This is a genomic window from Mesobacterium pallidum (assembly GCF_019966535.1).
Classification (GTDB): domain Bacteria; phylum Pseudomonadota; class Alphaproteobacteria; order Rhodobacterales; family Rhodobacteraceae; genus Mesobacterium; species Mesobacterium pallidum.
Genome location: NZ_JAIMID010000007.1, coordinates 1 through 226,575, shown reverse-complemented (window position 1 = coordinate 226,575; position 226,575 = coordinate 1). Strand labels below are relative to the sequence as shown.

The following is a 226,575-nucleotide window of genomic DNA, read 5'->3' as shown; positions in this document are numbered from 1 at the left end:
GCGCATTGTACTTGAGGAACGGCGCGAGCAGCACCGCCGCGTCCATCCTCTGCCCATGCCGGCCGCCCGCCATGCGTACCACCAGCCCGCCGCCCGAGCTGTGCCCGACGAAGACCACGTCGCGGTCCCCGGCGTCCGACACCAGCGCGGCAAGGTCATCCTCGAGCTGGCCGATGTAGTCGACGTCTCCGCGCCGTTCGGGGCCGGGCCCGTGGCCGCGCAGGGTCGGCACGCGCACCTCTGCCGCGTCGGCCAGCCGTGCCGCGAGGCCATCGAACTGTGTGCCGTCCCAGCCCGAGCCATGGACCAGCACCAGGATCGGCTTGTCGGCCCCGCGCCCCGCCACGGTCAGCGGCATGGGCGGGGTGCCGTAGGTGGTCCGCTCCAGCCCTTCGGCAGATCCTTGAACGCGGTTCAGCAGGCGGTCGAAGGCGAGACCGTCCTGGCTTTCGGGCAGCGGGCCGGGGCGCTGCGAGGCGATGAGCCCCAGGGCCACCGCGAAGGTCACCCCCAGAGAAATCAGAACGAAAATGCCGACTTGCGCGGAAAAGCTCATGCCGTCTGCCTGGCCCCTTCGCGCACCAGTTTCCAGTTGATCGCGTCCAGCAGCGCCTCGAAGGAGGCATCCACGATGTTCGGGCTGACGCCCACGGTCGCCCAGCGACGGCCCGAGCTGTCCTGGCTGTCGATGATGACCCGCGTGACCGCCTCGGTCCCGCCCTGGGTGATGCGCACCTTGAAGTCGACCAGCTGGATGTCGTCGATGATCGCCTGGTAGGGCCCGAGGTCCTTGGCCAGCGCCTTCGACAGCGCATTGACCGGGCCGCGATCCTCGCCCGCGCCGTCATGGCTTTCCGACACCGACAGGAAGCGTTCGGAGCCGATGTTCACGACCACCACGGCCTCGGAGACCGTCACCCGCTGCCCCAGCGCGTTCTGGCGCCGCTCGACCGTGACGCGGTAGCGTTCGACGTCGAAGAAGGGCACGAATGAACCGAGTTCACGCCGCGCCAGCAGCTCGAAACTGGCCTGGGCGGTGTCATAGGAATAGCCCTCGCTCTCGCGCTGCTTGACCACGTCGAGGATGCGGCCGAGCGCCGGATCGCCCGGTTCGACCGACAGGCCCGCGTCGGCCAGACGGCGGCGCAGGTTGGACTGGCCGGCCTGGTTCGACATGGGGATCACGCGGCGGTTGCCGACCAGCCCCGGGTCGATGTGTTCGTAGGTCGTCGGGTCCTTGAGGATCGCGCTGGCGTGCAGCCCCGCCTTGTGGGCAAAGGCCGAACTGCCCACGTAGGGCGCCTGCCGCATCGGCACCCGGTTCAGGATGTCGTCAAGGCGGCGGCTGACCTGGGTCAGGTCCGACAGCGAGTCTTCGGTGATGCCGGTCTCGAACTGGCTGCGGTAGGGTTCTTTCAGCACCAGCGTCGGGATCAGCGTGGTGAGGTTCGCGTTGCCGCAGCGCTCGCCCAGCCCGTTCAGCGTGCCCTGGATCTGCCGCGCGCCCGCCTCCACGGCGGCAAGGCTGCCGGCCACCGCGTTCTCGGTGTCGTTATGGGTGTGGATGCCGAGGTGGTCGCCGGGGATGCCGGCGGCGATCACGTCGCGGGTGATCGTCGCGATCTCGGTCGGCAGGGTGCCGCCGTTGGTGTCGCAGAGCACGATCCAGCGGGCGCCGGCGTCATAGGCCGCGCGGATGCACTCCAGCGCGTAATCACGGTTGGCTTTCCAGCCGTCAAAGAAGTGTTCGGCGTCGAAGAGCGGCTCGCGCCCCTGCGCGGCCATGTACTCGACCGAGCGGCGGATGTTCTCGACATTCTCGTCCAACGTGATGCCAAGCGCGGTGGTGACGTGGAAGTCATGGGTCTTGCCGACAAGGCAGACGGCCGGGGTCTCGGCGTTCATGACCGCCGCCAGCACGTCGTCATTCTCGGCCGAGCGGCCGGCGCGCTTGGTCATGCCGAAGGCGGTGAAGGTCGCGCGCGTCTTGGGTTTCAGCTCGAAGAACTCGCTGTCGGTGGGGTTGGCGCCGGGCCACCCGCCCTCGACGTAATCGACGCCGAGCTCGTCGAGCATTTCCGCGATCTGGACCTTTTCGGGGGTCGAAAATTGCACGCCCTGGGTCTGTTGCCCGTCGCGCAGCGTGGTGTCGTAGATGTAGAGGCGGTCCTTGGTCATCTGTGACATTCCATGTTCGATTGAGCCGAGGGTCGATTACAAGGCGCGAAGGGCAGTCCCCGGCCGCGGGTGGGGGTGAAGCCCCCGCCCGGGGGGGCGGCCGGGGGCTGCCCGGCCTTCAGCCGGGCGGGACAATCACACGAGGTCACGCCGAGCCCTCCAGCTTGCTGGAATCAAAGTCGTCGCCCGGCGTCACTTCTACACCTGTCTTGGACATGCGCACTTGAACGCCGGCCTGGCCCAGAAAGTGTTTGATTGCGTCTACCTCACTGAAATCCTTAGATTCCATCGCATTCCAGCGCACTTCGACCAATCGACGCGCCAAAGCGCTCAGCTTATCAACGATCTCAGGAGACATCGTTCCTGTCCAGGAAACATGTGAAAAACCGTAGTCGGTTTGTTCCTCGAGTTTTCCCTCGTGCCACCAATCAGACGAAGGAGTGAACCCAAGAAAGTCCAACGCCCACTTCAGTTCGCAGGCCTGACCGTGATGCGCGAAATGGATCATCTTCTGTAGGACGTTCGGCAGATTCAGGTCATTCGACAAGTCAGGCACGATTGTCATTGCGCCCTTGGAGTCTGGCTCCACTCCATCGGTCAACCGGAACCATTCTTTCAGCGTTTGGGTGGCTTGCGCCGCCTTCTCCGCCGTCCAATCCATCGGCTTGCGGTAATGCGTCGAGAGAAACACATACCGGATCACTTCGCCCGGCACGCCAGGCGCGCCGTCGTGGCCCTCCAACAGATCCCGGACCGTAAAAAAGTTGCCCAACGACTTGGACATCTTCTTCCCCTCGACCTGCAGCATCTCGTTGTGCATCCAGACCTTGGCGAAGCCGCCCTCGGGATGCGCGCAGCAGCTTTGCGCGATCTCGTTCTCGTGGTGCGGGAACATCAGGTCGTTGCCGCCGCCATGGATGTCGAAGCTTTCGCCCAGCAGCTCGTAGGCCATGGCCGAGCATTCGATGTGCCAGCCTGGACGCCCCCGGCCCCAGGGCGAATCCCAGCCCGGCAGGTCATCCGAAGACGGCTTCCACAGCACGAAATCCATCGGGTTCTTCTTGTAGGGCGCGACCTCGACCCGGGCGCCTGCGATCATGTCATCCACAGACCGGCCCGACAGCGCGCCATATCGCGCATAGCTTTCGACCGCGAAGAGCACGTGGCCATCCGCCTCGTAGGCATGCCCCAGATGGATCAGCCCCTCGATCATCCGCACCATCTGCGGGATATAGGCCGTCGCGCGCGGCATTACGGTGGGCTCCAACGCCCCCAGCGCGCCCATGTCGTCCAGGTACCATTGCGTCGTCTCGGCGGTAATCTCGGCAATCGTCCGCCCGCTCTCGGCCGCCCGCGCGTTGATCTTGTCGTCCACGTCGGTGAAGTTGCGCACGTAGGTCACGTGATCCGCCCCGTAGACATGGCGCAGCAGCCGGTAGAGCACGTCAAAGACCAGAACGGGCCGCGCATTGCCGATATGGGCGCGGTCATAGACCGTGGGGCCGCAGACATACATGCGCACGTTCTCGGGGTCGATGGGGGTAAAGACCTCCTTCCGGCGGGTCTTCGTGTTGTGCAGCCTGATCTCGACCATGAGCCCTTCCTTCGCGCGCAAATCCCTTGCGGCGGGCTGTGGCTCACTCATGTTGGAAAGTAAAGAGGACCGGCCCGCCAGATGGCCGGTGCTACCCGACCTATTTCGTCGGGAGGACCCGACGTAGTCAGCAGGTAATGCAGCAGATGATGATGCCGAAACGTTCCATGAGCGGTGGAATATCACTCCGCCCCGGCCGCGTCCAGCATGTCGTTCAGCTTGCCTACGGTGGCGAGGTTGCGGGCGGTCAGCGGCGCGCCGGCGAGCTTTTCGAACCGCTCGGCCAGTTTCGACCGACCGAAGCCACCGGGACAATGCAGCCAGGCGACTCGGCCCTGCTGGGCAAAGCCGTCGCCAGGCGCCTTCCACTTGTCGAAAAGGTCCATGTCCGGCGCCGCATCGGCGAACAGGAACGCCGCGTGGACGTGCCGATCGTCGGCCGGCGCAAAAGGGCAATCGTCCCGCGCCGCCCGCATCTCGGCAGCCTCCAGCACCAGCACGGGGACATCGAACCCGAAGCGGTGGGCAATCGCCACCTCGAGCGCTTCGGCCAGCCCGTCGCCATCGGCCTCGAACACCAGGTTGCCCGATGCGATGTAACTTTGCACGTTGCGCCAGCCGAGATTGACCGCCGCCTCTTTCAGCGCGGCCATGGGGATTTTTTTGGCACCGCCCACATTGATGCCCCTCAAGAGCGCGACACGGCGCATGCGGCTTGCCTCCTCCGACCGGTTCGTCCCAAGGTGGCCATATGACCCGCGCCATCGTCAACCGCATATGCGCCCGCCTGCCGGGGGCCGAGGTCAGCGACCCCTGGGGCGATGGCCACGATGCCTGGAAGGTGGGCGGCAAGATGTTCGCCTGCGTGGGGTCAAAGGACCTTGGCGTCAGCGTCAAGACGCCGGACATCGAAACGGCCGAGATGCTGATCGAGGCCGGGGTCGCTGTAAAGGCGCCGTATTTCCACCGCTCCTGGGTACTGATCCCCTGGGAGCTGGCCGATAAAGACGGGCTGCGCCACAGGCTCGAGCTCTCGTACGACACGATCCGGGGCGGATTGACCAGAAAGGCGCAGGCCGCGCTGCCGCCACGCGCGTCCTGACCGGGCGCCCGATCCCCCCACGGACCCAACAAAGGATGCTTCATGCAACTGTCGCAACGTATCACCGGTATCAACGAGGGCGCATCCGACGGCTGGGGGCTGTTCTACATGGCCCGCGAGATGGTCGCGGCGGGCAAGCCGGTGGTCGAACTGACGATCGGCGAACATGACATCGGCACCGCGCCCGAGGTGATCCGCGCCATGAGCGCGGCGGCGCACGAAGGACAGACCGGCTATGCCACCGTCGCCGGCGAAGTGGACCTGCGCGCCGCCATCGCCGACCGGGTGCAGGCGCGCACCGGCGTGCCGACGGGGCCCGAGAACGTCGTTGTGACACCGGGCGGCCAGGGCGCGCTGTTCTCCGCCATCACCGCCGTCGCGGACCCGGGCGACGATGTGCTGATGGTCGAGCCGCATTACACCACTTATCCCGGGTCGATCCGCGCCACGGCCGCGCGGCCCCGCGCGGTGCGCGCCCGGGCCGAGGATGCCTTTCAGCCGCGGGCCGAGGACCTGGCCGCAGCCGCCCCCGGCGCCCGGGCGCTGCTGGTCAACTCGCCCAACAACCCCACCGGCGCGGTCTATTCGCGCGAGACAGTCGAGGGAATCGCGCAGGTCTGCCGCGACCATGACCTCTGGCTGATCTCGGACGAGGTCTACGACACGCAGATCTGGGCCGGGCAGCATCTCAGCCCCCGCGCCCTGCCGGGCATGGCCGAACGCACGCTGGTCGTGGGGTCGATGTCGAAGAGCCACGCCATGACCGGATCGCGCGTCGGCTGGGTGATCGGGCCGGAGGAGGCCGTCGCGGCCCTCGCCGACCTGTCGGTGCCCATGACCTACGGAATCCCGGCCTATATCCAGGAGGCGGCGCTGTTCGCCCTGGACCAGGGCGAACCCTTCGAGGACGAGGTCGCCGCCCCCTTCCTGCGCCGCCGCGAGACGGCGGTCGCGTTGCTGGCCCAGCAGTCGGCCGTGCGCGCCCTGCCGCCCGACGGGGCCATGTACATCATGCTCGACGTGCGCCAGACTGGCGTCAGCGGCGAAGTCTTCGCCGAACGGTTGCTCAGGGAGGAGTTGATCGCCGTGATGCCAGGATCGAGTTTCGGGCCCGCCGCGACGGACCATATCCGCGTCGCCATGACCGTGGCCGACGATGTCTTTGCCGAATCCTTCGGCCGGATGCTGCGCTTTGCCGCGCGGCTCAAACGCGAAGCCGCATGACCTTCCGCGCCCTGCACCGCCCCGGTGCGCCCTTCATCCTGGCCAACGCCTGGGACGTGGGATCGGCCCGGATGCTCGCCGCGCTGGGGGCCGAGGCGCTGGCGACCTCCTCCGCCGCCCATGCCTTCACCCTCGGGCGGCCCGATGGCGGCGGGGTGACCCGCGACGAGGCGTTGGCCCATGCGCAGGACCTCGTGGCCGCGACGCCCCTGCCCGTCCAGGGCGATTTCGAGAACGGATTCGGCGAGGCGCCCGAGACCTGCGCCGAGACCGTGAGCCTCTCGGCCGAGATCGGCCTTGCCGGTATCTGCATCGAGGACACGGCGCTGCCGGGACACTCGGCCTACGATTTCGACCTGTCGGTCGAGCGTATCCGCGCTTCCTCGGCCGCTGCCCGCGCATTGCCCGGCGATTTCGTGCTTTGCGCCCGGGCCGATGGTGCGCTGATGGGCGGCTACGATGCCGAAGAGGCGCTGCGGCGTCTCGCGGCCTTCGCCGAGGCCGGGGCCGACGTGCTTTACGCGCCGATGCCCGGCGATGTCGAGGTGATGCGCCGCATCTGCGCCCTGCCGAAACCGGTGAACGTGCTGGCCATCGGCGTCTACAAGCGCATGAATTTGGCGGACCTGAGCGCGCTTGGCGCGGCCCGCGTGTCGCTGGGCTCGCAGTTGGCGCGGGTGACGCACCAGGCGATCCTCGACGCCGCCCGGCCGCTGCTGGAGCTTGGCGATTTCTCGGGCTTCGACCGGGCCGCCCCGGGGGCCGAGATCGACGCGCTGCTGCGGCGCGGCGCGCGATGACGCCGGTCTCCTCGATCCCCAACCTCGGGCCGAAATCCGAGGCGGGGTTCGCCCGCGCCGGCATGCACAGCGCCGAGGATGTCCGTGCCCTGGGCGCCGATGCCGCCTATGCCAAGCTGCTGGCCGCCGGCACGCGGCCGCATTTCATCGGCTATTATGCGCTGGTGCTCGGGCTGCAGGGCCGCCCCTGGACCGACGCCACGGTCGAGGAGAAGGCCGCGCTGCGCCTGCGGTTCGATGCCCTGAAATCCGGCGCCGCGCCCGACAGGCCCACGGGGATCGAGAAGTTTCTCGACGAGATCGGCGTGCGACCGGCAGGCTGACATTCCTTCGAGTTTAACGCGAAGAAGCGGCCACAAGTACTTGCATCAAAAAGGATTAATACTTGTGAATTAATCTTCATTGCCGGGCCGTGAACTCCAGGCCGAGCCACGAAAAAGGCCGCGCCCCGAAATGCGCGGCCCTGTCTCTGCCCGAAGGCGGCGGCGCTTAGCCGACCAGCTCGAGGCCCGAGAAGAAGTAAGCGATCTCGACGGCAGCCGTTTCCGGCGCGTCCGAGCCGTGGACCGAGTTCTCGCCGACCGATTCCGCGAACTCGGCGCGGATGGTGCCGGCAGCGGCGTCGGCCGGGTTGGTGGCGCCCATCACTTCGCGGTTCTTGGAAATGGCGTTCTCGCCTTCCAGGACCTGCACGACGACCGGGGCCGAGGCCATGAATTCGCAGAGCTCACCGTAGAAGGGACGCTCCTTGTGGACTTCGTAGAACTTGCCGGCCTGGTCCATGGTCAGCTGGATCCGCTTCTGCGCGATGATGCGCAGGCCGGCCTCTTCGAACTTGGCGTTGATCTTGCCGGTCAGGTTGCGGCGGGTGGCGTCGGGCTTGATGATGGACAGCGTGCGTTCGGTAGCCATTGGGGCGTCTCCTACTGAAAATGTCGGGAGGGACCGCGTACCGCGGCCCCGATCGAGGCGCCGGTTAGCACGCGCCGCGGCGTTTGGAAAGCCCCGGAGCGTGCCGGCCGATCGGCCTTGAAACCTGTCACTCTTCGGTTTCAATCGGCTTGAAGGTCGCCTCGATATAGGCCGGGTAGGCCCATTCGTCCTTTTCGATCGCCATGCCGGCGGTCACCGCGCCAAGGATCAGCCCCACCGGCGAGGCGCCGGCCACCACGACCCCGTCAAGCGTCGGCGCCGCGACCACGCGGTCGGTCTGATCGCTGTACTGGCAGGTCACCACGGCCTGCGACGGCCGCCCGGCGACGCGCGGCAGGCGCATTTGCACCGGCGTCGTGATCTTGGCCGTGAACTCGCCCGAGTCGATCGTGCAGGGCACCCCCGACAGTTCTTTGCGAGTATCCGCCTCGACGACAAAGCTGCGCAGAACAGTATCCGACAGGCCGGTGACACGTTCTGGCGCCAGTGCGGGCTTGCGCGTCACGTCCACGACGGGCTGGGTGATCTGGGCCATTTCGCAGCCCGCAAGAACAGGGCCGGCCAAGGCCAGCGTCGAAAATTTGTAAACCATTGGAATTGTTCCCCTTTTAAATCGCGACGTGTGTGGCATGCCGGGCGGACGGGGTCAACATGCGCTCTGGCGTGTCGCCGAACCCTCTGGTACTGCGGCGCCATGCTGCGGATCGACGACATCTCTTATTCCATCGAGGGCCGCCCTTTGTTCGAGGGCGCCAGTGCAACCATTCCCACGGGCCACAAGGTCGGGCTCGTGGGTCGCAACGGCGCGGGCAAGACCACGCTGTTCAAGCTGATCCGGGGCGAGCTGCACCTGGACGGCGGCAAGATCGAACTGCCCAGCCGCGCCCGCGTGGGCGGCGTCGCGCAAGAGGTGCCGTCGTCCGATGTCTCGCTGCTGGACACCGTGCTGGCCGCCGACACCGAGCGGGCCGCGCTGCTGGCCGAGGCCGAGACCGCCACCGATGCCACCCGCATCGCCGATATCCAGACGCGGCTGGCCGATATCGACGCCTGGTCGGCCGAGGGGCGTGCGAGCTCGATCCTCAAGGGCCTCGGCTTTGACGAGGGGCAGCAGCATGAACCCTGTTCAGCGTTTTCCGGCGGCTGGCGGATGCGCGTGGCGCTGGCCGGTGTGCTCTTTGCCCAGCCCGACCTGCTGCTGCTGGACGAGCCGACCAACTACCTCGACCTCGAAGGCGCGCTGTGGCTGGAAAGCTATCTCGCGCGTTACCCGCATACGGTCATCATCATCAGCCACGACCGCGGCCTTCTGAACCGCGCCGTCGGCAGCATCCTGCATCTCGACGACCGCAAGCTGACCTTCTACCAGGGCCCCTACGACCAGTTCGCCCGCCAACGGGCCGAGCGCGCCGCGCAGCTGGTCGCGGCCGCCCGCAAGCAGGCCGAGCGGACGGCGCATCTGCAAAGTTTCGTCGACCGCTTCCGCGCCAAAGCCTCCAAGGCCAAGCAGGCCCAGTCGCGCCTCAAGATGATCGAAAAGATGCAGCCCATCGCCACCCCCGAACAGGTGGCCCGCCGCGTCTTTACCTTCCCCGAGCCCGAAGAGCTGTCGCCCCCGATCATCCGGGTCGAGGGCGGTGTGGTCGGCTACGACGGCCGCGCGGTGCTGCAAAAGCTCGATCTGCGGATCGACCAGGACGACCGCATCGCGCTCTTGGGCCGCAACGGCCAGGGCAAGTCGACCCTCGCCAAGCTGCTCAGCGACCGGCTGACGCTGATGGAGGGGCGGATCCACCGCTCGACCAAGCTGCGGATCGGCTTCTTCGCCCAGCACCAGGTGGACGAGCTGCACATCGACGAGACGCCCCTGCAGCACCTGCAACGCGAACGCCCCGACACGCCGCCCGCCAAGCTGCGCGCGCGGCTTGCCGGGTTCGGGTTGATGGCCGAGCAGGTCGAGACCGCCGTCGGGCGCCTCTCGGGCGGGCAGAAGGCGCGGCTCTCACTGCTGCTGGCGACGCTGGACGCGCCGCACCTCTTGATCCTCGACGAGCCGACCAACCACCTCGACATCGAAAGCCGCGAGGCGCTGGTCGAGGCGCTGACCGCCTATTCCGGCGCGGTGATCCTGGTCAGCCACGACATGCACCTGCTGGGGCTGGTGGCCGACCGGCTGTGGCTGGTGTCGAACGGCGGCGTCACGCCCTATGACGACGATCTCGACGCTTATCGCAAGATGCTGCTCTCGGCGGAAAAACCGTCCAGGCAGGCTGACAAGCCGGCTCCGCCCAAGCGCGCCAGACCCTCGCGCGAGGCGGTCCTGGCCCTGCGCCAGGACGTGCGCAAATGCGAGGAACGCGTCGGCAAGCTGAACGAGATGCGCGACAAGCTGGCCTCCAAGCTGGCCGATCCGGGCCTTTACGAGGACGACAAGGTCGGCGAGCTTGAGGTCTGGAACCGCAAGTACGCCGAAGTGATGGAGGCGCTGGACCGCGCCGAGGCACTCTGGATGGCCGCGCTGGAAAAACTGGAAACGGCCGAAGCCTGAGCCGGAACCTCTCGGAGGGCCCCGCGATCGTCCCGGACCCGGGGCGGCGCAGTCACCGTGGCCCACGGCGACAGCGATCAGATCGGGCGTCGGCCGCGCGCTCTGCTCTCTGCGCCACGGCCGGCGCAGCCCGCGTGTCCCTCTGCCAAAAACCTCCAAGTACCTGCCGGCACGCCTTGGCCCCGCGAGTCGGCCGCGGGTCAAGGATGGCCCGCCTGCGGGCCACCGCTTCGCGGCGCGAGGCGTCCTTGCGGCGCGAGCGACTCGCCCCACGATCAATGAGGCGTGTTCAGGGGCACAGCTGCCCGTGAACCGCTTCTCGGCACATGCGCCACACCTCGCCGTCAGGCGCGGCACCAGATGAGAGGCTCCCCGGACCATCAACTGCCAACAATCAAGGCCAGACAACGCGGGAGATACCCGGCGCCTATCACGCGCATTTCCAACCGCGCGTTGCCCAAGCCTCCCATCACTCTCACCGGCTCCCAGGCCTTCCAGGGCGGGGGCGCGGGGGGCGCAGCCCCCCGCCCGGGTCGGATCGCAACGCGATCCGAAACCAGACCCTTGCACACACCGCCCCGCTCATCCGGGCGGCGGCGCAGCCGCCGCCCGCCGGTCGGATCGCGCAGCGATCCGAAACACCCGGCGGACGCCCCATCCGCCCTTGCCTCTTGCCGCCGACCCGGTCACTTTCACCACCGATGACACTCGATTTCTACATCACCGCCTTCGTGACGCTCTTCGTCGTGATCGACCCGATCGGCCTGACGCCGCTTTTCGTCGCGCTGACCCAGGGCGCCAGCCACGCGCATCGTCGCGCCGTGGCCCTGCGCGCCTGTGCCATCTCGCTCGCGGTGCTCGCCGCCTTCGCGCTTTTCGGAGAGGCCCTTCTCGGCTTTGTCGGCATCTCGATGTCCGCCTTCCGCATCGCCGGCGGCATCCTGCTGTTCCTCACCGCGCTCGACATGCTGTTCGAACGGCGCCAGCAGCGGCGCGAGGACCAGGCGAGTGACGAGGGCGCCCATCCCGATCCGTCGGTCTTTCCCATCGCCATACCGCTGATCGCCGGGCCGGGCGCCATCGCCTCGGTCATCCTGCTGGCCGGGCAGAACCCCGGCCTCGTCGGCCTTGCCGCGACCCTGGGCGTGGCGGCGACGGTGATCGGCGTCGCGCTGGCGCTGTTCCTCGCTTCGGGCCTCCTGGAACGCGCACTTGGCGCGACCGGCATCAACGTGGTGACGCGCCTGCTGGGCATGCTTCTGGCCGCGCTCTCGGTACAGTTCGTTCTCGAGGGTCTTCGCAATTTCGGCATCGCCTCGTGACATGCGGGGTCCCGCGCCCCATATGACCGGGTGAGAGCACGGGGGAATTCGACATGTCGTCCATGGACATGGGCCAACTGACCTACCTTCTGATCCTGGGCGCGGCGCTGGTGGGCTGGCTCCTGCTGCAGGGCCGCTCGCGGATCGGGCGGATGCTGCAACAGGCCGCCGCCTGGGGGCTGATCTTCGTCGGGGTCGTCGCGGCCATCGGCATGTGGGAGGACATTCGCACCACCGTGCAGCCGCAGGCCGCCTCGTCGGTCGTGACCGGCGACAGTATCGAGGTGCCGCGCGGCTATGACGGGCACTACCACCTGACGCTCGACGTGAACGGCGTGCCGATCCCCTTCATGGTGGATACCGGCGCCTCGACCGTGGTGCTGACCCAGGCCGATGCCGCCCGGGTCGGGCTGCACCCCGAGGACCTGAACTTCTACGACCGCGCCAACACCGCCAACGGCCAGATCGCCACCGCGCCGGTGCGGCTCGACAGCATCGGCCCGTTCGGCGACCGGAATTTCCGCGCCTGGGTCAACGGCGGCGAGATGCAGACCTCGCTCCTGGGCATGTCCTACCTGCAGCGGTTCTCCGAGGTGCGGATCGCCGAGGGCAAGATGGTCCTCGTACGCTAGCGCCTGGTGCGGGCGGAGGAGTGAGGGGCCAGCCCCCTCGCGCCAAAGGCGCGGCAACTGACATGCCTCCCCGGAGTTTGGGGCACAATGAAGAGCGGATCGGGGCGCCCCTGCTTTCATTATTCCACAAATACTCTCGCCGAAGGCCTTCGCGCGCTGGCGCGAACCGAGGGGCGATGCCCCTCGCACCGAAGGCGCAGCACGCAAGAGCGGGGGGCGCTGCCCCTCGCGCCGAAGGCGCGGCACGCAAGAGCGGGGGCGTTGCCCCTCGCGCCGAAGGCGCGGCACCCAAGAGCGGGGGCGTTGCCCCTCGCGCCGAAGGCGCGGCACCCATTGGTCGAGGGGCGATGCACCCCGCGCGCCCCGGGATATTTCGGGCAAGATTACGGGGCGCAGCGCGATCAGCGCTCGGCTTTCAATTCCCAGCGGCCCGAGTCCTCGGACCAGTATTGCGCCGAGCAGCCGGCATCGACGTAGGATTTCCATTGGCCGCGCGCATGCTGCACGGCGCGGTCGTCGGTGCCGTCGAAGAGGATGCAGCCCCGTTCCAGCGGGGTCAGCTCGTCCGGTGCGATCTCGGCGCCGTGGATCGCCATGATGCAGGTCGGCGCATTGGCGGCCGGTTCTCCGGCGGTCAGCAGAACCGGTTGCATCCGGTCATGCGGCCCACCGGCGCGGCCATGGGGGAGGAAGTCGTCCTCCGGGCCGCGCCAGAGCGCCGCGTCGAGGCGGTCCATTGCGCCGGCGTCGCGGCCCCGGATCTCGACCCGCCAGCCGCGCTGCAGGGACAGGCCCAGCAGTTTCGGCAGGGTCTGCTCCAGCGGGCCGCGCGTCAGGTGGTAGAAATAGACCGCCCCCATGGCGCGCTCAGCCCTCGTAACCGTCCGCGATCAGCCGGTTCAGCGCCAGCACGCCCCAGCCCGAGGCCCCTTTGGGCGCGAAGGTCGCGGCGCCCGAATGGGTCGCGACCCCGGCGATGTCGAGGTGCATCCAGGGCACGTCGTCCTTGACGAAGCGCTTCAGGAACTGCGCCGCGGTGATGGACCCCGCCGCCCGGCCGCCAACGTTCTTCATGTCGGCTTTCGGCGACTTGATCAGGTCGTCATAGGCCTGGCCCATGGGCAGGCGCCAGACGCCCTCGCCCTCGGTGGCGGCGGCCTTTTCAAAGCTCTTCCACAGCTCGTCCGAATTGGAAAACGCACCCGCATGGTCATGCCCCAGCGCGATGATCATGGCACCCGTGAGGGTGGCGAGGTTGATCATGCCCACCGGCTGGAACGTCTCCTGCGCATACCAAAGCACGTCGGCCAGCACGAGCCGCCCCTCGGCGTCGGTGTTGATGACCTCGATCGTGTCGCCCTTCATCGACTTGACGATGTCGCCCGGGCGGGTGGCATTGCCCGAGGGCATGTTCTCGACCAGCCCGACCAAGCCCACGACATTGGCCTTGGCCTTGCGCAGCGCCAGCGCGCGCATGACGCCGGCCACGACGCCCGCGCCGCCCATGTCCATGGTCATGTCTTCCATGCCGGCGGCCGGCTTCAGCGAGATGCCGCCGGTGTCGAAGACGACGCCCTTGCCGACCAGCGCAAAGGGGGCCGCGTCCTTCTCGCCGCCATTCCATTCCATGATCGCCAGCTTGGAGGGGCTCTCGGACCCCTGCCCGACGCAAAGCAGCGAGCCCATGCCGAGCTTTTCCATGTCGGCCTCTTCCAGCACCGTGACCTTGAGGCCGAGGCTCTCCATGTCCTTGATCCGCTGGGCGAATTCGGTGGTGGTCAGCACGTTGGCGGGCTCGTTCACCAGGTCGCGGGTAAAGAAGACACCGTCGACCAGCGCCGAAAGCGGCGCATAGTCCGCCGTCATGTCCTCGGGCTTGCCGGTCATCACCGTCACGCCGCCGACCTCGGGCGCCTCCTCGGGCGCCGATTTGCGCGCGTCGAAGTCGTAGCCGCGCAGGGCGATGCCAAAGGCGATCTCGGCCGCGTGGCGCGCAGGCCCCGCCAGCACCAGCAGCGGCCCCTTGCCCCGCAGCTTGCCCAGGTTCGCCCCGGCCTTGCGCGCGTCTTCGATGGTCGAGCGGCGGTTGAGCCGGACCACATCCACCGCCTCGGCCGCCATGCCGGTGGGCCAGGCAAGCGAGATCACCTCGCCCTGCTTCATCTTGGCGGCCTTGTCCGAGGCGGCAAACCGCGCCAGCGCCCCACGCATCACCCGGTTCACGCGGCTCGCCTCGCGCCCCAGTGCGCAATCCTCGCCCAGAAAGACCGCCACGCGGCCGCTGGTGTCGGCGATGGCCTCGAGATCGACGTCGACGAAGGTGATGTCTGCGGGGGTGGTCATGCGGAATGCTCCTTGGGCTGGGCCGTTCGGGGCGAAAGTAGCGCCCGGGCGGGCGGAAGGCCAGAGGCGCGGCGCAAGGCGTCACAGTCCCCGCAAGCGACGCCGTCCGGGCACGCAGTGCCCGTCGGATAAGCGGCTATTTCTTGCCCACGCCCTGCGGATAGGTGATCGCGTCCATGTCGACGATCTCGGTGGGCAGCCCGTCGTGGCGGTGGATGCGCTTGCGTTGACGGGTGTATTCGCCAACGTCATGCGGCAGGCGCTGGCCGATCACGAGGCAGCGCAGCACCTCGCTGCCGGTGTTCTTCATGGAATGCGGCAGGCCCCGCTTGCGGTATCCGATGAAATCGCCGGGGCCGACCTCGTGCGGATCCTCGCCGATCCAGACCGTGGCGGAGCCGGACAGGATATAGACGCATTCGTCCTCGTGGTAATGCACGTGGTGTTCGGTCGACTCGTCCCCGGGCTGCACTTCGATCAGATGCACGCCCAGACCCGTCAGGCCAGTGAGGTCCCCAAGCGATTTGTTCAGCCGCTTGCCCGCCGGGTTCAGGAAATGCGTCTTGGCCAGCCCCTCCATCCGGTCGATCTCGGCTGCGGTGACGATGTAGGGCGTGTCGGTCATGGGGGTCTCCTGCGTTGGCCCTGGCAGGCTATTCCCCGCCCACGGGGCGCGCAATCGCGGTTTTCCATGGCGATTTAATCCGATATGGTCCGCGCCAATGTAAGACACAAGATATGGGCCGGGGGGCACGTGGCGAGATTCGACAGATACCTGCTGTCGCAGCTTTTGGTGCTGTTCGGGTTCTTCGCGCTCGTGCTGATCTCTGTCTACTGGGTCAACCGGGCGGTCGTGCTGTTCGACCAGTTGATCGCCGACGGCCATTCGGCCCGCGTCTTTCTCGAGTTCTCGGCCCTGTCGCTGCCGCCGGTGATCGCGCAGGTGCTGCCGATGTCGGCCTTTGCCGGGGCGGTCTACGTGACCAACCGGCTGAGCGCGGACAGCGAGTTGACGGTCATGCAGGCCACCGGCTTCAGCCCCTGGCGGCTGGCGCGGCCCGTCCTCTACTACGGGCTGATCGTGGCTCTGATGATGACGCTGCTCACGCATCTGCTGGTGCCCGCCAGCGTCAAGCAGCTGCGCGAGCGCGAGGTCGAGATCTCGGCCTCCGTCTCGGCCCGCCTCTTGCGCGAGGGCACGTTCCTGCACCCGGCCAGCGGTGTGACACTGTTCATCCGCGCCATCACGCCCGAGGGCGAGTTGCAGGACATCTACCTCGCCGACCGCCGCAACCCCGACCGCCCCGTCACCTACACGGCCGAGCGTGCCTACCTCGTGCGCGAGGACGGCGCGACGCAGATGGTCATGGTCAACGGCCAGGCACAGAGGCTCGACCGCGACCGGCAAAGCTTGTCGCTGACCGAGTTCGCGGATTACTCGCAGGATATCTCGACCCTGATCGAGGTCGGCCGCACCCTGCGCCCGCGCCTCAGCTTCTTGCCCACCTTCGCGCTGCTGGCCGACCCCGAGGGGATGGCCGAGATCGCCCGGTCCACCCCTGCCAAGGTGCTCGAGGAAGCGCATCAGCGCTTTGCACAGCCGCTGCTGTGCCTCTGCGCGGCGCTGATTGGTTTTGCAGCCTTGCAGACCGGGGGCTTTTCGCGCTTTGGCCTGGCGCGGCAGATCGTCTTTGCGATCCTGCTGCTGGTCTTCATCAAGATGGTCGAAAGTGCGGTCACCGGCCCGGTGCGCGACAACGCGGCGCTTTGGCCGCTGGTCTACACGCCCGTGGTCGCCGGGTTGCTGATCGCCTGGGTGCTGCTCTGGCGCGCCGCACGGCCACGGCGCCTGCGCCCGCAGGGGGCGCCCGCATGATCCTGCACTATTACTACGCCCGGCGGTTCCTGTTCTTCTTCCTCACCGTCGCGGGCGTGCTCACCGGCTTCCAGGTGCTCATCGACCTGGTCGAGCAGATCCGCCGCCACGGCCCCGAGGTGAGTTTCGGCGAAAAGCTGCAGCTGACCCTGCTGAACGCGCCGGACGGGATCTACCAGATCCTGCCCTTGATCATGATCCTGGCCTCCATCGCGCTCTTCGTTTCGCTGTCGCGCTCGTCCGAGCTGGTGGTGACCCGCGCCGCCGGCCGCCCCGCGCTGGCCGCGCTGATGGCGCCGGTCGCCGTGGCCGCGCTGATCGGCGTGCAGGCCGTGGCCATGGGCAACCCGATCGTGGCCGCGACCTCCAAGCGCTACCAGGACCTGAACGAGCTCTACCGCTCCGGCGCCAGCTCGGTCGTGTCGGTGGGGCGCGACGGGCTCTGGCTGCGCCAGGGCGACGCCACCGGCCAGACGGTGATCCGCGCCTCGGGGGCCAATTCGGACGCCACGACGCTCTACGACGTGACCTTCGTCACCTACGAGACCGGACGCGGCCCCGTGCGCCGGATCGAAGCGGCCGAGGCGAGCCTGACCCAGGGCGCCTGGACCCTGACGAGTGCCCGCGCCTGGGCGCTGCAATCGGGCCGCTCGCCCGACGAGACGGCCGAGGATTTCGCCACGATCGACCTGCCCTCGACCCTCACGCAGGAGGGCATCCGCGACAGTTTCGGCAAGCCCTCCTTCATCCCGGTCTGGGACCTGCCCGCCTTTGTCACCCAGATGGAGGAGGCCGGCTTTTCCGCCCGCCGCTATGCCGTCTGGTTCCAGATCGAACTGGCCCGGCCGCTGTTCCTGGTGGCCATGGTGATGATCGGCGCGGCCTTCACCATGGGCCATTCGCGCTTTGGCCGCACCGGGCTGATGGTGCTGCTGGCGGTGATGCTGGGCTTTGGCCTGTATTACGTGCGCAACTTCGCGCAGATCCTGGGCGAGAACGGGCAGCTTGACGCCCGCTTCGCCGCCTGGGCGCCGGCGGTCGCGTCGATCCTGCTGGCGCTTGGCCTGATCCTGCACAAGGAGGACGGCTGATGCGGTGGCTTCTCGCGCTGATCCTGTCGCTCACGGCCTTCGCCGCCACGGCGCAGGACGGCCCCGCCCTGCTGGTCGCCGACGTGGTGCGCACCGATGGCGACGTTCTTGTCGCCGAGGGCAATGTGCAGGCGCTTTACGACGGGGCCACGCTGACCGCCACGCGCATCACCTATGACGCCGCGACCGAGGTGCTGACCATCGAGGGGCCGCTGCGGCTCGAGGACGGTGGCAACGTGATCCTGCTGGCGGACAGCGCCGAGCTGGACCGCGATTTCCGCAATGGCCTCCTGCGGTCGGCCCGGATGGTGCTGGACGAACAACTCCAGCTGGCGGCCGTGCGCGCCGACCGGGTGAACGGGCGCTACACGCAGCTGACGCGGGCGGCGGTCACCTCGTGCCAGGTCTGCGGGCCGAACGACGTGCCGCTCTGGCAGATCCGCGCGCGCCGGGTGATCCACGACCAGGCCGAGCGGCAGATCTACATCGACCAGGCGGTGCTGGAACTGGGCGGCGTGCCGGTCTTCTACCTGCCCCGCCTGCGCCTGCCCGATCCGACGCTCGAACGCGCGCAGGGCTTCCTGGTGCCCGAGCTGACGTCGTCGTCGCAGCTGGGGCTGGGGCTGAAGCTGCCCTATTTCATCCCCATCGGCGACCACCAGGACGTGACGCTGATCCCGCATGTGTCGCGCGCCACGCGGACGCTGGGGTTCCGCTATCGCCGCGCCTTTGCCCGGGGCGGGCTCGAGGTGAACGGCGCAGTCAGCCAGGACGACCTCGGGGACGACGCGCTGCGCGGTTACCTCTTTGCCGATGCCGAGTTGGGGCTGGGCCGTGACTGGCAGCTTGAATTCCATGCCGAGATGGTGACCGACGACAGCTACCTGTCGGACTACGACGTCTCCTCGACCGACCGGCTGGAAAGCCGGCTGGTGCTCAGCCGCACCCGGCGCCTGTCCTATACCGAGGCCGCGCTTTACCATTTCGAGTCGCTGCGCGATGGCGAGACCAACGCGACCCAGCCGACCATCGCCGGGGACCTGGTCTACGAGACGCGCCACCACCCCGCGCGCCTGGGCGGAGAGCTGCGGCTGGGCCTCGAGACCCACAGCCACTATCGCTATTCCGACAGCCCGGTGGACGGGCCCGACGACGACCTGATCCCAGACGGCCGCGACGTGGCGCGCACCACGGTGCAGGCCGACTGGCGGCGGCGCTGGACGCTGGGGCCGGGCCTGCGGCTGGGCGCGCAGACCGGGATCGCGGTGGATGCCTTCACCATCCGGCAGGACGCCGCGGCCGAGGGGCGCACGCTGCACGTCACCCCCATGGCCGCGCTCGAGCTGCGCTACCCGCTGGTGCGCACGGGGGCCAGCGGCGCGCGCCACCTGCTCGAGCCGATGGCGCAGCTGGCCTTTGTCGGCGGCAGTCGTGGCGACCAGCCCAACGATGAAAGCACCCGGGTCGAGTTCGACCAGGGCAATCTGCTGGCGTTGTCGCGCTTTCCCGCGCCCGACCGGCGCGAGCACGGGCTGATGGGCGCGGTGGGGCTGCGCTGGACACGCCACGCCCCCGGCGGCTGGAGCGCGGGCTTGACCTTTGGCCAGGTCTTCCGGTCCGAGGCGGACGCGGCGTTTTCCCGCAGCTCTGGGCTGGGCGAGACCAGCTCGGACCTCCTGGTGGCCGGGCAGCTCAAGCTGCAGAACGGGCTGTCGCTGACCGGGCGCGGGCTGATGGCGCTGGACAGCGGTGTCACCAAGGCCGAGGCACGGGCCGCCTGGTCGGGCAAGAAGATCGACCTCGCGGCCGCGTTCCTGCTGCTCAAGACCGACCTCGACGAGGACCGCCCGAGGCGCGTGTCGGAATGGAGTTTCGACACCGGCTACCGCTTTGCCCCCAGCTGGACCGCGACGGCCCAGGCCCGCTACGACCTCGCCACCGACCGGCTGGCGCGCGCGGGCGTGGGGCTGGAATACAGCAACGAATGCATCGCGGTCGATTTCTCGGCACGGCGGAAATACGCCCGCACCGGCAGCGACGAGACCGACACGACCTACGGGCTGACCGTCGCGCTCAAGGGCTTTTCGACCGGCGGCTCGGCCTCGGACGTGCGGCGGGTGTGCCGATGAGCCGACAGATTTTTCTGACGAAAAATCTGCGGTGGCCTCCCGCGACATTCGGGCGACAGGCCGCCCAGGATCCTTCGTCAGAAGGATCTTGGGCCCCGGGCCACGGCGCGCTCTGGACCCGGGCCGATGCGCCTTGTAAACCTGCCCCAGAGCAGTCGGGCCGCCCCGTGCCCGAAAGACACCGAAGGGAGCCCCCCATGCGCAAGCTTTGTCTCTTGATCGCGGCCGCCATGCTGGCCTGCGTCCAGGCCGCCACGGCGCAGGGGCTGTTCGGCCCGGTTGTCACCGTCAACGGCCGCGCCGTCACCGGCTACGAGCTCGAACAGCGCGCCCGCTTCCTGCAACTGCTGAACGCCCCCGGCAACCCAAAGGAGCTGGCCCGCACCCAGCTGATCGAGGACCGTCTCAAGATGGACGAGGCCGCCCGCGTCGGGCTCGTCGTCTCGGAAGAGGAGATCACCGAGGGCATGGCCGAATTCGCGGGCCGCGCCAATCTCGAAACCGCCGATTTCATCCGCGCCCTGTCGCAGGGCGGCGTGGACGAAGAGACCTTCCGCGACTTCATCACCTCGGGCGTGGCCTGGCGCGTGCTGGTGCGCGAACGGTTCCGTGGCCAGGCCGAGATCTCGGACAGCGAGGTCGACCGCGCCGTCTCGGGCGCCTCGGGCGGCTCGAACGTCCGCGTGCTGCTGTCGGAAATCATCATGCCCGCCCCGCCGCCGCAGGCCCAGGCGGTCATGGCGCGCGCCCAGACCATCGCACAGACCCGCTCGACCGCCGAGTTCTCGGCCTATGCGCGGCAATACTCCGCCACCGCCAGCCGCGGCGCCGGCGGCCAGTTGCCCTGGCAGAACCTCACCGACCTGCCGCCGCAGCTGCGCCCGCTGATCGTCGGCCTTGCCCCGGGCGAAGTCACCGACCCGCTGCCGATCCCCAATGCCGTCGCCCTGTTCCAGCTGCGCGCGATCGAGGAAACCGCCTATTCTGCGCCCGACTATGCCGCCATCGAATACGCCGCCCTGCTGCTGCCCGGCGGGCGCAGCGATGCGACCCTGGCCGAGGCGCGGCGCATCGCCGACAGCGTCGACCGCTGCGATGACCTTTACGGCATCAACAAGGGCCGGCCCGATGAGCTCTTGATCCGCGAAAGCAAGGACCCGGCCGAGGTGCCGCAGGACATCGCCACGCAGATCTCGTCGCTCGACGCGGGCGAGGTGTCCTACGGGCTCACCCGGCCGACCTCTGCCGGCGACGCGTTGGTACTGGTCATGCTCTGCGGCCGCACCCCGGCCATCGCCGAGGATGCCGACCGCGACCAGATCGCGCTTGGCCTGCGCAACCAGCGCCTTGCCGCGCTGGCCGATGGCTACCTGGCCAACCTCCGGGCCCGCGCCCGGATCATCGAGAAATGACCGACCCCGCCCCGGCGCCCCTGCTGCTGACCTGTGGCGAACCGGCCGGGATCGGACCGGAGTTGGCCGAGAAGGCATGGGACGCGCTGGGGGCCGCCCTGCCCTTTGCCCTGCTGGGCGATCCGCGCCACCTGCCCGGCCGCGTGCCGCATGCGGTGATTGCGCATCCGTCTGAGGCGGCTGAGGTCGCCCCCCGCGCCCTGCCCGTCCTCGCCCACGAATTTGCCGGCGATGCCCAGCCCGGCCGCCCCGATCCGGCAAATGCGCAGGGTGTGATCGACGTGATCGCCCGCGCCGTTGATCTTGTGCAAAGCGGCGCGGCCGGCGGCATCTGCACCCTGCCGATCCACAAGCAGGCGCTGCAGGACGGTGCCGGCTTTGCCTACCCGGGCCATACCGAATACCTCGCGGCTCTGGCGGGCGGGGTGGAGGTCGTGATGATGCTCGCCTCGGACCAGCTGAGGGTGGTGCCGGCGACGATCCACATCGCGCTGAGCGAGGTGCCCGCGCGGCTGACGCCCGAGCTGCTGGAAAGCGTGATCCGCGTGACCCATGCCGGGCTGATCCGCGATTTCGGGATTTCAGACCCCCGCCTTGCCGTCGCCGGGCTGAACCCCCACGCGGGCGAAGGCGGCAAGATGGGCATGGAAGAGATCACGCGGATCGCCCCGCTGCTGGACCGGCTGCGCGGCGAAGGGCTGCGCCTCGCCGGGCCGCTCTCGGCCGACACGATGTTCCACGCCGCCGCCCGCGCCCGCTATGACGCGGCGATTGCCATGTACCACGACCAGGCGCTGATCCCGATCAAGACGCTGGATTTCGACCGCGGGGTGAACGTGACGCTGGGGCTGCCCTTCGTGCGCACCTCGCCCGATCATGGCACGGCCTTCGACATCGCCGGGCGCGGCGAGGCGAATGTCTCGTCCACGCTGGAGGCGTTGAAGATGGCTGGGCGGATGGTGCGCGCCCGGGCGGGCGTTGGCGCGAACTGAGAATACGGGACCGGGGGCCAGCCCCCGGACCCCCGAGGTATTTTGGAAACAATGAAGGGCTGGGGGCGGCGCGCCGCACTGAGGTCCGTGGACTGGGTAAAATGGCGCAGATAGACGGGTTGCCGCCGCTTCGCGAGGTGATCGCGCAGCATGAGCTTAGCGCCAAGAAGGCGCTGGGGCAGAACTTTCTGTTGGATTTGAACCTGACCGCGCGGATCGCGCGGGTGGCGGGGGATCTGTCCGGGTCGGACGTGCTCGAGATCGGGCCGGGGCCCGGGGGGCTGACGCGCGGGCTGCTGGCCGAGGGCGCGCGCAAGGTGCTGGCGATCGAGAAGGATTCGCGCTGCCTGCCCGCCCTGGCCGAGATCGCGGCGGCCTATCCCGGGCGGCTCGAGGTGATCGAGGGGGACGCGCTGAAGGTCGATCCGCTGGCGCACCTGACCCCGCCGATCCGGGTGGCGGCCAACCTGCCCTACAACGTGGGCACCGAGCTTTTGGTGCGCTGGCTGACGCCGGACGCGTGGCCGCCGTACTGGCAAAGCCTCACGCTGATGTTCCAGCGCGAGGTGGCCGAGAGGATCGTGGCGACGCCGGGGTCCAAGGCTTACGGGCGGCTCGCCCTGCTGGCGCAATGGCGCTGCGAGGCGCGGATCGCGCTGAGCCTGCCGCCCGAGGCCTTCAGCCCGCCGCCCAAGGTGTCCTCGGCCGTGGTGCACCTGACCGCCCTGCCCGCGCCCCGGTTCGAGGCCGATCCCAAGGTGCTGGAGCGGGTCGTGGCCGCCGCCTTCAACCAGCGGCGCAAGATGCTGCGCGCCGCGCTCAAGGGCGTGGCGCCCGATATCGAGGACCGCCTGCGGGCCGCCGGCATCCAGCCCACCGAGCGGGCCGAACAGGTATCGCTCGAGGCGTTCTGCGCCCTGGCGCGCGAGGTGGCCAAGGGCTGAACCCGTGCGGCCCCTGCGCGCTCCGGTCGCCGCCGACCTGGCCTCTGCCTGATCCGCCAACGACAAAGGGCCCCGACTGGGGGCCCTTTTTCTTTGCCAGAACGGCTTTGATCACTCAGCCGCTTCGGGGGCGTCGCCACTGCTTGCGGGGGCCGCGGCCTCTTCGGTCTTGGGCGCGGCTTTCTTGCGGGGCGTCGTGCGGCGGGCGCGCGGCTTCTTGGCCGGCGGCTCTTCGGAGACGAAGACCGGCTCGTCCTCGCGCGCCTTGGCCTCGGCCTTGTTCTCGGGCGTTTCGACCAGGCCGCTGTCGTCCGAGCTGTCCGAGGCGCCAAGATCCAGCACGTCGGGCTGGTCCTGCGCGGCAGGATCGTTGACCTGCTCGTCGTCGCGCGACTTGTCCTGCCGGCCGCGGCTGCGCTGGGGCTGACCGCCTTCGGGCTGGGACGCGTTGTCCTGCCGGTCGTTGCGGTCCGACCGATCGCGGTCGCGTTCGGCCTGGCGCTCGCGGTTCTGCCGCTCCTGCTCTTCGCGCTTGGCGTCGATCTCGCGCTGCGCCTCGCTCAGCAGCCGCAGGTAATGTTCCGCGTGCTGCTGGAAGTTCTCGGTCGCGACACGGTCATTGGCCAGCTGCGCGTCGCGCGCCAGCTGGTTGTACTTGTCTATGATCTGCTGCGGCGTGCCGCGCACCTTGCCTTCGGGCCCCGAGCTGTCGAACACCCGGTTGATGACATTTGCGCCCGTTGATTGGCGATTGCGGTTCGATTTCGACCGCGAACGTGATTTCGAGGATCTCATGCGTTCAGCTATCCAGCCTTGACTGTCCGTTTGGACCCGAGTTGCGCGTTGAGCGCCATCGCCTGTTTCGGATCCCGATATTTGTGGCTTGGCGTCGAACGGGACCGCCCAAAGGCATCCACCGTATCGACAGGTTTCAGAAAACACGTCACGGGCTTCATTACAAGCGGATTGTGCGCATTTTCCCGGAACCGATGCGGATTTTAACGGTTTTCCGCCGATAAGCCCCGGTTGTCCACAGGGTCAGAGCGGCGCGCGGCCGCAAACCACCCGATCATGGCCCGAAAGGTCGGGCAGGATCACCACCCGGCCCAGCCGCGCCCGGTGGAACATGGCCGCGACGGCATCGCCCTGGGTCGCCCCGATCTCGACCACCAGCCGGCCGCCGGGGACCAGGTGGCGCGGCGCCTCGGCCAGGATCGTGCGATAGGCGGAAAGGCCATCGCCCTCGTCCGTGAGGGCAAGGCGCGGTTCGTGGTCGCGCACCTCGGGGGCGAGGCCCGGCATCTCGCCAAGGGCGATATAGGGCGGGTTCGCCACGATCAGGTCGAATTGACCCGAGACCTGCGCGAACCAGTCCGATTGCCGGAAATCCACCCGCGCCTGCACGCCGTTGCGGATCGCGTTGGCGGATGCCACCAGCAGAGCGTCGCCCGACAGGTCGATGCCGATGCCGCGCGCGGCGGGCTCCTCGGCCAGCAAGGTCACGAGGATGCAGCCCGAGCCGGTGCCCAGGTCCAGCACCTGCTCGAAGGGTTCAGCCAGGGCGCATTCGATCAGCAGCTCGGTTTCGGGGCGCGGGTCCAGCACCTGTTCGTTCACCAGGAACTTGCGCCCGTAGAACTCGCGCTCTCCGACCAGTTGCGACACGGGCGTGCGGGCGGCCCGGGCCGCCACCAGCCGTTCGAAATTGCCCACCACGTCCTCGGTCAGCTCGTCGGGGGCGATGAGCGCGACGCGGCTGGCCTCGATCCGGGCGGCATGGGCCAGCAGCCGGCGCGCATCGCGCGCGGCTTCGGTCACGCCGGCGGCGCGCAGCCGCGCGATCGCCTGTTGCAGCGCCTGAGCTGCGGTCATGTCCCCATCTCCGCCATCAACGCCGCCTGTGCATCCGCGGTCAGCGCGTCGATCACCTCGTCCAGGTCTCCCTGCATGACCTGATCGAGTTTATAAATCGTCAATCCGATGCGGTGATCGGTCAGGCGGCCCTGGGGAAAGTTGTACGTCCGGATGCGTTCGCTGCGATCGCCGGACCCGACCTGCCCCTTGCGCGCGGCAGAGCGTTCGTCGTGGGCCTTCTGCCGCTCGGCATCATAAAGCCGCGCGCGCAGCACCTGCATGGCGATCTCGCGGTTGCGGTGCTGGGATTTCTCGGAGCTTGTCACCACGATTCCGCTGGGCAGGTGGGTGATCCGCACGGCCGAGTCGGTCGTGTTCACGTGCTGCCCGCCCGCGCCCGAGCTGCGCATCGTGTCGATCCGCAGGTCGTTCGGGTCGATCTGGATGTCGACCTCCTGCGCCTCGGGCAGCACGGCGACCGTGGCGGCCGAGGTATGGATGCGCCCGCCCGATTCCGTTTCGGGCACGCGCTGGACGCGGTGCACGCCGGATTCGTACTTGAGCCGTGCAAAGACGTTTTCGCCGGTCACATGGGCCACGACTTCCTTGATGCCGCCCAGCTCGGTCTGGCTTTCCTCGACGATCTCGAATTTCCAGCCGCGCGCCTCGCAATAGCGCTGGTACATGCGCAGAAGATCGCCCGCAAAGAGCGCCGCCTCCTCCCCGCCCGTCCCCGGCCGGATCTCGATCATCGCCGGGCGCACATCCGCCGCGTCCTTGGGCAACAGCGCGATCTGCAACGCCTTTTCCATCCCCGGCAGGCGCGCCTTGAGGCTGGGCAGCTCTTCCTCGGCCAGCGCCTTCATCTCGGGGTCCGAGAGCATCTCCTGCGCTTCGGCCATGTCCGACAGCAATTGCCGATAGGCGGCAATCTGGTCCACCACCGGCTTCAGCCCGGCATATTCCCGCGCAAGCTCGGCGATCTCGCCGGCGCCCGAGACGTCATTCATCTTCGCTTCCAGGTACTGGAAACGGTCCACGATCCGGTCAAGTTTCTCTTCGGGCACCATCCGGGCTGTGTCCCCGATCCGCGCTCACCCGTCAAGATGCCGCGATCCGGCCGCAAAAGCCGTTTGAGACACCGCGCCCTTTTTGCTAGGACAAACGCCAACCGCCGGGCAAAGGCGCAGAACGGAGACGACCATGGCCCTGATCTTCCGCTGGCTCGTGCGGCTGGTCTCGCTTGCGCTGGTGCTGGTCGTCCTGGGGGTCGCGACGGTCTATTACCTCGCCTCGCGCTCGCTGCCCGACTACAACCGGACGGTCGCGCTGCCGGGCCTTGGCGCCGAGGTCGAGATCGTCCGCGACAATGCCAACGTGCCGCATATTTTCGGGCAAAGCGACGCAGACGTGTTCTTTGGCCTCGGCTATGCCCATGCGACGGACCGGCTGTGGCAGATGATCGTGCTGCGGCGCACGGTGCAGGGGCGCCTGTCCGAGGTCTTCGGCACCCGGACGGTCGAGACGGACAAGCTGCTGCGGCGGCTCGATCTTTACGGCCATGCGCAGCGGTCGGTTTCGGCCCAGTCGCCCGAGGCGATGGCGGCGCTGACCGCCTATGCGCGCGGCATCAACGCGCGGATCGCCGAGATCAACCGCGACAGCCTGGGCCGCGGCGCGCCGGAGCTGTTCCTCTTCAACCAGCCGATGGCGCCCTGGCAGCCGGCGGATTCGCTGGCCATCATCAAGCTGATGGCGCTGCAGATGGCCGGCCATGTCGACCAGGAGGTTCTGCGCGCGCGCCTGTCGCTGCTCTTGCCCGACGACGCCCGGCTGCGCGACATCCTGCCCGAGTCGCCCGGCCCCGGTGTCGCCGCCCTGCCCGAATACGCCGAACTGGTGCCGGGCGAGATGCAGCATCGCCTCGCCAGCCTGCCCCGCGGCCATCGCGGGGCGCTTGACCCGGTGCCGGGGCCCGGCATGCAGGGCGCCTCGAACGCCTGGGCCGCGGCCCCGGCCCGCTCGGCCGCCGGCGGCACGCTCTTGGCCAATGACCCTCACTTGGGCTTTTCGGCCCCGTCGATCTGGTACCTCGCCCGGATCGAACTGCAGGGCGGCGGCGTGATCGGCGGCACCATCCCGGGCCTGCCGGTGATCCTGACCGGCCGGTCCGAGCGGCTGGGCTGGGGCCTCACCTCGGCCTATCTCGACGACCAGGACGTGTTCATCGAAGAGGTGAACCCCGAAAACCCCGAAGAATACCGCACGCCCACAGGCTGGAAGCGCTTCACCACCCGCCGCTCGATCATCGAGATCCGCGAAAGTGCGCCCATTACCGTCACCCTGCGCTGGACCGACAATGGCCCGGTGCTGCCCGGCACCGAATGGCGGCTGGGCGAGATCACGCCGCGCGGCCACGTCGCGGCGCTGGGGTGGACGGCGCTGGTGGATGGCGATGCGTCCTACACGGCCGCGTTCAACCTGATGCAGGCCAGCAGCATCGACGGCGCGCTGAACGCCGGGGCCGATTTCGTGGCGCCCGCGATGAACCTGACCGTGGCGGACGAGACGCGCATCGCGCTCAAGACCATCGGGCGGATGCCGCGCCGGGCGGATGGCAAGCAGGGGCTGGGCCGCGTGCCGTCGCTGGGTGCCAATGCCGCCAACCGCTGGGACGGGGCGTTCCCCTATTCCGCCAACCCCGAGTTCATCGAGCCGCTGGGCGGCATCGTCGGCAATACCAACAACAAGGTGGTCGACCGCCCCTACCCGCTGCACCTGTCCTTCCACTGGGGCGACACCCAGCGGGTGCGGCGCTGGCAGCGGCTGATGCAGTCGCGGCAGGTGCATACGCGGAATTCCTTCATCGAAACGCAGCTGGACACGGTCAGTTTCGCCGCCCGGTCGCTGCTGCCGCTGGTGGGCGCCGACCTGTGGTTCACCGGCGAGGCCGCGCCCGACGGCACCCCCGCCCGCCGCCGGCAGGAGGCGCTGGCGCTGCTGGCCGACTGGAACGGCGAGATGAACGAGCACATGCCCGAGCCGCTGATCTACGCCGCCTGGATGCGCGCCCTGCAAGAGCGGCTGATCCGCGACGAGATCGGCCCGCTGGCGGACGAGTTCACCCATGTCGAGCCGCTCTTCATCGAGCGGGTCTACCGCGACGTAGAGGGCGCGGCGGTCTGGTGCGACGTGATCCAGTCGGCACCGGTCGAGACCTGCACCGACATCGCGCGGCTCGCGCTGGACGATGCGCTGGTCTGGATCGACGAGACCTATGGCACCCGGCTGGATTCGTTGCGCTGGGGCGATGCGCACCAGGCGACCCATGACCACCCGGTTCTGGGCAAGGTGCCGCTGCTGCGGTACTTCGTGAACATCCGGCAAAGCACCTCGGGCGGCGATTTCACACTGCTGCGCGGGGTCAGTCGCGGCGAGGGGCCGAACCCGTTCGAGAACGTGCATGGCGCGGGCTATCGCGGGGTCTACGACTTCGCCGACCCGGATTCGTCGGTCTTCGTCATCTCGACCGGGCAGTCGGGGCATTTCCTGTCGCGCCATTACGACAATCTCGGGCAGCTGTGGCGGCGCGGGGAATACGTGCCGATGTCGCTCGACCCGGACCTCGCGCGCGCCGGGGCCGTGGGCGAGATGTGGCTGGTGCCGGAGTAGGCCGGGCGATGGTGGGGTGGAACCCCACCCGACGGTGGACGCTCCGCCGGCGGGGCAATGGTGGGGTGGAACCCCACCCTACGGAGAGATGACAGCCGCCGGGCAGCGGTGGGGTGAAACCCCACCCTACGCAGGGGTGGCAACGGCCGGGTCAAGGTGTGGCGAAACCCCACCTTATCGCTGAGCTGCGCACGTATGTGAAGGATGGAGTTTCACCGCACCATCCCTGCCCTCGCAACGCGCGGCAGTCGGTGTAGGGTGGGGTTTCACCCCACCTCCCCCTCACAGCTCCCGGTAGCGCTGCTCCTGCTTGGCGGTCCAGCGCACGGTCAGATCGAACCCCCGCTCCTCCTGCACCTCGTGTTCGACGATCCCCTGGGCGTGCAGCCAGGCGCGTTTGCGCCCGTCCGAGAACGGCAGGTGCAGCGTGGCGTGGTGCCGCTCGCCCTCCAGCGCATAGGCGATCATGTCCAAGAGCCGCTCCATCCCGGCGCCGGTGATGGCGCTGACGGTGACGGTATCGTCGGTCCGCTCGGCCTGGGTGTGCAGCGCCTCGGCGCGGTCGCCCGGCAGGCGGTCGGTCTTGTTCCAGACCTCGATCAGCGGCACGTCGTTACCGAAGCCGAGCCCGGTCAGGATCTCGCGCACATCGGCCGCCTGCTCCTCGGTCTCGGCATGGGAGATGTCGCGCACATGCAGAACCAGATCGGCCGCCAGCACCTCTTCGAGCGTGGCGCGGAAGGCGGCGACCAGCTCGGTCGGCAGGTCCGAAATGAAACCCACGGTGTCGGAAAGGATCACGTCCAGCCCGTTGCCCAGCCGCACCCCGCGCATGGTCGGATCGAGCGTGGCGAAAAGCATGTCCTTGACCAGCACCTCGGCGCCCGTGAGCCGGTTGAAGAGGGTCGACTTGCCCGCGTTGGTATAGCCCACCAACGCGACGATAGGGAACGGCACCTTGGCGCGGGCGGTGCGGTGCAGCTCGCGCGTCTTGACCACCTTGTCGAGTTGGCGCCGCAGCCGCACGAGCTGTTCGTCGATGGCGCGGCGGTCGGCCTCGATCTGCGTCTCGCCGGGGCCGCCCACGAAGCCAAGCCCGCCGCGCTGTCGCTCGAGGTGGGTCCAGGCCCGCACCAGCCGCGTGCGCTGGTAGGCCAGCGCCGCCATCTCGACCTGCAACACGCCCTCGCGCGTCGCCGCGCGGTCGCTGAAGATCTCGAGAATCAGCCCCGTCCGGTCAAGGATCTTGACCCCCCAGGTCTTTTCCAGGTTGCGCTGCTGCACCGGGCTCACCGGGCCGTCGATCAGCACCAGTTCCACCTCGGCGGCCTTCATGCGCGCCTTCAGCTCCTCGACCTTGCCCGACCCGAACAGCGTCGCGGGCTCGGCCCGGCGCACCGGCACGATCTCGGACCCCGCGACCTCGAGATTCGGCAGCGCGGCGGCCAGGGCCACCGCCTCTTCCAGCGCGGGGCCGGCGCTGCGGCGATCCTGGTCGGATTTCATCTCGGGGTGCAGCACCCAGGCGATGGTGATATGGGTCTCGATGTTTTCCATTCGGTTCCTGCAAGGACGGGCCCCGCCCGGCGGGCGGCCCAGCCTAGATAGGCGCTTGGCCCGGCCAAATCAAATGCCGCCACGCGAAACGGGGCGCCTTGGCCAGGCACCCCTTCGGTCACGTCGCGATGGGCGTTGGCTTATTCGCCTTCGCCGCCGCCGTCGTAAAGGTTTATCGGCTGCGAGGGCATGATCGTCGACACGGCGTGCTTGTAGACCAGCTGGCTTTGGCCATCCCGGCGCAGCAGCACGCAGAAGTTGTCGAACCAGGTGATGACCCCCTGCAGCTTGACGCCGTTCACAAGGAACATCGTCACCGGAACCTTGGTTTTGCGAACGTGGTTCAGGAATGCGTCCTGGAGGTTTTGCCGGTCGGAAGCCATGTCGTCTCACTTGCTTTTGTTCTTGCCGAGGCCCGTTCGGACCCCTCCCTCGTTGACCCGAGTATGTCGGTAGACAGAACGACTTACCAGCCCAAAAATCCGCCAGCGCACTGCTGTGGCGCATGCGTGACGCCTGCGTCAACTGCGCCAGATATCGGTGGTGAACAGCGCGATGATGGCAAGGGTTTCCAGCCGCCCGATCACCATGGCCGCGCAGAGCACCAGCTTCACCTCGGGGCCGAACGCGGCCAGGTCGATCGGATCGAAAGGCGCGACCGCGATCAGCGGTCCGGTGGTCGACAGCGTGGCGATGGCAAGCGTGAAGGCATGTTCGAAGGTGACACCCAGGAAGGACAGCACCAGCGACACCAGCGTCAGCGACAGCGCGAAGAGCATGAAGAAGACCCAGGCGATGAAGGCGCCCTGCCGGCGCAGCCGCCGCGACGCCTCGGAGGCGCGCCCGACCGAGGAGGGGTGGATCAGCCGCTCGATCTCGCGCTTGCCGTTGAGGTAAAGCGCATAGACCCGCAGCAGTTTCACGCCGCCCGCCGTGGTCGCCACCCCGCCGCCCATCAGCGACAGGCCCAGCAGGATCAGTCCGGGCGTGCCGAGGCCCGACCAGCTTTGCGCCTCGGTCCATTCGACGCTGACAAAGCCGGTGGTCGACAGGAAGGACAGGACGGTAAAGACCGACCCCCAAAGCGCGCGCAGCCCGGCCAGCAGGTTCTCTTCCTCTCCCACGTCGATGGCGGCGATCCAGTGGCGCAGGAACAGCAGCAGCGGGACGCCGATGACAAAGACCATGCCCATGCGGAATTCCGGATCGTTCAGCATGCCCGTGCGCGCGGTCGTCATCGTGTCCGAGGTGAAGGTCAGCCGCGACAGGGCGAAGAACATGAAGCAGAACATCACCGCCTCGCCCGCGATCCCCGAATTGCTGCCCGCCATGCCCCCGACCGGCGAGATGCCGGACGTGGCCATGACCGACATGGCATGGCTCAGCGCGACATGGCTTTCCTCGCCCAGGATCAGCAGGCAGACCCACATGACGACCGTCAGCCCGGCATAGATCGGCGCGAGATGCATCGAGGTGCGCGCCAGCCGCCGCGCCACCGGGTCGCGCCGCTTGCGGTTTTCCAGCGCGGTGCGGATCGCGCCCTGCCCCGGTTCGTTGCTGGCCGTCACCTCGAAACCGCCGAGGTTCAGCGGCGCCAGGATCGCGGCGGCGGCGATCCACATGAGCAGACCGCCCATCCAGCCGACCTGCGCGCGCCACAGGTGCAGCACGGGCGACATCCGGCTCGGATCGTCGAACAGCGGCATGCCGGTGGTGGTGAAGGCGCTGACCATCTCGACATAGGCATTCAGGAACGTGGTATTGCGCAGCGCGTCGTGGAATGGCACCGCCATCATCAGCGGCAGGATCGTAAAGGCCGAAAGCAGCGCCAGCAGCTGCCGCAGCCCGCTTTCGCGGTTCACCGGGATGCCGCGCGCCAGCGCCACCAGCCCGACCAGGATCAACCCCAGCGTGCCCGCGTAGAAGAAACTGCGCGCCTCGGCATGGGTTTCCCGCACCAGCGCATGGATCGCCGGGATATACATCGACAACGCCGTGATCCCGGTCAGGATGAGGAACAGCGGCAGCCTGAGAAGACGCTCGACCATCGTCAGAAAAAGTCGATGGAGACCTGGAGCAGCCGCTCGACTTCGGGCACGTCCTTGGTCATGGCGAACAGCGCGACCACGTCGCCCTCGTCGATGCGCAGCGTGCCGGTGGGCTTCTTGACCACGCCATCCTTCATCACGCCGCCGACCAGCACACCCTCGGGGAAGTCGATGTCGCGCACCTGCCGCCCGGCCATGGGCGAGGTCGACAGCACCTCGGCCTCGATCATCTCGGCCTCGGCATCGCCGATGGAATAGACGCCGCGCACCCGGCCGTGGCGGATGTGGCGCAGGATGGAACTCACGGTGGTGGCGCGCGGGTTGATATGGGCGTCGATGCCGAGCGGCCCCATCAACGCCAGCAGCGACGGGTCGTTGATGAGCGCAATCGCCATCGGACAGCCTTCGGCCTTGGCGCGCACGGCGCTCAGCATGTTGGTCTTGTCGTCGTCGGTCAGGCAAAGCACGGCATCGGCCCGCTCGATCCCCGCCTCGTTCAGCAGCGCGGCATCCAGCCCGTCGCCGTTCAGCACGATGGTCTTTTCCAGCGCATCGGCGGCGCGTTCAGCCGCCTTGCGGTCCAGTTCGATCACCTTGGCGCGGACCCGGCGGTCCAGCCGCTCGAGCTCTTGCGCCACGGCAAGGCCGACGTTGCCACCGCCGACGATCACCACCCGTTCCGTCCGCTTCTTCGACTTGCCGAAGATGTCGAGCGTGCGGTCCACGTCCTCGTGATGCACGAAGCAATAGCAATCGTCGCCGGCGAATAGCTGGTCGCCGGGTTCGGGCGCGAACAGCCGCCCGTCGCGGCGCACGCCGACGACGATGGACCGCAGCGTCGAAAACAGGTCGGTCAGCTGCCGCAGCGGCGTGTTCAGCACCGGGCAATGGTCGTCCAGCCGCAGCCCCATCAGCTGCGCCTTGCCGTCCAGGAACATCTCGGTGTCGAAGGCCTGCGGCGACATCAGCCGCCCCAGCGCAGCCTGGGCGACCTCGCGCTCGGGGCTGATCACCACGTCGATCGGCATGTGATCGCGGCGGTAGAGGTCGGAATAGATCGCCTCGAGATAGGACCGCGAGCGCAGGCGCGCGACCTTGCGCGGGATGGCAAAGACCGAATGGGCCACCTGGCAGGTGACCATGTTCACCTCGTCCGAATGGGTGGCGGCGATGATCATGTCGGCATCGCGCGCGCCGGCGCGCTGCAGAACGTCCGGGTAGCTCGCGAACCCCGCGATCCCCTGCACGTCAAGCGTGTCGGTCGCCCGGCGCACCAGGTCGGGGTTGTTGTCCACGACCGTCACGTCGTTGCGTTCGCCCGACAGGTGACGGGCGATCTGCCAGCCGACCTGACCTGCTCCGCAGATGATGACCTTCATGTGGGACTTGTCCTTGATGCGGCGTCGCCCCTTGGATGGCAGAAGCGCGGGGGGTGGTCAACGGGCGGCGCGGCCCTGCGGGCGTGACGCGAGATGTCACTTGACGGGCGCCGCCTGCCCGGGCTGATCTGGCGCCATGTTGCGCGCGCTTTGTTTCTGCCTTTGTCTCTGCCTGCCCCTGCCCGCCATCGCGCAGGAGGAGGGCATCCCCACCCCCGCCGGCCAGGTGGACGCGATGTTCCAGTTGGCGCAGCGCGTGCAGGGCGGTAGCGCCGCCCGTGCCGTGCAGCAGATCGCCCTGCGCCTCGCCGCCCGCGCCGAGGGGGCCGAGGCGCTGGCGCTGGAACGGCGCGATCTCGAGGAGCGGCAAGCGCAGGTGGCGGGCGAACCGGGCCTCGACGAGGCCACCCGCGCGATCCGCCTCGATGAGCTGGAAACCGCCCTTTTCGTCAATGCCGAGCGGCTGGCCCGCAGTTTCCCCCGCTGGCGCGAGATCACGGCCCCCGCGCCGGTCACCCTGGCCGAAGCGCGCGGCCTTCTGGCCGAGGGTGAGGCGTTGGTGCTGCTCCACCAGGGAGAGGACGCGCTGTTCCTCTGGCTCGTGGCCCCGGACCGGGTGATCTGGCACCGGGTCGGCATCCCGCGCGCCGATGCCGCCGGGCTGGTCGCCGCCTTCCGCGAGGGCATGGGCCTGGGCGAGGGGCTGCGCGGGGCCGCGGCGCTGGACGATGATCCCGCGCCGGTCTCCCTGCCCCCGTTCAACCGCCAGCTCGCGGCCAATCTCTATATCCTGCTGTTCGGCGCCTTTGCCGCAGAGATGGGCGATTACAGCCACTTGCGGCTGGTCGCGGACGATGCCTGGATCGGGCTGCCCTTCGCCGCGCTGCTCACCTCCTACGACGATGTCACCGCGCCCGAAGGGCACGAGACGCTGCGCCACGCCAGTTGGCTCGCCCGCAGCCACGCGCTGACGCTGATGCCTTCGGTCGTGTCGCTGCGCGCGCTGTCCGCCGCGCCGCCCGCCCCGTCGCTGCCCACCCTGCTGGCGGTGGGCGATCCGGTTTTCTCGGGCGCGGCCAGCGCCATGGAGGTCTCGCGCGCGGGCGGCGGGGTGGATGTCAGCGCCCTCGCCCCCCTGCCCGGCACCCGGCGCGAAGTCACCGCCATCGCCCGCCAGTTCGACGGCCGGGCCGAGGTGCTGCTGGGTGCCGACGCCAGCGAGACCGCGATCAGGACCGCCGACCTCGCCTCTCGCGACGTCATCGTCTTTGCCACCCATGGCCTGATCGCCGGAGAGCTGCAGGGCCTGGCCGAGCCCGCCCTCGCCCTGACGCCCCCCGCCGCGCCCGGCCCCGCCGACGATGGCCTGCTTACGGCCGGAGAGATCGCGGGCCTCACCCTCTCGGCCGATTGGGTCGTGCTTTCGGCCTGCAACACCGCCGCCGGCGATGGTGCGGGGGCCGAGGGGCTGTCGGGCCTCGCCCGCGCCTTCTTTGCCGCAGGGGCGCAATCGCTGCTGGTCTCGCACTGGCCCGTGCGCGACGACGCGGCGGCGCGGCTGACCTCGGGCGCCTTCGCAGAGATGGCCGCCGACCCGGCCCTGCCCAAGGCCGAGGCGCTGCGCCGCTCGATGTTGCACCTCATGGCGGACGAGAGCGACCCGACCCTCGCCCACCCCCGCGCCTGGGCGCCGTTCTTCGTCGTGGGGGGCGGCGCATGATCCGTGCCCTCGCCCTGTCGCTCGCCCTGCTCGCCGCGCCGCTCGCCGCCGAGACTCCGCAAGCCCTGCTCGACCGGTTCGACGCCATCGTGGAGGCCGACGGCGGCCTCGGCCTTGACCGCGAGATGACCGCCGCGCTCGAGGCAGCGCGCGCGTCAGGTCCGCTTGACCCGGCCTGGGCGCAGGTCATGGTCGCGACCGCCGCGCAGGTCATGGGCGGCCTCGCCCGGTTCGAGCGCGGCTTTGCCCTGCTGGACGAGGCCGAGGCGCTGGCCAAAGACCACCCCGAGATGCTGGGCTACGTCCTCTCGTGGCGCGCCTATTTCGAGGCCTGGTGGGGCCTCTCCGATGCCCTTGCGGCCACGCGTGCCCGCATCGACACCGACCTGTCGACCTGGCTGGGACCGGAGCAGCTGGCGCTGATCGAAAGCCCGCCCGTCAGCCTTGCGCAAAGTCCCGGGTTCGAACACGCCAGCGCCCTTGCCAACGAGGCGGCGCAGCTCTTCGTGGCCGGCGATCTCGACCAGGCCGAACAGCTTCTGACCGGGCTGCGCCTGCCGCAGGCACTGGCCGATCCCCTGCCCCTTGTGACGATCTACAACGCGCTGGTGTCGATGAACCGTGGCTGGATCGCCACGCTGCACGGCAGCCCGGACCGTGCCGCCCGCCACTACGACCGCGCTTTTGCCGACCTGGCCCCGGACGGCGCGCTGCGCGCCGATTTCTTCACCGACGCCACCACGCGCGACAGCGCCCATGCGGTGATCTCGGCCCTGCTCGACAGCACGGGCGCGGCGGACCCGGCACGCCGGGCGCTGCTGCTGGACGGCCTCGCCCAACTGGCAGCAGGCAATCCGGCCGCGCAAAGCGACCTCTACCTGCAACAGGCGGACGAGGCGGTGACTGCCGGCGATGCGGCCGCCGCCGCCGCCCATGTCCGCGCCGCGCTGGCGCTTGGCACGATGGATGCCGAGGACCGGGTGAAATGGACGTCCCAGGCCACGGTCTACGACGGCTACGCGGCACTGGCGCGGGGCGAGGCGGTGGACCACGACGCGCTGATCGCCGCCTTCGTCGACCTCTTCCAGTACGAGGAGATGCGCCCGCTGATCCGCATCGGCGCGGCGGCCCAGGTCACCCGGCTGTTCGCGCAGGCGGGCGAGCCGCTGCTGGCGAATGTCTCGGGACTGCGGCTCTTCGACTACATGGCAGAGGTGCAGGACGGGTCGCTGCAAAGCGGCGACAGCATCGCCGCGATGGCCGGCTACTGGCGCAGCGCGGCCGACGCCGCCATCTCCGGCGGTTTCGACATGGTGCTTGCGCCGCCCGACGGGGCCGAAGCGCCGGCGCAGGTCTGCCAGGCCTTCCTCGAGATCCCCATGTGCACGCTGGTGCTGGACTAGGCCTCTTCCTCCACATGCGCGACGCGGCCGCCGGACTTGGAGGTGGTCACGACCCCCAGCGATTTCAGCTTGCGGTGCAGCGCACTCCGCTCCATCCCGACGAAATTCGCAGTGCGGCTGATGTTGCCGCCAAAGCGGTTGATCTGGGTCAGCAGGTACTCGCGCTCGAAGGCCTCGCGCGCCTCGCGCAGCGGCAGGCTGGCCAGCGCGCCCGACAGGATCACGCGGCTTTCCTCGCCCGACGCCTCGTTCTCCGAGGGCAGTTCCTTGGCCTCGATCGGGCCGGTGCCGTCGCCCAGGATCAGGACCCGTTCCACCAGGTTGCGCAGCTGGCGCACGTTGCCCGGCCAGACCATGGTCTGCATTAGCGCCACCGCCTCGTCGCTGAGTTCCCGCGCGACCAGGCCCTGGGTCTTGTTCGCCTGCTCGATGAAGTAGCGCGCCAGCAGCGGAATGTCCTCGCGCCGCTCTTCGAGGCTGGGGACCGGGATCGGTACCACGTTGAGGCGGTGATAGAGCTCCTGCCGGAAATTCCCCTGCTCGATCTCGAGCGCGAGGTCGCGGCTGGTCGAGCTGATGACGCGCAGGTCGACCCGCACCTTGTCGGTGCCGCCCACCCGCTGGAACTGCTGGTCGACCAGCACGCGCAGGATCTTGGACTGGGTGCCAAGCGGCATGTCCGCGACCTCGTCGAAATAGATCACGCCGCCATGCGCCTGCTCGAGCAAACCTGGCTCCACGCCCCGCTCGCTGCCTTCGCGGCCGAACAGAACCTCCTCCATCCGGTCCGGCCCGATGGACGCGCTCGAGACGGTGACAAAAGGCGCATCCTTGCGGTTCGACTGGCTGTGGATGTAGCGCGCCGCTACCTCCTTGCCGCAGCCCGAGGGGCCCGTCAGCATCACGCGCCCGTTCGACTTGGTCACCTTGTCGAGCTGCGAGATCATGGTGCGGAAGGCCGCGCTTTCGCCGATCATCTCGGCGGCGGCAATGTCCTTGCGGCGCAGCTGAATGTTCTCGCGGCGCAGGCGGCTGGCCTCCATCGCGCGGCGAATGACGACCAGCAACTGGTCGATGTTGAAGGGTTTTTCGATGAAGTCATAGGCGCCCTGCTTGATCGCCGCCACCGCGATCTCGATGTTCCCATGCCCGGAAATGATGACCACCGGGATGTCGGGATTGTCGCGCTTGACCGTCTTGAGGATGTCGATCCCGTCCATCCGGCTGTCCTTGAGCCAGATGTCGAGGATCAGCAGCGCGGGCGGCTCGGTGTTGATCGCCGCCATGGCGTCATCCGAGGTGCCGGCGAGCCGGGTCGCATAGCCTTCGTCTTCCAGGATATCCGACATCAATTCCCGGATATCGCGTTCATCGTCCACGATAAGAATATCACTCATCTGCCTGTTCCACCGCTATTATTTCTGTTTCTCTTTTCGGGGCCGGCTGCGTCAGGGGCAGCCGGATCTCGGCCATGGCGCCCTGGTGCGCCCCCGGCTCGAAGGGGTCGGCATCGAGAAGCGCCAGCGTGCCGCCATGCTCCTCGATGATCTTCTTGACGATGGGCAGGCCAAGGCCGGTGCCCTTGTCACGGGTCGTCACGTAGGGTTCGAACAGCCGCGCCCGGTCCTCGGGAAGGCCGATGCCGTTGTCGGTGACCCGCACCAGCGCGTCCGGGCCATCGGCCTCGCAGGTCACGCGGATGCGCCGGGCGTGATCGACGTTTCCGGTCTTTTCGACATAGGTCTCAATGGCTTCACCGGCGTTCTTGAGAATGTTGGTGAAGGCCTGACTGATCATGGTCGCGTCCAGCTGCGCCGGCAGCGCGCGGTCGGTGATCTCGGTATCAAAGGCGACCAGGGGCTGGCCCGCCTCTTGCAGCAGCACGGCGTTGCGCAGCAGGTTGGCCACGTCCTCGGCCCGTCGGTCCGGTTCCGGCATGCGGGCGAACTTGCTGAACTCGTCCACGATGCGCCGCAGGTCGCCGGTCTGGCGCACGATGACCTCGGTCATCTGTTCCAGCTTTTCGTAATCATCGGGCAGCTTGGGGCCGAACTTGCGCCGGATGCGCTCAGCCGACAACTGGATCGGGGTCAGCGGGTTCTTGATTTCATGGGCAATTCTGCGCGCCACGTCGCCCCAGGCTGCCATCCGCTGCGCCGTCACAAGGTCGGTCACATCGTCAAAGGCGACCACGTAGCCTTCCAGGCTGCCATCCTCGCGCCGCCGGGTCGAGACGCGGACCAGCAGGCTTTCGGGCCGCCCGCTGCGTGTGACCTTCAGCTCTTCCTGCGTGACCTCGTGCGCGCTTTCGCGCAGCCGCTCGAACAGCGGACCGAACTCGGGCACGGCCACCGAGAGCGGCATGGAGGCGCGGTCCTCCTGCCAATCGAGCAGCCGCTCGGCCGAACGATTGACGAAGGTTACACGGCCTTCTTCATCCAATCCCACAACGCCAGATGTGACCGAGGACAGCACGGAATCGAACAGCCGCCGGCGGCGTTCGATCTGCCGCGTGGTTTCAAGCAACTCATCACGTTGTTTCTTAAGTTGACCCGTCATCTGGTTGAAAATACGGCTCAATTGCGAAATTTCGTCATCGCCGTCCTCTTCGGCCACGGTCACGTCCAGATCACCGCTGCCGACCTGCTGCGCGGCGCCCGCCAGCCGCCCCACGGGGCGCGACAGGCGTTCGGCGAACCACAGCGCCAGCCAGATCGCGGCGAGGATCAGGATGACCGCGAAGCCAAGATAGAGCAGCCCGAATTCGAACAGCACCCGGCCCCGTTCGCGTTCCAGTTGCTGATACAGCTGCGCGGTCTGCTGGGTGTCGTCGAGCAGGTTCAGGATCGCCCCGTCCACGTTGCGGCTGACGTAGAGATAGCGGTCCACGTAGCCGGTCAGCGGCATCAGCGCGCGAAATTCGTTGTTGTCCCAATCCTCGATGACGATCAGCCCCTCGGCATCGGCATCGCGGATCTGGCCCTGCGACGGTTGTTCGAAATCAAAGAGATAAGACCGCTCCCCCCGCGCCCGGATCTCGCCCGTGCCGTCGATGATATAGGCCTCGCGCAGGCCGCGCTGAATCTGGCTTTGGCCCTGGCCCAGCAGGACCCGCAGGTCGGCATCAGTCAGGAACAGCGAGAACCGCCGCTGCGCGTTGAGGTAATTGGCCAGCGCCCGCGCATCGGTGCGCAGGTCGGCGCGGTGCTCTTCCTCGTAGGCCTCGGCAGCCGCGAGAGACGCGCCCACCACACCGCGCACACGGTCCGAGAACCAGCCCTCGAGCCCGATGTTCACGGTGAGCGTGGCGAAGACGGCGACCGAGACGGTGGGGATCAGCGCCATGATGGTGAAGACGCCGGTCAGTCGCAGGTGCAGCCGCGACCCGGCTGAGCGTTGCCGGCGCGCAGAGACCATGCGCGCCACCCGTTGCAGCACCAGCGCGGCCACCAGCAACACGTAAACGAGGTCGGCAAGCAGGATCAGCCGCAACCCGAAGGTGTCCACCGCCTGGTCGAGCGGACCGAGGACAAGGAAGGTTGCAAGCACCAGCACGGGGCCCAGGATCACGAGCCCGAGGGTCGCGATGCTTTGCACCCGGCGTGTGCGCCGCAGGCGCGCCAGACGCGTCGCCCATGTCATGCTTCGTGCCCGGGTTGCCACCCGCTGCCCTCATTCTGATGTGGCACTTATGTGCCAGGCCGCCATATCTTGTGGTCGTTGGACGCGCGATGCGTCATTGCCACAGGTTATGTTGCCCTTTTACATCAACTTGCGGCGCCGTGTCACCTCCAAACCGAGGTCGGTGATCTTCTTGCGCAAAGTATTGCGGTTGATTCCCAAAAGATCAGCACATTTGGCCTGGTTGCCGCCCGTCGCCTCGAGAGCGATCTCGATCAGCGGCGCTTCGACCTCGCGCAGGATGCGCGCGTAAAGCCCCGGAGGCGGCAGCATGTTCCCGTGAAGGTCGAAATAGCGCCTGAGGTGACGCGCGACCGAGGTCGAAAGTTTCTCCGACGAGGACCCGGTCAGCACGGGTTCGACCTCGGGCTGGTTGCCCAGCACCGCCTCGACCTCGGAGCGGGAGATCTCGTCCGTCCGCGCGGTCAGGCAGAGCCGGCGCACGGCGTTTTCCAGCTGCCGCACGTTGCCGGGCCAGGAATAGGCGCGGAACAGCGCTTCGGCGTCCCTGGACAGGGCGCGACGGGGCGCACCCTCGCGTTCGCCGCGCACCAGGAAATGCTCGGTCAGCAGGGCGATATCTTCGACCCGCTCACGCAAGGAGGGCACGTTCAGCACGGCGCCCGACATGCGGTAATAGAGATCCTGGCGCACGCGGCCCTCGTCCATGGCGCTGCTCAGGTCGCCCTGGCTGGTGGCCATGAAGCGCGGCACATGTTCGCCCGGGTTGTCCATCATGCGCACGATGCGGGCCTGGACCTCGTCCGACACATCACCCAGCTCGTCGATCAGCAGCGTGCCGCCCTTGACCCGTGCCAGCACCCGCGCGGGGCCTTCGAGGTCCGAGAGTTCCGACCCGGTGACAGTCACGAAGGGCAGCGTGCGGCGGTCGGAAAAGTCGTGGATCGCGCGGGCGATCAGCGACTTGCCGGTGCCCGACTCGCCGGTGATCAGCACCGGCAGGTCGGTGTTCATCACCCGCGCGACAAGGCGGTAGAGCGCCTGCATCGCCGGGGTCTTGCCGACCAGCGGCAGCTCGTCCGGTTCACGCGGGGGCTCGTCCAGCGACGATGCGGCGGGCGAGACGCGGCGGCGTTCTTCCAGCGCGCGGGCCGTCCGCTTCATCAGGTCCGGCAGGTCGAAGGGCTTGGGCAGGTAATCGTAGGCCTCGGCCTCGGCCGCCTGGATCGCGGTCATGATCGTGTTCTGCGCCGAGATCACGATGACCGGCAGACCAGGCCGGTCCTGCGCGATTTTCGGCAGCATTTCCAAGCCATTGCCGTCGGGCATCATCACGTCGCTGATGACCACGTCGCCCTTGCCCTCGCCCACCCAGCGCATCAGCGTGGTCAGCGAGGAGGTGGCATGCACCTTGCAGCCGGCGCGGGTCAGCGCCTGGGTCAGAACGGTGCGGATCGTGCGGTCGTCATCGGCGACGAGGACGGTGCCATCCATGGGTTACTCTCCTTGGGGTTCGCGCGGGGCGCGCGGCAACGAAATTCGGAACACGGTGCGTCCGGGCACCGAGTTGACGGCGATCCAGCCGTCGTGGTCCGAAACGATCTTGCTGACCAGCGCCAGGCCGAGGCCGGTGCCGTTCTCGCGGCCCGACACGAAGGGCTCGAAGATGTCGGACTTGATCGCCTCGGGCAGGCCCGGGCCGTCGTCGATCACCTCGACCTGCAGCGGCAGCGACACGACGCTGCCATCGGCGCGGCGGGTGCGGAAGGAATGGTCGTAGAAGGTGTGCAGCCGGATGGTGCCACCGCCCGGCCCCGCCGCCTCGGAGGCGTTCTTGAGCAGGTTCAGCACGACCTGCACCAGCTGGTCGGTGTCGCCAAGCGCCAGGGGCAGCGAGGGGTCGTAATCCTCGACGATCTTCATCTCGGCGCCGAACCCCAGCAGCGCTGAGCGGCGCGCCCGGTCGAGCACGTCGTGCAGGTTGACCGCGCGCATGTCGGGACGGCTGAGGTTGCCGAATTGTTCGACCTGTTCCAGCAGCTTCACGATGCGGCGGCTCTCGGCCACGATGAGGTCGGTCAGTTCCAGGTCTTCCTGGCTCAGGTTCATCGACAGAAGCTGCGCGGCGCCGGTGATCCCGGCCAGCGGGTTCTTGATCTCGTGCGCCAGCATCTCGGCCATGCCGATGGCGGATTTCGCCGCCGACTTGACCGTGTGGCTTTGCGTCATGCGGCCCGCCAGTTCGCGCGGGTGGATCAGCAGGATCATCCGCCCCGGCTGCCCGCCGATGGGCGCGAAACTGAGGTTGCACTGCACCGGCGGCCGATCCCCCGTGCCGACGTCGGCGTCGTTGACGAACAGCGGCGTGCCATGGGCGCGGGCGCGGGCAAAGCTTTCCTCGATCGGCGCGTCGATGGCCAGCTTGTCCCAGACCGGTTGGCCCACCAGGTGCTTGACCGATGTGTTCATGAACCCCTCGGCGGCCGGGTTCACCTCGGCGATCAGGTCGTTCTCGTCCAGCACCATGCCGGGCACGGGCAGCGACGACCAGAGCGCAAGGTCCATATCCGGGACAGCGATCATGCGGCCACCTGCACATCCATCTCCAGCGCATCGGGCAGCAGGCGCAGCACCTCGGCGGGCGTGCCCGCCGTCAGCACGGCGCGGCGCAGCTCGGGGCCCGTCGCGTCGGTGTCCATGTACCAGCCCAGGTGCTTACGCGCGACCTTCAGGCCCAGCTCCTGCCCGTAGAAATCCAGCATCGCCTCGTAATGTCCTGCCACCATCTCCGTAAAGGCCTTCCCCTCGGGGATCTCGGGCGCCGGGGCGCCGTAGAGGTCATGTGCCACCTGCGCCAGCAGCCAGGGCCGGCCCTGCGCGCCGCGTCCGATCATCACGCCGTCGGCGCCCGATTGGTCCAGCGCGTCACGGGCGGTGCGGCTGCCGGTGATGTCGCCATTGGCCACGACCGGGATCGACACGGCCTCGCGCACGGCGCGGATCGCGGCCCAGTCGGCGCGGCCCTTGTAGAACTGGCAGCGGGTGCGGCCGTGGATCACGACAAGGCGCACGCCCGCCTCCTCGGCCCGGCGCGCGATCTCGGGCGCGTTCAGCATGTCGTCGTCCCAGCCGAGCCGCGTCTTGAGCGTGACGGGGATCTGAACCGCGTTCACGACAGCCTCGATCAGGCGCAGCGCATGGTCCGGGTCCTTCATCAGCGCCGAGCCGCAGGCGCCCGCGCCCGAGCTCGAGGTCACCTTCTTGGCCGGGCAGCCCATGTTGATGTCGATGATCGCGGCGCCGTTCGCCTCGACCAGCCTTGCGGCCTCGGCCAGCCACCAGGGGTCGCGCCCCGCCAGCTGCACGGCGGTGCCGGCGCGGTCATAGCCCAGCTCGGCCTTTTCGCGCACGCCCGGCTTGGCCTGCACCATCTCCTGGCTGGCCACCATTTCGCTGACCACGCGGCCCGCACCAAAGCGGCCGACGAGATCGCGGAAGGGCAGATCCGTGATTCCCGCCAGCGGGGCGAGCATCACGGGGGGCTGCGGTAGAAGGGTGTCGCGTATCGCGGGCAAATGCCTAATCCTTGTGCATTCCCCATTGGATTAGCCCGAAAGGCGGCAAGGGGCAACGCTGCGACGCGGGGTTTTGGATGAAGTGGCGGGCACCTGCCTGTTTTTTCATCGTCTCGCCGAGATTGCCCTTGAGGCACGGCGCGCATAGACAGTCAGCCACGATGGGCCGCGGGTCGCTGGACGGCCCGCAAGACAAAGGAAGACCGCGCATGACCGCCGCCCATGGAGCCGCAGGATGAGCACCGTCGCGCTGATCGTCGCCGCCGGGCGCGGGCTGCGTGCGGGGGGCGAGACGCCCAAGCAATGGCAGCCGCTGGCCGGCGCCCGCGTGGCCGATCACACCGTGGCGCGGTTCCGCGCCCATCCGCGCATCGACCAGGTGGTGCTGGTAATTCACCCCGATGACGAAAGCCTCGCGCCCGCCGGCGTTGCAGTCGTGCATGGCGGCGCTACCCGCGCCGATTCGGTGCGCGCGGGGCTCGAGGCGCTGGCCCATCGCGGGGTCGACCGGGTGCTGATCCACGACGTGGCCCGCCCCTGCGTGCCCGCCGCCGTGATCGACGCCGTGCTCGACGCGCTGGACGACACCCCGGGCGCGGCCCCGGCCGTGCCGGTGACCGACGCGCTTTGGACCGGCACGGGCGGTGAGGTCTCGGGCACCCAGCCGCGCGAAGGGCTGTTCCGCGCGCAGACCCCGCAGGGCTTTCGCTTTGACGCGATCCTCGGGGCGCACCGCGCCCGCACCCGGAACGCCGCCGACGACGTCGAGGTGGCGCGGGCCGACGGGCTGCGCGTGACGATCACGCCCGGCTCCGAGGACAATCTCAAGATCACCCATCCCGGCGATTTCGCCCGCGCCGACCGCATTCTGAAGGAGAGCAGCATGGACATCCGCCTTGGCAACGGTTTCGACGTGCATGCGTTCGAGCCCGGCGACCACGTGGTCCTGTGCGGCGTGAAGGTGCCGCATGACCGCGCCCTGATGGGTCATTCCGACGCCGACGTGGCCATGCATGCGGTGACCGACGCGATCTACGGCGCGCTGGCGCAGGGCGACATCGGCCGGCATTTCCCGCCTTCGGACCCGCAGTGGAAGGGGGCGGAAAGCCACATCTTCCTGACCCATGCGGTGGAGCTTGCGCGCGAGATCGGCTTTGCCATCGGCAATATCGACTGCACGATCATCTGCGAACGGCCAAAAGTGGGCCCCCATGCCGCTGCCATGAGGGCCGAGATGGCGCGGATCATGGGGCTCGAGCCCGCCCGCGTCTCGATCAAGGCGACCACCTCGGAACGGCTGGGTTTCACCGGCCGAGAGGAGGGCATCGCCGCCCTCGCCACCTGCACATTGGTGAAAGCATGACCCACCTGATCGCCACCTTCTTCTACGCCGGGCACCTGCGCCCTGCCCCGGGCACCTGGGGCTCGCTGGCCGCGCTGATCGTCGCTTACCCGCTGCTGCTGATCGGTGGACCCTTGCTGCTGGTGGTCGGGGTGCTGCTGGCATTCGGCCTCGGCCTCTGGGCCACGGGGATCGAGACCCGGAGCAGCGACGACCATGACCCGTCCGAGATCGTGATCGACGAGGTGGCGGGACAATGGATCGCCCTGCTGCCCATCGCCTTCGGCGCCGCAAACAACAACGTGCCGCTGACGGCGCTCTGGCCGGGCTGGGTCGCGGCCTTCGTCTTTTTCCGGCTCTTCGACATCTGGAAACCCGGCCCCGTCGGCTGGGCCGACCGGCGCGGCGACGCCATGGGCGTGATGCTGGACGACGTGATCGCCGGGATCTTCGCGGCCATCGTGGTCGTCCTGCTGGCCGGGCTCTACCACGGGGTGCTGATGCAATGAGCGCTACGGACGTCCTTGCCGCCGCCCGCGCCGCCGGGGTGATGATCGCCACGGCCGAAAGCTGCACGGGCGGCATGATCATCGCCGCTTTGACCGACGTGGCCGGGTCGTCGGACGTGGTCGACCGGGGTTTCGTCACCTATTCCAATGCCGCCAAGATCGAGATGCTGGGCGTCTCCGAGACGACTCTCGCCCGCACCGGCGCCGTGTCCGAAGAGATCGCCCGCGAGATGGCCACGGGCGCACTGGCCCATTCGGCGGCCGGGCTGGCCGTCTCGGTCACGGGAATCGCCGGGCCGGGCGGGTCCGAGCACAAGCCCGAGGGCCGCGTCTGCTTTGGCATCGCCTTGAAATCGGGCAAAACGCGAACGGAAACCGTGGAGTTCGGCGCGCTTGGCCGCGAGAATGTCCGCGCTGCGACCCGGGATCACGCGCTGAGCCTGCTGCTGGCCGCCCTTCGCGGCGCCTGATTCCATTTCAGCCGAGACTTTGCGCACATTGCCTCTATTGCCGCACATTTATTGTGCGGTTTGCAAAAAGCACTCCATTTCACCACCCATACCCCAAGCCGCCTCTTTTTTTCGCGCCGCACTTGCGGTTTGAGCGCGCTCGTCCAAGGAACCGAACAAAGGGATGGGGGGAGACATGAACGGAGCGGATACCGCCTGGATCATCGTGGCTACGGCACTGGTGCTATTCATGACATTGCCGGGCCTGGCGCTTTTCTACGGGGGCCTCGTGCGCGCCCGCAACGTGCTGAGCGTCTTCATGCATTGCTACGCCATCGCCTGCCTGATGAGCGTGCTCTGGTTCATCGCCGGCTATTCCATCGCCTTCGGTGAGGGGAACGCCTACTGGGGCGGTCTTGGCAAGATGTTCCTGTCGGGCATCGACGCCGAGACGCTCTCGGGCAGCTTGCCCGAGGTGCTGTTCTTTGCCTTCCAGATGACCTTTGCCATCATCACGCCTGCGCTGATCGTCGGCGCCTACGTGGAGCGCATCGGCTTCGGCTTCGTGCTGCTGTTCTCGGGGCTCTGGATGCTGCTGGTCTACGCACCGGTGACCCATTGGATCTGGGGCGGCGGGATGCTGTCCGACGGCGGCATCTTCGGCGAGACCGGGGTGCGTGACTTTGCCGGCGGCATCGTGGTGCACGAGACGGCGGGCCTGGCCGCCCTGATCCTCGCCCTGTCGCTGGGCGCCCGACGGCAGAAGACCACGCCGCCGCATTCGCCGGGGCTGGTGATGATCGGGGCCGCGATGCTCTGGGTCGGCTGGTTCGGCTTCAACGGCGGCTCGCAGCTGGCGGCCGATGGCGGCGCGGCCATGGCGCTAACCGTGACGCATTTGTCGGCGGCGACCGCCTCGTTGACCTGGGCGCTGTGGGAGAAGATCAAGTTCGGCAAGGCGTCGCTGGTGGGCATCGTCACCGGGACCATCGCGGGGCTCGCCTCGATCACCCCGGCCTCGGGGTTCGTCGGCCCGGTCGAGGCGCTGATCATCGGGGCCGTCGCCGGGATCCTCTGCCAGGAGGCGGTGAACCTGATCCGCAACCGGCTGCATATCGACGACACGCTCGACGTCTTTGCCGTGCACGGCGTGGGCGGGATCTTCGGCACGATCATGATCGCGGTCTTTTGCGCCGGCAGCTGGTCCGCGCAGCTCGGCTCGCTGGCGATCGTCGGGGTCTTCACGGCCGTGGTCACCGTGGTGCTGGTCAAGCTGGTCGGGCTGATCACGCCGCTGCGCGTCGATGCCGAGACCGAGACCAACGGGCTTGACCTCACCGTGCATGGCGAGCGCGCCTACGACATCTCGAGCTGAGATCGCGGTTTCGGATCGCCATGGCGATCCGACCGGCGGGCGGCGGCCAAGGCCGCCGCCCGCGAGGGGGCGCTGCCCCCTCGGCCCCAAGGGGCCTCACCCCCGAGGTACTTTCAAAACGATGAATACCAAAGAGGGTGGTCGGTTGTCTTCATGGTTTTTCAAATACCTCCGCCGGAGGCAACACCGAGGGACCGGCCTTGGCCGGTCACGAGACAAACATGCGCGCGCCTTGGCGCGCTCCTTTGGATCAACCGTAGAGCTTGGCGGCCCGCTGTTCGAAGGCGCGGACAATCCGCTGCATCGCCTCGTTGAAGACGACACCGATGATGCCTTGCAGTATCGCATTCTTGAATTCGAAATCCACGAAGAAACGCACTTCGCAGCCGCCTTCCGCCTCGGCGAAGGCCCAGTTGGATTTCATGTAGCGGAAGGGTCCGTCGAGGTATTCGGTGTCGATCTTCATCTCGTCCGGGTAGAGCGTGACTCGGCTGCCGAAGCGTTCGCGGAACACCTTGAACGAGATCACGAGATCCGCCTCCATCACCTCAACGCCCGGGCCGGCCGGCTCCTGGCTGCGGATCCGGGCGGCGGCGCACCAGGGCAGGAACTCGGGGTAGCGGCGCACATCCGCCACCAGGTCGTACATCTGCTGCGCCGTGTAGGGCAGGACGCGGGTTTCGGAATGGGTCGGCATAATCCCTCGCGGGTCGTGAGTGCGCGCGTTCGTGCCACGAGCCGCGCCCATGTGCAAGGCGACCGCGTGACCCGGACGGGCTTCGGCCGGTCAAAAGGCTGGCATTCCGCGGCCGGATTTGCCACCAAGGCGTCGCCATCAACCCGGAGCGCGCCATGCCCGACCGTCCCTACGTGATCGACACGATGATCTCGGCCAAGGCCATCGCCGCCCGGATCGAGGAGCTGGCGCGCGAAATCGAGGCCGAGTTCGCCGAGACCGGCAAGCTGGTCGTCATCGGCCTCTTGCGCGGGTCTTTCGTGTTCATCGCCGACCTGGTGCGCGAGCTGCGCCTCGACGTGGAGGTCGATTTCCTCGAGGTATCGTCCTATGGCAACGCGATGGAATCGTCGCGCGAAGTGCGCATCCTCAAGGACCTGCGCGGCCAGATCGAGGGGCGTGACGTGCTGGTGGTCGAGGACATCGTCGACACCGGACATACGATGATCAACGTTCATCACCTGCTGAGCGGGCGCAACCCGGCCAAGCTGCGCACCATCGCCCTGCTCGACAAGCCGTCGCGGCGCGAGGTGCCGTTCCGGGCTGACTGGATCGGGTTCGAGATCCCGGACGAATTCGTCGTCGGCTACGGCATCGACTTCGCGCAGCGCAACCGCAACCTGGGCTACATCGGCAAGGTGCGGTTCACGGAGGATGCGTCATGAACCCGATGTGGCTGATGCGGATGAAGCGCTGGGCGCAGAATCCGCCCTCGATGCGCCAGGTGATCTTCATACTGGCCATCGTCGCGGTCTGTTTCGCGCTTTATGCCATCGAGACCTGGATCGGCTGGCCCGACTGGGCGACGCCGAACCGGGTGGGCGGGTCGCGGATGATCCGGCCCTGAGGCGGCGCCGATCTACATGAACTCGAGCATGTCGACGGTCAGGCCCGTGACGCCCAGGACCAGCACCGTTCCCAGCGCATGGGTGATCAGACTGTCCGCGCCGACTTGGATGATCGTCACGTCCTCGGCCACCTGCCCCCAGACGCGGATCACGTCGCCCTCGCTTCGGTCGAAATCGGTGATCGTGTCGTTGCCGGTCAGCCCGCCTTCGACAATCGTTGCCGTGAAGACAAAGCGATCTGCCCCTGCACCAGCGTCGGGATCGCCGGTCAGCAGGTCAGCCCCGGCGCCGCCATTGAGCATGTCGGCGCCAAAGCCGCCATCCAGCCTGTCGTTGCCGCGGTGCCCATATAGCTCGTCCGCGCCAAAGTCGCCGCGCAGGATGTCATACCCGGACCCTGCATGCAGCTTGTCATTTCCATTCTGGGAATCGAGCACGTCTGCGCCCTGGTTGCCAAACAGCGTGTCAGCGCCGTGCCCGCCCCGGATATAGTCATTTCCATGGCCGCCCCACATCCAGAGGGCGCTGAAGCTTTCGTAGTGACCGGGCACGCCCTCGATCAGGTGATCGTCACCCAATCCGCCAACAAGCGTGTCCAGACCCGACCCCGCCGCGAGGGTGTCATGACCCGGCCCGCCCTTCATGAGGTTCCCGCCACCGGCAACAGAGTAGCTGGTGAGCCGATCGTTTCCGTCGCCGCCAAAGCCGATGCTGCCGTTGCCATTGAAGGTGATGCTGTCCGCCCCGTCGTTGCCATAGGCCCAATCGTCGGCCTGGAAGATGAGGATTTCGTCATTGCCCTCCCCCCCGTAAAGCTTCGATCTGGAATTGTGGGCGCGCAGGCTGTCCCCGCCTTCAAGGCCATAGACCCATGTCGGTTCGTGGTGAGTGTAGACTCTCAGATCGTCTCGGCCGGCCGTGCCGGTGATAATTCGCGCCTTTGCTCGAAGGCTTTCGCAAAGAAATGTTCCGTTTTCGGAGCTTAACGAAGCACGTAGGGCAACCCCAGCCAGTCGCGCAGCGCATCCGAGGTCGCATCGGCCTGTTCCAGCATCGGCATGTGGCCCGCCCCCGCCAGCACCTTGAGCGTGGCGCCGGGGATCAGCTCGGCCAGGAATTCCTGCCGCTTGACGGGATAAAGCGGGTCCTCGGCGCCGCAGAGCACCAGCGTCGGGACGGCGCAGCGGCGCATGGTCGCCTGCTGGTCGCGACGGCGCTGCATGGCGCGGTTCTGGCGCACATAAGTGTCGGGGCCAAGCGACAGGGCCATCTCTTCCATCAGCGCGGCGATCTCGGCGCGGAAGGGGCCATGGGCGAGGCGGCTTTGCCCGTGATGCTCGGCCAGCACCTGCGCCAGCCGCCCGGCGCGGGCGCCGACGATGCGGGTGTCGCGGTCGGTCGCCTGCGACGGCGTGTCGGGCAGCGGGCTGGTGGCGATCAGCGCCAGGCGCGCGACGCGCTCGGGCGCGCGGCGCAGGATCTCCATCGCGACGGCGCCGCCCATGCCATGCCCGGCCAGGGCGAAGCGGCGCGGCAGCTGCGGGATGAGGCCCGAGGCGATCTCCTCCATCCGCTCGCCCTGCCCCAGCGGCGCGATGGTCACCGGCACGACCTGCCCCAGCTCGGCCAGTTGCGGGCCAAAGGCCCGCGCGTCGCACATCAGGCCCGGCAAGAGCACCAGAGGATCGGCCATGACATCACCTGCTTGCGGGGGAACCTGCCCGACCCTGTCCGCCGCCCCGTTCCACGGCAGGGTCTGTCTTATCGTTTTGGCCAGCATGCCAAAAGCACGGCGGGGCCTCAATCCCGTTCGGACAGGAACGGCGGATCCGTGGCGGGGGGCGTGCGAAGCCCGGGCAATCGCCCGCTGGCTGGTGGTGCGGAAGGGGGGCGCTGCCCCCCGTCACCTGTGGTGACTCCCCCCCGAGGTATTTTTGAAACAATGAAGGCAAGAGGGCGCGCGGGCATGCGTCACGGTTCCCCAGGTATGCCCGCCGGCGGCAGGCCGGCCGGGGCCGTCGCGGGATCAGCGGGTCAATCGCGGGGCGACAGGATCTGCAGCCAGACCGCCGCCTCGTCGATCAGGGTCCATTCGCGGCGCAGGCCCCGCGGGCCGAACTCGGCATGGCTCATGCCCATGACGCGGACATGGGCGCCGGTCGGGCGGCCGAAAAGGCCCCAGCCGCCGTGCTTGCCCGCGAGGGTCCAGCGCAGGCTGGCGCGCGGGGGCATCAACGGCTCCTCGAGCCCCATGCGGGCGTGGATCGTCAGTTTGGCCGTGGGAAAGCTTTCGCCGAGGCCCAGCCAGAAGCGTTCGGCGGCATGGGGGCCACGCGCCACCTCGCCGCCCGGGTAGGACAGGTCGCAGCCCGGGTCGTATTGTGCGGGAATGGCCGAGAAATTGCCGCCAAGCGCCTGTTGCACCAGGTCCTCGAAGACCTGGGCCCAGTCGCTGTCATTGCCCAGCCGCTGTGCCGGCTCGGTCACCGCCTGCGGTGCGGGTTCGCCCGCCGCGGCCTGGGCGCGGGCCCAGTCCTCGGGCGTGGTGCCGCCGGCGCGCAGGATGGCGCCGGTGTCGCGGATGCGCCATTCGCGCGACACGCGTCCCATGCGCACGTGCAGCTCGGACAGCTCGCGGTGCACGACGCGCTGACCGGTGGCGGGGCCAAACCGACCGGGGCCGGTCTGCGTGCCCTCGACATGCAGGCGCTGCGCACCGAGGTATTCGCTCCCGCCCTGGGGGCACCAGACGACATCCTCGGACAGCAGGCGGCGGTCGGGAAAGGTCGCCAGCAGCGCCGAGATCTCGCGCCCGGCCCCGACGTGGCCCTGGGCCTGCCCCCAGGGGGTGGCGATCCGCGCCTCGCGGTCGTAGAGATCGGCGATGCCGATGCCCTGCCGCCGCTGGTCCCAGAGCGCGCGGGTCATGCCGTTGACGAAATCGGGGAAATCGTCGCGCCTGGTGGTCTTTTCCGGCTTTGCGCCGACCTCGCGCCGTTTCACTGCAAGCGCCATGGGACTCCCCTGCCTGTCCACGTTCAGCGCCCATTCACCACGAAGATGGTTACGATTCGGCTAAGGCGACCTTGGTCAGACCGGGACCACGATGCCGCGGAAGGGCGGGAAATCGGCGTAGCGCGATTGGCGCTCGGCCAGGCTTTCAAGCGGCGCCGCACCCGGGAGCAAAAGGCAGCCACGCGGCGCGATGTAGCTGTCGATGCGCCGGCGCGGCGCAGGTCGCCAGGCGATGTTGAAGGCGCAGAGCTTGGGGAAAAACCACGCTTCGGCAAAATCGATGTGGTCGTAAAGCCACCAGGCCAGGTCGCGCCAGTCGCGCCCTTCGGCGTAGCGGTCCGCGAACCAGGGGATCGCGACCGAGGCGCCTGCGATGGCATCCTCCCCCTCGCCGCGGTCCCAGACGTGGCATTCCAGCGGATGGTCGTTGCGCGCACAGTTCAGCCCGTTCGCGTTGCCATAAGCGTTCAGCCGGGCCGACCGGTAGCCCGACCGGATCGCCAGCCGCCCGAAGGTGTCCTGCAGCGGCTCGAGCAGGTCTTGGCACAGGCGCTGCCCATGGGCGATCACCAGCTCGGGCCGGTCCGGCAGGTTGGGCAGGCCGTGGAACGCCGAGATCTCGGAATGCAGGAAGTCGCGCAGGTAGAACTGCCGGGACAGGCGGACCCGCCCCAGTTCTTCCAGCCCGCGCATGGAGCCGGGGCTACGCCGGGTCCCCATAGCCGGTCCAGCGGAAGGCGCCGTCGGGCGAAAGCGGCGCGAACGGGTTCCAGCAGATTTCCCAGACATGGCCCTCGGGGTCCGCGACATAGGCGATATGCCCGCCCCAGAAGATGTCATGCGCCTCGCGCAGCACCTCTCCGCCGGCGGCGCGCATGCGTTCGACCAGGGGCGCCACATCGGCCTTGTCACGTACATTGTGGGACAGGGTCATGGCGCCATGTCCGAGCCGGTCGGCCGGAATGCCGAGGTCATTGGCGAGGCTTTCGAGAGAGTAGAGGCCCAGCGACTGGCCCGGCAGGTCATAGACCACCATGCCGTCTGGAGTCTCCTCGCGCTGCCAGCCGAGCGCGTCGTAGAAGGCGGCGCAGCGCGCCATGTCGCGCACGCCGAGGGTGATCAGGCTGATACGTTGCTCCAAGGTCTCTCTCCGAAAGGCGCGGTCGATGCGCCCGAGGGTACACGCGGAACAATTGGTGAACAATACCTTTCCGCGACCCGTCACGCAGGGCCGGGAAGCACCACCATGACCATCGGGACGCTCGCGTGGCCCAGCCCGGGCGCGACCGGTTCGATCCGCAGCGAAAGGGCGGTCCCGTTCAGCGTGGCGGCGCAGGTGGCGGGCTGGCCGCTGCCCAACACCCGGTCGATCGCCGCGCCAAGGTCCGGGGCGTCCCGCGCAGGGATGACCTGGGCCAGCGCGACGCCGGGCGCGGTTCCACGCCAGCCAGGCGTGATGTCACGCGCGGCACCGACCACGCGCGTCACGGTCTGTGCGCGGTCGACCACCAGCGCCGTCGCCCCCAGCGCGGCCAGCGCGCGGCCCGCGAGTTCGAGGTCATGGCCCAGGACCTCGCGGCTGGACAGCAGCGAGCCGTTCGTCGCGAGCAGGTCGAGGTTGAGCTTTTGCAGGGCATTGTTGGCACTGTGCAGGTGCCGGTTCGACGCCCGCAGGTCCTGGTTCGACGCGCGCAGCTCCTCGTTGCTCAGCTGCAGCTCCTCGCTGCTCGCCTCCAGCCGGTCGACCACGCGGCGCGAGGCGGAGTTGATCAGGCGCAACTCCTGCTCGAGCTCGACCAGTCTGGCGGATAGGTCGGCATCGCTGGCCACGCCGGCTGCTGCGGGGAGGGGATCGCACCCTTCGACCCGCAGCGTGGCCATCAGCAGCCAGTCGCCCGACAGCCGGTGGATCGTCTCGAGCTTGACGAAGCACAGCTGGCTCTCGTCGGCATGGACGCGCAGGCCGATGTCGCGGGTCGCGACCAGTTCGCCCGAGCCTAGCAACTGGCCCAGCATGTCGCGCAGGGCCGCCCCGAGATCGGGGTGCAGTACGTCCTCGATCAGCCCCGCGCCCGCCCCCTGTGCATTCGAGACAAACAGCTTGGCGGCGCCGAACCAGTTCAGCACCTGGCCTTCGCCGGTCAGCAGGATCGACGGCGGCGCATAGCGGTTCAATAGCGCGCCATAGGCATCCAGCAGAACGCCGCGATCGCGGACCTTGCGCAGTTCGGACGCCACGCCGGCGGTGGCCCCGGGCGCGCCGATCCGTCGGCCTCCGGGCCCGTCGCCCGGCGCGGTCGCGCCGTCGGTGCCAGCCCGGCGAAAGATCCGCGAGCGGCGGTCGACCGGGTGCAGCGGCTCTTCGAGCGCCGACGGGCTTTCGCATTTGCCCAGCATCAGGTAGCCGCCCGGCCGCAGCCCGAACCGCAGCATCGACAACACGCGTGCCCGGGGTTCGGACCGCAGGTAGATCAACAGGTTGCGGCAGACGATCAGGTCGAGATCCAGGAACGGCGCCTCGCTCAGCACGTCGTGCTGGGCAAAGATGAGGTGCCGTCGCAGCTGCGGCACGATCGACACAATCCCCGCGCCCGGATCGCCTTCGGGCTGCAGGTAGCGCTGTGCCAGGTGGGCCGGCAGGGCGGCGGCGGCGGTCACGGAAAAGCGTCCCTCCGAGGCGATCTCGACCGCGCGGCTGTTCACGTCGGTCGCGATGACACGGAAATCGCCGGGGGCCCCGGCGGCGCGCAGGGCATCGTCAAGCTCCATGGCCACCGAGTAAGCCTCTTCGCCGGTCGCGCAGCCGGGAATCCAGACCCGCAGCGTCTTGCGCTCTGCGATCCCGGCGACCAGCGGGTCGAGCACGCCGGCCCGCAGGGCAGCAAAGGCCGAGGGGTCGCGGTGAAAGCCGGTCACGCCGATCAGGAAGGCGTCGAGAAGGCGGCGGGCCTCGTCCCGGTCGCCCCGCAGGCGGTCGCTGTAGGCCGCGAGGTCCGGCAGTCCAAGCGCCCGGCGCCGCGTCTCGGCGGCATGGGCCAGCAGGCGCGGCTTGTAGGCCTCGAGGTCCAGCGCGGTGATCCGGCCCAGGCGGCCGCGGATCGCGGTCAGCAGGGGCCCGTCGGCGGGCGACGGGGCCGCCGCCGCGGCCCCGGGATCGAAGTGGCGCGCCAGCAGGCCGGCGATGGCCTCGGGCGTCTCGGCGCCGCGCGCGGCCCCGATCTCGAGCAGGCGGCCGATCTCGCCGCCTGGCGGCTCGGTTTCGGCCGTCACGATCACGACAAGCGTGCCGGCCTCGGCCAGCGCCACCACGCCAAGCAGCCCGTCCGTCCGCAGCGCGGACAGCAGGATCACCGCCGTCCTCCCAGGCTGGCGCAGGCTGGCGCTGCCCAGCAGCGTGTCAAGCCGACCATGCGCATCCGGCTCGTCCCCCGGCGGGGTCGAGGCGCGCAGGCGGCGATCCCCCGGCATGGCCCAGCGGTTCGCGGGGAGGACGATCAGGCGCCCGGGCTCGATCGCGGCATCCTCGCCTAGCAGTCTGCTGTCCGGCTGGCGCTCGACCAGCGCCGCCGCGTCTTCGCCCGCGGGCAACACGAGCAGGTAAGCACAGTCCGGCTGTGGCGCGGCCGCGGCGAACAGCGCCAGGATCTCGGCCACCGTTCCGCAGACCACGACCAACGGCGTGACCGCTTCGGCCCGGCCGGCCTGCATCCGCTCGCTCATCTGCACGGGCCCTGGCCGGCACGGCCCCCCTGCCCGCCCATGGGCTGCCGCGTCCCGCTCATCGCGCGCCCCGCGCGGGCGCGGGCGCCGAGAGGGCCTGGAGGTCGCGCGGCGTGCAGACCGTGTCGAGATCCTCGGCCGCGACCGGCGCGCCCAGCAGGTAGCCCTGGCCATGCGGGCAGCCGATCTCGCGCAGCGCAGCCAGTTGCGCGGCCGTCTCGACGCCTTCGGCCACGACACCGAAGCCGAATTTCCTGGCCATCAACAGGATCGCGTCAAAGACCACCCGGTCGCGCGACCCCGCGTGCTCGGCCAGCGCCCGCACAAAGCTGCGGTCGATCTTGAGCACGTCAAGCGGCCAGTCCGACAGGTGGCGTAGGCCGCCATGCCCTGTGCCGAAATCGTCCAGCGCGATGCGGGCGCCCCGGCGGCGCATCTCGCTGAGGTTGCGAAAGACCTGGCCGGACTTTTCGCCCATGACGACCCGTTCGGTCACCTCGATCACCAGCGACGACCAGGGCACGGCCACCCGGGCCAGCTCGGTCTGCAGGTCGAAGACAAATTCGCGCTTGAGCAGGTCGAAGGTGGTCAGGTTCAGCGCCAGGATCGGCCGGCACCCCGCCCCGCCTTCGCGCGCCAGCAGGTCGGCATAGGCCTCGAGCGATTGCGACACCATGTTGCGCGTCAGCACCTCGGCCAGGTCGCGGTCGTCGAAGACAGCGTTGAAGGCATCCGGCGACAGCGCGCCCTTTTCCGGGTCCAGCCAGCGGGCCAGCACCTCGAGCCCGGTGCATCGTCCGGTCGCGAGGTCAAAGACGGGCTGGAAATAGGGCACCACGCGCCCCTCGTCGCTGTCCGCGATGAACCGGCGCGAGATCTCGCGGTCGCTGAACCGGCGGTTCCGCCGCGCGTCGAACAGGCAATGCCGGCCGCGCCCCTGCTCCTTGGCGGCATAAAGCGCGGAATCGGCCTTGTCGAAGACCTCCGAAAATCCCTGTACCCGTCCGGGCACCACGTCGGCCCCGATGCTGACGCGGCCCAGTTCGGGGTGGCCCAGACCCGCGGCCCGGCGCAGGATCGCGTTTGTGACCGAGCCCAGCATCCGGTCCACCGCGTCCGAGGTCACCTGCTTGAGCGGGCAGATCACCGCGAACTCGTCGCCGCCGATGCGCCCGACCAGCGCCCCCTCGCCCGCCGCGTCGGACAGCGCCCGCGCGACCGTGACAAGATAGGTGTCGCCGAACCGGTGGCCGAACAGCGCGTTCACCTCGCGGAACCGGTCGATGTCGAGCAGGTAGAACAGGCTGGGCGTGTCCGTGCTGCGCAGCCATTGCTCGGCCCGTTCGGCAAAGACCTTGCCGTTGACCAGCCCGGTCAGCGCATCCCGCGCCACCAGTTCGCGCAGCTCGGTCTTGTCGCGGTTGGCCTGCACCAGGTCCAGCTCGACCGAGATGCGCTGGCGATGCGCAGTGAAGAGCTGGGTCGCCAGCCACCCCAACTGACGGCGCAGTTCGACCGTGGTCGCGTCGAACCGCTTGCCCGGCTCGGCCAGGCCACTGAACCCGCCCAGCACGCGCCCGGTATCGTCCCGCAGCGAGGCGCCCAGCAACTGCATCGTCCGGCCGTCGTGGAAACAGCTGCGCGGCGGCCAGAACTCGAGCCGCTCCGAGTCGTCCGTGCCCCGGTCCTGCCGCTCGCGGTTCATCGACATCTCGGCATTGACGAAGGCCAGCATGCGCAGGGTCATCGCCTCGGAGGTGCCCGTGCTGGCGGCATAGGCGGCAGTCGGAAGCTCGGAGGGGCGAAAACAGGCCAGGGTGTGTTCGAACCCCAGGCCGACCGCGATCGTGTCGGCCAGACCCTGCAGGATCGGGTCGATCCCGGCCGACAGGACCCGATCGATGCGGATCATCCTCTGGCGTTGACTTATGCGTTCGATACTGATCGTCCGAGCCCCCGGTAGTCGGTCAAAGCCACTTTTCGCGCCAACAAGGCGATTGAACTCGCAACCACCGTGACGGCACCAGACCCCGGAAGAAGAGCGCGTCACCTCACTCTCCCTATACGTGCAATCTACGCGATTTCTTAACCAAGGACAAGGGCCCAGAGCACCAGGCCCTGCCGAAGTGATCCGTGGCGGATCACGCGCCCTGTCCACGGGCCGGCCATGGGCCGGAACCTGCCTGCACCGGCGCCGGCACCTTTCCCTCTTGACCCCAGCGGCCCCCGTGGCAAGAACGCCGGCATGGCTTGTGCAACTCTCACCATTGACCTCGACGCGCTGATCGCCAACTGGCGGGCGCTGGATGCGATGACCGCCTGCGAGACCGCCGCGGTGGTCAAGGCCGATTCCTACGGGTTGGGGGCCGCACGGGTGGCCCGGGCCCTGGCCCGCGCGGGCTGCCGCCGGTTCTTTGTCGCGCTGGCCGAGGAAGGCGCCGCGCTGCGCGCCGAGCTGGGCCCGGGGCCGGAAATCATGGTCTTCAGCGGGCACATGGCCGGCGACACGGACATGATCGGCGATTGCGACCTGGTGCCGATGCTGAATTCGATCGACCAGATGCTGCGCCATGTCGAGGCGCTGCCGGGCGCGCCCTTTGGCGTGCAGCTCGATTCGGGGATGAACCGGCTGGGGATGGAAGCAGCCGAATGGACCGCCTTGCGCGACATCGCCATGGGCCAGGACATCCGGCTCATCATGTCGCACCTTGCCTGCGCAGACGGGCCAGAGCACGACATGAACCGCGTTCAGCTGCGCAATTTCCGGGCAATGACCGACGGGCTCTCGGCGCCGCGCTCGCTGTCGGCGACGGGCGGAATCCTGTTGGGGCCGGCCTATCACTTTGACCTGACGCGGCCGGGCATCGGCCTCTATGGCGGGCGCCCGTTCGACGAGGCACAACCTGTGGTAAATCTCTCCCTGCCCGTGATCCAGGTCCGCGACGTCGAGCCGGGTGAGACGGTGGGCTATGGCAACACCTGGACGGCCGAGGCGCCGGCGCGCATCGCCACCGTGGCCGCGGGCTATGCCGACGGTATTCACCGGGCGATGGGGCCCAGGACCGCGCTCTACCACGGCGCGGCCCCCTGCCCGATCCGCGGCCGCATCTCGATGGACCTGATCGGCGTCGACATCACCGCGCTGGACGAAGAACCCACCGCGCTGAGCCTGCTGACACCGCAGCAGGGGGTCGACGTGCTGGCCGACAACGCGGGCACCATCGGCTACGAGATCCTCACCTCGCTGGGCAACCGCTACACCCGCCACTACCGGGGCGGGTGAGGCGATGAGCCCGATCCGCGCCCTTGCCGCCATCGGCCGCCCCGTCATCGCGGGCCTGCGGCTGGTCGGCGCGTTGACCATCTTTGCGGCGCAGGCGGTCAGCCACCTCGTCCGCCCGCCCTTCTACCCGCGCGAGACGCTGATCCAGCTGGTGCAGATCGGCTGGCTGTCGCTGCCCGTGGTGGGCCTCACCGCGCTGTTCACCGGGGGCGCGCTGGCGCTCCAGATCTACGCGGGCGGGTCGCGCTTTTCGGCCGAGGCGGTCGTGCCCTCCATCGTCGCCATCGGCATGGTGCGCGAACTGGGCCCGGTGCTAGGCGGGCTGATGGTGGCCGCGCGGGTCGCTTCGTCGATCGCAGCCGAGATCGGCACGATGAAGGTAACAGAACAGATCGACGCGCTGGTCACCCTGTCGACCAACCCGATGAAATACCTCACCCTTCCGCGCCTCATCGCGGCGACGCTCGCCGTGCCGGTGCTGGTGGGCGTGGGCGACGCCATCGGCATCGCGGGCGGCTGGGCGGTCGGTGTCTGGCGGCTCGACTTCAACTCGGCCACCTACCTCAAGAACACGGTCGATTTCCTCGAAACCTGGGACGTCGTCTCGGGCCTGTGGAAGGGCGCCGCCTTCGGCTTCATCGTTGCCCTCGCCGGCTGCTTCTACGGCATGACCTCGTCGCGCGGGGCGCAAGGCGTGGGCCGGGCGACCAAATCGGCCGTGGTCACCGCATCCGTCCTGATCTTCGCCGCCAATTACATCCTGACCGAGACCTTCTTTTCCGCATGATCCGCCTTGACGACGTTCACAAGAGTTTCGGCCCGAACCGCGTGCTGCGCGGCGCGACCCTCGAGGTCGCGCGGGGCACCTCGACGGTGATCATCGGCGGCTCGGGTACGGGCAAGTCGGTGATGCTGAAATGCATACTCGGCCTCGTCACACCCGACCGCGGGACCATCGAGGTCGACGGCACCGACGTGACGCAAGCGCCGCGCGACGCCTTCCTGGCCCGCTTCGGGATGCTCTTCCAGGGCGGCGCGCTGTTCGATTCGTTGCCCGTCTGGCAGAACGTCGCCTTCCGCCTGCTGCGCGGTTCGCTGAAACGTCCCAAGGCCGAGGCGCGCGAGATCGCCATCGAAAAGCTGCGCCGCGTGGGTCTGAAGCCCGAAATGGCCGATCTCTTTCCCTCCGAGCTTTCCGGCGGGATGCAGAAACGCGTCGGCCTCGCCCGCGCCATCGCCGCCGAGCCCGAGATCATCTTTTTCGACGAACCCACAACCGGGCTCGACCCGATCATGGCCGGCGTCATCAACGCGTTGATCCGCGAGATCGTGACCGAGATGGGGGCGACCGCGCTGACCATCACCCATGACATGTCCTCGGTCCGGGCGATTGCCGACAACGTGGCCATGCTGCACGACGGCACGATCAAGTGGACCGGCCCGGTGGCCCGGATGGACCATTCCGGCGACCCCTACCTCGACCAGTTCATCCATGGCCGCGCCGAGGGGCCGATCGAGGCGGTCCGCTGATGGAAAGCTTCCTGCGCCCCCCGCCCGAGGTTATTGCGTTCTTCACGCTCAAGAAGTTCCTCTACCTCGAAATCCTGCTGGTCTTGGCGGTTGCGCGCAGCATCGTGGCCCGTGGCCCGGCCCGCTGGGCGGGGCTCGTGTCGGTCCTGCTGGCGCTGCTGGGCCTGGCTGCGCAGTTTGGGCCGGCGATCAGCGGGGCCAGCGACGGCACGCTCTACCGCGCGGCCTTTACCGCCGTGAACGCGGTTCAGGGGATCGCGCTGCCGCTTGTCGCCTCGCTGCCGCTGGCGATCTCGGCCGTGCTGCGCGGACGCCGCTGGTGGGGGATCGACGCCCTGCATGCGCTGCTCATCGCCGCGCTGGTCGTGCTCTGGGGCTTGGGCGGATGACCCGGCTTGGCTGGCTCAGGCTGGCGAACCTGTCGCTGCTCGTGCTCTTCCCGGTCTCGTGGTTCGCGCCCCTGCTGCGCGCGGGGTTGCTCCCGCTCTTCGGGCTGTCGGAAATCTCGGTCATCTCGGGCCTGCAATCGCTGTGGAAGACCGATGTGTTCCTGGCCCTGCTGGTGACGCTCTTCGCCCTCTTTGCGCCGATGCTCAAGACGCTGGGACTGGCCCTGATCCACTTCGGCCAGATGCGCCGCCGCGCCCTGCCCTGGCTGACCGTGCTGGGCAGGCTGGCCATGGCGGACGTCTTCCTGATCGCGCTCTACATCACCGTCGCCAAGGGAATCGGAGTCGGCCGGATCGAGACCGCCTGGGGCCTCTACCTCTTCACCGCCTGCATCCTTGCCAGCCTGGCCGTCGGCCACCTGACGGGCAAAAGCACCCGCGACTGATCACGCGACGGAAACAATTCACCCCTGACCCCCGCATCGTTCACGAATCATGTGTTAATCTTCGTGAATGTGACTTTTCTCTTAGGATTTCCCCGCGTTAAGCATAATTCTGCCTTAATATCCGCTCGCGTGATGGTGCTGGGAGTTCACGAACATGGAAGCGTCGATTCGATCGACCCTCTGGCTGCTGATGGCGCTGTTGCAGCGCGCGGCAATCCTTCTTCTCGTCCTCGTGACGCTGGGCCTCATCGGCTATGACGTGGCTGCCGCGCTTGGGCATGTGCCGTGGCTGACCATGGGGCTGACCTTTGGCGACATCACCTACCCGCAGGCCGGCATGGCCGTGCAGCTGGGGCTGACGGCGCTGCTGGCGCTTTTCTGCGTCTATCTGCCGGCCAATTCCCGGATCATGGCGCTGGAGAACTCGCACCGGTCGTTTCACATCGGCATGCGCGACGTGATGCAGGCCTATGCCCGGGCCCATGCCTCGGATCGCGAGGGCGTCTTTACGCTCGGCGCCGAATTCGATTCGATCCGCGAGCGCATCGCCTTCCTGCGCCAGCACCCGGACCTAGAGATGGTGCAGGGTGACGTGCTGGAAGTCGCGGCCCAGATGAGCCATGTCAGCCGCGAGTTGGCCGCCACCTATTCCGACCGCAACGTCTTGCGCGCACGCGATTTTCTCATCGCCCGGCAGCAGGAGATCGAGGATTTCAACATCCGCATCGCCGAGGCGAAGGCGATCGCAGTCGAGGTCCGGCAATGGGCCGACGCGGTCGAGGTCGAAGAGGCCATCGCCCGTTCGCAGCTGGACCGGCTGCGCGAGGAGCTGATGGAGCTGGTGCCCGAGCTCGTCGAGGGCATGGAGGCCGACACGATGGAGGCCGAGTTGCAGAAATACGACGCGGGGCAGATCGAGGCGCCGGCCGCGGAACGCATGAAGGCCGAGGCAAGCGACGGCTCGGACGGCGACGACACCCGGCCCGAGACCCCGGCCGACCCCTATGCCGGAGACGACCGCATCGTGGCGCTGCTGTCGGCCCGGGCCACGCGGGGCTGAGCCTTGCCAATCCCGCCCGGCGCCGACAGGGTGCGGGCGGGAGGACACCGCATGCTTTCAGCCTACCTGGCCCGAATCGGGCGCACCGGCCCCGTGGCCCCGACCCGGGCCGGGCTCGACGCCGTGATCGCCGGGCACCTCGCACATATCCCGTTCGAGAATTTCGACCCGCTCTGCGGAATCGTGCCGGACCTGGCACCCGAGGCCATCGCCGCCAAGCTGATCGACAGGAAGCGTGGCGGCTATTGCTTTGAGCAGAATGCGCTTTTGCGTGATGCCCTGCGCGCGATGGGGTTCAGCGTCGAGACCCTGATCGCCCGGGTCTGGTGGCAAAAGCCCGCAGACATGCCCCCCGGCCCATGGTCGCACATGGCCCTTCGGGTGCGGATCGGCGACACCGACCTGCTGGCCGATGCGGGCTTTGGCGGCTGCGTACCACCTCAGTCGCTGGACATGGCGTTGCGGACCCCGCAGGCGACGGCGCATGAGACCTACCGTTTCCGTGATGTCCCAAGGGCCTGGATGCTGGACGCTCGGGTAAAGGATGAATGGGCGCCGGTCTACGAGATCCGCCACACCACCGCCGATGACGCCGAATACGCCGCCGCCAATCACCTCACCGCGACCGCCTCCTTCTTTGCCACCGAGGTCACGCTGTCGCGCACGACACCCGACGAGCGCATCGCGATCAAGCACAATCGCCTGACCCGCCGCGGCCCCGAGGGCATCCGCGACCAGCACGTTCTGGCGCCCGAAGCGCTGGCACAGACGATTGCCGCGCATCTCGGGCTCGCCGTGGCGCCGGAGTGGCTGCCGATCCTGGCCCGAGCCGCGAAAACCGAGCCCGCGCAGTAGCCTGCGGGCCGATCCAGGCCCACAACATGAGCGGGACAAGCCAAGTCCTGTTCGCGCGTCGCTTGCAGCGTCCCGACCAATGGGGCACATGATGGACATGGCCAAGAAACAGACCTCCTACATCTGCGCTGCCTGCGGCAATGTCACGTCCAAGTGGGCGGGCCGCTGCGACGCCTGCCTGGAGTGGAATACGCTGATCGAGGATGCCGGCATCAGCGTCGGCCCGTCCAAGAAGTCGCTGGGCAAGACACGGGGCAGCCCGGTGCAGCTGACCGACCTGATGACCAGCGAGGCGCCGCCGCTGCGCACCGGATCGGGCATAGCCGAGCTTGACCGCGTGCTGGGCGGTGGCCTCGTGCCGGCCTCGGCGATCCTTGTCGGGGGCGATCCCGGCATCGGCAAGTCGACGCTGCTGCTTCAGGCTGCTGCAAGTTTCGCCAATAACGGCCTGAAAACGCTTTATATCTCGGGCGAAGAGGCCAGCCAGCAGGTGCGCATGCGCGCGCAGCGGCTGGGGCTGACGCAGGCGCCGGTCAAGTTGGGGGCCGAGACCAACCTGCGCGACATCCTCACCACGCTCGAAACCGAGGCGCCTCACCTGGCCATCATCGATTCGATCCAGACCATGTGGGCCGACAACGTGGAAAGCGCGCCCGGCTCGGTCAGCCAGGTCCGCGCCGCCGCGCATGAGCTGACCACCTTTGCCAAGCGCAGGAACATGTCCGTCATCCTTGTGGGCCATGTCACCAAGGACGGCCAGATCGCCGGCCCCCGCGTGGTCGAGCACATGGTCGACACCGTGCTCTATTTCGAGGGCGAGCGCGGCCACCAGTTCCGCATCCTGCGCGCGGTCAAGAACCGCTTCGGCCCCGCGGACGAGATCGGCGTCTTCGAGATGACCGGCGCGGGCCTGTCCGAGGTCACCAACCCCTCGGCCCTGTTCCTGTCGGAACGCGGCGAGCCCAGCCCCGGCTCGGTCGTCTTTGCCGGGATCGAGGGCACGCGCCCCGTGCTGGTCGAGTTCCAGGCCCTTGTCGCGCCCAGCCCGCACAGCCAGCCGCGCCGCACGGTCGTCGGTTGGGACGGCGGGCGGCTGGCGATGATCCTCGCCGTGCTCGAGGCGCGTTGCGGCATCCCTTTTGCCGGGCTCGACGTCTATCTCAACGTCGCCGGCGGCATGAAGGTGAGCGAGCCCGCCGCCGATCTCGCCGTCGCCGCCGCGCTGCTCTCTGCGCGGGAAGACGCCGCCCTGCCGGCCGAAACCGTGGTATTCGGAGAACTTTCGCTGTCTTCCGCGCTTCGTCCGGTGTCACAGACCGAAAATCGGTTGAAAGAGGCGCAGAAACTTGGTTTTTCCTCGGCCATCATGCCCAAGGGGGGCAAGGCACCGGGCGTCGAGGGCATGACCCTGTCGCAGATGCCCGACCTGACCACCTTCGTGGGCGACGTGTTCGGCGCGGGCTAGTCCGCACCGAGGATTTTGGAGGCGCGGGGAAACCGGCGTCCAGGGGCGAGGCGCCCAAAGCAGAAGGACAGGCAGGGCCATGGAAGGTTTCACCATCATCGACGGGATCGTCGCCGTCGTCATCGTCCTTTCGGCGCTGCTGGCCTATTCGCGCGGGCTGGTCCGCGAGGCGATGGCCATTGTCGGCTGGATCGCGGCGGCCGTGCTCGCATTCATCTTTGCGCCGCAGGTGCGCCCGCTGGTGGTGGAACTGCCGGTCGTGGGCGACTTCATCGCCGACAGCTGCGAGCTTTCGATCATCGGCGCATTTGCCGCCGTCTTCGCGCTGGCGCTGGTGGTCGTGTCGCTGTTCACGCCGCTGTTTTCGTCGCTGGTGCAGCGCTCGGCCCTTGGCGGGCTCGACCAGGCGCTCGGGTTCCTGTTCGGCGTGGCGCGCGGCATCCTGCTGGTCGCCGTCGCCTTCTTTGCCTACGAGACGATGATCACCAGCCAGACCTTCACCATCGTCGACGAAAGCCGCTCGGCCCAGGTGTTCGGCCGCATCACCGGCCAGATCGAGGACCGCGACCCCGAGCAGGCGCTGGGCTGGGTGACCCGTCAATATGTCGAGCTGGTCAGCGTCTGCGATCCCGACGGCACCCCGGAACCGGTGACCGCCCCCGCGCCGGTCGAGGGAAACTGAGGATCAGGCCGATTCGAGCCCGCGCCGATCGGTCTGCGCGGCGCGCGACCTGACCCGAGTGAGAGTGCGCGCGGTCAGCAGCAGCGACAGCGCCAGCACGCACAGCGCCACGGCGCCATCAAGGTCCGCCTCGACCACGCGCCAAGCGGCAAAGGGCTGGATGGCCACGCCGATGATCCAAAGCAGGCTTGCAAGGTCACGCTGTCCGGTCATGTCTTTCTGTCCTTTTGTCCAGCCGGTTATGACTGTGTCGTTAACCTTTTCTGGCCGTCGATTCGGATCACGAAAGGGAGGAAATCTGTCGCAATCGTGAAACTTTCGGCACCCCCGCCGGAAAGCCGCCACAATGACCGGCGGCGTTCGCCATCGCGGCACCGGCCCGGCGCACCGAGTTGCCGCAGCGCAGAAGACGTGATACTTCCGTGACAGGAACGGTGCCCCCCGCTATGAGGGCGCTACCCCCTCCCAATTCGGATTCGGAGCTGTCCACTTGTCCGACACCCTGCCCGCCCGCCGTCTGCCGCCCGCAAATCCCTTTGACTTCGACGCCTGGCAACCCGCCGACGGCGACGACAAGCTGCGCGAGGAATGCGGCGTTTTCGGCGTCGTCGGCGTCCAGGACGCGGCCAACTTCGTCGCGCTTGGCCTGCACGCGCTGCAACATCGCGGCCAGGAGGCCGGCGGCATCGTCAGCCATGACCCGGTCGAAGGCTTCAACTCGGCCCGCCGTTTCGGCTATGTCCGCGACAATTTCACCAAGCAATCGCTGATGGAGACGCTGCCCGGCCCCCTGGCCATCGGCCATGTGCGCTATTCCACCGCCGGGTCCAAGGGCAACACCGCGATCCGCGACGTGCAGCCCTTCTTCGGTGAATTCTCGCTTGGCGGCGCGGCGATTGCCCATAACGGCAACCTGACCAATGCCGACGCCCTGCGGCGCGAGCTGATCGACCGCGGCTCGATCTTCCAGTCCTCGTCGGACAGCGAATGCATCATTCACCTGATGGCCCGGTCGCTGCAGCGCAAGGTGCCCGAGCGCATCATGGACGCGCTGCGGCGGGTCGAAGGCGCGTTCAGCGTCGTCGCCATGACCCGCACCAAGCTGATCGGCGTGCGCGACCCGATGGGCGTGCGCCCGCTGGTTCTGGGCAAGCTGGGCGATGGCTGGGTGCTCAGCTCAGAGACCTGCGCGCTTGACATCATCGGCGCCGAGTTCATCCGCGAGGTCGAGCCGGGCGAGATGGTGGTGATCGAGGACGGCAAGGTGAACAGCCACCGCCCCTTCCCGCCGCGCCAGCCACGGTTCTGCATCTTCGAACATGTATATTTTTCGCGCCCCGACTCGATCCAGGGTGGCCGGTCGGTCTATGAGACCCGGCGCCAGATCGGGGTCGAACTGGCCCGCGAAGCGCCGGTCGAGGCCGACCTCGTCTGCCCCGTGCCCGACAGCGGCACGCCGGCGGCGGTGGGGTTCTCGGCCGAAAGCGGCATTCCCTTCGCGCTGGGGATCACCCGGAACCAGTACATGGGCCGGACCTTCATCGAGCCGACCGAGCAGATCCGCAACATGGGCGTGCGGCTCAAGCTCAATGTCAACCGGGCGCTGATCAAGGGCAAGCGGGTCATCCTCGTGGACGATTCGGTCGTGCGCGGCACCACCTCGCGCAAGATCAAGGAGATGATCCTGGATGCCGGCGCGGCCGAGGTGCATTTCCGGATTGCCAGCCCGCCGACCGCCTGGCCCTGCTTTTACGGCGTCGACACGCCGCAGCGCGACAAGCTGCTTGCCGCCCAGATGAACGAGGAAGAGATGCGCCAGTACCTGGCCGTCGACAGCCTCAGGTTCATCTCGCTCGACGGGCTCTACCGCGCCGTGGGCGAGGCCGAAGGCCGCAACGCGTCCTGCCCGCAATACTGCGACGCCTGCTTCTCGGGCGAATACCCGGTCGAGCCGGCGGACATGATCGAGAAGGGCTTCCAGATGAAGGCGGCCGAGTAAGCCACACGCTTGACCGGGGCCCGGCCCCGGTCGCAAGCTGCGCGTGATGAGCCCGAAACCGACCGACATCGACAGCTATATCGCCGCCGCGCCCGCGCATATGCGCGGGGCGCTGTCGGATCTGCGCGCGGCACTGCACGCCGATCTCGCGGCGCGCGGGGTCGCGGTGGACGAGGTCATCTCCTACGCCATGCCCGGCCTGCGCCTGCCCGGCCGCGGACCCGTGGTGGCGGGCTTTGCCGCCTGGGTGCGGCATTGCTCCTTCTACCCCCATTCCGGCGGGGTCATTCCGCTCTTCGCGGATCGGATCGGTGCCCGCGGCCACACCAAGTCGGCGCTGCATTTCACGCCCGAGGATCCGATTCCTTCGGACCTGCTGCATGACATGCTGACCGCGCGCCTGGCCGAGGCCGGGGCGATCTGATCAAGCCCCCGCGACGCCCGGTCGCGGGCCCTGTCGGCGATCCCGCGCGCAGGACCCCGGCCGGCTGCGCCAGTCTCCGCCGATCCCGGACCGGCCCCTTTCCCCGCACCCGGCGCCAGGCTATCCGGCCGCTTCCGCCAGGTGAGGCGTGCCAGGATGGCAGCGACCCGGCGGAGCCATATTCCCAATTCGAGTTGACCGATGTTGAAGACCTCCCCGCGCCCGTCAGCGCGGCCCGCCAAGCTGGACACCACGCCCCGCGCCACCCCCGTTTCGTCCGAAAGCGCCGAAACCAGCAGCGAAGTCGCCAAGGCCGCCACGACCCGTGCCGAGTTCGACCCGACCGAACCCATGCTGCTGGGCACCTTCGGCTCCGACAGCGACCGCCTTGCCCTCTTACGCCTGCCGAACGGCCGCGTCGCCCAGGTCAAGACCGGCGACAAAGTCTCGGGCGACCTGGTCGTCGCCATCGCCGACGAGACGCTGACCCTGTCGCGCGGCGGCCGCGCCCGGCAGATCGCCATTCCATGAACCGGACGGGCGGCATCCCCTTGACCTTGCCGCGCTTTGGCCCCAAACCCTGCGCCATGACAGACCGGATCGCCCTCGTAACGGGCGCCTCCCGCGGGCTTGGCGCCGCGCTGGCCGAGGCGCTTGCCGACACCCACCACGTCGTCGCCGTGGCCCGCACCACCGGCGCGCTCGAAGAGCTTGACGACCGCATCCAGGCCAAGGGCGGCAAGGCCACCCTGGCGCCGATGGACGTGACCAACCCCGACGCCATGGCGCAGCTTTGCCGGTCGATCTTTGACCGCTGGGGCCGCCTCGACATCTGGGCGCATGCCGCCGTCCATGCCGCGCCGCTGTCGCCGGCCATGTCGCTCGATGCCAAGGACTGGGACCGTTCGGTCGCCGTCAACGTGACGGCCACCGGGCAGCTCATCCCCTTCATCGCGCCATTGCTGGGTGAGGCGGGCACGGCCCTGTTCTTCGAGGACCCGCATGGCGGCGAGAAGTTCTTTGGCGCCTACGGGGCGACCAAGGCCGCGCAGATCGCCCTCGCCCGCTCCTGGGCGGCGGAAAGCGCCAAGCACGGGCCCAAGGTCCACGTGTTGCGCCCCGCCGCGATGCCCACGGCCACCCGCGCCCGGTTCTTTCCCGGCGAAGACCGCAGCACCCTGGCCGATCCGCGGGACGAGGCCGCCCGGCTGCTCGCCACGCTATAGGCGGCGCGCCTGTCGCTGCCGTTGCGCCGTGAGGGGCCAGCCCCTCACACTCCCCGGAGTTTATTGGCAAGATGAAGGGGGATCGGCGCCGGATGCGACGCTGCGCCGCCGGGTCAACGGCCGGTGGTCCCGGCCGGGGACGGGGCAAGGATCAAGCGACTTCGCCGGGACTGGCGCGGTGAAGTGGATCGGCGCGCCCTTTGCTTTCATTATTCCCCAAATACTCCCGCCGGAGGCATCCGCGCTCTCCCGCCGGGCGACGGCCCGAGTGGTGCGTCACCTGTCCAAATTCTGAATGAAAGCGCGCGGAAGCGCAGAATTTGGCCCGGCCCCGGCCCGTGAAAGGCGGAGGCCGCCTTGCCCCGCTGGGCCGGAGTCTCTATTCATCTGCGAAAAGCAAGAAGGGACGGGCATGCGCATTCTCATCACCAATGACGACGGGATCAACGCGCCGGGCCTCGTCACCTGCGCAGCCATCGCCCGCGAGCTGGCCGGGCCGCAGGGCGAGGTCTGGACCGTCGCCCCCGCCTTCGAGCAATCGGGCGTGGCCCATTGCATCAGCTACACCCACCCGATGATGATGTCCCAGCTGGACGAGCGCCGCTTTGCCGCAGAGGGCAGCCCGGCCGACTGCGTGCTGGTGGGCCTGCATGACGTGCTCAAGGGCACCCCGCCCGACCTCGTGCTCTCGGGCGTGAACCGGGGCAACAACTCGGCCGAGAACGTGCTCTATTCCGGCACGCTGGGAGGCGCGCTCGAGGCGGCGCTGCAGGGCGTGCCCTCGGTCGCGCTGTCGCAATACCTCGGCCCCGAGAATTTCGACATCGCCGACCCGTTCGAGGGCGCGGCACGCCACGGGGCGGAGGCCGTGCGCCGGGTGTTGCCGCTGATGCAGGACCAGGCCAGCGATGCCTATCGGCTGTTCTTCAACATCAACTTCCCGCCCTGCCCGGCCGATGCGGTCAAGGGTCTGCGCGCCGCGCCGCAGGGCCTGCGCCCCGGCGTGAATTTCGGGGTCGAGCCGCACCTGTCGCCCTCGGGCCGCCGGTTCCTCTGGATCAAGGGCGGCGACCAGCGGGTCCGCGCGGGCGAGGGCAGCGACGCCTCCGTCAACCTCGACGGCTATGTTTCGATCACGCCCATGCGGGCCGATCTCACCGCCCATGACGCGCTCGCCGCACTGGAGGCTGCCCTGTGAGCGAGGACGCGCTGTCGGAGCGGAAGATGCAGTTCCTCTATGCCCTGCGCTCGCGCGGGGTGACGGACACATCGGTTCTGAACGCGATGGAGAAGATCGACCGCGGCGCCTTTGTCCGCGGCCTGTTCCAGGACCGCGCCTACGAGGACATGCCCTTGCCGATCCCCTGCGGCCAGACGATCAGCCAGCCCTCGGTCGTCGGCCTGATGACCCAGGCGCTGCGGCTCACGGGCCGCGACAAGGTGCTCGAGGTCGGCACCGGCTCGGGCTACCAGGCGGCGATCCTGTCGGCCCTGTCGCGGCGGGTCTACACCGTCGACCGCCACCGCCGCCTGGTGCGCGAGGCGCGCGAGGTCTTCGACGCGATGAACCTGACCAATATCACCGCCTTCACGGCCGATGGCAGCTTTGGCCTGCCCGACCAGGCGCCCTTCGATCGCATCCTAGTAACGGCCGCGGCCGAGGACCCGCCGGGCCCGCTCTTGGCGCAGTTAAAAACTGGCGGTATCATGGTCTTGCCGGTCGGCCAGTCGGACCACGTGCAGAGCCTGATCCGGGTCACCCGGACCGAGAGCGGTTTCGACTACGACGAGCTGCGCCCGGTGCGCTTTGTGCCGCTGGTCGAAGGGCTGGGCAAGGAATGAAACCGGTGGGCACAGCCCGCCGAAGACAAGCCCCGGACCAACGGGGAGGACACGAGGATGAGCCAGTGACCCAGGATTTCATGACCGCAAAGCCGCGCCGTCTTGCCGTGGCGCTCGTCGCGCTCGCGGCACTTGCCGCCTGCGACGACAGCCCGCTCGATTTCGACATGCGCGGCCGGATGGGTGGCAGCGTCGACACCTCGGCCGCCGCGCTTGGCGCCGTGGCCCCGCGGCCGCAGCCCGATGACCGCGGCGTGATCTCCTATCCGAACTACCAGGTCGCCGTGGCGCGGCGCGGCGACACGGTCGCCTCGCTCGCTCAGCGGATTGGCGCCGATGCCGGGGCCGTCGCGCGCTACAACGGGCTCATGCCCGACGACGAGCTGCGCTTTGGCGAGGTCGTGGCCCTGCCCAGCCGCGTGGCCGAGCCCGCGGGCGGCCCGATCCGCGCGCCCGAGGACGTGACCGCCATCGCCGGCGCCGCGCTGGACCGGATCCAGGCCCCCTCGGTCCAGACCTCGTCGCTCGAGCCGGCGCCGGCCGCCGCCGCCCAGACCGGGGTCGAGCCGACCCGCCACCAGGTCAAGCGCGGCGAGACCGCCTATACCATCGCGCGCAGCTACAACGTCTCGGTCCGGTCGCTGGCCGACTGGAACGGCCTCGGATCGGATTTCGCCGTGCGCGAAGGCCAGTTCCTGCTGATCCCGGTCGTGGTCGCCGGGGAAGAGCCGGCCGAGTCGGCGCCGATCACCGCGCCGGGCGAAGGCAGCCCGACCCCCGTGCCGCCCTCGGCCTCGGCGCCGCTGCCGGCCGAACGCCCCGCGCCCGCCGCGGCCCCGGTGGCGACGCCCCCTGCGCCCGACATCGGCAAGCAGAGTGCGCCCAAGACGCAGGCCGCGATGTCCATGCCGGTCAGCGGCTCGATCATCCGCGAATACAGCCAGGGCAAGAACGACGGGCTCGACATCGCGGTGCCGGCCGGGACCGCAGTCAAGGCTGCGACCGAAGGGACGGTCGGCGCGATCACCCAGGACAGCTCGACCGGCAGCTCGATCGTGGTGCTCAAGCATTCCGACGGGCTGCTGACGGTCTACATGAACGTCACGGACGTGAAGGTCGCCAAGAACGACCGCGTAAGCCGCGGGTCAACCATCGCGAGCGTGGCCGAAGGCTCGCCCAGTTACCTGCGCTTTGGCGTCTACCAGGGCAACAAGGCGGTCGATCCGGCGCCCTACCTCGCGCCCTGAGCCGGTTCACCGGGTCAGCGCCAGTTCGACCAGCGCGATGGCCAGGAACGGCAGGCTGAACAGGACAGCCAGTAGCGAGGCCGCCACCAGGGTTGGCCGTGGCGGCGGGGCCGACACCCCGCTGACGCTGTGTTTCCGGGCACCTCGGCGATGCTGCATGGGTCCTCCTGTCCGGGCCGGACGCCCCGGCCCGAGTTAACGGGTACTTAGTTTCGGCGGGGTTAACCTGGCCACGCCATGTTCGATTCCACGCCCCTGCGCCGCCCCGTGCCCCTGCCGCAATCCGCCGGTTTCCGCCGCGCAGCGCGGCTCTTGGGCCTGCCTTTGGAAGAAATCACGCTGACCGCCGAGGGGCAGCCGCTGGCACTGGCGTTGATGCAGACCCGGCGCCTGCCGCTGATCGGCCGCGTCGGGCTGATCTCGCGCGGGCCGCTCTGGGCCGGGGCGCCGGATGCCGGGCATCTCGCCGCAGCCCTGCGTGCCCTGCGTCATCCGGTGCTTCTGAACGCCGAAACCGACCCGCCCGGCCAACTGGCCCAGGCCGGCTTCCTCCCGATCATGACCCCGGCCACCCTCGCCCGGCTGGACCTGCGCGGCAGCGCCACCGACCGCCGCGCCCGGATGCAGCAGAAATGGCGCAACCGGCTGTACCGCGCCGAAGAAACGCCGCTCAAGATCCGCCGCTCTGTCCTGCCGCCCGACCCGAACCACTGGCTGCTTGCAGCCGAACGGCAGCAGCGCCGCACCCGCCGTTACACCGGCCTGCCGCCCGAATTCTGCGCCGCCTGGAGCGAGGCGAACCCCCACATGGCGCAGCTTTTCACCGCCGAGCTGCACGGCCAACCCGTCGCCGCCATGCTGTTCCTGCGCCACGGCCAAAGCGCCACCTACCAGGTCGGCCACACGACCGAAGCAGGCCGCGCCCTCCACGCCCACAGCCTGCTCCTTTCCCGCGCCGCCGACTGGCTGGCGGATCACGGCACCGACTGGCTCGACCTCGGCACGCTCGATACCGTGAACGCGCCCGGCCTCGCCCGTTTCAAGCTCGGCGCCGGTGCCTCGCCATATCGGCTGGGCGGCACCTGGCTCTGGTCGCGCCAGACCGCCCCCCTCGCCCGCAGGCTGCCTGCCCCGTCCCGCGCCGATCCCCCTTCATTGTGCCAATAAACTCTCGGGGGGTGTGGGGGGCAGACAGCCCCCCGCTTCCGTCCCATCCACATGCCCAAAGCCTTGGCAAAAACCGCCAAACGCCACGTCCCGCCCAACACCCCCCTTGCCAGCCTGCATCGCCTCCCTCATAATTTGATCAAATTCCCGGAAGGCCCCCATGCTCCAGAACTGGCTCCGCAAGAACCCCCAGGTCCGCACGATCCGCGTCGCGGCCGCAGACCTCAACGGCCAACCCCGCGGCAAGCGCGTGCCAACCCGCTTTGCCGACAAGATCATCCGCGACGGCACGCGCTTTCCGCTCTCGGTGCTGAACCTCGACATCTGGGGCGAGGATATCGACGATTCCCCCCTGGTCTTCGAAAGCGGCGACCGAGACGGGGTGCTCTGGCCCACGGAACGCGGCTTCATGCCCATGCCCTGGCTCGAGGCGCCCACCGCCCTGCTGCCGATCTGGATGTACCGCGAGGACGGCCGCCCCTACGAGGGCGACCCGCGCCATGCGCTCCGCGCGGTGCTCGACCGCTACAAGGCGCGCGGCCTGACCCCCGTCGTCGCGGTCGAGCTGGAATTCTACATGATCGACGATTCGGGCCGGAACCTGCAGGTCCCGATCAGCCCGCGGTCGAACAAGCGCCGCAAGGCGGCCGAGACCATGTCGATCCGGGCGCTGGACAGTTTCGACAGCTTCTTCACCGATCTCTACGACGCCTGCGAAGAGATGGACATTCCGGCCGATACCGCCATCTCCGAGGCGGGTCTGGGCCAGTTCGAGATCAACCTCGACCATGGCCCCGACGCCCTGCGGGCCGCCGACGATGCCTGGCTCTTCAAGATGCTGGTCAAGGGGCTGGCGCGGCGGCACGGCTTTGCCGCCAGCTTCATGGCGAAACCCTACGAAGATTACGCCGGCAGCGGCCTGCACGTGCATTTCTCGGTCCTCGACGCCCAGGGCAACAACGTCTTCGACGATGGCGGGCCCAAAGGCACGGACACGATGCGCCACGCGGTCAACGGCCTGCTCGAGGCGATGCAGGAATCCACCCTGATCTTCGCCCCCCATGCCAACAGTTACGACCGGCTGGTGCCCGAAGCGCATGCCCCGACCGGCGCCTGCTGGGCCTACGAGAACCGCACCTCGGCGATCCGCATCCCTTCGGGCAGCCCGAAATCGCGCCGGATCGAGCACCGGGTGGCGGGCGGCGACGTGAACCCCTACCTGCTGCTGACCGCCATCCTCGGCGCCGCGCTGAACGGGATCGAGGACGGGCGCGAGCCCCCCGCGCCCATCACCGGCAATGCCTATGCGCTTGACCTGCCGCGCCTGCCGGACGGCTGGGTCAAGGCCATGGATGCCTTCGAGGCGGGGGCGCATATCAAGCGCATCTTCTCGCCCGAGCTGATCGGCAACCTGCTGCAGACCAAGCGGCAGGAGGCGCATTACATGGATGAGCTGACCCCGACGGAACAGGTCGAAATCTACCTCGACACGGTGTGACGGGCGGGTTACGCCTGTCACAACTCCCAAGGTGACTCATGCTGATCGGCATTCTTCTGACCGGGCACGCCCCGGATGCGCTTCGCCCCGAAACGGGCGATTACGACGCCATGTTCGCGCGGCTTCTGGGTGGGCACGGGTTCGAATTCCGCCACTGGGCCGTGGTCGATGGTGAGTTCCCGGACGGGCCCGAGGCGGCCGATGGCTGGCTTGTCACCGGCTCGCGGCACGGCGCCTACGAGGACTTGCCCTGGATCGCCCAGCTCGAGGCGCTGATCCGCGCCATTGCGGCGGCGAAACGCCCGCTGGTCGGCGTCTGTTTCGGCCACCAGGTCATCGCCCAGGCGCTTGGCGGCCGGGTCGAGAAATTCGCCGGCGGCTGGGCGGTGGGGCGCACGGAATACGCGCTGGCGGATGGCAGCACGACCGCGCTCAACGCCTGGCACCAGGACCAGGTGGTCGCCTTGCCCGACCACGCCCACGTGCTGGCCAGCAACGACTTTTGCGCCAATGCCGCGCTGGTCTACGACGATGCGCCGATCCTGACGGTGCAGGCGCATCCCGAATACGGGGCCGCGTTCATTCGCGGCCTCATCACCCACCGCGGCGCGGCCGTGCCCGAGACCCTGCGCACCACGGCCGGTGGCGGCCTTGACGATGCCACCACCGATGGCGCGCTCTGGGGCGACCGCTTTGCCGCCTTTTTCAAGACCGAGAGGATCGCATGAGCGACTGGACCGACGGCCTTCCGACAACCGCCCGGGACTACCTGCTGGACCGCAAGCTGGACGAGGTGGAATGCATCGTGTCGGACCTGCCGGGCATTGCCCGCGGCAAAGCGGTGCCGGCCACCAAGTTCGCGCGGCAGAAGTACTTCCACCTGCCGGATTCGATCTATTTCCAGACCATCACCGGCGATTGGGTCGATGTCCCGGACGAGGATTTCCTCGAGCGCGACATGATCCTGCGCCCCGACATGAGCACTGCCACGGCCGCGCCCTGGACGGGCGACTGGACGCTGCAGGTGATCCACGACGCCTATGACCGCAAGGACAGGCCGATCCCATACGCGCCGCGCAACGTGCTCAAACGGGTGGTAGATCTTTACAAGGCGCAGGGCTGGAAGCCGGTCGTGGCGCCCGAGATGGAATTCTACCTCGTGGCGCGCAACCTCGACCCGGCCAAGTCGATCCAGCCGATGATGGGCCGCTCGGGCCGCCCCGCCGCCGCGCGCCAGGCCTATTCCATGACCGCCGTGGACGAATTCGGCCCGGTGATCGACGACATCTACGATTTCGCCGAGGCGCAGGGCTTCGAGATCGACGGCATCACGCAGGAGGGCGGCGCCGGCCAGCTCGAGATCAACCTGCGGCACGGCGATCCGGTCAAGCTGGCGGACGAGGTGTTCTTTTTCAAGCGGCTGATCCGCGAGGCGGCGCTGCGCCACGATTGCTTTGCCACCTTCATGGCCAAGCCCATCGCCGACGAGCCCGGCAGCGCGATGCATGTCCATCATTCGGTCATGGATATCGAGACCGGCCAGAACATCTTTTCGGGGCCGCAAGGGGGCGAGACCGACGCCTTCTACAACTTCATCGGCGGGATGCAGAAGTACCTGCCGACCGCCATCGCGGTCGTGGCGCCCTATGTGAACTCGTACCGCCGCTACGTGCGCGACCACGCGGCGCCGATCAACCTGGAATGGGGGCGCGACAACCGCACCACCGGCATCCGCGTGCCGCTGTCCGACGCCCAGGCGCGGCGGGTCGAGAACCGGCTGGCCGGGATGGATTGCAACCCCTACCTCGGCATCGCCGCCTCGCTCGCCTGCGGCTACCTGGGGCTGATGGAGGAAAGCTGGCCCTCCAAGCAGTACAAGGGCGATGCCTACGAGGCCGAGGGCGACATCCCCCGCGTCATGGGCGATGCGCTCGAGCTGTTCGAAGGCGCGACGGCGCTGCACGATGTGCTGGGGCCGGATTTCGCGCGGGTCTACATGGCGGTGAAGCGGGCGGAATACGAGGAATTCCTGCAGGTGATCTCTCCGTGGGAGCGCGAGCACCTGCTGCTGAACGTGTGAGGTCGGTTTCGGATCACTGCGTGATCCGACCGGGGGCGCCGGCTGCGCCGGCGCTGCTTTCAAAGGCGGCAGAGCCGCCGGGTTTTTGTTGGGCGGCGTATCCGCCCGGTTTCTATTGGGCGGCGTAGCCGCCCGGGGGGGCCAGCCCCCGTCACCTGCGGTGACTCCCCCGAGGTATTTGGAAAACAATGAAGATGTGGGATCGGGCATGGATCTGCTGACGGCCAATGACCCTGCAGGGGAATATCCGCAAAGCTGGTATGCCGAGACGGTGGCGCCCCTTGCGCGGTGTCCCGAGCTGAAGGGCGAGGTTCGGGCGGATGTCTGCGTCGTGGGCGGCGGCTATACCGGGCTCTCGGCGGCGCTGCACCTGGCGGAGCGGGGCTATTCCGTAGCACTGGTCGAGGCGCAGCGCGTGGGCTTTGGCGCCTCGGGGCGCAATGGCGGACAGTTGGGCTCGGGCCAGCGGATGCACCAGCCGGAGCTGGAGCGGCTGGTCGGGCGCGATGATGCGCGAAAATTGTGGGCCCTGGCCGAGGAGGCGAAGGCCGTGGTGCGCGGGCTGATCGCGCGGCACGGGATCGACTGCCACCTGCGGGACGGGGTCGCCACCTACGGCTACACCGATGGCGAGCGGCGCGAGATCCACGAGGAAGCCGAGATGCTGGCGCGCGACTACGGCTATGACCGGATCGAGCTGCTGGACGAGGCCAAGGGGCGCGAGCTGTGCCGCTCGCCCGCCTACAGGGGCGGTATGCTGGACATGGGCGCGGGTCACCTGCACCCGCTGGCCTTCGCGCTGGGGCTGGCACGGGCCTGCCTGGCGGCCGGAGTGCAGGTTTTCGAAGGCAGCCGGGTGCACGGGATCGAGCATGGGGCAAAGCCGGTGGTCAAGACCGGTCATGGCCGCGTGGTCTGCGAACACGTCGTGCTGGGCTGCAACGGCTATCTCGGCACGCTCGACCGCAAGGTGGCCGCAAGGGTCATGCCGATCAACAACTTCATCGTGGCGACCGAGCCGCTGGAGGCGGGGGCCGTGCTGACCCGCGACGTGGCCGTGGCCGACACCAAGTTCGTCGTGAATTACTTCCGCATGAGCCATGACAACCGGCTGCTGTTCGGCGGTGGCGAGAGCTATGGCTACCGGTTTCCGTCCGATATCGAGGCAGTGGTGCGCAAGCCGATGAGCCAAGTCTTCCCGCAGCTCAAGGATGTGAAGATCACCCATGCCTGGGGTGGCACGCTGGCGATCACGCGGCGGCGGGCGCCCTATTTCGCGCGGCTGGCGCCGAACGTGCTGAGCGCCTCGGGCTATTCCGGACACGGGCTGGGGACAGCGACCCATGCCGGCCTGTTGATGGCGCAGGCCATCGCGGGCGAGGCCGAGGGGTTCGATACCATGGCACGCGTGCCCGCCCTGCCCTTTCCGGGCGGCGGCATGGGGCGTACGCCGCTGTTGGTGCTGGCGATGACCTGGTTCGCGATGCGCGACCGGCTCGGGATCTGAACGGCGTTCAGCCCGCTCTCAACGTGTCGCCGAGGCCAGCGCCAGCCCGTCGACCACGGCCGTGAAGGCCGCGCTGCGCTGCTGGCGCGCTTGCGGCAGGATCGCCTTCAGCTCGGAGGTCACCAGCTCCATGAGGCTCGAGCCGCCCACCAGCACGACGTGGTCGATCTGCGCGGGCTGGACCTGCGCGCCAAAGAGCGTTTCGTAGACGGCCGTGCGCAGGTCGTCGCGCTGCGGGTCCAGCGCGCGGGTGAGCGAGCCGGGTGTGACCGGCGCGGCCAGGCGCGGCTCGATCAGGCCCATGTCGATCTCGGCCGCCGTGCCGCTGTTGGCGGCGATCTTGCCCGCCTCGACCGCGAAGGCCAGGTCATGGCCCAGCTCGTCCCGCAGCACCGTCACCAGCCGCGTCATCGCCGGCTTGTCCACCGCGTGATCGAGCAGGTCCTGCGCCATGCGCCGCGTCTCGGCCGTGTAGAGAAAGGGGATCATCGCCCAGGTCGAGAGGTCCGCGTAGATCTGGCGCGGCACGGGCAAGCGGCCATCAGCGAGGCTGCGGGTAAGTTCTCCGCCCAGGCCCAGCAGCGGCATGGCATGGGCCATCGACACGGCGTGGTCGAAATCGGTGCCGCCCAGGCGGATGCCGTGCGAGGCGAGGATCTCGACCGTGTCGCGCTTGCGGCGATAGACCGAAAAGTCCGAGGTGCCGCCGCCGATGTCGACGATCAGGCCAAGGCCGGTGATCGGTTCGGCCGCGTGGGCCGCCGCTTCGGGCTCGAAGAGGAAATCGACCTCGGTAAAGCCGGCCGCTTCGTAACATCCGCGGAGGTCGGATTTGGCCTGGGCGTCGCGGTCGGCGTCGCGGGTGTGGAAATGAACGGGGCGGCCCGACAGGACATGGGTGAAGGTGACACCTGCCTCGCGTTCGGCCCCGGTCTTCAACGCGGACAGAAAGGCTGTGACCACCTCGGCCAGGGTCCGACGCTTGCCGCCGATCAGCCGCTTTTCGTGGAACAGCGGCGTTCCGAGAACGGATTTCAGGGCCCGCATGTAGCGCCCCTCTTCGCCGTCGATCAGTGCCGCGGCCGCGGCCTCGCCGATGCGCATGGTCCCTCCGGTCGGGAAGAACACCGCCGTGGGGAGCGTGTCCGCGCCGGGTTCAAGCGGCAAGCGGCGCACGCGGCCCCCGTCGAGCATCGCGGCGGCAGAGTTCGAGGTGCCGAAATCGACGGCAAGGACGGGACCGGACATGGGCGCACCAAGGGCTGAAAAACGAAGCCCCGCGCCTACCCCGAACGCGCGCGAGGCTCAAGGCCCCGCGGCGCGTTGAACGCTGTTCAGCGGCAGATCGACTGGACAGAGGCCTTGATCGCCTCGGGCGCAAACACCTTGTCCAGCCAGCCGTCCCGGAAGATCACCGGCTGCGCCTCTTCGATCGCCAGCAGGCAGCCGTCGGACAACCGTCCGCCGGGCTGGAAGCCGAAGGCAGTGGCCAGGAGGATCGTCATATGGCCCAGCAGGAAATCCTCGGCTGCCTGGTAGGGCACGCCGCGCCGGGCCGCCTCGTCCGTGGCATCCTTGAGCGCCTTGGCGAAGGTCGCGCCGACGGTTTCCGACAGGGCCGGTTCCAGGATTGCCAGCTGTTCGACGCTGACCCGGTGCGACCGCATCACGGGGGCGTAGAAGGCCCGCGCGATGGCCTCGCACTTGGCATAATGCTCTTCGGGGCCCTGCGCGAGGGCGCAAACGATATGCTGTTTCGCCGCGATGCCGCCGAAATAGTCCTTTTGCGCGGCCGGGTCGGTTTCGTCGCTGAAGAGCGGCGGATGGCAGGGGTGCGCGACGAAATAGGTGACGTCGTCGCGCTGCGGCAGGGTGCCGGCATGGGGTGCTGCGGCGTCCAGCATGATGACGGCGGTGCCGGGCTTCAGCTCGGCAAGGAACCCGCGCAGCACCGTGCCGATCAGGCGGTCGGGCACGGCGAGGATGACCGTGTCGGCGGCGGCCAGTGCATCGGACTGCTCGACGCAGGTGAGCCCGGTTTCGGCGTGCAGCCGTTCCTGTCCGGCCGGTGTCACCTCGACCGGAAGCACATCGTAGTTAGCGGCTTTCAGGTTGGTGGCCAGGCGGACGCCCATCTTGCCGCCGGCCCCGAAGAGGGCAATCTTGGTCATGGTCTGTCTCCCTTATGCGCCGGGCCGCGTGGCCCCGGTCTTGGTCGTGATGAAGAAATCGGGGGCGCCCATCTGGCCGCCCTTCAGCGTGACCTCGAGCCCGTCGAGGGTCGCGTCAGCCGGGCAATGCACGCGGCAGAGCGGCGCGCCGGGGGCCAAAGGGGCGACGGCCGACAGGGCCTCGGCCCCGAGGACGCTGAGCGCATGGCCAGAGGTGTCGCCGCCCGCGATGGCGATGCGCGGCAGTCCCGTGCGGCGGCGGATTTCGGCAACGATCTGCCCGAGCGCCGCGCCGAGGCTGTCGTTCTCGGCGGCCGACAGGCGGGTCACGCGCGGGTCGTCCGGGCCGCGGGCGGTGGCGACCAGCACATCGCGGCCCTGGCCCAGCAGGTCGAGCGCGGCGTCGAGGGTCCGTGCCGCCTCGGCGGCCAGCGCGCCGGGGTCCGAGGCGTCTAAATCGAGCACGGCAAACCCCGCCGCGTCGGCCCGGGCAATCTGTGTCGCGGTGGTCGGCGCGCAGGAGCCGGAGACGGCGAAGAGTTGGTCGACCGGCGTCAGCACGGACGGTTCGGGCTCGGCCGGCAGCAGGCCTGTGCGGCGCCAATAGGCGGTCAACGCGTATTCGACCCCCTGCGAGCCAAGGACGAATCCTCCGGCCCCGCCCGCCCACATCAGCCGCCCCGCCTCGGCCAGGGTCGCGTCGTCCAGCGCGTCGAGCGCGATGATCCGGGCGCCCGTCGCCCGCGCCTCGGCCAGCGCCGCGTCACCACGGCCGGAGGTCATCGCGGCCATGTCGACCACACCGGTGGCCATGTCGGTCTGACGGGAGAGATGGCGGCAAAGGTCGGCCTCGTCCATCGGCGTCACCGGGTGGCGCGCCATGACCGGGTGTCGGTCAAGGCGGTGGATGCCGCTTTCGGACCCGGCGAAGAGGTTGCCGAAGACCTGGTAGCGCCCGATGGCCGGGGCGCCGACCACCAGCGGGATCCAATCGGGGGCGAAGACCTCGGCCCCGATCTCGGCCGCCGCACCGATCGAGCCCACATGGGGCGCGGAATCGAAGGTCGAACAGACCTTGTAATGCACCAGCGGCGCACCAAGGCGCCGCAGCGCCGCGAAGATCGGCGGCAGTTCGGCGCGCATCCAGTCCGGGGTTTGCGACCGGGCGATGCCGGCCACGCCGATGGCCTGCGCCTCCGGGTAGCGGGCCAGCACCTCGGGCGCCGGCGGCGCGAGGAACAGCAACGTGGGGACGCCGGCGAAAGTCAGCACCTCCATCACCGCGGTCGAGCCGGTGAAATCGTCGCCGTAGAAGGTGAGCCGCGGCGCCATGGCTCAGAACGCCGCCAGCGCGGCGGCCAGCGCGGGGTGGTCCCTGGCGTAGGTTGCCGCGTCGATCCCCTGCCCGGCCGCGTCATAGGCCGCGCGCATCGCCTCGACCCCCGCCGCGACGCCGCCCGGATGCGCGACGATGCCGCCGCCCGCCGTGACGATCAGGTCCGGCCCGCCCGCCGCCGCCAGCGTGCCCGCCGCCTGGTGGACGGTCTGGCCGGACGAGAACACCGGCACCGCGCGCATGGGTGCATCGGGAAAAAGCGGATCGGAGAGCGACCGGGCCGAGGCGATGACGCTTTCGTCGCTTTCGGTGAACTTGTTGTCCAGCCCGTTGACATGCATGTGGTCCGCGCCTGCCAGTCGCCAAAGCTTTGACCAGGCGGCATAATCCCAGCCAAGCAGCGGCGCGCGGGTCAGCGCGCCCCAGCCGCAACGATGGGCGTGGATCGGCAGTTGGGAATGCCGCCCCAGCGCGATCATGCCCGACAGCCCCACCGCGTTGACCGAGGCCATGACGCATGTGCCGCCCTCGGCCAGCACGAGGTCGTGCCGCGCGCGCATCTCGTCCACCTCTCCGGTCAGGTTGAAGGCGACCATGACCTTGCGGCCCGTCTTGTCTGCGGCGCGGTGAACCGCGTTCATCACGGCACGGACGCGGGCGTCGAAGGGGCATGCGGGGCCGTCCGCCTGCAACTCGTCATCCTTGATGAAATCGATGCCGCCGGCGCACAGCTCGGCCACCAGCGCGGCCGTGTCCTCGGGGGTGAGGCCGACGCTGGGCTTGATGATCGTGCCGATCAGGGGGCGGCCCTCGACGCCCGACAGGTCGCGCGTGCCAGCCATGCCGAATTTCGGCCCCGGGTATCGGGCGGCGAAGGCATCCGGCAGGCGCAGATCAAGCAGGCGCAAACCGGAAAATGACTTCAACTCGAACAGGTTACCGGCCAAAGTTGCCACGAGGTTCGGCAGCGACGGCCCGAGGTTGGCGAGCGGCCAGCTGAGCGTCACACGCGCCTGTTGCCGCAGGCCCCCGCCCGATTTCGGCAGGCCCGAGCCGGGCAAGGACGGGGCGGACACCTCTCCGATCACCTCCAGCCGCTCGATGCGGGCAGCGGCACGGGCCTTCAGTTCCGGCGTCTCGCCCGGCACGGGGCGGAAGGTGCCCGAGGATTGCTCTCCCGCCATGATCTCGGCCGCCGCCCGCGGGTCGAACGCGGTCTCGATGAGGTAATCGGCCTCGATCCGGTCGGGCCCGATCATGACCGTGCCTCGGCGGTGTAAAGCGGGTCGGAGCGGTCGAGATGGGCGGTCATCATCGCCACGGCCGCCTCGGCATTCCCGGCGGCCAGGTGATCGACCAGCCGCGCATGTTCCACCAGCGTCGTCGCCTCGCGCCCCGACCAGCGCAGCAGCGGCGCGTAGTAATCGCGCAGCCAAGTCAGCATGGCGCCGGTGACGGTCTGGAGCAGCGGATTGCCAGTCAATCCCGCGATGGCGACGTGAAAGGCGATGTCGGCAGCGACAAAGCCCTCGGGATCGCCCACCGCCGCGCGCTGCACCTCGACCAGGTCCCGCAGCGCCTGGGCGTCCCCTTCGCCGCAATGACGCGCGGCCAGCGCGACCGTCCCCGTCTCGAGAATCTTGCGCAGCTGCTTGAGATGACCAAGGTTCGCCGGCTCGGAGGACAACAGCATCTTGGCGATCTCGTCCACCTGCCCGATGGCGATATCGGCCGTGGGGGCGTTCACCCGGCTGCGTTCGCCCTGCGAAATGGTGATGAGCCCCTTGTTGGCCAGCGCCTGCATCGCCTCGCGCACGGCGGGACGGCCGACACCGAACCGCTCCATCAGCACCCGTTCGGACGGGACCGTGTCGCCGGGGCCAAGCTGGCCCGAGACGATCATGCCCCGCAGCCGATCGTACACCTGGTCCGACAGCCGTTGCCGCGCGATGGGTGCGAACGGGTCATTGGCGCTTTGCATGGGCTTCTCCCCTTCGAGTCGCATGCAAACTACACGCGGCCAACTGGTATGACAAGTTGATAAGCATTCCAGTTCGGTGCGCCACCCTGCATCGCCGCACAGGTTCGTGTCCACGCCCTCCCTTGAGACATGTGCGTCAAAGGCATAAATTGACCCGGAAGGAGACACGCACCATGTTCGCAATTCCCGGAAAGCAGGCGGTCAGCATGACCCCCTCGGCCGTCAAGCAGATCACGCGCCTGATGGAGCGTGACGGACGCGCGGGCCTGCGCATCGGCCTCAAGAAGGGCGGCTGCGCGGGGATGGAATACACGATGGAATACGTTGATACCGCGGATTCCGCCGACGAGGTGGTCGAACAGGATGGCGCCCGGGTGATGATCGCCCCGATGGCACAGATGTTCCTGTTCGGCACCGAGATCGACTATGAAAACACGCTGCTGGAATCGGGGTTCAAGTTCCGCAACCCCAACGTCACCGATTCCTGCGGCTGCGGCGAATCGATCAAGTTCAAAGACGTGAGCGAGCTGGCGGCGGAACGCGGCCAGCAATGAGCCTGGGCGCCGAGGACATCGCCTATGTCCGCGAGCTCTTCGACGGGCTTGGCGATGTCACGACGCGCCGGATGATGGGCGGGATGTGCCTTTATCACGACGGCACGATCTTCGCGATGGTGCGCGGTGACGGGCAGATCCTGCTGAAGGGCGCGGGCGCTTTCATCCCCCAGCTCGAGGCCGAAGGCTGCACCCGCTGGGTTTATACCCGCGACAACGGCAAGTCCGGCGCCATGCCCTACTGGACCCTGCCCGAAGCCGCGATGGACGACCCGGAGGTCGCCTGCGACTGGGCGCGCCGGGCGCTTGCACATCTTTGACGCACAAATTCGCACAATCCCTGTGACATGTCGCTCGGGGGCTAGGCGGACCCGTCCTCGAAAGCTATGTCTGGCCGTGTTCTCAGGGCGGGGTGCAATTCCCCACCGGCGGTGACAGCCCGCGAGCGCCTTTCACAGCGAAAGGGTCAGCAGATACCGGTGGAATTCCGGGGCCGACGGTAACAGTCCGGATGGAAGAGGACCTAAGGTGCGCGTCTCGCGCGCGCTGACGGCTTGACCCCTGGGACCTTTTGTTCAAACGGAGGGTTCCGACATGACCACTTACGACACCACCCGCATCGCGTTCATCCGCGCACGTTGGCACGCAGACATCGTCGACCGCGCCCACGAAGGGTTCCTGGCCGAGGCCGCGCAGATCCTGCCCGGCGCGCAGGTCGACGCCTATGACGTGCCCGGCGCCTTCGAGATGCCGCTGCTGGCCAAGCGCCTCGCCCGCACGGGTCGCTACGACGCCGTGGTCGCCGCGGCCTTTGTCGTGGACGGCGGCATCTACCGGCACGACTTTGTCGCCGGCGCGGTCGTCACCGGCCTGATGGAGGCGCAGATGCAGACCGATGTGCCGGTCTTTTCCGTCTCGCTCACCCCGCACAACTACCAGGAAACCGACCTGCTGACCGCCTTCTACCGCGAGCATTTCGTGACCAAGGGGGCCGAGGCCGCGCGCGCCGTCAAGGGCGTGCTGGACATCGCATTGCCCACCGACATGGCGTTGGCCGCCGAATAAGCCCCTGACAGCATGGGCGCGGTTGGTTAAGACCGGGTTAACCCGGAAAAGGACCCCGCCCATGCTGAAGCTGCCCAACGACACGGCCCCGCGCGGCCCCTTCCTGCACGAGCACCTGCCCGATGCCGGGGCCGCGCGCATCGTCCGCCACATCGCCGAGGCGCTGCCGCCCCTGGCCGAACGGCTGGCCGCCGGGACGCTGCCGGGCGATCCCGCCGCGCTGGTGGGCAACAACGAATCCGGCGATGCCCAAAAGGCGCTGGATGTGGGCGCGCATGACTTCATGCTGGACGCGCTCAGGGGCTGCGACATCCGTCATGTCTTGTCCGAAGAGGCCGAAGAGGTCGTGACGCTCGACCCGAACGGCGCCTTCGACCTGGCGATGGACCCGATCGACGGCTCGGGCTCGATCGGGATCGGTGGCATCCTTGGCACGCTCTTCGCGATCTACCCCGCCGGAACGGGCGACTTCCGCCGTCCGGGGTCCGAAGCCGTGGGCGCGGGCTATGCCTGTTTCGGCCATTCCACCGATTTCGCCTATTCGCTGGGCGACGGCACGCATATCGCGACCTACGACCACGTCGCCGGCGATTTCCGCATCACGACCGAGCGGGCCATGCTGCCCGCCGCAAGCTCGATGCTGGCCTACAACGCCTCGAACGAACGGCATTGGAGCGCGGGGCTGCAGGCCTATGCCGCCGATGTGCGGCTGGGCCGCGACGGGCCGAGGGGCAAGGATTTCAACATGCGCTGGCTGGCGGCCGCCGTCGGTGACCTGCACCGTATCCTCTTGAAAGGCGGCGCATTTCTGTATCCCGCCGACGCCCGCAAGGGCTACGGTCGTGGCCGGCTGCGGCTGGCCTACGAGGCGGTGCCCATCGCCTTTCTCGTGGAACAGGCCGGCGGCAAGGCCAGCGACGGCGCGACCCGTATCCTCGACCTCGTACCCGAGACTCCCCATGCCTTCTGCCCGCTGGTCTTCGGCTCGACCGAGGAAGTCGAGGTGATCGAGGGCTACATCGCGCGCGGCTGAACGGCGTTCAGCCCTTTGCCAGGTGCAGGTAGGTCTCGTTGAACCGCTTCTCGAGGTGATCGCCTGCGCGGATCACCTTGCTGCTGCCCATCGGCGCCACGTTGGTGTCATGGGCGGGATTGAAGAACAGCGGGACCGAGATCCGCTCCTCGCTGCCGCCGATCACCCGGTGCAGCGTCGCCTTGACGCGGCCGCCGGTCCACATCTCGAGCATCTCGCCGAAGTTGATGACGAACTCGCCGGGTTGCGCGTTGACCGGCAGCCAGTTGCCATCCGCGCCCAGCACCTCGAGCCCCGGCGTGCCATCGGCGGCCAGCAGTGTCAGGCAGCCGTAATCCGTATGCGCGCCGATGCCGAAATCCTTGTCCCCCGCCCAGCCGGGGCGTGGCGGGTAGTAATTGCCCCGCAGCAGCGCCATGGGCTTGGCGAACTTGTCGTCGAAGTAGTCCGCCTCGGCCCCGATGGCCGTCGCTATGGCGCGCAAGAGGCGCAAGGACACCTCCAGCGCGTGGTCGTAATAGGCGCTGATGACCGCGCGGAACTCGGGCGGCGTCTTGGGCCAGAGGTTCGGCGCATAGACCGAAAGCCCGGCCAGGGGATCGTCTTCGGGCAGGGTGAAGCCGCAGTCGAAAACCTCCTTGAAATCGGGGTTGGCGGCGGGATCGACCTGCTCGCTCCGCGGCGCGCCCCAGCCCCGGTTCGAGCCCGTGCGCGCCATGTCGACGGCCCGCTTTTCAGCCTCTGGCAGCCTGAAGAACGCCCGATAAGTGTCTATCACGGCGGCGATTTCCGCTGTAGATATGCCGGTGTCGTGGACGGTGAGAAACCCCACCTCCTCGGCCCCGCGCCGCAGCGCGTCCATCGCCTCGGGCGTGCGGGCGTCCAGCGCCCTTGCGTCCAGTCTCGGGATCATTCCGGCCCCCATTTCCAGTCGCCGTCTTGTGCCAGCGCGCCCCCGCGACCGCAAGCACCCTTGACGCCCCGGCGCCGGTCGCGAGGATGGGCGCAACGAAAAACAGAACGGGAGGTGCCCATGCGCCGCAAACTGGCCGCAGGCAATTGGAAGATGAACGGGACCGGCGCGTCGCTGGCCGAAATCGAGACGTTGATGAAGAGCCATCCGGCGCCGGGCGTGGACGTCCTGATCTGCCCGCCCGCCACGCTGATCGGCCGCGCCGCCGCGCTGGCCGAGGGCCATGTGCTGGCCATCGGCGGGCAGGATTGCCATGCAGAGGCCAGCGGAGCGCATACCGGCGACATCTCGGCCGCGATGCTCAAGGACGCCGGCGCGACCCACGTGATCCTGGGGCATTCCGAGCGCCGTGCCGATCACGATGAAAGCGACGGCGACGTCCGCGCCAAGTGCCGCGCCGCGCTGGCCGAGGGGCTGGTGGCCGTGGTCTGCGTCGGCGAGACGCTGGACGAGCGCGAGGCGGCCAATACGCTCGACATCATCGGCGGGCAACTGGCGGGCTCCCTGCCCGACATCGCCTCGGCCCATGATCTCGTCATCGCCTACGAGCCGATCTGGGCCATCGGCACGGGCAAGGTGCCGACCACGGCGCAGATCGGCGAGGTGCATGATTTCATCCGCACCAAGCTCGAGCAGCGCTACGGCGCGGGCGTCGGGCGGTCGGTGCGCATCCTCTACGGCGGGTCGGTCAAGGGGTCGAATGCGGCCGAGATCTTTGCGGTTTCGAACGTGGACGGCGCGCTGGTCGGCGGGGCAAGCCTGACGGCCGGGGATTTCTCGCCTATCGTCAGCGCGTTGGAAGAAGCCTGAAATCGGAGATGGGGGGCAGCCGCCACATCACGCTCTCCGTGGGTGGCCAGCCCCCCACACCGCACGACCCGTGGGTGGTGAGCCCCCCACACCGCACGACCCGTGTTGGGTCAGCCCCCCACACCACGCAATCCGTGGGGGGCCAGCCCCCCACACCACGCAATCCGTGGGGGGTCGGCCCCCCACACCCCCCGGAGTTTATCGGCACAATGAAGCTGACGCGGATCCGCACTTCATTGTGCAGATAAACTCCCGTCGGAGGCATCCCCCGATCACCACGGACGCAGACACCAGCCGATCTAGTGACCGGGCGCCGCGAGGGCCTTTCCAAGACGCGGCAGCCGCGCCTTTTTCATCAGGTCGCGCATGGGCCAGCTCTCGCCCGAGAGCCGTTCGGCCTCGGCGCGGACTGTTTCCGCGACCTCGGCCAGGATCCCGGGATGCGCCGCGTGGAAACCCATCAGGAATTCATCGGGGGCGGCGCGGGACAGGCCCTCTTCGGCCAGGGTCCCGCGCGGGAAATCCTTGGCGTTGAGCGTCACCAGCACGTCGGCCGAGCCGGCGATGGCGGCGGCCAGCACATGGATATCGGCCGGGTCGGGCAGCCAGAGGCGGCTTTCGAGCGAGGGCTTCCACGTCACGCAGGCATTCGGCCAGGCGGCGCGCAGCTGGGCGATCTCGGCCCGCGCCTGCGCCTCGCCCTGGGGGCCGAGCTTGATGGCCGCGCGGGCCCATTCCTCCAGGATGCGGTCCGACCAGAGCGGGATGAAGAGGCCGCGCTCGGCCACGCCCAGCAGCACCTGCCGCATCACCGTCGGGTAGAGGACGCAGGTGTCCAGCAACACCTTCATAGGCGGTAGAACAGCGCCTTGAGGTAGCCGCTTTCCGCGAGCTGAGGGTGCAGCGGGTGGTCCGGCCCGGCAAAGCCGGTGTGGATCAGCGCGCCACGCCGGCCGGCCCGGCCGATGCCGCGGGTCGAGGCCTGGCGGAATTTCGACAGGTCCGCCGCGTGTGAGCAAGAGCAGAGGCCGAGGAAGCCGCCCTCGCGCACCAAGGGCGCCGCGAGTTTCGCGATCCGCTCATAGGCGCGCAGTCCGGCCTCGAGCGCCTGTTTCGAGGGCGCGAAGGCGGGCGGGTCGCAGATCACCACGTCGAAGCTCTCGCCCTCGGCGGCCAGCGCCTCGAGCGCGGCGAAGGCGTCGCCCTGCCGGGTGGCGAAACGGTCCGAGACACCCATCGCCGCCGCGCCCTGCTGCGCCAGGTCCAGCGCGGGGGCGGAGCCGTCCACGGCCAGCGCGCTAGTCGCGCCCGCGGCCAGCGCGGCAAGGGAGAATCCGCCGACGTGGGAGAACACGTCCAGCACCCGCGCCCCGCGCGACAGCCGCGCGGCAAAGGCATGGTTCGGCCGCTGGTCAAAGAACAGCCCGGTCTTCTGCCCGCCCGTCAGGTCGGCCATGTAGGTCGCGCCGTTCATCGGCACCGGCAGCGGCCCATCCGGCGCCTGCCCCACCGGCACTGTCGACACATCGTCGAGCCCCTCGAGCCCGCGCGTCCGCCCGCCGGCGTTCTTCAGCACGTTCTTGACGCCGGTCACCGAGACCAGCGCAGCGACCAGGTCATTCAGCAGCACATCCGCCCAGGCGGCATTGGGCTGCACCACGGCCGTGTCGCCGAAGCGGTCGATGATGACGCCGGGCAGCCCGTCCGCCTCGGCATGGACCAGCCGGTAGAAGGGGGCGTCGAACAGCACCTCGCGCAGGGCCAGGGCGGCGCGCAGCCGCGCCTCGAGCCAGGCGCGGTCCAGCGTCACGCCGGGCCCGTCCAGCACCCGGGCAAAGATGCGCGAATTGGGGTTCACGGCGACCAGCGCCAGCTCGGCCCGGTCGGCGTCCTCGAGCACCGCCAGCGCGCCGGGCGTCATCGCCTTGGTGCGCCGGTCGGTCACGATCTCGTTGTCATAGACCCAGGGCGCGCCGTGACGCACGGCGCGGGCATTGGCCTTGGGCTTCATCCGCAGGCGCGGCAGGGAAAGGGGCGACATGTCATCCATGACGCCCCCATATCCTGTCCATCGCGCCTGGGGAAGCCTCAGAGCGCGCCTTCGGCCTCCACCGTTTCGGTCTGGACGACGACGGGCATCGTGCCCTCGGGCGCCTCCTGCCCCGTCAGCTCCTCGTAGAGCGCACGGGCGATGAAATCGGTGACGCGGACTTTCTGCGTGATCCCCTTCTGGTCCGACTCGATGGCCCGCTTTCCCGCCAGCGATTTCAGCCAGACCGAGACGTCATGGGCCGGCACCACCACTTCGCCCGTCTCGGCATCGGTGGCCGCCAGGGAAAAGTCGACCTCATGCCGCCCGCCGACGGAATAGCGCGTGCGGTCGGTCACACCGTGAAAGCGCTGCACCTCGATCCGGACGTCAACCGGGCGCCCGTCGCCCATCAGCGCGGCCGAACGACGGATGCCATCCTCGAAGATCGCGGCGACCTGCTGGTGTCGGTCACCCGCCGGATCGCCCTTCCAGACAATGTCGGCCGAGGGGAAGAACGATTCCGCCTCGGTCGCGGCCAGGCTGCGCGGCACGGATACATGGTAGGACGCGATACGCAGCGGCGGCGTCTCGAACGCCGCCACCTCTTCGGGCGCGGCGTTGCGGCTGACGGTTTGCGGGGCGCTGCCGCAGGCGGCAAGTGCCAGCGCCATGCCCAGAATCGTTGCAGTGGTGCGAAGTTTCATCTCGCCTCTCCCTGTCTCGTGCCTCGGGTTTCTTCCGTTAACCATTTGGCCGCGAATGAGGGCGGAAATGGGGCAATTCGGCCGACAATGACGCCTGACACGCTCATTGTCCCCGCATTCGAAACGATCTGTGACTTGATTGCCGCAGCAACGCAGGCGCAAACTGGGGCTGCACCGATGCATCCGGCGCAACCGCCCCTTGAACCGTTAGCGCTAACGGACTACAACAGGGGCAAGAGACGGAGGCCCCATGTCGCTCAACGCTACCATCGCCCGCGTCACCGACGCCATCATCGACCGCTCGCAAGGCAGCCGGAAACGCTATCTGAACCAGATCGCCGCGGCGGCCGCGGACGGCCCACGCCGCGCCCACCTGACCTGCGGCAACCAGGCCCATGCCTATGCCGCCATGGGCCAGGACCAGGACGCGCTGGCCACTGGGCGCGCGCCGAACATCGGCATCATCACCGCGTATAACGACATGCTCTCGGCGCACCAGCCGTTCGAAACCTACCCGGCCCTGATCCGCGAGGCCGCGCGCCGCGTGGGCGCCACGGCACAGGTGGCGGGCGGCGTGCCGGCCATGTGCGACGGCGTCACTCAAGGCCAGACGGGGATGGAGCTGTCGCTGTTTTCCCGTGACGTGATTGCGCTGGCCGCCGCCGTCGGCCTGTCGCACAACACTTTCGACGCGGCGCTCTACCTCGGCGTCTGCGACAAGATCGTGCCCGGACTCGTGATGGCGGCGGCGACCTTCGGCCATATCCCGGCGGTGTTCATTCCCGCAGGGCCGATGCCCTCGGGCCTGCCGAACGACGAAAAAGCCAGGGTGCGCCAGCAATTCGCCAGCGGCGAGGTCGGCCGCGACAAGCTGATGGAGGCCGAGATGGCCTCGTATCACTCGCCCGGCACCTGCACCTTCTACGGCACGGCGAACAGCAACCAGATGCTGATGGAGTTCATGGGGCTGCACTTGCCCGGCTCCAGCTTCGTCAACCCCGGCACGCCGCTGCGCGATGCGCTGACCGTGGCGGGTGTCGAACGGGCGGCCGAGATTACGTCGCTTGGAAACGATTTCCGGCCCGCGGGCGAGGTGCTGGACGAAAAGGCCTTCGTCAACGGAATCGTCGGGCTGATGGCCACGGGCGGGTCCACGAACCTGATCCTGCACCTGCCGGCCATGGCCAAGGCGGCGGGCATCCAGCTCGAGCTGGAAGATTTCGACGCCATCTCCTCGGTCACGCCGCTGCTGGCCAAGGTCTACCCCAATGGCCTGGCCGACGTGAACCATTTCCACGCCGCCGGGGGCCTCGCCTACCTGATCGGAGAGCTCCTGGACGACGGCCTGCTGCACCCCGACACGCAGACGGTGGCCGGCGAGGGCCTCGCCCTCTACACGCAGGAACCCAAGCTGCTCGACGGCAAGCTCGAATGGCACGATGCCCCGCACGAAACGCAGAACGACAAGATCGTGCGCCCGGCCTCGGACCCGTTCCAGAAGACCGGCGGGCTCAAGCAGCTGATCGGCAACCTCGGCCACGGGATGATGAAGGTCTCGGCCGTCGCGCCCGAGCGTCACGTGATCGAAGCCAGGGCCCGCGTCTTCACCGACCAGGAGGCGGTCAAGGCCGCCTTCAAGGCCGGCGCGTTCACCGAAGATACCGTGGTGGTCGTCCGCTACCAGGGCCCGCAATCGAACGGGATGCCCGAACTGCACGGGCTGACCCCGACCCTCGCGGTCCTGCAGGATCGCGGGCTCAAGGTCGCCTTGGTGACCGACGGCCGCATGTCCGGCGCCTCGGGCAAGGTGCCCGCCGCGATCCATGTCACGCCCGAAGCGGCCGCCGGGGGCCCGCTCGCCCGCGTGCGTGACGGCGACCTGATCCGCGTCGACGCGGTGGCCGGCACAATCACCGACCTCGCCCCCGATTTCGACACCCGAACGCCGGTCGACGACCGCGCCCCCGGCAATGGCAACGGCCTTGGCCGCGAGCTCTTCGAGACCTTCCGCCGCTCTGTCGGCCCCTCGACCGCCGGCGCCGCCGTGGTCGTCTGACCTTTCATTATTCCGAAAATACTCCCGCCGGAGGCATCCCCGGCCAGCCACAGGAGAGCCCCATGACCCCCGAGGCCGCCAGCATGAAGGCAGAGGAACTTTGCCTGCTCGCCCCCGTCATCCCCGTCCTTGTGGTCAAGGACGCCGGCACCGCCGCGCTCCTGGCGCGGGCGCTGGTCACGGGTGGCCTGCCCGTGCTCGAGGTGACGCTGCGCACCCCTTCGGCGCTTGACGTGATCCGCGAGATGTCGGGCGTCGCGGGCGGCGTGGTCGGTGCCGGCACCCTGCTGACCCCCGCCGACGTCGAAGCCGCCAAGGCCGCCGGCGCGCAGTTCGGCGTCTCGCCGGGCGCGACGGACACGATCCTCGACGCCTGCGAGGCAAACGACCTGCCCCTGCTGCCCGGCGCCGCCACGGCGACCGAGGTCATGCGCCTGCTGGAACGCGGCTACACGGTGCAGAAGTTCTTCCCGGCCGAGGCCAATGGCGGCGCACCTGCGCTGAAATCGCTGGCCTCGCCCCTGCCGCAGGTGCGCTTCTGCCCCACGGGCGGCGTGTCGCTGGCCAATGCCGGCACCTACCTGTCACTGCCCAACACGCTCTGCGTGGGCGGCAGCTGGGTCGCGCCGTCGGACAAGGTGGACAGCGGCGACTGGGCCGGGATCGAGGCGCTGGCCCGCGAGGCGTCCAAGCTGCCGCGCTGAACTCGCCGCCCCGGCCAATCCGGTGGGCTGGGTCTGAGGCATGCCATCAGGCGTGATGAAGCCCCTTGCCCCGCCTTACGCGCCGCCCCCCTCGCGCCGTCCGCGCCAGCCGCGCCGCCGCCTCGGCGCCTCGGCCTGGGTCTTCCCCGCCGCCAGCACCGCCGTCATCGGATGTTGCGGATGGCTCTCGACATAGACCGAGTGCAGCCGCCCGATCGCCTCGGTCGGCTCGACGCCTGCGAGCCCCAGCGCCCAGTCGAAAAAGATCGCCCGCGCCTCGGCCTCGGTCAGCCCCTCGATGGCATAGGCCTCGGCAATCAGTCCGCGCTGGTCGTCCTCACTCACTTGCTTCATCCCCTGCCACCTCCTCCAGGATTCCATCGATGACCCGCGCTGCAGCCGCGCAGCACGACGCCAGCTTGTCGGTCAGATCTTCCGGCGTCTCCACCTCGGTGACCCGCGTCACGAAGGCCCGCGCGCCCTCGCCCAGGGCGTCCGGCCCAAGCGGTTTTTCCGACAGCAGCCGCGCTGCGATCTGCAAGGCCCACAGCAGCCGATGTGCCGCCAGCAGCGCGTCACGCCCGGCCCCGTCCACGAAGCCCAGCCGCGCGAGATCCTCGATCCCGTCCACCACGCAGCGCGAAGGCGCCCCGGCGATCAGCGTGCCCGCCTGGGCGATCAGCTCGATATCCTGCAGATGCCCCGGCCCGATCTTGGTGTCCCAGGGCCCGTCGGGCGCCTTGGCCGCCGCGATCCGCGCCCGCATCTCGGCCACGTCGTGCAAGACCTTCTCCTGCGCCCCGCCCATCGACAGCAGCGCGCAGCGGAACCGCTCCACGTCCCGGGCCAGCGCCTCCGAGCCCGCCACGACCCGCGCCCGGGTCAGCGCAAGATGCTCCCAGGTCCAGGCCTCCTCCTGCTGGTAGGTCTTGAACGCCGTCCACGAGGTCGCCACGGGGCCCTGGTTGCCCGAGGGCCGCAGCCGCATGTCGACCTCGTAAAGCCGCCCCTCGGCCATGGGCGCGGTCATCGCCGTGACCAGCGCCTTGGTGAGGCGCGCGAAATAGGTCCGCGCGGGCAAGGGCTTGGGCCCCTCGCTTTCCTCCTGCCCCGCGTCGTCGTAGATCACGATCACGTCGAGATCCGAGGTCGCGCTCAGCCGCTCGGCCCCGAGCGAGCCCATGCCCAGCACCACCGCGCCCCGTCCCGGCGGGGGCCCATGGCGTCGCGACACCTCGGCCACCACCTCGGGGTAGAGCCCGCGCAGGGTCGCGCTGGCGATGTCGGCATACTGCTGGCCCGCCTCGGCGCAGGTCACGAGACCGCGCAGAAGGTGTACGCCGACCCGGAAATGCCATTCCTTGCCCCAGCGCCGGGCCGCATCCAGCCGCGCCTCGTAATCGCGTTCGGCCGCGAGCCGCGCGGCCAGTTCCTTTGCGAGCGCCTCCCCGCCCGGCCAGTCGGCAAAGAACGACCCGCCGATCACCGCGTCGAAGACGCCCGCGTTGCGCGAAAGGTGCCGGGCCAGCGCCGGCGCGGTGCCGGTGATGTCGAGCAGCAGGTCGATCAACTGCGGATTGGCCTCGAACAGCGAAAACAGCTGCACCCCGGCCGGCAGGCCCGACAGGAACCCGTCGAAGGACAGCAGCGCCTCGTGCGGGTCCGAGGCGCGCGAGAGCCGCCCAAGGATCTCTGGCCTCAGCCGCTGGAAGATCTCGACCGCCCGTTCCGAGCGCAGCGCGGGGTAGCTGCGCCAGCGCTCGACCACCGCCTCGCTGCCATCCGGCACCTCGGGCGCAGGCGCGGCACCCGAGGTGCCGGGGGCGTCAGGGGCAAAGAAGCCCTCGGTCAACTGGTGCACCTCTTCGAGCCGGGCGCGCAGGTCCGCCTCGAGCGCCGGCACGTCGGTGTCCATCATGGCCGCGATCCGCGCCATGCCCTCGGGGCTTTGCGGCAGGGCGTGGGTCTGGGCGTCGCGCACCATCTGCAACCGGTGCTCGACCTCGCGATGGGCGCGGTAGTGCCGCGTCAGGGTCTCGGCCACGTCCGGGGGGATCCACCCTTTCTCGGCCAGTTTCGCCAGACCCGGCACGGTGCCGCGCACCCGCAGGTCGGGGTCGCGTCCGCCGGCGATCAGCTGGCGTGTCTGGGTGAAGAACTCGATCTCGCGAATCCCGCCGCGGCCCAGCTTCATGTCATGGCCCGGCAGCGTGATCGCCCCGTGCAGCCCCTTGTGCTCGCGGATGCGCAGCCGCATGTCATGGGCGTCGCGGATCGCGTTGAAATCGAGATGCCGGCGCCAGACGAAGGGCTTGAGCGTCGCGAGGAACCGCGCGCCGGCCGCAAGGTCGCCGGCCGCGGGATGCGCCTTGATATAGGCGGCGCGTTCCCAGGTGCGGCCCAGGCTCTCGTAATAGGCCTCGGCCGCGGCCATGGCCATGCAGACCGGCGTCACCGAGGGGTCGGGCCGCAGCCGCAGATCGGTGCGGAACACGTAGCCTTCACCGGTCAGATCCGACAGCATCGCCATCGCCTTGCGCGTCGCGCGGATCAGGCTGGCGCGCGCGTCGTGGAAATCGTCGCGATCGTAGCGGGTCTCGTCAAAGAGGCAGATGAGGTCGATGTCCGAGCTGTAGTTCAGCTCTCCCGCCCCCATCTTGCCCATGGCCAGCGCGACCATGCCGCCCGCCGACGGAATATCATCCTCGGTGGCGCCGGGCAGCTTGCCGCGGCGGATCTCGGCACCGACCGTCGCCTCGAATGCCAGCTGCACCGCGCGGCCCGCGAATTCCGACAGCCGCCCGGTCACGGTCTCCAGCGGCCAGACCCCGGCCAGGTCCGCCAGCGCGGTCATCAACGCCACCCGCCGCTTGGCCTGCCGCAGCGCGTCCGGCAGATCCGTCGCCGACACGTCGCGCAACCCGGCGCAGACGGCGTCCAGCGCCGCCTCGGGGTCATCGAAAGCGCCGGGCAGCCAGCCTGCCTCCTTGTGGATGAGTCCGCCAAGATAGGGGCTGCAGGCGCCGACGCCATGCAGCAGCTCGGCCAGCGGCCGCTCGAGCCCCGGCACGGCCTCCCGCGCCTCGGCCCCGCGGTCGGGCTCGAAGGGGCGGGGCAGACGGGTGATGCGCGATGCGAAAGTCATGGGTCGGACGGAAGCATGGTGCGCGGGCGCGTGCAAGACCCCCGCGCGATCTGGCGCGGGATGCGCCGTGAGGGGCCAGCCCCTCACACTCCCCGGAGTTTATTGGCACAATGAAGGGGATCATTTGCGCCCTGCTTTCATCATTCCCCAAATACTCCCGCCGGAGACATCCCTCCCGTGCCCCCATCCCGATGGCTTGCCTTTCCGCGCCGCCCGCGCCAGTTTCGCTGCGCAAGAACAGGAACCTGCCCATGTCGAAATCCCTCAAGCGCGTGCGCGCGGCGCTGGAAGCTGCCGGCCTGACCCCGGATATCCGCGAGGTCGGACAGGCCCGGACCGCGCAGGAGGCCGCGGATGCGGTGGGCTGCGTGCTCGACCAGATCGCCAAGTCGATCATCTTTCGCGGAGAGACGAGCGGCGAGGCGGTGCTGTTCCTGACCGCCGGCGGCAACAAGGTGGACGATGCCCGCGCGACGCAGGTGGCCGGAGAGTCGCTGGGCAAGGCCGATGCGGCGCTCATCCGCGCGCAGACCGGCTTTGCCATCGGCGGTGTGGCCCCGGTCGGGCATCTGTCGCCGATCCGCGCCTGGATCGATCCGCGGCTACTGGCGTTCGACGTGGTCTGGGCCGCAGCGGGCACGCCGCGGCACGTGTTTCCCATAAACCCAGCCCTTTTGCCCGGGCTCACGGGCGCGAAACCGGCCGATTTCACCGCCTGAGGCCGCGAAAATATTCTGCTAACCAACTGATTTCGAAACACAACCAGGAAAAATGTAAATTTACTTCACATCGCCCCTTGCGCGATGCATGACCCGGTCCCATCTTCCTCAATGTGAAAGGAATTCACATCCACCCTCGAAAGGGACAGCAAAATGGAGACCTCGATGACCACCGCCGCCTATACCCCCGCCACCGAGCGCATGGGTTGGTTTTCCCGCACCGAAGCCTGGCTTGACAGCAAGGGCAAGGGTGCCTGGATTGCCGCCATGGTGCTGGGCTTCGTCTTCTTCTGGCCCGTTGGCCTCGCCCTTCTGTTCTACATGATCTGGAGCAAACAGATGTTCGGAAAATCCTGCCGCACCCGCACCTCGCACGGCCCCTCGATGCGCTTCCACGCCTCGCGCAGCTCGGGCAACTCGGCCTTCGACGCCTACAAGGCGGATACGCTGCGCCGGCTGGAAGAAGAGCAGGAGAACTTCGAAGCCTTCCTGCAGCGCCTGCGTGAAGCCAAGGACAAGGCCGAGTTCGACCAGTTCATGGAAGACCGCGCCCGGCAGGCCTCCAAGGCCCGCACCGAGGCCGAAGACCGCGAAGACGCCTGACAGGACGACGGGCCCGGGGTTGCACCCGGGCCCGCGGCTTTCCACATGAGACAGACCATGACCTTCGATCCCGCCTATACCGACCTGCCCGACCCCGAGATCCAGCCGGCCTTCTACGAAGGGGTGACGATCAAGCGGGGCGTGGCCTTCGTGATCGACGCGACCCTGATCGCCGTGATCTCGGCGCTGGTGCTGCCCTTCACGGCCTTCACCGGCATCTTCTTCTTTCCCGCGCTGATGGCCGTGGTGGGATTTGTCTACCGGGTCGCGACCATCGCCGGCGGCTCGGCGACGCTGGGCATGCGGCTGATGGCGATCGAATTCCGCGACGCCACCGGTGCGCGGTTCGACGGCGGCCAGGCCTTTCTGCACACGGCCGGCTTTTATGTCAGCTGCGCGGTGGCGCCGCTGCAGCTGGTGTCGGTGCTGATGATGCTGCTGACCCCGCGCGGCCAGGGGCTGACCGACATGGTCCTGTCGAGTGTCGTGCTGAACAGGCGCGCATCGGTGCTGTGACCGGCCATCCGCCCCTGCCGCATCTACCACGATCCACCGGGCGCGCCCCCCTCTGGCGCGCCTGAACCATGCTCGGAAAGAGGGGGTTGGCGGCGCCGCGACCTGTTGCTAACGTCTGCTGAAAGAGGACCCGACCGAGCCTTCATGCGCCACACCCTGCCCATCGCCCCGCAGTTCTACGTGACTGCGCCGCAGCCCTGCCCCTATCTCGAGGGCCGGATGGAAAGAAAGCTGTTCACCGCGCTCCAGGGCGAGGCGGCGGACAAGCTGAACGACACGCTCTCGCGGCAGGGATTCCGGCGCTCGCAGAACGTGCTCTACCGCCCGTCCTGCAGCGATTGCGCGGCCTGCCTCTCGGCCCGGATCGACGTGTCGAAGTTCGAGCCGTCCCGCAGCCAGCGCAAGACGCGGCGGCGCAACGCGGGACTGGACCGCCGGGCGACCTCACCCTGGGCGACCGAGGACCAGTTCGCGCTGTTCCGCGACTACCTCGACAGCCGGCATGCCGATGGCGGCATGGCGGACATGGATGTGTTCGAATTCGCCGCGATGATCGAGGAAACGCCGATCCGCACCCGCGTGGTGGAATATGTCGAGAGCGACACCCAGGAGCTGACCGCGGTCTGCCTGACGGATGTGCTCGAGGACGGGCTGAGCCTTGTCTACAGCTTCTACAAGCCGGACCTGCAGCGTCAGTCGCTCGGAACCTACGTGATCCTCGACCATGTCGAGATCGCGCGCGAGGCCGGGCTGCCTTACGTCTACCTCGGCTACTGGGTGCCGGGCTCGCCCAAGATGGGTTACAAGGCGGGCTTTTCAGGGCTCGAGCTTTACCGCAACGGCCGGTGGGAGCCGATGACCGAGCCCGAGGATTATGCGGCCGAGGCGCATCCGCTCTCGACCGACCCGATTGCCGAGCAGGTCGCCAACATCACGCTTCCCGGCGCGCGTCCCGCCCGGCGCTGACGGCGTTCCACGAGGGTCCGGCCGCTCGCGCCAGTGGCTCCGCAGGCAGGTCGAGGGGCCAGCCCCGTCGCCATTGTCTCTTGGACCAATGGCGCGACAATGACGACCTCCCCGGAGTTTCGTGGCACAATGAAGCGCGGATCGGGGCGCGCCCGGCCTTTCACTTTTCCTGAAATACTCCCGCCGGAGGCTGCGGGCCGCGCCAGCAAGGACGCCGCCCGAGAGGGGCGTCACCTCTCGGATTTCAGGATGAAAGCGCGCGGACGCGCTCGACTTGATTGAGGATTTGGTTGCGCCGCCTGCGGCGTCGCCCGGGGGGCGGGGGCGCCGCTGCGCGGCGCCCCCGCCCCGTAAGGTCAGTTCGGGATCAGGTCCGGGATGATCGTGACGATCGAGGGGAAGAACCACAGCAGGGCCAGCCCCACGACCTGGATCAGCACGAAGGGGATGATCCCGCGGTAGATGTGGCCCGTGGTCACGCTCGCCGGGGCCACCCCGCGCAGGTAGAACAGCGCAAAGCCGAAGGGCGGCGTCAGGAAGGACGTCTGCAGGTTCACCGCGATCATGATCGTCACCCATTTCGGGTCGAAGGTGCCGCCGTAGATCACCGGCCCGACGATCGGGATCACGATGTAGATGATCTCGAGGAAGTCGAGCACGAAGCCCAGCACGAAGAGCACCAGCATCACGATCAGGAAGACCTTGAACTCCGAATCGAAGCTTTGCAGGAATTGCTGGATGTAATGCTCGCCCCCGAAGGAGATCACCACGAGGTTCAGAAGCTGCGAGCCGATGAGGATCGTGAAGACCATCGAGGTCACCTTGGCCGTCTCGCGCACCACCGGTGTCAGCACGGCCGTCCGGTAGAGCACCCAGCAGGCATAGAGCAGCCCGAAGAAGGCGAACAAGTAGGCCGCGAAGGCCACGATGAAGGCGATCCAGGTCTCGAAGGGCACCTCTTGCTGGTTGATCCGCAGGTCGAAGTTCACGCCCGCGAGGATCATGATGATGACGGCGAAGGTCGACCAGATGATGATCTTGCCCGAACCGCCCTCGTCCCTGAGCTTGCGGTAGGCGGCCAGCATGATCGCCCCGGCCGCCCCCAGCGCTGCCGCCGGGGTCGGGTTGGTGATGCCGCCAAGGATCGAGCCCAGGACGGCCACGATCAGCACCAGCGGCGGGAAGACCACGCGGATCAGGTCGTTCGACGCCAGCCGCGCCGCCGCCTCGCGCGAGGACCAGAGCACGATGGCCAGCGGGATCGCCAGGATCAGCACGGTGACCAGCGACGAGGTCGTCGGCGCGATGAAGAGCCAGTCGACCAGCGCCATCAGCACAAGCCCGACGGCGCCCACCATCAGCGGCAGGGGCGAGGCGGAGGGCATGATGCCCCGCGCCACGGCCAGCACCAGTGCGAAGATCACCAGAAGGGCCGCAACCCCGCCGCCGACCGGCGCGGCCTCGACCATGTGGGTCTCGGGCGTGGCATCCTCTCCCGCGGCCTCGCCGGCGGCGACGGCCGCCGCGACCTCGGCCTGCAGGCGGACGCTTTCATCCCAGCGCTCTTGCCCGTGCAGCTCGATCATCGCGGCCTGGCATTGCTCGTTCACATTGGTGCGCAGCATGTCGACCCGTTCGGCGCCGCCGGTGGTCTCGAGATGCGCGGTCTGACTGCCGACGACGTTGACCTGCCCCAGCGCGATGACCCCGGCGATGATGGCGACGGGCACCAGCACGAACCAGGTCATGCTTTCGCCGCGGGTGATGATCTCGCCGTTGGCGGCCTCGATCTCGACCGCGGGCGCGCGCGACGGGTTAAAGAGCGCGTAGAGGAAGGCATAGCCGGCATAGAGCGCGGCCAGCATGATCCCCGGCAGCATGGCCGACTGGAACAGCGTGCCGACCGAAACCACGGCCGGACGGCCCAGGAAGGTCAGCGCATCGGTGCAGCCGGCGGCCTGGGCGCGGGCCTCCTGCGCGGTGGAATAGAGGTCACCGGCCAGGGTGCCCAGCAGCACGATCACGATCGAGGGCGGAATGATCTGCCCCAGCGTGCCCGAGGCGGCGATGACGCCGGTCGAAAGCTCGGGCGAATAGCCGTTGCGCAGCATGGTGGGCAGGGACAAAAGACCCATGGTGACCACGGTGGCGCCGACGATGCCGGTCGAGGCGGCCAGGAAGGCGCCCACGACCACCACCGACACGGCAAGACCGCCCGGCAGCGGCCCGAAGACGCGGGCCATGGTGGTCAGCAGGTCCTCGGCGATCTTCGAGCGTTCCAGCACGATGCCCATCATGACGAACATCAGCACGGCCAGCAGCGTCTCGATCGACTGGCCGGCGAAGACCCGTTCGTTCATCCGGTTGATGATGAACGACAGGTTGCGGTTCATCGCCATTTCCCAGCCGCCGGGGAACAGCGGCTCGGCCACGCGTGGCAACTCGGGATATCGGAAGACCGAGACCGCGTCGCGGTGCACCCCCGTCGCCAATATGTCGTTATAGGCCTGCGAGCTGGTGTCGATGGCCTGGTGGATCAGCAGCCCCGCGCTGTCGAGCGCGGCGATGATCCCGAAGGAGATGATGCCCGCGCCGCCGATGGCGAAGGCCACGGGGAAGCCCGACAGGATCCCCCCGAAGAGGCAGAGAAGAACGATCAGCAGACCGATCTCGACGCCGTCCAATCCGAATAGCATAAGTCTGTCCCCTGCCCTTTAATGGGTGCCTTCGTAGGCTTCTTCGCCCGCGCCGAGCGTGTCCTTGTCGAGATGCTTGTTCGCGCTCTGCTCGCCTTCCCAGAACTCCAGCCAGGAGCGGTAGAAGAAGGCCAGCGCCTGTAGCCCGACCAGCAGCACGAAGGCGCACATCAGGATCTTGAAGAGGAAATAGGCGTTGAAGCCGTTGGGCGAGAAGCCGATGGTCTCGACATTCCACTTCACGATCGACGCCTTGCGCACCATCAGGTCCAGCTTGTCGCTGGCCGAGACCTTGGGCGTGATCAGGCTGCGCCACAGGAAGAACCAGGCATAAAGCCACATCAGCACGGCCACCGGGACCATGAAGAAGAGCGACCCGAACATGTCGATGATCTTTTTGGTGCGGAACTTGACCGGCGCGTAGATCAGGTCGACGCGGACGTGCCCGCCCTGCACGAAGGTATAGGTCACGCAAAGCGCGACGACGATGGCGTTGTAAAGCTTCAGTTCTTCCGAGAACCAGCCGACGGTCTGGGTGAAGCCGAAGCCGAAGGGGGCAATCGTCAATTCGCCCAGCCGGAAGACCGACTGCAGGAACACGATCATCACCTGTTGCAGCACCATGAGCAGGCCGATCCAGGCCGCCGCGCGGCCGACCGTGTTGGCCAGCCCTTCAAGCCCGCGCACATAGCCCCACATGATGCGCGGAAAGGCCATGCCGAAGATGGTCAGCACCACGACGATGTCGAAGACGACAAAGAACAGCTCGGTCGAGGCGCCGTAATAGATAAAGCGCATCAGGTTGGCCTTGTCGGACCAGTCCAGCCAGCTTGTCGGATGTGTCAATGCGTAGACGAGGTTGTAGAACCCCATGCCCACGTTGCTGACGAACCACCACAGTGCGTCGCCCATGTGCCCTGTCCCCCTGGAAAACGTGTCGACCGCGCGCGTCCTGCAACGCGCGCGGCCCGCTTGTCAAACGCCTTGCGGCTTACATCGACGACAGCACGCGGTTGCGCTGGGTCGCGTAGAAGCTGTCGGACACTTCGAGCCAGCCCGAGGAGGACCGCATGGACGCCTGGGCGCTGTCATGGATCTTCTTGAACAGGTCATCCGAGGTGTAGCCATTCAGCAGCTCGATCGAGGCGCTGCCGAAGGCTTCCCAGACGTCGGTCGAGAATTCCTTGATCTGGGTGCCGCCGGCCTTGAGGCGCTCGAGCGCCGGGCCGTTGTTGGCGATGAACTGGGCGTAGTTGGCCTGGTGGGCGTCGGCACAGGCGATCTCGTAGATCTTCTTTTGCGCCGGGGTCAGGGTCTCGAAGACCTCGAGATTCATACCGACCGACAGGGCCGCGCCCGGCTCGTGGAAACCGGCGGGGTAGTAGTAGTCGCAGACCTCCTGCAGGCCCAGCTTTTCATCCGACCAGGGGCCGATCCACTCGGTCGCGTCCAGCGCACCGGTCGACAGGGCCTGGTAGATTTCGCCGCCCGGCAGAACCTGGACCGAAGCGCCCAGCTTGGACAGGGCTTCGCCGCCGAGGCCGGGCATGCGGAACTTCATGCCGTTGAAATCGTCGGCCGAGGTCACTTCTTTGCGGAACCAGCCGCCACCCTGGGCGCCGGTCTGGCCCGCGATGTACGAGCGCACGCCAAAGACTTCGCCCAGTTCCTGGTGCAGCGCCATGCCGTCCTGGCCGTAGTACCAGGTCATGATCTCGGGCGCAGTCATGCCGAAGGGCACGGCGGTGAAATAGGCCCATGCCGGGTGCTGACCGACCCAGTAGTAGTCGGCGCCGTGGTACATATCGGCCTGGCCGGACACGACGGCGTCGAAGGATTCGAGCGCACCCACCAGTTCGCCGGCCGCCTTGGGCTCGACGGTGATCTGGCCATCGGTGGCTTCGGTCATCGAGTTGGCGACCCGTTCGACCGAGTCCCAGACGCCGGCAAGGCCGCGCGGCCAGGTGGTGACCATGGTCAGGGTCCGCTTGCCCTGCGCATAGACCGGAGCGGCCAGCGTCGAAGCAGCGGCAGCCGCACCGCCAAGTGCGGACGACCTTAGGAATGAGCGACGATCCATTGAGTTTCCTCCCGAGAATTTTTTCACGCACCGCGTCGTGCAATGCGCGGATCGTTTACAGTGCGGGCACACTAGCTTGCGCGCTGGCGCAGGGGAATACCAAAGACAGCCCAAAGTTTTGACTTCGGTGGCAAATTTCGCCGCGTTACGCGGCACAGCTACGTGAAAATACGGAGGTCAGGCACCCGCCAGGTTGCTCACGGCCGGACATGCGTCTTGCCACCGCGCCGTGATTCGCGGCGCGGGGTCATTGTCCGGGCCCTGGAGGGAATCACCGGGGCGGATAAGCAAAATGTCGCAGGACAGGCGCCTTCGCGCAACATTTGCAAAGAAAAATACGCCCTGAGGACAGGAAACGACGCGCTTTGCCGGTTGACGCCCCCTGCCCCCGACCGTAACGTCGCGCACGCAACACGAAGGAGCCCACGGGAATGACCCGACTGGTAATCATCGTAGGAGAAAGGCGCATGGGCCGGTAACCGGACATCCATAATGGTACCCCATGCGCCCCCGACTGACCCTCGGGGGCTTTTTTGTTGCTGAGACCCAAGCGGCCCGAGGGCCGATACTGACGAGATACGGAGACGCAGGATGACACGTCAGATGACCGGAGCGAAAATGGTGGTCCAGGCCCTCAAAGACCAGGGCGTGGAAGTCGTATTCGGCTACCCGGGCGGTGCCGCCCTGCCGATCTACGACGAGATCTTCCAGCAGAACGAGATCCAGCACGTGCTGGTGCGCCATGAACAGGGCGCGATCCACGCGGCCGAGGGCTATGCCCGTTCGACCGGCAAGCCCGGCGTCGTGCTGGTGACCTCGGGCCCGGGCGCGACCAACACCGTGACCGGCCTGACCGATGCGCTGCTCGACTCGATCCCGGTCGTCGTACTGACCGCGCAGGTCCCGACCTTCCTGATCGGCTCGGACGCCTTCCAGGAGGCGGACACCGTCGGCATCACCCGGCCCTGCACAAAGATGAACTGGCTGGTCAAGGACACCGACATGCTGCCCAAGCGGCTGCACGAGGCGTTCCACGTGGCGACCACCGGCCGTCCGGGCCCGGTGCTGATCGACATCCCCAAGGACGTGCAGTTCGCCACCGGCACCTACACGCCCCCCGCCAAGGTCGTCGAGGCGAGCCACTACAAGCCGCGGGTCAAGGGCGACCCGGACGCGATCCAGGAGCTGGTCGAGGCAATCGAGACCGCCGAGAAGCCGATCTTCTACACCGGCGGCGGCGTGATCAACTCGGGGTCGGCGGCCAGCCAGCTGCTGCGCGAGCTGACCGATGCCACGGGTTTCCCGCTGACCTCGACCCTGATGGGCCTCGGTGCCTATCCCGCCTCGGGCAAGTCCTGGCTGGGGATGCTGGGCATGCATGGACTTTACGAGGCCAACATGGCGATGCACGGCTGCGACCTGATGATCAACATCGGCGCCCGTTTCGATGACCGGATCACCGGCCGCATCGACGCGTTCAGCCCGAACTCCAAGAAGGCGCATATCGACATCGACCCCAGTTCGATCAACAAGGTCATCCCCGCCGACATCCCGATCGTCGGCGACGTGGCCCATGTGCTCGAGGACGTGCTGCGGATCTGGAAGGCGCGCGGGCGCAAGACCAACCGCGAGGCGCTGGCCAAGTGGTGGAAGAAGATCGAGGGCTGGAAGGCCGTCAACTGCCTGAAGTTCAAGAACTCGGAAAAGACCATCAAGCCGCAATACGCGGTGCAGCGGCTCGAGGCGCTGACCAAGGGCATGGACCGCTACATCACCACCGAGGTCGGCCAGCACCAGATGTGGGCGGCGCAATTCCTCGGCTTCGAGGACCCGAACCGCTGGATGACCTCTGGCGGGCTGGGCACCATGGGCTATGGCGTGCCGGCGTCCATCGGCGTGCAGATGGCCCACCCCGACGCACTGGTGATCAACGTCGCCGGGGAGGCGTCCTGGCTGATGAACATGCAGGAGATGGGCACCGCCATCCAGTACCGCCTGCCGGTCAAGCAGTTCATCCTGAACAACGAACGGCTGGGTATGGTGCGCCAGTGGCAGGACCTGCTGCATGGCGGGCGCTATTCGCATTCCTGGTCCGACGCCCTGCCCGATTTTGTCAAGCTGGCCGATGCCTTCGGGGCCAAGGGCATCCGCTGCGACAACCCCGACGATCTGGACGAGGCAATCAAGGAAATGCTGGCCTATGACGGCCCGGTGATTTTCGACTGCCTGGTGGAAAAGCACGAGAACTGCTTCCCCATGATCCCGTCGGGCGAGCCGCACAACAAGATGCTGCTGGGCGACGACAAGGCCGAAGACGCCATCCAGGGCGCCGGCGCCGCGCTGGTGTAAGGAGACGAGACCATGAACGCATTGCACATCAAGAAGGGCTCGACCAAGCATTCGGCCTACAACCTGCGCCCGACCTTTTCGGACGTCGAGGAAAAGCACACGCTCGCCGTGCTGGTCGAGAACGAACCGGGGGTTCTAGCCCGCGTGATCGGGCTGTTTTCCGGGCGCGGCTACAACATCGAAAGCCTCACCGTGGCCGAGGTCGACCACAAGGGGCACCTGAGCCGCATCAACATCGTCACCACCGGCACGCCGCAGGTGATCGAGCAGATCAAGGCGCAGTTGGGGCGCCTCGTGCCGGTGCGCGACGTGCATGACCTGACGGTCGAAGGCGCCGCGGTCGAGCGCGAGCTGGCGCTGTTCCGCGTCCAGGGCGAAGGCGAAAAGCGGGTCGAGGCGCTGCGGCTGGCGGATATCTTCCGCGCCAAGGTGGTGGATTCCACGCTCGACAGCTTTGTCTTCGAGCTGACCGGAAGCCCGGAAAAGGTCGATGCCTTTGCCGACCTCATGCGCCCGCTGGGCCTGTGCGAGACGGCCCGGACCGGTGTCGCCGCCCTGTCCCGCGGCACCTGATCCGGCCCGCGTTCCCGCCTTCGGGGGCGCCGCGCCGTTCTGCCCTTGGGGCTTGTCCCCATTGGATCGCGTCCCGGGCCATGGGGCGCGATCTTGTCGTTTCCGGGGGCCGGGAATGGTCCCGCGCACCCCGAGTCAGGCTGACAGCTTTTGTTCCTGGTCCTGGCTGGCCTCGACGGACGGAAAATGGATGAGCTGGCCGAGATCCGAACACGAACCGGTCACGACCCTTTCACACTTTCCCCGCGCGGCCTTTCCGTGCCGGCTCAGGTCGCTGGCCAGCGTCGGAAACTCGTCCTCGGCCAGCAACCGGGGGTTATGTGCCACCCTGTGATGGCTCTCCTCCTGCAGGTCGAACTGCACGACGTCCCCGGCATCCAGCCTCTGGCCCGTCAGCGCCCCACAGCTGCCCTTCGAAAAGAATGCAAGGTTTCCGTGGTCTTCGCACCAGATGACGGCCTTCTGTTCCTGGACGTCGCTCCAAAGCACAACTCCAATCATAACGGTGTCCTTTCCCCTTATGCGAAAATTGTCCTGCACTTTAAGCAAATCGCACAAGGCCCATCACAGAACTTGAACCTGATGATTTGTGACGGAATCCGAGTCGGCTGACGCTGTTTGACGTCAGCATTGACGCCAAGTAGTGTCATGAGCATATCCATTTTGCGAAGGTTGCAATTCATGGGTATGGTGAAGGCATATTAATCCACCCTCACGAGCATTGCAGGACTCATTCCAGACACATGGCCACCAGCGACTCACCCAGCCCGGCGGATTTGCGATCCATGTTCGGCGCCAACTTGCGCGTTTTGTGTCAGGACGCCGCGTCCATATCGGCCCTGTGTCGCGAGCTCGGGATCAACCGAACGCAGTTCAACCGGTATCTCGGCGGCGAGAGCTTTCCGCGACCGGACGTCCTGCACAAGATCTGCGCCTATTTCGGCGTGGATGCGCGTATCCTGCTGGAACCTGTCGCGTCCCTGCGTCACCCCGATGACGACTTGTTCTCGCATCCCGAGGTCAAGGAATTCCTCGGCATGGCGCCGCGCGGCGTGCCCTCGGACGTCTTTCCCAGCGGCATGTACCGCTTTTCGCGACCGGGGTTCATGGACCCCGACTCCTACGTGGTCGGGCTGATCCATGCGTTCCGCGTGGGTGAGCGCACCTTCGTGCGGGGTTACGAGCCACGGTCCGCCATGCGCATCCAGGGGTTGCCCACGGCCGGCCCCACGCGCGAGTTCCGGGGCATCGTGCTGCAGCAGGACAGCGGCGTGTCGCTGCTGATCGCGCGGCGCGGGGCGGTGACCTTCACCTTCAACTACCTGACGCGGATCTCGTCCTACCAGAACAACTTCTGGGTCGGCTACGCCACACGGACCGCCTCCGAAAGTCTGTCGGCCAACCGCATCAGCCGCATGGTCTACGAATACATCGGCCCCAACCGGGCCGAGGTGATGCGCACCGCGCGCCAGGCCGGATATGTGAAGGAGAAGGACCTGCTGCCCTTCCACAGGCAACTGCTCATGGTCGGCACGCCCTTCCGCTGAGGCACGGGTGCGACACGGAATGTCGTCTTCGGGCATTCGCCCGCAGCCAATTTCCCTAATCTCGAATGATCACGCCAGATTGCCCGAGGTTCGCCATGTCGCCCACAGACCTGTCTCATGTCCGCGCGCCCCTCGCCGAGGCCCGCGGCCTGCCCAACGCGCATTACACCGACCCGGCCACCCATGCGGCCGAACGCGCGCGGCTGCTGTTCGACGGCTGGGCGGGTCTCGTGGCCGAGGCCGAGGTGCCCGAGCCCGGCGATGCGCTGCCGGTGGATTTCGACGGGCTGCCGCTGCTGGTGGTGCGGGGCCGCGACGGTGCGGTGCGGGTGTTCCAGAACACCTGCCGCCACCGCGGCATGATCCTCGTGGATGCCCCGCGCAAGATCGAGGGCGCGATCCGCTGCCCGTACCATTCCTGGTGCTATGCCACCGACGGCCGGCTGGTCTCGACCCCGCACGTAGGCGGGCCGGGGCAGAACCTGCACGCCGCTATCGACCGCGACACGCTGGGCCTGACCGAGATCCGCTCGGCCAGCCGGTTCGGGCTGATCTGGGTGGACGTGATGGGCCAGGCGCCCGCCTTCGACACGGCCATGGCCCCGGTACTGGAGCGATGGGCCGAGTTCGACCGCGACTGGCACCATGGCGGGCCGGAAAGCCACTTCACCCTGTCGCTGAACGCCAACTGGAAGCTGGCGGTCGAGAATTACTGCGAAAGCTACCACCTGCCCTGGGTCCATCCCGGCCTCAACAGCTACTCGCGGCTGGAGGATCACTACAATATCGAAACGCCCGACCACAATTCCGGCCAGGGCTCGACCGTCTACCGCCAGCTGACCGGCCCGGAGGGCGCAATCTTCCCGGATTTCGACGGGCTCAGCGACCAGTGGATGACCGGGGCCGAGTACCTCGCCGTCTACCCGAACGTGCTGCTGGGCGTGCACCGCGACCACGCCTTTGCCATCCTGCTGCGCCCCTCGGGGCCGGAGCGGACCGAGGAACACGTGCACATCTTTTACGCCAGGCCCGACACCGACGAGGCCCTGCGCGCCGCGAACGCCGTTCAGTGGCGTACGGTCTTCGAAGAGGACGTGTTCGTGGTCGAGGGCATGCAGCGCGGCCGCCACGGGCTGCATTTCGACGGCGGGCGCTTTTCGCCGGCGATGGATGGTCCGACGCATAACTTCCACGCCTGGGTGGCCGGGCGCATGGCGCCGTGAGCGCCGAAGAGCTGGACGCCGCCCTGCTTGCCGCCCATGCGGCACGGGACAATCGCGCGCTTGTCGGCCTCTATGCCAAGGCCGCCGCGCTGAGGTCGGGCGATGCACGCTGGTTCTTCCTGACCCAGGCGCATGTGCTGGCGCTCGAGGCGGGCGATCCGCGCGCAGAGACCCTGCGCGCGGAGCTGGCCGCGGCGGGGCGCGAGGCGCCCGCCGCCTGAGCCGTGCCCGTCAGCCCGGATGGGCCGCGTTGATCTGGTCGGCGATGTAATTCGCCAGCGCGTAGATCGTCTCGGACGGGTTGTAGCCGATCGAGGTCGGCAGCAGCGAGCCATCGACCACGTAGAGGTTCTGCACGTCATGCGTCTCCCCCTTCGGCCCCACCACCGTGCTGGCCGGGTCGGCCCCCATGCGGCAGGTCCCCTGCGGGTGGAACGAAACATAGGGGTATTGCGATTTCTCGTTCTTCAGAGTGTCGATCATGGCGTCGACCTGGTCGTCGCTTTCGATCACGCGGGAGAGCGCCGCGGGGATGTGCACCGACTTGGCGCCCGAGGCGAACAGGATATGGGCGTTGGTCTTCAGCCCCACCTTCATCGCCTCGAAATCCTCGTCGTCCACGTCGTAGGTGATGGTCTTGATCCCGTCCTGCCAGTCCACCGTGCCGTTGTTCTTGTCATGCACCAGCGTGATCAGCCGCACGGTGTTGCGGTACTTTTCCATGAACTGGACGTAGGGCTTGCCGGTGCCGGGGTTCTGGCTGCTGCCGGCAAAGACCGGCTGTTCCAGCGCGTTCAGCAGGATGTAGCCGCCCACCCCGTTCTCGTCCGGCAGGATGTCGCGATCCATGTAAAGCGAGTGCGTGGCGCCGTGGAAATCGTCCACGTCCTCTTCGAACTCGGCGGTCAGCGAGATCGTCGGGTGGCAGGCAAAGTTGCGCCCCACCTGGCCCGAGGAATTGGCCAGGTCCCCGCTGCGTTTCAGCAGGATCGGCGTCTGGACCGGCCCCGCCGCCAGGACCACGATGGGCGCCATCACGGTCATGTCGGCCACCTTTTCGCCGGTGTCGGGGTTCACCACCTCGGCGCGGATGCCGCTTGCGACTCCGCCCTCGGTCAGCACTTCGACCGCGCGGGTATCGGCGTGGATCTCGGCGCCATAGGCCTGCGCCCAGGGCAGGTAGGTCACCAACATGGATTGCTTGCGCTCGGGCTTGCAGCCGGCAAAGCAGAAGCCGGTCAGCGCGCAATCCTTGACGTTCCGTTTCGCGATGCCCTGCGGCACGCCCAGCTTGTCCATCCCGGTCTTGATCAGCTCGGCCCCGTTCGAGGTCTCGTGCGGCGCGTTTTCCTTGATCCAGAGGTTCTTTTCCACCGTCTCGAAATAGGGCGTCAGCACCTCGGTGGTGAGGTTGGTCAGGCCGAACTCCTCGCCCCAGCGTTGCAGGTAGTAATCCGGCGTTCGGAAGCAGAGCGCGGCGTTCACCACCGTCGAGCCGCCCACGCAGGCGCCCTGCAGGATGTTGATGTCGCCCTGCGCGTTGAACTGGCCGCCGTGGTCGGCATACATCGTGCCCAGCGTGACCGCGTGCATCTCGGTCAACTGCTCGGCCGAAACGTAGCGGCCGGCCTCGAGCACGATGACCTTCTTGCCCGCCTTGGCAAGTTCATAGGCTGCGATGGCGCCCCCTGCCCCCGATCCGACGACCACCGCGTCGGCGGTCAGGTCCAGCGTGCTGCCGGGGGTGACATCGGCGGCTTGCGTCACGGTCAGGCCGCGCGCGGCCACTTGTGCATGTTCCGTCATGGTCTTTCCCCCCTTATGCTTGCGGCAAGGGCGCGTTGCCCTGGTACTCGAGGCCCCAGGCCTCGGTCACGGGACCGTCGAACCCGATGGGCCCCCAGGCCGGCGGGATCGCCCAATAGGCTGTCACCACAAGGAATTTCAGCGCCGAGAACAGCCCCCGCGCCGGCGCCTCGTCGGAACTGGCCAGCGCGTCACACCATGCGGTGGCGTCCGCATCGGAAAGGTCCACGAACTTGGCGCCGAACGGTCCTTCGGCCGCATCGTTGAAATAGGCAACGCCACCTTTGACCACCGCCAGCACATGCGGCGGCATCCCGGCCAGGAACCCGGCATCGACGGTCTGCATCACCGGCAGGTCCTGCGGCGGCACGAGGGTCGAACCCTCGGTCGGCAGCAGCACCTGCATCAGGCGATGCCAGACGGCGTATTCGCCTTCGGTCATGTGGGCGATGCCCTCGGGCACCTGGGCCAGCGCCGCACCGGGGCGCAGCAGCGCGCTGCCGGCGACAAGGCCGGCGGCCACGGCGGACAGGCGCAGGAAATCGCGCCGCTTGAGGCCACGGATATGGGCCTCGACCACGGAATGGTCGGGGGTCGGGTCTGTCATGGGGCTCCTCCCTCTGTGCGGCCGGGCGGGCCGCTCTCCTCCGGGCCCCACGCTAACAGCGACCTTGGTCTTAACAATGCGCCTAAAGTCGGGGTTGGGCCGCGCATTGACGCCAGCGATGAACCCCATTCAGCGTTGCAATTTTGCGATGACCTGCCCGCCCGCTAGACCCGCCCCATGCACAGACGGGAGGAAAGCGGCATGTCATCAAGACCAGAGTTCATCACCCTCGGAACGGCCGGCGGGCCGATGCAGAACCCGGACCGGGCGCAGCCCGCCCATGTGGTGATGCATGGCACGCGCCCCATCCTCGTCGATTGCGGCGAGGGCGCCATGGGCCAGCTGAAACGGGCGGGGATCGAGTTTCGCGACGTGCGCGAGATCTTCCTGACCCATCACCATTTCGACCATATCGGCAGCCTCTTCGCCTGCCTCGGGCTCAACATGATGACCCAGCGCAGGGACGCGCTGGCGATCTACGGCCCCCCCGGCACGGCGGCGATCCTGAACGGGCTCTTTGCCGCCTGCGACGTCCCGGCCGAGATCGGCTTTGGCGTGCCGGGGCAGAGGTTGCCGCATCCGCGCGACTTCGTCGAGGTGCACGAGATCACGCCCGGCTACGTGGTCGAGATCGAGGGCCTGCGCATCACCTGCTGCGAGAACACCCATTACCGGGCCGAGGCCGAAATCGGCCAGCCCGGCTACCTGTCGCTGTCGCTGCGCTTTGACGCGCTGGGGCGGTCCATCGTCTTTACCGGCGACACCGGGCCCTGCGCGGGGCTCGAGGCCTTTGCCAAGGGCGCTGACCTGCTGGTGGGCGAGATGATGGATGTTGACCTGACCATGAGCCGTGTCCGCGCCGCCAACCCTGCCATGCCCGAGGCGCGGGTCGAGATGATCCGCACGCATCTCGCAGGCCATCACCTGAGCCCCGAGCAACTGGGCGCGCTGGCGCAGACCGCGGGCGCGTCCCGGGTCGTCGCGGTGCATTTCGCCCCCGGCTTCATCACGCCGGACACCGCCGGGGGCTATGCGGCGCGGGTCGCCAGCACCTTCGATGGCGAGGTCCACCTGGCCAGCGACCTGGCGGTCTACTGACCCGCCAACACATCCACCGGATCAATCCAACCTATTCAGTCAATCAAATTTTCAAACACATTCGGCAGCGGTAGGCTACCAGCGACGGACCCCGGCCCAACGGCCCGGGGTCCCGCACCGGGAGGAAAAACATGCAAACCACGTTACTTGGCGGCGCCCTTGCGGCCGCCCTCGCCACCCTGCCCTTCGCGGCCACGGCGGAAACCCTTGTCTTCGGCACCGGCAATGTGCCGCAGCATCCGATCAACAAGATGATCATGGCGCCCTGGGCCGAAGGCGTGAACGCCGATGCCGGCGGCGCGGTCGAGATCACCGTGCGCAGCGGCCCCGCACTGGTCGGGCCGGCGAATTACATCGACCGGGCGATGGATGACGTGGTGCAGATCGCCTGGGGCATGCTGGTCTTCAACCCCGGCCGCTTCCCGCGTTCGCTGGTTTCGACCACGCCTTTCATCGAGGGCTCGCCCGAGGCCGCCGCCATGGCCTTCTGCAAGCTCTACGAGGACGGCGCATTCGGCGACGAGTTCGACGAATACCACCCGCTGTTCTTCGTCCCCTTCCCGCAGTCGAGCATCCACCTGAAGGATGCGCCGATCACCAGCATGGACGACCTCGCGGGCAAGAAGATCATGGTCGGCAGCCCGGTCGCCTCGGCCGTGGTGTCGGCCTTTGGCGGCACGCCGCTGTCGACCATCCTGCCCGACCAGTACCAGGCGCTGCAGCGGGGTACGGCGGACGGCACCTTCATGACCTACACCGCGTTCCCGGGCTTCAAGCTGAACGAGGTGACGACCGACCACCTGCACGTCCCCCTGGGCGGTGCGACCGGCATGGTCTTCATGATGAAGCAGCGCTACGACGCCCTGCCCGATGACGCCAAGGCGGCGCTCGACGCCCATTCGGGCTGCGACGTGACGCGGCAATACGGCAAGGTCGTGGGCGAATGGGAGGCCGGGTCCAAGGGCTTCGTCGCCTCGAGCGGCGGGCACACCTTTGCCGACCTGCCGCAAGAGGAGTTCGAGGCGGTCAAGGCGCGGCTTTACGACGGCATCGCCGCCGGTTTCGCCGAGCGGGTGCCGGGCGGGGCCGAGTTGCTGGAGACATGGGAAGCGGCCGTGGCCGAGGCGCAGGCCGAAATCGACGGCTGATTTTCGGCGCTGCACCGACCAGACGAAAAAGCCGGCTGAGCGATCAGCCGGCTTTCCCTGTCTTGCGCGGCGGGCCCAGGCGCTTGGCGGCAGCGGCGTTTCGGCCCGCGTCAGTTGCGTGACATCGCGCAGGCGGCTGCGGACGGCGCCCTAATGCGCCCGCTCATGACGCCACCGAGGCCGGCCGCTGGCCCGCCTAGTTCATGGTCGACGGCAGCCAGAGCGACAGCGCCGGAAAGGCCACCAGCAGCACGATCTTGACGATATCAGCGGCGACGAAGGGCATGACGCCCCGCATCACCGTGCCCAGCCGGACATCGGGGTCGATGTTGCGGATGATGAAGAGATTCATGCCGAAGGGCGGCGTGATCATCCCGATCTCGACCACCACCAGCATCAGCACGCCCCAGAACAGCATGTCGTAGCCCAGGTCTAGGATGATCGGCGTGACCACCGGTAGCGTGATGACCATGACGCCAAAGCTGTCCATCACCGCGCCAAGCGCCAGGTAGATGACGATCAGCACTACCAGCACGACCACGGGGCGCGCGTCGATATGGGCGATCCAGGCGCCCACCATGTCGGGCGCGCCGCCAAGGTTGACGAAGAAGGCGAACATCAGCCCGCCGAAGATCAGCGCGTAGATCATCGCGACCGTGCCCGTCGTTTCGGCAAAGACCTGCAGCAGGGTGGCGCGGGTCAGGCGGCCGCGCATCAGCGCAAGGGCAAAGGCCGCGACCGCGCCCACGGCCGCGCTTTCGGTGACGGAAAAGACTCCGCCATAGAGCCCGCCGATCACCACGGCGAACATCGCGACCACCGGGCCGGCGCGCAGGAAGGCCTGTGCGACCTCGGCCCGGCCCGCGCTGGTGGCGGCGGGTGCGGCATCCGGGTTGCGCGAGACGACGATGAACACGGTGGCAAAGTAAAGCAGGATGGCCAGCAGCGCCGGCAGCATGGCCGCGACGAAGAGCGCGCCGATGGATTCCTCGGTCAGCAGCGCGAAGAGGATGATGACCCCCGAGGGCGGCACCAGCGCGCCCAACGTGCCCCCGGCCGCGACCGTGGCCGTCGAAAGCGTGGGGGCATAGCCGAGTTTTTCCATTTCCGGCAGGGCCATGCGGCCGAAGGTGGCCGAGGTGACGATAGAATTGCCCGAAACCGCGCCGAAGCCCGCGCAGCCGGCGATCGTGGCATAGGCCAGCCCGCCCCGGAACCGGCCAAGCAGCGCATGGCCCAGGTGAAAGAGGTCTCCGGACACGCCCGCGACCACCGAGAACGCGCCCATGATCAGGAACAGCGGCAGGGTCGCCACCTGGTCGTTCAGCAGGAACGACGCGGAATCTCCGGCGAATGTGTTGACCGAGGCTTGCGGCCCGATCACGGCGAGCGATCCGACGATGCCGATCCCGGCCGTGACGGCGGCCAGCGGCAGCTGGGCAAAGACTCCGAGCCAGAGCAGGGCAAAACCGATCAGCACCACCGGCCCCGGCTGCATCATGGCGAAATTGGCGTAACCGGTCATGTCGGTGAGGATCCAGGCGGTGAGCGCGGCCAGCGCCGCCGCCAGCACCGTGACGACCACCAGCACCGCCGGATGTGAGCGCTTGCCGCCCGCAGGCACCCGCAACGCCGCGCGAATGTCGGCCAGCGTGTTGATCCCCTGCACCAGCGCGGCGGCGGCCATGGCCAGCGCGATCACCGTGTAGGCGGGCGACAACGGCAGGCGCAGCAGCGATGTCGCACGGCCCTGGGCGCCGTATCGCTGGGCCAGCCCCCAGATGCTGTAGGCCAGCAGCGCAAAGACCAGCCCCATGACCAGCGACGCCGCGACCGAAAGCCAGGCCGAGAGGCGCGGCCCGGTCAGCTGCGCCAGCAGGTCGATGCGCAGGTTGACCCGGTGCGCCGCCCCCGCCGGCATGGTCGCCGCCACCGCCATGGCGAAGGTCAGCGACATGATCTCGTTCAGCGCGTAGACCGCCGTGCCGAACAGCCACCGGCCCAGCACATCGGCCACGACCACGATGGCCCCGACAAGAATGCCCGTGATCGCGACCATCGAGATCGCGCCCGTCACCTTGCGCGCCGCCCGCTCTGTGCGGGTCAGCTCGGCCCCTGTTCCTCCCATGTCTCTCCCCCCTTCGCGCGCTTTACGTGTCCAGGATCGCGACCGGGCGGCACCATCCGGCCGAGCCGGCCCGGACCTTGACCGGCAGCGCGATCACCTCGAAGCCGGTGCCCGGCAACTGGTCGAGGTTGGCGAGCTTTTCCATGTGGCAATAGATCGTGTCGGCCCCGGCCTTGTGCCCTTCCCAGAAGATCGACCAATCCCCGGTCTCGCGCGCGCGGGCGGCCTGGCCCATCAGCGGCGGGTCCCAGCTCCAGGCGTCGGTGCCGCAGACGCGCATGCCGCGCTCCGTCAGCCAGAGCGTCGCCTCGCGGCCCATGCCGCAGCCGGTGCCGACGTAATCGGGTTCGCCGTAGCGGGCGCCGGCGGCGGTGTTGACCAGCACGATGTCGCCGGGGCGCAGCTCGTGCCCGATACGGGCCAGCTCGGCCTCGACCTCGGCCGCCCTGATCGTGTGGCCGTTGGGCCGGTCGCGGAAATCGAGCTTCACGCCGGGGCCAAAGCACCACTCCAGCGGCACCTCGTCGATGGTGATCGCGCGTTTGCCGCCGTCCATCGTCGGGTGGTAATGCCAGGGCGCGTCCATATGCGTGCCGTTATGCGTCGTGATCTCGCAGCGCTCGGCCGCCGCGCCCGCGCCGTCGCGCAGCGCGCCCTCGGGCAGGCCGAACATCTGCGTGAACTCGGCCGCGCCGCCGGCGTGGTCCATGTAGGTGATCCTGGGGCCAAGGCCCGGCGGGTCCGACGGGATGGTGTCGGTCAGCGTGACCGACAGGTCGATGATCTTGCGTGCCATGGGGCCTCCCCGCCCGTTAAGTCCATGAAATCCGGCGGCCGGTCAGGCGACGGCCTCGGCCGGCAGGTCCTCGGGTTGGCCAAGGACCACGCCGTTCTCGACGGTCACGTGAACGCGGTTCAGCGCATCGCCGATGCAGGGGCCAGAGGTGCAGATGCCGTCCTCGGGCCGGAACAGCGCGCCGTGCGCGGCGCACATCAGATGCGTGCCCTCGCCGTTCATGAAGGCATCCCGCCGCCAGCCCAGCCGCACCCGGTCCTGGTGCGGGCAAAGGTTTCGCCAGGCATGCACCACCTCGCCCCGCCGCACCGCCACCACCGTCGCGCGGCCGCGGGCGTCTGGGCAGAGCCCCACCGCCCCGCCATCCGCGATCTCGTCCAGCCGGCAAAGCGCCCGGGGCGCCGTCATGCCTTGCCCTTGGGCGGCCCGCCGGGGGCCCATTTCTCGACGTTCTCGAAGAGGAACATCTGCGAATTCTCAGGCGACATCGGCGCCTCGCGCTCGGTCCAGTCGCCGTCATGCTTGTCCATGTCGGCGTCGTATTCGATGTTCACGCCCATCGGCGACGAAAAGTACCAGAACCAGTTCGACCCGAACTTGTGACGGCCCGGCCCCCAGAAGCTCTGGTAGCCCATCTTGACCATGCGCGAGCCGGCCAGCATCAGCTCGGTCGGGCCCTTCATGTGGAACGCCAGGTGCTCGATCCCCTGCATGTAGGGCGGGGTCTGGATCATGAAGAGCACGTGGTGATCGTCGTTCGCCTGGGGCCGCAGGAAGGGCCCGGTGTTGGTGAACTTGTCGGTGATCACGAACTTCAGCCGCTCGATGTAGAACTTGGCCATCACCTCCCAGTCGGGGACGAAATAGACGATGTGGCTCAGCGTGCGCGGCCTGGCGGGGGCGTCCTCGTCCGCGCCGATCTCGTTCGCGGCGCGGCCGGGGGCGGCGCCGGGCGAGTTGATGCGCTCGGGCGGCAAATTCAGCTCTGTACGGCGGGTGATGCGGAAGGCGATCTCGAACCCGGCGTCGTCCTGGCAGGTCAGCGTGCCGTCGGCAGCCTTGTTCACGGTCCGGTCTTTCGACAACTCGGCCTCGATCTCGTCCAGGGTTGCCTGGTCCTCGACGCCCCAGATGGTCTGGCGCAGATTGTTGTTGGTCGGCAGCGGCGGCGGCAGGTCCGGGTCGTCCTTGGCCCGCACCGTCACCGCAGTGCCGTCAAGCGCAAGAAAGCGGCCGGTGCCGTCATCCTCAAGGCCGTAATCGCGCAGAAATGCCTTGCTGTCCTCGAGGGTATCCACCCCGAACACCATCTCGTCCGGGCCAATGATCCGCATGGCGCCTTCCTCCTCGCTCTTTGTTCGGCGACATTAGGAAAGGGGCAGGCATTTAGAAAATTGTAAATCTGGATGGCATCCATTCAAGCAGTCGATATATGAAAGGACGGTATCACTGCGGGAGCCTGCCACCATGCGCTTCAAGAAACTCGACCTGAACCTGCTGGTCGCGCTGGACCACATGCTCGAGATGCGCTCGGTCACCGCGGCGGCGGACCGGATGTTCATGAGCCAGTCGGCCATGTCCAACGCGCTGACCCGGCTGCGCACCTATTTCGACGATCCGCTGCTGGTGCAGGTCGGCCGGCGGATGGAGCTGACGCCCCGCGCCGAGTCGCTGCGTCCGGCGATCCGCGACATCCTGGTGCGGACCGAGGCGGCGATCGACACCCAGCCCCGGTTCGACCCGCGGGCCTCGGACCGGGTGTTCAACATCCTGCTCTCGGACTACACGCTGCGGGTGCTGATGCCGCATGTCTTCGCGCTGGCCGCCGAGCAGCAGGCCGATGTCGGGTTCAACCTGCGCGCCCAGACCATGACCCCCCACCTGCAGCTCGACCAGGGGGCGGTGGACCTGCTGATCGTCCCGAACGATTTCACCTCGGCCGACCACCCGTCAGCCCCGCTGTACCAGGATCGCTACGTCGCCTGCGCCTGGCGCGACGGAAAATATGGCGCCGCGCCGCTCAGCAAGGCGGCCTACGAAGAGGCGGGCCACATTGCCATGGTGCCGCCGAACGACGCGCATTCGGTCGATGGGCGGCGGCTGACCGATGCCGGGCTGATCCGGCGGATCGAGGTGACGTCGTTTTCGTTTTCGACCCTGCCGCATCTGATCGCGGGCACCGACCGGCTGGCCACGGTGCACGGATTGGTCGCCCATGCCATTCGCGACCGCCCGGACCTGGTGTTTCACCCGATGCCGGGCGACATGCCCCCGCTGCAACAGATGATGCAGTGGCACACCTACCGCGAGAACGATCCGGGTATCCAATGGCTGCGCGCGCTATTCACCGACGCGGCATCACGGTTGCCGGATCTGTCCGATCTGTCGGATGCGGAGTGATCCATTGATTGGATGGATGCAAGCGATTGCACCTTTCAATTTTTGATATGCCAGAACCCTGCCTAAAGTGCGCGCACAAGAGGGAGGGTTTCGATCATGCAAATCTCACGTGCACTGGTCATCGGTGGCGGTATCGGCGGGCTTACGGCGGGAATCGCGCTGCGCCGCAAGGGCATTCCGGTGGATATCATCGAGCGCGACCCCGACTGGTCGGTCTACGGCGTCGGCATCATCCAGCAGATGAACGTCATTCGTGCCATGGACCAGATCGGCGTGCTCGAGGCGTACCTCTCCAAGGCCTACGGCTTTGACAAGACGACGCTTTTCGCAGGACCACAGGGCATGAAAGTGGCCGAGTTCGACGCCCCGCGCCTCGCCGGCCCCGCCTACCCCGCCAATGCCGGCATCCGCCGTACGGACCTGCAGAAGGTGCTGGCCGACAAGGCGGCCGAGGTCGGCGCAAAGGTGCGGCTGGGCGTGACGGTGACCGCGCTGGACGATGACGGCAGCGGCGTTTACGTAACCTTCTCGGACGGCTCGACTGGCCGCTACGACGTGGTAATCGGGGCCGATGGCGTCTTTTCGACCACCCGTGACATGATCCTGCCCGACGCGCCGACCCCGCGCTACACCGGTCAATGGGTCTGGCGCTACAACCTCGCGCGGCCCGAGGGGCTGGATGGCATCCAGGTCTTTGCCGGCCCCTGCAATGCCGGCCTTGTGCCGATGAACGACACGCTGATCTACATGTTCGTCCTCAGCCAGGAGCCAGAGGGTTTCAAGCTGGCCACCGAAGGCGCCGCCGCCGCGATGCGCGAGCGCGCCGCCCGCATGGCCCCGCCGCAGATCGCCGCGTTGCTGGACCAGATCACAGATGACGCGGGCGTCGTGGCCCGCCCGCTCGAGGTCGTGTTCCTTGACGGCGATTGGCACAGGGGCCGCGTGGTGTTGCTGGGCGATGCCGTCCACGCCGCGACCCCGCACCTGGCCCAAGGCGCCGGCATGGCGATCGAAGACGCGCTGGTGCTGGCCGAGGAACTTGTGCAGGCCGAGACGCCCGAGGCCGCCTTTGCCGCCTACCGCGCCCGCCGCATGCCGCGCGTGCGCCACGTGGCCGAAACCTCGATCCTGATCGGCGATGCCCAGATGGGCAAGGTCGAACCGGTCGACGTGGGCGCGCTGAACGGCAAGACCATGGCCATGATGGCCGAACCGATCTGAACTTGAAGAAAGACGCGCAAACAAATGGCAATGTTCGACTATTTCCCGAATTACGTCTGGAACCTCTCGGTCTCGATCGCGATGGCCAGCGGCGCCGAGCTGGGCGAGATCATGGACATGTGCCAGCCTCTGCTGGAAAAGGCGAAAGACGGTGAAGACGCCGGCACCGCCGATTTCCTGCGGGAATGGCTGCGCGTCGCCAACAAGCTGGTCGAACTCGCCGCCGAGGACGAGGCCAGGGGCCGGCTCCTGTCGGCGGGGCCCAAGCTGCAACGCGCCGCGCTCTATTACCTGACCGCCGAGCGGATGCAGGGCCATGGCCATCCCGGCCGGATGGAGACCTATGACAAGGCGCTCGCCGCCTTTGCCAAGGGCACCGGCTACACCCACGACAATATCGAGCGGGTCGAGATCCCCTACGAAGGCCAGATGCTGCCCGGCTACTATACGCGGGCGGAGGGTGTGGACGGCCCCGCCCCGGCGGTGCTGTACCTCAACGGTCTCGATAGCTGCAAGGAACTGCTTTTCTGGTCATGGCTGCCCCATGCGCTGGCCAGGCGGGGCATCTCGACGCTCTGCCTCGACCAGCCCGGCACGGGCGAGTCGCTGCGCAAGCGGGACATGCCGGCCATTGCCGAAAGCGAACGCTGGGGCACGCCGGTCTACGACTGGCTGGCGGCGCGCGACGACGTGGACGCGGACCGCGTGGGCGTCACCGGCATCTCGCTGGGCGGCTACTACGCCCCCCGGGTCTGCGCGAACGAGCCGCGCTTTGCCTCGGGCGCGGTCTGGGGTGCCAACCACAACTGGGCCGAGGTGCAGCAGCGCCGGCTAAGCCGCGAGGGCGAGAACCCAGTCCCACACTACTGGGACCACGTGCAATGGGTCTTTGGCGCCAGGGACCATGACGATTTCTTCGAAAAGGCTGCGGGGATGCACCTGAACGGCCAGATGGAGAAGATCCGCGTGCCCTTCCTCGTCACCCACGGCGCGAACGACCGGCAGATTTCGCTCGACTATGCACATCAAAGCTATGACCAACTGGTTAATTCGCCCCGGCGCGAGCTCAAGATCTTTACCGATCGCGAGGGCGGGGTGGAACATGTGGGCGCGGACAACATGAGCTTTGGCCGCAGCTACATCGCCGACTGGTTCGCCGAGACGCTCGGCGGCCGGCTGGCCTGACCCGGAAAGGAAGCCTATGCCCAAGGAGATCCGCCGCGTCGTCACCGGCCATGAACCGAGTGGCATGGCCGTGGTCCTGTCGGACGGCGCCCTGCCCCACGTGACCCGCCCTCCCGGCCAGCCCGGTTTGGCGTTCCACGAGATCTGGAACACCGCGCAGATGCCCATGCCGCTGGGCTTTGCCGAGGATGAGCCGACCGACCGGCACCGCGACACCGCCCCGCCCAAGGGCGGCACCGTGATCCGCATCGTCGACATCCCGCCCGAAGGCCAGGATGGCCCCGGTTTCGACCGGGATCAGGCCGGCGATCTCTTTGCCGCCGTGGGCTTGCAGGGGAACGAGGATCACACGATCCCCGGCCGCCATCCGCTGATGCACCGCACGGAAAGCGTCGATTACGGCGTGGTGCTGTCGGGCCAGATCGTGCTGCTGCTTGACGAAGACGAGGTGCTCCTCGCCCCCGGCGACGTGGTGATCCAGCGCGGCACGATTCACGCCTGGGCCAACCGGTCGGACGAGATCTGCCGGATGCTCTTCGTGCTGACCGACGCCCGGTTCGACCCCGAACTGGAGGCGGCGCAGGCGGCCCATGACGCAGCGCTGAAGGCCGGCGCGGCGCCCGAATGAGGCTACTGATCACCGGCGCCGGCGGCTTTCTGGGTGCCGAGATCACCCGGCAGGCGCAAGCTGATGCGCGCATCACCGCGCTGCGGTTGGTCGATAGCGCGCCCCTGCCCGGCAGTCCGGGAGCCGAGTGCCTTGTCGGCGACCTGCGCGACGAAACCCTGCGCACCCGTATGCTGGACGGGGCCGACGTGGTGATCCACCTCGCCGCGATGCTCGGCGGCGCGGCCGAGGCGAACCCCGTGGCCGCCCGCGAGATCAATGTCGACGTGCCCATGGCGATGATCGAGGCGCTGCGCGGCGGGCCCACGCGCCTTGTCTTCGCCTCGTCCATCGCCGTGCTGGGCCCGGACCTGCCCGACCCGGTGACCGATGCCGCGCCCGTAGCCCCGGTCATGCTGTACGGGGCGCACAAGGCGATGATCGAAACCGCTCTGGGTTGCGAGGCCCGCAACGGTCGGCTGGATGCCGTGTCGCTCCGCCCCTCGGGGATCGTGGCGCGGGACGGGCTGGATGGCGCGTTGAAATCGGCCTTCCTGTCGCGGCTCTTCTGGGCCGTGGCACGGGGGCAGGATATCACCCTGCCGGTCGCGCCCGGGGGGCGGACCTGGCTTGCCTCGGTCCGCAATGTCGCGGCGAATTTCCTTGCCGCCGCCTTGCATCCCGGCCCGCTGCCGGCCGATCCCGTGACCCTGCCCGCCCTCGCCCCGACCTTCGGCGCGCTGGCCGAGGCGTTGCGCCGGCACGTCCCCGGCAGCGCGTCCCGTGTCACCTTCGCGCCAGAGCCCGAGGCGATGCGCCTGTTCGGCCAGTTCCCCGGCCTCGAGACCGCGCGCGCCGCGGCGCTGGGACTGAAAGCCGACACCGACCTTGCCGCGCTGATCACGGGCGCGCTTTCATCAGACCCGGAGGAAACATGAGACTGGCCACCCTGCCCGACGGCAGCCCCGACGGGCGCCTGCATATCGTCAGCCGCGACAATGCCCGCTGCGCCCCGGCCGAGGCGGCGCAGACCCTGCAGGCGCTGTTGGACGACTGGGACAGCCTCGCGCCTGCGCTCGCGGCGCAAAGCGCCGTGCTGAACGCGGGCGGCGGCGCGCCCTTCGACCCCAGCGCCGCTCTGGCGCCGCTGCCACGCGCCTGGCAATGGCTGGACGGGTCGGCCTATGAAAGCCATGGCGCGTTGATGCAGAAGGTCTTCGGCCTGGACTCGACGCCCAAGGACCGGCCGCTGATGTACCAGGGGATCTCGGACCGCTTCATCGCGCCGACCGCCGATGTGCCGCTGCCCTCCGAAGACGACGGGATCGATTTCGAGGGCGAGTTCGGCGTGATCGTCGACGCGGTGCCCATGGGCAGCGATGCCGCCCGCGCGGGCGCGCACATCCGGCTGGTGGTGCAGATCAACGACTGGTCCCTGCGCAGCCTCGCGCCGGTCGAGATGAAGACCGGGTTCGGCTGGATCCAGGCCAAGCCCGCCTGCTCCATGGCGCCGGTCGCCCTGACCCCGGACGAGCTGGGGCCGGCCTGGCGCGACGCACGCGTGGACCTGCCGCTGGTGGTCGAGCTGAACGGCGCGCGCTTCGGCGCGGCCGAGGGCTACCCGATGGCCTTTGGCTTTGACGCGCTGCTGGCCCATGCCGCGCGGACCCGGCAGCTGGTGGCGGGCACGATCCTCGGCTCGGGCACCGTGTCGAACGAGACCTTCCGCGAGATCGGGTCCTCCTGCATCGCCGAGCGGCGCGGGATCGAGCTGCTCGACCAAGGCGAGCCGGCGACGCCCTACATGTCCTTCGGCAACCGGGTGCGCATGGAATGCCGCGCGCGCGACGGCGCGCCGCTGTTCGGCGCGATCGACCAACAGGTGGTCGCGGGCTGAGGGCCCCGGTCCCGCGCCCGGCCCGGGGCGCGGCGCCATGCAACTTGCGCGTTGTATTTCCCGCCCCCGCTGGGTACCCCGGACCGGGGACCAGGGTATGACAGGGGGCAGGCGTGCCGATTTACAGCTACAACGGATGGATGGTCGCGGCCGGCGGCTCTGCGGTGCCGACCACCGCCGCGCAGGTCAGCTTCTCGGTTGCCGCGGGCACCGAGATCGCGGCCACGCCGCTGTTTCCGCTAGAACCCGGCTACCTGACCGCCCTGTCCCTGCCGACCGACGGCTTCGGCCTGCGCGAGCTGTTCCTGACCTCGTCACGGCTTGACGCGCCGCTTTACCTCGGGCCGGATCCGATGAACCTCTACTTCATCGACCTGCTCGACCTGCGCAGCGGGCAGGTCTTCGACGCCCTGTTGGTCATCACCGCCGACCACGGCCGGTTCGTGCTGGACCTCGCGGCCGAGAACGGCATCAGCGCCGGGCTGGCCGAGCGCGTCGTGACCGGCACCGACATCGCCATGGCCGATGCCGAGGACTACACCTTTGGCAGCACGCTGGCGCTGGACGTGGGCGCCAGCTACGCCGCTCCGCTGGTGCAGACGCGCACGACCCCCGGCACCCTGACCGGCGGCTGGCAGGACGACAGCCTGACCGGATCCTCGGGCAACGACACCCTGCTCGGCGGACGCGGCTACGACCTGCTTGTCGGATCGGGCGGCAACGACAGCCTCTCGGGCGGAGACGGGCTGGACACGCTGCGCGGCGGCCAGGGCAACGACATCCTCGACGGGCGCGGCGGCGACGCCTGGTCGCAACGCCTGGGCGATGTGCTGATGCCGGGCTTCGGCCGCGACACGATCATCGGCCATGACGGCTGGCTCGAGGACGGCTGGGGCGGGCGGCTGGATTACTACGGTGTCGCCGGCATAGGCGGGCTGACCATCACCGTGGACGACATGGGCGGCGGCACCGCCCGGTCGGCCGGCGGAGAGATCGACGACAGCTTTACCCACCTGACGGGGTTCGGCGGGTCGGACGGCAACGACCTGATCCTCGGCGGCAGCCACGACAGCTTTGCCGAGCTGCTGGTGGGCCATGCGGGCAACGACACGCTGGACGGGCGCGGTGGTCACAGCGCCGTCGATTACCGCACGGAATCGATCCAGTCGGGGCGCACGAGCGGCGTCCGCGTCGACATGGCCTCTGGCATCGCCACGGACCTTTTTGGCGACCGCGACACGCTGCGGAACATCGACGAGGTGAACGGCTCCTTCGGCGACGACACGCTGAGCGCGGCGGGCTTTTCCGGCGCCATGCTGTTCGACGGGCTCCTGGGCGACGACGCGATCCAGGGCGGCCAGGGCCACGACACGCTGCGCGGCCAGGAAGGCGCCGACACGATCTACGGCGGCCAGGGCGACGATGTCCTGGTCGGAGACGAGGGCGACGACCTGCTCGACGGCAACCTCGGCGACGACTGGCTCTATGGCGGGGTCGGAGACGATACGATCATGCTGTCGGACGGGCAGGACACGGTCCTTGTCAGCGAGGGGGACGATCGGCTGATCGTCCGCAGCGGCAGCAGCCCCGACGCGGTCCTGCTGATGGACGGCGCAACGGGCCGAAGCACGCTCGAGGTCTGGGAGGGCTACGAGGGCAACCTGGTCCTGGCCCCCCGCGACGCCGGGGTTTCGATGCGCTACGGCACGGCCGGGGGGTCTTCGAACATCGTCGCCCGCGGCTCGCGCTCCGACGAGGTGACCGGCAGGCTGGAGCTGTCATTCCTCGGCTCCGCGTCCGGCAGCAACCTCGTCGTGACGCTCAACGGCTCCGACGGATCGGACTTCTATTCGCTGAGCCATCTCGGCCGGGCGCACGAAGTGATCCTGCGCCCAGGGGCGGGCGACGACGTTCTCGATGTCGAAGCGGGGGTGACCTGGCGCGACGACGGCGCCCAGGCACGCCTCGATTACGACACCGGCACGGCGACGCGCGGGCTGTTCTTCGACGCCGTTCAGCGGGTGATCCGGGACCCGTTCGGCGGAACCGACGACATATGGGAACCGTCATTCGACTGGCTCGCGATCGCCGGCATCTTCAGCTCTGTCCAAGGCCATTCCGATCATGCCGACACGTTGTCGGGCAGCATGGGCGCAGATGCCTTTGTCATCGGCGGGGGTAATGACAGCATCTGGGGCCGCGCGGGTAAGGACCTGGTCACGGGCGACAGCGACCTTGTCGCGGGCATGATCATGTCGCTGGAAACCGGCACCGTGACAGGCAGCCGCGACGGGGTCGCCTTTTCCGTGCAGATCGCCGGGATCGAGGCGCTTGGCGGCGCGGCCGGCGACGATACGCTGAGCGGCGATGAGGGCGAGAACACGCTGCTGGGCGCGGCCGGGGCCGACTGGCTGCTGGGCGGGGATGGCCGTGACAGCCTTGACGGCGGCGCAGGCGACGACACGCTCGAGGCCGGACGCGGCGCCGACACCATCGCGACGGGCAGCGGCCACGATCTGGTGCGGGCCGGTGGCGGCGATGACCTGATCCTTGTCGGCCCGGGTGTGCACGAGATCCACGCCGGCGATGGCCAGGACACGCTCGAGATCGACGCGGGAGCCCTGCTGCCCGGCCCGGGCGCCCCCCGGGACCTGCACATCGACCTCGAGGCCGGCACCTGGGCGCTGCGCTCCGCCGGGGACGACACCGGCCCGGCCATCGCGGCCGACGTGGTCGAGGCGCTGGAACATGTGACGATGCGCGGCGGCGGGCTGGCGCTCGTGGTCACGGGTTCTGCGATCGGCAACATCCTGACGGGCGGCGACGGCGACGACCGCATCCTGGGCGGGCTGGGCGCCGACACCCTGAACGGCGGCGATGGCGACAACCTGCTCGAAGGCGGGGCCGGTCACGACAGCCTCACCAGCGGCACCGGCAACAGCCTGCTGGACGGTGGCGACGGGAACGACAGCCTGTTTGGCGGCGACGGCGCGGACACGCTGCTGGGTGGGGCCGGCGATGACAGTGCGGATGGGGGCACCGGGGCGGACAGCCTGCTTGGCGGCGCCGGGAACGACAGCCTGTACGGCGACTACCAGGCCGACACGCTGCGCGGTCATGACGGCGACGACAGGCTGAGCGGCGGCGCAGGCTTTGACAGGGTGTTCGGCGGGGCGGGCAACGATTCCATCACCGATTACCTCGGAAATGACACGCTTTGGGGCGGCGCGGGCCATGACACGATCAGGGATAACGACGGCATCAACGTCATTCATGCCGGCGCCGGAAACGACGAGGTGGATACCGGCAACGGCTCGAGCGAGGTGGATCTTGGCGCGGGCGACGACTGGTTTCATGTCAGCTTTTCGGGGCGATGGGACGTCGAAGAGGGCTATGTCGTCTGGGGCCGCGATGGGAACGACACCATCTACGCCGATGACCTCGACGATCTTCTGTATGGCGGAAACGGCCGGGACGAATTCAGGGGCTGGGACGGCAACGACACGATCTACGGTGGGCAACAGGGCGATTACATCTCCGCCGGAGACGGGGACGACGATGTCTTCGGCGGGCTCGGAAACGACACGGTCTGGCTGGGCTACGGCGACGACACCTGGCACGACACCGACCAGGTCGACTACGGTGCCGACACGGTCGATGGACACCATGGCGACGACACGATCCACTGGGCCGGCGGCGACGACCTGCTGACCGGCGGCTGGCATGCCGACAGCTTCGTGCTGGCCAACGGCACCGGGCACGTCACGATCACCGATTTCGACCTGGCTGAGGATCGCCTGGTGATCGACGCCGCGCTCTGGGGCGGGTCGCTGGACGCCGCGCGGCTGGCAGAGCTGTCGGACCTGTCATCGGGCCACCTTGTGCTGGCCTTCCGCCCCGGCGCCAGCCTGGCGCTCGAGGGCGTGACCGGCACCGGGGGCCTGCTTGCCAGTCTCGAGCTGGGCTGACCCGCGCCTCACGCCCCGGCGAAACCCGCCGGGATGCAGCGCACCTTGGCCTCGGGCCCGCGCGGGTCGAGGTCGTATAGCTCGGGCCGCGCCTGCAGGTAGTGGCGCCAGGTGCCCTCGGGCCGCGTGCTGATCCGCGTGCCATGGGTCCTGTGCATCTGCGGCGCCAGGTCGGCCAGGCGCATGCCCTGGCGCCCCTGCCCGTGCCTCGCGATCATCGCGCGGATCGACAGGTCGAACGCGGTATAACCCGCGCCCTTGCACACCCGGCCCTGCACCTCGCCCACCAGCAGCTCGAACCGCGTGCAGGCGGCGCGGAACTCGGGCGGGGTCCTGGCCTCGCCCAGCCCCGTCACGCGGGCGCCGCGCTCGCGCAGGCGCTGCGCCACGTGGGTGAAATCCCGGTCAGAGGTCGCGATCACGAACTCGGCGATGCCCGCGGCCAGCGCCAGCTCGATCGCGTCGAGGGCCAGCAACATGTCGGCCGCGTTCTTCGAGGACCCGGCCAGCATCAACCGGACCCCCGGCACCTCGATCCAGTCCGGCGCGCGGCAGATGTTCGCATAGACCCGGGCCACGTCGACCCGGCCCAGCCGCGTCGCCGTGGCAAGCAGCTGCGCGGCATGGAACGGAGGGACATTGTCGCCATCGACAAGAAGCGCCACGGGCTGCTCTGCCATCGCTCGATCCAATTCAATTCAAACTGGCGGCACCGTCGCACACGCATAGGGCGACATGATGGCGGAACGCGCACCATTCCTGTCCCTTGCCCCCGGCGCGCAGGCTGCTAGACCGACTGTATGCTGGTGCTCGAGAACATCCTGACCGACCGTGGGTCGAAATACGCCGTCTCGGGCGGGCCGTGCCGGTCGGAGGAGGAGGCGAAGGCGTTCCTGGCCGAGCTCAGGCGGCGCAAGAAATTCGCCAAGGCGACGCACAACACCTGGGCGCTGCTGACGGCGGAGGCGCCGATCAAGAACGACGACGGCGAAAGCGGCGCGGGCAACGTGATCCTGCGGATGCTCGAACGCGACGGGATCACCGACCACATCATCGTCGTGACGCGCTGGTACGGCGGCAAGCACCTGGGCGGGGACCGCTTTCGCCACGTGCAGACGGCGGTGCGCGCCTATATCGAGGCGGCTGGGCTGCCCTAGAGCCAGCGAAAGGCGCGGCGCAGGAAGGCGGGCGCATCGCCGGTGACCGGCGTGCCATGGGCCATGACAACCGCCTCGACCGGCCAGTCCAACACTTCGGCCAGCGCCGCCCGCGCCGGGCCGCGCCGCATCGCCAGCCGGAACTTGCGCGGCACCTGCGATTCGTCCCCGGTCATCAGGTCCAGCCGCGCGACCCACGCCCGCCAGCCCGACAGCGCCGCGCGCGGAACCTGTTGCAGCAGGTCGCAGACCAGCAGCGTGCCGCTGGCGCGATGAAACAGCCAGAACTCGTCAGCGATGGCATTGGGCAGGCAGACCATGTTGATCTCTCCCGGCCATGAGCCGGGCGAGGCGAGGCTCTCAATCCCCGCCAGGTCCGGCAGCTTGCGCCGCAGCCCCTCGGGGCCATGGACCTGCGCCTGCGGAAAGGCGCGCTGCCAATCGGCCAGGGCCAGGTTATGCGAGGCCGAGGGCGTGACGAGATGCGCCACCGGCCCCAGCGCGGCCAGGCGCTCGGCCAGCACCGCGTCGAACCGGATCGGAGACCACAGCACCAGCCCGCCCCCGGCCCGCCGGATCACCGCCATCCGCGTGGCATAGGGAAAGCCCGCGACCCGCACCTCGGGGCCGTCGATGATCCAGATACCGGGGCCGAATGGCTGCATGGCTGCCTCCTGCCGGCCAAGGCTAGCAGGCGGCGCGCGCGGCGGCCAGGTCAGTTCGCGGCGCGCTCCATCATCATCTCGTGGACGGCGGCCATGCCCCGGTCGACCATGCGCGTGACCTCGCCCGAATGCACATGCAACGCCTCGACCACCTCCGGGTCGTCCGAGGTCTGCACCACCACGATCCCCGTCTCGGTCAGGTCGATGTCGGTCTTGATGCGATCACCGCGGGCAAAGAAGATGTCCAGCGTCGGGCTCTGGATCATGATCTGCGGATCGCGCCCCTCTTCGACCCGGCCGATCATGCCCGCCACGTGCGAGATCAGCGCCTCGCGCACCTGCGGATGGTCCGAGCTGGTGACGGTGCGGATGCCATTCGGCAGCAGCTCGACCTCGCGGGTGATGCGGTCGAAATGCTGGAACATGACGGCCAGCTCGGCGCTCTCCTCGGGCGTGGCATCGAGGCCCCGCAGGCCGGGCATGTTGATCTCGTCATGGCCAGTGCCGTCGGCGCCGTGGCCATGCATCATGCCGCCGCCATGGCCGCCCATCTGCGCCATGGCGCCAGCGCCGGTCATGACCAACGCGGCGAGCGCGAACACGGCCAGGGATTTCGAAGTCATGTCTTGCTCTCCCGCAACGAAAACCCGACGAGACGTCAGGCGTCACGCGATCATATGCCAAACCGGGCATGTATGGAAAGACGCCACGCTGCCGCAGTCACGGATACGCGAGGCTCACTTGAGCTGGCTGTCCTTGGACCCGCGCCGGTTGATCCCGCCGCGCTGCTGCACCCTGCCCGCGCGTTCGCTGGCACAGTCGATGCAGATCTTGACCCCGGGGATCGCCTGTCGCCGCGCCTCGGGGATCTCTTCGTCGCATTCGGCGCAATGGGCCAGGCTCTCGCCCTTGGGTTGTGACCGCGCCCGCATCCGCGCAAGCTCGTCCTTGATCGAATCCTCGATCTGGTCCTGTACCGCGCCGTCGCGCGCCCAACCTCCGGCCATGGGGCACCTCCTGATACCGCCAATGTAGTACAGCCGAAACGCCACGTCATCCTTGGGCGCGATGCGGCCCGCCCCTACCCTGCGGCAAATCTTCGAAAGGGAGCCCATGCGCCTGATCTTCCGCCTCTTCGTCTTCCTGCTGGTTCTGGCCGTGATCGGCCTGGTCGGGCTGGTCACCTTCGGCCCGGCCTACGTGGAAAAGTCCCGCAACAGGGTGGCGGCGCATGATCCCTACCCGGTCAGCGACGCGGCCCGGGCGCTGCACGAAAGCCTCGTGGTCGGCGACTGGCACGCCGATCCGCTGCTGTGGAACCGCGACCTGGCCGAGCGGAGCGATTACGGCCAGGTCGACATCCCCCGGCTGATCGAGGGCGGCGTGGCGCTGCAGGTCTTCACCGCCGTGACCAAGTCTCCGGCGGGCCAGAACTACGACAGCAACTCGGCCGAGGCCTTTGACACGATCACCGCGCTGGCGGTGGCGCAGCTTTGGCCCCCGCGCACCTGGGGCTCGCTCAAGGAACGCGCGATCTACCAGGCGGATAAACTGCACCGCTTCGCCGCCCGCTCGGACGGGCAGCTGCGGGTGATCCGCACCGCGGCCGAGCTGGACGCGCTGCTGGCCGCCCGGGCCGAGGGGCAAGCGATCGTCGGCGGCATCCTGGGGATCGAGGGCGGCCATCCCCTCGAGGGGGACCTTGCCAACCTCGACGACCTGCTGGCGGCCGGGCACCGGGTCTTTGGCCTGCAACACTTCTTCGACAACGACCTCGGCGGGTCGCTGCACGGGGTCGGGAACCACGGGCTGACCGACTTCGGGCGCGAGGTGGTGGCGGCGCTGGCCGATCTGCCGGTCATCATCGACCTCGCGCATTCCAGCCCCGCCGTGGCGCGCGACGTGCTGGCCATGACCGATGTGCCGCTGGTGGTCAGCCATACCGGGGTGCATGGCCATTGCCCGGTCAAACGCAACTTCCCTGACACGTTGATGCAGCAGATCGCGGCGACCGGCGGCGTGATCGGCCTGGGCTACTGGGCCGAGGTCGCCTGCGACGACATCACCCCCGCCGGTATCGCCCGCATGGCTGTGGCGGCGATCGCGGTGGTGGGCGAGGATCACGTCTCGCTCGGCTCCGATTTCGACGGCTCGGTCGAGACGGCCTTCGACACCTCCGAACTGCCCGCGCTGACCCATGCGCTGCTCGCGGCCGGGCTGACCGAGGCCCAGGTGGCCAAGATCATGGGCGGAAACATGCTGCGCGTGCTGCGCGCGCGGCTGGGGTGATTTGACGCGACCCGGCAACCGTCTAACTGCGGATCACGCAAGCGAGAGGAGCCCCCGATGCGCGCCACTATGATCCTTGTCACCGGCCTCGCGGTCCTCGTCGCCAATCTCGTGATGGCCGCCGGTCCCTACCGGTTCGAGAACATCGACGGCGGCGAACACGACCTCTCGGACTGGGCCGGGCGCCCGGTGCTTGTGGTCAACACCGCCTCGCGCTGTGGCTTCACCCCGCAATACGAGGGGCTGCAGGGTCTTTACGACCGCTACCGGGATCGCGGGCTGGTCGTGCTGGCCGTGCCCTCGAACGATTTCCGGCAGGAGTTGGCGACCGAGGCCGAGGTCAAGGATTTCTGCGAGCTGACCTTCGGGCTCGACCTGCCGATGACCACGATCACCCATGTGCGCGGCGATGCGGCCCATGCGTTCTACGCCGACCTCAAGCAAAGCTCGGGGTGGGAGCCGAACTGGAACTTCAACAAGGTGCTGATCGGTGCCGACGGCCAAGTCAAGGCCACCTGGGGCGCCACCGCGCGCCCGCTGTCGGGCACCATCACCGACGCGATCGAAGCGGAACTGCCGACCAACTGACCGGCGCGCCCAGCCCCGAGGCCGGAGTGAGGGGCCAGCCCCTCACACTCCCCGGCATATTTATGGAAAGATGAAGGGGATCAGGGTGCCCTATTCCGCCCTGCCACGCACGCCTTCTTTGGGCCCCAAATACCTCGGGGAGCCCGAGCGGCCGGCCCCTCGGTCCGCCGGTCACGTCACATCCCGACGGCCGGCAGAGTCCACCAATCCCCTTCATCGTTTTGAAAATACCTCGGGGAGCGCGAGGGGCTGGCCCCTCGCTCCAGTCCTACCGACCTGCGCTGGACCCCGACACGAATAGCGACCCCATCCATAGGCCCCGGCGGGCGCGGCGCAGCCGCGCCCGCCCCCGGTCGGATCGCGCAGCGATTCGAAACCAAGGCGATCAGAAGGGTCCGTCTTCCAGCACCCCGTCAGCGGACATCTGGGAATAGAGCAACCCCTCGCGCAGGCCCCGGTCGGCGACGCTGAGCCGGTCGGTGGGCCAGCAGCGCAAGAGCGCCTGCAGGATGGCCGAGCCGCTCATGATCAGCGCCTGCCGGTCCTGCCCGATACGCGGATCGCGTCGGCGGCCTTCGGGGCCCAGTTGCAGGTACCCCCGGATCACCTTGTCGATCTGGTCCGAGGTCATGCGCAGCCCGTCCACCTTGGTCCGGTCGTAGCGCCTGAGCCCGAGGTGCGAGGCCGCCACGGTCGTCACCGTCCCCGAGGTGCCGACAATCTGGAACCCCTCGCGCGCCTGTTCGTCCTTGTAGGGGGCGAACTCGGCCAGGTTCTCTTCGAAATACCAGGACATCAGCGCGTAGCGCGCCGCGTCATCCGTCACGTCGCGGAACTGGTCGCGCAGGGTCGCGACCCCCAGCGGCACGGAAATCCAGTCGACCACCTTGGCGGCCGGAAAGATGCTGTCCTGCGTGTGAAAGCCCGCGTGCAGCCGCATGATCGCGCGCGGCCGCTCGAGCCGCGGCACGCGGCTGAGGTCGATCCACACCAGCTCGGTCGAGCCGCCGCCGATGTCCACGACCAGCAGCTGCTCGGTCTTGGTCGAGACCAGCGGCGCGCAGGAGATGACCGCCAGCCGCGCCTCCTCCTCGGGCTGGATGATCTCCAGCCCCAGCCCCGTCTCGCGCTTGACCTGGCGGATGAATTCACGCGCGTTCTTGGCGCGCCGGCATGCCTCGGTCGCGACCAGCCGCATCCGGCTGACCTTGTGCCGCTTCAGCTTCTGCTGGCAGATCCGCAGGGCCTGGATGGTCCGCGTCATCGACGACCGCGACAACCGGTCCGTGCGTTCGAGACCGAGCCCAAGCTGGACCGATTTCGAGAAGCTGTCCACCACGTGAAACTGGCTGCCCTTGGGTTGGGCAATCAGCATGCGGCAACTGTTCGTACCCAGATCCAGCGCGGCATAAAGCTCGGACGGATCCGGTGTGGTCGGTGCGGGGCCCTCAACCGGTTTCGGGAAAGCGCCCGCACGACCGGGACGCTTTGGCGCCATGTTCGTCGCGCCTTTCATATCAAGTTGAATATGAGGATAGGAGCCCGCGGCCCCCCGCGCAAGTCACCTCAGCGGATTGGTGTAATATTCCGACAGGTATTCGTATTCCTGGTCGAGAAACGGCCGAAGGCTGTCGCGCGTCGCCCCGCTCAGCTCGTCCCAGGTCACCTTGCGCTCCGACGCGTTCGCGCGCGGGATCGTCACCGTCTGGCCGGTGATCAGCGACAGGTCGGCGCCCAGTTGCCCCAGTTCCTTGGTGCGGTACACCCGCGTGTAGCGCAGCGGCTTGGGACCCAGGAACAGCCAGGCGCCTATGGCATGGTGCTTGATGACCGAGGACGCCTCGATATAGTCGCGCAGGTGGCCAAAGAAGTAATCCGGGTCGGGTTTCGTCGGCAGCCCCAGGGCGCGGACACGAGGCGAATTCTTGAGCTCGTCGAACCGGTCCACCCGGTTGGAATAGACCGACAGCAGCCGGTCGATCGGGTCGCGCACGACGCAGAACCGGAACCATCCGCGCTGCTCGTACTGCTCCCACCGGTGCGGGCGAAAGCGCGCCGTGGGATAGAGTGCGTGCCAGGTGCCGTGCCCCTGCGCCTCGGGCGGCGGCAGCGCGGCGTCGGGGTCGATCCGGGCCAGCGCCTCCTTGACCGAAGAACACCCGGCCTTGGGCAGCGCCATGTAGGCCAGCCGGTATGCTTCGACCGCGATTGCCATGCCGGGAACGTTCGACCTCCTGCGGGTTTCGGGCTTCTATAAGCCGCGTCCGGGCCAAGGCCAAGACACCGGCGGCTTCATGATCTTTCTGAAGCGATTTCACGGCCGCCCCCATGGCCCCGGCCCGCGCCAGCGGCTAAAAGGCCAAGGGTCGCACTTGGCGCGCCGCATGTCGAAAAACGACCCCGCCGCGCGTTCGGCACCCGTTATGTGGGCAATGGACCCGGAGGAATCACGCATGACCCAAGTCACCATCGTCTACTGGCGCGACATTCCCGCCCAGGTGATCGTGGGCAAGGGCCGGCGTGGCACCAAGCGACCCCTGCCCGAGCGGTTCGAGCAGGCGATCGACCGGGCCGCGATGAAGGTGGGCGCCTCGGATACCGACGCCTACCTGGCCGAATGGCGGAAAGCGCCGCCGGTCGAGGTCGAGGGCGACGACGATGTCGCCGTGGCCGAGGCCGAGGTTGCCCGGATCGACGCGGAATACACGCAAGATCGCCTGAAGGCTCTCATCGCCAACGACGGCCGGGACTGACCCGATGGCCTTGTGGGAGCGCATGATGGCCCTATTCAACTTCAAACGCCGCGAGGCCGAGGGCGCGACAGGCGCCGCCACCCCTGCCCAGGTCGAGGCCTTCCTGCAGGGCTATTCGATCGAGGTGATGCCGCGCACGGCCGCCAAGATCGACAGTTTCCGCGACCTGCTGCCCGAAGGCACCCGCGTCTACATCGCCCATATCGACGGCACGCCGATCGAGGACATGGTCGCCACGGCCAAGCGCCTGAACGCCGAAGGCTACCCGGTGATGCCGCATTTCCCCGCGCGGATCATCAAGGACGAAGCCACGCTGGGCGACTGGGTCGCCCGCTACCAGGGCGAGGCGGACGTGAAACAGGCGCTGCTTCTGGCGGGCGGCCTGGACAAGCCCGTGGGCGATTTCCACAGCTCGATGCAGATGCTCGAAACCGGCCTCTTCGACAAGGCCGGCTTCACCCGCCTGCATGTCGCCGGCCACCCCGAGGGCAACAAGGACATCGACCCGGATGGGTCGACCGCCAACGTGATGGAGGCGCTGCGCTGGAAGCAGGCCTTCACCGAGCGCACCGATGCGCAGATGGCGCTGGCCACGCAGTTCGCCTTTGACGCCAAGCCGATCATCGCCTGGGTCGACGGCTTGCGCACGGCGGGGATCGCGCTGCCGGTGCATATCGGCATCGCCGGCCCGGCCAAGCTGCAGACCCTGATCAAGTTCGCCATCGCCTGCGGCGTCGGCCCCTCGCTCAAGGTCCTGCAAAAGCGGGCCATGGACGTGACCAAGCTGATGCTGCCCTACGAGCCGACCGAGGTGATTTCGGACCTGGCCGCCCACAAGGCCGCCAACCCCGATTTCGGCATCGAGGCGGTGCATTTCTTCCCGCTGGGCGGCATCAAGTCCAACGCCAGCTGGGCGGCGGAAAACGGCGGCGCCTCGGGCCGCCCGGCCAACGGCTGATGGCAGGCGCGGCGCTTCTTTTCGACCTGGACGGGACGATGCTCAACACCGACCCGATCCACATGGCGGTCTTTGCCGACATTATGGCGCCGCGCGGCCTCGACATCACCGAAGACTTCTACATGGCCCATGTGCATGGCCGGCTGAACGTGGATTTCTTTGCCGAGTTCCTCCCGGGTGAGCCAGACCCGCAGGGGCTGAGCGAGGCAAAGGAGGCCGAGTTCCGCCGTCGCCTGCCCCGCCCCTACCCGTCCATGTCGGGCGTGTCGGCGCTGATCGACCGGTCCGAGGCGGAAGGCTGGTCCCGCGCCATCGTCACCAACGCCATGCGGCTGAACGCCGAGGCGATGCTCGAGGCGATCGGCGAACGGCACCGCTTCGACACGCTGGTGATCGGCGAGGAATGCGCGCGGGCCAAGCCGCATCCCGACCCATATCTTGCGGCCATGCAGGCGCTCGGTGTCGCGCCGGACCGCGCCATCGCCTTCGAGGACAGCCCCTCGGGCCTGCGCGCCGCCGCCGCCTCGGGCGCCTTTACCGTCGGCATCCGCTCGTCGCTGGACGATGCCGCGCTGAAAGCGGCCGGCGCCGCGCTCACCATCCAAGATTTCACCGACCCTGCACTCATCCCGGTGCTGGACCGCCTGACAGGAGAGACCCCATGACCCGCACCGTTGTCGAGTCCAAGACCAAGACCGCCATCATCGGTTTCGACCAGCCGTTCTGCGTGATCGGCGAGCGCATCAACCCCACGGGCCGCAAGAAGCTGGCCGCCGAGCTCGAGATGGACGATTTCTCGACCGTGGAGGCCGATGCCATCGCCCAGGTCGCCGCCGGGGCCACGATCCTCGACATCAACTCGGGCGCCGTGTTCTCGAACAAGATGGCCGAGGACCCGCGCTACGCCGACAACAACTTTGTCGAGCCGATGCTGATGAAGGCGCTGGTCGAGCGCGTGCAGGCCATCGTGGACGTGCCGCTTTGCATCGACAGCTCGGTGCCCGGCGCGCTGGAAAACGGCCTGGCCGCCGCCGAAGGGCGCCCGCTGCTGAACTCGGTCACGGGCGAGGAAGAGCGGCTGGAGCTGGTCCTGCCGCTGGTCAAGAAATACAACGTGCCGGTGGTGGCTATCTCGAACGACGACACCGGCATTTCCGAAGACCCCGACGTGCGCTTTGCCGTGGCCAAGAAGATCGTCGAGCGGGCCGCCGATTTCGGCATCCCGGCCCATGACATCGTCGTCGACCCGCTGGTCATGCCCATCGGCGCCATGGCGACCGCGGGCAACCAGGTCTTCGCCCTCGTGCGCCGGCTGCGCGACGAGCTGGGCGTGAACACCACCTGCGGCGCGTCCAACATCAGCTTCGGCCTGCCGAACCGCCACGGGATCAACAACGCCTTCCTGCCGATGGCCATGGCGGCCGGCATGACCTCGGCCATCATGAACCCGGTGGCGCTGCCCATCGGCCCCAAGAAGATCGCCGAGAAGAAGGCCGAGATCGAGGCCGCCGGCATCATCCTGCCAGAGGACATGGACGACGAGACCTTCGTCAAGCTCTTCGGCATGGGTTCGACCAAGTCCGGCCCCGGCAAGGAGATGGAAGCGATCCGCGCCGCCAACCTCTTGACCAACAACGACCCGAACGGCGGCGCCTGGATCAAGTTCAACTCGGCCAACGCCGGTGACGGCGGCGCGGCCGGCGGCCGCCGCGGTGGGCGGCGTCGCCGGGCCTGATCGCGGCGCGAAAAGAGAGGCCGCGCCTGATCGCGGCACATAAGGAAAACGGCCGGGCAAATGCCCGGCCGTCCGTCACTTAGGCTCCCCACGCTGGACCGCGCAGCTCGGCAGTCCGACCTCCGGCAACAGGCCGCCACACGGATCCCGCTTCATCTTGCCGGTAAACTCCGGGGAGTTTGACGGGCAGCGCCCCTCATCCGCGCGTTTGCACATCGCGCCGCACCTCAGAGGTAATCGGCCCGCTGCAGCCCGTACTTGGCCATCTTTTCGTTCAGCGTCCGGCGCGGCAGGCAGAGCTCGTCCATCACGCTGGCGATGGAGCCCTTGTGGCGCCGCATCGTGTTGTCGATCAGCATCCGCTCGAACGCCTCGACATATTCCTTGAGCGGCTTGCCCTCGGTGGTCATCACCGGCTGCATTTCCTCGTGATCGCTCATCAGCAGCGAAGCAATCGTGCCCGTGCCCCGACGCGATTGCAGCACCGCGCGTTCGGCCACGTTGATCAGCTGGCGCACGTTGCCCGGCCAGGGCGCCTGCAGCAGCTGCGCCGCCTCCTGCGCGCTGACCTGGGGCGCGTCGCAGCCGTATTCCTCGGCCAGCGCCTCGCCCGAGCGGGTGAAGAGCGTCAGGATGTCCTCGCCGCGCTGGCGCAGCGGCGGCACGGTGATCCGCAGCGCGGCCAGCCGGTAAAAGAGGTCGGGCCTAAGCGCGTCCTCGCAGGTGCGGTCCTGCTCCTGCATGTTGCAGATCGCGACGATCCGCGTCTCGGCCGGGCTGCCCTGATCGTTGATCATGCCCAGAAGACGCGCCTGCAACCGGTCCGACAGCGCCTCGATATCCTCGAGCACCAAGGTGCCGCCGCGCGCTTCCTCGACGGCCGGCAGGCGCGGGTCCTCGGGCATCATCGGCCCGAACAGGCGCTTTTCCAGCGCGTCCTCGTCAAAGGCCGAACAGGCCACCAGCACGAATTTCTTGCCGGCGCGGCTGCCCACCGCATGCAGCGCATGGGCCACCAGCGTCTTGCCGGTCCCCGTCTCGCCGTCGATCAGCACATGGCCGTCGGCCTGGCCGAGGTCGAGGATGTCTTCCTTCAGCCGCTCCATCACCGGCGATGAGCCGATGAGCTTTTTCATCAGCTGCCCGCCGTCCGACAGTTCCTGCCGCAGCGCGCGGTTGTCGAGCGTCAGGCGCCGCGCGCCGGCGGCCTTCTTGACCAGCTCGGTCATGCGGTCGGGGTTGAACGGTTTCTCGAGGAAGTCATAGGCCCCCACGCGCATCGCCTCGACCGCCATGGGCACATCGCCATGGCCGGTGATCATGATGACCGGCAGCGCCGAATCCGACGACATGAGCTTCTTGAGAAACACCATCCCGTCCATGCCCGGCATCTTGATGTCGGAAATCACGATTCCGGGGTAATTCGGCCCCAGCGACTTCAGCGCCTCCTCGGCGCTGGCGAAGGCCTCGGTGTCATAGCCCGAGAGCGCCAGCCACTGGCTGATCGACTGGCGCATGTCCTTTTCGTCATCCACGATGGCGATCTTCATCATCTTGGCCATGCTATTCCGCTGCCCTTGTTCTTTCGGTGTCGTCTTCATTCAAGATAGGAAGCTGGATCTCGAATACAGCCCCCCCGGTTTCCCCGTTGCGCGCGGTCAGCCGCCCGCCGAGGTCGTTCACGATGCCCGAGGAGATGGCAAGGCCCAGCCCCACCCCGTCGCCGGGCTGCTTGGTGGTGTAGAACGGCTCGAACAGGTTCTCGAGGTCCTCGATCCCGTGGCCGTTGTCGCGCACGGTCAGGATCGCCGTCTCGCCGCGCGCCAGGATGATGTCGATTTCCGGCTCGGCCACGCCCTTGACCGCGTCGAAGGCGTTGCGGATCAGGTTCACCATCACCTGCTCGACCCGGACGCGGTCGCCCATGATCGTCACCGGCTGCTGCGGGAGCACGCGGTTGATGCGCACATGGCCCTGTTTCAGCTGCGGCTCCATCATCGACAGCGCCGAGGCCAGCGCCTCGCGCAGCTCGACCGGGTGGAACTCGGACGCGCCCTTGCGGGCGTAGGACTTGAGCTGCCGGGTGATCGCGCCCATGCGGCCGATCAGGTCGTCGATGCGGTGGAAACTGGCCAGCGCCTCGTCGGGCCGGTTGCGCTTGACCAGCAGCTTGGCGCCGGCAAGATAGGTCTTCATCGCGGCCAGCGGCTGGTTCAGCTCGTGGCTGACCGCGGCCGACATCTCGCCCAGGGCGGCCAGCTTGGAGCTTTGCGCCAGCGTCTGCTCGGCCACCTCGAGCGACTTGGCCATGCGTTCGCGTTCCGCGATCTCGCGCTGAAGACGCATGTTCAGCGCCCGCAGGTCCGCGCTTTCGCGCTGGAACAGCGCCATGCGGAACGCGGTGCGGCGGCTCAGCATGTAGAAGGCCAGCGCCAGCAGGATTGCGAACCCCATGATTTCCAGCGCAAGCACGCCGTTCACCCGTTCGCGCACCGAGGAATAGGTGGTGAAACTGGTCATCCGCCAGCCGCGAAACGGGATGCGGGTTTCGTTGCGCATCACCGCCTCGCCCGAAACATAGGCGTCGGGCGGCAGCGCGGTCCAGTCGGCGGTCAGCCGGATCGCCCGCTCGATCGCGCCCTCGGCGGGCTGCACGTTCAACGCCTCGGCCTCCGTCCGGCCGCGCCAGCGCGGTTCGGTCGCAAGGATGATGATGCCTTCGGAATTGGTGACCAGCACCGCGTCGGAAATCCCGGCCCAGGCGCGTTCGAACTTGGCCAGGTCCACTTCAACCAGGATCACGCCGATGGTCTGGCCCTGGTCCTCGATCCGCCGCGAATAGGTAAAGCCGAAATTGCCCGCCTCCTTCTGCATCGCGGTAAAGACCGTGGCGTTCGACCGCTGCGCCTCGATGAAATAGGCCTCGCTGCGGTGGGTGGAGCCGAGCCGGTTGCGGTCGGTCGCCGCCACGGCCCGCCCGTCGCGGTCGAGCAGCATGAGAGAGGCCGCGCCGATCTCTTCGACAAAGGAAATCAGCCGCTGCGTGGACTGGCTGAAGTCCGCCGAGTTCAGCGCGGAAATGAGCGTGGGATCGCGCGCCAGCAGCTGCGGGACGATGGAATTGCGGCGCAGCTCGCTCAGCAGGTTGCCGCTGTAGAGCGCCAGCCGCACCTCGGCGCGGTTGCGCGTGGTCTCTGTGAAACGGTTGGTGAGGAAGACGTTGGTGAACCCGATCACCGCTACGGCCAGCGCCATGAGCAGCAGGAGCGCGGCGCGCACGCGCCAGCTCAGCAGCGCATTGCGCAGCTCGGTCGTCTGATCATCCACCCGTTCGCTCATGGAGGCCAAGGATACGCCCCCGCCCCGGCCGGCTCAAGTCAGGCGGTGGTCAGCGCATCCACGAGACCGGCGAAAAGCCGCTTGCCATCGGTGCCGCCATGGGCCTCGTCCACCACCCGCTCGGGGTGTGGCATCATGCCCAGCACGCGCTTGTTGGCGCTGAGGATGCCGGCGATGTCGGCCACGGCGCCGTTCGGATTGGCGGTGTAGGTGAAGGCGATCCGCCCCTCGCCGCGCAGTTCCTCGATCACCTCGGGGGTGGCCTGGTAATTGCCGTCATGGTGGGCGACGGGCACAGTGATCTCTTCGCCCGTCGTGTAGCCGGCGGTGAAATCGCTGTCGACCGTCTCGACCCGCAGGCCGACCGGCTTGCAAATGAACTTGAGGCCCGCGTTGCGCATCAAGGCGCCCGGCAGCAGCCGCGTCTCGGTCAGCACCTGGAACCCGTTGCAGATACCCAGCACGTAGCCGCCGCGATTGGCATGCTCGATCACCCCGCGGCAGATCGGCGAATTGGCCGCGATGGCGCCGCAGCGCAGGTAGTCGCCAAAGGAAAACCCGCCGGGAATGCCGACGATGTCGACCCCCTCGGGCAGCGCGACATCCTTGTGCCAGACCCGTGTGACCTGTGCGCCGGCGGCCTCGAAGGCCACGGCAAGATCGCGGTCGCAGTTGGACCCGGGAAAGGTGATGACGGCGGCTTTCATGACGGCGACTCCGGCAAGCAGGAAAGATGCCGCTCCCCTACCCCAAACCTTCGCCCTGCGCCAGCCCGCACGGCGCCGCAGGACGCCCACCATGATTTCGCGCCCCCTGGGCGCAAAAGCCTTCGGCGAGAGTATTTCTGGAAAAGTGAAAGCAGGGGCGGTTCGCAACCTCGACGGCGCGGCCGGCATATTGAAGAAAGATGTACGACAGGTCCGCCCTGTCTCCTTCATTGTTTTGAAAATACCTCGGGGAGCGCGAGGGGCTGGCCCCTCGCTGTCTTGAGTGCCGCGCCTGCGGCGCGAGGGGCTGGCCCCTCGCTTTTTTGAGTGCCGCGCCTGCGGCGCGAGGGGCTGGCCCCTCGCTTTTTTGAGTGCCGCGCCTGCGGCGCGAGGAGCTGGACCCTCACTGCACCGCCCGCCGCAGGCGCGAGGGTCGGTTACAGCCAGTTGCCCATAAGCACGAAAGCCGACCAGAAGTAGGGATGCGCAAAGCCAGCGCCATCTGACTCGAGCGCCGCCGCCCCGCGCGTCGCCCCATCGGCCCCCATGTCGCCGCGCAGCATGGCGACCTGGGCGCGGCGCAGCGCCTCGGCCTTGTCGAGGCCTTCCGTCACCATCCCGGCGTAGAAGTCGCGCATCAGGATCGGCGTGGCCGCATCGGCCACGGGCCAGAGCGAGGCCATGACCGCGCTCGCCCCGTTCAGCTGGGCGGTCGCGCCAAAGCCGTCGATCTCGGACCCGTCGCCGCCGCGCGCGGTCTGGCAGGCCGAGAGCGTCAGCAGGTCCACCCCGCGAAAGCGGAAGGCGCGGCTATCGCGGATTTCGCCCAGGGTCAGGTGGCTGCCGTCGCCCATCAGCAGGAAGGAGTCATCCTCCTGCCCCGGGTTCAGCGCGAAATGGCTGGCGATGTGCAGGATCTCGGGCTTGCGCATCAGCACGCGGCGCAGGGACGCGCCGTCGAAGCCCTCGTCCAGCGCCGCGTTGCCGGTCAGCACGCCCTGGCCGTCGGCGGCGGCAAAGATCGTCTCGATCTCGTCCGCGACGCCGGGCAGCGGGTCGAACCCGGGATGGCCTTGCGTGACGCCGAAGCCGGCCGCGCTGTCGGCGGCCCGGCTGGCGCGGGCGAACTGCGTCGGCACAGCGGCGGAGTAGAGAGAAAATGCAAAGCGTTCGACCAGGTAGCCGGTACCATCATGCAGCGCTGCAAAGGGAACGTAGCGCAGGAAGCCGTCGAGGTTCAGCATGACGACCTCTATCCCGGCCTCGTCCAGCGCGGGGCGGACAGGGGCAAACAGCGCGGTTTGCAACCCGCCCAGCAGCTCGACGGCCTCAGGGCTGCGCGTCTCGATCGCCTGCAACGCGTCGAAGACCTGCCGCGCGAGGTCGGCGCGCGCGATGTCCACCGTTTCGTGCAGGGTCACGGCCGGCAAGGTCAGGAAGAGGTGCAGCCGGTCCTCCATCGCCGCGACCTGCAGGATCGCCGTGGGCCGGTCCAGCCCGTCAAGCACGTCCTGGTAGGCGCCGATGGCGTCGAACTGCGCCTCGGCGGCGGCGCGCTGGCCTTCGGACATGTCGGCCAGGAAGGCCTCCACCTCGGCATCAAAGCGGTCGGTGGCCAGCTGCAACGCATCCTCGAGCAGGATCAGCTGCTCTTCGTCGGCCTCGGTCGCCGCGCCCGCATCGAGCTTGGCATAGAGCACACGCACCTCGCGTTCGGCCGCCACGGGGATCGCGGCCAGCGCTGCCAGCTTCTGCTCCACACCCAACTCGGCATCGGTCAGGATGGCGCGGGTGCCCGTCAGCCCGGCGCCGCCGTCGCGACGCAGGAACTCGAAGACCTCCTCCTCCTTTTCCATGTTCAGCACCGCCTGCGCCTCCGAGATGCGGCCCTCGGCGATCAGCAGGTCGGCCAGCTCCTGGTAGAGCCGCCGCCACTCGGCCCGCAACTCCTCGGTGCCCGCATCGCCCAGGCCCGCGTTCAGCGCGCGCAGTTCCTGCTGGGCATTGACGGCCATCTTGCCGAAGAAGATCGCCCGCTCGCGGTCGCCAAGCGCGGCATGGGCGCGGCTGAACATCTCGAAAAGCCAGCGCTGGTCGGGCAGCGACTGCGTCCGGTTGGCGGCGATATAGGGCATGCCGGACATGCCCCAGCGCAACGCTTCTTCGTTGCGGCCCTGTTCCTGCAGGATGATGCCAAGGTTCATCCGCGCCTTGCCCACCGTGTCCGACAGCGGGCCGTCCACCGCCTCCATCACCGGCAGGGCGCGGGTGATCCAGTCTTCGGCGGCGGCGAACTCCTTGAGACGCCAGTGGCTGACCCCGGTGTTGTTGGCGGCATAGGCGGCGATCACGTCACCCGGGCCGTTCAGCGCGACAAGGGCGTCATGGGCCTGCTCGTAGGCCGCGATCGCCTTGCGGTAGCGCTTGAGCCCATCAAGCCCCACCCCGCGGTTCAGCTGCAGGTTGGCGATGGCGGTGGCGCGCATGTCGGCATCGGAGAGCCCGCGCCTATAGAACGCCTCGGCCTGGTCCAGCAGCGGCAGGCTCTCGGCGTGGCGCTCGAGCTGTTGCAGCACGATGGCGCGGTCCTCGTAGCATTGCGCGGCCAGGACCCGCTGGTCGTCGGTCGAGACCCCGAGAGCAAGCAGGTGACGGATGCAGGTCGCGGCCCAGTCCAGCGACTCGGCCAGCCGCGCGACCTGCCAAAGCTGCGCACCAAGCTGCCGCGCAGCCACGGCGGCGTTGAACTGCTCGTCCGGGTCGTCCGAGCCATGCCAGCCGTCATAGGCGGTGCGCAGGTAGGGCAGGATCGCCTCGATCTGCGCCTCGCTCAGCCGGCGGCCGTCGATCAGGGGCGCGACGTAGTTGAAAGCGGCGTAGGGGTCGCCTGCATGGGCTTCCGCGCGCTGCGTGGCATCCGCGCCCTGCAGGTCCTCGGCCGTCGCCGCGCCGGCTAGGAAGGTCAGCGCCACAATCATCACCCGCACCAGACCACGCATCTCTATCCCCTTGTCCCTGCGGGACAAATGGTAGGCGCGCCCGTTTGCGGGTGCAAATGAAACCTGCCGTCACGGACCGGCCCGAAGGCCGGGCGCGTCACATCTGGATCGAATAGGATTCGATGACCGTGTTGGCGAGCAGCTTTTCGCACATCTCGGTCACCTGCGCCTCGGTCGTGCCTTCGGTGACGTCGAGCTCGATCACCTTGCCCTGGCGGACGCCTTCGACCCCGTCGAACCCCAGCGCGTGCAGCGCATGGCGCACTGCCTCGCCCTGCGGATCCAGAACCCCGGCCTTGAGCATGACCTGAACGCGAACTTTCATCTTCGTCCCCTAAGTACTTGGCAGCCGGAGGCAATCCGGCGAATTCTGTCCCCGCCCCGCAGGGCGCACCGCTCAGTTGATGAGCTTGGGCTTGGTCATCTGGGTGGCGGTCTTGGGCATGACTCCCAGGCGCCGGGCGACTTCCTGGTAGGCGTCGGTCAGGTTGCCCAGGTCGCGGCGGAACACGTCCTTGTCCAGCTTGCGCCCGGTCTCGATGTCCCAGAGGCGGCAGCTGTCGGGGCTGATCTCGTCCGCGACGACAAGGCGCTGGAAATCGCCCTCGTAGATGCGGCCGACCTCGATCTTGAAGTCCACGACCTTGATCCCGACGGCATACATGACACCCGACAGGTAATCGTTCACGCGCAGCGCGAGGCTCAGGATGTCATCCATGTCCTGTTGGCTGGCCCAGCCGAAGGCGGCGATATGTTCTTCGGTCACCAGCGGGTCGCCCAGGGCGTCGTCCTTGAGGCAATATTCCACGATCGGGCGCGGCAGCTGCTTGCCCTCTTCGATCCCCAGGCGCTTGGACATCGAGCCCGCGGCATAATTGCGCACGATGATTTCCAGCGGCACGATCTCGCAGGCGCGGACCAGCTGTTCACGCATGTTCAGCCGCTTGAGGAAGTGCGTGGGCACCCCGATCTGGTTGAGACCCGTCATGAAGAATTCGGACATGCGGTTGTTCAGCACGCCCTTGCCTTCAAAGACATCTTTCTTCTCGGCGTTGAAGGCGGTGGCATCGTCCTTGAAGTATTGCACGATGGTGCCCGGCTCCGGGCCTTCGTAGAGGATCTTCGCCTTGCCTTCGTAGATCTTTGTCCGACGTGCCATGCGGTCTCTTTCAAACTGGAGAAGCCCCGCGAGTCCCGCAGGGTTTGCGTCCTCTTACGCCATGGGCACGATTGTCGCAAGCCAGAGGCAGGACTTGCGGCGCGCCCCGCTTTGCAGGCATATGGGATCAAACCGAGACGCAGAAGGGAACGAGGACCATGAGCACCTTCGATGATCGCGAGAACGCGTTCGAGAACAAGTATGCGCACGACGAGGAAATGAAGTTCAAGGCCACGGCCCGCCGCAACAAGCTGCTGGGTCTTTGGGCGGCCGAGCTGATGGGCAAGACCGGCGCCGATGCCGATGCCTATGCGCGCGAAGTGATCCATGCCGATTTCGAAGAGGCCGGTCACGAGGACGTGGTGCGCAAGGTCGCGGGCGACCTGGGCGAGTTGTCGACGCCCGACGCGATCCGCACCAAGATGGAACAGCTCCTGGCCGTGGCCCAGGAACAGATCATGAAGGAAAGCTGACGCACAGCGTCGGTTTTTCGAACCGGATCGGCGGGGCCTTGGCCCTGCCGGCTCCGGCGCTGCTTTGGACGCAAAGCAGGAAGGACCGCGGGCAGAAGCCCGTCGCGGGCAGGCCCGGCCCACCGCGAGAACGCGGCTTGATGCATCCGCCCCGGCCATTCCGCGCCCGGGAAAAATTGCATCGAATCCCACCTGTTAAGGCCATCTGAAGAAGCGTGATCTATCCCGATCCTTGATTGATCCGGAGGATATGCGTGTCTCGATCCCGTACACCTCACCGCCTGCCGAAGCGGCCGACGGCCTTTTCCGGCGCGGGCGGCGGCTGGCTGCGCAACGTCTCGGCCTTCGTCATCGGCGCCATCTGCCTCGGCCTGATCTGGAGCAAGCTGGGCGGCGTCGACTACGCCAGCGTGCGCGCGGCGCTCGGCACCGTGTCGGCGGGGCAATGGGGGCTGGCGTGCCTTGCCACGGCGGTCAGCTTCTGGGCGCTGGGGCGCTATGACGCGGTGGCGCATCGCCATTTCGGCACCGGCATCTCGGACGGCTCGGCCCAGGCGGCGGGGGCGGTCGCGATCGCGCTGTCGCAATCGCTGGGCATGGGGCTGCTGACATCCGCGCTGGCGCGCTGGCGGATGCTGCGCCTGCCGGCGGGCAAGGTGCTGCAGGTCACCGCCTTCGTCACCTTCAGCTTCACCGCGGCCTGGGCCATCGTCACTACCTTCACGACGCTGTTCCTGGGCGGGCCGGTGCCGCTGTGGCTGTCCATCGTGACCATGCCCGTGACCGCGCTGGCGCTGGCGGCGATGTTCTTCTACCCCGCGCTGCGGCTGCGGGGACGCGCGATCAGCTTTCCCTCGCTGCCTGCGGCGACCTCGATCCTGGCCATGACGATCCTCGACACGTTCGCGGCCGCCGCCGCGCTCTGGCTGGTGTTGCCGCCCGAGCTGGCGATTCCCTATACCACGTTGCTGCCGGTCTACCTGGTGGCGCTGGGGGCGGCGCTGCTGTCGGGCACGCCCGGCGGGCTTGGCCCGTTCGAGCTGACGCTGCTGGCGCTGCTGGCCCCGGCCGACCCGGCGATGGTGCTGGCCGGCATGGTGGCCTTCCGCCTCGTCTACTACGCGCTGCCGGCCGCCGTGGCGCTGGTGGTGTTGCTGCGCCCGCCCGCCTGGACCCGGCGGGCGCGCCCGACCCGCGACGTGCCGATCCCGTCCGAACTGGGCCGCGGGCTGGAACCCGCGCTGGCGCATCAGAACGGCGGCATGTTAGTCGATCATGGCACCGGCGTCGCCCTGTCGGTCAGCCTGCCGCAAACCGAGGTTCTGCTGGGCGATCCGGCCTCCGGGCCCCTGCCCCTGCGCTGGTTGCGCGACCGGGCGCGCGCCGGCAACCGGGTGCCCGCCGCCTACAAGATCACGTCCCGCCATGCCGCGACCGCGCGGCGCGCCGGCTGGCACGTGGTCCGCATCGCCGAGGAGGCGCTGGTCAGGCCCGCCGATCACGACATCGCCAGCCCGGTGCACCGCCAGCTGCGGCGCAAGTTGCGCAAGGCGGAAAAGACCGGCCTGCGGATCGAGCATCGCCCGGCACGGCACCTACCGCTGGACCGGATGCGCGAGGTCCACAAAGCCTGGCAGGAGGCCAACGGGCCCGAGCGCGGCTTTTCCATGGGCCGCTTCTGCCCCGAACACTTGGCGCGGCAGACGGTGCTGTTGGCCTGGCTGGACGAAGAGCTGCTGGCCTTCGCCTCGTTCCACGGCTGCAACAGCGGGCTCTACCTCGACCTCATGCGCATCCGGCCCGGCGCGCCGGACGGCACCATGCATGCGCTGATGCAGCGCGGGATCGAGATCGCGGCCGAACAGGGCCTGCCGCAGGTCTCGCTGGCCGCCGTGCCCAGCCGCCACCCGGCCACGGGCCGCTTTGACGCGGTGCTGCGGCGGATGATCTACGGTCCCTCTGCCGGGCTCACGCAGTTCAAGGCCGCCTTCGGCCCGCGCTGGCAGCCGCTCTACGCCGCCGCCCCCGGCCGCCGGGCCATGGTGCTGGCCCTCGGCGACATCGCCCGCGAGATCCACCGCCCCGCCCCGCTGTCGATGACCGCACCGCATTACGATTCGGCCGAGGTGACGGACATGCCCGCTCAGGTCGAGGGCATGGGGGCTGCGGCTCAACATGATGTTGAAGATTATGAGGTTGCCTACAAGTCCGCGTCGTGACACGTGGGGGCGTTGAATTGACGGAGTGACCCGATGACTGCCCTTGCCCAGATGCTTGCCGACCGCGACTGGATCCTGGCCGACGGGGCCACAGGGACGAACCTGTTCAACATGGGGCTCGCCTCGGGCGAGGCGCCCGAGTTGTGGAACACCGATGCGCCGGACAAGATCCGCGCGCTTTACAAGGGCGCGGTGGATGCCGGGTCGGACCTGTTCCTGACCAATACCTTCGGCGGCAATGCCTCGCGGCTGAAACTGCACGACGCGCAGACCCGCGTGTTCGAGCTGAACCGCGTCGCCGCCGAACTGGGCCGCGAGATCGCCGATGCCGCCGGGCGGCCGGTGATCGTGGCCGGATCGGTCGGCCCCACGGGCGAGATCATGGAGCCGGTGGGCGCGCTGAGCCATGCCTCGGCGGTCCAGATGTTCCATGAACAGGCCGAGGGGCTGAAGGCGGGCGGCGCCGATGTGCTCTGGCTCGAGACGATTTCCGCGCCCGAGGAATACCGCGCCGCGGCCGAGGGGTTCGCCCTCGCCGGCATGCCCTGGTGCGGCACGATGAGTTTCGACACCGCCGGGCGGACGATGATGGGCGTCACCTCGCCCGCCATGGTGCAGATGGTCGAGAGCCTGCCGAACCCGCCGCTGGCCTATGGCGCGAATTGCGGCACCGGCGCCTCGGATCTCTTGCGCACCGTTCTGGGCTTCACCGCCACCGGCGACGAGCGGCCGATCATCGCCAAGGGCAACGCGGGCATCCCCAAGTATGTCGACGGTCACATCCATTACGACGGCACGCCCGAGCTGATGGCCGATTACGCGGCGCTGGCCCGCGATTGCGGCGCAAAGATCATCGGCGGCTGCTGTGGTACCATGCCCGAGCACCTGTCGCACATGCGCCGCGCGCTCGAAGAGCGCCCGCGCGGGCCGCTGCCCACGCTGGAGCTGATCGTGGAAAAGCTGGGCGGGTTTTCCTCGGTCAGCGACGGCACCGATGATGCCGGACCGACGCGGGACCGCAGCAAGAGCCGACGCCGCCGGGGCTGACCGGGCCCCTCTCCGGGCCCGTGCAGGCCCGTCTCGGGTCAGAACAGCGACGGCTGGTCGCGGGTCGAGAGCGGCTTGCGGAAGAGATCGCAGCGCAGCGGCGGCACTTCCCTATCCAGGCCGAGCCGCCGCGCCGCCACGTCGAAGCGCCGTGCAATCATCTTGGCATAGACCCCTTCGCCCCGCATCCGGCGATGCCAGCGCGCGTCATAATCCTGCCCGCCATGCATCTCGCGCACCCGGTTCATCACCCGGCCGGCGCGATCCGGAAAATGCTCGGCCAGCCAGTCGCGGAACAGCGGCGAGACCTCGAGCGGCAGGCGCAGCATGATCCAGCTGGCCACGTCGGCCCCGGCTCCATGGGCCGCCTCGAGCATCGTCTCGATCTCGTGATCGTTCACATGCGGCACGATCGGCGAAGTCATGACGCGCACCGGCACCCCCGCCCCCCTGAGCGCCCGGATCGTCGCCAGCCGCCGCGCCGGGCTGGGCGCCCGCGGCTCCATCAGCCGCGACAGGGTCGGATCGAGCGTGGTGAGCGAGATGCCGACCCGCACCAGACCCTTCGCGGCCATGGGTGCGAGGATGTCGAGGTCGCGTTCGATCAGCGTGCCCTTGGAGGTGATCGCCACCGGATGGTCGAAATCGCGCAGCACCTCGAGACAGGCGCGCATGGTCTTCTGCGTCTTTTCCAACGGCTGGTAAGGGTCGGTGTTGGTGCCGATCGCCAGCGGCGCCACCCGGTAGGATTTAGCCCGAAGCTCGCGGTCCAGAACCTCGGGCGCATCGGGGCGGGCGATCAGCCGTGTCTCGAAATCGAGCCCCGGCGAGAGGCCGAGATAGGCATGGGTCGGCCGGGCAAAGCAGTAGATGCAGCCGTGCTCGCACCCCCGGTAGGGGTTGAGCGACCGGTCGAAGGGGATGTCGGGCGAGCGGTTGTACGAGATCACGCTGCGCGGCTTTTCCACGCTGACATGGGTGCGGTGCGGGCGCGCCTCTTCCTCCATGTCCCAGCCATCGGGCTCGGCCACATGGGTCAGCCGTTCATACCGCCCCTCGGTATTGCTGGCAGCGCCGCGCCCCCGGCGCAGGTCCTTGTCGATGATCTGTCGCGAGTCCATGCGGTCAAAATGGAACAAAACATAAACATGCGCAAGATCGCATCAAGATGATGCGCAGATTTCAACCGGCTGTTCAGCGAAATGGGGTACAGGTCGATTACGGTTCGTTCTATGTCGCAATTGATCGCGTGCGATCCGGCCGTTCAGACGAATGGTCTGGAAATCAGGACCTCAGGCCGCGCGCCCTCCGCGCGCCCCAGTGCAAGGAAAAGGCCCATGTCGGACGAAGAAAACGACATCATCCTCTCGGAACTCGATGACGACGAGCTCGTGCAGCAGATGCATGACGATCTCTACGACGGGCTGAAGGAAGAGATCGAGGAGGCCGTGAACATCCTGCTCGAGCGCGGCTGGCAGCCCTATGACATCCTGACCAAGGCGCTGGTCGGCGGCATGACCATCGTGGGCATCGATTTCCGCGACGGGATCCTCTTCGTCCCCGAGGTGCTGATGGCGGCCAACGCGATGAAGGGCGGCATGGCCATCCTCAAGCCGCTGCTGGCCGAGACCGGCGCGCCGCGCATCGGCAAGATGGTGATCGGCACGGTCAAGGGCGACATCCATGACATCGGCAAGAACCTCGTGTCGATGATGATGGAGGGCGCGGGTTTCGAGGTCGTGGACCTTGGCATCAACAACGCGGTCGAGGCCTACATGGAAGCGCTCGAGGCCGAGCAGGCGGATATCCTTGGCATGTCGGCGCTGCTGACCACGACCATGCCCTACATGAAGGTGGTCATCGACACGCTGGTCGCCCAGGGCAAGCGCGACGATTACATCGTGCTGGTGGGCGGCGCGCCCCTGAACGAGGAATTCGGCAAGGCGATCGGCGCCGATGCCTATTGCCGCGACGCGGCCGTGGCGGTCGAGACGGCCAAGGAATTCATGGCGCGCAAGCACAACCAGCTGGCCGCGGGCTGAAACCGGTTCGGGGGGCGCTGCCCCCCCGCCTTCGGCGCCCCCCGGGAGTATTTTCGGAACAGTGAAAGGGTTGGGGTCAGCCCGACAGGCCCCGTCCACGCACGGCCATCAAGGTGCAGCTCATCGTGGCGATAAGGGTCTCGGCACCGGCTTTGGTGGCAAAAGCGCGGCCCTCGGTCGGCACCAGCGTGCGGCCCGGCTTGATCACCTGCCCTTCGAAGCGGAAGAGATCTCCCGCCGCGGGGGCGAGGAAGTTGATCTTGAATTCGGCGGTCAGAACGGCGCTCTCGTCATCCATCAGCGAAAAGCCCGCATAGCCGCAAGCACTGTCAAGCACCGAGGCCACCGCGCCGCCATGCAGGAACCCGTGTTGCTGGGTGAAGCCGGGCGCAAAGGGCATCTCGATGATGACCCGGCCCGGCGCAACCTCTCCAAGCGAAGCGCCCATGTTCGCCATCATCGCCTGGGCCGCGAAACTGTCCCGCACCCGCGACTCCCATGCGGCGCTGCGGGGCGCGTGGATCCCGGTCATGCGCCTCTCCTGCGCGCGATCCTCGTCACCATCACCGCCTCCCCCTTGCGTGCCGATACGTGGCCACGCTAAGCCGGGGGCCACAGACCCGCAAGCGGACATCCTCATGCAGCTTCCCTCCGACGCCGCCCTCACCGACCAGCCGCTGGCCCCCGAGGGCCGGGGCAGGATGCTGCTGCTGGCCTGCGGGGCGCTGGCGCACGAGATCGTCGCGCTCAAGCGGCTGAACGGCTGGGACCACATGGACCTCGCCTGCCTGCCGGCGATCCTGCACAACCACCCGGACCGCATCACCGGCGCCGTGCGCGAAGCGGTCGCAAAACACCGCGCCGCCTATGACACCATCTTCGTGCTCTATGCCGATTGCGGCACCGGCGGGCAGCTGCAGGCCGCCTGCGCCGAGATCGGGGTCGAGATGCTGGCCGGCCCGCATTGCTACAGCTTCTTCGAGGGCAACGCCGCCTTCGCCGCGCACGAGGACGAGATCACTGCGCTCTACCTCACCGATTTCCTGACCCGGCAGTTCGACGCCTTCCTGTGGCGCCCCATGGGTCTCGACCGGCACCCGGAGCTGCGGGACATGTATTTCTCGAACTACGACAAGCTGGTCTACCTGGCCCAGACCGATGACGAGGCCCTCACCGCCAAGGCCCGCACCTGCGCCGACCGCCTCGGCCTCGCCTTTGAACGCCGCTTCACCGGCTACGGCGACCTCGCGACGGAACTCGCCGCCCGCGCCTGACGCTCTTTTCTTCATTGTTTCCCAAATACCTCGGGGGGCGGGCGCCCTGCGCCCGTGGGGGCAGTGCCCCTCCACCGCCGCCAAGCAGACCACCCGCCCCTTCTTTGGTCCGCAAATGCCTCGGGCCGAGTCGCCCTTGGCGACGGGGGGTTTGGCCCCCCTTTCCCGGCCGGCTACCCCGAGCGCCGCTCCATGAAGGCGCGCAGCCGCCGCAGCCCTTCCTCGATCCGGTCCGTTCCCTGCGCGTAGGAGAACCGCAGCGTCCCCGCCCCGCGCGCCGGGTCGAAATCGAGCCCCGGCGTGACGGCCACCCCGGCCTCGTCCAGGATCTCGCGCGCAAAGGCGCGGCTGTCGTCCGTCAGGTGGCTCACGTCGGCATAGACGTAGAAGGCACCGTCCGGCGGCGCGATCCGGTCGAAGCCGGCGTCCGGCAGCCCGGCCATCATCAGCTCGCGGTTGCGGGTGTAGACGGCGAGGTTCGCCTCCAGTTCGTCGCGAGCCTCGAGCGCGCCAAGCGCGGCCACCTGGGCCGCGTGGGGTGGGCAGATGAAGAGGTTCTGCGCCAGCCGCTCGACCACCCGAACGTGATCTTCGGGCACGACCATCCAGCCGACGCGCCAGCCGGTCATGCTGAAATACTTCGAAAACGAGTTGATCACGTAGACCTCGTCCGAGACCTCCAGCGCGGTCACGGCCTTCCGGTCGTATTCGATGCCGTGGTAGATCTCGTCCGAGATGAAGGAGGCCCCCGCCGCCTGCGTCGCCCCGATCAGCGCACCCAGCGCGTCCCGGTCAAGCATCGTGCCCGTCGGGTTGGCAGGGGACGCCACCAGCAGCCCGGCAAGGTCCTGCCCCGCCAGCTGCACCGGCACCGGCTGGTAACGGTCCTCGACCGAGGTCTCGATATCCACCGGCACAAGGTCCAGCGATCGCAGGATCTGCCGATAGGACGGGTACCCCGGCGCGCCGATCCCGACCCGGTCGCCGGTATCGAAGAGCGCCGTGAAGGCCAGGATGAAGGCGCCCGAAGAGCCCGCCGTGACCACCACCCGCGCCGGATCCAGGTCGACCCCGTACCAGTCCCGGTAGAGCTGCGCGATCCCGGCGCGCAGCTCGGGCAGCCCAAGCGCGACGGTGTAGCCAAGCGCATCCGTCTCCATCGCCCGCGCCAACCGGTCCCGCGCCGCGCGCGGCGCAGGGGTGCCGGGCTGGCCGACCTCCATGTGGACGATGTCGCGCCCCGAGGCCTCGGCTGCCCGGGCCGCCTCCATCACGTCCATCACAATGAAGGGATCGACCGCACTCCGCCTTGAGTTCCGCATGGCTTCCTTCCTATGGTTCGGGCGACTTGTCACCAGATGGAAGCGGCTTCGTCAATGCGGATAACCCGTCTCGCGCTGATCTGCGCCACGGTGCTGGCCCTCGTCGTCGCGCGCCCGGCTGCGGCCGTGACGATCCTGCGCGACGCCGATATCGAGGCGTCGCTGCGCGAACTGGCCCGGCCCATCCTGCGCGCCGCCGGCCTCAGCCCCGCGCGGGTCAGGATCCTCGTGGTGCAGGACAGCGCGCTCAATGCCTTTGTCGCCGACTCCAGCCATATCTTCCTCAACTCCGGGCTGATCGACCGGATGACGACGCCGGCGATGCTGCAGGCGGTGATCGCGCACGAGGCGGCACATATCGCCAATGGCCATGTCACCAGCCGCCCCGGCGCGGCCCGCAATGCCGCCACCGCGGCGGGGCTCGGCCTTCTGGTCGCCGCCGCCGTCGCGCAGACCGGCAACACCCGCGCCGCCGGCGGGATCGCGGTCGGCGCGGCCAGCAGCGCCATGCGGTCCTTTCTCGGCCATACCCGCGCGCAGGAGGCGAGCGCCGACCAGTCCGCCGCCCGCTACATGCGCGCCGCCGGGGCCGATCCGCAGGGCACCGTCGACGTGTTCGAATTGTTCCGCGGGCAAGAGGCGCTCTCCGCCGCCCGGCAGGACCCGTTCATGCGCTCGCACCCGCTGTCGAGCGACCGGCTGCGCGCGATGAAGGCCTATGTCGCGGCTGCCGGTACGCCGCCGCCGCCCGACAACGCCGCGATCTACTGGCACGCAAGGGCGCGGGGCAAGCTCTTGGCCTTTTTGCGCGCGCCGCAATGGACCCTGCGCAACGCCGCGCAAAGCCCCACGCAGGACATCCGCCTGATGCGCGAGGCCGTCGCCTGGCACCGCCGCTCGGACCTTGGCAAGGCGCTCAAGGCCATCGACGGCGCCATCGCGCTGCGCCCCTCGGACCCCTACCTGCATGACCTCAAGGGCGAAATCCTGCTCAAGAACCGCCAGGCCGGTGCCGCGGCCTCGGCCTATGCCCGCGCCGTGCAGCTGTCGCCCAATGACGCCCAGATCCTTGGCGGACACGGCCGCGCGCTGCTGGCTGCCGGCCAACGGGTCCAGGCCATCGCGGTGCTGGAAAAGGCCCGCACCCGCGACTTTTCCAACGGCCGGGTGCTGCGCGACCTCGCCAGCGCCTACGGCGGGTCGGGCCAGCCCGGCATGGCCTCGGTCGTCACGGCCGAGCGCTACGCGCTCGAAGGGCGGCTGGACGACGCCGCCATCCACGCCAAACGCGCCGTGGGCCTCTTGCCCAACGGCTCGGGCCCTTGGCAGCGGGCACAGGATGTGCTTGCTGCGGCAGAACGAAACCGATGACAGACCGGAGAGCTCCATGACCTTTCGCCCCCTCCTCCTCGCCGCCGGACTGGCGCTGAGCGCCACCGCCGCCGCCGCCTTCGACGTGGAGGCGATGAGCGCTGCCGAACGCGATGCCTTCCGGGCCGAGATCCGCGCCTACCTGCTGGACAACCCCGAGGTGATCATGGAGGCGGTGCAGGTGCTCGAGCAGCGCGACGCGCAGGCCCAGGCGGCCAACGACCAGACGCTGGTGCAGGTCAATGCCGAGGCGCTGTTCGACGACGGCTTTTCCTGGGTCGGCGGCAACCCCGAGGGCGACGTGACCGTGGTCGAGTTCCTCGATTACCGCTGCGGCTACTGCCGCAAGGCGCAGCCGGAACTGGAAGAGCTGGTGGAAAGCGACGGCAACATCCGCCTGATCATCAAGGAATTCCCGATCCTCGGGCCGGACAGCCTGACGTCGTCGCGCTTTGCCATCGCGGTCAAGCAGGTGGCGGGGGACGAGGCCTATGCCTCGGTCCATGACGCGCTGATGGCGCTGAACGGCGAGGTCTCGGAACCCGCGCTGCGCCGGCTGGCGTCGACGCTCGGCCTCGATGCCGACGCGATCATCGCGCGGATGGAGAGCGACGAGGTCACCCAGGTCATCGCCGAGACCCGTGCTCTGGGGCAACGCATGCAGATCTCGGGCACGCCGACCTTCATCATGGGCGACCAGATGCTGCGCGGCTACGCGCCGCTGGAGGCGATGCGCCAGATGATCGACGCGGCGCGCGAGGGCTGAGGAAGGAACCGGGGGCCAGCCCCCGGACCCCCGAGGTATTTGGAAAACAATGAAGGCAAGACGTCGTCGAACACCGCGCGACGGTTTTGCAGTCGCGGCAGGCCATTGCTTCATTGTTTCTCAAATACCTCGGGGGGAGTCGCCGCAGGCGACGGGGGGCTGGCCCCCCGATCCGCCGCCAGATGCTACTCGGCGGCCTCCGAAGGGCGCGCCTCGATCTCGGCGGCCTTCCTTTCCACCTGCTCGACGATGTGATCGACCATCTGGTCGTTCGACATGCGGTGGCTCTGCTTGCCGGCAAGGTAGACCATGCCATTGCCCGCGCCGCCGCCGGTGAATCCGACATCGGTCATCAACGCCTCGCCCGGGCCATTCACCACGCAGCCGATGATCGACAGGGACATCGGCGTCTTGATGTGCTCGAGCCGCTTTTCCAGGATCTCGACCGTCTTGATGACGTCGAAGCCCTGCCGCGCGCAGGAGGGGCAGGAGATGATGTTCACGCCCCGGTGCCGCAGGCCGAGCGATTTCAGGATCTCGTAGCCCACCCGCACCTCTTCGACCGGGTCGGCCGAGAGCGACACGCGCAGCGTGTCGCCGATGCCGGACCAAAGCAGGTTGCCGAGGCCGATGGCGGATTTGACCGTGCCCGCGTTGAGGCTGCCCGCCTCGGTGATGCCAAGGTGCAGCGGCGCATCCGTCGCCTCGGCCAGGGCCATGTAGGCGGCGGCCGACAGGAACACGTCCGAGGCCTTCACCGAGATCTTGAACTCGTGGAAGTCGTGGTCCTCGAGGATGCGGATATGGTCGAGCGCGCTTTCGACCATCGCCTCGGGACAGGGCTCGCCGTATTTCTCGAGCAGGTGCTTTTCCAGGCTGCCGGCGTTCACGCCGATGCGGATCGCGCAGCCGTTGTCCCGTGCCGCCGCGATGACCTCGCGCACCCGCTCGGGGCTGCCGATGTTGCCCGGATTGATCCGCAGGCAGGCCGCACCTGCCACCGCGCTTTCGATGCCGCGGCGGTAGTGGAAGTGGATGTCGGCCACGATGGGGACAGGGCTTTCGGCCACGATGTCCTTGAGAGCCCTGGACGACGCCTCATCCGGGACCGAGACGCGGACGATGTCGGCACCCGCCTCGGCCGCGGCCTGCACCTGCGCGACGGTCGCCGCCACGTCCGAGGTGATCGTGTTGGTCATCGTTTGCACCGAGATCGGCGCATCGCCGCCCACCGGGACATTGCCTACCATGATCCGGCGGGACTTGCGGCGCGCGATGTCGCGCCAGGGGCGGATGGGGTTATGGGACATGGGTCTCTCTCCCGTGCAGGCGACGCGGTCGGGTCTTCACTTAGACCGGATCGGGCCCGAGGGGAATGCCCCGCGCCGCTGAGTCACACAGGCGTCACTGCTGGACGGGGGTCTCGAGCTCGGCGATCACCTTGCGCAGCTGCGCGTCCTGGGTGAGGTCGGCAAGACCGTAGCTGTCCGTGAGCGAGGCGATCGACAGCTCGACATTGCGCGCGGTCGAGGTCCCTGCCCCGGCCGGCCCGTAGAGGTCGCCGTTCACCGCGAAGTAGACGCTGCCCGACATACCCGCGTGTAGGGTCGGCGGCAGCTCGGTCTGCGGCAGCACGTATTCCTCGCCGGCGTCGAGGATCTTTTCGAAGATCACCGTGCCATCGGCGGCGCGCACACGCACCCAGGCGGGACGCACGGCAAAAAGCGCGAGTTCGGGGCCATCCTGCGCCACGACCTGCGGCAGCAGTGCCTCGGCCACGGCCGTATCCAGAGCGCTGACGGCCGGGTCTTGCGGACCAGCGGCCACGGCGCCGGGCGTCTCCAGCCCCGGCGGCAGCGGGCGCGAGGCCACGCGCGGCGTCGCATCGGCGAAGGAGCCCATGGTCGAGGGATCGAGGGTCGAGATCGGCCCGTCGCGCGCCACCAGCACGGGCACGTCCAGCGCCTCGGGCCGGTAGAGCCGGTCCAGCGCCTCGGCCGAGGGGGTCTGCAGCGTCTGGGCCGAGGCGATCTCGGGCTGGCCGCCCGAGGCGCCGTCGAGCGGGTCGAGATCGGACAGCACCACGGGCGTCTGATCGACCGGCGCCAGCTGAACCCGCTGCACCTCGCGCAGCACCGACCAGCCGCCATAGCCGATCCCGCCGATCAGGGCGGCCAGCACCAGCAGGGACCCGATGGCCCGCGGTTCGATATTGGCAAAGGGGGATTCGCTGGCCGGGATGAAGGGCGTCTTGGCATCGGCGAAGAGATCTCGCTGCCCGGGCGCGCGCACGGGTTCGTGCCGCAAGGATTTCTTGATCGACGACGCCTCGGCCGACATGCCATGGGCCACGGCAAAGCCGCTTTCGGCGCAGAAGCATTCAAAGGCGATGTCGGGATCCATGTTCAGGTAGCGCGCGTAGGAGCGCACGTAACCGGCAATGAACCCGGGCGTGTCAAATGCGGTGGGGTCGCAATTCTCGATCGCGGCGATGTAGCTGGCCTTGATCTTGAGTTCGCGCTGGACATCCAGCAGGGACTTGCCCATGGTGGCGCGTTCGCCTCGCATCACGTCCCCGAGGCGGAGGTCGAAGTCGTCGAAGCCCAGTGGCTTTACGTCCTCCGTCTCCGCACTTGGCGGCTTGCTGGTCCAACGCCCGATCATGTTTGCCCCGGTGCTCCGCAGTAGCGAGTGGCGATTGTCCTCGATTCGAGGACCTCGCGATCTCTTTACTCGAATATAACAGGTTTAAAAGCCGTTTACACCGACTTGGGCGTCACGCGCTGAGTTCGGCGCGATTCAGCGCACAATGCGACCAGAGTGCGTCCATCGCGTGCACCAGTGCGTCCAGCTCGTCGGGCCCATGGACCGGCGACGGGGTAAAGCGCAGACGCTCTGTCCCGCGGGGCACGGTGGGGAAGTTGATGGGCTGCACGTAGATGCCGTAGCGGTCCAGCAGCATGTCCGACAGCATCTTGGTGTGGACCGGATCGCCCACGATCACGGGCACGATGTGCGAGCCGTGGTCGATGATCGGAAGGCCCATGGCTTTCAGCCGCGTTTTCAGAACCTTGGCGCGTTCCTGGTGCAGGTCGCGCAACCCCTGATCGGTCTTCAGATGCGCCACCGATGCGGCCGCACCGGCGGCCACGGCCGGCGGCAGCGACGTGGTGAAGATGAAGCCCGGTGCGTAGGAGCGGACCGCGTCGCACATCTTGGCGGAGGCCGCGATATAGCCGCCCATGACGCCGTAGGCCTTGGCCAGCGTGCCGTTGATGATGTCGATCCGGTGGGCCAGGTTGTCGCGTTCCGCGACCCCGCCGCCGCGCGGGCCGTACATGCCGACGGCGTGCACTTCGTCGATATAGGTCAGTGCATTGAATTCGTCGGCGAGATCGCAGATCGCCTCGATCGGGCCGAAATCGCCGTCCATCGAGTAGACCGATTCGAAGGCGATCAGCTTGGGCGCGGCCGGGTCGTCTGCCTCGAGCAGTGCGCGCAGATGCGCCAGGTCGTTATGGCGGAAGATGCGCTTGGCCCCGCCGTTGCGGCGCACGCCCTCGATCATCGAGGCATGGTTCAGCGCGTCGGAATAGATGATCAGGCCGGGGAACAGCTTGGGCAGGGTCGACAGCGTCGCGTCATTCGCGATGTAGGCCGAGGTAAAGAGCAGCGCGGCTTCCTTGCCGTGCAGATCGGCCAGCTCGGCCTCGAGCCGCTTGTGGTAGACGGTCGTGCCGGAAATGTTGCGCGTGCCGCCCGAGCCGGCGCCGGTGGCGTCGATGGCTTCGTGCATCGCCGCGACGACGACGGGGTGCTGCCCCATGCCGAGGTAATCGTTGCCGCACCAGACGGTGATCGGCTTCTTCTCGCCGGTCGGGGTGGTCCAGGTGGCGTGCGGGAAATTGCCCTTCTCGCGCTCGATGTCGATGAAGGTCCTGTAGCGGCCTTCCTGGTGCAGGCGATCAATCGCCAGGTCGAGCTTGTCTTCGTAGGTCAAAGGCTTTCCCTTCCCGTCTTTCCCGGTTCCTCCCGGGCGTCTCCGCCCCCGGGAGACCTGCCAGCGGCAGATCAATTCACGTTCGTGAATGTATATAGCCCATTCACCAGTCCCGCAACACGTAACAAAACGTCGCCCCCCACCACATTGACCTGCATCAAGCCCGGCGGGATCCGGGGTATGGAATACCGGACTCGTTCCCGCAGGAAAAGACGCGCAATGTCAATCTATTGCAAACGTGAATATTTCGTATCACGCCGCTTGGGGAACCACATATGCACGCCTTGTTCTCACCGGTCCTGATGGGACTGATCCTGGCCACATCCTTTGGCTACCTCATGGCCACCGCCGGCATGAAACTGGCGGCGACCACGCCCGGGCTAGGACCTCTGGGCCTGATCTTCGTCGGTCTCGCCTGCGCCGCCATGGCGGAAATCGCCCTGCTGCGCAGCAGTTCTCTGCCCTCGGTCTATGTCGCGATCCTCGCGCTCGAGACGGTGCTCGTGATGGGATTCGCTGCGTGGATGGGTGACAGTTTCGGGATGCGCCATGCGGTCGGGGCCGCGCTGGTGCTGGCGGGGATCGCGCTGGTCGCGGCGTAAGACTGCGCCGCGCGGGGGCCGGGGCTTCCATTCCCCCCGGCGCACGCTAGGGTCTGCGGCAAACGAACAGCCCGGAGACCCCCATGAGCCTCGACCAAGTCCTCGCCCGAATCGATGCGGATCACGACAACGCGCTGGCCCGCCTGATGGAGCTGCTGCGCATCCATTCGATTTCCACCGATCCCGCCTACAAGGAAGAGTGCCGCAAGGCCGCCGATTGGCTGGTCGCGGACCTCAAGTCGCTGGGCATCGACGCCTCGGCGCGCCCCACCCCGGGTCATCCGATGGTCGTGGGCCATGTCGACGGCGACGGGCCGCACCTGCTGTTCTACGGCCATTATGACGTGCAGCCGGTCGATCCGCTGAACCTGTGGGACACGCCGCCCTTCGAGCCCGAGATCCAGGATACCCCGAACGGTCGTGTGCTGCGCGGACGGGGCGCGTCGGACGACAAGGGCCAGCTGATGACCTTTGTCGAGGCGTGCCGCGCCTGGAAAGAGGTGCATGGCAAACTGCCCTGCAAGATCACCTTCTTCTTCGAGGGCGAAGAGGAATCGGGCTCGCCCTCGCTGATCCCCTTCATGAAGGAGAATGCCGAGGAGCTGAAAGCCGACATTGCGCTGATCTGCGACACCTCGATGGTCTCGCCCGGCGTGCCGTCCATCGCCAGCCAACTGCGCGGGATGCTGAAGGACGAATTCACCATCACCGGGCCCCGCATCGACCTGCATTCGGGCCATTACGGCGGGCCGGGACTGAACCCGCTGCGAGAGATCTCGCGCCTGATTGCGTCGTTTCACGACGACACGGGCCGGGTCGCGGTCGACGGGTTCTACGACGGCGTCCACGAGGTGCCCGATGAGTTGCTGCGCCAATGGGAAAATTGCGGCTTTGACGAAAAGACCTACCTCGAATCGGTCGGCTATACGCAACCGCATGGGGAACAGGGCTATTCCACGCTGGTCCAGCAATGGGCCCGGCCGACGCTCGAGATCAACGGGATCTGGGGTGGCTACCAGGGCGCCGGGTCCAAGACGGTGATTCCGTCCCAGGCCCATGCCAAGCTGACCTGCCGGCTGGTCGGGGACCAGGATCCCGACCACCTGCGCCGCCAGATCCGCGCCCATGTCGAAGCGCGGCTGAGCCCCGATGCCAAGATCACCTGGGACAATGACAGCGAAGGTAACCCGGCCAGCGTCATGAACCTGGACCGGCCCGAGTTCGAGGCGGCGCGCCAGGCGCTGAGCGACGAATGGGACCGCGAGGCGGTGTTTACCGGCATGGGCGGGTCGATCCCGATTGCGGGCTTTTTCAAGGAGATACTGGATCTCGACGCCATGCTGATCGGCTTTGCCAATGACGACGACGCGATCCACAGCCCGAACGAAAAGTACGACCTCGAAAGCTTTCACAAGGGCACGCGCAGCTGGGCCCGCGTGCTGGCCGCGCTGGCCGGCTGAGGCTGCTGACAGCCCGGGCTGCACGCTTGTGCGGCCCGGGTCACACCCGGAAACAGACGGCAACTTTCGCTAGATTTTAGGTCAGATTTCCCGCCTATGACATGACCCGATCACAAGCCCGCCTCAATTCCTTTTCAAAAGGTTAATATGGCTAGAACGGTACACACCCTAGGACGCGATGACTTCAAGGCTCGGATCCGGCGGATCGAGCGTCGCACCTTCGTCCCGCCGTCAGCCCGAAACACCCACCGCAAACGCAATATCCTGCTTGGCTTCGGCTGGGCCTACGCGGTGCTAACCCTTGGCGGCCGCGCCGAGCAGATCAAGGACAGCATCAAGGCCAGCGCGATCCCGATCGAGCTGCATTCGCCCTTCGTCGCCCTGCTGGCCAGCTTTGCCGTCGTATCCATGGTGATGTTCGCCGTGCATGTGCTGCGCCTTGGCAGCGCCGCGCACAAGGGCCGGTCCGGCCCGCTGGTGTCAGGCGCCACGGTCGCCATCGGCCTGGTGCTGACCCCGCCCTCGGTCGTCGATTACGGCTACGGCCTGCTCGATGACAACACGCGCACGATCCTCGAGGAAACCTCGGCCTCGGTCCTGTCGATCGACTGGGGCAGCCTGCGCGAGACCATGGCCTCGTTCGAGTGACCCGGGTCAGAAGATCCCGTCGAATCGCTCGGGCAGCCGATACTGCCGCGCATGCTCCGTCTTGTCGAATTCCCAGTAGCCCGTGTCACCGCGCGGGCGAAAGCTCTCGATCATCTCATCGCGCAGCCAGCCCAGGTCGAATCGCTCCTGCACCGGCAGGGCGCTGAATTCCTGGAAAACCGCGCGATCTTCCCCCCGGGCCTCCGCGAACCAATGCCGCCCGACGGAAACCTCTCCGGCCTCTTTCCCAAGGCCCGAGGTGATCGCATTGCGCCGGTCCATCGCCTCCACATAGGCGTCGAAGTCGCAAAACTTCAGGTGGAAGAGGTAAAGCCCCGGGGGCACCTCGATCCTGTCGTGCTGGGTATAGTGTCCACCCCGCGCGATCTTGGTTCCGGCCGACACGATGCAGGGCTTGGAATAATGCGGCGCAAGCCGGACATGGCGCCGCGGCCCGAGGATGGCGGACCGGACGGGGGACGTCTCGAGATCGAGGCGCTGCACGAGTTCCAGCCCAATCGGTGTCAGCACCCGGCGCCCGCGCGTTTCCCTCAGCAAGTCCAGCAGGTTGCCGCCTTCGGCGGGGTCACGCACGACCAGCTCGTCGACGTCGCCGACGATCACGTGGGTGTAATAGCTGCGCAGCCCCATCACGAGGTTGTTCAACAGCCGCCACCGCTTCATGTCGAAATTCTTGTGCGCCTCTCCCGGGATGCCGATCACGTTGCAGCCCTCGGCCAGGCGGGACACCTCTTCCCCCCGGCCATGGTTCACGATGTAGCAGTTTTCGCGCCCCAGCAGCCCGCCGTAATATCGCAACCAGGCCGCGAGAAAAAAGGCGTCGTCGCGCACCATCGTCACTGCCGCCGCGGTCTGCATCCCTGGCCTCTTCCCTGCTGTCCTTCATGCTTTCGTAGTCCGAATGGCGCATGCTGCGCAACCGCGCGACCTTCGAACCAATTGACGATGAAGGGTGTTTTTGATTAGGTGACGCTATTCGGCGTCAAATGATTACCAGAACGGAAAATCTTGTTTTCTTCTAATATGCTGCCACCAGACGTGGCGGGAGGACGATGACAGATGGGGATCTCATTGCTGTCCAGGGATTTCGGGGACACCGGCTTGCTGGTCAGGCACTCCGCCACAGTCCGCCCGACCCAGTTCCAGGTTCTGGGCGAACGATCATCCGGCACCAACCTGCTCAAGCGACTGGTCGGCCGCAACACCGAGCTCAAGGCGTCCGAGGCGCTGGGATGGAAACACGGCTTCAGCCACGCGGTGGCGGTGCCCGAGGATTTCCTGGTTCTCTGCGTGGTGCGCAATGCCGCCGACTGGGCGATCTCGATGCATGCCAAGCCCTGGCACAGCAGCATCGAGATGCAGCAGATGGGGTTCTCGGACTTCATCCGCACGCCTTGGCTGACCGAGATCGACTCCGGGCGCTACTTTCCCGACGCGCGCCGGATCGGCGCCGTGGGCCAGCCGCTGCAATATGACCGCCATCCCCTGACCGGAGAACCACTGGCCAATCTGTTCGAGCTGCGGCGCATGAAGCTGCAGGCCCTGACCGGCTGGTTCAACCGCCACGCAACGGTTGCGCTGGTCCGGCTCGAGACCGTGACCGAGGCGCCCGAAGCGTTTCTCGACGCTCTGACCATGCAGCTGGGCCTGCCCCGCGGCGATGCGTTCAGCCCTGTGCTCAAGCGGCTTGGGTCCAAGTTCCGCCCGCGTGTCGCGGAGCGCCCGGCCACACCGCCGTCGATGAATGCCGATGACACTTGCTTCATGTGCCAGACGCTCGACCTCGAGCTCGAGGCGGCGCTGGGGTACACCTACTGACCTGACCGGCCGCGGCTTGAAATGCAAAAAGGCGCCCCGAATCGGGGCGCCTTTTGCCGTTCCCACCGGGTATCAACGGGGGAAAGTGGCGCGGTTGACGGGGCTCGAACCCGCGACCCCCGGCGTGACAGGCCGGTACTCTAACCAACTGAGCTACAACCGCGTGAGGGGCGGAATAAGCAAAGCACAGGGGCGCGTCAACAGGAAAATCCCCGCCTTTCGCAGGTTCTTCGCGGCGCGGGTCGTGCCCCCGTTTCGGGCCGGCGCGGCGGCCCTGCCGCGATGCCCGGCACCGGCCCGCGCCGCAGCTGCCCGGCCGCGGATTTGCATTGCTTTCCCGCAGGATCGCGTCACGATCGGCGCAACAGATGCCGAACCGAGGCCGCCATGCCCCCGCCCTTTGCCACCGATGAATACGCCGCCCGCACCCGTGCGGCGCAGGCCGCCATGGCGGCCGAGGGGCTGGCGGCCATGCTGCTGACGACCGAGCCGGACCTGCGCTATTTCACCGGCTTTTTCACCCGGTTCTGGGAAAGCCCGACGCGGCCCTGGTTCCTGGTGCTGCCCGCCGCTGGCAAGCCCATCGCGGTGATCCCCGGCATCGGGGCCGAGCTGATGGGCCAGACCTGGCTCGACGACATCCGCACATGGGTCGCCCCGGATTACGCCGACGATGGTGTGTCGCTGCTGGTCGAGGCCCTGGCCGAGGTGACCGCCCCCGGCGACCGCATCGGCACGCCCATGGGGCGCGAGTCGGTGCTGCGCATGCCGCTCACCGACTGGGCGCGGCTGCAATCCGCCCTGCCCGGCCGCACCATGGCCGACGCGACGCCGCTGCTGCGCTCCCAGCAGGAGGTGAAATCGCCGGCCGAGATCGCCGTGATCCGCGAGATTTGCGCCATCGCCGGCCGGGCCTTTGACCGCGTCCCGCAGATCGCCCGCGCCGGGGTGCCGTTGTCGCGGGTCTTCCGCGACTTCCAGGCGCTGCTTCTGGACGAAGGCGCCGACTGGGTGCCTTACCTTGCCGGGGCCGCGGCGCCCGGCGGGTATGGCGACGTCATCTCGCCCGCCTCGGACAGGCCGCTGGTGCCGGGCGACGTGCTGATGCTCGACACCGGGGCGGTGCGCCACGGGTACTTCTGCGATTTCGACCGCAACTGGTCGGTCGGCCTGCCCGCGCCCGAGGTCCGCGAAGCCCATGCCCTGCTGCATGACGCGACCGAGGCCGGTTTTGCCGCCGCCCGCCCCGGCGCCACGGCGGCCGATCTTTACCACGCCATGAACGCCGTGATCTCGGCCCATGGGGACGCGGGCGCCGGCGGGCGGCTGGGGCATGGGCTGGGGATGCGGCTGACTGAATGGCCCTCGCTCATCCCCGCCGACACGACGCCGCTGCGCCCCGGCATGGTGCTGACGCTGGAACCCGGTTTCCAGATCGCCCCCGGCCGGATGCTGGTGCACGAGGAAGACATCCTGATCACCGACACCGGCGCAGACTGGCTCACCCCCCGCGCCCCGCGTGAGATGCCGGAACTGGAGTGCGCCCCATGACCCGCCTGCCCTTTGACCTTGGCCCGCCACTGGGCCATCGCGCCAATTTCGGCCTGATCGTGCTGCGCACCGACGAGACGATCGAGCACGAGGCGCGGCAGGTCCTGCAAGGAGACGGCGTCGCCCACTACGTCAGCCGCATCCCCTGCGAGACCGAGGTCACGATGGACGCGCTCGCGCGGATGGAGGCCGAACTGCCCCGCTCGGCCGCGCTGTTGCCCGCGACCCACCCCTATGACGTGGTGGGCTATGGCTGTACGTCCGGCGCGACGCGGATCGGGCCGGACAAGGTGGCGGCGGGCGTGCGCGCGGGCATCGACGCCCGCGCCGTGACCGACCCGCTGACCGCCACCATCGCCGCCTGCCGGGCGCTGGGGATCACGCGGCTGGGCTTCGTCACGCCCTACCTGCCCGAGGTGTCGGACGCCATGCGCGCTGCGCTCACGGCGGCGGGGCTTGAGATCGCCGGTTTCGGGTCGATGGAGGAACCCAGCGACGAGCGCGTCGCCCGGATCGAGGCCCATTCCCTGCGCGCCGCCATCCTGTCGGTCGCCGCGCAGGCGCCCTGCGACGCGGTCTTCCTGGCCTGCACCAACCTGCGGGCCCTGCCCATCATCGCCGAGACCGAGGCCGAACTTGGCAAGCCTGTGCTGACGAGTAACCAGGCCCTGTTGTGGCACATGATGGTGCTCGCCGGTCTGCCGACCGAGCTGTTGCCCTTTGGCGCACTGATGCGGGCCGGGGGCTGAAGCGATGGATGAACAATACGGCACAAGCCGCTGCGATCACGGAAAAGGTCACTAGTCCCAGAACTGCCTCCCTACAGCAGGATGATGTCGTCGATCAGACCGGCCGTGCCGGTCAGCCCGGTCAGCGTCAGGACCGCGCCCGTATCCAGCGCCAGCTCGATCCCGCCCGCAACCACGCTGGCCATCGCGTCCAGCGCGGCCTGGTCGAAGCTGCCGGTCCAGAGCGCCGCATCCAGCTCGAGCCGGTCGAGGCCGAGCGTGAGATCGGTGATCTCCACGTCCCCGACGGTCGCGGCAAAGACAAAGACATCCGCCCCGGCCCCGCCGGTCAGCGTGTCGTTCCCGGCCGTGGTGCCGATCGTGTCGTCGCCCGCGCCGCCGTAGACAAGGTCATCGCCCCATTCGACCTGGTCGGTGTCGGTCCAGAGATCGTCGCCAGCGCCCAGGTAGCCGGTGTCGCGCCCCTTGCCGCCAAAGAGCCGGTCATTGCCGTCGCCGCCCTCGAGCGTGTCGCTCGAGGCGCCACCGTAAAGCCGGTCGGCATCCTTGCCGGCCTGCACCAGGTCGCGCCCGTTCCCGCCAAAGAGCGTGTCGTTGCCCATGCCGCCGACCAGCGTGTCGTTGCCGCCCCCGCCCGAGACGGAATCGTCGCCATCCTCGCCGTAGATCCGCTTGGCGCCCGTGGTGCCCTCGCCGATCACCCAGTCGTCACCGTCCCCGGCCCAGACCGTGTCGGCACCGTTTCCGGGCCGGATCACGTCGTCATCCGAGGCGTCGATGGCGTCATGTGCGTCCACCCGGTCGCCCTGCGGATCGCCGGCATAGGCGGCGTCGATCAGGTCGGCGCCCGAGGTGCCCGTGACCACGTGGTCGAGCGCCCCCAGCGGGATGCCCGCCGCGACCAGCTCGTGCAGCTCGTCGATCTCTTCGGGCGCGACGCCGATCAGGGTCAGGTCGTCCATGAAGCCCGCAAAGGTCAGCAGCGCGTTGCCGAAGCCGTCGTCGGTGACGGTCACGTCGGCGGCGGTGATGGGCGTCGTGCCCCAGTCGTTGGTCAGGCCCAGCGTGTGCAGCCGGTCTGTCATGGTCCCGTCGCCCGCATCCGTCGTGTCGAACCCGTAAACCGTGTCGCTGCCGCCGAAATCGGCCAGTTTCAGCGTGTCGCGCCCCGCGCCAAGAATGAGGATCTCGATCTGGTCATAGACCGCCGTCCAGGTGCCATCGGTGAAGCTGCCGACCTTGGGCGAGTTGCCGGTGAGGTCGATCACCAGGTCATCGGTCACGAGGCTGAGGTCGAGCGTGTCGCCGATCACCTCGTTCACCCCCTCGGCGTCGATCGTGTCATTGCCGAAGTCGTTCTCGATCCAGACATAATCGTCGCCATAGCCGCCCCAGAGATAGTCGTGCCCTGTGCCGCCCCAAAGGATGTCGTTGTCGTAGGACCCGCGCATCCAGTCGTTGCCGTCGCCGCCGATCAGCGTGTCCGCACCCTCGTTCCCCTCGAGGTGGTCGTGGCCGTCGCCGCCGATGACGATGTCGTCGCCGACCTCGCCGTAAAGGAAATCGGCCCCGCCGTCGCCCACCAGGCTGTCGGCGCCGTCGCCGCCCCAGGCGGTGTCGCTGCCCCAGCCGCCCAGCACCGTGTCGTTGCCCAGGCCCGCGCGGACGAAATCGTGGCCGGCGTTACCTTCGATCACGTCGTTGCCCGCGCCGCCGTCGATCGTGTCGGCGCCGTTCTGACCGTAAAGGACATCGGCCCCGCCTTCGCCCCGGATCACGTCGGCGCCATTGCCACCACGGATCACGTCCGCGCCGTCGCCGCTGCCGTCATCGTCCCCGATCAGCAGATCGTTGCCCGCCCCGCCAAAGATGGTGTCATTCCCGAGCCCGCCGCGCACGGTGTCCTGCCCGGCCGCAGCCCGGATCACATCGTTTCCAGCCCAGGTGGCAATCACGTCGTTTCCGAGGTGACTGTTGATCGTGTCCGCGCCAGCCCCGGTCGAGACGTTGAACGATTCGATGTCGCGGAAGCGCAGGCCGAAGCTGCCGTTGCCCCAGCCCGCGGCGTCCGGCCAGGCCGACAAGTCAAAGGCCAGGGTCGTGGCCGCCGCCATCCAGATCGTCAGGTCGTCGTCGCCTTCGCCGCCGTCGTAGGTCTCGGCATCCAGCGTGGCCGTGTAGACGGTCGAGTAGAAAAAGCTGTCATTTCCGCCACTTCCGTAGGAGGTGTCGTCACCGACGCTGTTCTCGAACCGGTCCTTGCCGCTGCCACCCTGCGACAGGTCATCGCCCGCACCGGGGCGAAAGGTGTCATCCCCGCCGTTCCCTTCAAGCGTGTCGTCACCCGACGTCCCGATCATGGTTTCCGAAGCGTTCGACCCTGTAATCAATGCCATCTGACCCATCCTGGCGTTGTGATCCGACCAGCCTAGCGTGCACCCCTGCGTCAACAACGGCGCGGTGAACGAATGGTTAGCACTGTGACGGCACCGCAGCATCCCCGGGTGGACAAATCGGGCGGCGCGTGGCACCCATGGGCCAGATGGTGCCGATGTTGCAATCGGCTTGAAAGGGAACGCGGTGCGTGCCGGAACGATCCGGGACCAGTCCGCGGCTGCCCCCGCAACTGTAGGCGGAGAGCGAGACCGGAATTGCCACTGGGGCCCAGTCCCCGGGAAGGCCCGGAGGAGCGTCGACCCGCAAGCCAGGAGACCTGCCATCGTGACATGAACCAGGCCGGGCGGGGTGTTCCGGTGGCGCTTGTCCGACGCGGGCCCCTGCCCGTGCCGTCCGGCCCCACCCGTCTCCCCCGTCCGCACAGCGCGCGGAGGGCGCCATGATGACGGATGACCAGGCCGGGGAGACCCCCGACAGCGACATGATCAGCACGCTCTGCCCGCACCTGGGCCGCCCTTGCCCGGCGGCGACGCGGATGCTGCGGGCGCTGGACCGCGCGGGCCGCGCGGCGCGGCGGGTGACACCCGATCTCGACATGACCGGGACCAGCCAGCTGGACGGCTGCGCGCGGGCCTGTTCGGCCGTGTTTCGCCTCTCGCCCGAAGGGGCCGCGGTGTTCTGCGGCGTGTCGGACGAATCCGAGGTGGCGGCGTTGGACCGCTTCGCATCGGACTTCCTGGCCTGCGACGGGCCCGGGTCCATGCCGGTCGAGGCGGCGCCGCTGGCCTTTGCCCTCTCGCCGCTCTCCGCGCGGGTGGTTGCCGGCGCCCAGGCCCGTCCCTGCTGACGCCCGCGTCGATTCAGCGCGTCACGCCAGTCTGGCCTGGGCGATTTTTCTTGCATTCGGGCGCGTGACGGGCTGCCCTCGGGCCATTGCCCGTTGCCTTGACAGGAGCTTGCCATGCCCCCGCCCCCTCATGCCCGCGCGGTCATCATCGGCGGCGGCATCGCCGGCTGCTCGGTCGCCTATCACCTGGGCAAGCTGGGCTGGACGGACGTCGTGCTGCTGGAACGCAAGCAGCTGACCAGCGGCACCACCTGGCACGCGGCCGGGCTGATCGCCCAGCTGCGCGCAACGCGGAACATGACCCGCCTCAGCCGCTATTCGCAGGAGCTCTACTGGGGCCTCGAAGAGGAAACCGGCGTCGCCACCGGCTTTCGCCGCTGCGGCTCGATCACCATGGCGCTGACGGAGGAACGGCGCGAAGAGATCCTGCGCCAGGCCTCCATGGCGCGCGCTTTTGGCGTCGAGGTCACGCCGCTGGACCGGGCCGGGTTGGAACGCCTGCACCCACAGGTGAACACCGAAGGGTTCACCGGCGCGGTGCATCTGCCGAAAGACGGCCAGGGCGATCCGGGCAACATCGCGCTGGCGCTCGCGAAAGGCGCCCGGATGAACGGCGTTCAGATCTTCGAGCACGTCAAGGTCACCGAGGTGCTCGAGACTCGGCGCGGCGGCGCGCGGGCCGTGTCGGGCGTGGCCTGGCAGGACGAAACCGGCGAAAGCGGCGTGATTTCAGCCGATTACGTGGTGAACTGCGGCGGCATGTGGGCCGCCGAGCTGGGCCGCCGGAACGGCGTGAACGTGCCTCTGCAGGCCTGCGAACATTTCTACGTGGTGACCGAGCCTGTCGCCGGGCTGAGCCAACTGCCGGTCCTGCGGGTGCCGGACGAATGCGCCTATTACAAGGAGGACGCGGGCAAGTTCCTGATCGGCGCCTTCGAGCCCGTCGCCAAGCCCTGGGCCACGCGCGGCATCCCCGAGGATTTCTGTTTCGACCAGCTGCCCGAGGATTTCGACCATTTCGAGCCGATCCTCGAACAGGCCATGACCCGCATGCCCGCGTTGCAAAGCACCGGCATCCAGACCTTCTTCAACGGGCCCGAAAGCTTCACCCCCGACGATGCCTATCACCTGGGCGAAGCGCCTGAAATCCGGGGTTATTTCGTCGCCGCCGGCTTCAATTCCATCGGCATCCAGTCGGCGGGCGGCGCGGGCATGGCGCTGGCGCATTGGATGGCGCATGGCCATCCGCCCTTCGACCTGTCGGACGTGGACATTCGCCGGATGCAGCCCTTCATGCAGAACCGCACCTACCTTGCGACACGGGCGAGCGAGACGCTGGGGCTGCTCTACGCGGATCATTTCCCCTACCGCCAGAAGGCGACGGCGCGCGGGGTACGCCGTTCGCCCTTCCACGATGCGCTGGCCGCACGGGGCGCCGTGTTCGGAGAACTCGCCGGTTGGGAGCGCGCCAATTGGTTCGCGGCGCCGGGCGAGACGGCCGAATACCGCTATTCCTGGAAACGGCAAAACTGGTTCCAGGCCTCGGCCGCCGAGCACCGCGCGATCCGCGAGGGCGTCGGGATCTACGACATGAGCTCCTTCGGCAAGATCCTGGTCGATGGGCGGGACGCGATGCGCTTCCTCAACCGGGTCTGCGGCGGGCAGATCGACGTGCCCGTCGGCCGGATCGTCTACACGCAATTCCTGAACAATGCCGGAGGGATAGAGGGCGACATTACGGTGACACGTCAAGAGGAGACGCGCTACCTGGTCGTCACGCCCGCCGCCACTGTAGTCCGCGACCTCGCCTGGCTGATGCGGTGGCGGGGGGACGACGCGGTCTCGATCCTCGACGTCACGGCGGGCGAAGGCGTCCTGGCCGTCATGGGACCCGGGTCGCGCGACCTGCTGGCCCGCGCGGCGCCCTGGCACGATTGGTCGGATGCGGGGCACCCGTTCTACACCGCGCGCGAGGTGGATTTCGGCCTCGGCCGCGCCCGCGCACATCGGCTGTCCTACGTGGGCGAACTGGGGTGGGAGATCTACGTCTCGGCCGACCAATGCGCCCATGTGTTCGAGACGCTGATGGCGGCAACCGAGGGCACCGGGGCGCGGCTTTGCGGTCTGCACGCGATGGAGTCGTGCCGGATCGAGAAGGGCTTTCGACATTTCGGCCATGACATCGGCAGCGACGACCATGTGCTTGAAGCCGGGCTGGGCTTCGCGGTGGACCTCGGGAAACCCGACTTCATCGGCCGCGACGCGGTGCTGGCACGGCGGGACAACGGCCTTACGCAGCGGCTGGTGCAGTTCCGGCTGACCGACCCGGCGCCCCTGCTTTATCACAACGAGCCGATCCTGCGGGATGGCGACGTGGTCGGCGACCTGACCAGCGGCGCATATGGTCATACGCTTGGCGGCGCCATCGGACTGGGTTACGTGCCCTGCCCGGGCGAGGACGCGGCCAGCCTCCTCGCCTCGCGCTACGAGATCGAGATCGCGGGGGAGCGGTTCGCGGCCGAGGCCGCGCTGCGTCCGATGTATGACCCGACCGGCGCGCGGATGCGGCGGTAGCGCAAGCCTCGCCCAAGCGAAAACGCCCGCGCCGTAGCGCGGGCGTTTCCAACCTCACTGAACCCCGTTCAGGCCAGATCGAACCGGTCGGCGTTCATCACCTTGACCCAGGCCGCGACGAAATCGTCGACGAACTTCTGGCCCGCGTCGTCCTGGGCGTAGACCTCGGCATAGGACCGCAGGATCGAGTTCGAGCCGAACACCAGGTCCACCCGCGTGGCCGTCCACTTGACCGCGTCCGACGCCCGGTCGCGGATCTCGTAGGTGCCATTGCCGACGGGGACCCACTTGTAGGCCATGTCCGTCAGGTTGACGAAGAAGTCGGTGGTGAGCGCCCCCACCCGGTCGGTGAAGACGCCATGCGCCGTGCCGCCGTGGTTGGTGCCCAGCACCCGCATGCCGCCCAGCAGGACCGTCATCTCGGGCGCCGTCAGGCCCATGAGCTGCGCCCGGTCGAGCAGCATCTCTTCGGGGCTGACCACGTAGTCGGTCTTGAGCCAGTTGCGGAAGGCGTCGGCCAGCGGCTCGAGCGGCTCGAAGCTGTCCGCATCGGTCATCTCGGCCGTGGCATCGCCGCGACCGGGGGCAAAGGGCACCTCGATGTCATAGCCGGCCGCCTTGGCCGCCTGCTCGATCCCGAGGTTGCCCGCCAGCACGATCACGTCCGCCAGCGAGGCGCCGGTCTCGGCCGCGATGGGCTCGAGCTTGGCCAGCACCTTCGACAGGCGCTCGGGCTCGTTGCCAATCCAGTCCTTCTGCGGTGCAAGCCGGATGCGCGCGCCATTGGCGCCGCCCCGCATGTCCGAGCCGCGATAGGTCCGGGCGCTGTCCCAGGCGGTCGCGATCATCTCGGCGCCCGACAGGCCGGTTGCCGCGATCTTGGTCTTGACCGCCGCCACGTCGTAGCCGGTCGACCCCTTGGGGATCGGGTCCTGCCAGATCAGATCCTCGGCGGGTACTTCCGGCCCGAACCAGCGATCCTTGGGCCCCATGTCGCGGTGGGTCAGCTTGAACCAGGCGCGGGCAAAGGTTTCCTTGAAGTAGTCCGGATCGGCCATGAACTTTTCGCAGATGGCGCGGTAGGCCGGGTCCATCTTCATGGCCATGTCGGCGTCGGTCATCATCGGCATGCGGCGCTTGCTGGGGTCGCTCGCGTCGACCGGCATGTCCTCTTCCTTGATGTCCACGGGCTTCCACTGCTTGGCGCCGGCGGGGGATTCCGTCAGCTCCCATTCATGGCCGAAGAGCATGTCGAAATAGCCCATGTCAAAGACGGTCGGGTTGGTCGTCCAGGCGCCTTCGGGGCCGCCGGTGATGGCGTTCGCCGCCTTGCCGTTCAGGTTCGGGTTGTGCCAGCCGAAACCCTGGTGCTCGACATCCGCGGCCTCGGGCTCTGCCCCCAGCGCACTGGCGTCGCCGTTGCCGTGGGTCTTGCCGACGGTGTGGCCCCCGGCGGTCAGCGCCGCGGTCTCCTCGTCGTCCATGGCCATGCGGGCGAAGGTCTCGCGCACCTGGGCGGCGGTCGCCAGCGGGTCGGGCTTGCCGTTCACGCCCTCGGGGTTCACGTAGATCAGGCCCATCTGCACGGCGGCCAGCGGGTTCTCCATCGTGTCGGGCTTCGACACGTCGTCATAGCGGTTGTCGGACGGGGCGAGCCATTCGCGCTCGGCCCCCCAGTAGGTGTCCTTTTCCGGCGCCCAGATGTCCTTGCGGCCGAAGGCAAAGCCGTAGGTCTTGAGCCCGAAGCTTTCGTAGGCCACGTTGCCGGCGAGGATGATCAGGTCACCCCAGGAGACCTTGTTGCCGTATTTCTTCTTGAGCGGCCACAGCAGGCGCCGCGCCTTGTCGAGGCTGGCGTTGTCGGGCCAGGAATTCAGCGGGGCAAAGCGGATGTTGCCGGTGCCGCCGCCGCCACGTCCGTCGGCCAGGCGGTACGAGCCGGCCGAGTGCCAGGCCAGGCGGATCATCAGGCCGCCGTAGGTGCCGTAATCTGCCGGCCACCAGTCCTGGCTGTCCTTGAGCAGCGCTTCCATGTCGGCCTTCAGCGCGTCCACGTCGAGATTTTCCAGCTCCTTGCGGTAGCTGAAATCCTTGCCCATCGGGTCGGTCTTGGTGTCGTGCTGGTGCAGGATGTCAAAGTTCAGCGACTTGGGCCACCAGTCCATCACGCTGCTGCCGGTCTCGGTCTGGCTGCCATGCATGACCGGGCACTTGCCCGTGTTTTCCATATCGTTGCCGTCCATGAAGATCTCCTCTCCTCGGTGGTTCTAAAGGTCTTTCGGGGCGTCGGGCCGGGCTGGCCAGCAGGGGAACTCCCCGCCGACCGGCCCGGCCCGTCGCGTCTGATGTAACGCTACACCGAAAGAAGTCATTATTAAAAATTCTATCTTCCAATCGTTTCGATAATGGAAGCCTATGACAATGACGTGTCAGTCAAAGTGGATGTCGGCCAGGGTCAGCGTGTAATAGTCGAACATCACCGATCCCCCCGCATGCAGGACGAAGGTGCCGAACTCGACCGGGGTGATCGTGAGATCGGCCTCGGTCTGGCCCAGGAACAGCGCGCGGTCGCCGGCCTCGAAATCCTGCACCAGGTCGGACCCGCTGTCGGTCGCGGCAAAGACGAACCAGTCGGCATGCTCTTCGCCCCAAAGGCTGTCGTCGCCCGCGCCACCGAACAGCGTATCAAGCCCGGCGCCCCCGTTCAGCCAGTCGGCCCCGTCCCCGCCCTCGAGGCTGTCGGCCTTCTTGTGGCCGTACAGCTCGTCATTGCCCGCCTCGCCCAGCAGCGTGTCGAACCCGTCGCTGCCGTAAAGCGTGTCGAAGCCCGAGCCGCCCCACATCAGGTCGTTGCCTTCGTCGCCATCCAGCCTGTCGTTGCCGGTGCCGCCGCCCAGGGTGTCGTCGCCCTCGGCGCCGTACAACCGGTCGTCACCGTCACCGCCATACATGAGATTGCCCACGGACTCGGGCAAAGACGGAAAGCCCATGCCCCGCATGAGGTCATTGCCGTCGCCGCCGTACATCGTGTCGGCGCCTGCCCCGCCGTACATCGTGTCGAACCCCTTGCCGCCATGCAGGTAATCCGCGCCGAAGTCTCCGGTCAGAAAGTCCGCGCCCTGATTGCCCTGAAGGTGATCCCGGCCCTCCCCGCCGGAGAGCCAGTCATTGTCGCGGTCCCCGATCAGCGTGTCGTCATGCGCGTCTCCGCGCAGCGTGTCGTCGCCGTCGCCCCCGATCAGCACATCCAGACCATTGCCGCCGCGCAGGTCGTCCGCGCCGTAGTTGCCCGACAACACGTCGCCCTGGTCCTCGCCATGCAGTTCATCCGCGCCAAGCCCGCCCAGCAGCGTGTCGAAGCCGTCGCCGCCCCACAGCATGTCGCGGCCCGGACCGCCCTGCAGGCTGTCGTTGCCCAGTTGGCCGCGCAGATGGTCGGCCCCGGGGCCGCCGTAGATCGTGTCAGTGCCGGCGTTGCCGTAGAGAACATCGTCGCCCGCCTCGCCAAAGACCAGGTCGGCGGAGTCGATAGCGCTGTTGCCCTGCGGCCCGCCCTGGATCGTGTCATTGCCGTCGTCGCCGTGCAGCTCGTCCTGGCCCGCACCGCCAAAGATCCGGTCCCAGCCTTCTCGGCCAAAGATCAGGTCATTGCCCGCGCCGCCCTCGAGGCTGTCGTCTCGGGGCGAGCCGAACAGCACCTCGAGCCCTGCGATGGACTGGGTGTCGTCGCCCAAGCGCACGAGGCCCGTGTCCAGCGACGCCTCGACGGCCGTGCCGACGTTGCGCCAGTCAATGGCATCGCGCCCCGGCCCGCCGGTAACGGTGGCGGCGCCGGGCCCGGGCAGGAAGACGTCATCGCCCGCCCCGCCGGCCAGGGTGACCGGCGCATCGCCCCATTCGAGGACATCATCGAATTCGGATCCAGACATGCCGTCGGTGCCAAAAAGCGCCCAGAAGGCGGCGATGGCAGGCTCGGACAGGTCCGGCTCCTGAAACTCGGGCAGCGCCTGGGCGGCGTCGATCATTGCATTAATATCAATGCTTGGCAGGCCGTCCAGCGTGGCCACCGTCTCGGACAGGCTGCCGTCGAAGGTGCTGAAGATGATGTCGATCCGGGTGACGTCGCCAAAAGGCACGCCGGTGCCAAAGTTGAGGCCCGGCCCCTCGAAGAAGAACCGGAAGGGTGAATGAAACGGCGTCGAAAGCCCGACGCCCAGGGCCGCCCCGCTGAAAAGGTAGTTGGCATCGCGCAGCGCGGTGTAGAGCAGCCGCTGAAAGCTGGTGCCCATGGTCGTGAAGGCGCTGCTGCTGGTCAGTGTGAGCGTTGGCATGGCACCCCCCGGAGCTTGCCGCAGGGTCAACCTTACCACGAAACCGGCGTATCGCCAAAACGCAATGACCCCGGAGGGCGTCAGCCACCCTCCGGGGTCATGTGTCGTCAGGTCACGTCAGGCCCGACGTGCCGGTTCAGGCCGCGCGGCTGCGGCGCTGACGCCCCGAACGGGCCGGCTTGGCGCCGGTCGCGGGCTTGCCGCCGCTGCTGCCACCGGGCTTGCCGCCACCCTGGCCACGACCGCGACCCCGGCCGCCGCCACCACCGCCGCCGCCACCGCGCCCGCCACGGGCCGGCTTTTCGGCTGCGACGGCCTGCGGACGGGTGCCGCTGCCGACCGGCACCTTGATCTTCATCAGCTTTTCGATCTGGGTCAGCAGATCCACGTCCTCGGCGGTGCAAAAGGCGATCGCCTCGCCCTCGCGGCCCGCGCGGGCGGTCCGGCCGATGCGGTGGATGTAATTGTCCGGCACCTCGGGCAGGTCGTAGTTGATGACGTAAGCCACGCCCGGAATGTCGATCCCGCGGGCGGCCACATCGGTGGCGACCAGCGTGGTGATCTCACCGTCGCGGAAGGCCTTGATGGCGCGGTCGCGCTGGCCCTGGCTCTTGTTGCCATGGATCGAGGCGGCGTTGTAGCCATCGGCCACCAGCCCCTTCATCAGCTTTTCGGCCCCGTGCTTGGTGCGCGAGAAGACCAGCGTCAGCGCGTCCTTGTCCTTGTCGAGGATCTGCCGCAGCCGGATCGGCTTGGTCGGCTTTTCCATGAAATGCACCGACTGGGTGACCTTGTCCGCCGCCTTGCCCGGAGGCGCGACCTGCACGCGGCGCGGGTCGGTCAGGTAGGCGCGCGACAGCTCTTCCATCTGCTTCGGCATGGTGGCCGAGAAAAGCATGGTGCGGCGCGGGGTGCCCAGCTTGGGCGCGATCTGGCGCAGCGCGTGGATGAAGCCCATGTCGAGCATCTGGTCCGCCTCGTCCAGCACCAGCTGGCGCGCGGTCGACAGGTCCACGGCGCGACGCTCGATCAGGTCGATCAGGCGGCCGGGCGTGGCGACCAGGATGTCGATGCCCCGCGACAGGGTGTGGATCTGCTTGTTGATCGACTGGCCACCAACGACCGTCGCGATGCGCAGCTTGGTGCCCGTGGTCAGCAGGCGCAGGTTCTCGGCGATCTGGTTGACCAGCTCGCGCGTGGGAGCAAGGATCAGCGCCTTGACCGACTTGGGCTCGGGCTTGCCGGTCTGCTCCATCAGGTGGTCGATCAGCGGCAGGCCAAAGGCGAGCGTCTTGCCGGTGCCGGTCTGGGCCAGGCCAAGGACGTCGTGGCCTTCCAGCGCGAGCGGAATCGCCTGGGTCTGGATCGGGGTCGGCTCGGTCAGGCCGGCCTTCTTGAGGGCGTCGGTCAGCGCGGGCTTCAGCCCCAGGGTGTCAAAATCTGACAAGTCATATCCTTCCGGGCCACGCGGACGGATGCCCGGCACGGCCATGTTGAGAGACCACGCGGCGGTGGCCCGATAGGGTGCGCGCGGCCTCTGGAAGACGGGGAGAGCCCCGCGCCGTCCGGCCGTGCGTCAGGAACCCTGCGTGATGGGGAACTGAAATCCGTGTCGCCGATGGCCCGTCATGTCTGAACGACTGGGCGCGGCATGCTCACGCGGCAGCGCGGCGACAAGGGTCATGTCGGTGATCCGGGACGATATGTCAAGCCTTTGGGTGCGATTGCCCGGTTCAGGCCGGTGCGGCGCGGGTGAGCATGCCAAAAAGGTCACGCGGATCGTCCGGGTCGGCCAGCAGGTCGAGCGGCTGGGCGAAGCCCGTCCCCGCCACCCGGTCGCGCACATAGCGCAGGGCCGAGAAATCCTCGACCGCGAAGCCGACGCTGTCGAACAGCGTGACCTGCCGGTCCGAGGTGCGCCCCGGCGCCTCGCCGCGGAACACCTGCCACAGCTCGGTCACCGGGTGGTTCGAGTCCAGCTGCTGGATCTCGCCCTCGATCCGCGTCTGTTCGGGGTATTCGACGAAGATGTCGGACCGCAGCAGGATGTCGCGGTGCAGCTCGGTCTTGCCCGGGCAATCGCCGCCGATGGCGTTGATGTGCTGGCCGCTGCCGACCATGTTGTCGGTCAGGATCGTGGCGCGCGTCTTGTCTGCGGTGCAGGTGGTGATGACATGCGCGCCCTCGACCGCCGCCTCGGCGCTGGTGCACGGGATCACGTCAAAGCCCTGCGCCGCGAGGTTCCGCGCCGCCTTGGCCGTGGCGGCGGCGTCGATGTCGTAGAGCCGCAGCCGCTTGATCCCGCAGAGCGCGCGGAAAGCCAGCGCCTGGAATTCGCATTGTGCGCCGTTGCCGATCATCGCCATGACGCTAGCGCCCCTGGGCGCGAGGGTGCGGCCCACGAGGGCCGACATGGCGGCGGTGCGCAGAGCGGTCAGCAGCGTCATCTCGGTCAGCAGCACCGGGTAGCCGTTCGCGACCGAGGCAAGAACGCCAAAGGCGGTCACGGTCTGGAACCCCCGCGCCATGTTGGCCGGGTGCCCGTTCACGTATTTGAACCCGTAGCTGTCGTGGTCGGCGGTCGGCATCAGCTCGATCACGCCTTCGGGCGAATGGGCGGCCACGCGGGGGGTCTTGTCGAACTCGGGCCAGCGCGTGAAATCGGCCTCGATATACTCCGCGAGCCCGGCGATGAAGGGCTCGATGCCGATGGAATGCACCAGCCGCATCATGTCGGCGACCGACACGAAGGGCACATGCGCCAGCGCCGAGGGCGCGGGGATGGTTTGAACGGCGTTCATCCAATGAACCTCCGGGTTGGGCGATCCATCACGCGGCGGCCCATGAGGGACGCGGTGAGGTCGGTCATCAGCGTGGCCGTGCGGCCGCGTTCGTCAAGGAAGGGGTTGAGTTCGACAAGGTCGAGAGAGGTGACGCAGCCCGCGTCGCAGAGCGTCTCCATGATCAGATGCGCCTCGCGGAAGGTGGCGCCGCCGGGGACGGTGGTGCCGACCGCGGGCGCGATGCCGGGTTCGAGGAAATCGACATCGAGGCTGACGTGGAGCATGCCGTTCGCCGCCTCGACCCGCTCGAGAAAGCCGCGCAGCGGCGCCAGCACGCCGGTTTCGTCGATGGCGCGCATGTCGTGCACCTCGACCCCCAGCTCGGCGATGCGGGCCTGCTCGGCCATGTCGACCGAGCGGATACCCATCATGCAGACGTTGCCGGGGTCCACGGCGGCGGTCAGCGGCGGGTAGGCGTCGAACCCGGGCAGGCCGGTGAAATACGCGACGGGCGTGCCGTGCAGGTTGCCGCTTTCGGTGGTCGTCAGGTCATGCAGGTCCGGGTGTGCGTCGAGCCAGAGCACGAAGAGCGGCCGCCCGAGGCTGGCGGCATGACGCGCCACACCCGGCACGGTGCCGGCGGAAATCGAATGGTCCCCGCCCATGAAGATCGCGAGGTCATGCGCGGCGGTGGCGTCATGGGCCAGCGGCGCGAGCGTTTCGATCCAGGCGCGGGTCTCGGCCAGGTGATGGATCGCCGGGTTCGGATGCGGCATCGGCGCCTGCGGCGCGATGGTCGCGTCGCCCAGGTCCGTGACGGCCCAGCCAAGGCTGCCCAGCGCGCGAGCGATGCCCGCCGTGCGCAGGCTGGCCGGCCCCATCAGGCAGCCGGGTTGCGAGGCGCCGGTCTCGATCGCCGCGCCAAGAAGGGAAACTGTTCGGGTCATGTGCGCTCCTGTCGCTTGGCGCGAGAATGCCTGCGCCGGATGTCGATATCGTGCATGAAATTGACAAAAGACCTAAGACGATTGATCATTCTGACCAGACAATCCGGCGAAATGACCATGACCCCGCTCAGCGAGACCGACCGCGCCCTGATCGCCGCCCTACGCGGCAATGCCCGCATGTCGGTGACCCAGCTCAGCCACGCCATCGGCGCCTCGCGCACCACGGTGCGGGCGCGGCTCGATGCGCTGGTGGCCGAGGGGCGGATCCGGCGGTTCACCATCGAGACGGATGTGGACGTGGAGGGCACGGTCAAGGCGATCACCATGGTCGCGTTGCAGGGCCAGATGTCGCGCGCCGTCATCCGCACTCTGCGCAAGATCCCCGAGGTGGCGACGATCCACGCGACCAACGGCGCCTGGGACCTGGTGGTCGAGATCCGGGCGGAAAGCCTGACGGCCTTTGACCGGGCCCTGCGCGAGATCCGCGAGGCGCCGGGGGTGACGAACAGCGAAAGCAGCATCCTGCTGGCGCCGGTCACGGGGTAGCCGGGTCGAAGGTGATCTCGAAGGTGGTGCCGGGCCGCCCGGGGACATGCCGGATGCGGCCGCGGTGGGCGGCGAGGATGGCGCGCGTGACGGCCAGGCCCATGCCGGTCCCGCCCTGGTCGCGGCGGGTGGTGAAGAACGGCTCGAAGATACGGGCCGCGTTGCCGTCCGAGATGCCGGGGCCGTTGTCGCTGACGGTGAGGCGTGGGCCCTCGGACGACAGGCTCACGCGGGTCGCGCCATGTTCGGCTGCATTGCGGAGGAGCTGCGACAGCACCAGTGCCAGCCCCTCGGCGGCCATAGGCAGCGGCACCCGGTCGCCTTCGCTCGCCAGTGTCAGGTCCGGCCAATCGGCCCCGAGTCCCGGGGCCACATCGGCCAGCGTGCAGGTCCCGAGATAGCGCGTCTCGCGCGCCCGGGCGGCGTCGCGCAGAGCCGACAACTGCGCCTCGATCTGGGCGCGGGCGCCGTCGACCTGGGCCAGCAGGGCCGAGTCATCGGGGGACAGGGCGCCGCCGTCCTCCATCAATTCCACCGCCGCGCGGATTGCGGCAACGGGGGTCTTCAGCTCGTGCGTCACGTGGTCGGTATAGGCACGGACCGAGGCTTCCCGGCCCTGCTGCGCCTCGGCCATGGCGATGACGCGGCGGGCGGTGGCATGCAGCTCGCGCGTGCCGAAATGGGCGGGCGGATCGGCGGGATCGCCGGCCTCGGTCGCCCGCGCATAGGCTTCCAGCGCGCGGATCGGGCGCAGCAGCAACCGCACCAGCAGCCAGCCCAGCCCCGCCGTCAGCGCGGTGATTCCCAGCGCCAGCAGGACAGCCGCCCAGCGGAACCCGATCTCGGGGCCGAGGTAGCGCAGCGCCACCAATCCGGCGAAGGACAGCGCCAGAGTGCCCGCCAGCGCGCCCCCCAGCACCAGCGCCAGCGACGGCCGCCAGCGGCGGCTCATGCGCAGGGCCCGAGGCGGATGCCCTGGCCATGCACGCTTTCCACCGCGCCGTCGCAGCCCGCATCGCTGAGCTTGCGGCGCAGGTTGCGCAGGTGGCTGTCGAGCGTGCGTTCGCTCACCGCCGCCCGGCCGTAAAGCACCGCGCTGAGCGTGCCGCGCGCATGCAGGCGCGCTGGGTCGGCCATGAGCTGGCCCAGCAGCTGGAACTCGGTCGCGGTCAGCGCGACCTCGGACCCGTCCAGCTGGCAGCTGCGCGCCCGAAGGTCCAGCGCCAGCCGGCCGTGGCGCAGCAGGGTCCCCGCCCCCTGCCCGCCCGTGCGCTTGAGGATGGCGCGCACACGGGCCACGACTTCGCGCGGGGAAAACGGCTTGGTCACGTAATCATCGGCGCCCAGTTCCAGCCCGAGAATGCGGTCGATCTCGTCATCGCGGGCGGTCAGGAACAGGATCGGCACTTCGGAGCGGGCACGGATGCGGCGGCAGACCTCGAACCCGTCCATCTCGGGCAGACCCACGTCGAGCACGATCAGGTCGGGCGCCTCGCGCGCCGCATGGGTCAGCGCGGTGGCGCCGTCTGCGGCCTGCAGCGTGACGTGGCCGTCGCGTTCCAGCGCGATCCGCAAGAGCTCGCGCAGGCGCGGGTCGTCGTCGACGATCAGGATCTTCATCTGCCGCTCTTCCTTGCCTCGGCCTGTGCTTGCGAAACGTAACGCTGCACCCGCCACTTGCGAAAGCCCCATTCCTGCCAGGTCTCTGCCGGTTGGCCCCAAAGCGCGGCGCAATCGGTCCGGCGATAGCCCTGTCGGCCGCCGGGCCCGCCGTAGCCAGGTCGTCCTCTGGCCATGATCGGCCCGGCGGCCATGGGGCCAAGGTCGCAGAGATAGGCCATGTCGACGGTGTCGCGGGCGAGGTTCGTCCTGGCAATCGCCTCGGCGAAGTTGACGAAGGCGCAGGCGTAAAGCGTCACGCCCGCCACCGCCCCGGCGCGCAGCAGCAGCCAGCGCGTGTCATGGCCCCGGATCGCCTGCCAGGCGGTCAGCACCAGGCCCACGGCGACAAGGCCCATCCAGATGAAGGCATAGAGCCGCAGGTAGGTGAGCCCGTAGGCCTCCACGTAAAGGTCGAGCCGAAGCGCCGCCGAGCCGCAGAGCGCAATGTTCTGGCCGAGCCAAAGCAGCATCAGCGGGCGGATCAGCCGGTGCTCTCCCAGCACCGGCCGCGCGGCCAGGGCAAAGAGCCCGGCCAGCAGCGCCGTCGCCAGCAACGGATAGGCGCCGCCATGGGCGTAAACGGCATAGGTGATGCCTTGGGGCAGCGCGGCCCCGCCGACGAGGATCGTGAGATCCGTGGCCATCTGCACGCCGATCACCAGGTTGAAGGCGACAAGCGCCCGCAGGACCGAGGCGGCGTTGATCCCGAAGGGCACGGGACGCGCCGGCAGGGACCCCGGCAGCGCGGCCTGCGGAACATACGCAAAGGCAAAAGGCGTGACCATGAGCGCGAGGCCCAGCCAGAACAGGCTGCGGAGGGCGAGCGTCTCGAGATCCAAATCGAGTTGCAGCAGCCGCAAGAGAACCGGGTTGGCCTCCATGACGAGGCTGGCAAAGACCAGCGTGCCGCCGAGGGGCAGCGCCCAGGTGCGCGCCGCCTGCCGCAACCCGGCGGCCCCGCCGGGACCCCGCCAGGGCGCGGCCAGATGCGCCTGGCGGAACGGGGCTACGAGCCGTTCCGGGTAGCGCAGGGCAAAGGACAGCGCCGTCCCGGCCAGCGCCTCGAGACTGGCGCGCGGGTGATGTGCGACCGCGATGGCCGCCAGCAGGCCGAGCAGCAGGACGGCGAGCGACAGGAACTGCACATGTTCCATGACTGGCAGCAGGGCGAGGCCCATCAGCCCCAGCGCGGAAAGGGAAGGCCGCGCGCCCTGTGCCCTTGGCAGGGCGGCAATCAGCAGCGCGAACGCAAAGATCGCGGCCGAGACACCGACACCCTGCGGCCCCCAGAACAGCACATCGCCCAGCAACACCAGCCCCGCCAACCACGCCAGACGAGGCCCGCGCCCGGCACGCGCCCCGGGTGCCGGGTCCTTCGTCACCGGGCCGCCCTCCAGCCACCAGGCATCGCGCGCGATGGAACGGGGCACGCCCCGCAGGGTCATTGTCTGCATCTTGCTGTCCTCTCGTTGTCTGCCGCCACCCTGCCCGGCCCCTCGTGCAGCCATGGCGCAGCATCTGTGCAGGAAACGTGCAGAGGCGCGCCGTTGACATTCACGGATACGAATGTGTACCAATCGAAATCTTGCAGGAAGGAGCCGAGATGAAACCGATCGCCGCCATGGGGCTGATCCTGGCCGGGGCGCTGCCCGCCCTTGGCTCGGAGGACATCGCCGACCAGTACCCGCAATCCGAGCTCTATTCGAAGCCCGTGCAGGTCATCCCGAACGTCTATAGCGCCATCGGCGCCACCGCCCCGCCGACCTATGAAAACGCGGGCCACAACAACAACCTCAGCTTTGTCGTGACCGGCGACGGGGTCGTGGTGGTGAACGGCGGGGCCTCGTACCGGCTGGCCCGGGCGCTGCATGACGAGATCCGCGCCGTCACCGACCAGCCGGTGCGGCTGGTGATCGACGAGAACGGCCAGGGACATGCCTTTCTGGGCAATTCCTACTGGGCCGAACAGGGCGTCGACATCCTGGCGCATGCCGACGCGATCCACGAGATGGAGACCGAGGGGCACCAGGAGCTGATGAACATTCAGCGCACCAACCGCGACAGGGCCGAAGGCACGACGGTGGTGCCCGCCAACCTGTCCTTCGAGGATCGACACGAGCTGACGATGGGCGACGTGCGGTTCGAGATCCTGCACCTGGGCCCCTCGCACGGGCCGGGCGACACGCAGGTCTGGATCCCGCAGTGGAGCCTGATGATCGCCGGAGACATCGCGTTTCACGAGCGGATGCCGCCGATCTTCGAAGGCGCCTGCACCCGCTGCTGGATCGAGACCTTCGAGACCGGATTCATGCCACTGGCGCCCACCTACGTGATCCCCGGGCACGGGCATCCGACCAACCTCGCCATGGTCGAGATCGGGACCATCGGCTATCTCAAGGACCTGCGCGCCAAGATCGGCGCGCATATCGAGGACGGCGGTGACCTGGCCGACGCCTATTACGTGGACCAGTCGAACTGGGCCCATCTCGACACGTTCGAGGAGTTGGCGACCAAGAACGCGGGCCGGGTTTACGAGGAGATGGAGTGGGAGTGACCGCCCGCCCCGCCCGTGGCCGGCGGGGATTTGAGTATTTGTGGAACAGTGAAAGGCAGGGGGTCAGCCCCCCAGCCGCAGGGTGCGCGTGATGCCGATGGCCTCGAGGAAGTCCGGATCGTGGCTGACCACGATGAGCGCGCCGTCATAGGCTTGCAGCGCGCCTTCCAGCTCGGCCAGGCTGTCGAGGTCGAGGTGGTTGGTCGGCTCGTCGAGGATCAGCAGACCCGGCGGCGGCACGGTGCCGAGGGTGCAGGCGAGGCCCGCGCGCAGGCGTTCGCCGCCGCTGAGATCAGCCACCCTGCGCTGCGCATCATGGGCACGGAAGCCGAAGCGGGCCAGCGCCGCGTGGGCGGTATTGGCGTCGCTGCCCGGGACGCGCCGGAGGAAGGCGGCGTGCAGCGTCTCTTCGCTATGCAGCAACGTCACATGCTGATCGAGCGTCGCCATGGGAACGTGACACGAGACACTGCCTTTCGTCGGCGTCAAAGCGCCTGACACCAGGGCTAGGAGGGTCGACTTGCCACTACCATTGGGGCCGGCGAGGGCCAGTCTTTCCGGCCCGGTCAGGGTCAGCGACAGGTCGCGGATCACGGGCTGCGCCGGGTCGTGGCCGCCGGTCACGCCGTCCAGTTGTAGCACCGTGCGTCCTGCCGGCAGGCCGGTCGGCGCGATCTCCATTTGGATGGGTTGCAGCACCTCGACCCGGTCGCGCGCGTCGCGCAGCGCCGCATCGGCCGCCTCGGCCCGCGCCTCGCGCAGACGGGTGCCCGCGCCAAGCGTGCCCTCGGCCCTCTCGCGCCGCTTGTCAAGAAGCATCTTGCCCTGGCTGCCGGTCCCACGCGACCGCCGGCCCGCCGCGTCCTTGCGCGACTTGCGCTCGGCTGCCTGCCGCGCGCGGGCGGCCGCATCGTCGCGGGTCTTCTCGGCATGGGCGAGGTGCTGTTCGGCGGCCGCGAGCTCGGTGTCCTTCAGAGCGCGATAGGCGCTGTAGGGGCCGCCGTAGCGGGTGGCGCCCAGCCCGGTCAGCTCGACGATGGCATCGACCTGTTCAAGCAGCGCGCGGTCGTGGCTGGCGACGATCACCGCGCCGCGCCAGCCGGCGAGGATCTCGGCCACCGCCTGTCGCCCATCGGCGTCGAGGTTGTTGGTTGGCTCGTCCAGCAGCAGTACGTCAGGCGCCGCCAGAAACATCGACGCCAGCGCCGCCCGCACCCGCTGCCCGCCCGACAGCTGCGCCAGCGGCGTGCCCGGATCGGCCACGAGGCCGCAGCGCGCCAGCGCCGCCTCGATCCGGGCCGGTAGGGTCCAGTCGGCCTCGGCCAGCACCCTGGCATCGGCGGCGCCGGCGGCGGCGCGGTCCAGCAGGGCCAGCGCCGCGGTCACGCCGAAGAGGTCGGCGATCGTGTCGCCAGGGCGGTCGATCACCTCTTGCCGCAGCAGGGCGCAGCTGCCGCGCACCTGGACCTGCCCCGCCGCCGGCGCCAGCGCGCCCGAGACAAGGTGCAGCAGCGTGCTCTTGCCCGTGCCGTTGCGCCCGACAAGGCCGGTGCGTTCAGGCCCGAAGGCCAGCGTCAGGTCGGTGAAAAGCGGGGGGCGGTCAGGCGGCGACCAGGTGAGGTTGGTGAGGGAAACGGACACAGGCATGGGACATCTCGCGCGGCAACATCGGAAGGGCGAAGGCGGCGAGGGTCATGTCCATGGCTGAAAGGCTCCTGTCTGGTGCAAGGAACCTAGACCCGGGGCCAAAGGTTTTCAACCGCCGGGGCGCGCCGCGGCGGTGCCCGGGCGAAGGGCCGCCGGTCAGGTCTTTCCCGCCGCCGCCTGCTCCGGCCGGGTCTCTGGCGCCCGTGCTGAACTCCGTTCAGGTGCCGCGTGTCCCGCCGACGGGGCCAGGGTCGCGGCGGGCAGGTCCGGCAGGAGTATGCCAACCTCGGTCCCGTTGGGCGAGCTGTCGATCTGGATGAACCCCTTGGATTGACGCGCAAAACCGGCGACCATGGCCAGCCCCAGCCCCGTCCCCTTGCCCAGCGGCTTGGTGGTGAAGAACGGCTCGAGCACCAGGTGCCGGATCTCGGCCGGAATGCCGGGCCCGGTGTCGCGCACGGCGATGCGCGCGTAGCAGCCCGGCGGCTCGGGGCGCCCCTCGGCCGAGATCACCGGTTGATCGGTCTCGATCCGGTCGCAGCAGACCGTGATGACGCCCGAGCCGTCCAGCGCATCCTTGGCATTGATCACCAGGTTCAGCAGCGCCGTCAGCAGATGGCTTTCGTCCACCAGCACCGGCAGGCTGGATTCCTTCTGGTTGAGCCGCAGCGTGATGGCCGAGGTGACCAGCGGCTGCGCCAGCAACACGCTGCGCCGGGCGATGTCGACCAGGTCGCATTGGGTCTCGGTCAGCTCGGCGCTGCGCGAAAAGCTCATCAGCTGGCGCACAGTCTCGCGCGCCCGTTCGGCCGCGTGGCGCGCGGCATCCAGCGTCTCGCGCCGATCCGACTCGGTCTCCGCCAGTTCATGCAGTTCGAGGTTGCCAAGGATGACGGTCAGCATGTTGTTGAAATCATGGGCGACCCCGCCGGCGAGACGGCCGATCGCCTCCATCTTCTGGACCTGGACATTGGCCTGCATCGCCTCTTCGGACCGCAGGCGCCGCGTGCGGGCGGCCAGCAGGGATTGCGCGAAATAGCCGACCAGCCCCAGCCCGGCGATCACCACCACGGACTGCGCCATCCAGTTGTCGATATCGTCGGCGGTCAGCACAACAACCACCGTCACCGTGCCCAGCACCGCCAGCACCTGGCCGATCACCAGCACCCGGCTGGTATCGGCCCGCCGGATCATGAACATCAGGAACGCCCCCAGCGCCGCCGAGGACGGCACCCGCAGCGCGAGATCCTCGAACTGGAACAGGTAGGCGGGCATCCAGATGAAGGCCGCGATCAACGCGAGATACATCCCCGACGCGAAGGAGACGCTTTGCGGCACCACCCCGCGAAACGCCAGCGCAAAGTACAGCCAATAGACCAGATGCAGGCCGAAATAGAGGCCCACCCAGAGAAAGGCGATGCCCCAGCCGGTGTAGAGGTAAAGCACGACCGCAGACAGGCCGACGACCGCAAGGCGAACCGCGAATTCCGCGCGGTTGTCGTATTCCGCTTCGAAGAGACGCAGAAATTCCCTGCTCGCGCTCATCGGCCGCCCTGAGTTCTACCATTCCCTAACGTCAACAAATTTTGCGGCACTGCAGCGGTGACGGCAAGAAACTTCAACCCACGGGGCGCGGAATCTTGCGAAAACCAACCTTGGGTAAAGCGGCGGCCGCGTGCCGGGCCGTGCCAGGGCCACGCCCGGCGCAACGGCCCGGGAATCCGGCCGAAGAGAACTTGACAATTTAAGTCGGATATACGAGACGGGTCCCACGACGCGCCAGCCAGACGCCAGCCTCGACGAGACAACTCGATCACACAGAGGACCGACATGGCAGGCACCCTGACCATCGACGCCTCCGCCCTTGGGGCGGCAGGCTTTGATTCCACCGCGTATTTCACCGATTTCTTCGCCGGGCTCGCCTCGGGCGACGGGATGTTCTACGGCGGCACGCCCGACAGCGCCTTTGGCGCGACCTACTACATGAACGGCGACCAGCACGTGCGCCACTACACCGACGGCACCGACCCGGTCAGCGCGGCCGTGCTGACCGAGGGCGCGGACCTTGCCTATGACTTCATCCATTCCGGCATGGCCTACGGGCACGGCATCTCGGGCCAGGTCGACAGCCTGACATTCGGCGACTGGGTGGACGGCACCACCACCGGCACCCAGGGCACCGGCGAGGCCGGGCTGGTGACCGGCTTTGCGACCGAGGTCCGCATCTCGGGCTTCGACCTCATTGCCGAGGTCGGCGCGGGCAACGACCTGGCGGCCAACCCGGTCTACGCGCTCTATTCCGCCGTGCAGAACCTGGACGCCGCCGCGATCGAGGAGGTGCTGTCGCACTACGGGGTCGAGATGATCGGCACCTCGGGCGACGACGCGCTGTTCGGCACCGACAACGATGACGTGCTGACCGGCATGGGCGGCGATGACGTGATGAACGGCAACCAGGGCCGCGACGTCCTGCTGGGGATGGAAGGCGACGACCTGCTGAGCGGCGCGCGCGGGGCCGACTACCTTGTCGGCGGCGCAGGCAGCGACACGATCTACGGCGGCAAGCAGAACGACACCATCCTGGGCGGCGCGGGCGATGACCGGATCATCGGCGGGCAGAAGACCGACCTGCTGACCGGCGGCGACGGAGCCGACACCTTTGTCATCTGGCAGGTGTCGGACCGCGACGTGATCACCGATTTCGACGGTAGCGAAGACCTGCTGGACGTCTCGGCCCTGGGCCTCACCACCCTCGCGGATTTCACCGTGACCGAAACGGCGACGCGCACGATCCTCGAGACCGGCGACGTGGAGATCCACTTGCTGGACGTGGCCGCCGCGACGTTGGACGACAGCATGTTCGTCTGGGCCTGACGCCCGGTTCCTCACGGGCCCCAGGCCCGGGTGCGCGGGGACCGTCCCCCGAGCGCCCTCTTCCTCCGCTTGCCAGGAGCGTCCCCGATGCCGCGACATGCCGCGCCCCTCTCTGTCCTCGCTGCCCTCGTCGGCAGCGCCGCACTGCCCGCCCTGGCCCAGGAGAGCGGCAGCTACCGCCTGCCCGACATCGTGCTGGATGCCGAAGCCCCGGCAACCGAGGCGGCCAGCACGACCGTCGCGGCCGAGGACCTCGCCCGCGACCCCGGCGCCGCGGGGCTTGTCCGGGCGCTGGAAACCGTGCCCGGCGTCACCGTGCAGCTGGGCGACGGCGGCGATGCCGAACTGGCGGTCAACGTGCGCGGCCTGCAGGACCACGGCCGCGTCGCGGTGACCGTGGACGGGGTGCGCCAGAACTTTGCCCGCTCTGGGCACACGGCCAACGGCACCTTTGCCATCGACCCCGAGATGCTGCGCAGCGTCGAGGTGACGCGCGGCGCCGGCGCCAAGCCCGGCGCCATCGGTGGCGCCGTGGCGATGCGGCAGGTCACGGCCGCCGACCTGCTGCCGCTCGATGGCGGCGACCGGGGCGGAGAGGTCCGGCTGCGCTACGGCACGCTCGACGCCTCCCCCACCGTGCACGTCGCCGTAGCGCAGCGGCTGGGCGACAACGCCGACCTGACCTTTGCCGTCACCCGCGCCGAACGCGGCGCTTATACCGCGCCGGACGGCACACGGGTTGAGGCCGCACAGGAAAGCCGGTCGATGCTGGTGGCGCTGGGGCTCGACACCGATGCCGGGCACCGCTGGACGCTCAGCGCCGATGCGCTGGCGCAGGATTACGTCACCGGACATGACACCAGCACCCCGCGCGACATCGACCTGCGCAAGGGCACGCTACGCCTGTCGTTCGAAGGCTACGACGTGGTGGGCGGCTGGGACCTCGACGCCTCGGTCTACCACACCGCGATGAACGTCTCGCGGCGCGACCTCGACGCAACGCTCACCCCCACCGGCGGGTCCGACAGCTACGACACCGCGACCACCGGCCTGCTGGCCGAGGCGCGTCGCCTCGCCGAAACCGGCGCCGTCAGCCATGAAATCGCCCTGACCTTCGAGGCCTTCCGCGACCGGGTCGACACCCACGCCCGCACCGGGACGCTCACCCCATCGGGCAGCCGCACCTTCCTGTCCTTCGACGCCGAGGACCGGATGGATTTCGGCCCCGTCACGGCCACGCTTGGCGTCAGCTTCAACCACTACGCGCTCAGCGCGCCAGGGCGCGGCAACAGCGGCTCGGCCATCTCGCCCCGCCTCGCGCTGGAGGTTCCGCTGGGCACCGGGCTGACGCTCTCGGCCTCGGCCGGGATGGCCTTCCGCCCGCCCTCGCTGAACGAGAGCCTGGTCAGCGGATCGCACCCGCAACCGGCCCCGTTCGAGGTGCGCCCAAACCCCGACCTCGACCCCGAACGCGCCCGCACGCTCGAGCTGGCGCTGAGCTATGGCGCGGAGGGGCTGCTGGCGCCGTCGGACCGGCTCGACCTGCGCGCCGGCGTCTTCCGCACGCAGGTGACCGACTACATCGGGATGGCGCGCGTCGGCACGATTTTCAACAATTACAGCCAGTACCGGAACATCGACGAGGTCCGGATCGACGGCTTCGAGCTCGAGGCGCGCTACGAGGCGGATCGGGTCTTTGCCAGCCTCATCGGCCAGGTGCTGGACGGGCAGGACGCGGCCACGGGCGCACCGTTGACCGGCGTGCCGCCCTGGCGCGTCGTGCTGTCGGGCGGGATTACCAGCGCGGACGGGCGCAGCAACTACGGCGCGCGGCTGACGCGGTCGGGCGAAAAGGCAGACGCCGCGGGCCGCGTCACGACGGAAAGCTACCAGACGCTCGATCTGTTCTACAGCCACGACTTCGACGACCGGGCGACCATTTCGGCCAGCTTCAACAACATCCTCGACGAGGTCTACACGCCTCACCTGAATACCCAGCCGCAGCCAGGGTTCAACGCAACCGCTTCGCTTGTCTACCGCTTCTGACAGGCCCCACATCACGGAGGTCCCATGGCCATCACCCTCACTCTGACCGCGCTTGCCGACGGCTCGGGCGTCGACCTCGACGCGTACCTCGCGGCGCAGTTCGACGGCTTCACCCCCTATCAGTTCCCGGTCTTCCTGGCCGCCGATGCGGCCGAGACGACGCAGATCCTGCACCTCGACACGCCCACCGCCGGGGCCGAAGCGGACACCCGCATCGTCCTGCTCGAGGGCAGCGATTTCACCTATACCTTCTCGAACCACTCGGTCAGCGGCACCATCGACCAGATCCGCCTTGGCACGCTGGGCGCGGCCTGGGACGACGCCGCCAGCGACCTGGCGCTGGACGCAGACGGCCGGGTCGGCGAGATGGGCGAGGTCGTGACGATCTCGAACCTCGGGATCGTCAACGCGGTGGGCGTGAAGGGCGACGTGCACGAGATCGTGTCGGGCATGATGGGCGGCGGGCCGGACGGGCTGACTGCCGATGCGGATCCGATCCTGGCGGCCATCTATGGCACGGCCCATGAGCTGATCGGCAGCACCGGGCATGACCGCTGGACCGGCACGGCCTTTGCCGACGTGGCCTTCGGCGGCGACGGGCGCGACACTCTGGACGGCGGCGACGGGGCCGACGCACTCTCGGGCGGGGCCTGGGCCGACCTGCTGCTGGGCGGCCAGGGGGCCGACACGCTGCGCGGCCAACGCGGTGACGACCGGCTCGAGGGGCACAAGGGCTATGACCTGCTCTTCGGCAATGCCGGCGCCGACACGGTGCTGGGCGGCGACGGCGACGACGCGCTTTACGGCGGCGGGGATGACGACCTGCTGCTGGGCGGCCAGGGCGCAGATGCGCTTTACGGCGGCCAGGGGCGCGACCGTCTCGAGGGCGGCAAGGGTTACGACATGCTGTCGGGCGGGATCGGCAACGACACGCTGCTGGGCCAGCTTGGCCAGGACACGCTGTATGGCGGGGCCGGAGACGACCTGCTGATCGGCGGCGCCCACGACGACGTGATGACCGGCGGTGCCGGGGCCGACACCTTCCGGTTCCTGTCGCTGGACGAGATGCAGGGCGACCGGATCACCGATTTCGAGACCGGGGTCGACCTGCTGGATGTCTCGGCCATCGACGGCCTCGCCTTCATCGGCGGCGCGGCCTTCTCGGGGGGTGCCGGAGAGTTGCGGGCCGAGGTCTCGGGCGGCCAGACGCTGCTGCTGGCCGATCTCGACGGCGACGGGGCGGCAGACGTGCAGATGGCGCTGGATGGCGCCCCGGTCCTGACGGCGGACGACTTCCTGGTCTGACCGCGATGCGGCACTCCCCGCCGCCCCGCGGACCCGGGCCCCCATGACGGGCGCCCGGGCCCGCACCTGGGTGCCGGGGCCGTCTGGCGGTCAGGCCAGGCAGGCGCGCAGATCGACGACGCCGACCATCTCGCCCTCGGGCCCGCCGAATTGGACGCAGGTGCCGGTGCGCGGCTCGCCTTCGACCACGTCGCCCGGGTCGTCCCGCCACAGGGTGCCGACCTCGATCGAGATGAGGCGGGCGACGATCCAGCCGTACAGGTAGTCTTCCCGACGCACGACAAGGATGGCCGCGTCCGGCGTCCGCTCGGTCGCCGGGTAGCCCAGCCGATCGGCCAGGTCGAACACCGGCATCAGGCTGCCGCGGTGGGTCAGGTTGGCCAGGTGCCCGGACGAGACCGGGCCCCGCAGTTGCGGCGGGACGCGCAGCACCTCGACCACCTGGTCGATCGGGATCGCGACCCGGGCCCCGCCGTGCACGATGACAAAGACCGAGCGGCCCTGCCCGGTGCCCCCGTAGATGCTGTCGCCGCCGGCTTCGCTGCTGGCGGAGACGCGGTGGGCCAGCTCGGCCAGGCGGCAGAGGCCGGGATCCTTGCGGAAGGCCGCCGGATCCACGACGAAATGCTGCCGCCCTTGCGGGTCGAGGAAGACGCCGTCCAGCAGGTCCGACCGGCGCGAGACCTTTGGCGGCACCGGCACGATCCCCGCCGGATCGACGCGGCGGATGTCGGTCACCGCATCCACCATGAAGGCCAGCGTGCCGGTGCTGCCGAACTCGACCGCGATCCCCGCGGACGCGGCGACCGGCGGGCCGGGCGGGCCAAAGCCGAAGGCGGCGCGGGTATCGACCACGGCCATCTCGAGCCCGTGGCGGCGCAGCATGCCGGCGCAGATCCCGCCGGCAACCGACCCGGGCGTCACCTCGACCTGCGGCACGGTCGCCACGATCTCGGCCAGGGGCGCCATGAAGTTCACTCCGCTCGAGGTGAACATCAGGAAGGGCCGCCGGTTCGTCACCTCGCCCTTCTGGGCCACCCGGCCTGGCTGTCGAGCACGACGCCCGAGGCGTCAAACAGCCGGGCCACGTTCACAAGGGTGATCGGGCGGCCGTCGGGGCCGAGCCAGCGGTCACCGATCGGGTCAGAGGCGCGGCGATGCACCGCTTCGAGCCCTTCCACGTAATTGCGCACCAGTTCGCAGGCGCGATCGACGAGGATGCCGAGCGACCGCTGCTCGGATTGCAGGATCACGATCACCTCGCCGGCATCCGGGTCGGGCAGGCCGAACTGGCGGCGCAGCGATTTCACCGGGATCGTGTGGTCGCGCAGCACGATGGCCCCGAAGAAATCGGCCGTCCCCTCGGGCAGGGCGTGGTAGGACTTGGGCGCCGGCACAACCTCGCGGATATGGTCGACCGGGATGCCGAACAGCAGGTCGCCCACCGCGAAGACGCCCATGAAGTCAAGGGCAGTGGGGCCCGCGTCCGCGCCCGCCGCGGGCGCGAGCAGGCCGGGGGCATGGGCGGCGGGGTCCTCGGTATCAGGCGACGCGGCCGGGCCAACCGGCGCGACCCTGAGCGCTGTCTCAACTTGAGCCGGCCGGTCCGGTCCGTCCCCGGGCGCCGCCGTTGTGGCTGTCGGTCCGGTCGCCGCCGCCTCTTTGGCCGCGACGGTTTCGGGCAGCGCGATCGCCGTGTCGGCAGCCTCGGAGAAGCTGCCCGAGGCCGCGTCCGACGCCGTCTCCCCGGGCGTGAAGAGCTCGAGATCCGACACGGGTCAGGCCACCTTGCGCGTATCCGAGAGACGGTCGATCAGCTGCAGCACGTCCTTCGAGGCCGTCAGCTGCGTTTCGACCGAATCCGATATGCGGTCGATCGTCTCGCCGGTCTGCGCGACGCTGTCGACGATCCGCTCAAAGGCCTCGCGCGCGGCGATGGACCGGGTCGTGCCCTCGTTCACCCGCGCCTCGCTCTCGCCGATCTGGCGGTTGATCTTCTGCGCCGCTTCCGAGCTGCGCTCGGCCAGTTTGCGCACCTCGTCCGCCACGACCGAGAAGCCCACGCCGTGTTCGCCCGCGCGCGCCGCCTCGATGGCGGCGTTGAAGGCCAGCAGGTTGGTCTGGTTGGCAATCTCGCCGATAATCTTGACGATCTCGGCGATCTCGCCCGAGCTTTTCTGCATCCGTTCGATCGCCTCGATCGTGTGGTTCAGCGCGTCAAAGCCCGCATTTGCGTTCTGCTCGGTGTCCTTGGCGCGGCCGCGCGCCTCGTTGGTCGAGAAGCCGATGTCCGAGATCGATTCCCCGAGGCCGGCCACCACCTGGTGCATCTGCGCCGCGCTGGCCTGGATCTCCTGCTCGAGCTCGACCTGGCTGGTGATGTCGCTTGCGTACTTGATCACCCCGACCGGCTGGCCGTGCAGGTCGAGCAGCGGCGAATAGGTGGCCTGGATCCATACGTCGCGTTCGTACTTGCCCAGCCGGTGGAAGCGGCCCGCCTGGTGTTCGCCGCGGTTCAGCGCACGCCAGAAATCCCGGTATTCCTGGGACTTGACGTGGTCGGGCGTGCAGAACATCGCGTGGTGTTGATCGAGGATCTCGCGCCTGGAATAGCCCATGACGGCCAGGAAATTCTCGTTCACCGCGATGACCCGGCCGTCCATGTCGAACTGCACCATCGCCTGCGACCGGTCGATGGCGTCGATCTTGCTTTCGAATTCGACATTGCGGGTCTTTTCGGCGGTGATGTCGCTGGCGAATTTCACGATCTTCACCGGGCGCCCGGCCAGGTCGAAAATCGGGTTGTAGGTCGCGTGAATCCACACCTCCTTGCCGTTCTTGCCGATCCGCGCGTATTCCCCTGCCTGGTAATCGCCCGCGGCCAGGCTTTCCCAGAACCGGCGGTAGGCTTCGCTGTCCACGATCTCCTGCGAACAGAACATGGCGTGTTTCTTGCCGATCACCTCCGAGAGGTCGTATTTCATCAGCCGCAGGAAATTCTCGTTCGCCGACAGCACCCGCCCCTCGAGGTCGAATTCGATCACCGCCTGGGCGCGGTCGACCGCCTTGACCTTGGCCTCGAACTCGGCCGAGCGTTCCTTGGTCGCCGTCACGTCCGAGGCGTACTTGATCACCTTCATCGGCTTGCCCTGCAGATCGAAGATCGGGTTGTAGCTGGCCTGGATATAGATGTCGGACCCGTCCTTGCAGACCCGCCGGTATTCGCCGGCGTCGTATTCACCCTTGCCTAGCTTGCGCCAGAGGTTGGCATAATCGCGCGAGGCGGCATCGTCGGGCGTGCAGAACATCTTGTGATGCTCGCCCTCGATCTCGGTCAGGGTGTAGCCGGTGAGGTTGAGGAAGATGTCGTTGGCCCAGAGCACGTGGCCCTTGAGGTCGAACTCGATCACCGCCTGGCTGCGGTAGGCGGCGGCCATCCGCCCCTCGAGATCGGCCCGCTCCAGTCGCGCGGCGGTCACGTCCGAGGCGAACTTGACGATCTTCAGCAGTTGCCCGTCCGGCCCGAAGATCGGGTTGTAGGTCGCCTGGATCCAGACCGAGCTGCCATCCTTGCGCAGCCGTTCGTATTCGGCGCCCTGGTGCTGGCCGGCCGAGAGCTTGGCCCAGAGGTCGCGATAGCCAGACGAGCGGACGAAGTCCTGCGTGCAGAAGATCCGGTGATTTTCGCCGATCACCTCTTCCCGGTCGTAGCCCATCAGCGCGAGGAAATTGTCGTTGGCCGCGGTGACCGTGCCGTCGAGGTCGAATTCCACCACCGCCTGGCTGCGCCCGAGCGCCTGGATCATGCCTTCGGTCGTGGCCGCCTCGAGTCGGGCGGCGGTCACGTCCATCGCGTATTCGACGACGCGCTCGACATTGCCCTCGGGGTCGAGGATCGGCGTGTAGCTGGCGCGCATCCACAGGTCGTTGCCGGCCTTGCCGATACGGTGAAACTCGCCCTCGCGCAGCTTGCCCTGGCGCAGCGCCTCCCACATGCGGCGGGTCTCGGGCGCCTCGGCTTCGTGCCGGGGGCCCAGCGTGCCGACCGCACGGCCGATCAGCTCTTTCTCGGAATAGCCGGTCAGGTCGCGGAACGTTTTGTTCGCCGACAGGATCGTGCCGTCGGGGTCGTATTCGACGATCCCGTGAGTGCGGCCGATGGCGTCGAGGTAGCCGCTGATCTTTTCACCCGGCGGCAGCACGGTGCCGGCCATGACGATGGCCCCCGCGGGGTTGACCTGCATATAGCCATGAAAGATGTCCGAGCCGGGCGGCTCGTCCACCGGCACCTGGAAGGTGTGGCTGCCCTTGCCGCCGGCAGTCGCGGTGATGTCGGCGACCAGCGTGTCGCGCTTGACGACGATGTCGAAAAGCCCGGTTCCCTTGGTCGTCAGCTTGCGACCGAAAGCCTTGCGGGCCGTTTCGCTTGCCGCGTGGATCTCGAGCGTGTCGGGATCGATCTTGATGATCACGGCGTTTGTCAGCAGGGCCTCGCCCATGCCCTTCAGGTCGGCCTCTTCGAACGGCTTGATCATCGCGGTGCTCCCGGCTTGCAGCTCTCTGGTCCGTGGTTTGGTGGCGGACGAGCGGCACGCTAGGACGAAGTGCTTAACAATCCGCTTCCCCGAAAAAATATTCTTGGCCCCCTCCTCCGGCTCGCCGCCATGGCGGCCATCGCCGGGGCGGCGCGGGGTCGCGTGCCGGCCGGGGGCGAGCCATCTTCCAGAGGGTCCCGCCCATGGTGCGCACGCCGTTCTTTCTTGTCCTCACGGCCCTGTCGGGCCTTGGCCTGCCGACCATGGCGGGCGCCCTGCCCGGCCTTCCCGGCAGCGGCCCAGAGGCGCGGCTGCGCCTTGCCGCCTACCCGCTGCCGCCGGGGCTCGAGGCCGCGCCGGCCGCCGCGGGGCGCGGCGTGGCCCGGCTGTAGGAGGAGCGGTTCATGCTGGACCCGACCCTGTGCCTCCTGCTTGGCGACGAGGGCACGACGCATTTCCAGGAGCCGGTTCTGCCGCGCCTCGTCGGGGACGGTTTCCCGACCGTGCTGGTGCACGATGTGCGCCAGTTGCAGGTCGCGGACGAGCCGATGGCGGCCCTCCACGTGCTGCGCGGCACGGTCCATGCCGGTGACGCGGACCGGCGCGACCTGGCGCTGTCTGCACCGGGGGCGCTGGTCGACCCGGTCGGGGCCAGCAGGATCGGCTTGCGCAGATGGCCGCTGACGGGCCAGCCGCCGTCACCCGCGATCTGACCGCGCTCCAGTCGGCCCGGTCCGGCGTATTCATCTTGCCCGGTCGCCTTGTCGACGCGAGATCAGTCCTGAATGGCCCCTGCCCGTTCCATCGCCCGGTTCCAGGACAAGGGAAGAGCCGGTCCCGGCCCATCACCGGTCGCGGGTGTTGCGTGGCATAAGCAATGCAGCGCGCGTTGCCGGTCATCGGCATCAGCGCGGCGGCCATGGCCACGGCGGCCAGCTTGACCGCCAGCCGCTGGGTCGACGGCAGCCGCAGCATCACCAGCAGCACGACGGCCCCGCCATAGGCCCGACGACGATCAGCAGCGCCTCGCTCATTCCTGTGCCTCGCCCGCGCCGGGCCCGCGGCACCCGAAGGCCGCGTCAACGCCATCACCCTGCGGAAGCGGTCATGGACATTGCGCACCTCGACCCCGTCCTTGGTAAAGCGGACGGCGGCCTGTTCATCCGCCTTTCCCTGCAGCTCGGGCGTGCCGTCGTAGTTGACCCGTACGGTCGGGTTCAGCTTTTCCACCTCGACCGTGACCGGCAGCGGGCCAGTGCCGTTGGCGATGTAGTGAACAAGGTTCACGGCATATTCGCCATCTTGCAGGCCCCAAAGGCTGACGGAGTCCTGGTTCAGCTGGGTCTCGACCTCGGTCCCGCCGACCAGGATCACGTCCCTGAACATGCCCCGGTCGTCGCGGTCGAGATGCATCAGCCCCGCCTCGCGCCGGTTGTACCAGACCACGTCGCCCTGCGAACCGCCACGTAGGTGTCGACGTCATCGGGGTTGTTGCCGGCCCGGTTCACGGGGATCAGGATCTCGGCCTTGGGGTAGACCTTGCCGGTCTGCTCGGTCGGGTTGATCGCGGCAAAGGCCAGGAAAAACAGGAAGGTGATCGCCTTCAACGCGTTGAACGGCTGGGACGAAGAGTCCTCGAACTCGGGCTCGTGTTCGTCCTCAAACATTGCGCAGGTCCGGCCCCGGCTGCCCGCGATCTGAGCGACACAAGACCCCGAGGCCATGGCCACGTCGCAGGCCCGGCGCGGGGACATGGGTCAGCCCAAGGCAGCGACAGGCTGATCGAAAGCGCTTTCCGCGGCATCGAGCCCGCGCGTCCCAGGACATGCCGCACCGCCGCACCGGGGTTTCAAGATCATGTCAAACGTTGCCGACCTGCGGCGGGCACCCTCGGTGCCGCGCGAATAAGGGCAATCCCGAGACTACCATGGTTGTGTCCCGCGCGCCCTCGCGGCTGCGCGGCACTGAATTCCCGGATGGCGAAAGGCCTTAGGGGATGGCGGAAGCGACGCACCGGGCCGCCAGGCTAGTGATCGCGGCGATGCGGGCAAGGCACTCGATCTTTGGCGCGCCGGTCGGCCCAGCCCGGTCAGCCCTGCGTCGGGAGCAGCTGCGCCGTGTTCTCGGCCAGCCAGTCGCGCACGGTGCGCACCGTGGGCGACATGCGGGCTTCGTTCGGGGTCAGCAGGAACCAGTGGCGCAGCACCGGCAGGCCGGGCGCGTCTAGCGTCACCAGCCGCCCCGCCGCCAGCTCGTCCGCGACGGTGTGGGCCGACAGGATCGCCACCCCCAGCCCGCTCATCACCGACTGCTTGATCGTCTCGTTCGACGACATCTCGACCCGCCGCGCCTCGCGCCCGTCGCCAAGGTCATCAAGCCAGCGCTCGGCCAGGATGCGGGTGCCCGAGCCTTCCTCGCGCATCACGTAGGTCTGTTCCAGCAACGCGGCACGCGGCACGGGCGAGACCTCGGCAAAGGGGTGGGTCGCGGCGGCGATCAGCACATGGGGATGGGGGCCGAGCGGCTGGGCGGTCACCAGCGGCTCACGCGGGGGGCGGCCCATGATGCAAAGGTCGAATTCGTGCCGCGCCAGCGCCTGGATCGTCTCCTGCCGGTTGCCGACCTTGAGCACGACCTCGACATCCGGCAGCGCGTCGTGCAACCGGGCCACGAGTCGCGGGGCGAAATATTTCGCGGTCGACACGACACCCAGCACGACCGAGCCCGAAAGCCCCCGGCCAAGTGCGTCAATCTGATGCGCCGCCCGGTCGAGCGCGCCGCGCATCTCGGACCCGGCGATCAGCAGCGCGCGGCCCTGTTCGGTCGGGACGTTGCGTTCGCGCCCCTGCTTTTCCAGGAGCGGCGCGCCCACCGCTTCCTCGAGCGTTTTCAGCTGGTTATGCACCGCAGGACCGGTCAGGCCCAGCGCCTCTGCCGCCCCCGAAATGGTGCCCAGCCGCACCACTTCGCTGAGCGCGCGCAATTGTCGCAAGGTGATCTGATCGACCCACTTCATTAGATTTTTCTTACTCTCACGTCAGTTTTTAAAAATTTTCTTAACCCCAGCTCTGGCCCTAAGCAAGGGGCCATGACGACGCGTTCGAGGACGGGAGGCCTTGCGATGCAGATGACCACACCAACCGACAAGCCGGGTATCCCGGCAGACCTGGCCCCGGTGATGGAGGCGCTGTGCCAGGTCGCCGCCGACCTGTCGGACCTGATCAGCCGGGGCCCGCTGGGCGGCGCGCTGGCCGCCGAGGTGGGCGAGAACACCGATGGCGACGCGCAGAAGGCGCTGGACGTGATGGCCGACGAAGCCTTTGCCTTTGCCCTGCGGGACACCGGCCTGCGCTGGTACGCCAGTGAAGAGCAGGACAGTGTCCTGGAGATCGACCCCACCGGCACGCTGGCGCTGGCCATCGACCCGCTGGACGGCTCGTCCAACATCGACGCCAACGTGTCCATCGGGACGATCTTCGGCATCCAGGACGCGGCCGAGGATGGCCTGGCCACCTTCCTGCGCCCCGGCACGCACCTGCGCGCCGCCGGCTATTTCATCTACGGGCCGCAGACCGCGCTGGTGGTGACCTATGGCGACGGGGTTCGGCAATACATCCTTGACCGGGCGACGCGGAGCTTTGTCGAAACCGACACCGTCCCCTCGATCCCGAGCCCGGCCAGCGAATTCGCGATCAACGCCTCGAATTACCGCCACTGGGACCCGGCCGTGCGGGCCTATATCGACGATTGCCTCGCCGGGGCCGAGGGGCCGCGCGAAAAGAACTTCAACATGCGCTGGGTGGCCTCCCTCGTGGCTGAAACCCACCGCATCATGTGCCGCGGCGGGATCTTCCTTTATCCCTCCGATGCCCGCCGCGGCTACGAACAGGGGCGGCTGCGGCTGGTCTACGAATGCGCGCCCATCGCCATGCTGGTCGAACAGGCCGGCGGGCGGGCCACGACCGGCACGCAGCGCATCCTCGACCGCATACCGACCAGCCTGCACGCCCGTACGCCCTTCGTCTTCGGCACGCCCGACAAGGTGGACCGGGTGGCCAGCTACCATGACCTGCCCGGCACCGAAGTCTCCGCCCTTTTTGCCAACCGCGGCCTGTTCCGCAGCTGACACCCGAAAGAAACCATGTCCAAGAAGCATCCGATCATCTCGGTGACCGGCTCGTCCGGTGCCGGCACCACGACCGTCAAGTCGACCTTCGACCAGATCTTCCGCCGCGAGGGCGTGCAGACCGTGTCGATCGAGGGCGACGCCTTTCACCGCTACGACCGCGCCGCGATGAAGGCCGAACTGGACGCGCGCAAGGCGTCCGGGGACGAGACCTTCAGCCATTTTTCCTATGATGCCAACGAGCTGGCCAAGCTCGAGGACATCTTCCGCACCTATGGCGAGACCGGCACCGGCGAGACGCGCCACTACGTGCACGACGACGAGGAGGCCGAGCGCTATGGCGCCGCCCCCGGCACCTTCACCGACTGGGCGGCATTCGAGGACGGGTCGGACCTGCTGTTCTACGAAGGCCTGCATGGCGCCGTCGTCAACGACGAGGTCAACCTGGCCGCGCTGGCCGATCTCAAGATCGGGGTGGTGCCGGTCATCAACCTCGAATGGATCCAGAAGATCCATCGCGACAGCTCCAAGCGCGGCTACACCACCGAGGCGGTGACCGACACGATCCTGCGCCGGATGCACGCCTACGTGCATTGCATCTGCCCGCAGTTTTCCGAGACCGACATCAACTTCCAGCGGGTGCCGGTGGTGGATACGTCCAACCCCTTCATCGCGCGCTGGATCCCGACGGCGGACGAAAGCCTCGTGGTGATCCGGTTCAAGAACCCGCGCGGGATCGATTTTCCCTACCTCACCTCGATGATCTCGGGCAGCTGGATGACCCGCGCCAACAGCATCGTCATCCCCGGCGGCAAGATGGACCTGGCGATGCAGCTGATCTTCACGCCGATGATCCACCGGCTGGTGTCCGAATCCAAGCGGGCCTGACCCCTCAAGGAGGAAACGCAATGACCATCCAAACTCCTGTCATCGCTGACGAAACCCAGATGGCGAACGCCCTGCGGGTGCTGACGATGGATGCCGTGCAGGCGGCGAAATCCGGCCATCCCGGCGCGCCCATGGGGCTGGCAGACGTGACCGCCGTGCTCTTCAACCGCTTCATGCGGATCGACCCCGCCGCGCCCGACTGGCCCGACCGGGACCGCTTCGTGCTGAGCGCGGGCCATGCCTCGATGCTGCATTACGCGGTCAATCACCTCCTGGGCTACGACGACATGGGCGCCGACCAGCTGCGCGCCTTCCGCCAGATGGGGGCCCGCACGGCCGGGCACCCGGAATACGGCCATGCCAAGGGGATCGAGACCACGACCGGCCCGCTGGGCCAGGGCATCTCGACCGCCGTGGGCATGGCGCTGGCGGAACGGATGCACAATGCGCGCTTTGGCGACGACCTGGTGGACCACTACACCTACGTGCTGGCCGGCGACGGCTGCCTGATGGAAGGCATCAGCCACGAGGCCATTGACCTGGCCGGGCACCTGGGCCTTGGCCGGCTGATCGTGGTCTGGGACGACAACCGCATCACCATCGACGGGCCGACCTCTCTGTCGACCTCGATGGACCAGCCCGCCCGCTTTGCCGCCGCCGGCTGGCATGTGCTTGAGATCGACGGCCATGATGCCGAGGCCATCGCGGCGGCGCTGGACGCTGCGCGCACCGACCCCCGCCCCTCGATGATCGCGGCGCGCACGGTGATCGGCAAGGGCGCGCCCAACATGGGCGGCAGCCACAAGGTCCACGGCGCCCCGCTGGGCGATGCCGAGATCGCGGCGACCCGCGCAGCACTTGGCTGGCCCTATGCCGCCTTCGAGATCCCCGCCGATGTCCGCGCCGGGTGGGAGGCGATCGCGAGGCGCAGTGCCAAGGCCCGTGCCGAATGGGAGGCCCGCCGCGACGCCCACCCCAGGCGGGAGGCCTTCGACACATCCCTCAAGCCGGTGAACCGCGCCGTGCTCGACAAGGCGCTCAGCGTCTACAAGGCCCGCCTGTCGGCCGACGCCCCCAAGGTCGCGACGCGCAAGGCCAGCGAGATGGCGCTGGAGGTGGTGAACGCCACCCTGCCCAACACCGTGGGCGGGTCCGCCGACCTGACCGGGTCGAACAACACCCGGTCGAGCGCCATGACCCCGGTCGCGCCCGGCGATTTCTCGGGCGATTACATCCACTACGGCATCCGCGAACACGCCATGGCCGCCGCCATGAACGGCATCGCGCTGCATGGCGGCTTTGTCCCCTACGGCGGCACCTTCCTGGCTTTTGCCGATTACTGCCGCCCGGCGATCCGGCTGTCGGCACTGATGGGCGTGCCGGTCACCTACGTGATGACCCACGATTCCATCGGCCTGGGCGAAGACGGCCCGACCCACCAGCCGGTCGAAACCATCGCCTCGCTTCGCGCCATGCCGAACCTCACCGTGATCCGCCCCGCCGACGCGGTCGAGACGGCCGAGGCCTGGGCCATAGCCGCCGGCGCCACGGGCACGCCGACCCTGCTGTGCCTATCGCGCCAGGACCTGCCGACTTTGCGCACGGCCCATACGCCCGCCAACATGGTCGCGCGTGGCGCCTATATCCTGCGTGACGCGGCCACCCGCGACGTGACGCTGATCGCCACCGGATCGGAGGTCGAGATCGCGATGAAGGCTGCCGACCTGCTGGCCCGCCGGAACATCCGCGCCGCCGTTGTCTCGGCCCCGTCCTTCGAGCTTTTCGCGGCCCATGACGCAGACTACCGCGCCGGGGTGCTGGGCGAGGCGCCCCGCGTCGGGATCGAGGCCGCGATCCGCCAGTCCTGGGGGCTGATGCTGCGGCCCGAAGACGCTTTCCTCGGCATGACCGGCTTCGGCGCCTCGGCCCCTGCCCCCGAGCTTTATCGCCATTTCGGCATCACCGCCGAGGCCGTGGCCGTGACCGCCGCCGCCCTCTGCACCAAGGAGTGAGAGCATGACCACCAGGGTTGCCATCAACGGCTTTGGCCGCATCGGGCGCAACGTGCTGCGCGCCATTTCAGAAACGAACCGTAACGATATCGAAGTCGTCGCGATCAACGACCTCGGCCCGGTCGAGACCAACGCCCACCTGCTGCAATTCGACAGCGTCCACGGCCGGTTCCCCGGCGAGGTGCGCGTCGTCGGCAACACCATCGACCTCGGGCGGGGCCCGATCGAGGTGACGGCCGAGCGCGACCCCGCCAGGCTTCCGTGGGCGGGCGTGGACGTGGCGCTGGAATGCACCGGCTTCTTCACCGTCCGCGAGAAGGCCGCGCTGCATTTGCAGAACGGGTCCAAGCGCGTGCTGGTCAGCGCCCCCGCGACCGGCGCCGACAAGACCGTGGTCTTCGGCGTCAACCACCGCGAGCTGCGGCCCGAACACGTGGTCGTGTCGAACGCCTCCTGCACGACGAACTGCCTGTCCCCGGTCGCCAAGGCGCTGCATGACGCCATCGGGATCGAAAAGGGCTTCATGACCACGATCCACAGCTACACCGGCGACCAGCCGACGCTGGACACGATGCATTCCGACCTCTACCGCGCCCGCGCCGCGGGGCTGTCGATGATCCCCACCTCCACCGGGGCCGCCAAGGCCGTCGGCCTCGTGCTGCCCGAGCTCGACGGCAAGCTCGACGGGGTGGCGATCCGGGTGCCGACGCCCAATGTCTCGGTCGTGGACCTCGTTTTCGAGGCCAGCCGCGACACCACCACGCAAGAGGTCAACGACGCCATCCGCGCCGCCGCCGACGGCCCGCTCAAGGGCGTGCTGGGCTATACCGACCGCGCCAACGTGTCGATGGATTTCAACCACGACCCGCGCTCGTCGATCTTCCACATGGACCAGACCAGGGTGATGGAGGGCCGCATGGTCCGCATCCTGTCCTGGTACGACAACGAATGGGGCTTTTCGAACCGCATGGCCGACACGGCCGTCGCCATGGGGAGGCTGATCTGATGCTGCCCTCGATCCTGGATGTCGACGTGCGCGGCAAGCGCCTGCTGGTGCGCGCCGACCTCAACGTGCCGATGGACGGCAGCACGATCACCGATGCCACTCGGATCGACCGGTTTGCCGACGGCATGCGCCCCCTGCTCGCCCGAGGCGCCCGGCTGGTCATCGTGACCCATTTCGGCCGCCCCAGGGCGAACGAGCATGACCCGGCCTATTCCGTCGACAAGCTGCGCGACCGGCTGGCCGAGGCGCTGGGGGTGCCGGTGCGGTTCTCGGACACCGTCGCGACCGACGGCGCGGTGCTGCACAGCGAGACGCTGCGCGACGGAGAGGCGCTGCTCTGCGAGAACCTGCGCTACAATCCCGGCGAGACGGCCAATGATCCGGCGTTCTCCGCCGCGCTGGCCCGGCTGGGGGACCTCTACGTCAACGACGCCTTTTCCTGTGCGCACCGGGCCCATGCCTCGACCGAAGGAATCACGCGCCACCTGCCCGCCTATCCCGGCCCGCTGCTGCTCGAGGAGGTGACGGCCCTGACCGCCGCGCTGGACAGCCCGCGCCGCCCGGCCGTGGCCATCGTTGGCGGGTCGAAAGTGTCGACCAAGATCGCGGTGCTGAAGAACCTCGTCGCCAAGGTCGATCACGTCATCATCGGCGGCGGCATGGCGAACACCTTCCTCTATGCCCATGGCGCGCCGATGGGCGCCTCGCTGCACGAGGCGGACCAGATCGGCACGGTGCGCGAGATCGAGGCGGCGGCGCGGGCCGCGGGCTGCCAGATTCACCTGCCGGTGGACGTGGTCGCGGCCAGTACCTTTGCCGCCAACGCCCCGCATGATTGCGTGGCCGCGACCGCCTGCCCCGAGGGTGCGATGATCCTCGACGCCGGGCCCGAGGCGACAGAACGCTTCGCCCGGGTGCTGGAGAGCTGCACGACGATCCTCTGGAACGGGCCGCTCGGCGCCTTCGAACTCGCCCCCTTCGACCGAGCCACCATGGCCCTGGCCCGCCGTGCGGCCGAGCTGACCCGCAGGGGCCGCGCCGTCAGCGTGGCGGGCGGCGGCGACACGGTGGCGGCGCTGAACGCGGCCGGGGTCGCGCAGGACTTCACCTATGTCTCCGCCGCCGGCGGGGCCTTCCTCGAATGGCTGGAGGGGCGGACGCTCCCCGGTATCGCGGCGCTGATGCGCGCCGACCAAGCCGCCTGACCGAAAGGACATATCATGGCTCTCATCACGCTTCGCCAGTTGCTGGATCACGCCGCCGAGGAAGGCTACGGCGTGCCGGCCTTCAACATCAACAACATGGAACAGGGCCTCGCCATCATGCGCGCGGCCGAGGCGACCCACAGCCCGGTCATCCTGCAAGCCTCGCGCGGGGCGCGGTCCTATGCCGGCGACATCATGCTGCGCCACATGGTCGAGGCGCTGGCCGAGATGTTCCCGGCCAACCATATCGTGCTGCACCAGGACCACGGCAACAACGACGCGACCTGCCTGTCGGCCATCCGCCACGGGTTCACCAGCGTGATGATGGACGGCTCGCTGGAGGAGGACATGAAGACCCCCGCCAGCTACGACTACAACGTCGACATCACCGCCCGCGTGACCCGCGCGGCCCATGCGGTCGGCGCGAGCGTCGAGGGGGAGCTGGGCGTTCTGGGCAGCCTCGAGACCGGCGAGGCGGGGGAAGAGGACGGCTCGGGCGCGGTCGGCAAGCTGAGCCATGACCAGCTGCTGACCGACCCGGACCAGGCGGTCGATTTCGTCCTGCGCACGGGCTGCGACGCGCTGGCCATCGCCTGCGGGACGTCCCACGGGGCCTACAAGTTCTCGCGCAAGCCGGACGGCGAGATCCTGTCGATGGACACCATCGCCGCGATCCACGCCAAGCTGCCGCAGACGCACCTGGTGATGCATGGCTCCAGCTCGGTCCCGCAGGCCTTGCAGGACCTCATCAACGCCCATGGCGGGGCCATGCCCCAGACCTACGGCGTGCCGGTCGAAGAGATCGAGCGCGGCATCAGGATGGGCGTGCGCAAGGTGAACATCGACACAGATTGCCGGATGGCGATGACCGGGCAGTTCCGCAAGGTGGCGGTGGAAAAACCGGCCGAGTTCGACCCGCGCAAGTTCCTGATCCCCGCCATGGAAGAGCTGGAGGCGCTGTGCCGCGACCGGTTCGAACGGTTCGGCACGGCCGGACAGGCCGGCAAGATCACCCCGATATCCATGGACACGATGGCGGCGCGCTATGCCGCCGGCGCGCTTGACCCGCAGCCTGCCGCCGCGGCGGCCGCCTGATCCCGGCCGGCCCGCTCATCCGCTCTGATGGGCGGCCTCGCGATGCAGCGAGACGCGCCTGACGCGGCGCGGCGCGCGGACCGGCACAACCGAATGACTGACAGAGGAGGTCAGAAAATGAACGAGATGAGCAACCCCCAGGAAATCCAGGACAAGAAAAAGCGCTATGCCGCCGGCGTGTTGAAATACGCGCAGATGGGCTACTGGGATGGCGATTACGAGCCCAAGGACACCGATGTCCTGGCGCTGTTCCGCATCACCCCGCAGGAGGGCGTGGACCCGATCGAGGCCGCCGCCGCCGTGGCGGGCGAGTCCTCGACCGCGACCTGGACCGTGGTCTGGACCGACCGGCTGACCGCCTGCGACCAGTACCGCGCCAAGGCCTACAAGGTCGATCCGGTGCCGAATGCGCCGGGGCAGTACTTTGCCTACTTGGCCTATGACCTCATCCTTTTTGAGGAAGGCTCGATCGCCAACCTCACCGCCTCGATCATCGGCAACGTCTTTTCTTTCAAGCCGCTCAAGGCCGCGCGGCTCGAGGACATGCGGTTCCCGGTCGCCTATTGCAAGACCTTCGCCGGCCCGCCAACGGGGCTGGTGGTCGAACGCGAACGGCTCGACAAGTTCGGCAAGCCGCTGCTGGGGGCCACGACCAAGCCCAAGCTCGGTCTCTCGGGCAAAAACTACGGCCGGGTCGTCTACGAGGGGCTGAAGGGCGGGCTCGACTTCATGAAGGACGACGAGAACATCAACTCGCAGCCCTTCATGCATTGGCGCGACCGATTCCTCTACTGCATGGAGGCGGTCAACAAGGCAAGCGCGGTGACGGGCGAGGTCAAGGGCCATTACCTCAACATCACCGCTGGCACGATGGAAGAGATGTACGCCCGGGCCGAGTTCGCCAAGCAGCTGGGGTCGGTGATCGTCATGGTCGATCTGATCATCGGCTGGACGGCGATCCAGTCGATCTCCAAGTGGTGCCGCGACAACGACATGATCCTGCACATGCACCGGGCGGGGCACGGCACCTACACGCGGCAGAAGACCCACGGCATCAGCTTCCGCGTGATCGCCAAGTGGCTGCGCCTTGCCGGCGTCGACCACCTGCATTGCGGCACCGCCGTCGGCAAGCTCGAGGGCGATCCGCTGACCGTGCAGGGCTATTACAACGTCTGCCGCGAGACGCGGAACGAGGTGGACCTGCCGCGGGGCATCTTCTTCCAGCAGGACTGGGCCGACATCAGGAAGGTCATGCCCGTCGCCTCGGGCGGCATCCACGCCGGCCAGATGCACCAGCTGATCGATCTCTTTGGCGACGACGTGGTGCTGCAGTTCGGGGGCGGCACTATCGGGCACCCGATGGGCATCCAGGCCGGCGCGACCGCGAACCGAGTGGCGCTGGAATGCATGGTGCTGGCGCGCAACGAAGGGCGCGACATCAAGAACGAGGGGCCCGAGATCCTGCGTGCGGCCGCCAAGTGGTGCAAGCCGCTGGAGGCCGCGCTCGAGACCTGGGGGAACGTGTCCTTCAACTACACCTCGACCGACACCAGCGATTTCGTGCCGCTGGAAACCCCGGCGATGTGATCCTGAGGGCCGCGGGGACGAAGAATTTTCTGACGAAAATTCTTCTCCGGCACCCGGCCGCAACCGACACCGCCCTGATGCAGGGGCAATCCAAGCGGGTCGCGCGACGGCTCAAGAATTTTCGGACGAAAATTCTTGGGCGGCAGGGCCCGAAGAGACCGAAAGGACCCAAGAGATGCGTATCACCCAAGGATGCTTTTCCTTCCTTCCCGACCTCAGCGACGACCAGATCACCGCGCAGGTCGAATATATCCTGTCGCGCCGCTGGGCCGTGAGCCTCGAGTTCACTGACGATCCCCATCCGCGCAACACCTACTGGGAAATGTGGGGCCATCCCATGTTCGACCTGCGCGACGCCAAGGGTGCGATGATGGAGCTCGACGCCTGCCGCAAGGCCCACCCCGACGCCTATATCCGCGTGCAGGCCTTCGACGACACCCGCGGCTTCGAGACGGTGATGATGTCCTTCATCGTCAACCGGCCCGCGCATGAGCCGAAATTCCACATGCAGCGGACGGATTTCGAAGGCCGGTCGCAGAAATACGCCTGGGACGCGCGGGCGTAGGCGGACGGGTTAGAGGCGCTGCCCCCGGCCGCCATGCTCTCTAGGAGCATGGCGCAGAGACCTGAGCTGGGGGGCCCTGCCCCCCCCAGACCCCCCGAGGTATTTGGTAAACAATGAAGAACAGGAGGCGTGCGATGACCGATGACGCGGAGACGAGGCCGACCCATGTGGACCTGGCCGCAGAATACGAAGCCTCGGGCGTGGCCGAGGTATTGGCGGAACTGGACCGGGAGCTGATCGGGCTCGCCCCGGTCAAGCAGCGGATCCGCGAGACGGCGGCGCTGCTCTTGGTGGACCGGGCGCGGCGGGCCATGGGGCTGAGCCACGAGACGCCGACGCTGCACATGTCCTTTACCGGCAATCCCGGCACCGGCAAGACCACCGTGGCGCAGATGATGGCCGGGCTGCTGCATCGGCTCGGCTACGTGCGCAAGGGGCACCTGGTCAGCGTCACCCGCGACGACCTCGTCGGCCAGTACATCGGCCATACCGCGCCCAAGACCAGGGAGGTGCTGAAGAAGGCGATGGGCGGCGTGCTCTTCATCGACGAGGCCTATTACCTCTGGAAGCCCGACAACGAACGCGACTACGGGCAGGAGGCAATCGAGATCCTGCTGCAGGTGATGGAGAACAACCGCGACGACCTCGTGGTCATCATGGCCGGTTACGCCGACCGGATGGACAAGTTCTTTTCCGCCAATCCCGGCTTCCGGTCGCGCATCGCCCATCACATCGACTTTCCCGATTACTCGGACGGCGAACTGCTGCATATCTCCGAGACCATGCTGGGCGGGCAGAATTACGTGCTGGACGGTGGCGCGCGCGCCGCCATGGCCGAATATGTCGCGCAGCGCCGCACCCAGCCGCATTTCGCCAATGCCCGGTCGATCCGCAACGCGCTGGACCGGGCGCGGCTGCGGCAGGCGAACCGGCTGTTCACCGAGGCGGCGGGCCCGCTGGACGCCGCCGCCCTTTCGACCATCACCGAGGCCGACATCCGCGCCAGCCGCGTCTTTCGCGGCGGGCTCGACGTCGACCGGACCGCTCGGCAGGAGGCCGCGGAATGACCTTGGACCCATCGATCAAGATCGCCCCGTCGATCCTTTCGGCAGATTTCGCCAATTTCGGCGCCGAGATCCGCGCCATCGAGGCGCAGGGCGCCGACTGGGTGCATGTCGACGTGATGGACGGGCATTTCGTGCCTAACCTCACCTTCGGCCCGCCGGCCGTCAAAGCCTTCCGGCCTCACGTGAAAACCGTGATGGACGTCCACCTGATGATCGCGCCGGTGGACCCCTATATCGACGCCTATGCCGAGGCGGGGGCCGATATCCTGACCGCGCATCTCGAGGCCGGGCCGCATATCCACCGCACGCTGCAGGCGATCCGCGCGGCGGGGATGAAGGCGGGTGTCGCGCTGAACCCCGGCACGCCGGCCGAGGCGGTGGCGCAGCTGCTGGATCTTGCCGACCTCGTCTGCGTCATGACCGTGAACCCGGGCTTCGGCGGGCAGAAATTCATCGACATGTCTGAAAAGGTCCGCGCCCTGCGGCGGATGATCGGCGACCGGCCCGTGCATATCGAGATCGACGGCGGGGTCGACCCCTCTACCGCGCCGCGGCTGGCCGAGGCGGGCGCCGACGTGCTGGTCGCGGGCTCGGCGGTGTTCCGGGGCGGGTCGGTGGACAATCCCGCGCCCTACGGCGAGAACATCCGCGCGATCCGGGCCGCCGCGCGGGGGGCGCTGGCGGCATGAGGCCGTGCGCGCTGATCTTCGACGTGGACGGCACCCTGGCCGAGACCGAGGAGGCGCATCGCCGCGCCTTCAACGACACCTTCGCCGCGCATGGGCTGGGCTGGCACTGGGACCGGGCGCTCTACCGCGACCTCCTGCACACCACCGGCGGGAAGGAACGGATGCGCACCTGGTGCGGCTGGATCGGGGCCGACCCTGCGTCCGTCGACATCGCCGCGATCCATGCCGACAAGACCGCCCGTTATGGCGCGCTGATCGCCCGGGGCGACGTGCCCCTGCGGCCCGGGATCGCGTCGCTGATCGCCGATGCGCGGGCCCATGGCCTGCCGCTGGCCGTGGCCACGACGACCAACCTGCCCAACGTGGAAGCGCTGATCCGCGCCACCATGGGCTGCGCGGCCAGCGCCATCTTCGACGTGATCGCTGCCGGCGACATGGTGGCCACCAAGAAGCCCGCGCCCGACGTCTACCTGCTGGCGCTCAAGGGGCTGGGCCTGCCCGCCGCCGACACGCTCGCCTTCGAGGATTCGTGCAACGGGCTGCTCAGCGGGCAGGCGGCGGGCATCCCGGTGATCGCCTGCCCCTCGGCCTACACCGACCACGAGGATTTCACCGGGGCGGCGTTCGGTGTAACCTGTTATTCCGAAACCCCGTCCCTTGCCGCGCTGGCCACCCTCACGCGCCGCGCCGCCTGACCCGGAGAGCCCATGGCCACCACCCCGCCCGTCTGCGATTTTGGCTGGTACGCGCCGGATTTCACCCTGCGCGCCACCGATGGCCGCCTGCTGTCGCTGACCGATGTGCGCGGGCCGCGCGGCACGCTGATCATGTTCATCTGCAACCATTGCCCCTATGTGCTGGCCGTGATCGACCGCATCACACGCGACGCGCGCGACCTTGCCGCGCTGGGGATCGGCACGGCGGCGATCTGTTCCAACGACGCCGACAGCTACCCGGCCGACAGTTTCGACAACATGGCCCGCATGGCCCGCGCATGGGACCTGCCCTTTCCCTACCTGCACGACGCCGACCAGACCGTCGCCAGGGCCTGGGGCGCGTCCTGCACGCCCGATTTCTTCGGGCTTGACGCGGGCGGCGGGCTGCAATACCGCGGGCGGCTCGACGCCTCGGGGCGCAACCCGGCGCCCGAGGGTGCGCCGCGCGAGCTGTACGAGGCGATGAAACTGGTCGCCGAAACGGGGTTGGGGCCGCGCGAACAGGTCCCCTCCATGGGATGTTCGATCAAATGGAGGGCTGCGTGATGGCCGCTATCGTCTTTGACCTCGACGGCACGCTGATCGACAGCGCGCCGGATATCCACGTGCTGGCCAACAGGCTGCTGAGCGCCGAAGGACGCGCGCCGATCACGCTGGAGGACACGCGCAGCTTTATCGGCAACGGGGCGGCGGTCTTTGTCCAGCGCATGCGGGCGGCGCGGGACCTCGGCCACGATACGCAGGACCGGTTGCTGGCGGTCTTCAAGGCCGGGTACCTGACGGCGGTGGACAACACGGTGCCCTACCCGGGCGTCGTGGATGCGCTGAGCGTGCTGCGGGCCGAGGGGCATGCCCTGGGGATCTGCACCAACAAGCCGATCCTGCCGACGCGGGCGGTGCTGGATCACCTTGGCCTCACGCCGATGTTCGACACGATCCTCGGCGGCGACAGCCTGCCGCAGCACAAGCCCGACCCGGCGCCGCTGCACGCGGCCTTCGCCGCGCTGCCCGCCGGCCCCAAGGTCTATGTCGGTGACAGCGAGGTCGACGCCGAGACGGCGCAGTGCGCCGATGTCCCTTTCCTGCTCTACACCGAGGGGTACCGGAAGACGCCCGTCGCCACGATCCCGCACCGGGTGGCGTTCCTAGACTTTTCCATTCTGCCCCGGCTGGTGCGCGACACCATCGCCGCGCTGGCCTGAACGCCAAACGGCGCGGCGGGTTGCCCCGTCGCGCCGCCGCATGTGCTGGCCGCGCCCCGCAAGGCGCGGCCGATCGTCTTACATGCCGCCGTGGGTGTTGATGCTTTCGACCAGCACCCAGCTGCCGTTCTCGACCTTGGACACGAAGACCTCGTCGCCACCGACATGGTCATCTGCGCTGTAGGTGGTCGTGTTGCCGGTGATCGGATCGGTGAAATCGAGGCTCTCCATCGCGGCGATGAAGCTTTCGTGCGTCAGGTCCGGGCCTGCCGCCTCGAGCGCCCGAACGAAGGTCATCGCGGCCGATGCGCCCAGAAGCGCGCCGGTGCCCGGGAAATCCTCGCCCGTGGCAGCCTTGTAATCCGCGATCCACTCGGCCACTTCCGGCTCGGACGCGCGCGCCTCGAGATCCTGCCAGCCGGCTCCGGCATAGACGCCGCCCATGACGCCCTGCGCCGCAAGGCCCTTGGCGACGACCGTGTGGAAGCCGGCCGAGGACACGAGGAAGCGCACGTCGGTCATGCCCAGCTTGTGCGCCGTGGCGACCGCGTTGATCTGCTGGCTGACGCCAAGCGCCATGCCCACGGTGTCACAGCCCGATTCCTTGACCTTGCCGAGCGCGCCGGTGAAATCGCTTTCATCGGGCTTGTGCGACAGCTCCGCGCCCATCTCCATGCCGGTCTCGGCCACGGCGTCGATCACCGCCTCTTCGATGTCCTTGCCAAAGTCGGTGGGCAGGATCATCAGGCAGAACTTCTTGGCGCCTTCTTCCTCGATCAGGTACTTCGCCGTCGCCTTCACGCCATCGTAATAGGACGCGGTGCCGGCGAATTTCCACGGCGCCGGCGGGTCGACCATCTGCCGCGCCGACGTCAGCGGCGACACGTTCGGAATGCCCTTGGGCCCCTGCAGCTGGAAGATTGCCAGGTTGTGCGGCGTGCCAAGGTTCAGCAGCATCGCGAAGACCTGATCGCGGTTGACCAGCTTGTTCGCGGCCTGCACGGCCTTCGGCACCTGGTAGCCGTGATCCTCGACGATGTAGGTCAGCTTGCGGCCATGCACGCCGCCGGCCTCGTTCACCTTGGCGAAATAGGCGTTCACGGCCGACACCGCCGGCACCGAGAAGGGCGCGAAGATGCCGCTGAGGTCATGCGCGCCGCCGACCTTGATCTCGGTGTCGCTGACGCCCATCGTTTCGGCGCTGGCCATGCCGGCCAGGGCGGTGGTGGCCGCGAGGGCTAGGGCCTTAACTGTCTTTTTCATAACTTTCCTCCCTTGGGTTGCCCGACCCTCCCGGCCGGGGCTCTGGTCACATACCCGGCGTTTCCGGCCGGGACCTGGTTCAATCATACATGCTGTCGATCAGGGCCTTGTGCCTTTTTTCGACAAACCCGCGCTTGAGCTTCATTGTCGGCGTCAGCTCTTCATCCTCTGCCGTAAGAAGAATGTCGATCAGTCGGAAATCCTTGATCTTTTCGACTTGAGCGAAGTCGCGGTTCACCTCTTCGACCACGCGGCCGATCAACTCGACCACCTCGGGCGCGCGGGTGAGCGAGGCAAAGTCCTGGAACGGCACCTGCCGGTCGCGGGCATATTTCTCGACGTTCTCCTGGTCGATCATCACGAGGCAGGTCAGGTACTTGCGCCGGTCGCCGATCACCACCGCGTCGCTGATGTAGGGCGAGAACTTCAGCCGGCTCTCGATCTCGGCCGGGGTGATGTTCTTGCCGCCCGCGGTGATGATGATGTCCTTGAGCCGCCCGGTGATGGTCAGGCAGCCCTGGTTGTCGATCCGGCCCACGTCGCCGGTGCGCAGCCAGCCGTCTTCGGTCATGGTCTCGGCGGTCTTTTCCGGCTTCTTCCAGTAGCCGCCAAAGACCAGCGGGCCGCGCAGCTGCAGCTCTCCGTCCGCGGCGATACGCATCTCGGCGCCGGGCAGCGCCGGGCCGACCGTCCCGATGCGGTTGGCATGACAATCGTTCAGCGTGGCCACCCCCGCCGTCTCGGTCATGCCGTAGCCCTCGGCCAGCGGCACACCAAGCGCGGCGAACCAGCGGATCAGCTCGGGGCTGATCGGCGCCGCGCCCGAGGTCACCCGCCGCGCATTGTCGAACCCGATCATGCGGCGCAGGTTCGACAGCACGAAGTGGTCGGCGACCCAGTGCTGCAGCGCCAGCCCCGCGCCCGGCGACTTGCCGTCGTCCCGGGCCTTGGCCACACGGTCCCCGACCGACAGCGCCCAGTCAAAGGCGGCCCGGCCGACCACCCCCGCCTCGGCGCGCAGGATCATCAGGGACGAATACATCTTTTCGTAAATCCGCGGCACGCCGGCAAAGGTCTGCGGGCTCACCTCGCGCAGGTTGTCGAACACCGTCTCGGGGCTTTCGGCGAAATTCACCGTGCAGCCCGCGGCGATCTGGTTTTCGACCGAGACCAGGCGTTCCAGTACGTGGCACAGCGGAAGGAAGCACAAAAGCTCGTCTTCTTCGGTGAAATCAAGAACATCACGCCCGGCGCTCAACTGGTACATGATATTGCGATGGGTGATGATCGCGCCCTTCGGTGGGCCGGTAGTGCCCGAGGTATAGATCAGCATGCGCGGATCTTCCGGCTGCACCGACCGCAGCGCCTGCTCGAACCGCTCGGCCTCCACCGCCGCGATCTCTTCGCCGATGGCGATGAAATCGTCCCAGAACATGACCTGGCTGTCGTCGAAGGTTGCCAGCCCGTCGCGGTCGAGCACGATGACCCGCTCGATCCCCGGCATCTCGGCCCGCGCGTCGAGGAACTTGTCGAGCTGTTCGTCATCCTCGACGAACAGCACCCGCGCACCGGAATCGGCGGCAAGGTAGGCCAGCTGCGACGGGCTGTCGGTGGTATAGACCCCGGCCGGGATCGCGCCCACGCTGGCCGCGCCCAAGTCGATGTACAGCCATTCGCGTCGGTCCTCGGCCAGGATCAGCACCGGCTCCCCCTTCGGCACGCCAAGGTGCTGCAGCGCCAGCCCGACCGCCCGGGCGCTTTCGTAATAGGTGCGCCAGGAATAGGCCTGCCAGATCCCCAGCTCCTTTTCCCGGTGCGCAGTGCGTTCACCGTAGGTCTTGCAGCGTTCGGCCCAAAGCGCGACCACAGTGTCATGTCCATCCACCGCGATGCGCGGCTCGTCGATCCGGCTCATCTCCATGTCTTCCGCCTTTTCCAGCGCTTCTGCCCGCGCTGCCCCTCCTGGCTGCGCCCGAGGTAGAATTCCTGGATGTCGGGCGAATTGCGCAGCATCTCGGCGCTGCCCGTCATCACGATCCGCCCCATCTCGAGCACGTAACCCTTGTGCGCCGTCGCCAGCGCGATATGGGCGTTCTGCTCGACCACCAGCATGGTCACGCCCTGCTCGGCGTTCAGCCGGGTGACGATGCCGAAGATCTCCTGCGTCAGCAGCGGCGACAGGCCCAGGCTCGGCTCGTCCAGCAGCATCAGCCGCGGTTTCGCCATGAGCCCCCGGCCGATGGCCAGCATCTGCTGCTGCCCGCCCGACAGGAACCCGGCAGACTGGCGGCGCCGCTCGGCCAGGATCGGGAAATACTCGTAGACCAGCTCGAGGTCGCCGCCGATGGCATCGCGCCGGGTAAAGGCGCCAAGCCGCAGGTTCTCCTCGACCGTGAGATAGGGAAACACTTCCCGCCCCTCGGGCACCAGCGCGAGACCGCGCTTGACCACGCGGTCCGGCTCGAGCCCGGTCATGTCCTCGCCAAGGAAGGTCACCGACCCCTTCTCGGGATCCATCAGCCCCGAAATGGTCTTCATCAGCGTCGTCTTGCCCGCCCCGTTGGCGCCGAGGATGGTGACGATCTCGCCCTCTTCCACGTCGATCGACACGCCCCGCAGCGCCATGATCGCGCCATAGAAGGTCTCGATGTTGCGCACGCTCAGAACGGTGCTCATGCGCCCAGCCTTTCATTATTCTCCAAATACTCCCGCCGGAGGCATCCCGCCCCTGGCCACAAGCCCGAAGCGATCATGCTGCCACCTCCGTCCCCAGGTAGGCCGCCTTCACCTCCGGATGCGCCTGCACCTCGGCGGGCGTGCCCTCGGCCAGCATCCGGCCGTTGGCCACCGCCAGCACGCGGTCGCTGACCTGGCTGACAAGGCTCATGTCGTGTTCCACCATCAGCACGGTCAGCCCCATGTCGCGGCGCATGTCCTCGATCCAGTAGGCGACCTCCTGGCTCTCCTCGACCGACAGGCCGCTCGCGGGCTCGTCCAGCAGGATCAGCTTGGACCCCATGGCCAGCGCGCGGCCGATCTCGACCACCTTGCGCACGCCGTAGGGCAGCCCGGCGATCATCTTGCCGCGATAGGCCTCGAGTTCGAGAAAGGCGATCACCTCTTCCACCCGCTGGCGATGCGCGCGCTCCTCGGCCCGCACCTTGGGCAGGAACAGCGCATCCTGGATGAAGTTCGTCCGCCGGTGCAGGTGCCGCCCCATCAGCAGGTTCGCGAGAACGGTCGAATGGTCGAAGAGCTCGATGTTCTGGAAGGTCCGCGCGATACCCAGCGGCGCCACCTGGTGCGCGCCCAGCTTGGTCACGTCATGCCCGTCGAACATGATCCGCCCGCGCGTCAGCTCGTAGATCCGGCTGATCAGGTTGAAGATCGTGGACTTGCCCGCGCCGTTCGGCCCGATGATGGCATAGACCTCGCCCTCCTCGACGCGGAACGACACCCCGTCCACCGCCTTCACTCCGCCGAAATGCACGGCGATGTCGTCGACTTCCAACAGGCTCATTTGCTGCGCTCCGTCTTGAGGTAGCTCTTCTGCCGGCGGAACATGTCGCGCCGCGCCAGCGGGAAGATCTCGAACCATGTGCGGATCTTGAGCCAGCGGCCATACAGGCCCTGCGGCTCGTAGATGATGAAGACGATCAGCAGCAGGCTGAAGATGATCGTGTCGAGGCCCGGAATGGCGCCCAGGTCGATGCCTGCCGTGGCGTTCAGCCCGTCGCGCAGGATGGCGATCACCTGCGGCACGGCCGTGATCAGCACCGCGCCCAGGAAGGCGCCCTGGATGAAGCCGAGGCCGCCGATGGTCACCACCAGCAGCAGGTTGATCGAGATGAAGATCGAAAAGAGCTCGTAGTTGAAGAAGCCGATGAAATGCCCCATCAGCGCGCCCGCGAGGCCGGTGACCCCGGCCGAGAGGCCGAAGGCCAGCGCCCGGGTGCGGGTGACGTTGATCCCCAGCGCACGGGCCGAGACCTCGCTGTCGCGCACGGCCAGGAAGGACCGGCCCGTGGGCGAGCGCATCAGGTTCGCGTATCCCCAGCAGATGATCACGACCACGGCCAGCACCAGCCAGTAGAAATTGCCCAGGTAGGCGTAGCGTTCGAAGGGGATGCCGAAGATCTCGATGGCCGGGGCAAACAGCCCCCCCACGCCGCCGGTGATCGGCTCGAGCAGGATCACGATTTCCTCGACGATGACGAACAGCGCGAGCGTGGCAATGGCCAGGTAGATGCCCGACATGCGCACCGCCGGGATGGCGACGATGGCGCCCACGACGCCCGCGAAGATGCCGGCGATGGGAAAGCTGACGAGGAAGGGCACGCCCGCGTTCATCAGCGCCACGTCGGTGTAGGCGCCGATCGACAGGAAGGCGGCGTGTCCAAGACTCGGCTGGCCGGTGTGGCCCACAAGGACCATCAGCCCCATGCCCGCCAGTGACCAGATCAGCGTGTTCGTCGCCTCGGCCAGGAAGTATTCATCCGCCCAGAACGGCAGGCTCATCATGAACACCAGCAGCGCCAGGTAGCGGCCACGGCGGAACCAGTGCTCGTGCAGGTCGATGTCGGTGTCGTAGCTTGTCTTGAAGACGGTCCGCATGGCTTCAGACCTTCTTTGCGTGGATCTGCGCGAACAGGCCGCCAGGCCGCGTCACGAGCACGATCAGCATGATGATGTAGGGCGACATGACCGCGACCTCTCCGGGCGCGTAGCGGCCCGCGATGGGTTCGATGATGCCGATGATGAGACCGCCCAGCAGCGCGCCCGGCAGGCTGCCCATGCCGCCGATCACGGCGGCAGCGAAAGCCTTGATGCCCAGCAGCCCGATGTTCGGATCGATCGCGCCCTTGGAGGCGTAAAGCACCCCGGCCACGGTCGCCACCACGCCCGACAGGCCCCAGATCAGCGAATTGACGCGCATCACCGGCACGCCGACGATATAGGCCGCCATCTGGTTCTGGCTGGCCGCCTGCGCCGCAAGGCCGATCCGCGTGCGGGCAAAGAACCCCCAAAGCGCCAGCGTCAGGATCAGCGTCACGAAGATGGTCACCAGGTCGTTGAGGCCGACGATGACCCCACCGAAGTTGAGGTTCCGCCCCGAGAAGGGCGTCTCCAGAACCAGCGGCGTGTAGCCAAAGAGCGAGCCGGCGACAAAACGCAGCACGAAGCCAAGCGCGATGGTCAGGATCACCAGGGCAAAATGCGGCTGGCCGAAGATCTTGCGCACCACCACCCGGTCGATCCCGTAGCCCACGCCGAACATCGCCGCCATCGCCGCCAGCACCGCGACACCGAAGGGAAGCCCAAGCTGGTCGGCATTGCCGAAGCCAAGCGCCAGGAAGGCCCCGAGCATCATCATGTCGCCCTGGGCGAAGTTGACGCCCTCGCTCGACTTGTAGATCAGCACGAAGCCAAGCGCGACGAGGCCGTAGATGCACCCGTTGGCCACGCCACCTACCAGTAGTTGCAGAAAGTCCATCAGCCGTCCCCTCCCGGGCGGCGCAGATCGAGCTTTTGTCGCTCTTGCATTCAGGTCCCTCCCTTGACCGGCGAACGCTATGTAAGGGTATTGAGACAGGCCCATGGCCCCCGGTCAAGCGCGGCAAGCGCAGGTGACGCAAAGAAATTCCAAGGTTTCCGCAAGGCGAAATTTCAACCCGCGATCCTGCCGCGCTGCGGCACGGATGCTGCATCTGCCGCATGGTGGAATGGTGTTTCGCAAGCGAATCTGTGCCGTCCCCTGGAACGAAAAAGGCCCCGCCAGGATGGCGGGGCCCTGCCGGGCGCTGCGTCGGGGGATTGGCGCGCGCCCGTTATCGCGATCTGTTGCGATCAGAACTTGAACGAGGCGCGCAGGCCCAGCGTGTTGGCGTTCAGGTCGCTGCCGCCCACGTCGTCGAAGCGGGTGGTCAGGGCCTCTGCGCCGACCAGGAAGTTGTCGGTCACGGCGTAGGACATGCCGAGGCCGGCGGTCCAGCCAGTGTCGTCCCCGAAATCGCCGGTCACGCGTGCGGCACCGCCGGTTGCGTAGACCATGGTGCGGCCCAGGTCGTAGCCGGCGCGCAGCTTGGCGCGGGCAATGTTGTCCACGTCGCCGCCTGCGGCCTGCAGGTCGCCTGCGTCGATGTCGACCTCGCCGCCCAGGATGAATTGGCCGAAGTCATAATCGTAACCGGCATGCGCGCCGTAGATGAACCCGTCGCTGTCGGTGCCCGGGTCGGTCGCGTAGTTGCCGTAGCCCAGTTGCACACCTGCATAACCGCCGGTCCAGTCACCGCCGACGGCCACCGGGGCCGGCGCTGCGGGCGTGACGACCACGGGGTCGGCCGGGGGGGTGAGGCTGCCGGCCAGCAGCGGAGCGGGCAGGATCAGGGCCGCGAGGGCGAGCTTGATTGATTTCATGAGACGTCTCCTTGTCTTCGTGCTTCGTGTCTGCTCGGATCGGGGTTCTGTTCCCCCGACCGTCGAAGCATCAACGCGCAAGTGGGGTGTTTCCGTTCCACGTTCCAGCGGCCTCTCGCGAAGTTTCATGCTGTCAGCACGAAATGGCCGATCCGGGCTTGCGGCGGCAGCGGGTTCCCGCCACTCATGACCCGCGCGCCGGATGTTGTGATTGGACAACAGTGAATGGCGTTCACCAGCCCAAGGAGTCCGCCCGTGCCGCCCTTCGTCACCCTTGTCCTCGCCATCCTGGCCGAAACCATCGGCACGACTGCCCTGCAGGCCAGCCAGCAGTTCACGCGGCCCTTGCCCTCGATCATCGTGGTGATCGGCTATGCGGCCGCCTTCTACCTGCTGTCGCTGTCGCTGCGCACCTTCCCGGTGGGCATCGCCTATGCGCTCTGGTCGGGGCTCGGCATCGTCTTCATCGCCGCCATCGGGTTCATCGTCTTCGGTCAGCGCCTCGATTGGCCCGCCGTGCTGGGGATCGGGCTGATCCTTGCCGGAATCCTTGTCATCAACGTCTTTTCGACGACAGCGACACATTAAACACTGGTCATTTGCGCCCGCCCCCGGTACCCCGCGCCGGAAACGAGTTATAGGCGCGCCCCCCATGGACCTTCGCAACATCGCCATCATCGCCCACGTGGACCACGGCAAGACCACGCTGGTGGATGAGCTTCTGAAACAATCCGGTGCCTTCCGCGCCAACCAGGCCGTGGCCGAACGCGCCATGGACAGCAACGACCTCGAGCGCGAACGCGGGATCACGATCTTTGCCAAGCCGACCTCGGTCGAGTGGAAGAACACCCGGATCAACATCGTCGACACCCCCGGCCACGCCGATTTCGGCGGCGAGGTCGAACGGATCCTGTCGATGGTCGATGGCGTGGTGCTGCTGGTGGACGCGGCCGAAGGGCCGATGCCGCAGACCAAGTTCGTGACCTCCAAGGCGCTGGCGCTGGGGCTGCGGCCGATCGTGGTGCTGAACAAGGTCGACAAGCCCGATGCCGAGCCCGACCGCGCGCTGGACGAATGCTTTGACCTCTTCGCCTCGCTCGACGCAGACGAGGACCAGCTGGATTTCCCGCACATGTATGCCTCGGGCCGCAACGGCTGGTGCGACGCGGAGCTGGACGGGCCGCGCAAGAACCTGGACGCGCTGTTCAACCTGATCGTCAACCACGTCCCCAAGCCCAAGCAGATCAAGCACCAGGACGAGGATTTCTCGATGCTGGCGACGACGCTGGGCGCGGACCCCTTCGTCGGCCGCCTGCTGACGGGCCGGGTCGAGACCGGCAAGCTCAAGGTCGGGGCCACGGTGCAGGCGCTCAGCCGCGTGGGCCAGAAGATCGAACAGTTCCGCGTCACCCGCATCCAGGCCTTCCGCGGCCTGTCGCAGCAGGACATCGAAGAGGCCATGGCAGGCGACATCGTGTCGATTGCCGGCATGTCCAAGGCGACCGTGGCCGACACGATCTGCGCCCTGGCCGTCGACACGCCGATCGACGCCCAGCCGATCGACCCGCCGACCATCACCGTGACCTTCGGCATCAACGACTCGCCACTGGCGGGGCGTGACGGCAAGAAGGTGCAGTCCCGCGTGATCCGCGAGCGCCTTATGAAGGAAGCCGAGAGCAACGTCGCCATCAAGGTGGCCGACACGCCCGGCGGCGAGGCCTTCGAGGTCTCGGGCCGGGGCGAATTGCAGATGGGCGTGCTGATCGAGAACATGCGCCGCGAGGGCTTCGAGCTGTCGATCTCGCGCCCGCAGGTGATCATGAAGGAGGTCGACGGCACCCGCATGGAGCCGGTCGAGGAAGCCACAATCGACGTCGATGACGAATACTCGGGCGTGGTGATCGAGAAGCTCACCGGCAACCGCAAGGGCGAGCTGGTCGAGATGAAGCCCGCGGGCGCCGGCAAGACGCGGATCATCGCGCATGTGCCGTCGCGCGGGCTGATCGGCTACCACGGCGAATTCCTGACCGACACCCGCGGCACCGGCGTGCTGAACCGCGTGTTCCACGGCTGGACCCCGCACAAGGGCCCGATCCCGGGCCGGCGCGCGGGCGTGCTGATCTCGATGGAGAACGGCGAGGCCGTGGCCTATGCGCTGTGGAACCTCGAGGATCGCGGCAAGATGTTCCTGGGCGCCCAGGCCCCGGTCTACACAGGCATGATCATCGGCGAGCACAGCCGCGACAACGATCTCGAAGTGAACCCGCTGAAAGGCAAGAAGCTGACCAACGTGCGGGCCAGCGGAACGGACGAGGCCGTGCGCCTGACCACCCCGGTCACGCTGAGCCTGGAAGAGGCCATCGCCTATATCAACGACGACGAATTGGTCGAGGTGACACCCAACGCCATCCGGCTGCGCAAGCGCTACCTGGACCCGCACGAGCGCAAGCGGATGGCCAAGTCGGCCTGATCGGCCGAGGTATTTCGGATCGCTGCGCGATCCGACCGGCGGGGGGGGGGGGGGGGGGGGGCCCCCCCCCCCCCGCCGGCGGGGGGGGGGGGGGCGGGGGGGGGGGGGGGGGCGCGGGGGGGGGGGGGGGGGGGGGGGGGGGCCCC

At 68.2% G+C, this 226,575-nt stretch carries 207 protein-coding genes, 1 tRNA gene and 2 riboswitches (1 of these 210 only partly in view); of the genes, 113 read left to right on the top strand and 95 right to left on the bottom strand.

Going from position 1 to position 226,575, the window contains the following annotated elements; all coding sequences use genetic code 11:
- From MF270_RS12600 to MF270_RS12585, 4 genes are all read right to left on the bottom strand, one after another.
- Positions 1-556: the 5' portion of an alpha/beta fold hydrolase gene (locus MF270_RS12600; protein WP_238366245.1), read on the bottom strand. 422 nt of this gene lie to the left of the window's left edge; only the first 556 of its 978 coding nucleotides appear in the window; its start codon is at positions 554-556; the stop codon falls past the left edge of the window.
- The gene (gene cimA, locus MF270_RS12595) at positions 553-2,178 is read right to left on the bottom strand and encodes a citramalate synthase (protein ID WP_238366244.1); all 1,626 of its coding nucleotides are present in this window, start codon (positions 2,176-2,178) and stop codon (positions 553-555) included. The genes MF270_RS12600 and cimA overlap by 4 nt, the downstream gene beginning before the upstream one ends.
- 145 nt (positions 2,179-2,323) lie before the next feature.
- Positions 2,324-3,772, bottom strand: a complete 1,449-nt coding sequence (gene cysS / locus MF270_RS12590) for a cysteine--tRNA ligase (RefSeq protein WP_238366243.1) — start codon at positions 3,770-3,772, stop codon at positions 2,324-2,326.
- Positions 3,773-3,954: 182 nt separating this feature from the next.
- Positions 3,955-4,482, bottom strand: coding sequence for a DUF1697 domain-containing protein (locus MF270_RS12585; RefSeq protein WP_272490741.1), 528 nt, complete (start codon positions 4,480-4,482; stop codon positions 3,955-3,957).
- Between the two features lie 41 nt (positions 4,483-4,523).
- Here MF270_RS12585 and MF270_RS12580 point away from each other — a divergent pair, with 41 nt between their 5' ends.
- Genes MF270_RS12580 through MF270_RS12565 form a run of 4 tightly spaced genes read left to right on the top strand, consistent with a single transcriptional unit; the run spans position 4,524 to position 7,221 of the window.
- The gene (locus tag MF270_RS12580) at positions 4,524-4,874 is read left to right on the top strand and encodes an MmcQ/YjbR family DNA-binding protein (protein ID WP_238366241.1); all 351 of its coding nucleotides are present in this window, start codon (positions 4,524-4,526) and stop codon (positions 4,872-4,874) included.
- Between the two features lie 42 nt (positions 4,875-4,916).
- The gene (locus MF270_RS12575) at positions 4,917-6,098 is read left to right on the top strand and encodes a pyridoxal phosphate-dependent aminotransferase (RefSeq protein WP_238366240.1); all 1,182 of its coding nucleotides are present in this window, start codon (positions 4,917-4,919) and stop codon (positions 6,096-6,098) included.
- Entirely contained in the window at positions 6,095-6,898 is an 804-nt protein-coding gene (locus tag MF270_RS12570; protein WP_238366239.1) for an isocitrate lyase/PEP mutase family protein, read from the top strand. The genes MF270_RS12575 and MF270_RS12570 overlap by 4 nt, the downstream gene beginning before the upstream one ends.
- Complete coding sequence (locus MF270_RS12565; RefSeq protein WP_238366238.1) at positions 6,895-7,221, top strand: TfoX/Sxy family DNA transformation protein; 327 nt, start codon at positions 6,895-6,897, stop codon at positions 7,219-7,221. The genes MF270_RS12570 and MF270_RS12565 overlap by 4 nt, the downstream gene beginning before the upstream one ends.
- Before the next feature lie 166 nt (positions 7,222-7,387).
- Here MF270_RS12565 and ndk read toward each other — a convergent pair whose 3' ends face one another.
- Together ndk and MF270_RS12555 are read right to left on the bottom strand one after the other, a co-directional pair.
- Positions 7,388-7,810 (bottom strand): nucleoside-diphosphate kinase, encoded by a 423-nt coding sequence (ndk, locus tag MF270_RS12560; RefSeq protein ID WP_238366237.1) that lies wholly within the window; start codon positions 7,808-7,810, stop codon positions 7,388-7,390.
- 127 nt (positions 7,811-7,937) lie between these two features.
- The gene (locus MF270_RS12555) at positions 7,938-8,423 is read right to left on the bottom strand and encodes a hypothetical protein (RefSeq protein WP_238366236.1); all 486 of its coding nucleotides are present in this window, start codon (positions 8,421-8,423) and stop codon (positions 7,938-7,940) included.
- A gap of 102 nt (positions 8,424-8,525) precedes the next feature.
- On the opposite strand from MF270_RS12555, the gene MF270_RS12550 reads away from it, so the two are divergent.
- The 3 genes from MF270_RS12550 to MF270_RS12540 all read left to right on the top strand — a co-directional run bounded on the left by MF270_RS12550 (position 8,526) and on the right by MF270_RS12540 (position 12,333).
- A complete protein-coding gene (locus tag MF270_RS12550) occupies positions 8,526-10,379 on the top strand; it encodes an ABC-F family ATP-binding cassette domain-containing protein (protein WP_238366235.1) in 1,854 nt (617 codons plus the stop codon).
- Between the two features lie 701 nt (positions 10,380-11,080).
- Entirely contained in the window at positions 11,081-11,701 is a 621-nt protein-coding gene (locus tag MF270_RS12545; RefSeq protein ID WP_238366234.1) for a MarC family protein, read from the top strand.
- A 53-nt stretch (positions 11,702-11,754) separates the two neighbouring features.
- A complete protein-coding gene (locus MF270_RS12540) occupies positions 11,755-12,333 on the top strand; it encodes a retropepsin-like aspartic protease family protein (RefSeq protein ID WP_238366233.1) in 579 nt (192 codons plus the stop codon).
- A 401-nt stretch (positions 12,334-12,734) separates the two neighbouring features.
- Here the strand turns inward: MF270_RS12540 and MF270_RS12535 are convergent, their stop codons facing one another.
- The 3 genes from MF270_RS12535 to MF270_RS12525 all read right to left on the bottom strand — a co-directional run bounded on the left by MF270_RS12535 (position 12,735) and on the right by MF270_RS12525 (position 15,301).
- On the bottom strand, positions 12,735-13,193 hold the full coding sequence (locus MF270_RS12535) for a DNA polymerase III subunit chi (RefSeq protein WP_238366232.1): 459 nt from the start codon (positions 13,191-13,193) through the stop codon (positions 12,735-12,737).
- A gap of 7 nt (positions 13,194-13,200) precedes the next feature.
- Positions 13,201-14,676 carry a leucyl aminopeptidase gene (locus tag MF270_RS12530; protein ID WP_238366231.1) on the bottom strand — a complete coding sequence of 492 codons (1,476 nt, stop codon included), beginning with the start codon at positions 14,674-14,676 and terminating at the stop codon, positions 13,201-13,203.
- Between the two features lie 136 nt (positions 14,677-14,812).
- Positions 14,813-15,301 (bottom strand): cupin domain-containing protein, encoded by a 489-nt coding sequence (locus MF270_RS12525; RefSeq protein ID WP_238366230.1) that lies wholly within the window; start codon positions 15,299-15,301, stop codon positions 14,813-14,815.
- 129 nt (positions 15,302-15,430) lie between these two features.
- On the opposite strand from MF270_RS12525, the gene lptF reads away from it, so the two are divergent.
- From lptF to rsmA, 6 genes are all read left to right on the top strand, one after another.
- Positions 15,431-16,552: an LPS export ABC transporter permease LptF gene (gene lptF / locus MF270_RS12520; protein ID WP_238366229.1), complete on the top strand. Its 1,122-nt coding sequence runs from the start codon at positions 15,431-15,433 to the stop codon at positions 16,550-16,552.
- Complete coding sequence (lptG, locus tag MF270_RS12515) at positions 16,549-17,643, top strand: LPS export ABC transporter permease LptG (RefSeq protein WP_238366228.1); 1,095 nt, start codon at positions 16,549-16,551, stop codon at positions 17,641-17,643. Before lptF ends, lptG begins: the two co-directional genes overlap by 4 nt.
- Entirely contained in the window at positions 17,643-19,772 is a 2,130-nt protein-coding gene (locus tag MF270_RS12510) for an LPS-assembly protein LptD (protein ID WP_238366227.1), read from the top strand. Before lptG ends, MF270_RS12510 begins: the two co-directional genes overlap by 1 nt.
- 197 nt (positions 19,773-19,969) lie before the next feature.
- Entirely contained in the window at positions 19,970-21,184 is a 1,215-nt protein-coding gene (locus tag MF270_RS12505) for a peptidylprolyl isomerase (protein WP_238366226.1), read from the top strand.
- Positions 21,181-22,176: a 4-hydroxythreonine-4-phosphate dehydrogenase PdxA gene (gene pdxA, locus MF270_RS12500; protein ID WP_238366225.1), complete on the top strand. Its 996-nt coding sequence runs from the start codon at positions 21,181-21,183 to the stop codon at positions 22,174-22,176. The genes MF270_RS12505 and pdxA overlap by 4 nt, the downstream gene beginning before the upstream one ends.
- Before the next feature lie 101 nt (positions 22,177-22,277).
- Entirely contained in the window at positions 22,278-23,120 is an 843-nt protein-coding gene (gene rsmA, locus MF270_RS12495) for a 16S rRNA (adenine(1518)-N(6)/adenine(1519)-N(6))-dimethyltransferase RsmA (RefSeq protein WP_238366224.1), read from the top strand.
- Between the two features lie 111 nt (positions 23,121-23,231).
- Here rsmA and MF270_RS12490 read toward each other — a convergent pair whose 3' ends face one another.
- From MF270_RS12490 to prfA, 3 genes are all read right to left on the bottom strand, one after another.
- A complete protein-coding gene (locus MF270_RS12490) occupies positions 23,232-23,915 on the bottom strand; it encodes a DUF4167 domain-containing protein (RefSeq protein ID WP_238366223.1) in 684 nt (227 codons plus the stop codon).
- A 243-nt stretch (positions 23,916-24,158) separates the two neighbouring features.
- Complete coding sequence (prmC, locus tag MF270_RS12485; RefSeq protein ID WP_238366222.1) at positions 24,159-24,992, bottom strand: peptide chain release factor N(5)-glutamine methyltransferase; 834 nt, start codon at positions 24,990-24,992, stop codon at positions 24,159-24,161.
- The gene (gene prfA / locus MF270_RS12480; protein WP_238366221.1) at positions 24,989-26,044 is read right to left on the bottom strand and encodes a peptide chain release factor 1; all 1,056 of its coding nucleotides are present in this window, start codon (positions 26,042-26,044) and stop codon (positions 24,989-24,991) included. Before prfA ends, prmC begins: the two co-directional genes overlap by 4 nt.
- A 133-nt stretch (positions 26,045-26,177) precedes the next feature.
- On the opposite strand from prfA, the gene MF270_RS12475 reads away from it, so the two are divergent.
- Complete coding sequence (locus tag MF270_RS12475) at positions 26,178-28,646, top strand: penicillin acylase family protein (RefSeq protein WP_238366220.1); 2,469 nt, start codon at positions 26,178-26,180, stop codon at positions 28,644-28,646.
- Positions 28,647-28,928: 282 nt separating this feature from the next.
- Here MF270_RS12475 and hflX read toward each other — a convergent pair whose 3' ends face one another.
- From hflX to trkA, 4 genes are all read right to left on the bottom strand, one after another.
- Positions 28,929-30,203, bottom strand: a complete 1,275-nt coding sequence (gene hflX / locus MF270_RS12470; RefSeq protein ID WP_238366219.1) for a GTPase HflX — start codon at positions 30,201-30,203, stop codon at positions 28,929-28,931.
- Between the two features lie 140 nt (positions 30,204-30,343).
- On the bottom strand, positions 30,344-30,586 hold the full coding sequence (hfq, locus tag MF270_RS12465; protein ID WP_238366218.1) for an RNA chaperone Hfq: 243 nt from the start codon (positions 30,584-30,586) through the stop codon (positions 30,344-30,346).
- A 138-nt stretch (positions 30,587-30,724) separates the two neighbouring features.
- On the bottom strand, positions 30,725-32,251 hold the full coding sequence (locus MF270_RS12460) for a TrkH family potassium uptake protein (RefSeq protein ID WP_238366217.1): 1,527 nt from the start codon (positions 32,249-32,251) through the stop codon (positions 30,725-30,727).
- A gap of 2 nt (positions 32,252-32,253) precedes the next feature.
- Positions 32,254-33,630, bottom strand: a complete 1,377-nt coding sequence (gene trkA, locus MF270_RS12455; protein WP_238366216.1) for a Trk system potassium transporter TrkA — start codon at positions 33,628-33,630, stop codon at positions 32,254-32,256.
- 136 nt (positions 33,631-33,766) lie between these two features.
- On the opposite strand from trkA, the gene MF270_RS12450 reads away from it, so the two are divergent.
- Both MF270_RS12450 and MF270_RS12445 read left to right on the top strand, forming a co-directional pair.
- A complete protein-coding gene (locus MF270_RS12450; RefSeq protein WP_238366215.1) occupies positions 33,767-35,350 on the top strand; it encodes a CHAT domain-containing protein in 1,584 nt (527 codons plus the stop codon).
- The gene (locus MF270_RS12445; RefSeq protein ID WP_238366214.1) at positions 35,347-36,753 is read left to right on the top strand and encodes a hypothetical protein; all 1,407 of its coding nucleotides are present in this window, start codon (positions 35,347-35,349) and stop codon (positions 36,751-36,753) included. Before MF270_RS12450 ends, MF270_RS12445 begins: the two co-directional genes overlap by 4 nt.
- Here MF270_RS12445 and ntrX read toward each other — a convergent pair.
- The 5 genes from ntrX to dusB all read right to left on the bottom strand — a co-directional run bounded on the left by ntrX (position 36,750) and on the right by dusB (position 43,928).
- Positions 36,750-38,150, bottom strand: a complete 1,401-nt coding sequence (gene ntrX, locus MF270_RS12440) for a nitrogen assimilation response regulator NtrX (RefSeq protein WP_238366213.1) — start codon at positions 38,148-38,150, stop codon at positions 36,750-36,752. The genes MF270_RS12445 and ntrX overlap by 4 nt on opposite strands.
- The gene (locus tag MF270_RS12435) at positions 38,143-40,395 is read right to left on the bottom strand and encodes a sensor histidine kinase NtrY-like (protein ID WP_238366212.1); all 2,253 of its coding nucleotides are present in this window, start codon (positions 40,393-40,395) and stop codon (positions 38,143-38,145) included. Before MF270_RS12435 ends, ntrX begins: the two co-directional genes overlap by 8 nt.
- Positions 40,396-40,515: 120 nt before the next feature.
- Positions 40,516-41,889 (bottom strand): response regulator, encoded by a 1,374-nt coding sequence (locus MF270_RS12430; protein ID WP_238366211.1) that lies wholly within the window; start codon positions 41,887-41,889, stop codon positions 40,516-40,518.
- A 3-nt stretch (positions 41,890-41,892) separates the two neighbouring features.
- Positions 41,893-42,978, bottom strand: coding sequence for a two-component system sensor histidine kinase NtrB (locus MF270_RS12425; protein WP_238366210.1), 1,086 nt, complete (start codon positions 42,976-42,978; stop codon positions 41,893-41,895).
- Positions 42,975-43,928: a tRNA dihydrouridine synthase DusB gene (dusB, locus tag MF270_RS12420; protein ID WP_238366209.1), complete on the bottom strand. Its 954-nt coding sequence runs from the start codon at positions 43,926-43,928 to the stop codon at positions 42,975-42,977. Before dusB ends, MF270_RS12425 begins: the two co-directional genes overlap by 4 nt.
- A gap of 277 nt (positions 43,929-44,205) precedes the next feature.
- Between dusB and MF270_RS12415 the strand changes: the two genes are divergently transcribed.
- The 4 genes from MF270_RS12415 to MF270_RS12400 all read left to right on the top strand — a co-directional run bounded on the left by MF270_RS12415 (position 44,206) and on the right by MF270_RS12400 (position 47,645).
- A complete protein-coding gene (locus tag MF270_RS12415) occupies positions 44,206-45,333 on the top strand; it encodes a bifunctional 2-C-methyl-D-erythritol 4-phosphate cytidylyltransferase/2-C-methyl-D-erythritol 2,4-cyclodiphosphate synthase (protein ID WP_238366208.1) in 1,128 nt (375 codons plus the stop codon).
- Positions 45,330-45,821 (top strand): phosphatidylglycerophosphatase A family protein, encoded by a 492-nt coding sequence (locus MF270_RS12410; RefSeq protein ID WP_238366207.1) that lies wholly within the window; start codon positions 45,330-45,332, stop codon positions 45,819-45,821. Before MF270_RS12415 ends, MF270_RS12410 begins: the two co-directional genes overlap by 4 nt.
- Positions 45,818-46,291 (top strand): CinA family protein, encoded by a 474-nt coding sequence (locus MF270_RS12405; protein ID WP_238366206.1) that lies wholly within the window; start codon positions 45,818-45,820, stop codon positions 46,289-46,291. Before MF270_RS12410 ends, MF270_RS12405 begins: the two co-directional genes overlap by 4 nt.
- 175 nt (positions 46,292-46,466) lie before the next feature.
- Entirely contained in the window at positions 46,467-47,645 is a 1,179-nt protein-coding gene (locus MF270_RS12400) for an ammonium transporter (RefSeq protein ID WP_238366205.1), read from the top strand.
- Positions 47,646-47,895: 250 nt separating this feature from the next.
- On the opposite strand, the gene MF270_RS12395 is transcribed toward MF270_RS12400, so the two are convergent.
- Positions 47,896-48,342, bottom strand: coding sequence for a type II toxin-antitoxin system RatA family toxin (locus MF270_RS12395; protein ID WP_238366204.1), 447 nt, complete (start codon positions 48,340-48,342; stop codon positions 47,896-47,898).
- 155 nt (positions 48,343-48,497) lie between these two features.
- Here MF270_RS12395 and hpt point away from each other — a divergent pair, with 155 nt between their 5' ends.
- Both hpt and MF270_RS12385 read left to right on the top strand, forming a co-directional pair.
- Positions 48,498-49,046, top strand: a complete 549-nt coding sequence (gene hpt / locus MF270_RS12390) for a hypoxanthine phosphoribosyltransferase (protein WP_238366203.1) — start codon at positions 48,498-48,500, stop codon at positions 49,044-49,046.
- Positions 49,043-49,228, top strand: a complete 186-nt coding sequence (locus MF270_RS12385) for a hypothetical protein (RefSeq protein ID WP_238366202.1) — start codon at positions 49,043-49,045, stop codon at positions 49,226-49,228. Before hpt ends, MF270_RS12385 begins: the two co-directional genes overlap by 4 nt.
- A 12-nt stretch (positions 49,229-49,240) precedes the next feature.
- Here MF270_RS12385 and MF270_RS12380 read toward each other — a convergent pair whose 3' ends face one another.
- A complete protein-coding gene (locus MF270_RS12380; RefSeq protein WP_238366201.1) occupies positions 49,241-49,807 on the bottom strand; it encodes a calcium-binding protein in 567 nt (188 codons plus the stop codon).
- 45 nt (positions 49,808-49,852) lie between these two features.
- Here MF270_RS12380 and MF270_RS12375 point away from each other — a divergent pair, with 45 nt between their 5' ends.
- A complete protein-coding gene (locus tag MF270_RS12375; RefSeq protein ID WP_238366200.1) occupies positions 49,853-50,215 on the top strand; it encodes a hypothetical protein in 363 nt (120 codons plus the stop codon).
- Here MF270_RS12375 and MF270_RS12370 read toward each other — a convergent pair.
- The 6 genes from MF270_RS12370 to MF270_RS12345 form a co-directional block, all read right to left on the bottom strand.
- A complete protein-coding gene (locus MF270_RS12370) occupies positions 50,212-50,922 on the bottom strand; it encodes an alpha/beta fold hydrolase (RefSeq protein ID WP_238366199.1) in 711 nt (236 codons plus the stop codon). The genes MF270_RS12375 and MF270_RS12370 overlap by 4 nt on opposite strands.
- A 341-nt stretch (positions 50,923-51,263) precedes the next feature.
- Positions 51,264-52,244 (bottom strand): nuclear transport factor 2 family protein, encoded by a 981-nt coding sequence (locus MF270_RS12365; protein ID WP_238366198.1) that lies wholly within the window; start codon positions 52,242-52,244, stop codon positions 51,264-51,266.
- 75 nt (positions 52,245-52,319) lie between these two features.
- The gene (locus MF270_RS12360; protein ID WP_238366272.1) at positions 52,320-52,937 is read right to left on the bottom strand and encodes a hypothetical protein; all 618 of its coding nucleotides are present in this window, start codon (positions 52,935-52,937) and stop codon (positions 52,320-52,322) included.
- A 10-nt stretch (positions 52,938-52,947) separates the two neighbouring features.
- Positions 52,948-53,385: a VOC family protein gene (locus tag MF270_RS12355; RefSeq protein ID WP_238366197.1), complete on the bottom strand. Its 438-nt coding sequence runs from the start codon at positions 53,383-53,385 to the stop codon at positions 52,948-52,950.
- An 80-nt stretch (positions 53,386-53,465) separates the two neighbouring features.
- Positions 53,466-55,964, bottom strand: coding sequence for a CheR family methyltransferase (locus tag MF270_RS12350; RefSeq protein ID WP_238366196.1), 2,499 nt, complete (start codon positions 55,962-55,964; stop codon positions 53,466-53,468).
- A gap of 58 nt (positions 55,965-56,022) precedes the next feature.
- Complete coding sequence (locus MF270_RS12345) at positions 56,023-57,876, bottom strand: putative bifunctional diguanylate cyclase/phosphodiesterase (RefSeq protein ID WP_238366195.1); 1,854 nt, start codon at positions 57,874-57,876, stop codon at positions 56,023-56,025.
- 333 nt (positions 57,877-58,209) lie between these two features.
- Here MF270_RS12345 and alr point away from each other — a divergent pair, with 333 nt between their 5' ends.
- The 9 genes from alr to MF270_RS12300 all read left to right on the top strand — a co-directional run bounded on the left by alr (position 58,210) and on the right by MF270_RS12300 (position 65,674).
- Entirely contained in the window at positions 58,210-59,247 is a 1,038-nt protein-coding gene (gene alr, locus MF270_RS12340; protein WP_238366194.1) for an alanine racemase, read from the top strand.
- A gap of 4 nt (positions 59,248-59,251) precedes the next feature.
- Complete coding sequence (locus MF270_RS12335; protein ID WP_238366193.1) at positions 59,252-60,034, top strand: MlaE family ABC transporter permease; 783 nt, start codon at positions 59,252-59,254, stop codon at positions 60,032-60,034.
- A complete protein-coding gene (locus MF270_RS12330; protein WP_238366192.1) occupies positions 60,031-60,777 on the top strand; it encodes an ABC transporter ATP-binding protein in 747 nt (248 codons plus the stop codon). The genes MF270_RS12335 and MF270_RS12330 overlap by 4 nt, the downstream gene beginning before the upstream one ends.
- Positions 60,777-61,166 (top strand): hypothetical protein, encoded by a 390-nt coding sequence (locus MF270_RS12325; protein WP_238366191.1) that lies wholly within the window; start codon positions 60,777-60,779, stop codon positions 61,164-61,166. The genes MF270_RS12330 and MF270_RS12325 overlap by 1 nt, the downstream gene beginning before the upstream one ends.
- Positions 61,163-61,612, top strand: a complete 450-nt coding sequence (locus MF270_RS12320; protein WP_238366190.1) for a paraquat-inducible protein A — start codon at positions 61,163-61,165, stop codon at positions 61,610-61,612. Before MF270_RS12325 ends, MF270_RS12320 begins: the two co-directional genes overlap by 4 nt.
- A gap of 154 nt (positions 61,613-61,766) precedes the next feature.
- Complete coding sequence (locus tag MF270_RS12315; RefSeq protein ID WP_238366189.1) at positions 61,767-62,672, top strand: DNA repair protein; 906 nt, start codon at positions 61,767-61,769, stop codon at positions 62,670-62,672.
- Positions 62,673-62,723: 51 nt separating this feature from the next.
- Entirely contained in the window at positions 62,724-63,527 is an 804-nt protein-coding gene (locus tag MF270_RS12310) for an arylamine N-acetyltransferase family protein (RefSeq protein WP_238366188.1), read from the top strand.
- Between the two features lie 97 nt (positions 63,528-63,624).
- A complete protein-coding gene (gene radA, locus MF270_RS12305) occupies positions 63,625-64,992 on the top strand; it encodes a DNA repair protein RadA (RefSeq protein ID WP_238366187.1) in 1,368 nt (455 codons plus the stop codon).
- Positions 64,993-65,071: 79 nt separating this feature from the next.
- Entirely contained in the window at positions 65,072-65,674 is a 603-nt protein-coding gene (locus MF270_RS12300; RefSeq protein WP_238366186.1) for a CvpA family protein, read from the top strand.
- A 3-nt stretch (positions 65,675-65,677) separates the two neighbouring features.
- Here the strand turns inward: MF270_RS12300 and MF270_RS12295 are convergent, their stop codons facing one another.
- On the bottom strand, positions 65,678-65,887 hold the full coding sequence (locus MF270_RS12295) for a hypothetical protein (protein WP_238366185.1): 210 nt from the start codon (positions 65,885-65,887) through the stop codon (positions 65,678-65,680).
- A 304-nt stretch (positions 65,888-66,191) separates the two neighbouring features.
- Between MF270_RS12295 and purF the strand changes: the two genes are divergently transcribed.
- From purF to MF270_RS12260, 7 genes are all read left to right on the top strand, one after another.
- The gene (gene purF / locus MF270_RS12290; RefSeq protein ID WP_238366271.1) at positions 66,192-67,673 is read left to right on the top strand and encodes an amidophosphoribosyltransferase; all 1,482 of its coding nucleotides are present in this window, start codon (positions 66,192-66,194) and stop codon (positions 67,671-67,673) included.
- Positions 67,674-67,719: 46 nt separating this feature from the next.
- Positions 67,720-68,097, top strand: coding sequence for an iron chaperone (locus MF270_RS12285; RefSeq protein WP_238366184.1), 378 nt, complete (start codon positions 67,720-67,722; stop codon positions 68,095-68,097).
- Positions 68,098-68,298: 201 nt separating this feature from the next.
- Positions 68,299-68,628: a hypothetical protein gene (locus MF270_RS12280; RefSeq protein WP_238366183.1), complete on the top strand. Its 330-nt coding sequence runs from the start codon at positions 68,299-68,301 to the stop codon at positions 68,626-68,628.
- A 56-nt stretch (positions 68,629-68,684) separates the two neighbouring features.
- Entirely contained in the window at positions 68,685-69,323 is a 639-nt protein-coding gene (locus tag MF270_RS12275) for an SDR family NAD(P)-dependent oxidoreductase (protein ID WP_238366182.1), read from the top strand.
- Positions 69,324-69,735: 412 nt separating this feature from the next.
- A complete protein-coding gene (gene surE, locus MF270_RS12270; RefSeq protein WP_238366181.1) occupies positions 69,736-70,521 on the top strand; it encodes a 5'/3'-nucleotidase SurE in 786 nt (261 codons plus the stop codon).
- On the top strand, positions 70,518-71,165 hold the full coding sequence (locus MF270_RS12265) for a protein-L-isoaspartate(D-aspartate) O-methyltransferase (protein ID WP_238366180.1): 648 nt from the start codon (positions 70,518-70,520) through the stop codon (positions 71,163-71,165). The genes surE and MF270_RS12265 overlap by 4 nt, the downstream gene beginning before the upstream one ends.
- Before the next feature lie 65 nt (positions 71,166-71,230).
- Positions 71,231-72,412 carry a LysM peptidoglycan-binding domain-containing protein gene (locus tag MF270_RS12260; protein ID WP_336246011.1) on the top strand — a complete coding sequence of 394 codons (1,182 nt, stop codon included), beginning with the start codon at positions 71,231-71,233 and terminating at the stop codon, positions 72,410-72,412.
- Between the two features lie 6 nt (positions 72,413-72,418).
- Here the strand turns inward: MF270_RS12260 and MF270_RS12255 are convergent, their stop codons facing one another.
- Complete coding sequence (locus MF270_RS12255) at positions 72,419-72,571, bottom strand: hypothetical protein (protein WP_238366179.1); 153 nt, start codon at positions 72,569-72,571, stop codon at positions 72,419-72,421.
- Positions 72,572-72,649: 78 nt separating this feature from the next.
- On the opposite strand from MF270_RS12255, the gene MF270_RS12250 reads away from it, so the two are divergent.
- The 5 genes from MF270_RS12250 (at position 72,650) to MF270_RS12230 (ending at position 78,664) form a co-directional block, all read left to right on the top strand.
- Positions 72,650-73,579, top strand: coding sequence for a GNAT family N-acetyltransferase (locus MF270_RS12250; protein ID WP_238366178.1), 930 nt, complete (start codon positions 72,650-72,652; stop codon positions 73,577-73,579).
- A gap of 160 nt (positions 73,580-73,739) precedes the next feature.
- Positions 73,740-75,077: a glutamine synthetase family protein gene (locus MF270_RS12245; RefSeq protein WP_238366177.1), complete on the top strand. Its 1,338-nt coding sequence runs from the start codon at positions 73,740-73,742 to the stop codon at positions 75,075-75,077.
- A 38-nt stretch (positions 75,078-75,115) separates the two neighbouring features.
- The gene (locus tag MF270_RS12240; RefSeq protein ID WP_238366176.1) at positions 75,116-75,805 is read left to right on the top strand and encodes a type 1 glutamine amidotransferase; all 690 of its coding nucleotides are present in this window, start codon (positions 75,116-75,118) and stop codon (positions 75,803-75,805) included.
- Positions 75,802-77,157: a glutamine synthetase family protein gene (locus MF270_RS12235; RefSeq protein WP_238366175.1), complete on the top strand. Its 1,356-nt coding sequence runs from the start codon at positions 75,802-75,804 to the stop codon at positions 77,155-77,157. The genes MF270_RS12240 and MF270_RS12235 overlap by 4 nt, the downstream gene beginning before the upstream one ends.
- A 208-nt stretch (positions 77,158-77,365) precedes the next feature.
- The gene (locus MF270_RS12230) at positions 77,366-78,664 is read left to right on the top strand and encodes an NAD(P)/FAD-dependent oxidoreductase (protein WP_238366174.1); all 1,299 of its coding nucleotides are present in this window, start codon (positions 77,366-77,368) and stop codon (positions 78,662-78,664) included.
- An 18-nt stretch (positions 78,665-78,682) separates the two neighbouring features.
- Here MF270_RS12230 and MF270_RS12225 read toward each other — a convergent pair whose 3' ends face one another.
- The 5 genes from MF270_RS12225 to nanR form a co-directional block, all read right to left on the bottom strand.
- The gene (locus tag MF270_RS12225; RefSeq protein WP_238366173.1) at positions 78,683-79,912 is read right to left on the bottom strand and encodes an Hsp70 family protein; all 1,230 of its coding nucleotides are present in this window, start codon (positions 79,910-79,912) and stop codon (positions 78,683-78,685) included.
- An 86-nt stretch (positions 79,913-79,998) separates the two neighbouring features.
- Entirely contained in the window at positions 79,999-80,835 is an 837-nt protein-coding gene (locus MF270_RS12220; protein WP_238366172.1) for a phosphogluconate dehydrogenase C-terminal domain-containing protein, read from the bottom strand.
- A gap of 12 nt (positions 80,836-80,847) precedes the next feature.
- On the bottom strand, positions 80,848-82,167 hold the full coding sequence (locus tag MF270_RS12215) for a four-carbon acid sugar kinase family protein (RefSeq protein WP_238366171.1): 1,320 nt from the start codon (positions 82,165-82,167) through the stop codon (positions 80,848-80,850).
- Positions 82,168-82,170: 3 nt separating this feature from the next.
- The gene (locus MF270_RS12210) at positions 82,171-83,430 is read right to left on the bottom strand and encodes a ribulose-bisphosphate carboxylase large subunit family protein (protein WP_238366170.1); all 1,260 of its coding nucleotides are present in this window, start codon (positions 83,428-83,430) and stop codon (positions 82,171-82,173) included.
- Entirely contained in the window at positions 83,427-84,152 is a 726-nt protein-coding gene (nanR, locus tag MF270_RS12205) for a transcriptional regulator NanR (protein ID WP_238366169.1), read from the bottom strand. The genes MF270_RS12210 and nanR overlap by 4 nt, the downstream gene beginning before the upstream one ends.
- 173 nt (positions 84,153-84,325) lie before the next feature.
- On the opposite strand from nanR, the gene MF270_RS12200 reads away from it, so the two are divergent.
- The 4 genes from MF270_RS12200 to MF270_RS12185 all read left to right on the top strand — a co-directional run bounded on the left by MF270_RS12200 (position 84,326) and on the right by MF270_RS12185 (position 86,804).
- Entirely contained in the window at positions 84,326-84,706 is a 381-nt protein-coding gene (locus tag MF270_RS12200) for a HesB/IscA family protein (protein ID WP_238366168.1), read from the top strand.
- Positions 84,703-85,026 carry a TfoX/Sxy family protein gene (locus MF270_RS12195; RefSeq protein ID WP_238366167.1) on the top strand — a complete coding sequence of 108 codons (324 nt, stop codon included), beginning with the start codon at positions 84,703-84,705 and terminating at the stop codon, positions 85,024-85,026. The genes MF270_RS12200 and MF270_RS12195 overlap by 4 nt, the downstream gene beginning before the upstream one ends.
- Before the next feature lie 74 nt (positions 85,027-85,100).
- A riboswitch (FMN riboswitch) is annotated at positions 85,101-85,233 on the top strand.
- 67 nt (positions 85,234-85,300) lie between these two features.
- On the top strand, positions 85,301-85,771 hold the full coding sequence (locus tag MF270_RS12190) for a 6,7-dimethyl-8-ribityllumazine synthase (protein ID WP_238366166.1): 471 nt from the start codon (positions 85,301-85,303) through the stop codon (positions 85,769-85,771).
- Positions 85,772-85,832: 61 nt separating this feature from the next.
- A complete protein-coding gene (locus MF270_RS12185; RefSeq protein WP_238366165.1) occupies positions 85,833-86,804 on the top strand; it encodes a class 1 fructose-bisphosphatase in 972 nt (323 codons plus the stop codon).
- Between the two features lie 7 nt (positions 86,805-86,811).
- On the opposite strand, the gene MF270_RS12180 is transcribed toward MF270_RS12185, so the two are convergent.
- On the bottom strand, positions 86,812-87,717 hold the full coding sequence (locus MF270_RS12180; protein WP_238366164.1) for an isopenicillin N synthase family dioxygenase: 906 nt from the start codon (positions 87,715-87,717) through the stop codon (positions 86,812-86,814).
- Between the two features lie 120 nt (positions 87,718-87,837).
- Between MF270_RS12180 and tpiA the strand changes: the two genes are divergently transcribed.
- Positions 87,838-88,587: a triose-phosphate isomerase gene (gene tpiA / locus MF270_RS12175; protein ID WP_238366163.1), complete on the top strand. Its 750-nt coding sequence runs from the start codon at positions 87,838-87,840 to the stop codon at positions 88,585-88,587.
- Between the two features lie 299 nt (positions 88,588-88,886).
- On the opposite strand, the gene MF270_RS12170 is transcribed toward tpiA, so the two are convergent.
- From MF270_RS12170 to MF270_RS12160, 3 genes are read right to left on the bottom strand one after another with little or no spacing between them, the layout of a single operon-like run.
- Positions 88,887-89,438, bottom strand: a complete 552-nt coding sequence (locus tag MF270_RS12170; protein WP_238366162.1) for an RSP_2648 family PIN domain-containing protein — start codon at positions 89,436-89,438, stop codon at positions 88,887-88,889.
- Positions 89,435-90,628: an RSP_2647 family RNA methyltransferase gene (locus tag MF270_RS12165; RefSeq protein ID WP_238366161.1), complete on the bottom strand. Its 1,194-nt coding sequence runs from the start codon at positions 90,626-90,628 to the stop codon at positions 89,435-89,437. Before MF270_RS12165 ends, MF270_RS12170 begins: the two co-directional genes overlap by 4 nt.
- A gap of 47 nt (positions 90,629-90,675) precedes the next feature.
- The gene (locus MF270_RS12160) at positions 90,676-91,323 is read right to left on the bottom strand and encodes a DUF6778 family protein (protein WP_238366160.1); all 648 of its coding nucleotides are present in this window, start codon (positions 91,321-91,323) and stop codon (positions 90,676-90,678) included.
- 250 nt (positions 91,324-91,573) lie between these two features.
- Here MF270_RS12160 and edd point away from each other — a divergent pair, with 250 nt between their 5' ends.
- On the top strand, positions 91,574-93,379 hold the full coding sequence (gene edd, locus MF270_RS12155; protein WP_238366159.1) for a phosphogluconate dehydratase: 1,806 nt from the start codon (positions 91,574-91,576) through the stop codon (positions 93,377-93,379).
- Between the two features lie 62 nt (positions 93,380-93,441).
- Positions 93,442-94,083 (top strand): bifunctional 4-hydroxy-2-oxoglutarate aldolase/2-dehydro-3-deoxy-phosphogluconate aldolase, encoded by a 642-nt coding sequence (gene eda / locus MF270_RS12150; RefSeq protein ID WP_238366158.1) that lies wholly within the window; start codon positions 93,442-93,444, stop codon positions 94,081-94,083.
- A gap of 75 nt (positions 94,084-94,158) precedes the next feature.
- On the opposite strand, the gene MF270_RS12145 is transcribed toward eda, so the two are convergent.
- On the bottom strand, positions 94,159-94,437 hold the full coding sequence (locus MF270_RS12145; RefSeq protein ID WP_238366157.1) for a hypothetical protein: 279 nt from the start codon (positions 94,435-94,437) through the stop codon (positions 94,159-94,161).
- Positions 94,421-97,228, bottom strand: coding sequence for a [protein-PII] uridylyltransferase family protein (locus MF270_RS12140; protein ID WP_238366156.1), 2,808 nt, complete (start codon positions 97,226-97,228; stop codon positions 94,421-94,423). Before MF270_RS12140 ends, MF270_RS12145 begins: the two co-directional genes overlap by 17 nt.
- Positions 97,229-97,479: 251 nt before the next feature.
- On the opposite strand from MF270_RS12140, the gene MF270_RS12135 reads away from it, so the two are divergent.
- From MF270_RS12135 to MF270_RS12120, 4 genes are all read left to right on the top strand, one after another.
- Positions 97,480-97,947, top strand: a complete 468-nt coding sequence (locus MF270_RS12135) for a YbaK/EbsC family protein (protein WP_238366155.1) — start codon at positions 97,480-97,482, stop codon at positions 97,945-97,947.
- A gap of 153 nt (positions 97,948-98,100) precedes the next feature.
- Complete coding sequence (locus MF270_RS12130; RefSeq protein ID WP_238366154.1) at positions 98,101-98,550, top strand: DUF2852 domain-containing protein; 450 nt, start codon at positions 98,101-98,103, stop codon at positions 98,548-98,550.
- A 57-nt stretch (positions 98,551-98,607) separates the two neighbouring features.
- Positions 98,608-99,066 (top strand): RDD family protein, encoded by a 459-nt coding sequence (locus MF270_RS12125; protein ID WP_238366153.1) that lies wholly within the window; start codon positions 98,608-98,610, stop codon positions 99,064-99,066.
- Between the two features lie 144 nt (positions 99,067-99,210).
- Positions 99,211-100,032, top strand: a complete 822-nt coding sequence (locus tag MF270_RS12120; protein ID WP_238366152.1) for an arginyltransferase — start codon at positions 99,211-99,213, stop codon at positions 100,030-100,032.
- 356 nt (positions 100,033-100,388) lie between these two features.
- On the opposite strand, the gene MF270_RS12115 is transcribed toward MF270_RS12120, so the two are convergent.
- The 3 genes from MF270_RS12115 to MF270_RS12105 all read right to left on the bottom strand — a co-directional run bounded on the left by MF270_RS12115 (position 100,389) and on the right by MF270_RS12105 (position 104,808).
- Entirely contained in the window at positions 100,389-102,728 is a 2,340-nt protein-coding gene (locus tag MF270_RS12115) for a TRAP transporter large permease (protein ID WP_238366151.1), read from the bottom strand.
- Between the two features lie 18 nt (positions 102,729-102,746).
- The gene (locus MF270_RS12110) at positions 102,747-103,640 is read right to left on the bottom strand and encodes a TRAP transporter small permease subunit (RefSeq protein ID WP_238366150.1); all 894 of its coding nucleotides are present in this window, start codon (positions 103,638-103,640) and stop codon (positions 102,747-102,749) included.
- 79 nt (positions 103,641-103,719) lie between these two features.
- Entirely contained in the window at positions 103,720-104,808 is a 1,089-nt protein-coding gene (locus tag MF270_RS12105) for a TRAP transporter substrate-binding protein (RefSeq protein ID WP_238366149.1), read from the bottom strand.
- 591 nt (positions 104,809-105,399) lie between these two features.
- Here MF270_RS12105 and MF270_RS12100 point away from each other — a divergent pair.
- Complete coding sequence (locus tag MF270_RS12100; protein WP_238366148.1) at positions 105,400-107,157, top strand: acetolactate synthase 3 large subunit; 1,758 nt, start codon at positions 105,400-105,402, stop codon at positions 107,155-107,157.
- Positions 107,158-107,169: 12 nt separating this feature from the next.
- Complete coding sequence (gene ilvN, locus MF270_RS12095; protein WP_238366147.1) at positions 107,170-107,730, top strand: acetolactate synthase small subunit; 561 nt, start codon at positions 107,170-107,172, stop codon at positions 107,728-107,730.
- A 135-nt stretch (positions 107,731-107,865) separates the two neighbouring features.
- Here ilvN and MF270_RS12090 read toward each other — a convergent pair whose 3' ends face one another.
- Complete coding sequence (locus tag MF270_RS12090) at positions 107,866-108,288, bottom strand: hypothetical protein (protein WP_238366146.1); 423 nt, start codon at positions 108,286-108,288, stop codon at positions 107,866-107,868.
- Between the two features lie 185 nt (positions 108,289-108,473).
- Between MF270_RS12090 and MF270_RS12085 the strand changes: the two genes are divergently transcribed.
- From MF270_RS12085 to MF270_RS12075, 3 genes are all read left to right on the top strand, one after another.
- Positions 108,474-109,277 (top strand): helix-turn-helix domain-containing protein, encoded by an 804-nt coding sequence (locus tag MF270_RS12085; RefSeq protein WP_238366145.1) that lies wholly within the window; start codon positions 108,474-108,476, stop codon positions 109,275-109,277.
- Positions 109,278-109,372: 95 nt separating this feature from the next.
- Complete coding sequence (locus MF270_RS12080; RefSeq protein WP_238366144.1) at positions 109,373-110,500, top strand: aromatic ring-hydroxylating oxygenase subunit alpha; 1,128 nt, start codon at positions 109,373-109,375, stop codon at positions 110,498-110,500.
- Positions 110,497-110,721 carry a hypothetical protein gene (locus MF270_RS12075; protein WP_238366143.1) on the top strand — a complete coding sequence of 75 codons (225 nt, stop codon included), beginning with the start codon at positions 110,497-110,499 and terminating at the stop codon, positions 110,719-110,721. Before MF270_RS12080 ends, MF270_RS12075 begins: the two co-directional genes overlap by 4 nt.
- Positions 110,722-110,731: 10 nt before the next feature.
- Here MF270_RS12075 and MF270_RS12070 read toward each other — a convergent pair whose 3' ends face one another.
- Together MF270_RS12070 and MF270_RS12065 are read right to left on the bottom strand one after the other, a co-directional pair.
- Complete coding sequence (locus MF270_RS12070) at positions 110,732-112,306, bottom strand: FAD-dependent oxidoreductase (protein ID WP_238366142.1); 1,575 nt, start codon at positions 112,304-112,306, stop codon at positions 110,732-110,734.
- A 13-nt stretch (positions 112,307-112,319) separates the two neighbouring features.
- On the bottom strand, positions 112,320-112,913 hold the full coding sequence (locus MF270_RS12065; RefSeq protein WP_238366141.1) for a gluconate 2-dehydrogenase subunit 3 family protein: 594 nt from the start codon (positions 112,911-112,913) through the stop codon (positions 112,320-112,322).
- A gap of 201 nt (positions 112,914-113,114) precedes the next feature.
- On the opposite strand from MF270_RS12065, the gene MF270_RS12060 reads away from it, so the two are divergent.
- Positions 113,115-114,011 carry an MBL fold metallo-hydrolase gene (locus MF270_RS12060; RefSeq protein WP_238366140.1) on the top strand — a complete coding sequence of 299 codons (897 nt, stop codon included), beginning with the start codon at positions 113,115-113,117 and terminating at the stop codon, positions 114,009-114,011.
- 131 nt (positions 114,012-114,142) lie between these two features.
- Positions 114,143-115,159 carry a TRAP transporter substrate-binding protein gene (locus MF270_RS12055; RefSeq protein ID WP_238366139.1) on the top strand — a complete coding sequence of 339 codons (1,017 nt, stop codon included), beginning with the start codon at positions 114,143-114,145 and terminating at the stop codon, positions 115,157-115,159.
- Positions 115,160-115,355: 196 nt separating this feature from the next.
- Here MF270_RS12055 and MF270_RS12050 read toward each other — a convergent pair whose 3' ends face one another.
- From MF270_RS12050 to MF270_RS12035, 4 genes are read right to left on the bottom strand one after another with little or no spacing between them, the layout of a single operon-like run.
- Positions 115,356-117,287 carry a TRAP transporter large permease gene (locus MF270_RS12050; protein ID WP_238366138.1) on the bottom strand — a complete coding sequence of 644 codons (1,932 nt, stop codon included), beginning with the start codon at positions 117,285-117,287 and terminating at the stop codon, positions 115,356-115,358.
- Between the two features lie 22 nt (positions 117,288-117,309).
- On the bottom strand, positions 117,310-118,083 hold the full coding sequence (locus MF270_RS12045) for a cyclase family protein (protein WP_238366137.1): 774 nt from the start codon (positions 118,081-118,083) through the stop codon (positions 117,310-117,312).
- Between the two features lie 42 nt (positions 118,084-118,125).
- Positions 118,126-118,491, bottom strand: a complete 366-nt coding sequence (locus tag MF270_RS12040; protein ID WP_238366136.1) for a Rieske (2Fe-2S) protein — start codon at positions 118,489-118,491, stop codon at positions 118,126-118,128.
- The gene (locus tag MF270_RS12035) at positions 118,488-119,417 is read right to left on the bottom strand and encodes a VOC family protein (protein WP_238366135.1); all 930 of its coding nucleotides are present in this window, start codon (positions 119,415-119,417) and stop codon (positions 118,488-118,490) included. Before MF270_RS12035 ends, MF270_RS12040 begins: the two co-directional genes overlap by 4 nt.
- A 133-nt stretch (positions 119,418-119,550) precedes the next feature.
- On the opposite strand from MF270_RS12035, the gene MF270_RS12030 reads away from it, so the two are divergent.
- The 7 genes from MF270_RS12030 (at position 119,551) to MF270_RS28180 (ending at position 129,361) form a co-directional block, all read left to right on the top strand.
- On the top strand, positions 119,551-120,483 hold the full coding sequence (locus MF270_RS12030) for a LysR family transcriptional regulator (RefSeq protein WP_238366134.1): 933 nt from the start codon (positions 119,551-119,553) through the stop codon (positions 120,481-120,483).
- Between the two features lie 96 nt (positions 120,484-120,579).
- Positions 120,580-121,704 carry an FAD-dependent monooxygenase gene (locus tag MF270_RS12025; RefSeq protein ID WP_238366133.1) on the top strand — a complete coding sequence of 375 codons (1,125 nt, stop codon included), beginning with the start codon at positions 120,580-120,582 and terminating at the stop codon, positions 121,702-121,704.
- Positions 121,705-121,734: 30 nt separating this feature from the next.
- The gene (locus tag MF270_RS12020; protein ID WP_238366132.1) at positions 121,735-122,889 is read left to right on the top strand and encodes an alpha/beta hydrolase family protein; all 1,155 of its coding nucleotides are present in this window, start codon (positions 121,735-121,737) and stop codon (positions 122,887-122,889) included.
- A gap of 16 nt (positions 122,890-122,905) precedes the next feature.
- On the top strand, positions 122,906-123,517 hold the full coding sequence (locus tag MF270_RS12015; protein WP_238366131.1) for a cupin domain-containing protein: 612 nt from the start codon (positions 122,906-122,908) through the stop codon (positions 123,515-123,517).
- Positions 123,514-124,434, top strand: coding sequence for an NAD-dependent epimerase/dehydratase family protein (locus MF270_RS12010; protein WP_238366130.1), 921 nt, complete (start codon positions 123,514-123,516; stop codon positions 124,432-124,434). Before MF270_RS12015 ends, MF270_RS12010 begins: the two co-directional genes overlap by 4 nt.
- The gene (locus tag MF270_RS12005; RefSeq protein WP_238366129.1) at positions 124,431-125,393 is read left to right on the top strand and encodes a fumarylacetoacetate hydrolase family protein; all 963 of its coding nucleotides are present in this window, start codon (positions 124,431-124,433) and stop codon (positions 125,391-125,393) included. Before MF270_RS12010 ends, MF270_RS12005 begins: the two co-directional genes overlap by 4 nt.
- Positions 125,394-125,506: 113 nt before the next feature.
- Entirely contained in the window at positions 125,507-129,361 is a 3,855-nt protein-coding gene (locus MF270_RS28180) for a calcium-binding protein (RefSeq protein ID WP_336246010.1), read from the top strand.
- Positions 129,362-129,369: 8 nt separating this feature from the next.
- Here MF270_RS28180 and MF270_RS11990 read toward each other — a convergent pair whose 3' ends face one another.
- Positions 129,370-130,041: an NYN domain-containing protein gene (locus MF270_RS11990; protein WP_238366128.1), complete on the bottom strand. Its 672-nt coding sequence runs from the start codon at positions 130,039-130,041 to the stop codon at positions 129,370-129,372.
- Between the two features lie 120 nt (positions 130,042-130,161).
- Between MF270_RS11990 and MF270_RS11985 the strand changes: the two genes are divergently transcribed.
- Positions 130,162-130,518: a YigZ family protein gene (locus MF270_RS11985; RefSeq protein ID WP_238366127.1), complete on the top strand. Its 357-nt coding sequence runs from the start codon at positions 130,162-130,164 to the stop codon at positions 130,516-130,518.
- On the opposite strand, the gene MF270_RS11980 is transcribed toward MF270_RS11985, so the two are convergent.
- The 3 genes from MF270_RS11980 to MF270_RS11970 all read right to left on the bottom strand — a co-directional run bounded on the left by MF270_RS11980 (position 130,515) and on the right by MF270_RS11970 (position 132,190).
- On the bottom strand, positions 130,515-131,183 hold the full coding sequence (locus MF270_RS11980; RefSeq protein ID WP_238366126.1) for a DUF4336 domain-containing protein: 669 nt from the start codon (positions 131,181-131,183) through the stop codon (positions 130,515-130,517). The two genes, MF270_RS11985 and MF270_RS11980, sit on opposite strands and share 4 nt — an antisense overlap.
- 50 nt (positions 131,184-131,233) lie before the next feature.
- On the bottom strand, positions 131,234-131,806 hold the full coding sequence (locus tag MF270_RS11975) for a hypothetical protein (RefSeq protein WP_238366125.1): 573 nt from the start codon (positions 131,804-131,806) through the stop codon (positions 131,234-131,236).
- A gap of 114 nt (positions 131,807-131,920) precedes the next feature.
- Entirely contained in the window at positions 131,921-132,190 is a 270-nt protein-coding gene (locus tag MF270_RS11970; RefSeq protein ID WP_238366124.1) for a DksA/TraR family C4-type zinc finger protein, read from the bottom strand.
- A gap of 106 nt (positions 132,191-132,296) precedes the next feature.
- Between MF270_RS11970 and MF270_RS11965 the strand changes: the two genes are divergently transcribed.
- Entirely contained in the window at positions 132,297-133,472 is a 1,176-nt protein-coding gene (locus tag MF270_RS11965) for a dipeptidase (protein WP_238366123.1), read from the top strand.
- 57 nt (positions 133,473-133,529) lie between these two features.
- The gene (locus tag MF270_RS11960) at positions 133,530-134,060 is read left to right on the top strand and encodes a glutathione peroxidase (RefSeq protein WP_238366122.1); all 531 of its coding nucleotides are present in this window, start codon (positions 133,530-133,532) and stop codon (positions 134,058-134,060) included.
- A 385-nt stretch (positions 134,061-134,445) separates the two neighbouring features.
- On the opposite strand, the gene MF270_RS11955 is transcribed toward MF270_RS11960, so the two are convergent.
- Positions 134,446-135,558, bottom strand: coding sequence for a Ppx/GppA phosphatase family protein (locus MF270_RS11955; RefSeq protein WP_238366121.1), 1,113 nt, complete (start codon positions 135,556-135,558; stop codon positions 134,446-134,448).
- Positions 135,559-135,621: 63 nt separating this feature from the next.
- A complete protein-coding gene (locus MF270_RS11950) occupies positions 135,622-136,275 on the bottom strand; it encodes a sulfotransferase family 2 domain-containing protein (protein WP_238366120.1) in 654 nt (217 codons plus the stop codon).
- Between the two features lie 238 nt (positions 136,276-136,513).
- Between MF270_RS11950 and MF270_RS11945 the strand changes: the two genes are divergently transcribed.
- Genes MF270_RS11945 through MF270_RS11930 form a run of 4 tightly spaced genes read left to right on the top strand, consistent with a single transcriptional unit; the run spans position 136,514 to position 139,506 of the window.
- A complete protein-coding gene (locus tag MF270_RS11945) occupies positions 136,514-136,813 on the top strand; it encodes a virulence factor (protein ID WP_238366119.1) in 300 nt (99 codons plus the stop codon).
- A 25-nt stretch (positions 136,814-136,838) separates the two neighbouring features.
- A complete protein-coding gene (locus MF270_RS11940; RefSeq protein ID WP_238366118.1) occupies positions 136,839-137,771 on the top strand; it encodes a methylenetetrahydrofolate reductase in 933 nt (310 codons plus the stop codon).
- Positions 137,771-138,436, top strand: coding sequence for an HAD family hydrolase (locus MF270_RS11935; RefSeq protein ID WP_238366117.1), 666 nt, complete (start codon positions 137,771-137,773; stop codon positions 138,434-138,436). The genes MF270_RS11940 and MF270_RS11935 overlap by 1 nt, the downstream gene beginning before the upstream one ends.
- Positions 138,433-139,506 carry a methyltetrahydrofolate cobalamin methyltransferase gene (locus MF270_RS11930; RefSeq protein ID WP_238366116.1) on the top strand — a complete coding sequence of 358 codons (1,074 nt, stop codon included), beginning with the start codon at positions 138,433-138,435 and terminating at the stop codon, positions 139,504-139,506. The genes MF270_RS11935 and MF270_RS11930 overlap by 4 nt, the downstream gene beginning before the upstream one ends.
- Positions 139,507-139,733: 227 nt before the next feature.
- On the opposite strand, the gene MF270_RS11925 is transcribed toward MF270_RS11930, so the two are convergent.
- From MF270_RS11925 to purC, 6 genes are all read right to left on the bottom strand, one after another.
- Positions 139,734-141,068, bottom strand: coding sequence for a sigma-54-dependent transcriptional regulator (locus MF270_RS11925; protein WP_238366115.1), 1,335 nt, complete (start codon positions 141,066-141,068; stop codon positions 139,734-139,736).
- A gap of 1 nt (position 141,069) precedes the next feature.
- Complete coding sequence (locus MF270_RS11920) at positions 141,070-142,845, bottom strand: sensor histidine kinase (RefSeq protein WP_238366114.1); 1,776 nt, start codon at positions 142,843-142,845, stop codon at positions 141,070-141,072.
- A 38-nt stretch (positions 142,846-142,883) separates the two neighbouring features.
- Positions 142,884-143,552 (bottom strand): phosphoribosylformylglycinamidine synthase subunit PurQ, encoded by a 669-nt coding sequence (gene purQ, locus MF270_RS11915; RefSeq protein ID WP_238366113.1) that lies wholly within the window; start codon positions 143,550-143,552, stop codon positions 142,884-142,886.
- Between the two features lie 437 nt (positions 143,553-143,989).
- Positions 143,990-146,551 (bottom strand): CHAT domain-containing tetratricopeptide repeat protein, encoded by a 2,562-nt coding sequence (locus tag MF270_RS11910; RefSeq protein WP_238366112.1) that lies wholly within the window; start codon positions 146,549-146,551, stop codon positions 143,990-143,992.
- Between the two features lie 97 nt (positions 146,552-146,648).
- On the bottom strand, positions 146,649-146,876 hold the full coding sequence (gene purS, locus MF270_RS11905; RefSeq protein WP_238366111.1) for a phosphoribosylformylglycinamidine synthase subunit PurS: 228 nt from the start codon (positions 146,874-146,876) through the stop codon (positions 146,649-146,651).
- 72 nt (positions 146,877-146,948) lie between these two features.
- Entirely contained in the window at positions 146,949-147,710 is a 762-nt protein-coding gene (gene purC, locus MF270_RS11900; RefSeq protein WP_238366110.1) for a phosphoribosylaminoimidazolesuccinocarboxamide synthase, read from the bottom strand.
- A gap of 158 nt (positions 147,711-147,868) precedes the next feature.
- Here purC and MF270_RS11895 point away from each other — a divergent pair, with 158 nt between their 5' ends.
- The 3 genes from MF270_RS11895 (at position 147,869) to bmt (ending at position 151,449) form a co-directional block, all read left to right on the top strand.
- Entirely contained in the window at positions 147,869-148,183 is a 315-nt protein-coding gene (locus MF270_RS11895) for a DUF1476 domain-containing protein (protein WP_238366109.1), read from the top strand.
- Positions 148,184-148,437: 254 nt separating this feature from the next.
- Entirely contained in the window at positions 148,438-150,402 is a 1,965-nt protein-coding gene (locus MF270_RS28360) for a phosphatidylglycerol lysyltransferase domain-containing protein (protein ID WP_238366108.1), read from the top strand.
- A 33-nt stretch (positions 150,403-150,435) separates the two neighbouring features.
- Positions 150,436-151,449, top strand: coding sequence for a betaine--homocysteine S-methyltransferase (bmt, locus tag MF270_RS11885; RefSeq protein WP_238366107.1), 1,014 nt, complete (start codon positions 150,436-150,438; stop codon positions 151,447-151,449).
- A gap of 38 nt (positions 151,450-151,487) precedes the next feature.
- Here the strand turns inward: bmt and MF270_RS11880 are convergent, their stop codons facing one another.
- Complete coding sequence (locus tag MF270_RS11880) at positions 151,488-152,570, bottom strand: PA0069 family radical SAM protein (RefSeq protein ID WP_238366106.1); 1,083 nt, start codon at positions 152,568-152,570, stop codon at positions 151,488-151,490.
- A 216-nt stretch (positions 152,571-152,786) separates the two neighbouring features.
- On the opposite strand from MF270_RS11880, the gene MF270_RS11875 reads away from it, so the two are divergent.
- Entirely contained in the window at positions 152,787-153,491 is a 705-nt protein-coding gene (locus tag MF270_RS11875; protein WP_238366105.1) for a corrinoid protein, read from the top strand.
- A 76-nt stretch (positions 153,492-153,567) separates the two neighbouring features.
- Here MF270_RS11875 and MF270_RS11870 read toward each other — a convergent pair whose 3' ends face one another.
- Positions 153,568-154,023, bottom strand: coding sequence for a PaaI family thioesterase (locus MF270_RS11870; RefSeq protein ID WP_238366104.1), 456 nt, complete (start codon positions 154,021-154,023; stop codon positions 153,568-153,570).
- A gap of 106 nt (positions 154,024-154,129) precedes the next feature.
- Between MF270_RS11870 and MF270_RS11865 the strand changes: the two genes are divergently transcribed.
- Positions 154,130-154,765, top strand: a complete 636-nt coding sequence (locus MF270_RS11865; RefSeq protein ID WP_238366103.1) for a DUF1638 domain-containing protein — start codon at positions 154,130-154,132, stop codon at positions 154,763-154,765.
- Between the two features lie 173 nt (positions 154,766-154,938).
- Here the strand turns inward: MF270_RS11865 and MF270_RS11860 are convergent, their stop codons facing one another.
- Positions 154,939-156,087, bottom strand: a complete 1,149-nt coding sequence (locus MF270_RS11860) for an aminotransferase class I/II-fold pyridoxal phosphate-dependent enzyme (protein ID WP_238366102.1) — start codon at positions 156,085-156,087, stop codon at positions 154,939-154,941.
- Positions 156,088-156,141: 54 nt separating this feature from the next.
- Here MF270_RS11860 and MF270_RS11855 point away from each other — a divergent pair, with 54 nt between their 5' ends.
- Entirely contained in the window at positions 156,142-157,458 is a 1,317-nt protein-coding gene (locus MF270_RS11855; protein WP_238366101.1) for a M48 family metalloprotease, read from the top strand.
- 16 nt (positions 157,459-157,474) lie between these two features.
- Entirely contained in the window at positions 157,475-158,224 is a 750-nt protein-coding gene (locus tag MF270_RS11850) for a DsbA family protein (RefSeq protein WP_238366100.1), read from the top strand.
- Between the two features lie 185 nt (positions 158,225-158,409).
- Here MF270_RS11850 and ispG read toward each other — a convergent pair whose 3' ends face one another.
- The 3 genes from ispG to hemA form a co-directional block, all read right to left on the bottom strand.
- Positions 158,410-159,534 (bottom strand): flavodoxin-dependent (E)-4-hydroxy-3-methylbut-2-enyl-diphosphate synthase, encoded by a 1,125-nt coding sequence (gene ispG / locus MF270_RS11845; protein WP_238366099.1) that lies wholly within the window; start codon positions 159,532-159,534, stop codon positions 158,410-158,412.
- A 94-nt stretch (positions 159,535-159,628) separates the two neighbouring features.
- Entirely contained in the window at positions 159,629-160,888 is a 1,260-nt protein-coding gene (locus MF270_RS11840) for a RodZ domain-containing protein (RefSeq protein WP_238366098.1), read from the bottom strand.
- Positions 160,889-161,000: 112 nt separating this feature from the next.
- Entirely contained in the window at positions 161,001-162,224 is a 1,224-nt protein-coding gene (gene hemA, locus MF270_RS11835; RefSeq protein ID WP_238366097.1) for a 5-aminolevulinate synthase, read from the bottom strand.
- 302 nt (positions 162,225-162,526) lie between these two features.
- Between hemA and MF270_RS11830 the strand changes: the two genes are divergently transcribed.
- The 3 genes from MF270_RS11830 (at position 162,527) to MF270_RS11820 (ending at position 164,934) form a co-directional block, all read left to right on the top strand.
- Positions 162,527-162,826 (top strand): 5-aminolevulinate synthase, encoded by a 300-nt coding sequence (locus tag MF270_RS11830; protein ID WP_238366096.1) that lies wholly within the window; start codon positions 162,527-162,529, stop codon positions 162,824-162,826.
- Between the two features lie 83 nt (positions 162,827-162,909).
- Positions 162,910-164,286, top strand: coding sequence for a dipeptidase (locus MF270_RS11825; RefSeq protein WP_238366095.1), 1,377 nt, complete (start codon positions 162,910-162,912; stop codon positions 164,284-164,286).
- 147 nt (positions 164,287-164,433) lie between these two features.
- Positions 164,434-164,934, top strand: a complete 501-nt coding sequence (locus MF270_RS11820) for a hypothetical protein (protein ID WP_238366094.1) — start codon at positions 164,434-164,436, stop codon at positions 164,932-164,934.
- 6 nt (positions 164,935-164,940) lie between these two features.
- Here the strand turns inward: MF270_RS11820 and MF270_RS11815 are convergent, their stop codons facing one another.
- Positions 164,941-165,813, bottom strand: coding sequence for a glycosyltransferase family 2 protein (locus MF270_RS11815; RefSeq protein ID WP_238366093.1), 873 nt, complete (start codon positions 165,811-165,813; stop codon positions 164,941-164,943).
- Positions 165,814-166,014: 201 nt separating this feature from the next.
- Between MF270_RS11815 and MF270_RS11810 the strand changes: the two genes are divergently transcribed.
- Entirely contained in the window at positions 166,015-166,773 is a 759-nt protein-coding gene (locus MF270_RS11810; protein ID WP_238366092.1) for a hypothetical protein, read from the top strand.
- Between the two features lie 86 nt (positions 166,774-166,859).
- Here the strand turns inward: MF270_RS11810 and MF270_RS11805 are convergent.
- Positions 166,860-166,936 (bottom strand) — tRNA-Asp (locus MF270_RS11805).
- A 224-nt stretch (positions 166,937-167,160) separates the two neighbouring features.
- On the opposite strand from MF270_RS11805, the gene MF270_RS11800 reads away from it, so the two are divergent.
- Positions 167,161-168,324 (top strand): M24 family metallopeptidase, encoded by a 1,164-nt coding sequence (locus MF270_RS11800; protein WP_238366091.1) that lies wholly within the window; start codon positions 167,161-167,163, stop codon positions 168,322-168,324.
- Positions 168,321-169,073 carry a maleate cis-trans isomerase family protein gene (locus MF270_RS11795; RefSeq protein ID WP_238366090.1) on the top strand — a complete coding sequence of 251 codons (753 nt, stop codon included), beginning with the start codon at positions 168,321-168,323 and terminating at the stop codon, positions 169,071-169,073. The genes MF270_RS11800 and MF270_RS11795 overlap by 4 nt, the downstream gene beginning before the upstream one ends.
- A 71-nt stretch (positions 169,074-169,144) precedes the next feature.
- Here the strand turns inward: MF270_RS11795 and MF270_RS11790 are convergent, their stop codons facing one another.
- Positions 169,145-171,469, bottom strand: coding sequence for a calcium-binding protein (locus MF270_RS11790; RefSeq protein ID WP_238366089.1), 2,325 nt, complete (start codon positions 171,467-171,469; stop codon positions 169,145-169,147).
- A 130-nt stretch (positions 171,470-171,599) separates the two neighbouring features.
- A riboswitch (cobalamin riboswitch) is annotated at positions 171,600-171,808 on the top strand.
- A 101-nt stretch (positions 171,809-171,909) separates the two neighbouring features.
- Here MF270_RS11790 and MF270_RS11785 point away from each other — a divergent pair.
- Together MF270_RS11785 and MF270_RS11780 are read left to right on the top strand one after the other, a co-directional pair.
- A complete protein-coding gene (locus tag MF270_RS11785) occupies positions 171,910-172,317 on the top strand; it encodes a hypothetical protein (RefSeq protein ID WP_238366088.1) in 408 nt (135 codons plus the stop codon).
- Between the two features lie 114 nt (positions 172,318-172,431).
- Positions 172,432-174,891: a GcvT family protein gene (locus MF270_RS11780; protein ID WP_238366087.1), complete on the top strand. Its 2,460-nt coding sequence runs from the start codon at positions 172,432-172,434 to the stop codon at positions 174,889-174,891.
- A gap of 68 nt (positions 174,892-174,959) precedes the next feature.
- Here MF270_RS11780 and katG read toward each other — a convergent pair whose 3' ends face one another.
- The 5 genes from katG to rocF form a co-directional block, all read right to left on the bottom strand.
- Positions 174,960-177,134, bottom strand: a complete 2,175-nt coding sequence (gene katG / locus MF270_RS11775) for a catalase/peroxidase HPI (RefSeq protein WP_238366086.1) — start codon at positions 177,132-177,134, stop codon at positions 174,960-174,962.
- Between the two features lie 186 nt (positions 177,135-177,320).
- The gene (locus MF270_RS11770) at positions 177,321-179,222 is read right to left on the bottom strand and encodes a calcium-binding protein (protein ID WP_238366085.1); all 1,902 of its coding nucleotides are present in this window, start codon (positions 179,220-179,222) and stop codon (positions 177,321-177,323) included.
- A 136-nt stretch (positions 179,223-179,358) separates the two neighbouring features.
- Positions 179,359-180,669 carry a DEAD/DEAH box helicase gene (locus tag MF270_RS11765; RefSeq protein WP_238366084.1) on the bottom strand — a complete coding sequence of 437 codons (1,311 nt, stop codon included), beginning with the start codon at positions 180,667-180,669 and terminating at the stop codon, positions 179,359-179,361.
- A gap of 286 nt (positions 180,670-180,955) precedes the next feature.
- Entirely contained in the window at positions 180,956-182,023 is a 1,068-nt protein-coding gene (locus MF270_RS11760; protein WP_238366083.1) for an ornithine cyclodeaminase, read from the bottom strand.
- Positions 182,020-182,952, bottom strand: a complete 933-nt coding sequence (gene rocF / locus MF270_RS11755) for an arginase (RefSeq protein WP_238366082.1) — start codon at positions 182,950-182,952, stop codon at positions 182,020-182,022. Before rocF ends, MF270_RS11760 begins: the two co-directional genes overlap by 4 nt.
- Positions 182,953-183,033: 81 nt before the next feature.
- Between rocF and MF270_RS11750 the strand changes: the two genes are divergently transcribed.
- Positions 183,034-183,498 carry an Lrp/AsnC family transcriptional regulator gene (locus tag MF270_RS11750; protein ID WP_238366081.1) on the top strand — a complete coding sequence of 155 codons (465 nt, stop codon included), beginning with the start codon at positions 183,034-183,036 and terminating at the stop codon, positions 183,496-183,498.
- On the opposite strand, the gene MF270_RS11745 is transcribed toward MF270_RS11750, so the two are convergent.
- From MF270_RS11745 to MF270_RS11735, 3 genes are read right to left on the bottom strand one after another with little or no spacing between them, the layout of a single operon-like run.
- The gene (locus tag MF270_RS11745; protein ID WP_238366080.1) at positions 183,488-184,450 is read right to left on the bottom strand and encodes a sensor histidine kinase; all 963 of its coding nucleotides are present in this window, start codon (positions 184,448-184,450) and stop codon (positions 183,488-183,490) included. The two genes, MF270_RS11750 and MF270_RS11745, sit on opposite strands and share 11 nt — an antisense overlap.
- The gene (locus MF270_RS11740) at positions 184,447-185,118 is read right to left on the bottom strand and encodes a response regulator transcription factor (RefSeq protein ID WP_238366079.1); all 672 of its coding nucleotides are present in this window, start codon (positions 185,116-185,118) and stop codon (positions 184,447-184,449) included. The genes MF270_RS11745 and MF270_RS11740 overlap by 4 nt, the downstream gene beginning before the upstream one ends.
- On the bottom strand, positions 185,115-186,614 hold the full coding sequence (locus MF270_RS11735; RefSeq protein ID WP_238366078.1) for a DUF4153 domain-containing protein: 1,500 nt from the start codon (positions 186,612-186,614) through the stop codon (positions 185,115-185,117). Before MF270_RS11735 ends, MF270_RS11740 begins: the two co-directional genes overlap by 4 nt.
- A 149-nt stretch (positions 186,615-186,763) precedes the next feature.
- Here MF270_RS11735 and MF270_RS11730 point away from each other — a divergent pair, with 149 nt between their 5' ends.
- Positions 186,764-187,714: an MBL fold metallo-hydrolase gene (locus MF270_RS11730; RefSeq protein ID WP_238366077.1), complete on the top strand. Its 951-nt coding sequence runs from the start codon at positions 186,764-186,766 to the stop codon at positions 187,712-187,714.
- A 63-nt stretch (positions 187,715-187,777) separates the two neighbouring features.
- Here MF270_RS11730 and MF270_RS11725 read toward each other — a convergent pair whose 3' ends face one another.
- Entirely contained in the window at positions 187,778-189,361 is a 1,584-nt protein-coding gene (locus MF270_RS11725) for an ABC-F family ATP-binding cassette domain-containing protein (protein WP_238366076.1), read from the bottom strand.
- A 156-nt stretch (positions 189,362-189,517) separates the two neighbouring features.
- Entirely contained in the window at positions 189,518-190,906 is a 1,389-nt protein-coding gene (locus MF270_RS11720) for a sensor histidine kinase (protein ID WP_238366075.1), read from the bottom strand.
- Between the two features lie 285 nt (positions 190,907-191,191).
- Here MF270_RS11720 and MF270_RS11715 point away from each other — a divergent pair, with 285 nt between their 5' ends.
- The 3 genes from MF270_RS11715 to MF270_RS11705 all read left to right on the top strand — a co-directional run bounded on the left by MF270_RS11715 (position 191,192) and on the right by MF270_RS11705 (position 195,586).
- Positions 191,192-192,235 (top strand): calcium-binding protein, encoded by a 1,044-nt coding sequence (locus MF270_RS11715; RefSeq protein ID WP_238366074.1) that lies wholly within the window; start codon positions 191,192-191,194, stop codon positions 192,233-192,235.
- An 87-nt stretch (positions 192,236-192,322) separates the two neighbouring features.
- Positions 192,323-194,281: a TonB-dependent receptor domain-containing protein gene (locus tag MF270_RS11710; protein WP_238366073.1), complete on the top strand. Its 1,959-nt coding sequence runs from the start codon at positions 192,323-192,325 to the stop codon at positions 194,279-194,281.
- Positions 194,282-194,305: 24 nt separating this feature from the next.
- Positions 194,306-195,586, top strand: a complete 1,281-nt coding sequence (locus MF270_RS11705) for a calcium-binding protein (RefSeq protein WP_238366072.1) — start codon at positions 194,306-194,308, stop codon at positions 195,584-195,586.
- A 90-nt stretch (positions 195,587-195,676) separates the two neighbouring features.
- Here MF270_RS11705 and MF270_RS11700 read toward each other — a convergent pair whose 3' ends face one another.
- From MF270_RS11700 to MF270_RS11690, 3 genes are read right to left on the bottom strand one after another with little or no spacing between them, the layout of a single operon-like run.
- On the bottom strand, positions 195,677-196,624 hold the full coding sequence (locus tag MF270_RS11700; protein ID WP_238366071.1) for a chemotaxis protein CheW: 948 nt from the start codon (positions 196,622-196,624) through the stop codon (positions 195,677-195,679).
- A complete protein-coding gene (locus tag MF270_RS28355) occupies positions 196,603-197,361 on the bottom strand; it encodes a chemotaxis protein CheW (protein WP_238366070.1) in 759 nt (252 codons plus the stop codon). The genes MF270_RS11700 and MF270_RS28355 overlap by 22 nt, the downstream gene beginning before the upstream one ends.
- 3 nt (positions 197,362-197,364) lie before the next feature.
- Positions 197,365-200,121, bottom strand: coding sequence for a methyl-accepting chemotaxis protein (locus MF270_RS11690; protein ID WP_238366069.1), 2,757 nt, complete (start codon positions 200,119-200,121; stop codon positions 197,365-197,367).
- A gap of 203 nt (positions 200,122-200,324) precedes the next feature.
- On the opposite strand from MF270_RS11690, the gene MF270_RS11685 reads away from it, so the two are divergent.
- Together MF270_RS11685 and MF270_RS11680 are read left to right on the top strand one after the other, a co-directional pair.
- Positions 200,325-200,513, top strand: a complete 189-nt coding sequence (locus tag MF270_RS11685; protein WP_238366068.1) for a hypothetical protein — start codon at positions 200,325-200,327, stop codon at positions 200,511-200,513.
- 12 nt (positions 200,514-200,525) lie between these two features.
- Positions 200,526-200,834: a hypothetical protein gene (locus MF270_RS11680; RefSeq protein WP_238366067.1), complete on the top strand. Its 309-nt coding sequence runs from the start codon at positions 200,526-200,528 to the stop codon at positions 200,832-200,834.
- Between the two features lie 699 nt (positions 200,835-201,533).
- Here MF270_RS11680 and MF270_RS11675 read toward each other — a convergent pair.
- Both MF270_RS11675 and cbbR read right to left on the bottom strand, forming a co-directional pair.
- Positions 201,534-201,788 carry a hypothetical protein gene (locus tag MF270_RS11675; protein ID WP_238366066.1) on the bottom strand — a complete coding sequence of 85 codons (255 nt, stop codon included), beginning with the start codon at positions 201,786-201,788 and terminating at the stop codon, positions 201,534-201,536.
- A 422-nt stretch (positions 201,789-202,210) separates the two neighbouring features.
- The gene (gene cbbR / locus MF270_RS11670; RefSeq protein ID WP_238366065.1) at positions 202,211-203,137 is read right to left on the bottom strand and encodes a LysR family regulator CbbR; all 927 of its coding nucleotides are present in this window, start codon (positions 203,135-203,137) and stop codon (positions 202,211-202,213) included.
- A gap of 111 nt (positions 203,138-203,248) precedes the next feature.
- Here cbbR and MF270_RS11665 point away from each other — a divergent pair, with 111 nt between their 5' ends.
- The 13 genes from MF270_RS11665 (at position 203,249) to gph (ending at position 216,279) form a co-directional block, all read left to right on the top strand.
- Positions 203,249-204,247 carry a class 1 fructose-bisphosphatase gene (locus MF270_RS11665; protein ID WP_238366268.1) on the top strand — a complete coding sequence of 333 codons (999 nt, stop codon included), beginning with the start codon at positions 203,249-203,251 and terminating at the stop codon, positions 204,245-204,247.
- Between the two features lie 15 nt (positions 204,248-204,262).
- Entirely contained in the window at positions 204,263-205,135 is an 873-nt protein-coding gene (locus MF270_RS11660; RefSeq protein ID WP_238366064.1) for a phosphoribulokinase, read from the top strand.
- Positions 205,136-205,155: 20 nt separating this feature from the next.
- On the top strand, positions 205,156-207,147 hold the full coding sequence (gene tkt / locus MF270_RS11655; protein WP_238366063.1) for a transketolase: 1,992 nt from the start codon (positions 205,156-205,158) through the stop codon (positions 207,145-207,147).
- Between the two features lie 4 nt (positions 207,148-207,151).
- Entirely contained in the window at positions 207,152-208,153 is a 1,002-nt protein-coding gene (gene gap / locus MF270_RS11650) for a type I glyceraldehyde-3-phosphate dehydrogenase (RefSeq protein WP_238366062.1), read from the top strand.
- Positions 208,153-209,358: a phosphoglycerate kinase gene (locus MF270_RS11645; RefSeq protein WP_418887882.1), complete on the top strand. Its 1,206-nt coding sequence runs from the start codon at positions 208,153-208,155 to the stop codon at positions 209,356-209,358. The genes gap and MF270_RS11645 overlap by 1 nt, the downstream gene beginning before the upstream one ends.
- Before the next feature lie 15 nt (positions 209,359-209,373).
- Complete coding sequence (fba, locus tag MF270_RS11640) at positions 209,374-210,453, top strand: class II fructose-bisphosphate aldolase (protein ID WP_238366061.1); 1,080 nt, start codon at positions 209,374-209,376, stop codon at positions 210,451-210,453.
- Between the two features lie 126 nt (positions 210,454-210,579).
- Positions 210,580-212,040 carry a form I ribulose bisphosphate carboxylase large subunit gene (locus MF270_RS11635; RefSeq protein ID WP_238366266.1) on the top strand — a complete coding sequence of 487 codons (1,461 nt, stop codon included), beginning with the start codon at positions 210,580-210,582 and terminating at the stop codon, positions 212,038-212,040.
- Positions 212,041-212,215: 175 nt separating this feature from the next.
- Positions 212,216-212,605, top strand: coding sequence for a ribulose bisphosphate carboxylase small subunit (locus MF270_RS11630; RefSeq protein WP_238366060.1), 390 nt, complete (start codon positions 212,216-212,218; stop codon positions 212,603-212,605).
- A 134-nt stretch (positions 212,606-212,739) separates the two neighbouring features.
- Positions 212,740-213,672, top strand: coding sequence for a CbbX protein (cbbX, locus tag MF270_RS11625; RefSeq protein WP_238366059.1), 933 nt, complete (start codon positions 212,740-212,742; stop codon positions 213,670-213,672).
- A complete protein-coding gene (gene rpe / locus MF270_RS11620) occupies positions 213,669-214,361 on the top strand; it encodes a ribulose-phosphate 3-epimerase (protein ID WP_238366058.1) in 693 nt (230 codons plus the stop codon). The genes cbbX and rpe overlap by 4 nt, the downstream gene beginning before the upstream one ends.
- Complete coding sequence (locus MF270_RS11615; protein WP_238366057.1) at positions 214,358-215,056, top strand: HAD-IA family hydrolase; 699 nt, start codon at positions 214,358-214,360, stop codon at positions 215,054-215,056. The genes rpe and MF270_RS11615 overlap by 4 nt, the downstream gene beginning before the upstream one ends.
- Positions 215,057-215,068: 12 nt before the next feature.
- Complete coding sequence (locus tag MF270_RS11610) at positions 215,069-215,623, top strand: thioredoxin family protein (RefSeq protein ID WP_238366056.1); 555 nt, start codon at positions 215,069-215,071, stop codon at positions 215,621-215,623.
- A complete protein-coding gene (gene gph, locus MF270_RS11605; RefSeq protein WP_238366055.1) occupies positions 215,623-216,279 on the top strand; it encodes a phosphoglycolate phosphatase in 657 nt (218 codons plus the stop codon). Before MF270_RS11610 ends, gph begins: the two co-directional genes overlap by 1 nt.
- Positions 216,280-216,357: 78 nt before the next feature.
- Here gph and MF270_RS11600 read toward each other — a convergent pair whose 3' ends face one another.
- The 7 genes from MF270_RS11600 to MF270_RS11570 all read right to left on the bottom strand — a co-directional run bounded on the left by MF270_RS11600 (position 216,358) and on the right by MF270_RS11570 (position 223,959).
- Positions 216,358-217,542: an ABC transporter substrate-binding protein gene (locus tag MF270_RS11600; protein WP_238366054.1), complete on the bottom strand. Its 1,185-nt coding sequence runs from the start codon at positions 217,540-217,542 to the stop codon at positions 216,358-216,360.
- Between the two features lie 79 nt (positions 217,543-217,621).
- A complete protein-coding gene (locus MF270_RS11595; protein ID WP_238366053.1) occupies positions 217,622-219,457 on the bottom strand; it encodes an AMP-dependent synthetase/ligase in 1,836 nt (611 codons plus the stop codon).
- Complete coding sequence (locus MF270_RS11590) at positions 219,454-220,218, bottom strand: ABC transporter ATP-binding protein (RefSeq protein ID WP_238366052.1); 765 nt, start codon at positions 220,216-220,218, stop codon at positions 219,454-219,456. The genes MF270_RS11595 and MF270_RS11590 overlap by 4 nt, the downstream gene beginning before the upstream one ends.
- Before the next feature lie 73 nt (positions 220,219-220,291).
- Positions 220,292-221,062 carry an ABC transporter ATP-binding protein gene (locus MF270_RS11585; protein ID WP_238366051.1) on the bottom strand — a complete coding sequence of 257 codons (771 nt, stop codon included), beginning with the start codon at positions 221,060-221,062 and terminating at the stop codon, positions 220,292-220,294.
- A complete protein-coding gene (locus MF270_RS11580; protein WP_238366050.1) occupies positions 221,059-222,156 on the bottom strand; it encodes a branched-chain amino acid ABC transporter permease in 1,098 nt (365 codons plus the stop codon). The genes MF270_RS11585 and MF270_RS11580 overlap by 4 nt, the downstream gene beginning before the upstream one ends.
- A 4-nt stretch (positions 222,157-222,160) precedes the next feature.
- On the bottom strand, positions 222,161-223,036 hold the full coding sequence (locus MF270_RS11575; protein ID WP_238366049.1) for a branched-chain amino acid ABC transporter permease: 876 nt from the start codon (positions 223,034-223,036) through the stop codon (positions 222,161-222,163).
- Between the two features lie 353 nt (positions 223,037-223,389).
- Positions 223,390-223,959, bottom strand: a complete 570-nt coding sequence (locus tag MF270_RS11570; protein ID WP_238366048.1) for an outer membrane protein — start codon at positions 223,957-223,959, stop codon at positions 223,390-223,392.
- A gap of 225 nt (positions 223,960-224,184) precedes the next feature.
- Between MF270_RS11570 and MF270_RS11565 the strand changes: the two genes are divergently transcribed.
- Positions 224,185-224,547 carry a DMT family transporter gene (locus MF270_RS11565; RefSeq protein ID WP_272490740.1) on the top strand — a complete coding sequence of 121 codons (363 nt, stop codon included), beginning with the start codon at positions 224,185-224,187 and terminating at the stop codon, positions 224,545-224,547.
- Positions 224,548-224,611: 64 nt separating this feature from the next.
- Positions 224,612-226,429, top strand: coding sequence for a translational GTPase TypA (gene typA / locus MF270_RS11560; protein WP_238366047.1), 1,818 nt, complete (start codon positions 224,612-224,614; stop codon positions 226,427-226,429).
- Positions 226,430-226,575 lie beyond the last annotated feature (146 nt).

Coding starts and splice junctions, on each gene's coding strand:
- cimA (WP_238366244.1), bottom strand. CDS start 2,178: ATGACCAAGGACCGCCTCTACATCTACGACACCACGCTGCGCGACGGG.
- cysS (WP_238366243.1), bottom strand. CDS start 3,772: ATGGTCGAGATCAGGCTGCACAACACGAAGACCCGCCGGAAGGAGGTC.
- MF270_RS12585 (WP_272490741.1), bottom strand. CDS start 4,482: ATGCGCCGTGTCGCGCTCTTGAGGGGCATCAATGTGGGCGGTGCCAAA.
- MF270_RS12580 (WP_238366241.1), top strand. CDS start 4,524: ATGACCCGCGCCATCGTCAACCGCATATGCGCCCGCCTGCCGGGGGCC.
- MF270_RS12575 (WP_238366240.1), top strand. CDS start 4,917: ATGCAACTGTCGCAACGTATCACCGGTATCAACGAGGGCGCATCCGAC.
- MF270_RS12570 (WP_238366239.1), top strand. CDS start 6,095: ATGACCTTCCGCGCCCTGCACCGCCCCGGTGCGCCCTTCATCCTGGCC.
- MF270_RS12565 (WP_238366238.1), top strand. CDS start 6,895: ATGACGCCGGTCTCCTCGATCCCCAACCTCGGGCCGAAATCCGAGGCG.
- ndk (WP_238366237.1), bottom strand. CDS start 7,810: ATGGCTACCGAACGCACGCTGTCCATCATCAAGCCCGACGCCACCCGC.
- MF270_RS12555 (WP_238366236.1), bottom strand. CDS start 8,423: ATGGTTTACAAATTTTCGACGCTGGCCTTGGCCGGCCCTGTTCTTGCG.
- MF270_RS12550 (WP_238366235.1), top strand. CDS start 8,526: ATGCTGCGGATCGACGACATCTCTTATTCCATCGAGGGCCGCCCTTTG.
- MF270_RS12545 (WP_238366234.1), top strand. CDS start 11,081: ATGACACTCGATTTCTACATCACCGCCTTCGTGACGCTCTTCGTCGTG.
- MF270_RS12540 (WP_238366233.1), top strand. CDS start 11,755: ATGTCGTCCATGGACATGGGCCAACTGACCTACCTTCTGATCCTGGGC.
- MF270_RS12535 (WP_238366232.1), bottom strand. CDS start 13,193: ATGGGGGCGGTCTATTTCTACCACCTGACGCGCGGCCCGCTGGAGCAG.
- MF270_RS12530 (WP_238366231.1), bottom strand. CDS start 14,676: ATGACCACCCCCGCAGACATCACCTTCGTCGACGTCGATCTCGAGGCC.
- MF270_RS12525 (WP_238366230.1), bottom strand. CDS start 15,301: ATGACCGACACGCCCTACATCGTCACCGCAGCCGAGATCGACCGGATG.
- lptG (WP_238366228.1), top strand. CDS start 16,549: ATGATCCTGCACTATTACTACGCCCGGCGGTTCCTGTTCTTCTTCCTC.
- MF270_RS12510 (WP_238366227.1), top strand. CDS start 17,643: ATGCGGTGGCTTCTCGCGCTGATCCTGTCGCTCACGGCCTTCGCCGCC.
- MF270_RS12505 (WP_238366226.1), top strand. CDS start 19,970: ATGCGCAAGCTTTGTCTCTTGATCGCGGCCGCCATGCTGGCCTGCGTC.
- pdxA (WP_238366225.1), top strand. CDS start 21,181: ATGACCGACCCCGCCCCGGCGCCCCTGCTGCTGACCTGTGGCGAACCG.
- rsmA (WP_238366224.1), top strand. CDS start 22,278: ATGGCGCAGATAGACGGGTTGCCGCCGCTTCGCGAGGTGATCGCGCAG.
- MF270_RS12490 (WP_238366223.1), bottom strand. CDS start 23,915: ATGAGATCCTCGAAATCACGTTCGCGGTCGAAATCGAACCGCAATCGC.
- prmC (WP_238366222.1), bottom strand. CDS start 24,992: ATGACCGCAGCTCAGGCGCTGCAACAGGCGATCGCGCGGCTGCGCGCC.
- prfA (WP_238366221.1), bottom strand. CDS start 26,044: ATGGTGCCCGAAGAGAAACTTGACCGGATCGTGGACCGTTTCCAGTAC.
- MF270_RS12475 (WP_238366220.1), top strand. CDS start 26,178: ATGGCCCTGATCTTCCGCTGGCTCGTGCGGCTGGTCTCGCTTGCGCTG.
- hflX (WP_238366219.1), bottom strand. CDS start 30,203: ATGGAAAACATCGAGACCCATATCACCATCGCCTGGGTGCTGCACCCC.
- hfq (WP_238366218.1), bottom strand. CDS start 30,586: ATGGCTTCCGACCGGCAAAACCTCCAGGACGCATTCCTGAACCACGTT.
- MF270_RS12460 (WP_238366217.1), bottom strand. CDS start 32,251: ATGGTCGAGCGTCTTCTCAGGCTGCCGCTGTTCCTCATCCTGACCGGG.
- trkA (WP_238366216.1), bottom strand. CDS start 33,630: ATGAAGGTCATCATCTGCGGAGCAGGTCAGGTCGGCTGGCAGATCGCC.
- MF270_RS12450 (WP_238366215.1), top strand. CDS start 33,767: ATGTTGCGCGCGCTTTGTTTCTGCCTTTGTCTCTGCCTGCCCCTGCCC.
- MF270_RS12445 (WP_238366214.1), top strand. CDS start 35,347: ATGATCCGTGCCCTCGCCCTGTCGCTCGCCCTGCTCGCCGCGCCGCTC.
- ntrX (WP_238366213.1), bottom strand. CDS start 38,150: ATGAGTGATATTCTTATCGTGGACGATGAACGCGATATCCGGGAATTG.
- MF270_RS12435 (WP_238366212.1), bottom strand. CDS start 40,395: ATGACATGGGCGACGCGTCTGGCGCGCCTGCGGCGCACACGCCGGGTG.
- MF270_RS12430 (WP_238366211.1), bottom strand. CDS start 41,889: ATGGATGGCACCGTCCTCGTCGCCGATGACGACCGCACGATCCGCACC.
- MF270_RS12425 (WP_238366210.1), bottom strand. CDS start 42,978: ATGATCGCTGTCCCGGATATGGACCTTGCGCTCTGGTCGTCGCTGCCC.
- dusB (WP_238366209.1), bottom strand. CDS start 43,928: ATGCTCGCCCCGCTGGCGGGAATCACGGATCTGCCCTTCCGCGATCTC.
- MF270_RS12415 (WP_238366208.1), top strand. CDS start 44,206: ATGAGCACCGTCGCGCTGATCGTCGCCGCCGGGCGCGGGCTGCGTGCG.
- MF270_RS12410 (WP_238366207.1), top strand. CDS start 45,330: ATGACCCACCTGATCGCCACCTTCTTCTACGCCGGGCACCTGCGCCCT.
- MF270_RS12405 (WP_238366206.1), top strand. CDS start 45,818: ATGAGCGCTACGGACGTCCTTGCCGCCGCCCGCGCCGCCGGGGTGATG.
- MF270_RS12400 (WP_238366205.1), top strand. CDS start 46,467: ATGAACGGAGCGGATACCGCCTGGATCATCGTGGCTACGGCACTGGTG.
- MF270_RS12395 (WP_238366204.1), bottom strand. CDS start 48,342: ATGCCGACCCATTCCGAAACCCGCGTCCTGCCCTACACGGCGCAGCAG.
- hpt (WP_238366203.1), top strand. CDS start 48,498: ATGCCCGACCGTCCCTACGTGATCGACACGATGATCTCGGCCAAGGCC.
- MF270_RS12385 (WP_238366202.1), top strand. CDS start 49,043: ATGAACCCGATGTGGCTGATGCGGATGAAGCGCTGGGCGCAGAATCCG.
- MF270_RS12375 (WP_238366200.1), top strand. CDS start 49,853: ATGACCCGGCCCGCCCTTCATGAGGTTCCCGCCACCGGCAACAGAGTA.
- MF270_RS12370 (WP_238366199.1), bottom strand. CDS start 50,922: ATGGCCGATCCTCTGGTGCTCTTGCCGGGCCTGATGTGCGACGCGCGG.
- MF270_RS12365 (WP_238366198.1), bottom strand. CDS start 52,244: ATGGCGCTTGCAGTGAAACGGCGCGAGGTCGGCGCAAAGCCGGAAAAG.
- MF270_RS12360 (WP_238366272.1), bottom strand. CDS start 52,937: ATGCGCGGGCTGGAAGAACTGGGGCGGGTCCGCCTGTCCCGGCAGTTC.
- MF270_RS12350 (WP_238366196.1), bottom strand. CDS start 55,964: ATGAGCGAGCGGATGCAGGCCGGCCGGGCCGAAGCGGTCACGCCGTTG.
- MF270_RS12345 (WP_238366195.1), bottom strand. CDS start 57,876: ATGATCCGCATCGATCGGGTCCTGTCGGCCGGGATCGACCCGATCCTG.
- alr (WP_238366194.1), top strand. CDS start 58,210: ATGGCTTGTGCAACTCTCACCATTGACCTCGACGCGCTGATCGCCAAC.
- MF270_RS12335 (WP_238366193.1), top strand. CDS start 59,252: ATGAGCCCGATCCGCGCCCTTGCCGCCATCGGCCGCCCCGTCATCGCG.
- MF270_RS12330 (WP_238366192.1), top strand. CDS start 60,031: ATGATCCGCCTTGACGACGTTCACAAGAGTTTCGGCCCGAACCGCGTG.
- MF270_RS12325 (WP_238366191.1), top strand. CDS start 60,777: ATGGAAAGCTTCCTGCGCCCCCCGCCCGAGGTTATTGCGTTCTTCACG.
- MF270_RS12320 (WP_238366190.1), top strand. CDS start 61,163: ATGACCCGGCTTGGCTGGCTCAGGCTGGCGAACCTGTCGCTGCTCGTG.
- MF270_RS12315 (WP_238366189.1), top strand. CDS start 61,767: ATGGAAGCGTCGATTCGATCGACCCTCTGGCTGCTGATGGCGCTGTTG.
- MF270_RS12310 (WP_238366188.1), top strand. CDS start 62,724: ATGCTTTCAGCCTACCTGGCCCGAATCGGGCGCACCGGCCCCGTGGCC.
- radA (WP_238366187.1), top strand. CDS start 63,625: ATGGCCAAGAAACAGACCTCCTACATCTGCGCTGCCTGCGGCAATGTC.
- MF270_RS12300 (WP_238366186.1), top strand. CDS start 65,072: ATGGAAGGTTTCACCATCATCGACGGGATCGTCGCCGTCGTCATCGTC.
- MF270_RS12295 (WP_238366185.1), bottom strand. CDS start 65,887: ATGACCGGACAGCGTGACCTTGCAAGCCTGCTTTGGATCATCGGCGTG.
- MF270_RS12285 (WP_238366184.1), top strand. CDS start 67,720: ATGAGCCCGAAACCGACCGACATCGACAGCTATATCGCCGCCGCGCCC.
- MF270_RS12280 (WP_238366183.1), top strand. CDS start 68,299: ATGTTGAAGACCTCCCCGCGCCCGTCAGCGCGGCCCGCCAAGCTGGAC.
- MF270_RS12275 (WP_238366182.1), top strand. CDS start 68,685: ATGACAGACCGGATCGCCCTCGTAACGGGCGCCTCCCGCGGGCTTGGC.
- surE (WP_238366181.1), top strand. CDS start 69,736: ATGCGCATTCTCATCACCAATGACGACGGGATCAACGCGCCGGGCCTC.
- MF270_RS12255 (WP_238366179.1), bottom strand. CDS start 72,571: ATGCAGCATCGCCGAGGTGCCCGGAAACACAGCGTCAGCGGGGTGTCG.
- MF270_RS12250 (WP_238366178.1), top strand. CDS start 72,650: ATGTTCGATTCCACGCCCCTGCGCCGCCCCGTGCCCCTGCCGCAATCC.
- MF270_RS12245 (WP_238366177.1), top strand. CDS start 73,740: ATGCTCCAGAACTGGCTCCGCAAGAACCCCCAGGTCCGCACGATCCGC.
- MF270_RS12240 (WP_238366176.1), top strand. CDS start 75,116: ATGCTGATCGGCATTCTTCTGACCGGGCACGCCCCGGATGCGCTTCGC.
- MF270_RS12235 (WP_238366175.1), top strand. CDS start 75,802: ATGAGCGACTGGACCGACGGCCTTCCGACAACCGCCCGGGACTACCTG.
- MF270_RS12230 (WP_238366174.1), top strand. CDS start 77,366: ATGGATCTGCTGACGGCCAATGACCCTGCAGGGGAATATCCGCAAAGC.
- MF270_RS12225 (WP_238366173.1), bottom strand. CDS start 79,912: ATGTCCGGTCCCGTCCTTGCCGTCGATTTCGGCACCTCGAACTCTGCC.
- MF270_RS12220 (WP_238366172.1), bottom strand. CDS start 80,835: ATGACCAAGATTGCCCTCTTCGGGGCCGGCGGCAAGATGGGCGTCCGC.
- MF270_RS12215 (WP_238366171.1), bottom strand. CDS start 82,167: ATGGCGCCGCGGCTCACCTTCTACGGCGACGATTTCACCGGCTCGACC.
- MF270_RS12210 (WP_238366170.1), bottom strand. CDS start 83,430: ATGATCGGGCCCGACCGGATCGAGGCCGATTACCTCATCGAGACCGCG.
- nanR (WP_238366169.1), bottom strand. CDS start 84,152: ATGCAAAGCGCCAATGACCCGTTCGCACCCATCGCGCGGCAACGGCTG.
- MF270_RS12200 (WP_238366168.1), top strand. CDS start 84,326: ATGTTCGCAATTCCCGGAAAGCAGGCGGTCAGCATGACCCCCTCGGCC.
- MF270_RS12195 (WP_238366167.1), top strand. CDS start 84,703: ATGAGCCTGGGCGCCGAGGACATCGCCTATGTCCGCGAGCTCTTCGAC.
- MF270_RS12190 (WP_238366166.1), top strand. CDS start 85,301: ATGACCACTTACGACACCACCCGCATCGCGTTCATCCGCGCACGTTGG.
- MF270_RS12185 (WP_238366165.1), top strand. CDS start 85,833: ATGCTGAAGCTGCCCAACGACACGGCCCCGCGCGGCCCCTTCCTGCAC.
- MF270_RS12180 (WP_238366164.1), bottom strand. CDS start 87,717: ATGATCCCGAGACTGGACGCAAGGGCGCTGGACGCCCGCACGCCCGAG.
- tpiA (WP_238366163.1), top strand. CDS start 87,838: ATGCGCCGCAAACTGGCCGCAGGCAATTGGAAGATGAACGGGACCGGC.
- MF270_RS12170 (WP_238366162.1), bottom strand. CDS start 89,438: ATGAAGGTGTTGCTGGACACCTGCGTCCTCTACCCGACGGTGATGCGG.
- MF270_RS12165 (WP_238366161.1), bottom strand. CDS start 90,628: ATGTCGCCCCTTTCCCTGCCGCGCCTGCGGATGAAGCCCAAGGCCAAT.
- MF270_RS12160 (WP_238366160.1), bottom strand. CDS start 91,323: ATGAAACTTCGCACCACTGCAACGATTCTGGGCATGGCGCTGGCACTT.
- edd (WP_238366159.1), top strand. CDS start 91,574: ATGTCGCTCAACGCTACCATCGCCCGCGTCACCGACGCCATCATCGAC.
- eda (WP_238366158.1), top strand. CDS start 93,442: ATGACCCCCGAGGCCGCCAGCATGAAGGCAGAGGAACTTTGCCTGCTC.
- MF270_RS12145 (WP_238366157.1), bottom strand. CDS start 94,437: ATGAAGCAAGTGAGTGAGGACGACCAGCGCGGACTGATTGCCGAGGCC.
- MF270_RS12140 (WP_238366156.1), bottom strand. CDS start 97,228: ATGACTTTCGCATCGCGCATCACCCGTCTGCCCCGCCCCTTCGAGCCC.
- MF270_RS12135 (WP_238366155.1), top strand. CDS start 97,480: ATGTCGAAATCCCTCAAGCGCGTGCGCGCGGCGCTGGAAGCTGCCGGC.
- MF270_RS12130 (WP_238366154.1), top strand. CDS start 98,101: ATGGAGACCTCGATGACCACCGCCGCCTATACCCCCGCCACCGAGCGC.
- MF270_RS12125 (WP_238366153.1), top strand. CDS start 98,608: ATGACCTTCGATCCCGCCTATACCGACCTGCCCGACCCCGAGATCCAG.
- MF270_RS12120 (WP_238366152.1), top strand. CDS start 99,211: ATGCGCCACACCCTGCCCATCGCCCCGCAGTTCTACGTGACTGCGCCG.
- MF270_RS12115 (WP_238366151.1), bottom strand. CDS start 102,728: ATGCTATTCGGATTGGACGGCGTCGAGATCGGTCTGCTGATCGTTCTT.
- MF270_RS12110 (WP_238366150.1), bottom strand. CDS start 103,640: ATGGGCGACGCACTGTGGTGGTTCGTCAGCAACGTGGGCATGGGGTTC.
- MF270_RS12105 (WP_238366149.1), bottom strand. CDS start 104,808: ATGGATCGTCGCTCATTCCTAAGGTCGTCCGCACTTGGCGGTGCGGCT.
- MF270_RS12100 (WP_238366148.1), top strand. CDS start 105,400: ATGACACGTCAGATGACCGGAGCGAAAATGGTGGTCCAGGCCCTCAAA.
- ilvN (WP_238366147.1), top strand. CDS start 107,170: ATGAACGCATTGCACATCAAGAAGGGCTCGACCAAGCATTCGGCCTAC.
- MF270_RS12085 (WP_238366145.1), top strand. CDS start 108,474: ATGGCCACCAGCGACTCACCCAGCCCGGCGGATTTGCGATCCATGTTC.
- MF270_RS12080 (WP_238366144.1), top strand. CDS start 109,373: ATGTCGCCCACAGACCTGTCTCATGTCCGCGCGCCCCTCGCCGAGGCC.
- MF270_RS12070 (WP_238366142.1), bottom strand. CDS start 112,306: ATGACGGAACATGCACAAGTGGCCGCGCGCGGCCTGACCGTGACGCAA.
- MF270_RS12065 (WP_238366141.1), bottom strand. CDS start 112,913: ATGACAGACCCGACCCCCGACCATTCCGTGGTCGAGGCCCATATCCGT.
- MF270_RS12060 (WP_238366140.1), top strand. CDS start 113,115: ATGTCATCAAGACCAGAGTTCATCACCCTCGGAACGGCCGGCGGGCCG.
- MF270_RS12055 (WP_238366139.1), top strand. CDS start 114,143: ATGCAAACCACGTTACTTGGCGGCGCCCTTGCGGCCGCCCTCGCCACC.
- MF270_RS12050 (WP_238366138.1), bottom strand. CDS start 117,287: ATGGGAGGAACAGGGGCCGAGCTGACCCGCACAGAGCGGGCGGCGCGC.
- MF270_RS12045 (WP_238366137.1), bottom strand. CDS start 118,083: ATGGCACGCAAGATCATCGACCTGTCGGTCACGCTGACCGACACCATC.
- MF270_RS12040 (WP_238366136.1), bottom strand. CDS start 118,491: ATGACGGCGCCCCGGGCGCTTTGCCGGCTGGACGAGATCGCGGATGGC.
- MF270_RS12035 (WP_238366135.1), bottom strand. CDS start 119,417: ATGCGGATCATTGGCCCGGACGAGATGGTGTTCGGGGTGGATACCCTC.
- MF270_RS12030 (WP_238366134.1), top strand. CDS start 119,551: ATGCGCTTCAAGAAACTCGACCTGAACCTGCTGGTCGCGCTGGACCAC.
- MF270_RS12025 (WP_238366133.1), top strand. CDS start 120,580: ATGCAAATCTCACGTGCACTGGTCATCGGTGGCGGTATCGGCGGGCTT.
- MF270_RS12020 (WP_238366132.1), top strand. CDS start 121,735: ATGTTCGACTATTTCCCGAATTACGTCTGGAACCTCTCGGTCTCGATC.
- MF270_RS12015 (WP_238366131.1), top strand. CDS start 122,906: ATGCCCAAGGAGATCCGCCGCGTCGTCACCGGCCATGAACCGAGTGGC.
- MF270_RS12010 (WP_238366130.1), top strand. CDS start 123,514: ATGAGGCTACTGATCACCGGCGCCGGCGGCTTTCTGGGTGCCGAGATC.
- MF270_RS12005 (WP_238366129.1), top strand. CDS start 124,431: ATGAGACTGGCCACCCTGCCCGACGGCAGCCCCGACGGGCGCCTGCAT.
- MF270_RS11990 (WP_238366128.1), bottom strand. CDS start 130,041: ATGGCAGAGCAGCCCGTGGCGCTTCTTGTCGATGGCGACAATGTCCCT.
- MF270_RS11985 (WP_238366127.1), top strand. CDS start 130,162: ATGCTGGTGCTCGAGAACATCCTGACCGACCGTGGGTCGAAATACGCC.
- MF270_RS11980 (WP_238366126.1), bottom strand. CDS start 131,183: ATGCAGCCATTCGGCCCCGGTATCTGGATCATCGACGGCCCCGAGGTG.
- MF270_RS11975 (WP_238366125.1), bottom strand. CDS start 131,806: ATGACTTCGAAATCCCTGGCCGTGTTCGCGCTCGCCGCGTTGGTCATG.
- MF270_RS11970 (WP_238366124.1), bottom strand. CDS start 132,190: ATGGCCGGAGGTTGGGCGCGCGACGGCGCGGTACAGGACCAGATCGAG.
- MF270_RS11965 (WP_238366123.1), top strand. CDS start 132,297: ATGCGCCTGATCTTCCGCCTCTTCGTCTTCCTGCTGGTTCTGGCCGTG.
- MF270_RS11960 (WP_238366122.1), top strand. CDS start 133,530: ATGCGCGCCACTATGATCCTTGTCACCGGCCTCGCGGTCCTCGTCGCC.
- MF270_RS11955 (WP_238366121.1), bottom strand. CDS start 135,558: ATGGCGCCAAAGCGTCCCGGTCGTGCGGGCGCTTTCCCGAAACCGGTT.
- MF270_RS11950 (WP_238366120.1), bottom strand. CDS start 136,275: ATGGCAATCGCGGTCGAAGCATACCGGCTGGCCTACATGGCGCTGCCC.
- MF270_RS11945 (WP_238366119.1), top strand. CDS start 136,514: ATGACCCAAGTCACCATCGTCTACTGGCGCGACATTCCCGCCCAGGTG.
- MF270_RS11940 (WP_238366118.1), top strand. CDS start 136,839: ATGGCCCTATTCAACTTCAAACGCCGCGAGGCCGAGGGCGCGACAGGC.
- MF270_RS11935 (WP_238366117.1), top strand. CDS start 137,771: ATGGCAGGCGCGGCGCTTCTTTTCGACCTGGACGGGACGATGCTCAAC.
- MF270_RS11930 (WP_238366116.1), top strand. CDS start 138,433: ATGACCCGCACCGTTGTCGAGTCCAAGACCAAGACCGCCATCATCGGT.
- MF270_RS11925 (WP_238366115.1), bottom strand. CDS start 141,068: ATGGCCAAGATGATGAAGATCGCCATCGTGGATGACGAAAAGGACATG.
- MF270_RS11920 (WP_238366114.1), bottom strand. CDS start 142,845: ATGAGCGAACGGGTGGATGATCAGACGACCGAGCTGCGCAATGCGCTG.
- purQ (WP_238366113.1), bottom strand. CDS start 143,552: ATGAAAGCCGCCGTCATCACCTTTCCCGGGTCCAACTGCGACCGCGAT.
- MF270_RS11910 (WP_238366112.1), bottom strand. CDS start 146,551: ATGCGTGGTCTGGTGCGGGTGATGATTGTGGCGCTGACCTTCCTAGCC.
- purS (WP_238366111.1), bottom strand. CDS start 146,876: ATGAAAGTTCGCGTTCAGGTCATGCTCAAGGCCGGGGTTCTGGATCCG.
- purC (WP_238366110.1), bottom strand. CDS start 147,710: ATGGCACGTCGGACAAAGATCTACGAAGGCAAGGCGAAGATCCTCTAC.
- MF270_RS11895 (WP_238366109.1), top strand. CDS start 147,869: ATGAGCACCTTCGATGATCGCGAGAACGCGTTCGAGAACAAGTATGCG.
- bmt (WP_238366107.1), top strand. CDS start 150,436: ATGACTGCCCTTGCCCAGATGCTTGCCGACCGCGACTGGATCCTGGCC.
- MF270_RS11880 (WP_238366106.1), bottom strand. CDS start 152,570: ATGGACTCGCGACAGATCATCGACAAGGACCTGCGCCGGGGGCGCGGC.
- MF270_RS11875 (WP_238366105.1), top strand. CDS start 152,787: ATGTCGGACGAAGAAAACGACATCATCCTCTCGGAACTCGATGACGAC.
- MF270_RS11870 (WP_238366104.1), bottom strand. CDS start 154,023: ATGACCGGGATCCACGCGCCCCGCAGCGCCGCATGGGAGTCGCGGGTG.
- MF270_RS11865 (WP_238366103.1), top strand. CDS start 154,130: ATGCAGCTTCCCTCCGACGCCGCCCTCACCGACCAGCCGCTGGCCCCC.
- MF270_RS11860 (WP_238366102.1), bottom strand. CDS start 156,087: ATGCGGAACTCAAGGCGGAGTGCGGTCGATCCCTTCATTGTGATGGAC.
- MF270_RS11855 (WP_238366101.1), top strand. CDS start 156,142: ATGCGGATAACCCGTCTCGCGCTGATCTGCGCCACGGTGCTGGCCCTC.
- MF270_RS11850 (WP_238366100.1), top strand. CDS start 157,475: ATGACCTTTCGCCCCCTCCTCCTCGCCGCCGGACTGGCGCTGAGCGCC.
- ispG (WP_238366099.1), bottom strand. CDS start 159,534: ATGTCCCATAACCCCATCCGCCCCTGGCGCGACATCGCGCGCCGCAAG.
- MF270_RS11840 (WP_238366098.1), bottom strand. CDS start 160,888: ATGATCGGGCGTTGGACCAGCAAGCCGCCAAGTGCGGAGACGGAGGAC.
- MF270_RS11830 (WP_238366096.1), top strand. CDS start 162,527: ATGGGACTGATCCTGGCCACATCCTTTGGCTACCTCATGGCCACCGCC.
- MF270_RS11825 (WP_238366095.1), top strand. CDS start 162,910: ATGAGCCTCGACCAAGTCCTCGCCCGAATCGATGCGGATCACGACAAC.
- MF270_RS11820 (WP_238366094.1), top strand. CDS start 164,434: ATGGCTAGAACGGTACACACCCTAGGACGCGATGACTTCAAGGCTCGG.
- MF270_RS11815 (WP_238366093.1), bottom strand. CDS start 165,813: ATGCAGACCGCGGCGGCAGTGACGATGGTGCGCGACGACGCCTTTTTT.
- MF270_RS11810 (WP_238366092.1), top strand. CDS start 166,015: ATGGGGATCTCATTGCTGTCCAGGGATTTCGGGGACACCGGCTTGCTG.
- MF270_RS11800 (WP_238366091.1), top strand. CDS start 167,161: ATGCCCCCGCCCTTTGCCACCGATGAATACGCCGCCCGCACCCGTGCG.
- MF270_RS11795 (WP_238366090.1), top strand. CDS start 168,321: ATGACCCGCCTGCCCTTTGACCTTGGCCCGCCACTGGGCCATCGCGCC.
- MF270_RS11790 (WP_238366089.1), bottom strand. CDS start 171,469: ATGGCATTGATTACAGGGTCGAACGCTTCGGAAACCATGATCGGGACG.
- MF270_RS11785 (WP_238366088.1), top strand. CDS start 171,910: ATGATGACGGATGACCAGGCCGGGGAGACCCCCGACAGCGACATGATC.
- MF270_RS11780 (WP_238366087.1), top strand. CDS start 172,432: ATGCCCCCGCCCCCTCATGCCCGCGCGGTCATCATCGGCGGCGGCATC.
- katG (WP_238366086.1), bottom strand. CDS start 177,134: ATGGACGGCAACGATATGGAAAACACGGGCAAGTGCCCGGTCATGCAT.
- MF270_RS11770 (WP_238366085.1), bottom strand. CDS start 179,222: ATGCCAACGCTCACACTGACCAGCAGCAGCGCCTTCACGACCATGGGC.
- MF270_RS11760 (WP_238366083.1), bottom strand. CDS start 182,023: ATGAACGCCGTTCAAACCATCCCCGCGCCCTCGGCGCTGGCGCATGTG.
- rocF (WP_238366082.1), bottom strand. CDS start 182,952: ATGACCCGAACAGTTTCCCTTCTTGGCGCGGCGATCGAGACCGGCGCC.
- MF270_RS11745 (WP_238366080.1), bottom strand. CDS start 184,450: ATGAGCCGCCGCTGGCGGCCGTCGCTGGCGCTGGTGCTGGGGGGCGCG.
- MF270_RS11740 (WP_238366079.1), bottom strand. CDS start 185,118: ATGAAGATCCTGATCGTCGACGACGACCCGCGCCTGCGCGAGCTCTTG.
- MF270_RS11735 (WP_238366078.1), bottom strand. CDS start 186,614: ATGCAGACAATGACCCTGCGGGGCGTGCCCCGTTCCATCGCGCGCGAT.
- MF270_RS11730 (WP_238366077.1), top strand. CDS start 186,764: ATGAAACCGATCGCCGCCATGGGGCTGATCCTGGCCGGGGCGCTGCCC.
- MF270_RS11725 (WP_238366076.1), bottom strand. CDS start 189,361: ATGCCTGTGTCCGTTTCCCTCACCAACCTCACCTGGTCGCCGCCTGAC.
- MF270_RS11720 (WP_238366075.1), bottom strand. CDS start 190,906: ATGAGCGCGAGCAGGGAATTTCTGCGTCTCTTCGAAGCGGAATACGAC.
- MF270_RS11715 (WP_238366074.1), top strand. CDS start 191,192: ATGGCAGGCACCCTGACCATCGACGCCTCCGCCCTTGGGGCGGCAGGC.
- MF270_RS11710 (WP_238366073.1), top strand. CDS start 192,323: ATGCCGCGACATGCCGCGCCCCTCTCTGTCCTCGCTGCCCTCGTCGGC.
- MF270_RS11705 (WP_238366072.1), top strand. CDS start 194,306: ATGGCCATCACCCTCACTCTGACCGCGCTTGCCGACGGCTCGGGCGTC.
- MF270_RS11690 (WP_238366069.1), bottom strand. CDS start 200,121: ATGATCAAGCCGTTCGAAGAGGCCGACCTGAAGGGCATGGGCGAGGCC.
- MF270_RS11685 (WP_238366068.1), top strand. CDS start 200,325: ATGGTGCGCACGCCGTTCTTTCTTGTCCTCACGGCCCTGTCGGGCCTT.
- MF270_RS11680 (WP_238366067.1), top strand. CDS start 200,526: ATGCTGGACCCGACCCTGTGCCTCCTGCTTGGCGACGAGGGCACGACG.
- MF270_RS11675 (WP_238366066.1), bottom strand. CDS start 201,788: ATGTTTGAGGACGAACACGAGCCCGAGTTCGAGGACTCTTCGTCCCAG.
- cbbR (WP_238366065.1), bottom strand. CDS start 203,137: ATGAAGTGGGTCGATCAGATCACCTTGCGACAATTGCGCGCGCTCAGC.
- MF270_RS11665 (WP_238366268.1), top strand. CDS start 203,249: ATGACCACACCAACCGACAAGCCGGGTATCCCGGCAGACCTGGCCCCG.
- MF270_RS11660 (WP_238366064.1), top strand. CDS start 204,263: ATGTCCAAGAAGCATCCGATCATCTCGGTGACCGGCTCGTCCGGTGCC.
- tkt (WP_238366063.1), top strand. CDS start 205,156: ATGACCATCCAAACTCCTGTCATCGCTGACGAAACCCAGATGGCGAAC.
- gap (WP_238366062.1), top strand. CDS start 207,152: ATGACCACCAGGGTTGCCATCAACGGCTTTGGCCGCATCGGGCGCAAC.
- MF270_RS11645 (WP_418887882.1), top strand. CDS start 208,153: ATGCTGCCCTCGATCCTGGATGTCGACGTGCGCGGCAAGCGCCTGCTG.
- fba (WP_238366061.1), top strand. CDS start 209,374: ATGGCTCTCATCACGCTTCGCCAGTTGCTGGATCACGCCGCCGAGGAA.
- MF270_RS11635 (WP_238366266.1), top strand. CDS start 210,580: ATGAGCAACCCCCAGGAAATCCAGGACAAGAAAAAGCGCTATGCCGCC.
- MF270_RS11630 (WP_238366060.1), top strand. CDS start 212,216: ATGCGTATCACCCAAGGATGCTTTTCCTTCCTTCCCGACCTCAGCGAC.
- cbbX (WP_238366059.1), top strand. CDS start 212,740: ATGACCGATGACGCGGAGACGAGGCCGACCCATGTGGACCTGGCCGCA.
- rpe (WP_238366058.1), top strand. CDS start 213,669: ATGACCTTGGACCCATCGATCAAGATCGCCCCGTCGATCCTTTCGGCA.
- MF270_RS11615 (WP_238366057.1), top strand. CDS start 214,358: ATGAGGCCGTGCGCGCTGATCTTCGACGTGGACGGCACCCTGGCCGAG.
- MF270_RS11610 (WP_238366056.1), top strand. CDS start 215,069: ATGGCCACCACCCCGCCCGTCTGCGATTTTGGCTGGTACGCGCCGGAT.
- gph (WP_238366055.1), top strand. CDS start 215,623: ATGGCCGCTATCGTCTTTGACCTCGACGGCACGCTGATCGACAGCGCG.
- MF270_RS11600 (WP_238366054.1), bottom strand. CDS start 217,542: ATGAAAAAGACAGTTAAGGCCCTAGCCCTCGCGGCCACCACCGCCCTG.
- MF270_RS11595 (WP_238366053.1), bottom strand. CDS start 219,457: ATGAGCCGGATCGACGAGCCGCGCATCGCGGTGGATGGACATGACACT.
- MF270_RS11590 (WP_238366052.1), bottom strand. CDS start 220,218: ATGAGCACCGTTCTGAGCGTGCGCAACATCGAGACCTTCTATGGCGCG.
- MF270_RS11585 (WP_238366051.1), bottom strand. CDS start 221,062: ATGAGCCTGTTGGAAGTCGACGACATCGCCGTGCATTTCGGCGGAGTG.
- MF270_RS11580 (WP_238366050.1), bottom strand. CDS start 222,156: ATGCGGACCGTCTTCAAGACAAGCTACGACACCGACATCGACCTGCAC.
- MF270_RS11575 (WP_238366049.1), bottom strand. CDS start 223,036: ATGGACTTTCTGCAACTACTGGTAGGTGGCGTGGCCAACGGGTGCATC.
- MF270_RS11570 (WP_238366048.1), bottom strand. CDS start 223,959: ATGAAATCAATCAAGCTCGCCCTCGCGGCCCTGATCCTGCCCGCTCCG.
- MF270_RS11565 (WP_272490740.1), top strand. CDS start 224,185: ATGGCGTTCACCAGCCCAAGGAGTCCGCCCGTGCCGCCCTTCGTCACC.
- typA (WP_238366047.1), top strand. CDS start 224,612: ATGGACCTTCGCAACATCGCCATCATCGCCCACGTGGACCACGGCAAG.